233 protein-coding genes, 4 tRNA genes, 4 pseudogenes and 1 riboswitch (1 of these 242 only partly in view) are annotated in these 225,441 nt (G+C 53.9%); of the genes and pseudogenes, 88 read left to right on the forward strand and 153 right to left on the reverse strand.

Features of this window, described 5'->3' with window-relative positions:
- Window positions 1-270: 270 nt before the first annotated feature.
- The 3 genes from ACIGCM_RS20075 to ACIGCM_RS20085 are packed head-to-tail and all read left to right on the forward strand — an operon-like array spanning window position 271 to window position 3,842.
- Window positions 271-933, forward strand: a complete 663-nt coding sequence (locus ACIGCM_RS20075; protein WP_397503828.1) for a paraquat-inducible protein A — start codon at window positions 271-273, stop codon at window positions 931-933.
- A complete protein-coding gene (locus ACIGCM_RS20080; protein WP_397503830.1) occupies window positions 920-1,543 on the forward strand; it encodes a paraquat-inducible protein A in 624 nt (207 codons plus the stop codon). The genes ACIGCM_RS20075 and ACIGCM_RS20080 overlap by 14 nt, the downstream gene beginning before the upstream one ends.
- On the forward strand, window positions 1,527-3,842 hold the full coding sequence (locus ACIGCM_RS20085) for an MlaD family protein (protein WP_397503832.1): 2,316 nt from the start codon (window positions 1,527-1,529) through the stop codon (window positions 3,840-3,842). The genes ACIGCM_RS20080 and ACIGCM_RS20085 overlap by 17 nt, the downstream gene beginning before the upstream one ends.
- 69 nt (window positions 3,843-3,911) lie before the next feature.
- Here the strand turns inward: ACIGCM_RS20085 and ACIGCM_RS20090 are convergent, their stop codons facing one another.
- Genes ACIGCM_RS20090 through mksB form a run of 4 tightly spaced genes read right to left on the reverse strand, consistent with a single transcriptional unit; the run spans window position 3,912 to window position 9,283 of the window.
- Complete coding sequence (locus ACIGCM_RS20090) at window positions 3,912-4,466, reverse strand: serine O-acetyltransferase (protein WP_397503833.1); 555 nt, start codon at window positions 4,464-4,466, stop codon at window positions 3,912-3,914.
- Window positions 4,467-4,485: 19 nt separating this feature from the next.
- Complete coding sequence (gene mksF / locus ACIGCM_RS20095; RefSeq protein WP_397503835.1) at window positions 4,486-7,320, reverse strand: Mks condensin complex protein MksF; 2,835 nt, start codon at window positions 7,318-7,320, stop codon at window positions 4,486-4,488.
- Window positions 7,317-8,018 (reverse strand): Mks condensin complex protein MksE, encoded by a 702-nt coding sequence (gene mksE, locus ACIGCM_RS20100; RefSeq protein ID WP_397503836.1) that lies wholly within the window; start codon window positions 8,016-8,018, stop codon window positions 7,317-7,319. Before mksE ends, mksF begins: the two co-directional genes overlap by 4 nt.
- The gene (gene mksB, locus ACIGCM_RS20105) at window positions 8,015-9,283 is read right to left on the reverse strand and encodes an Mks condensin complex protein MksB (protein WP_397503838.1); all 1,269 of its coding nucleotides are present in this window, start codon (window positions 9,281-9,283) and stop codon (window positions 8,015-8,017) included. Before mksB ends, mksE begins: the two co-directional genes overlap by 4 nt.
- Before the next feature lie 267 nt (window positions 9,284-9,550).
- On the opposite strand from mksB, the gene ACIGCM_RS20110 reads away from it, so the two are divergent.
- The 9 genes from ACIGCM_RS20110 (at window position 9,551) to ACIGCM_RS20150 (ending at window position 18,619) form a co-directional block, all read left to right on the forward strand.
- A complete protein-coding gene (locus ACIGCM_RS20110) occupies window positions 9,551-10,201 on the forward strand; it encodes a hypothetical protein (RefSeq protein WP_397503839.1) in 651 nt (216 codons plus the stop codon).
- Between the two features lie 129 nt (window positions 10,202-10,330).
- Window positions 10,331-11,374, forward strand: coding sequence for a DUF6160 family protein (locus ACIGCM_RS20115; RefSeq protein WP_397503840.1), 1,044 nt, complete (start codon window positions 10,331-10,333; stop codon window positions 11,372-11,374).
- Between the two features lie 2 nt (window positions 11,375-11,376).
- A complete protein-coding gene (locus ACIGCM_RS20120; protein WP_397503841.1) occupies window positions 11,377-12,423 on the forward strand; it encodes a hypothetical protein in 1,047 nt (348 codons plus the stop codon).
- Window positions 12,413-13,015 (forward strand): DUF6160 family protein, encoded by a 603-nt coding sequence (locus tag ACIGCM_RS20125; RefSeq protein ID WP_397503842.1) that lies wholly within the window; start codon window positions 12,413-12,415, stop codon window positions 13,013-13,015. Before ACIGCM_RS20120 ends, ACIGCM_RS20125 begins: the two co-directional genes overlap by 11 nt.
- 11 nt (window positions 13,016-13,026) lie before the next feature.
- A complete protein-coding gene (locus ACIGCM_RS20130; protein WP_397503843.1) occupies window positions 13,027-15,351 on the forward strand; it encodes a DUF6160 family protein in 2,325 nt (774 codons plus the stop codon).
- A 287-nt stretch (window positions 15,352-15,638) separates the two neighbouring features.
- A complete protein-coding gene (locus tag ACIGCM_RS20135; protein WP_397503844.1) occupies window positions 15,639-16,421 on the forward strand; it encodes an energy transducer TonB in 783 nt (260 codons plus the stop codon).
- Window positions 16,418-16,870, forward strand: coding sequence for a ribosomal protein S18-alanine N-acetyltransferase (gene rimI, locus ACIGCM_RS20140; protein ID WP_397503845.1), 453 nt, complete (start codon window positions 16,418-16,420; stop codon window positions 16,868-16,870). The genes ACIGCM_RS20135 and rimI overlap by 4 nt, the downstream gene beginning before the upstream one ends.
- A gap of 163 nt (window positions 16,871-17,033) precedes the next feature.
- Window positions 17,034-17,678: a carbonate dehydratase gene (gene can, locus ACIGCM_RS20145; RefSeq protein ID WP_397503846.1), complete on the forward strand. Its 645-nt coding sequence runs from the start codon at window positions 17,034-17,036 to the stop codon at window positions 17,676-17,678.
- 5 nt (window positions 17,679-17,683) lie between these two features.
- Window positions 17,684-18,619, forward strand: coding sequence for a DMT family transporter (locus ACIGCM_RS20150; RefSeq protein ID WP_397503847.1), 936 nt, complete (start codon window positions 17,684-17,686; stop codon window positions 18,617-18,619).
- Here the strand turns inward: ACIGCM_RS20150 and ACIGCM_RS20155 are convergent.
- Window positions 18,616-18,822, reverse strand: a complete 207-nt coding sequence (locus ACIGCM_RS20155) for a hypothetical protein (protein WP_397503848.1) — start codon at window positions 18,820-18,822, stop codon at window positions 18,616-18,618. The genes ACIGCM_RS20150 and ACIGCM_RS20155 overlap by 4 nt on opposite strands.
- 204 nt (window positions 18,823-19,026) lie before the next feature.
- Here ACIGCM_RS20155 and ACIGCM_RS20160 point away from each other — a divergent pair, with 204 nt between their 5' ends.
- Entirely contained in the window at window positions 19,027-19,521 is a 495-nt protein-coding gene (locus tag ACIGCM_RS20160; protein WP_397503849.1) for a PaaI family thioesterase, read from the forward strand.
- Window positions 19,522-19,750: 229 nt separating this feature from the next.
- Here the strand turns inward: ACIGCM_RS20160 and cyoE are convergent, their stop codons facing one another.
- From cyoE to cyoA, 5 genes are read right to left on the reverse strand one after another with little or no spacing between them, the layout of a single operon-like run.
- A complete protein-coding gene (gene cyoE, locus ACIGCM_RS20165) occupies window positions 19,751-20,638 on the reverse strand; it encodes a heme o synthase (protein WP_397503850.1) in 888 nt (295 codons plus the stop codon).
- Between the two features lie 2 nt (window positions 20,639-20,640).
- Window positions 20,641-20,979 (reverse strand): cytochrome o ubiquinol oxidase subunit IV, encoded by a 339-nt coding sequence (locus ACIGCM_RS20170; protein WP_397503851.1) that lies wholly within the window; start codon window positions 20,977-20,979, stop codon window positions 20,641-20,643.
- Window positions 20,976-21,602 carry a cytochrome o ubiquinol oxidase subunit III gene (locus ACIGCM_RS20175; protein WP_397503852.1) on the reverse strand — a complete coding sequence of 209 codons (627 nt, stop codon included), beginning with the start codon at window positions 21,600-21,602 and terminating at the stop codon, window positions 20,976-20,978. The genes ACIGCM_RS20170 and ACIGCM_RS20175 overlap by 4 nt, the downstream gene beginning before the upstream one ends.
- 5 nt (window positions 21,603-21,607) lie before the next feature.
- Window positions 21,608-23,638, reverse strand: coding sequence for a cytochrome o ubiquinol oxidase subunit I (gene cyoB / locus ACIGCM_RS20180; protein WP_397503853.1), 2,031 nt, complete (start codon window positions 23,636-23,638; stop codon window positions 21,608-21,610).
- Between the two features lie 6 nt (window positions 23,639-23,644).
- The gene (gene cyoA, locus ACIGCM_RS20185) at window positions 23,645-24,580 is read right to left on the reverse strand and encodes a ubiquinol oxidase subunit II (protein ID WP_397503854.1); all 936 of its coding nucleotides are present in this window, start codon (window positions 24,578-24,580) and stop codon (window positions 23,645-23,647) included.
- Window positions 24,581-25,602: 1,022 nt separating this feature from the next.
- On the opposite strand from cyoA, the gene ACIGCM_RS20190 reads away from it, so the two are divergent.
- The 9 genes from ACIGCM_RS20190 (at window position 25,603) to ACIGCM_RS20230 (ending at window position 30,872) form a co-directional block, all read left to right on the forward strand.
- Window positions 25,603-25,773: a YhfG family protein gene (locus ACIGCM_RS20190; RefSeq protein WP_397503855.1), complete on the forward strand. Its 171-nt coding sequence runs from the start codon at window positions 25,603-25,605 to the stop codon at window positions 25,771-25,773.
- Window positions 25,773-26,372, forward strand: a complete 600-nt coding sequence (locus tag ACIGCM_RS20195) for a putative adenosine monophosphate-protein transferase Fic (RefSeq protein WP_397503856.1) — start codon at window positions 25,773-25,775, stop codon at window positions 26,370-26,372. The genes ACIGCM_RS20190 and ACIGCM_RS20195 overlap by 1 nt, the downstream gene beginning before the upstream one ends.
- A gap of 287 nt (window positions 26,373-26,659) precedes the next feature.
- Window positions 26,660-26,875, forward strand: coding sequence for an excalibur calcium-binding domain-containing protein (locus ACIGCM_RS20200; protein WP_397504059.1), 216 nt, complete (start codon window positions 26,660-26,662; stop codon window positions 26,873-26,875).
- A 609-nt stretch (window positions 26,876-27,484) separates the two neighbouring features.
- Window positions 27,485-27,757: a type II toxin-antitoxin system RelE/ParE family toxin gene (locus ACIGCM_RS20205; protein ID WP_397503857.1), complete on the forward strand. Its 273-nt coding sequence runs from the start codon at window positions 27,485-27,487 to the stop codon at window positions 27,755-27,757.
- Between the two features lie 2 nt (window positions 27,758-27,759).
- Window positions 27,760-28,065: a HigA family addiction module antitoxin gene (locus ACIGCM_RS20210; protein WP_397503858.1), complete on the forward strand. Its 306-nt coding sequence runs from the start codon at window positions 27,760-27,762 to the stop codon at window positions 28,063-28,065.
- Window positions 28,066-28,215: 150 nt separating this feature from the next.
- Window positions 28,216-28,896: a thermonuclease family protein gene (locus ACIGCM_RS20215; RefSeq protein ID WP_397503859.1), complete on the forward strand. Its 681-nt coding sequence runs from the start codon at window positions 28,216-28,218 to the stop codon at window positions 28,894-28,896.
- A 597-nt stretch (window positions 28,897-29,493) separates the two neighbouring features.
- Entirely contained in the window at window positions 29,494-29,772 is a 279-nt protein-coding gene (locus ACIGCM_RS20220; protein ID WP_397504060.1) for a type II toxin-antitoxin system Phd/YefM family antitoxin, read from the forward strand.
- The gene (locus tag ACIGCM_RS20225; RefSeq protein WP_397503860.1) at window positions 29,732-30,055 is read left to right on the forward strand and encodes a type II toxin-antitoxin system RelE/ParE family toxin; all 324 of its coding nucleotides are present in this window, start codon (window positions 29,732-29,734) and stop codon (window positions 30,053-30,055) included. Before ACIGCM_RS20220 ends, ACIGCM_RS20225 begins: the two co-directional genes overlap by 41 nt.
- Window positions 30,056-30,590: 535 nt before the next feature.
- Window positions 30,591-30,872: a DUF4236 domain-containing protein gene (locus tag ACIGCM_RS20230; protein ID WP_397503861.1), complete on the forward strand. Its 282-nt coding sequence runs from the start codon at window positions 30,591-30,593 to the stop codon at window positions 30,870-30,872.
- Between the two features lie 134 nt (window positions 30,873-31,006).
- Here the strand turns inward: ACIGCM_RS20230 and ACIGCM_RS20235 are convergent.
- The 10 genes and pseudogenes from ACIGCM_RS20235 to ACIGCM_RS20280 all read right to left on the reverse strand — a co-directional run.
- Window positions 31,007-31,120, reverse strand: a pseudogene (locus tag ACIGCM_RS20235) (ribonuclease inhibitor); the annotation flags it as partial.
- 219 nt (window positions 31,121-31,339) lie between these two features.
- Window positions 31,340-32,290: a hypothetical protein gene (locus ACIGCM_RS20240; protein WP_397503862.1), complete on the reverse strand. Its 951-nt coding sequence runs from the start codon at window positions 32,288-32,290 to the stop codon at window positions 31,340-31,342.
- A 929-nt stretch (window positions 32,291-33,219) separates the two neighbouring features.
- Entirely contained in the window at window positions 33,220-33,549 is a 330-nt protein-coding gene (locus tag ACIGCM_RS20245; RefSeq protein ID WP_397503863.1) for a hypothetical protein, read from the reverse strand.
- Window positions 33,546-34,379, reverse strand: a complete 834-nt coding sequence (locus tag ACIGCM_RS20250; protein WP_397503864.1) for a hypothetical protein — start codon at window positions 34,377-34,379, stop codon at window positions 33,546-33,548. Before ACIGCM_RS20250 ends, ACIGCM_RS20245 begins: the two co-directional genes overlap by 4 nt.
- 96 nt (window positions 34,380-34,475) lie before the next feature.
- Window positions 34,476-37,388, reverse strand: coding sequence for a DUF927 domain-containing protein (locus ACIGCM_RS20255; protein WP_397503865.1), 2,913 nt, complete (start codon window positions 37,386-37,388; stop codon window positions 34,476-34,478).
- Complete coding sequence (locus tag ACIGCM_RS20260) at window positions 37,385-37,657, reverse strand: DUF3077 domain-containing protein (protein ID WP_397501181.1); 273 nt, start codon at window positions 37,655-37,657, stop codon at window positions 37,385-37,387. The genes ACIGCM_RS20255 and ACIGCM_RS20260 overlap by 4 nt, the downstream gene beginning before the upstream one ends.
- A complete protein-coding gene (locus tag ACIGCM_RS20265) occupies window positions 37,654-37,890 on the reverse strand; it encodes a hypothetical protein (RefSeq protein ID WP_397501182.1) in 237 nt (78 codons plus the stop codon). Before ACIGCM_RS20265 ends, ACIGCM_RS20260 begins: the two co-directional genes overlap by 4 nt.
- Window positions 37,887-38,060, reverse strand: coding sequence for a hypothetical protein (locus tag ACIGCM_RS20270; RefSeq protein WP_397504070.1), 174 nt, complete (start codon window positions 38,058-38,060; stop codon window positions 37,887-37,889). The genes ACIGCM_RS20265 and ACIGCM_RS20270 overlap by 4 nt, the downstream gene beginning before the upstream one ends.
- Before the next feature lie 379 nt (window positions 38,061-38,439).
- Complete coding sequence (locus ACIGCM_RS20275; RefSeq protein ID WP_397503866.1) at window positions 38,440-38,772, reverse strand: hypothetical protein; 333 nt, start codon at window positions 38,770-38,772, stop codon at window positions 38,440-38,442.
- Window positions 38,769-38,996, reverse strand: a complete 228-nt coding sequence (locus ACIGCM_RS20280) for a helix-turn-helix transcriptional regulator (protein WP_397504061.1) — start codon at window positions 38,994-38,996, stop codon at window positions 38,769-38,771. Before ACIGCM_RS20280 ends, ACIGCM_RS20275 begins: the two co-directional genes overlap by 4 nt.
- Before the next feature lie 867 nt (window positions 38,997-39,863).
- Between ACIGCM_RS20280 and ACIGCM_RS20285 the strand changes: the two genes are divergently transcribed.
- Together ACIGCM_RS20285 and ACIGCM_RS20290 are read left to right on the forward strand one after the other, a co-directional pair.
- Complete coding sequence (locus ACIGCM_RS20285) at window positions 39,864-42,179, forward strand: P-loop NTPase fold protein (protein WP_397503867.1); 2,316 nt, start codon at window positions 39,864-39,866, stop codon at window positions 42,177-42,179.
- Between the two features lie 748 nt (window positions 42,180-42,927).
- Entirely contained in the window at window positions 42,928-45,990 is a 3,063-nt protein-coding gene (locus tag ACIGCM_RS20290) for a metallophosphoesterase (protein WP_397503868.1), read from the forward strand.
- A gap of 174 nt (window positions 45,991-46,164) precedes the next feature.
- Here the strand turns inward: ACIGCM_RS20290 and ACIGCM_RS20295 are convergent, their stop codons facing one another.
- The 5 genes from ACIGCM_RS20295 to ACIGCM_RS20315 form a co-directional block, all read right to left on the reverse strand.
- Window positions 46,165-46,707, reverse strand: a complete 543-nt coding sequence (locus ACIGCM_RS20295) for a HEPN domain-containing protein (protein WP_397503869.1) — start codon at window positions 46,705-46,707, stop codon at window positions 46,165-46,167.
- A gap of 77 nt (window positions 46,708-46,784) precedes the next feature.
- Window positions 46,785-47,498 carry a hypothetical protein gene (locus ACIGCM_RS20300; protein ID WP_397503870.1) on the reverse strand — a complete coding sequence of 238 codons (714 nt, stop codon included), beginning with the start codon at window positions 47,496-47,498 and terminating at the stop codon, window positions 46,785-46,787.
- 711 nt (window positions 47,499-48,209) lie between these two features.
- Window positions 48,210-49,373, reverse strand: coding sequence for a hypothetical protein (locus ACIGCM_RS20305; protein ID WP_397503871.1), 1,164 nt, complete (start codon window positions 49,371-49,373; stop codon window positions 48,210-48,212).
- A gap of 2 nt (window positions 49,374-49,375) precedes the next feature.
- A complete protein-coding gene (locus tag ACIGCM_RS20310) occupies window positions 49,376-50,617 on the reverse strand; it encodes a tyrosine-type recombinase/integrase (protein ID WP_397503872.1) in 1,242 nt (413 codons plus the stop codon).
- Between the two features lie 167 nt (window positions 50,618-50,784).
- Window positions 50,785-50,861: transfer RNA gene (locus ACIGCM_RS20315), tRNA-Met, on the reverse strand.
- Window positions 50,862-51,238: 377 nt separating this feature from the next.
- Between ACIGCM_RS20315 and ACIGCM_RS20320 the strand changes: the two genes are divergently transcribed.
- Window positions 51,239-52,426, forward strand: a complete 1,188-nt coding sequence (locus ACIGCM_RS20320; RefSeq protein ID WP_397503873.1) for a cyanate transporter — start codon at window positions 51,239-51,241, stop codon at window positions 52,424-52,426.
- Between the two features lie 84 nt (window positions 52,427-52,510).
- Here ACIGCM_RS20320 and ychF read toward each other — a convergent pair whose 3' ends face one another.
- The 9 genes from ychF to ACIGCM_RS20365 form a co-directional block, all read right to left on the reverse strand.
- Window positions 52,511-53,611, reverse strand: coding sequence for a redox-regulated ATPase YchF (ychF, locus tag ACIGCM_RS20325; protein WP_397503874.1), 1,101 nt, complete (start codon window positions 53,609-53,611; stop codon window positions 52,511-52,513).
- Window positions 53,612-53,647: 36 nt separating this feature from the next.
- On the reverse strand, window positions 53,648-54,232 hold the full coding sequence (pth, locus tag ACIGCM_RS20330; protein WP_397503875.1) for an aminoacyl-tRNA hydrolase: 585 nt from the start codon (window positions 54,230-54,232) through the stop codon (window positions 53,648-53,650).
- 68 nt (window positions 54,233-54,300) lie between these two features.
- The gene (locus ACIGCM_RS20335) at window positions 54,301-54,954 is read right to left on the reverse strand and encodes a 50S ribosomal protein L25/general stress protein Ctc (protein WP_397503876.1); all 654 of its coding nucleotides are present in this window, start codon (window positions 54,952-54,954) and stop codon (window positions 54,301-54,303) included.
- A gap of 117 nt (window positions 54,955-55,071) precedes the next feature.
- Window positions 55,072-56,013 (reverse strand): ribose-phosphate pyrophosphokinase, encoded by a 942-nt coding sequence (locus tag ACIGCM_RS20340; protein ID WP_087515887.1) that lies wholly within the window; start codon window positions 56,011-56,013, stop codon window positions 55,072-55,074.
- Window positions 56,014-56,059: 46 nt separating this feature from the next.
- A tRNA-Gln gene (locus ACIGCM_RS20345) sits at window positions 56,060-56,134 on the reverse strand.
- A 64-nt stretch (window positions 56,135-56,198) separates the two neighbouring features.
- Window positions 56,199-56,273, reverse strand: a tRNA-Gln gene (locus ACIGCM_RS20350).
- Window positions 56,274-56,299: 26 nt separating this feature from the next.
- Window positions 56,300-57,193, reverse strand: coding sequence for a 4-(cytidine 5'-diphospho)-2-C-methyl-D-erythritol kinase (gene ispE, locus ACIGCM_RS20355; protein WP_397503877.1), 894 nt, complete (start codon window positions 57,191-57,193; stop codon window positions 56,300-56,302).
- Window positions 57,193-57,810, reverse strand: coding sequence for a lipoprotein insertase outer membrane protein LolB (lolB, locus tag ACIGCM_RS20360; RefSeq protein ID WP_397503878.1), 618 nt, complete (start codon window positions 57,808-57,810; stop codon window positions 57,193-57,195). Before lolB ends, ispE begins: the two co-directional genes overlap by 1 nt.
- The gene (locus ACIGCM_RS20365) at window positions 57,810-59,537 is read right to left on the reverse strand and encodes a tetratricopeptide repeat protein (RefSeq protein WP_397503879.1); all 1,728 of its coding nucleotides are present in this window, start codon (window positions 59,535-59,537) and stop codon (window positions 57,810-57,812) included. Before ACIGCM_RS20365 ends, lolB begins: the two co-directional genes overlap by 1 nt.
- Before the next feature lie 455 nt (window positions 59,538-59,992).
- On the opposite strand from ACIGCM_RS20365, the gene hemA reads away from it, so the two are divergent.
- The 6 genes from hemA to ACIGCM_RS20395 all read left to right on the forward strand — a co-directional run bounded on the left by hemA (window position 59,993) and on the right by ACIGCM_RS20395 (window position 65,434).
- The gene (hemA, locus tag ACIGCM_RS20370) at window positions 59,993-61,273 is read left to right on the forward strand and encodes a glutamyl-tRNA reductase (RefSeq protein WP_397503880.1); all 1,281 of its coding nucleotides are present in this window, start codon (window positions 59,993-59,995) and stop codon (window positions 61,271-61,273) included.
- Window positions 61,270-62,352 carry a peptide chain release factor 1 gene (prfA, locus tag ACIGCM_RS20375; protein WP_397503881.1) on the forward strand — a complete coding sequence of 361 codons (1,083 nt, stop codon included), beginning with the start codon at window positions 61,270-61,272 and terminating at the stop codon, window positions 62,350-62,352. Before hemA ends, prfA begins: the two co-directional genes overlap by 4 nt.
- Before the next feature lie 122 nt (window positions 62,353-62,474).
- On the forward strand, window positions 62,475-63,308 hold the full coding sequence (prmC, locus tag ACIGCM_RS20380; RefSeq protein ID WP_397503882.1) for a peptide chain release factor N(5)-glutamine methyltransferase: 834 nt from the start codon (window positions 62,475-62,477) through the stop codon (window positions 63,306-63,308).
- The gene (locus tag ACIGCM_RS20385; RefSeq protein WP_397503883.1) at window positions 63,301-64,083 is read left to right on the forward strand and encodes a molybdopterin-synthase adenylyltransferase MoeB; all 783 of its coding nucleotides are present in this window, start codon (window positions 63,301-63,303) and stop codon (window positions 64,081-64,083) included. The genes prmC and ACIGCM_RS20385 overlap by 8 nt, the downstream gene beginning before the upstream one ends.
- Window positions 64,076-64,867, forward strand: coding sequence for a glutamate racemase (gene murI / locus ACIGCM_RS20390; protein ID WP_397503884.1), 792 nt, complete (start codon window positions 64,076-64,078; stop codon window positions 64,865-64,867). Before ACIGCM_RS20385 ends, murI begins: the two co-directional genes overlap by 8 nt.
- Before the next feature lie 48 nt (window positions 64,868-64,915).
- Window positions 64,916-65,434, forward strand: coding sequence for an acyloxyacyl hydrolase (locus tag ACIGCM_RS20395; RefSeq protein WP_397503885.1), 519 nt, complete (start codon window positions 64,916-64,918; stop codon window positions 65,432-65,434).
- Window positions 65,435-65,640: 206 nt separating this feature from the next.
- Here ACIGCM_RS20395 and ACIGCM_RS20400 read toward each other — a convergent pair whose 3' ends face one another.
- From ACIGCM_RS20400 to ACIGCM_RS20455, 12 genes are all read right to left on the reverse strand, one after another.
- A complete protein-coding gene (locus ACIGCM_RS20400) occupies window positions 65,641-65,970 on the reverse strand; it encodes a YkgJ family cysteine cluster protein (protein ID WP_397503886.1) in 330 nt (109 codons plus the stop codon).
- Window positions 65,971-66,007: 37 nt separating this feature from the next.
- On the reverse strand, window positions 66,008-66,535 hold the full coding sequence (locus tag ACIGCM_RS20405) for a DUF2878 domain-containing protein (protein ID WP_397503887.1): 528 nt from the start codon (window positions 66,533-66,535) through the stop codon (window positions 66,008-66,010).
- Window positions 66,528-67,802 (reverse strand): class I SAM-dependent methyltransferase, encoded by a 1,275-nt coding sequence (locus tag ACIGCM_RS20410; protein ID WP_397503888.1) that lies wholly within the window; start codon window positions 67,800-67,802, stop codon window positions 66,528-66,530. The genes ACIGCM_RS20405 and ACIGCM_RS20410 overlap by 8 nt, the downstream gene beginning before the upstream one ends.
- Window positions 67,789-68,589, reverse strand: coding sequence for a DUF1365 domain-containing protein (locus ACIGCM_RS20415; protein ID WP_397503889.1), 801 nt, complete (start codon window positions 68,587-68,589; stop codon window positions 67,789-67,791). The genes ACIGCM_RS20410 and ACIGCM_RS20415 overlap by 14 nt, the downstream gene beginning before the upstream one ends.
- A complete protein-coding gene (locus ACIGCM_RS20420) occupies window positions 68,589-69,836 on the reverse strand; it encodes an NAD(P)/FAD-dependent oxidoreductase (protein WP_397503890.1) in 1,248 nt (415 codons plus the stop codon). Before ACIGCM_RS20420 ends, ACIGCM_RS20415 begins: the two co-directional genes overlap by 1 nt.
- Before the next feature lie 9 nt (window positions 69,837-69,845).
- Window positions 69,846-70,601 (reverse strand): SDR family NAD(P)-dependent oxidoreductase, encoded by a 756-nt coding sequence (locus ACIGCM_RS20425; protein ID WP_397503891.1) that lies wholly within the window; start codon window positions 70,599-70,601, stop codon window positions 69,846-69,848.
- Complete coding sequence (locus ACIGCM_RS20430; RefSeq protein ID WP_397503892.1) at window positions 70,598-71,023, reverse strand: nuclear transport factor 2 family protein; 426 nt, start codon at window positions 71,021-71,023, stop codon at window positions 70,598-70,600. The genes ACIGCM_RS20425 and ACIGCM_RS20430 overlap by 4 nt, the downstream gene beginning before the upstream one ends.
- Complete coding sequence (phrB, locus tag ACIGCM_RS20435; RefSeq protein ID WP_397504062.1) at window positions 71,020-72,459, reverse strand: deoxyribodipyrimidine photo-lyase; 1,440 nt, start codon at window positions 72,457-72,459, stop codon at window positions 71,020-71,022. Before phrB ends, ACIGCM_RS20430 begins: the two co-directional genes overlap by 4 nt.
- A 2-nt stretch (window positions 72,460-72,461) precedes the next feature.
- A complete protein-coding gene (locus tag ACIGCM_RS20440; protein ID WP_397503893.1) occupies window positions 72,462-73,415 on the reverse strand; it encodes a MerR family transcriptional regulator in 954 nt (317 codons plus the stop codon).
- On the reverse strand, window positions 73,412-74,374 hold the full coding sequence (locus ACIGCM_RS20445) for a YbgA family protein (RefSeq protein WP_397503894.1): 963 nt from the start codon (window positions 74,372-74,374) through the stop codon (window positions 73,412-73,414). Before ACIGCM_RS20445 ends, ACIGCM_RS20440 begins: the two co-directional genes overlap by 4 nt.
- A 130-nt stretch (window positions 74,375-74,504) precedes the next feature.
- The gene (locus ACIGCM_RS20450) at window positions 74,505-74,720 is read right to left on the reverse strand and encodes a TIGR02450 family Trp-rich protein (protein ID WP_397504063.1); all 216 of its coding nucleotides are present in this window, start codon (window positions 74,718-74,720) and stop codon (window positions 74,505-74,507) included.
- 19 nt (window positions 74,721-74,739) lie between these two features.
- Complete coding sequence (locus tag ACIGCM_RS20455) at window positions 74,740-75,732, reverse strand: NAD(P)/FAD-dependent oxidoreductase (protein ID WP_397503895.1); 993 nt, start codon at window positions 75,730-75,732, stop codon at window positions 74,740-74,742.
- Between the two features lie 246 nt (window positions 75,733-75,978).
- Here ACIGCM_RS20455 and ACIGCM_RS20460 point away from each other — a divergent pair, with 246 nt between their 5' ends.
- The 7 genes from ACIGCM_RS20460 (at window position 75,979) to arsH (ending at window position 83,083) form a co-directional block, all read left to right on the forward strand.
- Window positions 75,979-76,884: a TIGR01777 family oxidoreductase gene (locus ACIGCM_RS20460; RefSeq protein ID WP_397503896.1), complete on the forward strand. Its 906-nt coding sequence runs from the start codon at window positions 75,979-75,981 to the stop codon at window positions 76,882-76,884.
- A 47-nt stretch (window positions 76,885-76,931) separates the two neighbouring features.
- Window positions 76,932-77,957, forward strand: a complete 1,026-nt coding sequence (gene hemH / locus ACIGCM_RS20465) for a ferrochelatase (protein WP_397503897.1) — start codon at window positions 76,932-76,934, stop codon at window positions 77,955-77,957.
- Between the two features lie 160 nt (window positions 77,958-78,117).
- Window positions 78,118-79,506, forward strand: a complete 1,389-nt coding sequence (locus ACIGCM_RS20470; protein WP_397503898.1) for a spinster family MFS transporter — start codon at window positions 78,118-78,120, stop codon at window positions 79,504-79,506.
- Between the two features lie 675 nt (window positions 79,507-80,181).
- Entirely contained in the window at window positions 80,182-80,538 is a 357-nt protein-coding gene (locus ACIGCM_RS20475) for a metalloregulator ArsR/SmtB family transcription factor (RefSeq protein WP_397503899.1), read from the forward strand.
- 28 nt (window positions 80,539-80,566) lie between these two features.
- On the forward strand, window positions 80,567-81,850 hold the full coding sequence (locus tag ACIGCM_RS20480; RefSeq protein WP_397503900.1) for an arsenic transporter: 1,284 nt from the start codon (window positions 80,567-80,569) through the stop codon (window positions 81,848-81,850).
- 15 nt (window positions 81,851-81,865) lie between these two features.
- The gene (locus ACIGCM_RS20485; protein WP_397503901.1) at window positions 81,866-82,336 is read left to right on the forward strand and encodes an arsenate reductase ArsC; all 471 of its coding nucleotides are present in this window, start codon (window positions 81,866-81,868) and stop codon (window positions 82,334-82,336) included.
- A gap of 33 nt (window positions 82,337-82,369) precedes the next feature.
- Complete coding sequence (gene arsH, locus ACIGCM_RS20490) at window positions 82,370-83,083, forward strand: arsenical resistance protein ArsH (RefSeq protein ID WP_397503902.1); 714 nt, start codon at window positions 82,370-82,372, stop codon at window positions 83,081-83,083.
- 30 nt (window positions 83,084-83,113) lie between these two features.
- On the opposite strand, the gene ACIGCM_RS20495 is transcribed toward arsH, so the two are convergent.
- From ACIGCM_RS20495 to ACIGCM_RS20510, 4 genes are all read right to left on the reverse strand, one after another.
- Window positions 83,114-83,821 (reverse strand): anti-sigma factor domain-containing protein, encoded by a 708-nt coding sequence (locus tag ACIGCM_RS20495; RefSeq protein WP_397503903.1) that lies wholly within the window; start codon window positions 83,819-83,821, stop codon window positions 83,114-83,116.
- Complete coding sequence (locus tag ACIGCM_RS20500; protein ID WP_397503904.1) at window positions 83,818-84,372, reverse strand: sigma-70 family RNA polymerase sigma factor; 555 nt, start codon at window positions 84,370-84,372, stop codon at window positions 83,818-83,820. The genes ACIGCM_RS20495 and ACIGCM_RS20500 overlap by 4 nt, the downstream gene beginning before the upstream one ends.
- 109 nt (window positions 84,373-84,481) lie before the next feature.
- On the reverse strand, window positions 84,482-85,024 hold the full coding sequence (locus tag ACIGCM_RS20505; protein WP_397503905.1) for a DUF3455 domain-containing protein: 543 nt from the start codon (window positions 85,022-85,024) through the stop codon (window positions 84,482-84,484).
- 209 nt (window positions 85,025-85,233) lie between these two features.
- Complete coding sequence (locus tag ACIGCM_RS20510) at window positions 85,234-85,419, reverse strand: agmatine deiminase family protein (protein WP_397504064.1); 186 nt, start codon at window positions 85,417-85,419, stop codon at window positions 85,234-85,236.
- On the opposite strand from ACIGCM_RS20510, the gene ACIGCM_RS20515 reads away from it, so the two are divergent.
- Window positions 85,356-86,018 carry a LysR substrate-binding domain-containing protein gene (locus tag ACIGCM_RS20515; RefSeq protein WP_397503906.1) on the forward strand — a complete coding sequence of 221 codons (663 nt, stop codon included), beginning with the start codon at window positions 85,356-85,358 and terminating at the stop codon, window positions 86,016-86,018. The genes ACIGCM_RS20510 and ACIGCM_RS20515 overlap by 64 nt on opposite strands.
- A gap of 137 nt (window positions 86,019-86,155) precedes the next feature.
- On the opposite strand, the gene ACIGCM_RS20520 is transcribed toward ACIGCM_RS20515, so the two are convergent.
- Window positions 86,156-87,079: a LysR family transcriptional regulator gene (locus ACIGCM_RS20520; RefSeq protein ID WP_397503907.1), complete on the reverse strand. Its 924-nt coding sequence runs from the start codon at window positions 87,077-87,079 to the stop codon at window positions 86,156-86,158.
- An 85-nt stretch (window positions 87,080-87,164) separates the two neighbouring features.
- Between ACIGCM_RS20520 and ACIGCM_RS20525 the strand changes: the two genes are divergently transcribed.
- The 4 genes from ACIGCM_RS20525 to ACIGCM_RS20540 all read left to right on the forward strand — a co-directional run bounded on the left by ACIGCM_RS20525 (window position 87,165) and on the right by ACIGCM_RS20540 (window position 90,590).
- Complete coding sequence (locus ACIGCM_RS20525; RefSeq protein WP_397504065.1) at window positions 87,165-88,475, forward strand: MFS transporter; 1,311 nt, start codon at window positions 87,165-87,167, stop codon at window positions 88,473-88,475.
- A 14-nt stretch (window positions 88,476-88,489) separates the two neighbouring features.
- On the forward strand, window positions 88,490-89,416 hold the full coding sequence (locus ACIGCM_RS20530) for a carbon-nitrogen hydrolase family protein (RefSeq protein WP_397503908.1): 927 nt from the start codon (window positions 88,490-88,492) through the stop codon (window positions 89,414-89,416).
- A 208-nt stretch (window positions 89,417-89,624) separates the two neighbouring features.
- Window positions 89,625-89,963 (forward strand): hypothetical protein, encoded by a 339-nt coding sequence (locus tag ACIGCM_RS20535; RefSeq protein WP_397503909.1) that lies wholly within the window; start codon window positions 89,625-89,627, stop codon window positions 89,961-89,963.
- 132 nt (window positions 89,964-90,095) lie between these two features.
- On the forward strand, window positions 90,096-90,590 hold the full coding sequence (locus tag ACIGCM_RS20540) for a hypothetical protein (RefSeq protein ID WP_397503910.1): 495 nt from the start codon (window positions 90,096-90,098) through the stop codon (window positions 90,588-90,590).
- 94 nt (window positions 90,591-90,684) lie between these two features.
- Here ACIGCM_RS20540 and ACIGCM_RS20545 read toward each other — a convergent pair whose 3' ends face one another.
- The 10 genes and pseudogenes from ACIGCM_RS20545 to ACIGCM_RS20590 form a co-directional block, all read right to left on the reverse strand.
- Window positions 90,685-92,259, reverse strand: a complete 1,575-nt coding sequence (locus tag ACIGCM_RS20545) for an ABC transporter permease (protein WP_397503911.1) — start codon at window positions 92,257-92,259, stop codon at window positions 90,685-90,687.
- Between the two features lie 2 nt (window positions 92,260-92,261).
- Window positions 92,262-93,281: an extracellular solute-binding protein gene (locus ACIGCM_RS20550; RefSeq protein WP_397503912.1), complete on the reverse strand. Its 1,020-nt coding sequence runs from the start codon at window positions 93,279-93,281 to the stop codon at window positions 92,262-92,264.
- Window positions 93,282-93,510: 229 nt separating this feature from the next.
- Window positions 93,511-94,044: pseudogene (locus tag ACIGCM_RS20555) on the reverse strand (YdeI/OmpD-associated family protein); the annotation flags it as partial.
- A 346-nt stretch (window positions 94,045-94,390) separates the two neighbouring features.
- Window positions 94,391-95,788, reverse strand: coding sequence for an ATP-binding protein (locus tag ACIGCM_RS20560; protein WP_397503913.1), 1,398 nt, complete (start codon window positions 95,786-95,788; stop codon window positions 94,391-94,393).
- Between the two features lies 1 nt (window position 95,789).
- Window positions 95,790-96,446, reverse strand: a complete 657-nt coding sequence (locus tag ACIGCM_RS20565) for a response regulator (protein WP_397503914.1) — start codon at window positions 96,444-96,446, stop codon at window positions 95,790-95,792.
- Window positions 96,447-96,457: 11 nt separating this feature from the next.
- Window positions 96,458-97,114, reverse strand: a complete 657-nt coding sequence (locus ACIGCM_RS20570) for a tetratricopeptide repeat protein (RefSeq protein WP_397503915.1) — start codon at window positions 97,112-97,114, stop codon at window positions 96,458-96,460.
- A complete protein-coding gene (locus ACIGCM_RS20575; protein WP_397503916.1) occupies window positions 97,114-97,920 on the reverse strand; it encodes an SDR family oxidoreductase in 807 nt (268 codons plus the stop codon). Before ACIGCM_RS20575 ends, ACIGCM_RS20570 begins: the two co-directional genes overlap by 1 nt.
- Complete coding sequence (locus ACIGCM_RS20580) at window positions 97,907-98,599, reverse strand: TenA family transcriptional regulator (RefSeq protein WP_397503917.1); 693 nt, start codon at window positions 98,597-98,599, stop codon at window positions 97,907-97,909. Before ACIGCM_RS20580 ends, ACIGCM_RS20575 begins: the two co-directional genes overlap by 14 nt.
- Before the next feature lie 10 nt (window positions 98,600-98,609).
- Window positions 98,610-100,076: an AMP-binding protein gene (locus tag ACIGCM_RS20585; protein WP_397503918.1), complete on the reverse strand. Its 1,467-nt coding sequence runs from the start codon at window positions 100,074-100,076 to the stop codon at window positions 98,610-98,612.
- Complete coding sequence (locus ACIGCM_RS20590; RefSeq protein ID WP_397503919.1) at window positions 100,066-100,743, reverse strand: thermostable hemolysin; 678 nt, start codon at window positions 100,741-100,743, stop codon at window positions 100,066-100,068. The genes ACIGCM_RS20585 and ACIGCM_RS20590 overlap by 11 nt, the downstream gene beginning before the upstream one ends.
- Before the next feature lie 403 nt (window positions 100,744-101,146).
- On the opposite strand from ACIGCM_RS20590, the gene ACIGCM_RS20595 reads away from it, so the two are divergent.
- Complete coding sequence (locus ACIGCM_RS20595) at window positions 101,147-101,815, forward strand: tetratricopeptide repeat protein (protein ID WP_397503920.1); 669 nt, start codon at window positions 101,147-101,149, stop codon at window positions 101,813-101,815.
- A 231-nt stretch (window positions 101,816-102,046) separates the two neighbouring features.
- On the opposite strand, the gene ACIGCM_RS20600 is transcribed toward ACIGCM_RS20595, so the two are convergent.
- Window positions 102,047-103,075: an AraC family transcriptional regulator gene (locus tag ACIGCM_RS20600; RefSeq protein ID WP_397503921.1), complete on the reverse strand. Its 1,029-nt coding sequence runs from the start codon at window positions 103,073-103,075 to the stop codon at window positions 102,047-102,049.
- A gap of 122 nt (window positions 103,076-103,197) precedes the next feature.
- Between ACIGCM_RS20600 and ACIGCM_RS20605 the strand changes: the two genes are divergently transcribed.
- Complete coding sequence (locus tag ACIGCM_RS20605; RefSeq protein ID WP_397503922.1) at window positions 103,198-104,094, forward strand: TauD/TfdA dioxygenase family protein; 897 nt, start codon at window positions 103,198-103,200, stop codon at window positions 104,092-104,094.
- 113 nt (window positions 104,095-104,207) lie between these two features.
- Here the strand turns inward: ACIGCM_RS20605 and ACIGCM_RS20610 are convergent.
- Both ACIGCM_RS20610 and ACIGCM_RS20615 read right to left on the reverse strand, forming a co-directional pair.
- Window positions 104,208-104,460 (reverse strand): annotated as a pseudogene (locus tag ACIGCM_RS20610) (IS5/IS1182 family transposase); the annotation flags it as partial.
- Window positions 104,461-104,666: 206 nt separating this feature from the next.
- Window positions 104,667-105,242: a TetR/AcrR family transcriptional regulator gene (locus ACIGCM_RS20615; protein WP_397503923.1), complete on the reverse strand. Its 576-nt coding sequence runs from the start codon at window positions 105,240-105,242 to the stop codon at window positions 104,667-104,669.
- A 211-nt stretch (window positions 105,243-105,453) separates the two neighbouring features.
- On the opposite strand from ACIGCM_RS20615, the gene ACIGCM_RS20620 reads away from it, so the two are divergent.
- From ACIGCM_RS20620 to ACIGCM_RS20635, 4 genes are all read left to right on the forward strand, one after another.
- Window positions 105,454-106,722: an NADH:flavin oxidoreductase/NADH oxidase family protein gene (locus tag ACIGCM_RS20620; protein ID WP_397503924.1), complete on the forward strand. Its 1,269-nt coding sequence runs from the start codon at window positions 105,454-105,456 to the stop codon at window positions 106,720-106,722.
- 77 nt (window positions 106,723-106,799) lie between these two features.
- Complete coding sequence (locus ACIGCM_RS20625) at window positions 106,800-107,615, forward strand: oxidoreductase (protein WP_397503925.1); 816 nt, start codon at window positions 106,800-106,802, stop codon at window positions 107,613-107,615.
- A gap of 120 nt (window positions 107,616-107,735) precedes the next feature.
- The gene (locus ACIGCM_RS20630) at window positions 107,736-108,317 is read left to right on the forward strand and encodes a 2-hydroxychromene-2-carboxylate isomerase (protein WP_397503926.1); all 582 of its coding nucleotides are present in this window, start codon (window positions 107,736-107,738) and stop codon (window positions 108,315-108,317) included.
- A gap of 5 nt (window positions 108,318-108,322) precedes the next feature.
- The gene (locus ACIGCM_RS20635) at window positions 108,323-109,024 is read left to right on the forward strand and encodes an SDR family NAD(P)-dependent oxidoreductase (RefSeq protein ID WP_397503927.1); all 702 of its coding nucleotides are present in this window, start codon (window positions 108,323-108,325) and stop codon (window positions 109,022-109,024) included.
- Window positions 109,025-109,175: 151 nt separating this feature from the next.
- Here the strand turns inward: ACIGCM_RS20635 and ACIGCM_RS20640 are convergent, their stop codons facing one another.
- Window positions 109,176-109,943 (reverse strand): NAD(P)-binding domain-containing protein, encoded by a 768-nt coding sequence (locus tag ACIGCM_RS20640; RefSeq protein ID WP_397503928.1) that lies wholly within the window; start codon window positions 109,941-109,943, stop codon window positions 109,176-109,178.
- A 446-nt stretch (window positions 109,944-110,389) separates the two neighbouring features.
- Here ACIGCM_RS20640 and ACIGCM_RS20645 point away from each other — a divergent pair, with 446 nt between their 5' ends.
- A complete protein-coding gene (locus ACIGCM_RS20645) occupies window positions 110,390-111,589 on the forward strand; it encodes a tyrosine-type recombinase/integrase (protein WP_397503929.1) in 1,200 nt (399 codons plus the stop codon).
- A gap of 6 nt (window positions 111,590-111,595) precedes the next feature.
- Here the strand turns inward: ACIGCM_RS20645 and ACIGCM_RS20650 are convergent, their stop codons facing one another.
- From ACIGCM_RS20650 to ACIGCM_RS20705, 12 genes are all read right to left on the reverse strand, one after another.
- A complete protein-coding gene (locus ACIGCM_RS20650) occupies window positions 111,596-111,793 on the reverse strand; it encodes a helix-turn-helix transcriptional regulator (protein WP_397503930.1) in 198 nt (65 codons plus the stop codon).
- Complete coding sequence (locus tag ACIGCM_RS20655; protein ID WP_397503931.1) at window positions 111,790-112,791, reverse strand: ASCH domain-containing protein; 1,002 nt, start codon at window positions 112,789-112,791, stop codon at window positions 111,790-111,792. The genes ACIGCM_RS20650 and ACIGCM_RS20655 overlap by 4 nt, the downstream gene beginning before the upstream one ends.
- The gene (locus ACIGCM_RS20660) at window positions 112,788-113,000 is read right to left on the reverse strand and encodes a hypothetical protein (RefSeq protein WP_397503932.1); all 213 of its coding nucleotides are present in this window, start codon (window positions 112,998-113,000) and stop codon (window positions 112,788-112,790) included. Before ACIGCM_RS20660 ends, ACIGCM_RS20655 begins: the two co-directional genes overlap by 4 nt.
- Window positions 112,990-113,250, reverse strand: coding sequence for a hypothetical protein (locus ACIGCM_RS20665; RefSeq protein WP_397503933.1), 261 nt, complete (start codon window positions 113,248-113,250; stop codon window positions 112,990-112,992). The genes ACIGCM_RS20660 and ACIGCM_RS20665 overlap by 11 nt, the downstream gene beginning before the upstream one ends.
- Window positions 113,251-113,317: 67 nt before the next feature.
- Window positions 113,318-113,725 carry a hypothetical protein gene (locus tag ACIGCM_RS20670; RefSeq protein WP_397503934.1) on the reverse strand — a complete coding sequence of 136 codons (408 nt, stop codon included), beginning with the start codon at window positions 113,723-113,725 and terminating at the stop codon, window positions 113,318-113,320.
- Window positions 113,726-113,780: 55 nt separating this feature from the next.
- Window positions 113,781-113,921, reverse strand: a complete 141-nt coding sequence (locus ACIGCM_RS20675) for a hypothetical protein (protein WP_397503935.1) — start codon at window positions 113,919-113,921, stop codon at window positions 113,781-113,783.
- Window positions 113,922-113,971: 50 nt separating this feature from the next.
- Window positions 113,972-116,779 carry a toprim domain-containing protein gene (locus ACIGCM_RS20680; protein ID WP_397503936.1) on the reverse strand — a complete coding sequence of 936 codons (2,808 nt, stop codon included), beginning with the start codon at window positions 116,777-116,779 and terminating at the stop codon, window positions 113,972-113,974.
- Complete coding sequence (locus ACIGCM_RS20685; RefSeq protein ID WP_397503937.1) at window positions 116,764-117,021, reverse strand: hypothetical protein; 258 nt, start codon at window positions 117,019-117,021, stop codon at window positions 116,764-116,766. The genes ACIGCM_RS20680 and ACIGCM_RS20685 overlap by 16 nt, the downstream gene beginning before the upstream one ends.
- Before the next feature lie 65 nt (window positions 117,022-117,086).
- Window positions 117,087-117,449, reverse strand: a complete 363-nt coding sequence (locus tag ACIGCM_RS20690; protein WP_397503938.1) for a hypothetical protein — start codon at window positions 117,447-117,449, stop codon at window positions 117,087-117,089.
- 2 nt (window positions 117,450-117,451) lie between these two features.
- Entirely contained in the window at window positions 117,452-117,724 is a 273-nt protein-coding gene (locus ACIGCM_RS20695) for an ogr/Delta-like zinc finger family protein (protein ID WP_397503939.1), read from the reverse strand.
- On the reverse strand, window positions 117,721-118,191 hold the full coding sequence (locus ACIGCM_RS20700) for a YmfL family putative regulatory protein (protein ID WP_397503940.1): 471 nt from the start codon (window positions 118,189-118,191) through the stop codon (window positions 117,721-117,723). The genes ACIGCM_RS20695 and ACIGCM_RS20700 overlap by 4 nt, the downstream gene beginning before the upstream one ends.
- A gap of 29 nt (window positions 118,192-118,220) precedes the next feature.
- Complete coding sequence (locus ACIGCM_RS20705; protein ID WP_397503941.1) at window positions 118,221-118,421, reverse strand: DNA-binding protein; 201 nt, start codon at window positions 118,419-118,421, stop codon at window positions 118,221-118,223.
- 84 nt (window positions 118,422-118,505) lie between these two features.
- Between ACIGCM_RS20705 and ACIGCM_RS20710 the strand changes: the two genes are divergently transcribed.
- From ACIGCM_RS20710 to ACIGCM_RS20720, 3 genes are all read left to right on the forward strand, one after another.
- The gene (locus ACIGCM_RS20710) at window positions 118,506-118,847 is read left to right on the forward strand and encodes a helix-turn-helix domain-containing protein (protein ID WP_397503942.1); all 342 of its coding nucleotides are present in this window, start codon (window positions 118,506-118,508) and stop codon (window positions 118,845-118,847) included.
- Between the two features lie 15 nt (window positions 118,848-118,862).
- Window positions 118,863-119,204: a DUF2511 domain-containing protein gene (locus ACIGCM_RS20715; RefSeq protein WP_397503943.1), complete on the forward strand. Its 342-nt coding sequence runs from the start codon at window positions 118,863-118,865 to the stop codon at window positions 119,202-119,204.
- Between the two features lie 173 nt (window positions 119,205-119,377).
- Window positions 119,378-119,560: a hypothetical protein gene (locus ACIGCM_RS20720; protein ID WP_397503944.1), complete on the forward strand. Its 183-nt coding sequence runs from the start codon at window positions 119,378-119,380 to the stop codon at window positions 119,558-119,560.
- 28 nt (window positions 119,561-119,588) lie between these two features.
- Here the strand turns inward: ACIGCM_RS20720 and ACIGCM_RS20725 are convergent, their stop codons facing one another.
- The 7 genes from ACIGCM_RS20725 to ACIGCM_RS20755 form a co-directional block, all read right to left on the reverse strand.
- Window positions 119,589-120,836: a phage late control D family protein gene (locus tag ACIGCM_RS20725; RefSeq protein ID WP_397503945.1), complete on the reverse strand. Its 1,248-nt coding sequence runs from the start codon at window positions 120,834-120,836 to the stop codon at window positions 119,589-119,591.
- Window positions 120,833-121,264, reverse strand: coding sequence for a phage tail protein (locus ACIGCM_RS20730; protein ID WP_397503946.1), 432 nt, complete (start codon window positions 121,262-121,264; stop codon window positions 120,833-120,835). Before ACIGCM_RS20730 ends, ACIGCM_RS20725 begins: the two co-directional genes overlap by 4 nt.
- A 16-nt stretch (window positions 121,265-121,280) precedes the next feature.
- Complete coding sequence (locus ACIGCM_RS20735) at window positions 121,281-123,839, reverse strand: phage tail tape measure protein (protein ID WP_397503947.1); 2,559 nt, start codon at window positions 123,837-123,839, stop codon at window positions 121,281-121,283.
- On the reverse strand, window positions 123,817-124,032 hold the full coding sequence (locus ACIGCM_RS20740; RefSeq protein ID WP_397503948.1) for a GpE family phage tail protein: 216 nt from the start codon (window positions 124,030-124,032) through the stop codon (window positions 123,817-123,819). The genes ACIGCM_RS20735 and ACIGCM_RS20740 overlap by 23 nt, the downstream gene beginning before the upstream one ends.
- A complete protein-coding gene (locus ACIGCM_RS20745) occupies window positions 123,960-124,268 on the reverse strand; it encodes a phage tail assembly protein (protein WP_397503949.1) in 309 nt (102 codons plus the stop codon). Before ACIGCM_RS20745 ends, ACIGCM_RS20740 begins: the two co-directional genes overlap by 73 nt.
- Window positions 124,269-124,336: 68 nt before the next feature.
- Complete coding sequence (locus tag ACIGCM_RS20750; RefSeq protein ID WP_397503950.1) at window positions 124,337-124,852, reverse strand: phage major tail tube protein; 516 nt, start codon at window positions 124,850-124,852, stop codon at window positions 124,337-124,339.
- A gap of 40 nt (window positions 124,853-124,892) precedes the next feature.
- Window positions 124,893-126,065, reverse strand: coding sequence for a phage tail sheath protein (locus tag ACIGCM_RS20755; protein WP_397503951.1), 1,173 nt, complete (start codon window positions 126,063-126,065; stop codon window positions 124,893-124,895).
- Window positions 126,066-126,321: 256 nt separating this feature from the next.
- Here ACIGCM_RS20755 and ACIGCM_RS20760 point away from each other — a divergent pair, with 256 nt between their 5' ends.
- The gene (locus ACIGCM_RS20760; RefSeq protein ID WP_397503952.1) at window positions 126,322-128,163 is read left to right on the forward strand and encodes an acyltransferase family protein; all 1,842 of its coding nucleotides are present in this window, start codon (window positions 126,322-126,324) and stop codon (window positions 128,161-128,163) included.
- Window positions 128,164-128,397: 234 nt separating this feature from the next.
- Here the strand turns inward: ACIGCM_RS20760 and ACIGCM_RS20765 are convergent, their stop codons facing one another.
- From ACIGCM_RS20765 to ACIGCM_RS20865, 21 genes are all read right to left on the reverse strand, one after another.
- On the reverse strand, window positions 128,398-128,994 hold the full coding sequence (locus ACIGCM_RS20765; protein ID WP_397503953.1) for a hypothetical protein: 597 nt from the start codon (window positions 128,992-128,994) through the stop codon (window positions 128,398-128,400).
- 8 nt (window positions 128,995-129,002) lie between these two features.
- On the reverse strand, window positions 129,003-129,956 hold the full coding sequence (locus tag ACIGCM_RS20770; RefSeq protein WP_397503954.1) for a phage tail protein: 954 nt from the start codon (window positions 129,954-129,956) through the stop codon (window positions 129,003-129,005).
- Window positions 129,953-130,555: a phage tail protein I gene (locus tag ACIGCM_RS20775; protein WP_397504066.1), complete on the reverse strand. Its 603-nt coding sequence runs from the start codon at window positions 130,553-130,555 to the stop codon at window positions 129,953-129,955. The genes ACIGCM_RS20770 and ACIGCM_RS20775 overlap by 4 nt, the downstream gene beginning before the upstream one ends.
- A 17-nt stretch (window positions 130,556-130,572) precedes the next feature.
- Complete coding sequence (locus ACIGCM_RS20780) at window positions 130,573-131,490, reverse strand: baseplate J/gp47 family protein (RefSeq protein WP_397503955.1); 918 nt, start codon at window positions 131,488-131,490, stop codon at window positions 130,573-130,575.
- Window positions 131,487-131,831, reverse strand: coding sequence for a GPW/gp25 family protein (locus ACIGCM_RS20785; RefSeq protein ID WP_397503956.1), 345 nt, complete (start codon window positions 131,829-131,831; stop codon window positions 131,487-131,489). The genes ACIGCM_RS20780 and ACIGCM_RS20785 overlap by 4 nt, the downstream gene beginning before the upstream one ends.
- Entirely contained in the window at window positions 131,828-132,418 is a 591-nt protein-coding gene (locus tag ACIGCM_RS20790; RefSeq protein ID WP_397503957.1) for a phage baseplate assembly protein V, read from the reverse strand. The genes ACIGCM_RS20785 and ACIGCM_RS20790 overlap by 4 nt, the downstream gene beginning before the upstream one ends.
- A gap of 220 nt (window positions 132,419-132,638) precedes the next feature.
- A complete protein-coding gene (locus tag ACIGCM_RS20795; protein WP_397503958.1) occupies window positions 132,639-133,202 on the reverse strand; it encodes a hypothetical protein in 564 nt (187 codons plus the stop codon).
- A 66-nt stretch (window positions 133,203-133,268) separates the two neighbouring features.
- On the reverse strand, window positions 133,269-133,580 hold the full coding sequence (locus ACIGCM_RS20800; RefSeq protein ID WP_397503959.1) for a hypothetical protein: 312 nt from the start codon (window positions 133,578-133,580) through the stop codon (window positions 133,269-133,271).
- A gap of 96 nt (window positions 133,581-133,676) precedes the next feature.
- Entirely contained in the window at window positions 133,677-134,318 is a 642-nt protein-coding gene (locus tag ACIGCM_RS20805; protein WP_397503960.1) for a hypothetical protein, read from the reverse strand.
- Window positions 134,319-134,641: 323 nt separating this feature from the next.
- Complete coding sequence (locus ACIGCM_RS20810; protein WP_397503961.1) at window positions 134,642-135,106, reverse strand: phage virion morphogenesis protein; 465 nt, start codon at window positions 135,104-135,106, stop codon at window positions 134,642-134,644.
- Window positions 135,099-135,626, reverse strand: coding sequence for a phage tail protein (locus tag ACIGCM_RS20815; protein WP_397503962.1), 528 nt, complete (start codon window positions 135,624-135,626; stop codon window positions 135,099-135,101). Before ACIGCM_RS20815 ends, ACIGCM_RS20810 begins: the two co-directional genes overlap by 8 nt.
- Window positions 135,619-135,858 carry an Rz1-like lysis system protein LysC gene (lysC, locus tag ACIGCM_RS20820; protein ID WP_397504067.1) on the reverse strand — a complete coding sequence of 80 codons (240 nt, stop codon included), beginning with the start codon at window positions 135,856-135,858 and terminating at the stop codon, window positions 135,619-135,621. The genes ACIGCM_RS20815 and lysC overlap by 8 nt, the downstream gene beginning before the upstream one ends.
- Window positions 135,749-136,186, reverse strand: coding sequence for an Rz-like lysis system protein LysB (gene lysB / locus ACIGCM_RS20825; protein ID WP_397503963.1), 438 nt, complete (start codon window positions 136,184-136,186; stop codon window positions 135,749-135,751). Before lysB ends, lysC begins: the two co-directional genes overlap by 110 nt.
- Window positions 136,183-137,022, reverse strand: coding sequence for an N-acetylmuramidase domain-containing protein (locus tag ACIGCM_RS20830; protein ID WP_397503964.1), 840 nt, complete (start codon window positions 137,020-137,022; stop codon window positions 136,183-136,185). The genes lysB and ACIGCM_RS20830 overlap by 4 nt, the downstream gene beginning before the upstream one ends.
- Window positions 137,019-137,291 carry a phage holin family protein gene (locus ACIGCM_RS20835; RefSeq protein WP_397503965.1) on the reverse strand — a complete coding sequence of 91 codons (273 nt, stop codon included), beginning with the start codon at window positions 137,289-137,291 and terminating at the stop codon, window positions 137,019-137,021. Before ACIGCM_RS20835 ends, ACIGCM_RS20830 begins: the two co-directional genes overlap by 4 nt.
- Window positions 137,292-137,293: 2 nt before the next feature.
- Window positions 137,294-137,662, reverse strand: a complete 369-nt coding sequence (locus ACIGCM_RS20840; protein ID WP_397503966.1) for a putative holin — start codon at window positions 137,660-137,662, stop codon at window positions 137,294-137,296.
- Window positions 137,663-137,701: 39 nt separating this feature from the next.
- Window positions 137,702-137,911, reverse strand: coding sequence for a tail protein X (locus ACIGCM_RS20845; RefSeq protein WP_397503967.1), 210 nt, complete (start codon window positions 137,909-137,911; stop codon window positions 137,702-137,704).
- Entirely contained in the window at window positions 137,911-138,372 is a 462-nt protein-coding gene (locus ACIGCM_RS20850) for a head completion/stabilization protein (protein ID WP_397503968.1), read from the reverse strand. Before ACIGCM_RS20850 ends, ACIGCM_RS20845 begins: the two co-directional genes overlap by 1 nt.
- Window positions 138,373-138,476: 104 nt before the next feature.
- A complete protein-coding gene (gene gpM, locus ACIGCM_RS20855; RefSeq protein ID WP_397503969.1) occupies window positions 138,477-139,193 on the reverse strand; it encodes a phage terminase small subunit in 717 nt (238 codons plus the stop codon).
- 2 nt (window positions 139,194-139,195) lie between these two features.
- Window positions 139,196-140,200, reverse strand: a complete 1,005-nt coding sequence (locus ACIGCM_RS20860) for a phage major capsid protein, P2 family (protein ID WP_397503970.1) — start codon at window positions 140,198-140,200, stop codon at window positions 139,196-139,198.
- Window positions 140,201-140,244: 44 nt separating this feature from the next.
- Window positions 140,245-141,075, reverse strand: coding sequence for a GPO family capsid scaffolding protein (locus ACIGCM_RS20865; protein WP_397503971.1), 831 nt, complete (start codon window positions 141,073-141,075; stop codon window positions 140,245-140,247).
- A gap of 156 nt (window positions 141,076-141,231) precedes the next feature.
- On the opposite strand from ACIGCM_RS20865, the gene ACIGCM_RS20870 reads away from it, so the two are divergent.
- Entirely contained in the window at window positions 141,232-142,992 is a 1,761-nt protein-coding gene (locus ACIGCM_RS20870) for a terminase ATPase subunit family protein (protein WP_397503972.1), read from the forward strand.
- On the forward strand, window positions 142,992-144,014 hold the full coding sequence (locus ACIGCM_RS20875; protein ID WP_397503973.1) for a phage portal protein: 1,023 nt from the start codon (window positions 142,992-142,994) through the stop codon (window positions 144,012-144,014). The genes ACIGCM_RS20870 and ACIGCM_RS20875 overlap by 1 nt, the downstream gene beginning before the upstream one ends.
- A gap of 69 nt (window positions 144,015-144,083) precedes the next feature.
- On the opposite strand, the gene ACIGCM_RS20880 is transcribed toward ACIGCM_RS20875, so the two are convergent.
- The 12 genes from ACIGCM_RS20880 to ACIGCM_RS20935 form a co-directional block, all read right to left on the reverse strand.
- Window positions 144,084-144,545, reverse strand: a complete 462-nt coding sequence (locus ACIGCM_RS20880) for a hypothetical protein (protein ID WP_397503974.1) — start codon at window positions 144,543-144,545, stop codon at window positions 144,084-144,086.
- Between the two features lie 947 nt (window positions 144,546-145,492).
- Window positions 145,493-145,566, reverse strand: a tRNA-Gly gene (locus ACIGCM_RS20885).
- A 142-nt stretch (window positions 145,567-145,708) separates the two neighbouring features.
- The gene (locus ACIGCM_RS20890) at window positions 145,709-146,596 is read right to left on the reverse strand and encodes an alpha/beta fold hydrolase (protein WP_397503975.1); all 888 of its coding nucleotides are present in this window, start codon (window positions 146,594-146,596) and stop codon (window positions 145,709-145,711) included.
- 400 nt (window positions 146,597-146,996) lie between these two features.
- On the reverse strand, window positions 146,997-147,689 hold the full coding sequence (locus ACIGCM_RS20895; protein ID WP_397503976.1) for a pseudouridine synthase: 693 nt from the start codon (window positions 147,687-147,689) through the stop codon (window positions 146,997-146,999).
- 1 nt (window position 147,690) lies between these two features.
- Window positions 147,691-147,927, reverse strand: a complete 237-nt coding sequence (locus ACIGCM_RS20900) for a cysteine-rich CWC family protein (RefSeq protein ID WP_397503977.1) — start codon at window positions 147,925-147,927, stop codon at window positions 147,691-147,693.
- A 129-nt stretch (window positions 147,928-148,056) separates the two neighbouring features.
- Window positions 148,057-149,859 carry an allophanate hydrolase gene (atzF, locus tag ACIGCM_RS20905; protein WP_397503978.1) on the reverse strand — a complete coding sequence of 601 codons (1,803 nt, stop codon included), beginning with the start codon at window positions 149,857-149,859 and terminating at the stop codon, window positions 148,057-148,059.
- 57 nt (window positions 149,860-149,916) lie between these two features.
- Window positions 149,917-153,534 (reverse strand): urea carboxylase, encoded by a 3,618-nt coding sequence (gene uca, locus ACIGCM_RS20910; protein WP_397503979.1) that lies wholly within the window; start codon window positions 153,532-153,534, stop codon window positions 149,917-149,919.
- 200 nt (window positions 153,535-153,734) lie between these two features.
- The gene (locus ACIGCM_RS20915) at window positions 153,735-154,376 is read right to left on the reverse strand and encodes an urea amidolyase associated protein UAAP2 (RefSeq protein WP_397503980.1); all 642 of its coding nucleotides are present in this window, start codon (window positions 154,374-154,376) and stop codon (window positions 153,735-153,737) included.
- A gap of 10 nt (window positions 154,377-154,386) precedes the next feature.
- A complete protein-coding gene (locus ACIGCM_RS20920) occupies window positions 154,387-155,115 on the reverse strand; it encodes an urea amidolyase associated protein UAAP1 (RefSeq protein WP_397503981.1) in 729 nt (242 codons plus the stop codon).
- Window positions 155,116-155,126: 11 nt separating this feature from the next.
- Entirely contained in the window at window positions 155,127-155,936 is an 810-nt protein-coding gene (locus ACIGCM_RS20925; RefSeq protein ID WP_397503982.1) for an ABC transporter ATP-binding protein, read from the reverse strand.
- Entirely contained in the window at window positions 155,933-156,748 is an 816-nt protein-coding gene (locus tag ACIGCM_RS20930) for an ABC transporter permease (protein WP_397503983.1), read from the reverse strand. Before ACIGCM_RS20930 ends, ACIGCM_RS20925 begins: the two co-directional genes overlap by 4 nt.
- Window positions 156,749-156,810: 62 nt before the next feature.
- A complete protein-coding gene (locus ACIGCM_RS20935) occupies window positions 156,811-157,878 on the reverse strand; it encodes a putative urea ABC transporter substrate-binding protein (RefSeq protein ID WP_397503984.1) in 1,068 nt (355 codons plus the stop codon).
- A 62-nt stretch (window positions 157,879-157,940) separates the two neighbouring features.
- Window positions 157,941-158,047, reverse strand: a riboswitch (guanidine-I (ykkC/yxkD leader).
- 300 nt (window positions 158,048-158,347) lie between these two features.
- On the opposite strand from ACIGCM_RS20935, the gene ACIGCM_RS20940 reads away from it, so the two are divergent.
- On the forward strand, window positions 158,348-158,830 hold the full coding sequence (locus ACIGCM_RS20940) for a hypothetical protein (protein WP_397503985.1): 483 nt from the start codon (window positions 158,348-158,350) through the stop codon (window positions 158,828-158,830).
- A gap of 6 nt (window positions 158,831-158,836) precedes the next feature.
- On the opposite strand, the gene ACIGCM_RS20945 is transcribed toward ACIGCM_RS20940, so the two are convergent.
- The 6 genes from ACIGCM_RS20945 to ACIGCM_RS20970 form a co-directional block, all read right to left on the reverse strand.
- Window positions 158,837-159,475 (reverse strand): ion channel, encoded by a 639-nt coding sequence (locus tag ACIGCM_RS20945; protein WP_397503986.1) that lies wholly within the window; start codon window positions 159,473-159,475, stop codon window positions 158,837-158,839.
- A gap of 116 nt (window positions 159,476-159,591) precedes the next feature.
- Window positions 159,592-160,476 carry a 3-hydroxyisobutyrate dehydrogenase gene (gene mmsB, locus ACIGCM_RS20950; RefSeq protein WP_397503987.1) on the reverse strand — a complete coding sequence of 295 codons (885 nt, stop codon included), beginning with the start codon at window positions 160,474-160,476 and terminating at the stop codon, window positions 159,592-159,594.
- 31 nt (window positions 160,477-160,507) lie between these two features.
- Window positions 160,508-161,611: an enoyl-CoA hydratase/isomerase family protein gene (locus ACIGCM_RS20955; RefSeq protein ID WP_397503988.1), complete on the reverse strand. Its 1,104-nt coding sequence runs from the start codon at window positions 161,609-161,611 to the stop codon at window positions 160,508-160,510.
- Between the two features lie 18 nt (window positions 161,612-161,629).
- Window positions 161,630-162,448: an enoyl-CoA hydratase gene (locus tag ACIGCM_RS20960; RefSeq protein ID WP_397503989.1), complete on the reverse strand. Its 819-nt coding sequence runs from the start codon at window positions 162,446-162,448 to the stop codon at window positions 161,630-161,632.
- A 21-nt stretch (window positions 162,449-162,469) separates the two neighbouring features.
- Window positions 162,470-163,633, reverse strand: coding sequence for an isobutyryl-CoA dehydrogenase (locus tag ACIGCM_RS20965; RefSeq protein ID WP_397503990.1), 1,164 nt, complete (start codon window positions 163,631-163,633; stop codon window positions 162,470-162,472).
- 46 nt (window positions 163,634-163,679) lie between these two features.
- Window positions 163,680-165,173: a CoA-acylating methylmalonate-semialdehyde dehydrogenase gene (locus tag ACIGCM_RS20970; RefSeq protein ID WP_397503991.1), complete on the reverse strand. Its 1,494-nt coding sequence runs from the start codon at window positions 165,171-165,173 to the stop codon at window positions 163,680-163,682.
- 185 nt (window positions 165,174-165,358) lie between these two features.
- Between ACIGCM_RS20970 and ACIGCM_RS20975 the strand changes: the two genes are divergently transcribed.
- Complete coding sequence (locus tag ACIGCM_RS20975) at window positions 165,359-166,240, forward strand: AraC family transcriptional regulator (RefSeq protein WP_397503992.1); 882 nt, start codon at window positions 165,359-165,361, stop codon at window positions 166,238-166,240.
- A 72-nt stretch (window positions 166,241-166,312) separates the two neighbouring features.
- On the opposite strand, the gene ACIGCM_RS20980 is transcribed toward ACIGCM_RS20975, so the two are convergent.
- The 3 genes from ACIGCM_RS20980 to ACIGCM_RS20990 form a co-directional block, all read right to left on the reverse strand.
- Window positions 166,313-166,723, reverse strand: coding sequence for a type II toxin-antitoxin system VapC family toxin (locus ACIGCM_RS20980; RefSeq protein WP_397503993.1), 411 nt, complete (start codon window positions 166,721-166,723; stop codon window positions 166,313-166,315).
- On the reverse strand, window positions 166,720-166,950 hold the full coding sequence (vapB, locus tag ACIGCM_RS20985) for a type II toxin-antitoxin system VapB family antitoxin (protein ID WP_397503994.1): 231 nt from the start codon (window positions 166,948-166,950) through the stop codon (window positions 166,720-166,722). The genes ACIGCM_RS20980 and vapB overlap by 4 nt, the downstream gene beginning before the upstream one ends.
- A 107-nt stretch (window positions 166,951-167,057) precedes the next feature.
- On the reverse strand, window positions 167,058-167,504 hold the full coding sequence (locus ACIGCM_RS20990) for a PaaI family thioesterase (protein ID WP_397503995.1): 447 nt from the start codon (window positions 167,502-167,504) through the stop codon (window positions 167,058-167,060).
- Between the two features lie 163 nt (window positions 167,505-167,667).
- Between ACIGCM_RS20990 and ung the strand changes: the two genes are divergently transcribed.
- Window positions 167,668-168,375, forward strand: a complete 708-nt coding sequence (gene ung / locus ACIGCM_RS20995) for a uracil-DNA glycosylase (protein ID WP_397503996.1) — start codon at window positions 167,668-167,670, stop codon at window positions 168,373-168,375.
- Between the two features lie 12 nt (window positions 168,376-168,387).
- Here the strand turns inward: ung and ACIGCM_RS21000 are convergent, their stop codons facing one another.
- The 6 genes from ACIGCM_RS21000 to ACIGCM_RS21025 all read right to left on the reverse strand — a co-directional run bounded on the left by ACIGCM_RS21000 (window position 168,388) and on the right by ACIGCM_RS21025 (window position 174,733).
- A complete protein-coding gene (locus tag ACIGCM_RS21000; RefSeq protein ID WP_397503997.1) occupies window positions 168,388-169,248 on the reverse strand; it encodes a DUF6279 family lipoprotein in 861 nt (286 codons plus the stop codon).
- Window positions 169,249-169,400: 152 nt separating this feature from the next.
- Window positions 169,401-170,432: an AbrB family transcriptional regulator gene (locus tag ACIGCM_RS21005; protein ID WP_397503998.1), complete on the reverse strand. Its 1,032-nt coding sequence runs from the start codon at window positions 170,430-170,432 to the stop codon at window positions 169,401-169,403.
- Window positions 170,425-171,930 carry a tripartite tricarboxylate transporter permease gene (locus ACIGCM_RS21010; protein WP_397503999.1) on the reverse strand — a complete coding sequence of 502 codons (1,506 nt, stop codon included), beginning with the start codon at window positions 171,928-171,930 and terminating at the stop codon, window positions 170,425-170,427. The genes ACIGCM_RS21005 and ACIGCM_RS21010 overlap by 8 nt, the downstream gene beginning before the upstream one ends.
- A 1-nt stretch (window position 171,931) precedes the next feature.
- Complete coding sequence (locus tag ACIGCM_RS21015) at window positions 171,932-172,375, reverse strand: tripartite tricarboxylate transporter TctB family protein (protein WP_397504000.1); 444 nt, start codon at window positions 172,373-172,375, stop codon at window positions 171,932-171,934.
- A gap of 85 nt (window positions 172,376-172,460) precedes the next feature.
- A complete protein-coding gene (locus ACIGCM_RS21020; RefSeq protein ID WP_397504001.1) occupies window positions 172,461-173,438 on the reverse strand; it encodes a Bug family tripartite tricarboxylate transporter substrate binding protein in 978 nt (325 codons plus the stop codon).
- Between the two features lie 29 nt (window positions 173,439-173,467).
- Window positions 173,468-174,733, reverse strand: coding sequence for an OprD family porin (locus ACIGCM_RS21025; protein ID WP_397504002.1), 1,266 nt, complete (start codon window positions 174,731-174,733; stop codon window positions 173,468-173,470).
- 227 nt (window positions 174,734-174,960) lie between these two features.
- On the opposite strand from ACIGCM_RS21025, the gene ACIGCM_RS21030 reads away from it, so the two are divergent.
- Both ACIGCM_RS21030 and ACIGCM_RS21035 read left to right on the forward strand, forming a co-directional pair.
- Window positions 174,961-175,632, forward strand: a complete 672-nt coding sequence (locus tag ACIGCM_RS21030) for a response regulator (RefSeq protein WP_397504003.1) — start codon at window positions 174,961-174,963, stop codon at window positions 175,630-175,632.
- Complete coding sequence (locus tag ACIGCM_RS21035) at window positions 175,625-177,016, forward strand: sensor histidine kinase N-terminal domain-containing protein (protein WP_397504004.1); 1,392 nt, start codon at window positions 175,625-175,627, stop codon at window positions 177,014-177,016. The genes ACIGCM_RS21030 and ACIGCM_RS21035 overlap by 8 nt, the downstream gene beginning before the upstream one ends.
- 61 nt (window positions 177,017-177,077) lie before the next feature.
- Here the strand turns inward: ACIGCM_RS21035 and ACIGCM_RS21040 are convergent, their stop codons facing one another.
- Together ACIGCM_RS21040 and ACIGCM_RS21045 are read right to left on the reverse strand one after the other, a co-directional pair.
- Window positions 177,078-177,914: an HDOD domain-containing protein gene (locus ACIGCM_RS21040; RefSeq protein ID WP_397504005.1), complete on the reverse strand. Its 837-nt coding sequence runs from the start codon at window positions 177,912-177,914 to the stop codon at window positions 177,078-177,080.
- A 109-nt stretch (window positions 177,915-178,023) separates the two neighbouring features.
- Window positions 178,024-178,965, reverse strand: coding sequence for a YgfZ/GcvT domain-containing protein (locus ACIGCM_RS21045; RefSeq protein WP_397504006.1), 942 nt, complete (start codon window positions 178,963-178,965; stop codon window positions 178,024-178,026).
- A 171-nt stretch (window positions 178,966-179,136) separates the two neighbouring features.
- Here ACIGCM_RS21045 and ACIGCM_RS21050 point away from each other — a divergent pair, with 171 nt between their 5' ends.
- Together ACIGCM_RS21050 and ACIGCM_RS21055 are read left to right on the forward strand one after the other, a co-directional pair.
- Entirely contained in the window at window positions 179,137-179,391 is a 255-nt protein-coding gene (locus ACIGCM_RS21050; protein ID WP_397504007.1) for a succinate dehydrogenase assembly factor 2, read from the forward strand.
- Entirely contained in the window at window positions 179,375-179,869 is a 495-nt protein-coding gene (locus ACIGCM_RS21055; protein ID WP_397504008.1) for a protein YgfX, read from the forward strand. Before ACIGCM_RS21050 ends, ACIGCM_RS21055 begins: the two co-directional genes overlap by 17 nt.
- On the opposite strand, the gene nadB is transcribed toward ACIGCM_RS21055, so the two are convergent.
- Complete coding sequence (nadB, locus tag ACIGCM_RS21060; protein ID WP_397504009.1) at window positions 179,838-181,454, reverse strand: L-aspartate oxidase; 1,617 nt, start codon at window positions 181,452-181,454, stop codon at window positions 179,838-179,840. The two genes, ACIGCM_RS21055 and nadB, sit on opposite strands and share 32 nt — an antisense overlap.
- A 376-nt stretch (window positions 181,455-181,830) precedes the next feature.
- Between nadB and rpoE the strand changes: the two genes are divergently transcribed.
- From rpoE to pdxJ, 12 genes are all read left to right on the forward strand, one after another.
- Window positions 181,831-182,412 (forward strand): RNA polymerase sigma factor RpoE, encoded by a 582-nt coding sequence (rpoE, locus tag ACIGCM_RS21065; protein WP_397504010.1) that lies wholly within the window; start codon window positions 181,831-181,833, stop codon window positions 182,410-182,412.
- 31 nt (window positions 182,413-182,443) lie between these two features.
- Window positions 182,444-183,040, forward strand: coding sequence for a sigma-E factor negative regulatory protein (locus ACIGCM_RS21070; RefSeq protein ID WP_397504011.1), 597 nt, complete (start codon window positions 182,444-182,446; stop codon window positions 183,038-183,040).
- An 8-nt stretch (window positions 183,041-183,048) separates the two neighbouring features.
- Window positions 183,049-184,002 (forward strand): MucB/RseB C-terminal domain-containing protein, encoded by a 954-nt coding sequence (locus ACIGCM_RS21075; RefSeq protein WP_397504012.1) that lies wholly within the window; start codon window positions 183,049-183,051, stop codon window positions 184,000-184,002.
- Window positions 183,999-184,451, forward strand: a complete 453-nt coding sequence (locus ACIGCM_RS21080) for a SoxR reducing system RseC family protein (RefSeq protein ID WP_397504013.1) — start codon at window positions 183,999-184,001, stop codon at window positions 184,449-184,451. Before ACIGCM_RS21075 ends, ACIGCM_RS21080 begins: the two co-directional genes overlap by 4 nt.
- A 39-nt stretch (window positions 184,452-184,490) precedes the next feature.
- On the forward strand, window positions 184,491-185,918 hold the full coding sequence (locus ACIGCM_RS21085; protein ID WP_397504014.1) for a DegQ family serine endoprotease: 1,428 nt from the start codon (window positions 184,491-184,493) through the stop codon (window positions 185,916-185,918).
- 205 nt (window positions 185,919-186,123) lie between these two features.
- A complete protein-coding gene (gene lepA, locus ACIGCM_RS21090; protein ID WP_397504015.1) occupies window positions 186,124-187,923 on the forward strand; it encodes a translation elongation factor 4 in 1,800 nt (599 codons plus the stop codon).
- A gap of 5 nt (window positions 187,924-187,928) precedes the next feature.
- Window positions 187,929-188,786 carry a signal peptidase I gene (gene lepB, locus ACIGCM_RS21095; protein WP_397504016.1) on the forward strand — a complete coding sequence of 286 codons (858 nt, stop codon included), beginning with the start codon at window positions 187,929-187,931 and terminating at the stop codon, window positions 188,784-188,786.
- 106 nt (window positions 188,787-188,892) lie between these two features.
- Complete coding sequence (locus tag ACIGCM_RS21100; RefSeq protein ID WP_397504017.1) at window positions 188,893-189,270, forward strand: DUF4845 domain-containing protein; 378 nt, start codon at window positions 188,893-188,895, stop codon at window positions 189,268-189,270.
- Window positions 189,267-189,956, forward strand: coding sequence for a ribonuclease III (gene rnc, locus ACIGCM_RS21105; RefSeq protein WP_089358563.1), 690 nt, complete (start codon window positions 189,267-189,269; stop codon window positions 189,954-189,956). The genes ACIGCM_RS21100 and rnc overlap by 4 nt, the downstream gene beginning before the upstream one ends.
- Window positions 189,949-190,851 carry a GTPase Era gene (gene era, locus ACIGCM_RS21110; protein WP_397504018.1) on the forward strand — a complete coding sequence of 301 codons (903 nt, stop codon included), beginning with the start codon at window positions 189,949-189,951 and terminating at the stop codon, window positions 190,849-190,851. The genes rnc and era overlap by 8 nt, the downstream gene beginning before the upstream one ends.
- A gap of 74 nt (window positions 190,852-190,925) precedes the next feature.
- Window positions 190,926-191,624: a DNA repair protein RecO gene (gene recO, locus ACIGCM_RS21115; protein ID WP_397504019.1), complete on the forward strand. Its 699-nt coding sequence runs from the start codon at window positions 190,926-190,928 to the stop codon at window positions 191,622-191,624.
- On the forward strand, window positions 191,617-192,363 hold the full coding sequence (gene pdxJ / locus ACIGCM_RS21120; protein WP_397504020.1) for a pyridoxine 5'-phosphate synthase: 747 nt from the start codon (window positions 191,617-191,619) through the stop codon (window positions 192,361-192,363). Before recO ends, pdxJ begins: the two co-directional genes overlap by 8 nt.
- A gap of 211 nt (window positions 192,364-192,574) precedes the next feature.
- Here the strand turns inward: pdxJ and ACIGCM_RS21125 are convergent, their stop codons facing one another.
- Together ACIGCM_RS21125 and ACIGCM_RS21130 are read right to left on the reverse strand one after the other, a co-directional pair.
- Window positions 192,575-192,931: a hypothetical protein gene (locus ACIGCM_RS21125; RefSeq protein ID WP_397504021.1), complete on the reverse strand. Its 357-nt coding sequence runs from the start codon at window positions 192,929-192,931 to the stop codon at window positions 192,575-192,577.
- A pseudogene (locus ACIGCM_RS21130) lies at window positions 192,916-193,131 on the reverse strand (hypothetical protein); the annotation flags it as partial. The gene ACIGCM_RS21125 and the pseudogene ACIGCM_RS21130, both read right to left, overlap by 16 nt.
- A gap of 227 nt (window positions 193,132-193,358) precedes the next feature.
- Here ACIGCM_RS21130 and ACIGCM_RS21135 point away from each other — a divergent pair.
- Window positions 193,359-196,070 carry an AAA domain-containing protein gene (locus tag ACIGCM_RS21135; RefSeq protein ID WP_397504022.1) on the forward strand — a complete coding sequence of 904 codons (2,712 nt, stop codon included), beginning with the start codon at window positions 193,359-193,361 and terminating at the stop codon, window positions 196,068-196,070.
- A gap of 171 nt (window positions 196,071-196,241) precedes the next feature.
- On the opposite strand, the gene ACIGCM_RS21140 is transcribed toward ACIGCM_RS21135, so the two are convergent.
- From ACIGCM_RS21140 to lon, 12 genes are all read right to left on the reverse strand, one after another.
- Window positions 196,242-197,036: an aminoglycoside phosphotransferase family protein gene (locus ACIGCM_RS21140; protein ID WP_397504023.1), complete on the reverse strand. Its 795-nt coding sequence runs from the start codon at window positions 197,034-197,036 to the stop codon at window positions 196,242-196,244.
- 233 nt (window positions 197,037-197,269) lie between these two features.
- Window positions 197,270-197,563 (reverse strand): HigA family addiction module antitoxin, encoded by a 294-nt coding sequence (locus ACIGCM_RS21145; protein ID WP_397504024.1) that lies wholly within the window; start codon window positions 197,561-197,563, stop codon window positions 197,270-197,272.
- Entirely contained in the window at window positions 197,563-197,841 is a 279-nt protein-coding gene (locus ACIGCM_RS21150) for a type II toxin-antitoxin system RelE/ParE family toxin (RefSeq protein ID WP_397504025.1), read from the reverse strand. The genes ACIGCM_RS21145 and ACIGCM_RS21150 overlap by 1 nt, the downstream gene beginning before the upstream one ends.
- A 275-nt stretch (window positions 197,842-198,116) precedes the next feature.
- Window positions 198,117-198,314: a hypothetical protein gene (locus ACIGCM_RS21155; RefSeq protein WP_397504026.1), complete on the reverse strand. Its 198-nt coding sequence runs from the start codon at window positions 198,312-198,314 to the stop codon at window positions 198,117-198,119.
- 219 nt (window positions 198,315-198,533) lie between these two features.
- A complete protein-coding gene (locus tag ACIGCM_RS21160) occupies window positions 198,534-199,121 on the reverse strand; it encodes a mobile mystery protein B (protein WP_397504027.1) in 588 nt (195 codons plus the stop codon).
- Window positions 199,112-199,579, reverse strand: a complete 468-nt coding sequence (locus ACIGCM_RS21165; RefSeq protein ID WP_397504028.1) for a helix-turn-helix domain-containing protein — start codon at window positions 199,577-199,579, stop codon at window positions 199,112-199,114. Before ACIGCM_RS21165 ends, ACIGCM_RS21160 begins: the two co-directional genes overlap by 10 nt.
- A 352-nt stretch (window positions 199,580-199,931) precedes the next feature.
- Window positions 199,932-200,900 carry a tRNA 5-methoxyuridine(34)/uridine 5-oxyacetic acid(34) synthase CmoB gene (gene cmoB, locus ACIGCM_RS21170; protein WP_397504029.1) on the reverse strand — a complete coding sequence of 323 codons (969 nt, stop codon included), beginning with the start codon at window positions 200,898-200,900 and terminating at the stop codon, window positions 199,932-199,934.
- Complete coding sequence (gene cmoA, locus ACIGCM_RS21175) at window positions 200,897-201,640, reverse strand: carboxy-S-adenosyl-L-methionine synthase CmoA (protein ID WP_397504030.1); 744 nt, start codon at window positions 201,638-201,640, stop codon at window positions 200,897-200,899. The genes cmoB and cmoA overlap by 4 nt, the downstream gene beginning before the upstream one ends.
- 67 nt (window positions 201,641-201,707) lie before the next feature.
- Window positions 201,708-202,280, reverse strand: a complete 573-nt coding sequence (locus ACIGCM_RS21180) for a hypothetical protein (protein WP_397504031.1) — start codon at window positions 202,278-202,280, stop codon at window positions 201,708-201,710.
- 68 nt (window positions 202,281-202,348) lie between these two features.
- Window positions 202,349-202,984, reverse strand: coding sequence for a lysoplasmalogenase (locus tag ACIGCM_RS21185; RefSeq protein ID WP_397504032.1), 636 nt, complete (start codon window positions 202,982-202,984; stop codon window positions 202,349-202,351).
- A 110-nt stretch (window positions 202,985-203,094) separates the two neighbouring features.
- The gene (locus ACIGCM_RS21190) at window positions 203,095-203,487 is read right to left on the reverse strand and encodes a protease inhibitor I42 family protein (protein WP_397504033.1); all 393 of its coding nucleotides are present in this window, start codon (window positions 203,485-203,487) and stop codon (window positions 203,095-203,097) included.
- Between the two features lie 146 nt (window positions 203,488-203,633).
- On the reverse strand, window positions 203,634-206,012 hold the full coding sequence (gene lon / locus ACIGCM_RS21195) for an endopeptidase La (RefSeq protein ID WP_397504034.1): 2,379 nt from the start codon (window positions 206,010-206,012) through the stop codon (window positions 203,634-203,636).
- A gap of 167 nt (window positions 206,013-206,179) precedes the next feature.
- On the opposite strand from lon, the gene ACIGCM_RS21200 reads away from it, so the two are divergent.
- From ACIGCM_RS21200 to ACIGCM_RS21240, 9 genes are all read left to right on the forward strand, one after another.
- A complete protein-coding gene (locus tag ACIGCM_RS21200; protein ID WP_397504035.1) occupies window positions 206,180-206,932 on the forward strand; it encodes a helix-turn-helix domain-containing protein in 753 nt (250 codons plus the stop codon).
- Between the two features lie 267 nt (window positions 206,933-207,199).
- Complete coding sequence (locus ACIGCM_RS21205; protein WP_397504036.1) at window positions 207,200-207,808, forward strand: methylamine utilization protein; 609 nt, start codon at window positions 207,200-207,202, stop codon at window positions 207,806-207,808.
- Window positions 207,795-210,137 carry a putative bifunctional diguanylate cyclase/phosphodiesterase gene (locus ACIGCM_RS21210; protein ID WP_397504037.1) on the forward strand — a complete coding sequence of 781 codons (2,343 nt, stop codon included), beginning with the start codon at window positions 207,795-207,797 and terminating at the stop codon, window positions 210,135-210,137. The genes ACIGCM_RS21205 and ACIGCM_RS21210 overlap by 14 nt, the downstream gene beginning before the upstream one ends.
- 3 nt (window positions 210,138-210,140) lie before the next feature.
- On the forward strand, window positions 210,141-211,001 hold the full coding sequence (locus ACIGCM_RS21215; protein WP_397504068.1) for a DUF3034 family protein: 861 nt from the start codon (window positions 210,141-210,143) through the stop codon (window positions 210,999-211,001).
- A gap of 7 nt (window positions 211,002-211,008) precedes the next feature.
- Entirely contained in the window at window positions 211,009-211,422 is a 414-nt protein-coding gene (locus ACIGCM_RS21220; RefSeq protein ID WP_397504069.1) for a group 1 truncated hemoglobin, read from the forward strand.
- A gap of 18 nt (window positions 211,423-211,440) precedes the next feature.
- Window positions 211,441-211,917 (forward strand): GNAT family N-acetyltransferase, encoded by a 477-nt coding sequence (locus ACIGCM_RS21225; RefSeq protein ID WP_397504038.1) that lies wholly within the window; start codon window positions 211,441-211,443, stop codon window positions 211,915-211,917.
- Between the two features lie 362 nt (window positions 211,918-212,279).
- Window positions 212,280-215,459, forward strand: coding sequence for a bifunctional proline dehydrogenase/L-glutamate gamma-semialdehyde dehydrogenase PutA (putA, locus tag ACIGCM_RS21230; protein WP_397504039.1), 3,180 nt, complete (start codon window positions 212,280-212,282; stop codon window positions 215,457-215,459).
- A 279-nt stretch (window positions 215,460-215,738) separates the two neighbouring features.
- Entirely contained in the window at window positions 215,739-217,223 is a 1,485-nt protein-coding gene (putP, locus tag ACIGCM_RS21235; RefSeq protein WP_397504040.1) for a sodium/proline symporter PutP, read from the forward strand.
- A gap of 123 nt (window positions 217,224-217,346) precedes the next feature.
- A complete protein-coding gene (locus tag ACIGCM_RS21240) occupies window positions 217,347-217,568 on the forward strand; it encodes a VF530 family DNA-binding protein (protein ID WP_397504041.1) in 222 nt (73 codons plus the stop codon).
- A 69-nt stretch (window positions 217,569-217,637) separates the two neighbouring features.
- On the opposite strand, the gene ACIGCM_RS21245 is transcribed toward ACIGCM_RS21240, so the two are convergent.
- A complete protein-coding gene (locus ACIGCM_RS21245) occupies window positions 217,638-218,051 on the reverse strand; it encodes a hypothetical protein (protein WP_397504042.1) in 414 nt (137 codons plus the stop codon).
- Between the two features lie 303 nt (window positions 218,052-218,354).
- On the opposite strand from ACIGCM_RS21245, the gene ACIGCM_RS21250 reads away from it, so the two are divergent.
- The gene (locus ACIGCM_RS21250; protein ID WP_397504043.1) at window positions 218,355-219,038 is read left to right on the forward strand and encodes a class I SAM-dependent methyltransferase; all 684 of its coding nucleotides are present in this window, start codon (window positions 218,355-218,357) and stop codon (window positions 219,036-219,038) included.
- On the opposite strand, the gene metR is transcribed toward ACIGCM_RS21250, so the two are convergent.
- A complete protein-coding gene (gene metR, locus ACIGCM_RS21255; protein WP_397504044.1) occupies window positions 219,035-219,955 on the reverse strand; it encodes a transcriptional regulator MetR in 921 nt (306 codons plus the stop codon). The genes ACIGCM_RS21250 and metR overlap by 4 nt on opposite strands.
- A 166-nt stretch (window positions 219,956-220,121) precedes the next feature.
- Between metR and metE the strand changes: the two genes are divergently transcribed.
- Window positions 220,122-222,410, forward strand: a complete 2,289-nt coding sequence (gene metE, locus ACIGCM_RS21260; RefSeq protein WP_397504045.1) for a 5-methyltetrahydropteroyltriglutamate--homocysteine S-methyltransferase — start codon at window positions 220,122-220,124, stop codon at window positions 222,408-222,410.
- A 199-nt stretch (window positions 222,411-222,609) separates the two neighbouring features.
- On the forward strand, window positions 222,610-223,599 hold the full coding sequence (locus tag ACIGCM_RS21265; protein WP_397504046.1) for an alpha/beta fold hydrolase: 990 nt from the start codon (window positions 222,610-222,612) through the stop codon (window positions 223,597-223,599).
- A gap of 38 nt (window positions 223,600-223,637) precedes the next feature.
- On the opposite strand, the gene glpD is transcribed toward ACIGCM_RS21265, so the two are convergent.
- On the reverse strand, window positions 223,638-225,194 hold the full coding sequence (glpD, locus tag ACIGCM_RS21270; RefSeq protein ID WP_397504047.1) for a glycerol-3-phosphate dehydrogenase: 1,557 nt from the start codon (window positions 225,192-225,194) through the stop codon (window positions 223,638-223,640).
- Between the two features lie 153 nt (window positions 225,195-225,347).
- On the reverse strand, window positions 225,348-225,441 hold the end of the coding sequence (locus tag ACIGCM_RS21275; protein ID WP_397504048.1) for a DeoR/GlpR family DNA-binding transcription regulator. 665 nt of this gene lie beyond the right edge of the window; only the last 94 of its 759 coding nucleotides appear in the window; its start codon lies off the right edge, out of view; its stop codon occupies window positions 225,348-225,350.

Genomic DNA, 225,441 nt, shown 5'->3' on the forward strand with positions numbered 1-225,441 from the left:
TAGTGTGGGGTTTCCCCATGTGAGAGTAGGTCATCGTCAAGCGCCTATACCAAAACCCCAGATCATGTAAATGATCTGGGGTTTTACTTTGGGCCGAAGAAAGCTGAAAGCGGCATCCGCGTTGCAGGTGGATTTATGTTGGGGCTGTCATATAGTTTTCTTGACCGGTCCTACATCTTTTGCAAGAAGATCAGGTGTGAATGAGCAATTGTTTAGCACTCGGGGCAAGGAGCCTCGTCTACACTAGGCACACTTTGTGAAGGGGCAGATATGCCGGAGCCGATTGAAGCGACATCGCTGGCAGGGCATTCGATTGAGCAGTTGATTGCATGCCATGAGTGCGATCTGTTGATGCAAAATCAACCCATAGAAGATGGTGAGAGAATCGAATGCCCGCGCTGTGGCTATGAACTCTATAATCATCGTCATCAAGTCATACGCCGCAGTATGGCTTTGGTTTTGGCTGCCTTGCTCCTGTATATCCCGGCCAACTTCCTACCTATTATCGAGCTCAATCTGCTCGGCCAGCAGACTCAGGATACTGTGTGGTCAGGTGTACTAGGCTTGTATAACAGTGGTATGCAGCCGGTCGCAGTCGTTGTGTTTTTGAGCAGCATGGTCATTCCATTGTTCAAGTTGCTGATTCAGTTATTTGTGTTGCTCAGCATCCGTTTCGATGTTGGTCGAAGCTATGGGCTGTTGTTTTATCGTATGTACCACCACATGCGCGAGTGGGGCATGCTTGAGGTTTACCTTATGGGCATCCTGGTTGCTGTGGTAAAGCTTGTTGATGTTGCCGATCTAACCTTTGGTATTGGTTTGCTGTGCTTTGTGGGGCTGCTGCTGTTGCAGGTTTGGCTTGAGGTGACGATGTCGCCTCATCAGATCTGGCAAGGCTTATCTGGTGAGGAGCACACAAGTGAGAGCCATTGATGCAGGCTTGCTGGTCTGTGATGAGTGTCATCAGTTAAGCCCAATTGAGGTTGATGTTGACAAGCAGTTCTGTCCTCGCTGCGGAGGAAGAGTGCATGCACGACGCCCCAATAGCTTGCTTCAGACTTGGGCGCTTTTAATCACCTCAGCTATTTTGTACATCCCAGCTAATATGCTGCCTATTATGCGTGTCAGCTCATTGGGTAGCGGCCAGTCGGACACCATTATGTCGGGCGTTATTGAACTGGTTAACTACGGCATGTATCCAATCGCGGCAGTGGTGTTTATTGCCAGTATTTTGGTGCCGACGTTTAAGCTGGTGGGCATTGGTTTGTTGCTCTATTCAGTGCAACGACGCCAGCCTATGTCAGCACGCCAGCGCATGCTTATGTACCGATTTATCGAGTGGATTGGTCGATGGTCAATGCTCGATATTTTTGTAATTGCCATTTTGGTAACTGTGGTCAAGTTTGGCACTTTGGCTACCATTGAACCTGGCTGGGGTGCAGTTGCATTTGCCAGCGTTGTGATTTTAACCATGCTTGCAGCATTAACCTTTGATCCACGCTTGATTTGGGACAACACGGATACGGATGACAACGATGAGTGATTTGCCATTGGCTAAAAAGAAGCCCGCCTCGAACTGGTCGGCTATCTGGGTATTACCTATCATCGCGTTGTTGATCGGTGGCTGGCTGGCTTGGAAGGCTTACGATCAAGCAGGCATCATGATTGAGGTCAGGTTCGAGAGCGGCGGCGGCATTGAAGCTGGCAAGACTGAAGTGATCTACAAGGGTATTTCAGTCGGCAAGGTTAAAGCTGTAAGTCTCGATACCAAAGGCAAAACAGACGGGGTTGTAGCGTCTATCGAAATGAGTAAAGAGGCCGAAGATCACTTGGTCACAGGCACGCGGTTCTGGCTGGTTAAACCAAGTGTGTCTTTGGCCGGTGTAACGGGTCTGGAAACCTTGGTTTCGGGTAATTACATTGCCGTCAGCCCTGGCAAGGGTGAGCCTGCTCTTGAATTTAAAGCATTGGATACAGCGCCCCCCCTATCCAGTGATACCCCAGGCCTGCACCTGACGCTGAAGGCCGACCGTTTGGGCTCGATAGAAAAAGAAAGCCCGATCTTTTACCGTCAATTAAAGGTCGGTCGGGTCAAGGACTATGAGCTTGATGATGATCAGCAGACGGTGCGTATCAATATTTTCATTGAGCCTGAATACGCCGACTTGGTACGCAAACACACCCGTTTTTGGAATGCCAGTGGCATCACTGTTGATGCGGGGCTTTCAGGCTTCAAAGTTCATACAGAGTCGCTCTCCAGTATTGTTGCTGGGGGTATTGCCTTTGGTACGCCGGAGAACCGTAAAGATAGCCCGCCGACAGATCCGGCATTGCCGTTCCGCTTGTACGACAGTTTTGATTCCGCACAAGCCGGTATCAAAGTCACCGTTAAGCTGCCTGATTTTGAGGGGCTAGAGCAAGATCGTACGCCTGTGATGTACAAGGGGATTCAGGTCGGGACCTTGAAGAAACTCAAGATTGCGGATGACCTGCAAAGCGCCACGGCTGAGTTAACGCTTGATCCATTGACTGAACACTATTTGGTGCAGGGCACCCAGTTTTGGGTGGTCAAGCCGTCAATCTCGCTCGCAGGGATTACAGGCATTGAAGCGCTGGTTAAAGGTAACTACATAGCCATTCGGCCTGGTAAAAAGGATGGTTCGCCTACGCGGGAGTTCGAGGCACGCGCAAAAGCGCCGCCACTTGACCTCAATGCACCGGGATTACACTTGGTTATGCGCAGTGAAAGCCTTGGTTCAATTGAGGTTGGCAGCCCGATTTTGTATCACCAACTCAAAGTTGGTACGGTTCAGAGCTACCAATTGGCGCGTAACAATAAAGAGGTACTGATCGGGGTTCATATCGCGCCTGAGTACGCTCACCTGGTTAACCGTACCACCTATTTTTGGAATGCCAGTGGTATTACCCTCAAGGGCGGCTTGTCAGGCATTGTTGTTAAGAGCGAGTCTCTGCAAACGCTGATTGCAGGGGGGATCGCTTTTGAAACGGCTGATCTCAATGGCTCGCGCTCTAACAAGCGTATCCAGATGTTCAATCTGCATAGCGATCGTGATGATGCGGTTAAGGCCGGTACAATCATCAGCATTCGGGTGGATCGAGCAGATGGGCTTAAGCCCGGTGCACCTATTCGCTATAAAGGTATGGATGTCGGCACCATTGAAAGTCTTGAGCTGACGAAAGACCTGCAAGCTGTACAACTCAATGCGCGCATAACTCAAGGCGATGCGAGAGTTGCACGGGCTGGAAGTAAGTTTTGGGTGGTGAAGCCGGAACTTGGATTAACCGAAGTGGATAACCTCGATACGTTAATTCGCGGCCAATACGTTGAGGTTTTACCTGGCAATACTCAAGATACCAAACAGACTCGGTTTATCGCGCTGACGTCACCGCCGAACCTAGCAGAGTACGATCCCGGTTTGCGCTTGGTTTTGAGTGCGGCGCGGCGTGGATCTCTGAAAACAGGTGTGCCTGTTACCTACCGTGAAATCGTAGTCGGTAAAGTGGTCAATTATGAGTTGGGTGCAACGGCTGATCGAGTTCTGATCCATATCCTGATCGAGCCGCGATACAAAGGCTTGGTCCACACCGGTAGCCGGTTTTGGAATACCTCGGGTATTGGTGTCGATGCAGGCTTGTTTAAAGGCGTGAAGCTGAGAACCGAGTCGATTGAGACCATCTTGGCTGGCGGCGTCTCCTTTGCCACACCCGATAATCCTGATATGGGTAAGCAAGCGACGCCAGGACAGACCTTTGCCCTGTTTGATGAGCCAAAGGATGATTGGCAGCACTGGGCGCCGAAAATCCAGCTTCCTAAAAAGTAATCGCCAAAAACAACAAGGGCCGCAGATGCGGCCCTTGTTGTTTGTGTCAGTGAATAGACAGTTTGCCCGTCAAGTAGTTGCGGGTTGATCGTTCGGGATTAAGCGGGAGTTTTTTTCGGTGATATAGGTGTGATTGGCCGGGATGCTTTTATTGACAAAGCTCATGGCTCCGATCGTCACGTGATCACCGATAAATGTATCGCTGCCGATGATGCAACTATTGGCGCCTATTTCTACATAGTCACCAATGGTAATGGGTGTATCGCTTTTGTAGTCCGTACCAATGGTGGTGTTTTGTCGAACGGTGAAGTATTTGCCTATTCGTACGGCCTTGGTGATAACAATCCCAGTGCCATGACCAATGACCAGCCCTTCGTCTATATCGGCTCCCAACATTATTTCTGTGCCGTGTTTCGTAATCAGGCGGTTATTGATGCCTTTGGCCAAAGACTTCAACGTGCGGTTATTTTGTCTGGCTAGATAATCTGCAAGCCTAAACCAGAATAAATAATGGCAGGTGCGGCTGCGCCGGACTCGTCGCCACAAGCGCAGCCATGAAAATGAGTTGTCCGGTCCACCAAGAACCTCGATATGCCAAAACCTTTTAAGCCTGCTGTAGTCCACGCAATATGTCCTTTGAGATTTAGCTTAGGGCTCTTTCTGTTGGAGCTGCTTTTGCGGTTTGTGCAGCACTCTCACGCGGTCGAATATACTTCCAGTCGGCTTCATCGATATAGATCCCGTTAGGGCCACTGCCGCCTTCAAGGTCAATGGCAACGTGCGCCGAAACCTGTGGCTTAACCGATGCAAGAATGGGCACAAAGCCCAGCTGAAGGCTGGTTTCGATCAGCGCTTGCTGGTTGCGCTCGTCGATGTCAGCTGCTTCATCAAGGTAGTAGGGCAGGCGAACACGGCCGGCTTGGTCACGGTCCATCAAGTGCAGCAACAGATACATGTTGGTCAGCGCTTTGATGGTCATGGTTGTGCCGTTGGATGCCGCGCCGTCGATGTCGGTATGAATCACCGGCTGGCCATGGACCTTGGTGATCTCAAACGACAGCTCGAACAGCTCCTTCAATCCCAGCTGGTTGTGATTAGCCGCAACCAAGCGGGCTAAATACTCCTTGGCTTCCTCGTTCTTGACGTCTTGATCAGCCGATTGAGTCAAATCGAAGACTGACAGCGTTTCGCCTTCTTCGTACTGGCCAGCGCTATGGATGATCTGGTCAATGTGTTTGAGGGCTTCTTTATTGGGCGCCAAAACAATACGGAAGCTTTCAAGGTTGGACACCTGACGCTTATTGATCTCGCGGTTAAACAGCGCCAGTTGATGCTCTAAGTTGTCATAGTCACTGCGGATGTTGCGCAGAGTGCGTGCAATATCGGTGACAGCGGCGCGGCGTGCCTTGGCCAGTGTAAGGGCTTCATCTTGGCGGTGGGCGTAGGCGTTGACTAGCAAATGCAAGCGACGCTCGACATCATCTTCACTGTCGAACTTAGCCACACCTTTCAAGCGTACTTGGGCGTACAAGGCTTCAACTTGACCATCAACGCGCTGCAAACCTTGCCAAGCATCTTGATAGTCATTGAGTAGCGGCAGCAGGTTATCCAGCGAATCATCAACGGGGTCTGTGAACGGCGTGCCAAATGGCAGATCAGCGGGCAGCAGTTGGCGACGACGCAAGGCATCTTCGAGGGTGCGTTCTTTGGCTTCAAGATCGGCCAATTGGCGGCCTACTAGCTGCAACTTGGCCGAGAGCTGTTGAACGCGCTCAGTAAAGGCATCGCTGGAGCGCTTAAGCTCATCCTGTGCCGCTTCATGTACCGCCAGTTGCTCCAGCTTGCCAGGCTTCTCTGCTGCCAGCGTCTCGCTGCGACGGAAGTCTTCGAGGGCTTTCTGGGCGTCGAGCACATCTTTATAGAGTTGATCGGCCTGGGACTTGCTCGCTGCGCGGTCAGCAGCAACTGCCTGCTGGGTTTTCAGCTGTTTGTATTCGCGGTCGAGGCGATCTTTCTGGTCGCGCAACGCCGCTCTATCAGCCAAGGCTTGCAAGGCTGGAGGCTCGATGTGCGACAAGTTGATCGACAAACCAGGCACTTCAAACTGCTCGCCCTTGAATCCATCAAGGATTGCTTCAAGGGATTTAACCCAAGCGTCGCCGTCCTCAACCTGTATGCCTTTTTCGCCCAATGGCAAGCTAAACAGCTGACCATTGAACAGACGCATCAAGCGATCAACATCTTGCTGCGAGAACTCTTCGCGTAAACGCGAGTAGCTGTTGTTGTCGGCGTGCTCAAGCTGCTGCTTGACTGATTTTAAGCGTTTATCCAGATCTCGTAGACGCTCATCGAGGTCTTCACTGGAGAACTGCCGAGATTGCGCCAGTGCGCCAGCGAGCTCATCGTGTGCATCCTTTGCGGCCAGCAATTGCTGTTCCAGCACTTGCACGTTATCGACGAGTGCGAAGCGGTGGGTCAATACATCCAGTTCGCCAAGCCAGCGCTGAATTTCGCTGACTTCACGCTCAAGGCGCATCAGTTCCTGGGTGTCGCCGCGTTGTTCATTTTGTAAGCCATCTTGCTCGTTGCGATAGTGCTCGGCCTGAATGACCAATTCTTCGCGACGCGCACCTGCATAGTCCTGCCAGGTGCCAAGCAGGCTATCGAGTAACGGTGACAAGCGATGCAACTTACCGCGCAGTAACTCACGTTGCGCGACACCAGCAGACAGCGCCTCAATCAGCGGCCCAGCGGTGACCAGTGCTTGGTAATCCTGCTCCATGCGACGCACATCGCGGAAGGCTTCTTCGGTTGCCGCTATGTAGTCCACGCTGCCTGAACGTAAGCTGTGTTCGAATGCATCAAGAAACAGTTGCTTGAGCTTGGCGGCGGTGATTTCACGCATGTGCAACAGGTTGATGAACAGTGCTCTGAAGGTTTTAAGGCTCTGCTCACTGGTCGAGCGCAGCGGAATAATCGTCAGATCCAGAGGGATTGAGGTATGTCCGCCAACCAACAAGCGACGCAGTTCATCAGGCTTGAGTTCATAAGCCTTGATGCCTTCGCGCTCAAGGTTGTTGAACAGCTCACGTTGACGCAAGCAGGTACCATTTTTCTGATAGTGATCCAAGTCCAACTCGCCAGCATAGGCAAAGAACTGGTGACCAAAACCGCCTCCCGGGCCGCGTCCGGCAACGCCAATCACATGGGTGCCATGGGGGAGTGAAACCTCAACCAGAATATAGCTGGTGTCGGTGGCAAAGTAGAACTTGCGCGATTGCTCCAGGCTGTACTTGCCAAAGCTCATGTCTGACATCCGCGCCAGGATGGGAAATTGCAGTGCGTTAATCGAGGCACTCTTACCCAGGTTGTTGGCGCCATACACGGACAACGGGTTTTCCAGTGGGAATATCCCTAGGCTGTAACCCGCGGTGTTTAACAAGGCAAAACGGCGAATGCCGTAGCGTTCCTGGCTCATGCATCAACCTCCTGGTTTGCGCGTTCTGCAGCAATGGCCTCGAGCATGGCCTGCTCTTCAGAGAGCTCGCTAGCACTTGCTGTTGGTTCGTCGAGACGAATGATTTCTTCCTCTTCATCATTGACCAGCACTGGCGTTGGCAACGGCAGATTACTGTGCAAGCTGGCAGCCAGGTCTCGATCTTGCTGAACCGAGAGGCACACATCGAGGAAACGGTGCATTGGCGCGAGAAAACGATAGATGCCGTTGTCTTCGCTGGCAAAGCCCAACTGACAAAGGCGGCGCATGACTTTTTCTTCCAGCTCGTCTTGGGTGGTTACTTCCGCTTGGACAAAGAGGTCACGGTACTTTTCAAGCAGGGCTGGCAGCTCATCACGACCCAGGCTTCCGCCGTCGAGTACGGCCAATGGGTCACGGCCTTGGTCGGCAAGGTGTTCAACCAGAATAAAAGTGAACAGGGCAAGTCGTTGCGCTGTTTTGTTGACCTGAGCACCGATTTGCTCTGGCACGAAGTAATAGAAGCCGCGAGGGTCACAGGTCAGTTCAAACCCCAGTGCCTTGAACAGGGCGCGGTATTGGTCTTGCTGATTGGATAGCTGGGTGTACAGCTCCGGGTCGCGACGGCTGACGTGGTAACCCTTGAATAGCTCACGGAATACGGGGGCCAGGTGGCTCAGTTCGGAAAGGTCGATATTCATTGGCTGCTCTTCTCGGCTGTGTGGGACGCCGGATTGCTTTTAATCAGGGCGAATGAGCTCAGGCTGACCTGATGCTCGGCAGTAAGGTAGTCGCGCCGCTCGAGGCGATCACGCTGGAAGCGCGAGTCACGGGAGAGTCGGGAGAACCAGTACAGCAACTCATCAGTCGCGCCATTCGGTTCTTGCTCAAGCAGCCACACCATGAGGTCTGGCAGCGGCAGGGCTTGTTCGCAGCGCTCAAGCATTTCTCGAGCGGTACGTGGCGCTCGTGGGGCTTGGCCCTTGCGGCTGCTACTGGCTTTTGGAAAGTGCGCAGGTTTGGGCTCAAAGCGGGCGAGGGCATAAACATAGGCCTCTACCTGCGATGCACTGCCAAGAAAGGTGCTTTGGGGACGACTGAACATCGGCATCGAGGCCTGGGGTACGGCATCAAGCCCTTTGCGGCGAATGGCCGAAAGCGCCAGTGCAGCTCCTCGGGTCACGGCGTTGTGTCTGCGCGCCTCTTCACGTAAGGGCAGCAATAGCTCTCGGGCGCGGCGCAATGTCAGTTGTGCCGTCGTTTGCATCTCAAGAATACGCGCATGGGTGCGCAACAGTAGGTCGTCGTCGACCAATTGGCCGAGGCGCTGTTGCTCGCTCAATAGACGCAGCAGTACATGCTCAACCCGGTACACGCCTTGTTCAAAGGCGCCGTCGGCGGCCACCAGTTGAATCATCGGCTCAACGTATTCATCCCAGGTGGCCAGCACCTCAGCGTAACGCTGACGCAGTGGAATCTGCCGGTCACTGGTCTTGGCTCGATCAGCAACAGCGACTAGCGCTTGCTCGTCATTTAACAGTTTCTTCAGTACGTCACGTACGCGCATGTCGAGTAAGCGCAACTGGCGCGCTAAATCATGGGCATCTCGGACTTCGAACGCATCTTTTATATAACCGGCCAAGCGCTCAAGGTGGCGCAAGTAAGCCTCAATTTCCAGACACAACCCCAAGCGGTGCTCGCGGCGAAGGTAGGCTAGAAAGTCGTGAATCTGCGCATTTAACTCAAAACGGTTAGGGCTTTTGGCAACCGGCACCAGGATATCAAGGCGAATCCACTGGTCGAGCAGCGCCGTGATATCGACTGGAGTGCTGTCTGGTAACTGTGCTGCAAGCTGGCTGCGCAGCTCAATCAGGCTTAGCGTGCCGGAGTCAAAGTGCTCGCAAAGCGGCTCAAGTAACGTCCAGTGTTCAGCAAGGGCACGCAGTACGCGCTTGGGTTCAATCATTGAGGGGCCAATCACTCAACTGAGAAAAACGCTAATTGTACTGCATCGTTGGCAAAACGCTTGAGTTACAACCGATCAGAGGCACTGGGTAATCACTCTAATCTGACGCGGATTGCCAGCGAAGTGACAGATTGCGGCAGTTTACGACTGTCCCAACGGCTCTAAACCCCAAAAAACGAGTATTGATCCACATTTAAGCGGCTGATTTTGATGGCATTGATCTTGCGATGAAGCAGAGATCGTAGCGCTTTATTTGTGGTGCCTGATATGTCTGCCAATGCGGCTGTTTTAATGGATGATTGCTGGGCCGCTCTGGAACAGCAGGGCGATCTTGACTGGGACCTGCATGCAATCTCGAATCGGCGGGAGGCGATTGCATTTCTGCAACGCTTTGAAAACCGCTTATGCGTTTACTCACCCTATATCGAGAAGCTTTACAGTAACTACAGTTTTGTAGTCCCACAAAGTGATCACGGCAGTATCACCATCTTGCCGGACGAACAGGCTTGGCATGACACCTTTCAGGACATTCCAGCCAACGCTGTTGAACCCACCGGGGTTTATATTATTCCGGGTGAAACGATGGGGCACTCGGGGCTGTACCTGAAAATCCCCAATGGCAATCGTCTGGTGGCTTCCCAGGAGCTGCCTTTCTATGACGGGCTGAGATTGCTCATCCAGCGTTATAAAAGTCTCGGCGAAATTTTCCTGCCGGTACTGATTAAAGGGGATTTGCGCGAGTATGAGGCTCGAATGCCATCGCTGCACCTACACCGGATCAAGCTCAGTTGCCTGACGCATTGCTCGCAACTGAGTGTAAACGCCCTGGCCCGCGCGATTACGGCCCATGTACTGGCGTTGTTTCATCAGTATGGACCACGTGCGACGGATGTAGCGATGAGTAACAGTCAACCCTAGTCCATGCTGTTTTGGCACCTTAGCCCACTACTATGGGTTGGGGGCGCTCTGCGTCAGTGGTTCTTATAGTGATTACAAGGCAGAAGGCTAATCGCTTTCGTCAGTGTCAGTAAGAACCCTGGAGGCAGTATGTATTCCGTTTCTCGATTTAAAAAAAGTGCGTTGGCATTGCTCTGCGTTGGTCTCGCCAGTGCAAGTGCTAGTGCTCAAATGATCGAGATGGCTGACAACGAGCTGTCGGATGTCTCCGGGCAGGCATTTATTAACCTGACGACAGACCAAAATGCAGGCATTGATTACACCCGCTTGAACCTTGGCTTGAAGATTGACACCCAGTTGAACATAAATAAGCTTGAGCTCGGCCGGTATGACCGTCCTGGTGAGGCCCCCGGGTCGGCTGATATTTTGATCGACAATTTTGCTTTGGGTACCGTAAACGCTGACGATACAGTCAACCCGTTTCAAATCACTGACCCCTATCTTGAGTTTGCCTACAGTGGCAACACAATCGTCGGGGTGAGGATCGGTTTTGGTGAGTCCAAGGGCTATCTTTCTGGCGATATCACAAGCTTGACCGGCAACATCCCGATCAAAATCGAAGGTTCTGCCAGGCCTATATTCACTGCAGCCAATATCTTTGAAGATATCCTGCTTGGGATCGCGGGTGTCACTGTAAACACTGACCTTCAAGCTGATGCGGGCTTGGTCACCGCGAATGGTGCTGCTGACACGGTTCGCGCTACGCAATCAGGGCTTGAGAACGGCCAGCGACTCTCTTGCAGTGACTGCAATTTGACTGGACTCACCAACGCACTATTGAGCCTGTTCGCCTCAAATGGTTGCTCGGTTCTATCGCTGCCTACCTGCTTCCCCTTGAGCAACTTCAAATCATTGCCTATCGGCAACTTGAATATCGCTGATAACCCAAACACCGCTGCGATAGAGGGGGCTGCTCGCGGTTTTTTTCTGTCTTTGCAGACCCAAAGTCTTGCTTGGCGGGACAGAGACAGCAATGCATTTCGTAACGCTGATGCCGGTGCATTCCTGAATATTCCTAATTACCGCGACGCGAACGGCAATGTTGTAGCACCTATTCAACTCAACTTTGAACAGGCCTTCAACGGTATCGCACGACAAGATACCTGCCTGGGCTCAGCGACTGTGGGGTGCTGAAAATGAACCCTATTTTAAGCATGCTGCTGGGGACTTTATTTGTGCTGCCAGCGCAGGCAAAAATGCAAGAAATGGACGACCAGCAACTTGCGGGGGTCAATGGCCAGGGCATTGCATTTTCCTTGGAAGGTATTCTGCTTGATGCTTCTGAGTCGAGCATATTTATCAATGACATCACCAATGCAGCGGGTGAAAATGTCCCGATTTCGGTCCATGAGTTCTACTTCGCTTCAACTGGAAGTAACAAAGGCAGCGATCTGCAACCGGTAAACCTTGGGCGCTTGGGTAATCCGTTCAAGCTTCAGTTTGGCAACGGTGAGGATTTACGAACTCTGAGAGATGATGGCGTTTTTGTGCAAACCACGCCTGATAATGTTGCCATTTTAGAACTTACATTTCCTGAGCGGTTGACCGGTGCTTTGGGACAACCCTGTATTGCGGGTTTTGCCGCTGCAGGTACGAACTGTTCGAGCCGACTTGGTGAACGACTGGACGCTGGTATTCGCTTTGACTTTCAAGTCGCGGCAGGGCGTACAGATATCCTTAACCTCGACATTGTCGAGTTGATTATGGATGGCAGTTATCTCCGGCTTTGGGGCGATGAGGCGCGGGATCAACTGGTTGGTGAAGCGCGAATTAATCTCTTCGCAAAGCGCATCGATTTGATGTCATGCATCCCTGGTACAGCAAACTGCGCAAGTCAGCAGGAGCAGGCTGATCGCACGATAAGCTTGAGCAACACCTACGCCAATGTTGCCTTGGGCTACGGCAAGTCCCAGCCGTTACTTTTCGATGTAACCAGCGATGGCCAGTTTGTAATTGAATTGCCCAATCCAGTTAGTCGTAACGCAAATGGCTCCGCTCGCTCAGCCGCAGAGCGGAATGCAATCGCGACCGACTTCTATACCAATGCCCCGAGAACCAATGTCGTAATAGGCAATTTCCGCTCAGGTAATCGCAGTTCGGTAACCGGCGGTTATAACTACGGTCGCAACGCCATCGAAGGGGTAAGCATCAATTATCTAAAGGCAACCAGCCGTGATTTATAAAGTGCTTTGTGCGTGCTCATTGGCGTTTACCTCACCGCTCTACGCCGAAATGCAGGCGCTCGATGACGCGGCCTTAAGCCAACTTAACGGGCAAGGTGGTGTGTTTTTGTCGGGTGAGTTAAGCATCAACAGAGACGGTGGAGTGCTTTGGAACACCCCGGTGAGTAACAACCCTCGCACTTGGGCTGCCAATGAACGTAGTTGTGCTGCTGCGGGGGCAGCCGTAAGTGATTGTGGTTTGCGGTTGGCCGTGCGTGCTGAAGCATCAGGCGGTTGGTATGTGTTGGACAATATCAAAGGTGTCTTTAGCTTTGAGGGTTTGACCTTGCGTACCCGCACTGTCAACAGTGGTTTTGGCGGTGATGGGGCGATATTCAATCAAGATGTATTGGAGTTTGGTCTACCGAATGAAATTGTATTTGATGACGCGAACTTCACCTTTGGTGTTGCCAATCAAGGCGGCTGGAGAAATAACGCACTCAGTACCGCAAGAGGCGGCGATCCTAGTTATCAGCAAACCAATATTTTCTCTGTAACGATCGATGGAACCACTCGTATTCAGGGCAACGTTTTAGTGTTCCCTACTAACTGAGGGCCTGAACGATGAACCGCTATTCACTTTGTTTAATTGGTTTGTTCAGCCCCATTGTACAGGCCATGCAAGCGCTCGATGACAACGATTTGGCTGCGATCTCAGGGCAAGACGGTATCAGTTTGCAGACAGCTGGACCTGGTTGGTCAGTAGGCAGTGTTGAGTATGCCCAAGACGGGCAAACACTCAGCCTGAAGGGTATCAATGGTCGCCCGCAAACGCTTGATAGCGCATCAAATACAACAGTTGATGTCCTGGATGGTCAACTGCAAGTTGAGCATAGCGGGCGTGCGAATGAGTTGTCGGTTGACTCGATTGAACTCACTGGCAGCAGTAATAGTTTTGGCAGCCTGCGCTTATTCTCTACGCTGGGTGCCAGCCTGAAACTGAGCGGCGGTGGAGCCAGTGGGGTCAGCGGATTCTCAGTGGACGACAGTAAGCTTTCGCTGACCGATGCCACATTCTACTATCGCGATAATGGGCATGATCTGATCGTCAAAGGGCTTTCATTCGATACCTACCTGAATAATGCCTATATCGATATTGTTAACGGCGGCAATGGTGAGCAGGTCAAGCTTGATCTTGGCGACTCACGATTGGTCGCCTCCATAGCCGGTATTGGTCTTGACCTTGCGTTTGCCGATGCTGTCGCAGGTACTCCAGCTACACCAAGTGCTCCTGATGTACGCGACCCCAATGCCGGGCGTAGTTTTGGCCGTTTAGATATGGATCTACGCCTTGGCGGCAGCATCAGTATCGCCGGGGGTGGTCAGAGTGGGGAGGGTTTGCGCCTTACACCTGACATCACGATTGCCAATAGCCTATTTCAATATACCGATGCTGGCGTATTACGTGCCGAAAACTACTCCGGCGTAGTGAGCAGTCAATCAGGCCTAACGCTTGACTTGGGGCAGGACGTCCAAGGTAACTATGTAAAACTCGCCTTTGAAGATATTAATCTCAGCGCAGCACTCGAAGGTCTGATTATTGGTGATCCGACTAATCAGAGAATTGGCAGTGTGGGTTTTGATCTCAATTTTCAAGATCAAGGCACACGTCAGAACTATGTCAAATTACGCCCAGGTGGGGATGCCAATTCAGCTGGCGAAGGGATTTCCGCCGACGTCAGTTGGAGTTTGATTGATAGCTCTTTCTCGTTGACCGATAACGGCAACAGTTTGTGGTTTAGCGGTTTGCGTACCTACGGCACAGGTCAGCTAACGGTTGATATAACTAAAAGCTGCGCCACGGGGCTTAGTGCGGGCTGCTACGCGGGGCTTAATAATCTTGACCCCTCTAGTGGAGATTATGATGGGTATTTTGATGGTATTCGGCTTGGACTTAATCAGGTCGTTGGTCGCTATAGCCTAGATGGGTTACGTGTCGGGCGGCCTGATGCACCGCTGCAAGGAGGTAGTGAGCTATTGGTATTGCTCTCAGTTTTCCCAGCATCCGATTTCACCCTCAATGGTCAGCTAACGCTCAACCCAGGCGGTTATGAGGGGGATGGTTTTGGTTTTAACGCGGACTTCTATGCCACTGAAGCCAATGCGGCGATCACGGTTGATGAGGACAGTCAGGGTTTATGGCTTACAGGTGCTGAGAACCAACTGCATTATCGCAATGGTACAGTCGATGTGAGTGACCAGGGTATCGAGTTCAGAAAGGGCACCTACTGGTCAAAACTGGATGTCTCTGATGTGCGCTTGGGTGATTCAAACAGCGGAAGAAGCTTTGGGCGTATTGTACTTAAGCGATTTGAGCAAGGTTCAACGCTTACATTGAGCTCAGGTGGCGCAGGTGCTTTTTGTGTCGGGGGCTCGGGCGCTAGTGCTGGTGCCTGCACTGCAAGTGGCGGTCGCTGGGAGGACCGCGGTAACGAAGGGCTTACTGCCAAACTGAAGAGCGTTTTTGTTCGAGACAACTCAGGGAGCCCAGAGCGTTCTGTCTCAAACAATCCTAAGCGCAACCAATTTATTCTCGAAAACGGACGGGTCAACAATGTAAATGGTACGGGGAGCCAGTGGGTTATCGATAACTTTTATACCTCGGACGGCGATCCCGATAACCCGAATCAAAATACCTATGGTTTCAATATCGACCTAGGCCTTGATGTAGCGCCTTCCAGTGTCTGCACTAAAACCACTACGGGTTGTATTCCGATCACCCCTGATCCACTTGGGTTCGCCGTGAACGCACGCGTTCATTTTAAAGAAATTAATATTGAACGGTTTCAAAACGTCCATCCCACCGGTGGCAGTGCCACTTCCTTCTATGGCGTTAAATTACAGAATGCGGATATCCGGGCAAATTTAACAGCAACTCCGATTAACTGATTCGGTGCTCCACTGGTTAGGCAATGGCCTGAATCCTTCAAGCGGTCAATATTTTGCCAAATTCAAGATGGGAATTCTGGGCACCAAGGCCGTGTTGGTCCTCGCATGGCTGATACCTCAAAGCCATGAATTTAAAGGCAAGCAGCAGTTTGCTCGCTAAAGAGTGGGCGTATTGTTATTGGTAATGGCGTCGTTACTGGTATTCTGGCGGTATCCGCCAAGGCTGAGCTAACTGCGTTGAGTTTGATGCAGATCGGCCAATACGCACACTCACAGGTTACTGACGTTTGATTCCAGAACTCCGCCGAAGGGCTTATTTGAGTGCCATGCAGGTTGCCAATTGGCTACCTCGCGTGGCATTACCCTTTGCTGCGCCATCGCGACCAGAACTACTTGAACCCCTGGAAGAGCCGGTTATTGAAGCTCAACCCCAGGCGATCACGCCGTCTGAGCGCCCTACAATCGTTGAAACACCACGGCCACGCGTTGAAGTGCCGCGCCCTAAAGCGCAGGAACGCAACCTGCGGCCAGTGGTGAGCGATGAAGAGCAGACACCTACAACTGCCGTTAAATCCGCCGCAGAGCCAGCTCCGCGTTTTGCGTTGCAGTTACTGCGTGCAGGTCATTGTGCTGTATTGGTCGAGTTGCCCACTGGAGAGCCTTTGCAAGGGCGTGACCCGGCCTATCTACTGCTCAAAGATTTGCTGCGAGCCGCCGGTTTGCCGGATAGCCCACATATGATAGGTCAGCCCGTGCGCTGGCCTTTGTTGGCGCGAGGCAACATGAACCAAGGTCCGTCTGCAGCGCTTGAGTTTGTGCAAAGCTTTGTTGCGGCCCGCTTGGAGGAGCAGGAACCCATCACCTGCCTGTGGTTAGTTGGCTTGCCTGCCATTCGGTTTGCCGGTGAAGCCGACGCCGGCGATTACAACCGCGAGCTGCAAATTGAAGGCATTGGCAGCGCCTGGGCAGTACCTGGGTTGGAACTGTTAATGGATGAGCCCGCGCGTAAAGCGGATGTGTGGCAGGCCATGCGCCGCGTGAGTAAACGTTGGATGAGTCAGCCTGAATGAGTGATGCAATATCGTTCCGCCCTATGACCGAGGCGGATATTGAGACCGTGCTTAAAATTGAGTACGCCGCCTATAGCCATCCTTGGACGCGCGGCATTTTCACTGACAGTCTTAAGTCTTACGAAAGCTGGGTGATGCTTGAGGGTACGCAACAAGTGGGCCATGGCGTCATCAACGTGATCATTGATGAAGCGCATCTACTCAATATCACTATTAAGTCTGAAAATCAGGGCCGTGGTTATGGTTTGCGCTTGCTCGAATTCTTGATGCAACGTGCTATGGAGCTCAAGGCGGGTGAGTGTTTTCTGGAGGTTCGGTCCAGTAATCAAGCGGCTTATCGCTTGTATGAACGCTATGGCTTTAATGAGATCGGCCGCCGCCGTGACTACTACCCAGCAGTCGGTGGTCGCGAAGATGCGCTGGTTATGGCCTGCACTCTGATAGATTAAGTCGTTACGCCTACCAACCTTTAGTTGTACAGTTGGTTGGATTTTTTGCTGACGAGCCTGCTGATTGAGCGGGTGGGGATGTTTCGCACGACGGTGATTGTTGGGTGAGTCAAAAGTCCACTGTGTCTCTTAAGACGCACTTTAGTATTTTGGAGCAGACGTAATGAGTGATTTACAGCACCTCTTCGATAACAACGAACGGTGGGCGCAGGCAATCACTCAACGGGATCCCGAGTTTTTTGCCAAGCTAGCGCGCCAACAGACGCCAGAATATCTGTGGATTGGTTGTTCTGATGCGCGGGTCCCGGCTAACGAGATTGTCGGCATGCTCCCCGGCGACTTGTTTGTGCACCGTAACGTTGCCAACGTGGTGCTTCACACCGATATGAATTGTCTGTCGGTCATCCAATACGCGGTCGATGTGCTCAAGGTTAAGCATATTCTGGTAACCGGTCACTATGGTTGTGGCGGGGTGCGTGCGGCCATGCAGCATCGTCAGTATGGCTTGATTGATGGCTGGCTACGGACTATCCGGGATCTGCATTATGAGCATTTTAAGGATCTCGAAAAGCTGCCGCTTGAAGAAGACCGGGTCGACCGCCTGTGTGAACTCAATGTCATGCAACAAGTCGCAAGCGTCAGCCACACGACTATTGTGCAGAACGCTTGGCACCGTGGGCAGGCGCTGTCTGTACATGGCTGTATCTACGGTATTAAAGACGGCCGCTGGAAGGACCTGAATGTGACGGTCGAGGGTATTGATCAATTACCGCCGCAATACCGGTTGCGCCCAGTCGACCAAAACTAATCGATATGAATAACTCCCGCACCTGGGCCATGCTCGGCCTGTTGTTAGCCATATTGTGCTGGTCAGGTAATGCCTTGGTTGCCCGGGCTGTGCACAATGATATTTCGCCTTTCGCCCTGGCATTTTGGCGCTGGAGCCTTGCTTGCGTGCTGCTTTTGCCGTTTGTGATTGCACCGTTACGCCGACACGTCGCTGACTTGAAGCGTGCTGGTTGGCGGTTGCTGGTGCTGTCTGCTTGCGGTATCAGTGCCTATAATTCGCTGCTTTATAGCGCTGCGCAAAGCACGGTCGCGATTAATATCACCTTGGTGAGTACCTGTTTGCCCTTGGTGACCTTTATCGGCGGGGGCCTACTGCTAGGCGAATGGCCGGCGCGTCGCGCTTGGTTGGGTATGTTTATCGCGGCAATTGGCCTGTTGGTCTTGATCACCCAAGGGAGTTGGGCGACCTTGACCTCAATGTCATTCAATCGTGGCGACCTCATAATGCTGCTGGCCGTAACGGATTGGGCCTTGTACTCCTTGCTGCTCCGGCGCTGGTCGAGTTTCTTGCAACCCATCCCACCGCTGGCTCTGCTTGGCGTATTGATGCTACTTGGCGTGCCGATGATTCTGCCGTTCTATCTAGTTGAACTCGCACAAGGCGCTCAGGTTAATATCAATGCAACCACCTTGGGCGCGATTGTTTACACGGCGTTATTTGCTTCGCTGATTGCCTACCTGGCCTGGAACCATGGCATTCGCGTAGTTGGGGCGGCGAAAGCTGCGCTGACCAGTTACTTAATGCCGGTGTTCACAGCGATCTTGGCTTGGCTGCTGTTAGGCGAAGGTTTGCTGGCGTATCACTGGGTGGGAGGCGGTTTGATTTTCGGTGGCCTGTTATTGGCGACTCAAGTGAAATCCAATACCGCGCCGACAGCGGCCGCCCGGGCAATCGACTAGCCCGGAACCTGTAGTTGCAGGCCGCTTGTTGCGAGCTTCATCCACAGCATCGCGGCAACGAAGCCAAGCACGCTTAGTGTGGTGTAGCCAACAACAATGCCCAGTGCTATCTGCTTCCAAAGCCCTGCATAGTTGGCCTCGCTCTTGACTGGATAATGTTCGATGTCGCGCTCGGCGCGCAGGTTTTCAAACTTATTATTCACAACTTCTCTCCATAAATTCGGGTGCAGGGAGTTGCCAGCGTACGCCCAATAACCCCTGTCAGATTGGCTGCTGATTATGCGGCGGTTCGAGTGCGCAGTAAGCTGAAATTATTGCTTCTGGGCGTAAATTTGCGGCATGGTTGTGGCTTGATGCTGTCTTGCACATGCAGTGCACAGCAAAAGCTAAACAAGAGGTGTTTGATCATGCACAGCGTTTCACTCCAGGACGCCGCCGCGTCAGAAGGTATCTGCTATGGCTGTGGTGGTAGCAACCCAGATGGCCTGCATATTAAAAGTTTCTGGCATGAAGATGCGGTGCACGTCATGGCCGAGTATCTACCAGACAACAAATACACCGGCTGGCCTGAACTGGTATACGGCGGGTTGATCGCAATGCTGGTTGATTGCCATTCCAATTGGACTGCCATGGCCTATCACTTCCGCTCAGAAGGTCGAGAAGTCGGCAGCCTGCCGCGTATTGACTGTGTTACCGGTAATCTTGGCATAAAGTTCATCAAGCCAACCCCGATGGGGGTTCCGCTGACGTTACGCGCTAAGGTCGAAGGAGAGGTAGGGCGCAAGAGCCGGATTATCTGCGAGGTCTATGCCGCTGATGTGCTCACCGCCATTGGCGATTCTATCTTTGTCCGTGTTGATACCGCGCAACTCACTGCAACTGCCCATGGGCGCGACAGTTAGCCCTGCGGCAGTGCATGCCCAGACTTGCCAATAAATCGCGGACTTCCTACATAATCTCAGGTGTGGCTATGCGGCCTGTTCAATGCGCCCGAGCATGTGGAACGAGGGCACGTTGCAACCCGCGCTATTGCCTAAACAAAGCCCAAAAAAAGCCCCGCACTAGGCGGGGCAAAGGGAGAGTGTTGAGTGCCGCCAAGCAGCACCCAATACAACCCAGCATCTGAAACCCTTACAGCATGGCCAATAAACTGGCGTGCGGCACGGCTTGGAAATCGATCGACATCATCAGGCTTAGTGCGCTGATAGCGACGATAGAGAAGGCGAACAGCTTGCGCGCCCACAACCGGTCATCCACGGCGCGGTAGCCAGAAAGAGCGATCACCAGCCACCAAGCGCTGACCAGAAGGGCGATCAGCAGGTAGCCATAACCTGCGAAGCCGGTCAGGGTGAGCAACAGCGAGGCACCGGTAAACGCCAAGATATACAGAACGATCTGCAGCTTGGTGGCGTTGATCCCACGTTTAACCGGCAATACCGGAATACCTGCTGCCTTGTAGTCGTTGAGACGGAAGATCGCGATGGCGTAAGAGTGCGGCATCTGCCACAGGCAGAAGATCAGCAGCAGCACGGCCGCACCGGTGTCGAAATGGCCAGACACCGCGCAGTAGCCAACGACCGGAGGCATGGCCCCTGACAAACTGCCGACCAAAGTGCCGTACTCCGACGTGCGTTTGAGCCACAGGCTATACAGGCCGACATAGACCACATAGCCGACAGCGGCCAAGGCCGTGGCCAGCGGTGTGGTCTCAAACCACAGGAGGCTGAACCCGGCGACGCCGAGTACCAGGCCATGAGCAAAGGCCGCCTTGAGCGAAATTTTGCCGGTGACCAGCACCCGTTCGCGGGTACGTTCCATGTGCTGGTCGATATCGCGATCAATGCAGTTGTTCATCACGCATCCACTGGCCACCACCAGCGACAAACCTATCACGGTAGACAGCAGCAACATCAGATCGATGTGGCCCTGTGCCGCGAGGAAGTAACCGCCTGCCACCGCAATCAGATTGCCGAAAATGATGCCGGGCTTGGTGATCAGAAGATAGCGTTTGAACTTCATGGTCACATCCAAGGCATCATCAGCTGGTCAGCATTGACCATGATCCAGATTGCCAGCCCTACCAGCATCACGATAATCAATATCGTGAACAGGAAGGCCAACAGGTTCCAGCGGCCTTCCGAGGAAGTGTTCATGTGCAGGAAGCAAACCAGATGCACCAACACCTGCACCACGCCCAGCACGACCATGGCGGTCAGTGCTGTGTTGCGCGAGAAGTGGCCACTCATGACCATGGCAAACGGTATCACCGTGAGGATCACCGAAAGGATGAAACCGATGGCGTAGGAACGCACGCTGCCGTGGCTTTCGCCAGCGTGACTATGTGCCTGTGCGTGGCTCATTGGGCTACTCCCATCAGATAGACAACGGTGAAGACGCAGATCCAGACGATATCCAGGAAGTGCCAGAACAGGCTCAGGCACGACAGGCGAGTGGTGTTCTGAGGCGTGAGGCCGCGGGTATAAACCTGCGCCATCATCACCACCATCCACACCAGGCCAGCAGTCACGTGCAAGCCGTGCATGCCAACCAAGGTGAAGAACGAGGACAGAAATGCACTGCGGTTGGGACCGAAGCCTTCAACGATCAGGTGATGAAACTCGTTGATCTCCATGCCAATAAAGCCGAGACCGCAGAGAAAGGTCAGGAACAACCAGGCGATGGTTTTTTGCTTGGTGCCTTTGTGGGCAGCTAGCATGGCCATGCCATAGGTGCAGCTACTGACCAACAGCAGGGCAGTTTCGACCAGCACGTAAGGCAGTTCGAAAATGTCCTTGCCGCTAGGGCCGCCGGCCGTGTGGTTGACCAGCACCGCGTAGGTCGCAAACACGCAGGCGAACAAGATGCAGTCAGTCATTAGGTACAGCCAGAAGCCGAATACCGTCATGTCGCCGCTATCATGCCCATGATCATGATCGTGGGCTGCGTCAGCGCCGTGTTGAGAATCAAGAATTGCCGTAGACATGCGGGTTACACCTCTTCCGCGAGTTGCTGGGCGTGTTTCGCGAGGCTACGCGCACGGTCATCTGCATGGTTGGCCTGGCTCGGGAAGCGCTGGCTTTCGATGCGTTCGATTTCCTCGGGCTGCACGTAGTAGTCAACGTCTTGGTTGTAGCTACGGACGATGAAGGTGGCGATCATGCCGATAAAGCTTGCACCGGCCAGCCACCAGATGTGCCAGATCATGGCAAAGCCAAACACGGCACCGATTAAGCCAATGACCAAGCCTGCCGCAGTATTCTTCGGCATGTGGATCGGGCTGTAGCTGGCTGGGCGCAGGTACGCCGTGTCGTTTTCTTTCATCTCGTGGAACGCGTCGACAGCATGCACAGTAGGTAGCTCCGCAAAGTTGTAGAACGGTGGTGGCGATGAGGTTGACCATTCCAAGGTACGGCCGCCCCATGGGTCGCCAGTGTGGTCACGCAGCGCATCGCGGTTCTTGAGGCTGACGATGATCTGGGCAATCTGGAAGGCAATGCCGCAGAAGATCAGTACCGCGCCGAAGAAGGCGACAATCAGGTAGGGGTGCCACAGTGGGTTGTCGTAGTGGTTCAGGCGACGGGTCATGCCCATAAAGCCCAGTACATACAACGGCATGAATGCCACGAAGAAACCGGTAATCCAGCACCAGAAAGCGCACTTGCCTAAGCGCTCATCGAGCTTGAAGCCGAAGGCTTTAGGGAACCAGAAGCTGAAACCGGCCAGATAACCGAACACCGCACCACCAATGATGGTGTTGTGGAAGTGGGCGATCAGGAACAGGCTGTTGTGCAACACATAGTCGGCACCGGGTACGGCCAGCAGTACGCCGGTCATGCCGCCGATGGTGAAGGTCACCATAAAGCCCAAGGTCCAAAGTACCGGCGTCGTAAAGTGCAGGCGACCGCGGAAAATAGTGAACAACCAGTTGAACAGCTTCACCCCGGTTGGGATGGAGATGATCATGGTGGCCACGCCGAAGAAGGCGTTAACGTCAGCCCCCGAACCCATGGTGAAGAAGTGGTGAAGCCAGACTACGAAGCCAAGGATGGTGATTGCCGCAGTGGCCCAGACCATCGAGGTGTAGCCGAACAAGCGCTTGCCGGTGAAGGTCGAGATCACTTCCGAGAACACACCGAATGCCGGCAAGATCAGGATATACACCTCTGGATGGCCCCAGGCCCAGAACAGGTTGATGTACATCATGGCGTTGCCGCCCAACTCATTGGTGAAGAAGTGCATGTCCAGGTAACGGTCAAGACTCAGCAGCGCCAAGGTTGCGGTGAGGATCGGGAATGACGCGACAATTAGGATGTTGGTGAATGTGCAGGTCCAGGTGAAGATCGGCATCTGCATCAGCTTCATGCCAGGGGTACGCATTTTCAACACGGTGACCAGGAAGTTGACCCCAGTTAACAGGGTCCCCAAACCAGATAACTGCAAGGCCCAGATGTAGTAGTCGACACCCACCCCCGGACTGTATCCCAGCTCAGATAGCGGCGGATAAGCCACCCAGCCCGTACGGGCGAACTCACCAACTCCCAAGGACACGTTCACCAGAATCGCACCGGCGACAAACAGCCAGAAACTCAGGGAGTTGAGGAACGGGAAGGCCACATCGCGTGCGCCAATCTGCAACGGCACGGCAATGTTCATCAAGCCGACCATGAAAGGCATGGCCATGAAGATGATCATGATCACACCGTGAGCGGTGAAGATCTGGTCATAGTGTTCAGGGGGCAGGAAGCCGTGATTGGCACCTTCCGCCACGGCCAACTGGCCGCGCATCATGATGGCGTCAGCGAAACCCCGCAGCAGCATGATCATGGCGACGAAGATGTACATCACGCCGATTTTTTTGTGGTCAACCGACGTCAGCCACTCGGTCCACAGGTAGGACCACTTACGGTAATAGGTCAGCGCGGCCACGACGGCCAGGCCCATCAGGGCGACGACAGCCAGGGTACCCATGACGATGGGAACGTCCAGCGGCACTGCGTCAAGCGTTAACAAGCCAAACATCAGTGATTACTCCTCGATACTCGCGTTCATGGGCATGTGCATGTCTTTCATTTCGGGCATGTCAGCTTTGGCCTCAGCACCAGACTGCGGCTTGGATGGGCCGTGCATGTATTGCATGAGGATTGAGTTGTAGAGCGTCGGGCTAACAGAGGAGAAGTACTGCGCCGGATCGTTTTCGCTGGGCTTAACCAGCTCCGGGTAGTTGCTCTGATCCAGTTTGGTCGGCGCTGCTTTGACCTTGGCAACCCAATCGTCAAAGCCTTGGTTCGAGGTGGCAATGGCGTGGAATTTCATGCCGGAGAAGCCGTCACCGCTGAAGTTCGCGGACAGACCGTCGAAATTGCCTTCATGGTTGGCGATCAAGTGCAGCTTGGTTTGCATGCCTGCCATGGAATAGATCTGGCTGCCCAACTGCGGGATGAAGAAGGAGTTCATCGCGTTTTGCGAGGTAATCTTGAAATTCACCGGCGTGTCGGTAGGAAAGGCGATCTCGTTAACCGTGGCGATACCTTGCTCCGGGTAGATGAACAGCCACTTCCAGTCCAGCGAAACAGCCTGGATCACGATCGGCTTAACGTCTGAATCCAATGGGCGGTACGGGTCCAGATCATGGGTGCTGGTCCAAGTGATATAACCGAGCGCGGCAATAATCGCGCAGGGCACGAGCCACACCACCAGCTCAATCGGCGTGGAGTGGGACCAGTTCGGCTTATAGGTCGCCTTGGTGTTCGATGCGCGGTATTTCCACGCGAAAGCTAACGTCATGACAATGACCGGGATCACCACAATCAGCATCAGCAACGTCGCTGTAATAATCAGTGATTTCTCATCGACGCCGACCTGACCCTTGGGGTCGAGCAAGGTCATATTGCAGCCACCCAGCATCAGCAGGGGTAGCCACGACAGTCGTTTCAGGTATCCAAGGTACAGCTCAGTTTTCATCTTGCGGCCTTAATGGATGAATTGACCCCGGCACCTCAGCCTTCTCTTACCGAGGTGTCGTTGCCGATACAGTCCTGACGGTGCTTGCTGTCGGACGTTTTTTGCGCAATAGCCAGCCGCCACCAGAAATCGAGACGAGCCTGTCCCGTCCAGTTCTCGCGAGGCGAAACCGAGCTGTGCGCTGTTTGGAATATTGTTAGTCAGCGTATGCTTTAACCCCGAAAGGGGCTTGCTGCAGACAATCCTTTGAAGTGAGGACCGCTTAATGGCGCTAGCCAAGCGGACGTTCAGCCACTACGTGCAATACCTGCGCGTGGTGAAATCTTTCGACCGGTCCGTGAGGTAATTCACAGGAGTGGATGAAAAATAGCCGATACATTACAAGTTATTACAGAGGCAACTTCAAGTTACAAATCCCCGCCAAAGCATGTTCGAGGCTGTGATCAGGCTGCTGTTGTTGCAGGTTGAAAACCGTTAGGCCCCTATCTTTACTGGCCTGTAGCCGTGTATTGATGCCTCAATCGTGCTGCGACAGGTGCGACACTCAACCGCAGAGTTACCGCCACGCAAACGCGCATTACATTGATTTGAATCGGCAAATGTTACGAGTTTTGCTGGTAGATGGTTCGCCAATGGGTATTTGATGAGAGCAACGAGGCACTAGATTGAGTTGCCTGCGAGTGTAGGTTGGAATGAAGATTGCGATCTTGCGCACATCTGGTTTTAAGAGTGATCAACGAAATGGCCACACTGTAATGACAGGCGCACGGAAAAGGGGTCGTTCATAGGTAAGTCATGGTTTTTATGGTTGTAGGTAGAGACGTAAACTTGGGGGGCTCGCTTTATTGATCGCTTGAATCACAGCATGTCGGCCACGTAACTCAGGTTTTGAAGTGGGTGCAAAGTGCGTTGTTCCTAAACGTTCCATAAGCCACTGGGATATGGCTGTGGCAGAGTTTCACGGCGGATAATTTTGCAGTTATTCGGTATAATCATTGAGTACGCAACAAAAGGGGTTATCTATGTCCGCTGCGTCCCTTCAGGCCAAGAAGGCTTACTTTGCTAAGGCTCGCCAGTCTAACTATGTTGCCAGTCTTCGCTTGGAAGGCTTCCAGGTAACTCAGGCAGACGCTGAGCGTAAGCTTCCAACCCGTGAATCCGTTTTACGTGCGTATCGTAACAAGCCCGCTTAATGCTTGATAAGTATGGCACCGGGCAAGACCCCTATTGCTACCCCGGTACGAACGTTGTTAGGAACCTTCTTAACATCATGAATGATGATGACCTAAATGAAGCCGAACGGGCATTGTCTGAAGTAGCCGCAAGCGAAATTGAATTCGACTTACCCCCTTACGATCTCGCCTATCTGCGAAAAATCCATCTCACCCTTTTTTCAGACCTATATGCTTGGGCTGGCGAGTTGAGAACAGTTGATATTTCAAAAGGCGACACGCACTTTTGCAACATGGCTCGAATCGAGGCCGAGGCTCAAAAATACTTCTGTAGTTTGGCCAAGGCCAACTGGTTTGAATCGCTTGAGCGTGACCAGTTAGTTCTGGCCGTAGCAGAACTATTTGGGGACCTGAATGTGATTCATCCCTTCCGCGAAGGCAACGGTAGAGCCCAGCGAATCCTATTCGAGCATATAGTTATTAATGCCGGTTACGAGATCGATTGGTGGAGCGTGCAGGAAGGAGAGTGGATGCAAGCCAATATTGATGCTGTGGTATGTGATTACGCTGGGTTGGGACGTATCTTTGATCGCTGTATCGGTCAGCCGATCGCCGAGTAGTTTCTGGTGTTTTGAGCGTTGCTCAGGCTTCAACTGCGCAGTCGTCAACCCAGCCAGTTGCCTCTCACCAGGCCAGATAGGCTCAGGCGTATACCGGCAGCCATTGACGACTTAATATTTGCCTGTGTCGACTCAGTGGGCATCAAGCCGGAAATAAGGATGTGAGATTGAAAAAGCTACTCATCATTGTCGCTCTAGGCTTTGCGGTGTGGCATTTTTACCTGAAGCCATCCGACAGCCCGGTGATCACTAACATTGGCGCAGATGGCAGCATTTTGAGCACCCCAGTGACTATCCAGCCATTGCGTAGTCAATCAACTTCGACCTCTATATCTACGTCTAAATCGGCTTCAGCGCCCACATACAGCTGTGATGGGCGAACCTACTGCTCGCAAATGCGCTCTTGCGACGAGGCCACTTACTTCCTCAGAAATTGCCCGGGCACAAAAATGGACGGCGATCATGATGGCATTGCCTGTGAAGGGCAGTGGTGTGGGCGTTAATTTGAAACCACCGACTAGTTCCAGTGCGCAATACAGTTGGAGTTCAAGCCGCTTATGCTGAACGCTTTGGGAATGCATTTCTCAGCGTTAGGGAGCCTCTGAAAAAGGTGGCGAGCGACGGGCGTACAAGGCAAAGAAATGCGAAAAAACGACCGGGGTCGCGCTCGACTTTAGTTGTCCTAAATGAGCATTTGATTCGCATAGCTCACCCCTTTGGAGCCGCAGCAATGGCTGCCCCAGTAATACCTAGCGCAGTAGTTTTTCAGAGGCTGCTTAGATGATCCTTGTTCCCACCTTCACCCTTCTAAGCAGCAAGGGCGTTAGTCTGTGCTGGCTAATGGTGTCAGGGTTCGTAGTCGCTTATCGGTCATAAGGACATCAACCCTCAAGCGGTCCCAGACTTTTGTTGGTTATTGCCGTTACGCGATGAGGACTATCCTCGGCCCGCAATGAGTACTCGGTTCGTTGTGCAGCCGATGGCTCAAACTGAGCGCAGTCTCTTCTGATGTCTTGCGACGTAATCTAGGTCATTGGAGCAGGTGTTCTTTTACACAGATACGAATAGCAGGGCACGGTATGTTTATGACCCTTAACGCTAATAATTAAATTGTGATTCTGAATTTTCGATGTGCCGACACACGAGCGCTTTATGAAGCTGGCGGCTCACGCCGTTGGAAAAATATCGGCAGTGTCGCGACCCGCAAATTATCTATGCTGCAGGCTGCTGCCGAACTCAGAGACCTAAGATCTCCTCCTCGGAACCGGCTTGAGGTGATGCATGGCAGGCGGGCGGGTCAATACAGCATCAGGATCAACCACCAGTCGCGGATTTGTTTCGAGTGGACTGAGGCCGGCCCGATGAATGTTGAGGTGATCGACTAATCATGGCAACTCACGGCATGCGCGCAGTACATCCTGGCGAAATACTTCGTGAAGAGTTTCTAGAGCCATTTGAGCTATCACCCGCAGTGCTGGCGCGTGCTCTGCATGTCTCTGCAGCAACGGTTAATGAAATAGTCCGGGAGCGGCGAGGCATAAGCGCAGATACGGCTATTCGCCTTGGACGTTACTTCAATACCTCAGCGCAATTCTGGATGAACTTGCAGGCCGGTTATTCACTCGCCGCAACCCTGGCGGCTAATGGTGAACTGATTAGGCAGGAAGTAGAGCCGCTGAAGGTTAAGGCTTGAGTTTGTATCCGTTTGAGTAACTATTTCTCAAAAACGTCTACTGGCCTCGTTTGAGGCTGAGGCGCAATGCTCAGTCAGCGGGCATACTATGCCGCTTGCTTGCGGAAGTGATTACCCGCTCGCATTTTCCAACAGCGCATGGAACTGCATATGATTCGCCACCTTCTTCTTGCCGTGATCATTTCGCCTACGCTCGCGTTTGCAGGTAACTGCAAAGTCATCGATGTCAGCGATGGTGATACCTTCACCTGTTACACGGATGAGGATGAGCTGATAAACGTCCGGCTGGCCGAGATTGATGCCCCTGAGGTCAGTCAGCCCTATGGCAACAATTCCAAACAATCACTATTTCGACTCATCTCCAGTGAGATGGTTAGGCTGGATGTACAAGACACAGACAGCTCGGGCCGCTCTGTTGCTCGGGTCAAAAGAGTAGACGGCGTTGATGTAAATGCTGAGCAAGTCCGCTCAGGTGCTGCCTGGGTTTACCCGGAGAACCTCAAGGATAAGTCGTTGCTGGTTTTAGAGGCTGAAGCCAAGAACCTTCAACGTGGTTTGTGGGCGCTAGCAGTATCTGATCAAGTAGCCCCATGGCTATGGCGTGATACCCAGCAAGCAGGTTCTGTTTCTAAAAACTCAACACTAGCAGTGCCTACGCAGCAGGCATCCTTCTCGCAAGTTAAATCATCCAGTAGCGGCTATAGCTGCAACCCGCTTAAATATTGCAGCCAAATGAATTGCGCTGAAGCCCGCTATCAACTGACCCAGTGCGGTAACCCTAATATCGATGGCGACAGAGACGGTATTCCCTGTGAGAGGCAGTGTCGGTAAGGCATTTAACCGCACACAAAGGTATGCATAAAGATAGAGGCCCCAAAGCGCTGAGCGCTAGTACCGTTGGCAAACGCCAAGGGTGCAAGGCTTATAGCACTGCTTCTCGTAGGATTGATTGAGCACGCGCACACAAAAAAGGCTTACCTTTCGGTAAACCCTTGATTTGTTTGGTGGCTCCGCAGGGACTTGGACCCCGGCCCCTAGAATTTGAAAATGCGTCACTTCCCTTGGGTGCTGCTCATGCACCCTAAATACGGGCCTTTCAGCCCGCCTTGTTAGTTACTCTGTATCACTAAGCTTAATCTGCTGCTCGGAATGGGACACCCCACGTTTGCGCCGATGGAGGGAGTTGTTACTTGGTGTGGTGCCTATGGAGATCTGTAAGAGGTGTCTTTAATGGTGCTTTAAATGGTGCTAGTCTGTGATGGCTTAACCCCGTGTTCTCACAAATGACCTCATGAAGAAAAGTCCTAAATACGATAGCTAGGCCCAAAAGAGAAAAAAGCCGAGATTAGCCCAGTGAGGCTTGAGGCTTGGCCACTAAAGATAGCTCAGATAGATAACGCGAATAGCGAAGAACAGGTGGATATGGCTATGACATACGCGGTACTAGCTGACGTTGCTGCGTCGGTGACAGACCTTAAAAAAGATCCTATGGGTACCATCCGCGAGGGTGCCGGTGAAACAGTTGTGATCCTCAATCGAAACGAACCTGCCTTCTATGCCGTGCCTCCTGCACGTTATGAAGCAATGCTGGAGTTGATTGATGATCTGCGACTGGCTGAAATCGTGCGTGAGCGGCGCGGGGAGCCTACTGTCCGAGTAGAGATTGATGACCTCATCGCAGAAGCCGGCGGCGCCGGAGAACACTGAGTACAGCCTAGAGTTCAACGCCAAGGCGCTGAAAGAGTGGGGGAAGCTGGACAGCACTATCCGCCTGCAGTTTGCTAAAAAGCTCAAGGAGCGCCTGGTTAATCCCAGGGTTGAGGCTGACAAACTCAGGGATATGCCCAACTGCTACAAGATTAAGCTACGTGCCGCTGGCTATCGACTTGTTTATGACGTGGTAGATCAACTGCTGGTTGTCACAGTTATTACCGTTGGCAAGCGCGAAAGAAGCAAGGCCTATAGCACTGCTTCCCGTCGAATTGATTGAGCTCTAATCACAAAAATAAATCTGTCCTCGTTTAACGTCCCCGTTTAAGTTGCTTGGAGGCGCGATTTTTATTTCCGTCTATGGCTTTTATGTTTGGGAGCACGGGCTCCAAAAAGTCATAGATCAGACGCAGAGGGTTCAGCTTGAGATAGCAAAGCTACAATTGCTGAAGCTTCAGAATGAGCTTGGTCTGGCTGAGGAAGAAAATCAGGGAGGGTAGCCACGCTGTAGTCACTTGCGCACACAAAAAAGGGCTTACCTTTCGGTAAACCCTTGTTTTGTTTGGTGTGCGCAGTCAATTGAACTGGATGTGTATTGTATTGATTAATAAAGCTTTTATGTTTGTTATTTTTTAAAGGGATACACAGTGCTGGCTGCTGCACTGATGTTGGACAATATTTGATCAATCTTTTTTATCGTCCGTGGTCATCGTGAGCGCGCATCAATCAGCCTTGGTAGCGATATCTATTGTGAGCGTCTAGCATCTATTCGGTGTTATATGGATATTTTCTGGCAGATGACTGGCGGGTGACACATGGCAATTAGAATTCGGAAGAGTTTCAAGGTGGCTCCTGGCGTGCGCCTGAACGTTAGTAAGAGTGGCGTAAGTACGTCCATTGGCGGCAAGGGCATTACTGCTAACGTGAGCAAAAAAGGAACTCGCGTTACTGGTGGTATACGGGGCACAGGGATTTCAGCATCCAAGTTATATTCAGTCGACCGTTCCAAAGAGCCTCAAAGCGAATCGGTTAGCGTTGGATTAGCTGCGGTCATTATTGTGGCTGCGGTAATTATTGTTTGGCTTGTTGTTCGGTAGTGGGCATTGAATCCACTGTATGAGGAAGCCCCGCATAATTACGGGGATTTCCGCTTCAGCTATCACATCCTAAGCGGCTGCTTCACATCTGGCACGAGTGACGGGTACTCGACTTTCATGGTGGCTAGGCACTTTTACATGAAATCTGCCTCCGTTGGAAAGCGCTGGGATAGCATATTCCACCCTGAAATCCTCAGGAGCACGGTGATTTCAACCCGTCTCGAAATTGCGTCCCAGAACGCATCCCAATTACGGCCGTATCACTCAGGAAATCCGAGCGCGTCCCTGAAGACACAATCAAGTTCGTCAGGGCTTGCCACTTCACTTAGGTCAATTTTTACCGTCTGTAATCGGGGGGCATCGTCAGTACCTAGAAGTAATATGGGGCAGGCCACGGTGGTGCGAGATTTTGATTTATACGTGGTCTGACTCAATTAACCCGAGACCCCTGTATCGTAGCTTTGTCGCTACAAGGCTGGGCGTCCAGATCTGCCGTTACGCCTTGCCAAAGCTCTGGCCCGTCGGATGCGACGCCATACGTTTGGGACTTCCTCAAGTGGCGCCATGCTGAGTCGGATTGTCCAATATGCCCAAGCTCTCGTATTACGCAACAGAAGACGCTCCCCCCTATCGTGCAATTCCAGCAATTCTGAGATGAAACGGTAGAAAGCAATATCACTCAGGAACTGGTCGTCCATCCACTCTAGTAGTGCCTCACCGATCTGCTTTACGCCAACGAGAATGACTGCGCCCGGCAGTACGCAAACGGCGAATGGCAGCACGATAGAGAGCCATAGTTGAACGATCAGGTCCCATGTATCTATTAGAAACTGCTCTAGGTCTGCAAAAATCGTTTCTCTGGAAAGGGTCGCGATAACGATAGCGGCTACGATAGCTATAAAGCCTGTGAGGTAGGCGGCGAAGTTACTAGGTGATGGTAGTTTGAAGAAGCCTTTGGCGCGGAGTATCAAAGGCTCCTGTGCCCTGATCTTGAGTTCTCGTCGCCACTCCCATTCTTCAATAAGATGCTTGGCCAAAGCACGCAAATCACCCTCATGAGCGAAGGTATTACGTAGATGGGCATGCTTTTCTTTGGCTAAGGTGACGTGCGGTGTCCTGAAGTGCACCCGTGTGGCTAGGGGATGAAGCAAGCGATACCGACGTTCAGCGCCTTGGAAATAGACCTGCAGAAGGCCGAACATCATAGGCACTTCGTAAACCAGCAGCCATGCTTGGTCGCTCGTACCGAGTAGATACGTGCTTTGAGTTACGCGCAGGTACAGATCGAAGAACAATAACCCCAAAATAACGCCTGCCAGTCCAATAGATAGCCATAACGCTAAAGAGGAAAGTGCGTAAAAGACTGGCGGGCGAAACGTTTTTCGGAAGTAACGGATTTTGTCGGCGATCGCTTCCATGTGGCTTCTCTGTCCCTGATCTGTTGGCGATAAGTACTTTGTTACGCGGGAAATGTATCAATTCCTGGATTAACCGGCATTGACTAAAGCTAGCAATATGCGTTGGTTACCGGGTAGGTAGGGTTGCCCAGGGAGTTAACCACAAGAGGAGGGGGAGCGCGATGTAGTCACTTATTTCGCGCACACAAAAAAGGGCTTACCTTTCGGTAAACCCTTGTTTTGTTTGGTGGTACGCAGTCACTTGAACTGGAATGGTAAGTGTCTGTATTTAAACAGTATTTAATTTTTAGTTTGAGTTAGGCATACAAGCAGGCATACACGGCGCTGGCTGCTGCGGTGGTTTTTGGTTATTTAAGGTAATTACCAGATGGGTACTGTCGGTGTTCCTTTCACGGCTTCAGCCATTGAGTTGAGCCCATCAGATGATCTGAGGGTAGGGGCATTCGATACACCGATTCGAGTGTGTGTACCTCAAGGTTTGATGATGGAGTTAACCGGGTTAACCCAGTTAACCAGTTCACTAACTTTCAGACCCAGCCACTAACTCAGAAACACGGTTCGAATTACCCTTAACTCGAATATCTCTCTAGGGGCCCCCGGTGCATTTGTTCTACTGATACCCAACCACAGACCCATCTGACTATTCCACGGCGACGAGATATCCTCCGCTGATCGCCCTCACTCCAACGGGGCGATGGGGAGTGCGTAACCGTATCCCTCTAAAATCTGGTGTAAGTGGTGTATAAAGTGTAATAGAATCGCTACAGGTCAATAACCACGGGGCTTGTAGCGATATTACACAATTGCTTAGAGGCCCATACACCAATGTAAAAATACACCAAAGGTGTAATGCGTTGGGTATCCATATGGGCAATAAAAAACCGCTGGCGACTTACACCAGCGGTTGAGTTTTTAGCGGTTGCGTTGGGTTACACGTACCAATCCAGCCCTAGGTTATGGGCAACCTCAAGCTTCCCTAGGTCGTCCACTACAGGTACTTCGAGTGCCTCCATCTGCTGGGTGGTTACACCCTCCTGAGCGTACATCTTCATCGTTTCGTATGTGCGCTCAGGGTAGTGATGACCGAGTACATGTACAGCCCAACTGGCACGTTCTGCATTACCCAGTGGTTGGATGATCCCGCGCTTCTCGTGGATGTGCTCCCACGCCGCCGCAATGTAATACACAACCAAACCTGCAGACTTACTAAAGCCGCCGCTTAGTTGTTTGCCGTTGCCAATCGTGCTCTGGCTTCTCACGCCGTTTTACTTCTAGCGATCTTAAGAAGGTCGTCATGTGTAATGGAGACATTACCAGGTGCGAAGGTTGGGATGTGCAATCGAGTCAGCGGGTAGCGGACGTCTTGTGTCACCAGCTCCACGCCGATGGCTTTTAAGGCAGCTGTTGCCTCATCCCATTGAGCGCCCAGCTTTGTACGCATGGCTGAGCGCTCAGCGCTCCTCGCATCGCTCTCTTCCTTGCGTGCTGTCGCCAGCAGTTCCTCTAAGGCAGTGGACTCCGACTCCAGAGCGCGAATGATTGGCTGGTTATGCTCGCGTTTTTTTGTTGCTGAGTGAGCCTCCTTAATGGCCTCATCCATTTTGATTTGAGCCGCCTTGCTGGCTTTGCTATCACCACTGGCCGTGGCCTTGGCCATTAGCTCAGCTGCTTCCTGCTCAGCCAAGCGTGCTTGTTCATCCGCCAGTTCTTCATCGCTGTGAATTTGCGCAAGCGTTTCGGTAATACGCTGAGTGCTGGCGAGGATGCGCTCCACACGTTCATGCGCCTCCTGCTTTTTACCTTTGGCTTGAGCGATGTTCTGCTCCGTCGCCTCCAGCAATTCGAGATAGGCGATATCTTGATCGAGACGCTTAACCGCACTGGTAATGCTATCTACGCGACCCGATACATCCATTCGGTTTTGAGTTGCTACGTCGCCTTCGGGTGTGGAAACCGCGTGGCCAAGATAATTCCAATCCTTTGGCGCGGTGCGTTCTATCTCCAGCAATTCGGGCAATTGCGCATTCAGCTCTTCTTGCTCAGCGAGAAGGGCAGTGCGGGTTTGCTGCATAGCGTTAAGGTCTTTCATGGTGTTACTCCAATTCGATAACAAAAGTAGGGTTGGTATATCCATGGGCTGGCCAGGCCCGAAGGCGCCGGCTGCTCTCCTGTGTGAGCCAAGCCGCTAGGCAACCTCGGCGTTTAAGGCTTCATGCTTGTCAGAGAGAAGCGCGGCTGCTGCCACCACATAGGCGCGCACGCTGGACATACCCGGCATGGTTACAACCTGAGCGGCCTTTCCCTTTGGGTCAGGCTGCAAAATGCCTCGGGCGATCAGCTCCCGGTTGACGGTGCGCAGGTTCATGCCCTTAAACACATCGTCACGCCATGCCGTCGATAGGAAGTAATAAGTAACTGTGGTGTACAGCGCATCGCCGTAGCTGTGATCGAGCGTGCGTCGAAACCCCAAGCGGTCAGTAGTGCGCGGTGCGTGATCATCCGTCTTTGCAGCAACACCATCCCATCGGGTAAAGCGGCTTTCGCCGTAGCGCTCAACAACCAGGCGCAGGCGTGCGACTATAGCGTCACCTTCCAAGTTGCCAGCACCGCCACGCTCAGCGAGCCACGCGGCAAAGCACACCTTGGCTGAAGCTATCGCTGTGCCGTCGGGCCAATCCGTTACCCCTAATGCGGTGGCCAACTCGCCAGCCGCGGCTACCAGTGCGAAGCGACCGGCTGCCCGGTGAGCCTGTCCGCTGGAACTGGCGGGCAAAGCTTCTGTGGCAAAGCGTTCAACGGTGCTGCGCAGCATCGCGGTGTAACCCAGTAGCTCACCGGGCATACACAGCGCATTGAGAAAGGCTAACAAGGGTGTGCCGTAGAACCGTTTAACCCTCGCCTGCAGAGCGTCCGAAAGCGCCGCACCACTTTCAAAGTTATGCAGTGTGTCGAACAACCCAAAGCCTTGGCCTGCATCCGCGTGCATGGCGAGCATGCGTACATCCATACCGGCTTTGAGTTCCCGACCAGCTTCAGCCATTGTTTCGGCTAAGGTCTTTTCACCGCTCGACACAAACAGCAGCCGCCATTCCTGCACCGGCTTGCCTGACTGGCCACGGTCATTGGCGCGAGCCTTACCGGTGCCGTTGCCAAGCATGTACACCGTTTCGCCAACAATGCGCGGGTCGCACTGGCTGATCTCATCGAGCACCAACAGACCATCAGAGTGCGCAGATGCAATAACCTCCATGCCATTATCAGTGGATCTCCAAGAGCGCTCGAAGGCGGGCGGGCCATACACCGAGCAGGCTACACGCCCTGTGGTGCTCTTGCCGCTGGAGCTGACACCATGAAAGTGAAAGCCGCCTGACTCTTGCCCCATCAGGTGCAACAGTGGCCCTGCAAACGCTGTGCTGGCTGCAAAGGCGAGGCGGTGATTCCCAATACACAACGCACCAATCTGCTGCTGCCATTGTTCCAGCGTGCCCGCTTGGCTAATCGGTGGTAACGCGGCACCTGCCTCATAAAAATGCAGGTGTTCGTTGCTGTGGCCGATCTGTCGGTCTGGCAGTAGATACGCATCACCATGCCAGCCTAAGCGCGTGACTAAGCGGGCCCGCTCAGCACTGTCATAGCCTTGCAAATAACTCTGCAAGTCATTGCGCGAATTACGAGCGGCGCGAGCAGGAGCGAGTCGCAGGCCCATGTTGACCAGTGGCCCGAGTACCTCCTTACCAAAGTCACCAGCCATGCTGCTGGCTGAAATGTTCAGGCGTTTTTTGTCGCCGTCAGGATCGTCAAACTCAACCAGTAAACCCCAGTTCTGGCCCTTGTTGTCTCGGGTTCTGGCAAGGATAACTAAGCGAGAACACACCGGGCGTGACTCGCCATCTTCACCGGCATAAACCACACCGTCTGCTGTGACACGAAAGCCACTTGGCAAGGTTTCTGGCTTTGGCTTTCGCGGGGCTTTTCGATTGTTGGCAGGTGTTTTGGCTTCGTGCTTTTCACCAGCATCAACAGGCACAACACCTTGCGTATCAGGCGCCAAGGCGAAGAGCTCCCCGGTGCGTTCAAGCTCTGCCAAATGCGCAACGGTCCAACCGCTGGCTACTGCATCAGCAGCATCATTGCCTTCGGCCCAATCACCACCTTTTGAGAAGGTCGGTTTATCACCTTTAAGGCCGGGGCGCTGCTGAAACACCATCAGCGTTAGTATGTTTACAGAAGCCGCCCCAAGCTTAATTAGGTGCTCAGCCAATGCATCTATGCACTTGAAGCCCGGTGCATCATTGTCAGGCCACAACAACACTTCACGCCCAGCAAGCGGGGTAAAGTCGGCCTTGTGCCAAGAGTTCGTGCCGTTCGGCCAGCAGGTGGCAACGTAGTGCGGTAACAACTCTGCTGCGGAGTCGGCAGCCTTCTCGCCTTCACACACCACAACAGGGTCAGAAGGGCGCTTGGCCAGTTCATCGAGGCGCAGTAACGGACGGGGTTCAGGCAAGCCCTGCCAACGCCATTGGTGTACGTCGCTGTCGGCCTTTTTGCACCAGGTCAAAGGCGCGAACACCTTGCGCGGTGTGCCGTTTTCATCCGGCCCAAGGTCGAAGCGATACAGCACAAACAGCGGGCGGGATTGAGCGTCTTTATAGACCCATACCTTTGACGGTTTACCGTGCTGGCGATGCTTGTGTGGACACTTGCTCATCGCTTCATCAGGTATGGGCTGAACTGGCATCCACTCGGGCGTTTTAGCTTGCTTTGCAGCAGGTGCAGGTTCACTGCCAGCGGTGACATTCAGGAAGTCAGCCAGCTTGTTACAGGCTTCGATATACGTGACGCCGTCGAGGTAGCGCACCAGGTCAATCAAGTCGCCGCCTTTGTCACCAGTGGCGAAGTCCGACCATGTACCTTTGGCCAGGTTAACCTTGAAAGAGCCTGCATGCTTATCAGCGCGCAGCGGGTTTGGCGCGGTGTACTCCCGGTTGTTGTCTACGCGCTTACCACCGGGCAACCAGTGCGCTAACACGCGATCAATTGAGCGTAATGCCGCCGCCTTTACCTCGGCGAAGCTTGGGCGCTTTTTAGAGGTAGTCATTGGCTGGCCTCCTTGCGAAGCGTGCCGGACACGCAGGCATCAATCAAACCCTTGGCCAATTCGTTCAGGTACTGAATGGCGTATGCATCCACTGGCTGCGCGTTGCCATCGCCGATGGATGCGCTGAGGCTATCTACACAGGCAAGAATGCAGGACGCATGCTCAAGGGCATCAGTGACCGACACGCCTTCATTGACTGAGAGCAAAGGGCCTGTAGGCAGTTGGCAGAAAAGTTCTTGGCGAGTGGTAACAGCTAAAAGCGAACTCATGATTGCACCTCGCCGTTGAGAGCGGAGGCTTCAGCACGCAGTTGCTCAGCATCAACGTCAAGCATATTCGCCCAGTCTTCGGCGATGTAACGTCCGGCTCGGGCAACTGCTGCTGCGTTGACTTGATCGAGTTTTGAAATCGCTGAAAAGAGTCCGGTCAAAATGGCCAGCGCGTCACTGGCACCAGTAAGTTCTGATTCGCAGTCTTGGATTGTTTTGAGGTGCGGATTCATTGCGCACCCCCTTTGGCTTCCAAGGCGCGAGCTCGACGCATGGCTTCGTTGTAACGGGCGAGGCGAACAGATAGAGATGAGTCAGCGTGTAGCGCGGAAATGGCGCGGGCTTTTAATGAGGCGATGTGTTGCTGAATTGAAGGCGGATTGAGGGCGTGCAAATGCTTCATAGGTACGGCTCCTTTGTGTGAGGAACCGCCAACATCACTTCCACATGATAGGAGGCGGCCATGCACAGGTGTGGAAGACCGGACACAAAGGAACCCGGCGCGCTCGGAAGCGCCCTGTGCACAGCCACCATAAAACGAAGCAGCGGGCACAAAAAAAGCGCCTGCATTCGAACGGTGGCGCTTGTGCGCCTTTGTGTAATTCGGGCTTCCACACCCGTTCGCTGATTTTGCAGCGACACTATGACGATAGCGCAGCATTTCTCGTTGCGCAAGACCGGATTGAGTACGCAAAGGTTGTTTAATTGCTGTTGTGAGCTTAAATTGGACGCACATATTGCTTCACCTCTAAACGCCTCCGGTTGCAGCCGGGGCGTTTTTATTAGTGGACGACGGCAGGCGGGTGCTCAAGCTTGAGCCAGGTCAAATGCTTGCCAGCGGCAGCTTTGCGGTGCATTTGCTCGAAGAGCTCAGGGTTAGCCATCACATTGGGAATGAGCTGCCTCGCATCGTTGATATGCACGTCAGCCGGAACGTCAATCGCCAGCATTCCCCAATCAAACGTTGGCCAGATCAACAGCACTACATGGGCCCCGCGCTCCATGGCTTGGTCGCGCAACGTCTGAAGGTGGCTAAGTCGCTTCCCGAAAGGTGCCGCCGGGCCCAACTCATGGATGCGATCTAAAGCGGTATGTGGGAGAAATATCGGCGTCATGCTGCTGTTCTCCCGCGAGCGGCGATGCGCGTCCGTACCCACTCCTGAACTTCACCCAAAACCCAGGCAACAGGCGCGCCGCGTGCAGTGCTGTCACTCAGCTTTACCGGGAGGGGAAAGTCGCTCTCAGGCTGGCTCATCAGCTTGTAAATCGTTGGCCGGGCCAGTCCGACAATTGCGACCACGTCATTGATACGAATCAGGGTTGTAGCCGGGTCGAACAGAGGCGGTGCTACAGATTCGGCACGGAGCGGTTTGACATTGCCGACGTGTGCGACTGGTGCGTAAGGCAGGGTAGAGGTCGATGTTGTCGGGGCGGTGTCGTTATGGCTGAAGGGAGGAAGAGCTCGCTTCGGAGGTCGAGTCTTGGTGGTCATCAGTAGTAGTCCTGTTCGTGATTGAGACAGGACAAAGGTTACGGATCGAAAAAAAAGCAGACTTAGTACTTTTTCTTGCGGTGCGAATAAATTCTGGAGTTGGCCGTGAGGTCTTCAGTGTGTAATCGTTGATATGTGTTCGCCGAACCATGGCATCTATAGGCCGATGCTGTGTAAAACGTTTTTAAGCGCGACAGGCACTCAAAACCGGACTGGGAATCGCGCTTCTACGCAAATTCCACATCTGCTGACGTGCCGATGAATTTCAGATTTAACGTAGGTGCGCACGCGTCAATTTTGGCGAAGCGTTTTTACACACTCTAGCCCAGTTGCCGCCCTTTGCGACAGGCAAGTAACGGCCAATTGGAGCCCGTTGCTAAAGTCTGAAATCGGCCAGTTGAGAGTTATTGCCAGCCTCGCCGTAGACCTCAATCGCGGCGTCCCCGTTGGCTAAGATCAAGTTAGCTGATTACTCTGCCGAGTCGGTAAGATGCCCTGGCCAAGATCCTTCCAGGTCGTGCCTATGAGCGTTCGTGTCATGACGCTGCCGTTGTTAATGGCGAAAGGTTGATTAATATCCGGTCACCGGACTCACACACCAAGAATTCTGGCAACGAGTATCAGTGGTGTGATTGTTGCTGTTCATGCGCTGGAGGCCCCGCAATAAGTTGCTTTGCATTGAAAAGTTAAGGAACAGGATTGGAGCTCAGGAATATGAAAGACCTTTGGAACGCAGTGAGGCTTTGGCTTGCCAACCTAGGAGAGACAACGAGCGCAGCCCCTCTTGCACCTCCGCCGATGGAAATAGGTACAGAAGCTCCTATCCGTAATAAGGGCGAAGATCGTTTGCGCAGAGTAGGGTATGCATATCGCATCGCTGAAGTGCTGTCGGAGCTTAGTCCTCGTGAAGGGCGGGTTTTTGCGATCCGTGGCGGCTGGGGCTTTGGCAAATCCTCACTCAAACACCTAGTTATTGAGCAGCTTGAGGACAGAGACAAGCACTCCAATTGGCTGGATTTCAACCCTTGGCAGTGGGGTGATGGAAACGCCATCAGCCGAGCACTTTTTGGTCAGATCGCAGACAAACTGGGCGGTGAAAACTCCCAGGAAGCGCTAAAGCGCGCCGCGACCCTTCGGAAGTACGGCGCGATACTTTCGGGCGCAAGTGGACCGCTCAAAGAGGTCGGAGGGTCGCAGCAAAAGATTACGACGATACTCACGAATGCATCTTTGATTTCCTTTGCCTCCTCCATAGGCTTCGGCCTACCCTTGGCAGCGACGGTCGCTGGTGTTCTGGCTGGGATAGCTATTGCCGTCTCACTGCTCGGCCGCTGGTTAAGTCACCTCGGCCGGGAGCGTAGCAACGAATCACTTGATCAAGTTCGCAGATCCTTGGAGGAGCGACTCCGCGAATTAAAACGGCCGCTAATCGTGTTTGTCGACGACATAGATAGGCTTGAACAAGCCCAGATTCGAGTTCTGCTTCGCCAAGTTAAAGCCAATGCGAACCTGCCCAACATCGTTTTCGTTTTGCTATTTCAGCCGAGCATCGTTGAGAGCGCACTGGGCCCAGTCGCAGACGGGGATGGTCGAGCCTTCCTAGAGAAAATCGTCCAAGCGAGCTTCGATCTTCCCATGGTGCCAACACACATGGTTCATAGGATTTTCACTGAAAATTTATCGCAATTGGCGAGCTCCTACGCCACAGAGAAAAACGGTTTTGATCAGACCCGCTGGGGCAATGCATTGATTGGCTCCATTCAACCTCGGCTTCGGAACATGCGGGATGCCCATCGATTGGTCTCCTCCGTTGCGGTCCATTTACCGCTGCATGCGTCCGGTGATTTGCTCGAAGTGAATATCGTGGATTTTCTAGTTTTGGAAACACTTCGGGTTTTCGAGCCGGATCTGCACGAAACGATTTTTATGGAAAAATCTCTGTTGCTACAGGGCAGTCGGCACCGGGGAGACGGCCAAAGGCCGGCGGCGAAAGCTGCTATTGAGGATCTACTCAACACAGTGCCAGAAGACTGCCGCGAGCTAGCCAAGGAAACCATAAAGCTGCTGTTCCCTCCGGTCGAGTGGGCAATGGGTGGTCCCCGTTACGACCATGGTTTTCAACAGCAATGGTCTGAAGCGAAGCAAGTGTGCAGTTCTCGATTCTTCCCCCGGTATTTCGAGCTGCAGACCGCACTTGGTGAAATTTCAGAGCGCCGCTTCACTCAGTTTATCGATGCAGCACTGACGGAAGAGCAACTGACCGCCTCGATCGCAGCAATCGAAAACGATGGGCTGCTCCCTGCACTTGTGGCGAGGATCGACGAATCGGTCAATCGGCTGCCGGTCGAGAATTCTGCAGTGCTGCTTCCAGGATTATTTACCATCGCACAGAAATTCGCAGGCGATGACGGTGATCCATTTAGCTCGCCATGGGTTCGAGCATGGAGGGCGATATCATGGTTTTTGAGGGCCATACCCGAGGGCAAGCGCGGTAGTCTGGCAGTCGAAGCTTTTCGGGAGACCAAAGCTTTGTCCGTGGCCGCGATGCTCATTCATCTCAGTGACCCTGCAGATCATAAAGACAAGGCTGACTTCAAGCCTACGCTTGATGTTCCGACAGTCGATGCGATGAAGGCTATCTGGTTGCAGTTGGTTCGGAGTCGAGCAGCAGACAATAACTCTCTGTTGTTGGAGCCAGACCTGGCTTCGCTGCTTTATCGATGGAAGAACTACTCCGGATCGGTTGATGAGCCACGCCGGTGGCTCCAGGGTGCCATCGTTACAGATCAGGCATTCACGATCATGGCCGCAGGCCTGATGAGCAGTGGGACCAGCCACGTCCTCGGCGATCTAGTGGGCAAAGTGCAGTACATGTTCAGCAGGGATACGATTGAAACGTTCGTCGGACTAAACATCGCCACCGAAAGGTGTAGGTCAATCAATCCAACCGACTTTCCTGGCTACGAACTCACGCTCACAACTCTGCTGCGTCACCTTGAGGGCTGGGAAAAAAACAAAGGCGATCTATGAAATTGGTAAGCCCCTGCTAAGCGACATAAAGTTGTGCCGCTTTTCAATTCGGCCTTGCGTAGCTTTTGCTGGCTTTCTGATGCTCCCAATTGTTACTAATTGAGCGCCCTTGATCAGGACTATTCATCGCGCTGCGGATCACCCGCGCCAACCAGATGGTCGCACCGTGGATTTTCAAGCGATGGCGTGGGAAATAAAGACTGTTTCTGCTGCCAACCTGAATATTGCAAAGTGGATTTAAACTGGCCGAACATTTCAGTCGAACCACTCAGGCTGGCGGTCGTAAACCAACACCAGGAGATGACCGCTTCTGGGCTAGAGTGTGTAAAAACGCTTCGCCAAAATTGACGCGTGCGCACCTACGTTAAATCTGAAATTCATCGGCACGTCAGCAGATGTGGAATTTGCGTAGAAGCGCGATTCCCAGTCCGGTTTTGAGTGCCTATCGCGCTTGAAAATGAAGGCCGCTCTTGGCCGATGACTCGGTCAGCTTGATGCTGGAGAGTCCATCAAGACATCGCACGCAATCAAAAAGGTCTAAGAGACCTATGAAATTGGGAAAAGCACTGGGTGCTCACTGATCTGATACGCCGGAATTGCGTGAGGCTTGAAATCGTGATATCAAAATGACGGCAAATTAGTGTTACATAGCCATCTAAATAACAGTAGGTACTTGGCTAAGCTATAGAGCATTCAGGGCTCTTTTTATGCTAAGAACAAAAACTGCAAGGATTAGCTGAGGTTTTCGATGAAGTTAGGTGTGCTGCACATAAGTGATATTCACATAAAAAATCCAACGGATAAAGTTTTAAATGTTGGCTCTTCAATTGCCAAAGCGTGCTATGCAACAGCTCATCAAAGTGACTCCTTTGCAATAATTGTCACTGGCGATATAGCTTTCAGCTGCAAGAAAGAAGAGTACACTTTGGCCAAGGTGTTTTTTGATGGAATCAAAAAAGAAATTGAGAGTGAGATTGGGCGAGCAATAGATATTATTCTCGCGCCTGGCAACCATGATTGCTCACTTAAACCTGAGGATGAAGGTCGTACAATTATAATCGAGCAGATCGTAAAAAATCCTTCAAAGGCAAATAGCGAGAACTTAGTTGGAAGCTGCACTGCAGTACAGAGTGAGTTTTTTAAATTCCAAGACAGTATCTCAACTTTAACTCCACTCTACTCTGACAAGCTTTGGAAAGAATACGAAATAGATATAAATGGTTCTGTGGTCCGGATATCATCGTTAAATGCAGCTTGGATGTCCAGACTTCCCGAACCGCAAGGGCAATTAGTCTTCCCCATCGAAAATTATTATGAGTTTCTTGAGTCTCCCTGCAATCTAAGGCTATCACTAATTCACCACCCCCTAAATTGGTATTGCCAGTCAAGTTATCACCCTCTAAAAAAAGCGCTAAGAACACATTCCAATGCTATTCTCTCTGGCCATGAGCACTCAGCTGCATCTGAAGAAATCGTGGATACATCCATCGGCAATGTATTGATATTCGAAGGGGCGGCTCTTCAACCTCACGGCGATGACTTCGATCCAAGATTTAGTTGTTTGTTATTTGACACTAATGAAAATGTAGTTTTTGAAAAAAGATTCAAGGCAGCCAATACTAATCCCGTTGAGACCGAAGAACTAAAACACGCACTGAAAGTCTCTGGAGGGTGCGCGAGAAATAGTCAAAAAATATCCCCAGCTTTTATCGCTTTCTTATCTGATGCTGGCGGTAATTTTACCCATGAAAGCAAACCAAAAATAGTTGCGGAGGACGTTTTTCTTTATCCTGAACTAGAGGATGTTAATGCGGATCAGGACAAAAAATATATTTACGCCGATCAGCTAATAAACAGCTGGGAGGAACTGAGTAAAACTCTAATTCTAGGCGAAGACGAGTCCGGGAAAACATTTTTATTAAAACGAGCTTTTTTCGACATACATTCACAAGGAGGTTTACCGGTTTACATAAAAGCTTCTGAACTTAGCTCAGTGGGAACAAGAGAGCTTGATCGAAAAATTGCGCAGATAGCAAATAGCCAATACGAAAATGGTGATGACGTCACTTATTCAGAGCGAGTTAAAAAAGTTGCATTGGTTGATGATTTCGACAGGGTAAGTGGTGGGTCAAAGAATCAGGCGAAATTAATTGAGTATTTGAGTGAAATGTTCGGAGCGGTAATAATTACCGCCAGCTCAAGATTTCAACTCAATGAGTATATTGACTCATCTGCGTCTGAAGCTCTGTCGGATTTTGATACTTTCAAAATGCGTCCATTCGGGCATTTGATGCGACACAACCTAATCAAGAAATGGTGTCTGCTTGGAGGGTTAAACACCAAGTCAGAGCTAGATAAAAAGGTGCACGATGTTGAACGAATCTTAGGAGTGATTCTAGGGAAAAATCTCGTCCCTTCAAAGCCTATATATCTACTAATATTATTGCAAAGTTGCGCACAGGAGCAACAAGCAGAGCTCCAAAACAGCAGCTTCTCCCAGTACTACGAGTATTTGATAGTCAAAAGCCTTAAAGAAGCAGATTTCAGGATGGACCACTTGAATGAAATGTTCAACTATCTATCTAACCTCGCTTGGTTTTTTAAAAGCAAAAGTACTACTGAACTTGACCAGGCAAATCTTCGTGAGTTTAATTCACAATTTTGCGAGGAATATGCCACGGTTGAATTTGATTCCAGGTTACGTTTATTGCAGCAAGCGAAAATTTTAACGCAAGATGGAGGCTTATTTAGTTTTAGCTACCCATATGTTTATTTTCTATTTGTAGGGAAATACCTCGCAGCCAATTTGCATAAAGACTCTATCAAGAAACTAGTTAGCGGTTACTGCAGAGAGCTGTACCGCAAAGAAAATGCGAACTGCATTATGTTCCTTACACATCATGGTAATAATCCTTGGGTGATTGATCAAATATCTGAAGTGCTTAATGGATGTTTTTCCGACCATAACCCAATTGAGTTTAATGGCGACATTGCTTCTATAAGTGCGCTGGTCAATACTACTGCGCAAATTGTTATTGAAGATATCAATGATCGAGACATTGAAAGAAATCAACAAAATTCGCGGCGAGACGCTGACGCATCGGAATCCAGAGAGGTTCCAGAACCTCCTAGATCGAGTGCTCTATCCCCAGGAGAGACTGACTCAGTGCTCAGCTTTAGCTCTAATATTAACTTAATGATAAAAACATCAGAAATATTGGGGCATATCACTAAAAACTATTATGGTTCATTGGAACGCTCTCGAAAGGCTAGTTATTTGGAGCAAATCTTTGATGGCTCATTACGTAGTTTAAAAGCTATTTTTGAAGAAATCGTTGACCAACCTGATGCATTTGTTTCTGAACTAGAAAGAATGTTAAAAGAGCGGAAGCCGGATTTGACAGCCAGCGAATCTAAAGAAACAGCGAAAAGATTGGCATTTCAGGTACTTGGCATGATCTGCACGGGGTTCGTAGCGCGCGCAGGCCAAGTAGTAAGCTCAGAAAAAATCCGTGAAGATATAAGCTCTCTTGTAAAATCCAAGTCAAGCAACGCATATCGTTTGATCGAAATCGCATCTTGCCTAGTCCATCCTGGTCACATCCCTTTCGAAGCAATCGAAAAGCTAGCAAAAGATACTATTGCGAACAACTTTGCCTTTACAATACTGCAGAGCTTGGTGTTCTATCATTTGCATATGTTTCACACGACGGATAAGGACAAGCAGAGATTGGCAGCTTCTGTGAAAATCGGAATGAATCAATCTAGAGCAATTGATATAGCTACAAGTAAGGGAAAGATGCTCAAGTAGAGGAAATAGTAGGCAAATATTTCGTTTTTCTAGAGGTCTGATTTTGGCCGGTTCCTGCTCGTCGTGACAGGCGTCTCTCGGCCAAAAGCAGATAGCTAACGTAGAGCTAACCGGTGCTGCGCGGTTTTATCGCGCAGCGTCCAGCTGCTGAAATGAGCGAGGTTGAGCGTCATGTTAGAGATTGTTGTCGACATAAACGTCAGTCGCTTTTACAAGGTCTTTAATAAAGCGGATTACTTTTTCTAGCTCGTCGCGCTTGATTAGATGCGCAACAGGAGTTCCATTGTTTATAGGTTTTGATCTGTGTACGGCATCCCCTCGCTTATTAATCCAACTGTTCAAAGTGCTCCTGGCTTTTGTTGGGTCGAAGTTCGCCCACGACCAACCTTCAGTGACGTCAAGGCCAAGGTACTCTTGAAATATACGCTTTGTTTTGTCCGAGCTAGGATTGTGGAATTGTTTAAGATCGTTGTGCAATTTTTTCAGTACAAAGTCGCCGATGTAGCTCCCTACGACTACACCAAGCTTCTTGTTCATTTCCTCCAGAAGCCTATCTTCAACGTAGGTTTCCCAAGCTGTTAAGGCCATAACAAGCGCAGCTCGCTTCAGTACTTCGGCATTTGCGGGTGGAGGATTGGCATTTATCGCATCAAAGTGCGCGAGAAGTTCCTCAGCGTCTTTGATGCCGTACTCAAAACTTCGATATGCGTGGGACATGGAAATCTCTAACGTTTGGTTAAGGGACCGGTTTTAAGTCTGTCCCAGTTAGCGAAGCGAACAATTTATACCTGTTGTTAGGCTTGCGTTCGAATAATGTTCCAAGTGCTTCTGTGCTGCACGTGATCAAGTATTCCTGGAACCATTTCTTCAAAAGCAGCATGATCCTCCATGATGGCGATGTTAGCGTGAGCAGTCAGATTCTCGCCGGTCGTTAGGCGGGCATTGAGCTCTACTGGGATAGCGCCCCTCCTTACGAGGGGCCGCATGTACCCCCACGAGGCTGAAACAAAAAGTAAGAAACCAGATTGATGGTCGCGGGACTCTATGCGCGGACCTAAAGTTAAGTTTTCAGGACCTTCCGGGAAATTGGAGAACCAATTTTTCAGAAATCTTGTGATATTGCCTATATTGTGTCGTACCCGCGAGGGTAGAGTGACGGCATTAAGTGGGTGATTGCGGATTGGCCAGCCTTTAAGTCTTTTAACCTTAAGGGTGAAGTCGCGAACAACAATTGGATCTGTTGTTGGATTGTTGATTCCCACCTCGATAATAAATACAACTCTAGCATTATGGTCGTTACCGCCTACGACTCCTAGTTCTTGCCAGATGCAGCGACTGGTAAAAGACTCAACTTCAAGCTTTGGTCTTTTAAGTTTTGTTCTTATAAAGCGAAATGCGCCGAGCCCCCATGCAAGCAAGCCAACAATTATCCACTTCAATACGTCGATGGTTGTGGCATGAGCCTCGATCCATTCAACTAGATTGCTTAAGGTTAATGAGATTTCCATGGCACGCCTAACTAATAGTTATGCACATATATGTCCTATTTAAACGCAAAACGTATGTCTGATAACGTTCCTTGTTCATATGGAACTCCCTGATTAGCTGGAGTGTCACGTCAGAACCGCGACATGAGGTGAGTGGAAAACGACATGAATTTTGAGCACATTACTGACGTATCAGTTAGATGTCCATCGTCCGCTATTGGCCGATTACTTTCCGTCGCTCGCAATAGGCAGAGCCGGCCGGTTTGGGTATAGCCTATCTCTATCGTAGTTTTATTGCAGTGCGCCAGTTCGCTGGGCTCTTGCATTATGCTGTGCCAATGCTTTTGCCCGGCGGATACGACGCCATACCTTTGGAAGCTCCTCAAGCGGGGCAATGCAGATTCGGATCAGCCAATATGCCCATGCTCTTGTATTGCGCAATAGAAGGCGTTCGCCCCTGTCGTGCAATTCCAGTAGTTCTGTGATGAAGCGGTAGAACGTTATATTGCTCGGGAACTGATCGTCCATCCGCTCTAGCAGTACCTCACCAACCTGCTTTACGCCAACGAGAATGACTGCACCAGGTAGGTTGGTGATAAGGACTTTGGCACGCCGGGGCTTGGTCTAGTCGCCACTGACCAGCACCGGGCAGAAGGGCTGACAGTCAAGCCTGGGAAGGGGTAAGAAAAGACAGGTCGCGGTGTTAAGCCCAGCTAGGTATAAATAAGGGCTTTACTCTTCTTTTTTTGCTGCTGGGTATAAGTCTTCAGTACGTAACTGCTTTCTAACTGTAGGCGCTGACCTACCCAAGGACTCGACTAGTCGAGTAACTAAATCAGAGCTCGATATTTCAGGTTCTGACTGCCTGATTTTTCTAGCAGCATTGCATGTTTTTATTGCGTCATCGGCAGCATCACTTTTTTTACTAGCGCCCCCTTTAGTACCACCTTTGCTAGCATTTTTGAGCAGCGGAGTTTTCATTGCAGCTTGTTGCTTGTCAGTAAGTCTGTAGCCACTGGCAGTGCTGTCTATGCGCTCAACACCTTTGTGTAGGGCGGCAATAGATAGCAGTTCGGAAGCCTTACTCACATATTCAGCGTGCGTATCGCGAGCGTCCGATTCTTTATACCTTTGTTCAAATCGTACTGCTTCGAATCTAAGGTATCGTTCAGTAGGTGTATCCAACATTTGGTCATGGAGGTCCAAGGTCAGTGCGTCAGCTAAGCTACTTTGCCACACGTAAAGCTCATTCAACCCCTCCATTGCGAGCAATAGGGCATAGCTGGCAAGCAGTAGAGAATCGCTCACCTCAGCGTCGCAGTATCCACAAGCGTCGCGTACGGTTGAGGCGATTGCATCTTGGTCGGTAAATTCAGCGGTTTGAATTATTGAGTCCAGTTTTTCCCAAACTTTGCGACAGACAGCCCGGGTGCGTTCGTCGTAGATGCAATCGTAGTCTTGCCACCAGAAGGCTAGGGCCGCCCTCATCAGGTCAATGCTTGATGCAATTGTGAAAACCAGCTCGTCATGGACAGGCAGTGTTGCAAGGTGTAGCTCGAAGTCTTCTAGGTTTACAAGTGTGGGGTCTAGGTACATCCCAGAAACGAATATCCAGTTGTCACGCTCATCATCGCTGTGCCCCTGCGTCCCGGTGTCATCAAGTGCATCCGCGACCAAGTGCAGTCTATGGCCGCTCAATACCTCGCCTTCAGGTGAAGTCAGGGGCACTGGTTCTGGATCTGATGGATTACACCATTGGTGTATATCTGAGTTGGTGTATGGTTCTTTTGGTGATTGTGTAATTTCGCTGTAGCCCACGTCATTGCTGGGCTCTGGCGTTTCGATTACACCTTTTACACTAATTACACCGGTTTTGTGGGGAGGTAGGTTACCCATCACTAAAGCGCCTTATTGAATTGGCCTTGCACGACGTTACCTTGCTCAAGCTCATCCAGATAGTCGGCATACCATTGCATCATTGTGCAGCGCTGATCAAGGTACTGTGCTTTGTTGTAAATGCCGCGTACCCCCTGAGCTTTATGACTTAGTTGGGCCTCAATATGATCAGCAGGAAAACCATGCTCATTCAGAATCGTACTGGCTATATGGCGGAAGCCGTGGCCTGTTTGTCTGCCCTCATAGCCAAGGCGGCGCAAAGCCATAAGAAATACTGTGTCACTGCGCGCTTTGGTCCTGTCACTCCGCCCGGGAAACAAGAGGGGATACGCACCAGTAATTGGGCGTAGCTCTTTGAGTAGATCGATTGCTTGTGTGCAAAGTGGTACCAGGTGCTCGTTACCTTTCTTGCGGCCTTTTCTCTCGACGGGAATGGTCCACAGGTTTTTATCAATATTGAACTCTGACCAATGAGCTTCGCGCAGCTCACTTGGGCGAACAGCTAAGAGAGTAAGGAGCCGTAGACCAAGCTGGACATCTTTTGCGTGTGGGTAGGAGCGGATTGCTCTGAGCAGAGCAGGGAGCTCCGAGGCAGATACGTGCGCATAGTTCTCAGCCTTGCCAGACTTGAGAAACTTTTGGATGCCGTCGAGAGGATTGTTAACAGCACGACCAGTCACCCGAGCCAGGTCGTACACATCCTTGCAGTAAGCGCGCACTCTGCTCATCTGTTCGAGAATGCCTTGTTGCTCCATCCCACGGAGGAGCCCCATCCATTCCATTGAAAGAACGGAGTTGTACTGACGTTTACCAAAGGTTGGGAATACATGGCGCTCAAGGGCACCGATCACACGTTTTGCCGTTCCAGCATCCCAGCTACTTAGTCGGGAGTTGTACCACTCTCGCGCGATTGCTTCGAAGGTGTCATTGGCTGCTTCGATCTCTGCTGCAACGCGAGCTTGTTTGGTACTGATTGGATTCTTGCCTTCAGCTGAGTCAGTTCTTAGCTCTGCAGCTTTCTGCCTGGCTAATGCTCCACTGACCTCTGGGTAGCCGCCTAGGCCTAACCATGACCACTTACCGTCTGCCTTTTTATAGCGCAATTCCCAAGACTTCCCGCCGTTTGGTTTCACCCGAAAGTACAGGCCTGAGCCGTCCAGTTCTCTGTAGGCTTTAGCCTCTGGCTCCAGGCCTGCGAGGGTCGTATCGGCGAAAGGGCGGCGTTTTATCTCGGAACGCTTCATTTCGTGTATGCCTCCAGTTCAATTTTTCTGGAAGCATACATGCAGGCATACACGGTGGGTAGTTCTAGGGGTAGATACGGGTAGACTGCCAGATACAAGAAAGCCCGCACTAGGCGGGCTTCTTGAGGTGTTTCGTAGACTGTCTGAGACAGGTAGAAACAGGTGTTTGGTGGCTACGCAGGGACTTGAACCCCGGACCCCAGCATTATGAATGCTATGCTCTAACCAGCTGAGCTACGTAGCCGAGTGGCGCGCATTATTCTAGTCTGGGGCGTTTGTGTCAAGCATGTTTTGATAAAATTATTGCGTTTGATCAAGTGCTTACGCGCAATGCGGGGCGCAAGGTGGTTGCTGGGGAGGATTTGCTGGCCACTGCAAAACGCTTGTTTTATAAAACCTGTCTAAGTCGTCAACTTTGTGCGACGTGCGTGGCACAATACTCAAATCGTAAATTATCCTCTCTTGAGCTCAGGTTCTGTCTCGGCGCAGTAGCGTATTCGCAGTTCAGCAATAGTGGTTGAGCCACTGGTTGTGCTGTTGAAGTGTTCAAGGGTGGCGTTTGGTTTAGTGGGCCTGCGTCTGTGCGGTGTATCCGCCGGGTGTGGTGCTGGAGTGTTTTGTATGCGAGTTAAGGTTCTTGGTTGGTTGGTGCTGATTGCCCTTGGGCTCAATCTAAGGCCAATTCTCACGTCGATTAGTCCGTTGCTGGATGACATTCGTCTAAGCACTGCCATGAGCTTTCAGGGGGCGGCGCTGCTGACGACGCTGCCGGTGATTTGCATCGGCCTGGTGGCGTTGTGTGGTGCATGGGTTGAGGCGCGATTAGGTGAGGGCAAGGGCATCACGCTTGGCTTGCTGTGTATCTTGTTGGCGTGTTTGGCGCGTGGGTTTGTAAATGACAGCACGTTGTTATTGGCCACGGCATTGTTGGGTGGTATTGGTGTTGCGCTGATTCAGGTGCTGGTGCCAGGCATGATCAAGCGTCAGTTCGTCGGCTGGGTAGCGCTGGCGATGGGTGTGTATTCGGCATCCCTGATGGGCGGGGGAGGTTTGGCTGCGTTGCTCAGCCCGCATTTAGCCCATGCGTTCGGGCATTGGCAGGGCGGACTCTGGGTTTGGCTGTTGCCGGCGCTTCTGGCTGGCTTGTTGTGGCTAAAAATGCCGTGGCATAACGCGCATCCGCACGCGCAAAAACTATCGTTCAAAACCTTTATGACCAATCGCCGGGCCTGGCTTTTGGCGGTGTATTTTGGCTTTTGTAACTGGGGCTTTATGACTGTGGTGGCATGGCTGCCTGCTTATTATCAGCAGTTGGGATGGAGCCAGCAGACCAGTGGTGCCTTGTTGGCGTGGATGACGATCTTTCAGGTGGCGGCGGCTTTGATCATGCCGGTTCTGGCGCATCGCATGAAGGATCGACGGCCGTTGCTGGTTATCAGTCTATGCGCGCAAGCGCTGGGCTTTGCCGGGCTGCTGTGGGCACCGCTAGGTGCGTCGGCAGTTTGGGTGGGCTTGATTGGTTTTGGCTTGGGCTCCTGCTTTGTGCTGTGCTTGATACTCAGTCTTGATCACTTGCATGAGCCGAGGGCCGCAGGGCAGTTGGTGGCGTTTGTGCAGGGCTTTGGCTTTTTGATCAACGCCATTGCGCCGTCACTGGGTGGTTGGCTGCGTGAGTTCAGTGGCTCTTTCCACAGCACATGGTTGGTGATGCTGGTTAGTTTGTTGTTGATGTTGGGGTTGACATTACGCTTTAGCCCGGCAAGCTATGTGCGGATTAATCAGCGGGAGACAGGTGCTAAGGATCACTAGCCTTAATCGTGCATGTTTTCGTCGGCCAATAAAAAGCCCCCGTCTCACAAGGTGAGTAACGGGGGCTGCTTTGGCGGACGTGGGTTACACGTTAAAACGGAAGTGCATTACGTCGCCGTCTTTAACGATGTATTCCTTGCCTTCCAAACGCCATTTACCGGCTTCTTTAGCGCCTGCTTCGCCCTTGTATTGGATGAAGTCGTTGTAGGCGATAACTTCAGCGCGGATGAAGCCTTTTTCGAAGTCGGTGTGAATGGCTGCAGCGGATTGCGGGGCTGTAGCACCCACGCGAACTGTCCATGCACGTACTTCTTTAACACCTGCGGTGAAGTAAGTTTGCAGGTTTAGCAGCTCGTAGCCCGCACGGATTACGCGGTTCAGGCCAGGCTCATCAAAGCCGAGCGATTCAAGGAACATGTCCTTGTCTTCGCCGTCGTCAAGCTCGGCGATTTCAGCCTCAATCTTGTTGCAAACCGGAACCACGATGGCGCCTTCGGCGTCGGCGATGGCTTGAACAATATCGAGCAGCGGGTTGTTCTCGAAACCGTCTTCAGCGACGTTAGCGATGTACATAACCGGTTTGCTGGTCAGCAGGTGGAAGCCACGGACCAATTGCTTCTCGTCATCGCCCAGATCTTTGAGCAAGGTGCGTGCTGGCTTGCCTTCGGTGAAGTGCGGGATGAGTTTTTCCAGCAGGGCTTTTTGTGCCACGGCGTCTTTGTCGCCGCCCTTGGCGTTGCGCGTGGTCTTCTGCAGTTGCTTCTCGCAGCTGTCGAGGTCGGCGAAGATCAACTCAAGGTCGATAATCTCGATGTCGCGCTTTGGATCAACGCTGTTCGATACGTGAATGACGTTGTCATCTTCGAAGCAACGTACCACGTGGGCGATGGCGTGAGTTTCACGGATGTTAGCCAGAAACTTGTTGCCCAGGCCTTCACCTTTCGATGCGCCAGCAACCAAGCCTGCGATGTCGACGAACTCCATGGTGGTTGGAATCACGCGCTCAGGCTTGACGATTTCGGCCAAGGCGTCCAGGCGCGGGTCCGGCATCGGTACGATGCCCGTGTTCGGCTCGATGGTGCAGAAGGGGAAGTTCTCCGCAGCGATACCGGATTTGGTCAGGGCGTTGAACAAGGTTGACTTGCCGACGTTCGGCAGGCCGACGATGCCGCAATTGAATCCCATGGTGTTTTCCTCGCGCAGATAATGTCGAAAATTAAGTTAGGCTTTTTGGCTGTGCAGCTTTTGCATCGCTTTGTTCCATTCTCCAGCGAGCATCTCTGGAAGTACGCCTAGGGAGAAGTCGATGCTGGTATCGAGCAGTTCTTGTTCGCTGCGTGGGGCGCGGCCTAGAACGTAATTAGACACCATACTGCTGTGGCCGGGGTGGCCAATACCAAGGCGCAAGCGGTAAAAGTTATTCTGATTGCCCAGCTGCGCGATGATGTCGCGCAAGCCGTTATGCCCGCCGTGCCCGCCACCCTGTTTGAGTTTGGCGACGCCGGGGGGCATATCCAGTTCGTCGTGAGCCACAAGAATCGCTTCAGCAGGGATGCGAAAGAAATTCGCCAGCGCTGCCACGGCTTGGCCGCTGCGATTCATAAATGTAGTGGGTATCAATAAACGAACATCGCGCCCTTGATGGCTGAATTTGCCAGTCAGGCCAAAATACTTGCGATCAACACTGAGGTTGACGCGCTGGCTGTCTGCCAGTCTTTCAACGAAAAGGGCCCCGGCATTATGCCGAGTCTGGTCGTATTCAGGGCCTGGGTTACCAAGGCCAACGATCAGTTGTACGGCAGTCATACTGGGACCCTTTATCGAAAACAGCTCAGGCGCGTAGGCGACTGAGCTGTTGAGCTGCGAAGCGGGTGTTACTCAGCTTCTGGAGCGTCAGCTGCTGGAGCTGCTGGAGCTTCAGGTGCGTCAACTTCAAGATCTTCTGCTTTAGTAACACGTGGCATGTGGGCGTTTGCCACAGCCAGGTCGCTGTCGTGAGCCAGAGCAACCAGTTCAACGCCTTTTGGCAGAGTCAGGTCAGACAAGTGGATAGTCTGGCCAACTTCAACCTTGGCCATATCGACTTCGATGAACTCAGGCAGGTTACGTGGCAGAACGCTGATTTCTACTTCAGTAGCGGTGTGAGAGATCTCGCCGCCTTGCTTCTTAACAGCTACTGCTTTGTCTTCGTTGATGAAGTGCAGTGGAACCGAAGTGGTCAGTTTCTGGCCAGCAACAACGCGGATGAAGTCAGCGTGCAGAACGAAACCCTTCGAAGGGTGGCGCTGCAGAGCTTTGATCAGTACGTTTTCTTTGGCGCCGTCTACAGACACAGACAGGATGTGGCTGAACGAAGCTTCGTTTTCCAGCAGCTTGGCGAAATCTTTAGCAACCAGGCTGATGGATTGCGGAGCCTTGTCGCCACCGTAGATTACGGCTGGAACCAGGCTGGCGTTACGACGCAGGCGGCGGCTCGCACCTTTCCCCAGGTCTGAACGCGCTTGTGCGTCGATGTTAAAATCAGTCATTTCGTTTCTCCAAAATAACCTTTCCACCCGTTACGCTTGCGACCAGCGACGGGGCGGTTAGGTAAAAAAGCCCCGCATAGGGCGGGGCGCATTTCGCTCAGGGCAATGGGTTCCGAATTAACGGAACATCGCGCTGATCGATTCTTCGTTGCTGATGCGGCGAACCGCTTCGGCGACAATCGGGCCAATATCGAGCTGGCGAATACGCGAGCACGATTGTGCGGCAGCAGACAGTGGGATGGTGTTAGTCACCACCAGCTCGTCCAGTACCGAATTCTCAAGGTTCTCGATTGCGCGACCCGACAGTACGGCGTGGGTGGCGTAAGCGAAAACTTTGGCAGCGCCGTGTTCTTTCAGTGCTTTGGCACCGTGGCACAAAGTGCCAGCGGTATCGACCATGTCGTCAACCAGAATGCACGTGCGGCCTTCCACGTCACCGATGATGTGCATCACCTCTGAGTGGTTGGCTTTTTCGCGGCGCTTATCGATGATCGCCAGATCAACACCCAGTGACTTGGCTACAGCACGCGCACGCACTACACCGCCAATGTCAGGGGAGACGATCATCAGATTTTCGAAGCGTTGATCTTCAATGTCATCCACCAATACTGGGGAGCCGTAGATGTTATCTACCGGAATATCGAAGAAACCTTGAATCTGGTCAGCGTGCAGGTCGACGGTGAGAACACGGTCAATGCCTACAACGGTGAGCATGTCAGCCACTACTTTGGCGCTGATTGCAACGCGAGCGGAACGCGGACGGCGATCCTGGCGTGCATAGCCAAAATAAGGGATAACAGCAGTGATTCGGGTCGCTGATGAGCGGCGGAAGGCATCAGCCATCACAACCAGTTCCATCAGGTTATCGTTTGTTGGCGCGCACGTCGGCTGGATCAGGAATACGTCTTTACCACGAACGTTTTCGTTGATCTCAATGCTGATTTCGCCGTCGGAGAATTTACCGACAGAGGCATCGCCGAGGGGGATGTGCAGCTGGCGTACAATACGCCGCGCCAGATCGGGGTTAGCATTCCCCGTAAAGACCATCATCTTGGACACGCGCAGTACCTACCGGCTGAGGGTATACCTGGATGAGTATAGAAATTGGCAGGGGCGGCTGGATTCGAACCAACGCATGGCAGGATCAAAACCTGCTGCCTTACCGCTTGGCGACGCCCCTGTATCGTATTTCATTGCTGATGCTCGTAGCTTGATCCAGACATTAAAGCCTATTAAGGCGTTAATGGCAGGGGCGGCTGGATTCGAACCAACGCATGGCAGGATCAAAACCTGCTGCCTTACCGCTTGGCGACGCCCCTATCTGGTGTAACTCACTACTTTGCATCTACTTCCTGTCCAATTCCTGAAGCGCTCGGTGCAACATCGAGATGTTACGACCTTGTGCAACAAAACTTGGCAAAGTGGCTGGAAGTTGGCGGGCGACTTTACCAGCATCGACCTCATTTGGGAAGCTCCCAAATATACAAGCTCCAGTGCCGGTTAATCTTGCTGGAACAAATTTGTTCAACAAGATCAGAGCGTTACGTACTTCTGGATAACGCTTTTCTACAACCGGCTGGCAGTCATTTCGACCGCCCCCCTCAAGAAGGCTGCGAACTTTAATGGGCGGCGTATCGCGTGTCAACTCGGCGTCGGAGAAAATTTCTACTGTGGGTACAAGTACTTGCGGTATTGCCACAAGAAACCAGGGCTCAGGAAGCTCTACTGGCGTCAGTTTTTCACCCACGCCCTCGGCAAAAGCAGCATGCCCACGAACGAACACCGGAACGTCTGCACCCAGCGTCAAACCTATGCTTGCGAGGGTGTCGAGGTCGCAGTTCAGTTGCCACAAATGGTTGAGGCCGAGCAGGGTGGTGGCTGCATCAGAGCTACCGCCGCCAATGCCGCCGCCCATCGGTAAATGTTTATCCAGCCAGATATCGGCACCTAGGGCGCAATCAGCATGTTTCTGCAGCATGCGCGCGGCACGCACGATCAGGTTGCTGTCGTGAGGTACGCCGGGAATGTCAGTGCGCAGGTGAATTTCACCATCCGTGCGCGGCGCAAAGCTCAGTTCATCGCCGAAATCGAGAAATTGAAACAGGGTTTGCAGCTCGTGATAGCCGTCGGCGCGGCGGCCAAGGATATGCAGCATCAAGTTGAGCTTGGCCGGGGCGGGCAGGGTCAGCCGTGCGCCACTGTTGTCAGAGGCAGCAGTGGCGGGGTGTTGCGCTGGCATTATTGGCCCAGCTGGCGAGGCTGCCAGTCCTTGACCACGATGGTGACTTGCAGGTCTTGGCCGTGCAGCTTGATACGCTCGGGGAGCCAGTAACCATTTTGTTCAACATAGCTGAGGTATTCGACCTTCCAGCCATCTTGATTCAACTGCGACAGGTGGCTTTCGGTGTCCAGTGTCAGCTCGCTCTTGGTATCTGGAGCTGGAAGGCCGCGAATCCACCAAAGCAGGTGCGAGACAGGCAAGTTCATGCGCAACTGCTGTTGCAACAGCGCTTCGGGGGATTCGGCTTTAAAGCGGCCTTTGTTGGCAACCTCAAGCAATACTTCGCCCGGGCGACCGGTCAAGCGTGCAGCACCACCGCCCAGTGGGCCGGACAGGCGGATGTCAAAGTAGTCCTGGCGTTGCAGCCAGAACAAGGTCGCGCTACCTGAGTCCTTTGGTGCACGGATGCCGATCTTGCCGCTGATTTGCCAGGCATCCAAAGCGGTTAGCTGCTCTTTATGAGCTTGCCAGGCCGCTGGGTCGCCCTTGCCTTCAATGGATTCATGCGAGATTAAACCGGCACAGCCGGTCAGCATCACGAGTAGGCTGCATACAATAAGGTGGCGCAAACGCATTAGGGTTTCTCTGCTCCTGTCAGGCGCTTGATGGTGCTGCGCAGGACTTCACTGTCGGGTTGTTTTTGCAAAGCATCTGCCCAGACCTTGCGGGCTTCGCTTTGATTGCCCTGGGCCCAAAGTACTTCGCCAAGGTGGGCGGCGACTTCGTGGTCGGGGAAATCTGCGAGTGCTTTACGCAGGAAGCCTTCGGCTTCATCCAGCTTGCCAAGGCGGTAATTGACCCAGCCCTTGCTGTCGAGAATCGCCGGGTCATTCGGGCTCAAGCGGTAAGCCTTGTCGATCAGCTGGTCGGCTTCTTGGTAGCGGGTGGTGCGGTCAGCCAGGGTGTAACCCAGGGCATTTAGCGCCATGGTGTTTTCTGGGTCTCGCTCCAAAATAAAGCGCAGATCGGTTTCCAGCTGCTCAAGATCGCCCCGGTCTTCGGCGAGCATCGCGCGGGTGTACAGCAGGTTAAGGTCGTCCGGAAATTCCTTGAGGCCTTGCTGGATCAGCTGCCATGCCTGTTCTTCCTGTTTCTTGCCGGCAAGTGCTTCGGCTTCAATCAGGTACAGTTGGATCGCATAATCAGGCTCGGCACCGCGTGCTCTGCTGAGTTTGGCCGAGGCCTCGCTGATGCGGTCGCTGGCGAAGAGTATCTCGGTCTGGCGCGCTTGAGCAGGCAGGTAGTCATTGCCGGGGCCAACCAAACCATACTCGATCAAGGCGCTGTCGGGTTCATCAAGCTCTTCATAGGCGCGGGCGAGGTTGTAGTGGGCCGCGTCAACATGGCTGCCGCGCTCAATGAGTTGTTCTAGGTAAACAATGGCCTCTTTCCACGCCTCGGACTCCAGGCAGACCAAGGCCAGCGAGAAACGCAGGTCGTCGTCTTCGGGAAACTGTTGCACCAGTGATGAGAACTCACCCTTGGCATCTTCCATGCGGCCTTGTTCAACCAAGGTCCGGGCATAGGTCAGGCGCAAACGCTTGTCGTCAGGGTGCTTGCTGATGCCATCCTCAAGCAATGGCAGGGCTTCATCACCACGCTGCAAACTGGTGAGCAGACGGGCCTGGAGCAGCAGTGGCGCGACATCATCGGTTTTGGCTGGATGGCTTTCGAGCAGCTCAAGGGCTTCTTCAGAGCGACCGTCTTCCTGCATAAGCAGGGCTTTGCCAAAGATTAACTGGCCATTTTCTGGATACTTAGCCAGCAGGCGGTCAAAGCTTTGCAGCAGCCCTGCGCGTGAATCCGGATCGGTTTCAGCCGCAGACAAGGCTAAAAAGTCAAAATGCGTATCGCCTTGGCGTTGCAGGACTTTCTCCATATAAGTCATGGATTCGTCGTACTGGCCGGCGCGCGCCAGTTGCACGGCTGCAGCGCGTTGCGCCTCAATGGAGTTGGGGGCGTTTTTCGCCCAGATCAACGAGGTGTCCAAGGCCGATTGGTCTGCGCCTAGGTACTCGGCGATACGGAAACCACGCTCAGCAACGCCTGCATCCTGGGTAGCGTTGGCTTGCTGCACGTAATTGCCTAGAGCAATGTCGAAACGATTGCGTTGGCCTGCCATTTCAGCAGTGAGCAGGGCCAGCAAGGTGTCTTTGCTGAACGAGCCATACACCTCGGGCTGTGCGGCTTGCTCAGTTGCGGTCGCGTCCTCAACCGGAGGCGAGCTGTCAGTTGAGGTATCAATGGTTTGGCAGCCACCCAAAAAAGCCATGGCTGTCAGTAGCGCTAAAGATCTATTCATAGAGACGAGACGGCTAACCTGCGGTCGGAGCATCATGACATAAGCCATTGGGCAAACCCATGGGGCGATTAGTTCGGGCAATTTAAGCAGCCCTTATATTGCATGATGCTGGGTTAAAGCTGAGCAATGAACAACAGTGCAGTGTAAATATTTTACGAAATACATTTAAATTTATCGGTTTTCTGGCCTTGGCCATCAATCACTACAGCCTTTAAGGCTTCGCTGAAAACGGTAGCAAGCGAAGGCGCTAAAAGGCAACAAATGCCAAAAAGCCGAGCTTGTGAGCTGTAAATGAGCATCTTCAACCGCTTTTTAACGCCGGATTCCCTCGCCCAGTGGCATGCTGACGGCGGATAAATTCTGCTTCATATGATGTGACAATAACCAGCGGTGGTTGTTCTCAAACGGTCGAAGTAGGACAATTGCCGGCTTATTTCATCTGTCAGCGACCATGCATGGCCTTTATTGCCCTCGGTATTAACCACAAAACTGCCTCGGTAGACGTTCGCGAGCGCGTGGCGTTCACGCCAGAGCAGTTGGTTGAGGCATTGCAGCTATTGTGCAGGGATACGGCTAGCCGCGAAGCCGCGATCTTGTCGACCTGTAATCGCAGCGAACTTTACATCGAACAAGACAGCCTCACCTCCGAGGCCGTTCTGCAGTGGCTGGCCAAATACCATAATTTGAACTTCGAAGACCTGCGTGCGTGCGCCTATATTCATGAAGATGATGCGGCAGTTCGTCACATGATGCGTGTGGCCTCAGGCCTCGATTCAATGGTGTTGGGCGAGCCACAGATTCTCGGGCAAATGAAGTCAGCTTTTGCTGTGGCCCGTGAAGCGGGCACCATGGGGCCGTTACTGGGGCGTCTGTTTCAGGCAACCTTTAGCACGGCCAAGCAGGTCCGCACCGATACCACCATTGGTGAAAACCCTGTGTCGGTGGCATTTGCTGCGGTCAGCCTGGCCAAACAGATCTTCAGTGACCTCAATCGCAGCCAGGCATTGCTTATTGGTGCGGGGGAAACCATCAGTCTGGTGGCCCGCCACCTGCACGACCAAGGGGTTAAGCGGATTGTCGTTGCCAACCGCACCTTGGAGCGTGCCAGCACCTTGGCCGAACAGTTTGGTGCCCATGCTGTGTTGCTTTCGGATATTCCACAGGAGCTGGCCAAGAGCGACATCGTCATCAGTTCGACCGCGAGCCAGTTGCCGATTTTGGGCAAAGGCGCGGTAGAAAGCGCGCTGAAGCAGCGTAAACACAAACCGATTTTTATGGTCGATATCGCCGTCCCGCGGGATATTGAGCCAGAAGTCGGGGAGCTTGATGATGTTTACCTGTATACAGTTGATGACCTGCATGAAGTCATCGCGGAAAATCTTAAAAGTCGTCAAGGCGCAGCAGAGGCGGCGGAAGAGCTGGTTTCGGTCGGTGCAGATGACTTTATGCAGCGCCTGCGTGAGCTGGCCGCAGTTGATGTGCTTAAAGCCTATCGCCAGCAGGCCGAACGTCTGCGCGACGAAGAGCTAGCCAAGGCTCAGCGTATGCTCAGCAATGGCGCAAGCGCTGAAGATGTCTTGGCGCAACTGGCGCGTGGTCTCACCAATAAACTGCTGCATGCGCCAAGCGTGCAGATGAAGAAACTGTCTGCTGACGGGCGCATTGATGCGCTGGCTGTGGCACAAGAACTTTTTGCCCTCGACGAGGGCGCGTCACCCAACAAAGGCATGCAATGAAACCTTCGCTGCTCAATAAACTTGATTTGATGCAGGACCGCTTTGAGGAACTGACGGCGTTGCTTGGCGATGCCGAAGTGATCAGCAATCAGACGCAATTTCGGGCCTATTCCAAGGAATATGCCGAGATCGAGCCGGTAAATGCTACCTTCACTGAGTACCGCAAGGTGCTGGCTGATCTCGAAAGCGCCCAGGCACTGTTGAAAGACAGCGACCCGGACATGCGCGAGATGGCTGAGGAAGAAGTTGCTGAGGCCAAAGAGCAATTGATCAAGCTCGAAGGTGACCTGCAGCGCATGTTGTTGCCTAAAGACCCTAACGATGACCGCAACGTCTTCCTCGAAGTGCGTGCGGGCACCGGTGGTGATGAAGCGGCTATTTTCTCCGGCGACCTGTTTCGCATGTATTCGCGCTATGCGGAGCGTCGTGGCTGGCGGGTTGAGATTCTCTCGGCCAACGAGGGCGAGCACGGCGGCTATAAAGAGGTTATTGCCCGTATCGAAGGTGATAACGTTTACAGCAAGCTCAAGTTTGAGTCCGGTGCTCACCGTGTACAGCGTGTGCCAGAAACTGAATCCCAGGGCCGCGTACATACCTCGGCCTGTACCGTTGCCGTTCTGCCCGAGCCGGACGAGCAAGCTGAGATCAACATCAACCCGGCGGATTTGCGCGTTGATACCTATCGCTCCTCCGGTGCCGGTGGTCAGCACGTAAACACCACCGACTCGGCCATCCGTATTACACACATCCCGACCGGTACTGTGGTTGAGTGTCAGGAAGAGCGTTCGCAGCACAAGAACCGCGCCAAAGCGATGGCCTGGTTGGGTGCCAAGTTGAAAGACCAGCAGGACGCAGCTGCACACAAAGAGATTTCTGATACCCGCAAGTTGTTGGTCGGCTCGGGTGATCGCTCAGAACGTATTCGTACCTACAACTTTCCACAGGGCCGGGTCACTGATCACCGTATCAACCTGACGCTGTACTCCTTGGCTGAAGTTATGGCGGGTGGCGTCGATGCAGTGATTGAGCCATTGCTCGCCGAATACCAAGCGGATCAGCTAGCGGCGCTTGGCGACTGATTTCGCCCTCAAGATATCCGAGTCTGCAGGCTGCGCTTGCTCTAAGCGCAGCGCCCAAGCATTAACACCTACAGCTCGGCGCGCTACTCTATACCACCACTGCCTAAGCCGACCTCGAACCCATGCCGACGATCCAAGCGATACTCAGCAGCACTGAGCTGCCGGACTCCCCAACTGCCCGGCTGGACCTTGAGTTATTGCTGGCCCACGTCTTGGGTAAATCGCGCAGCTACTTGCACACTTGGGCCGATAAGACCTTGAGCGATGAACAGCTTGAGCAGTTCGCCGCAGCCATCAAGCGTCGTCAAGACGGTGAGCCGGTGGCCTATATTCTCGGCCAGCAAGGCTTCTGGAGTCTTGATCTGGAAGTGGCACCCCATACCCTGATCCCGCGTCCTGACACCGAGTTGCTGGTCGAAACGGCGTTGGAGTTAATCCCCGCAACGCCTGCCAATGTGCTCGACTTAGGCACGGGCACTGGCGCGATCGCTCTGGCCTTGGCGTCTGAGCGTCCGGCGTGGCAGGTGACTGGAGTTGACCGAGTTTCGCAAGCCGTTGCATTGGCGGAACGCAATCGCAATCGTTTAAAGCTGGGGCATGCGCGGTTCTTACTGAGTAACTGGTTTGAAGCTGTCGCGGGCCAGCGTTATCAGCTGATTGTCAGCAACCCGCCGTATATTGCGGCCGATGATCAGCATTTGAGTCAGGGTGATGTGCGCTTTGAGCCGAGCAGTGCGCTGATTGCGGGTGCCGACGGCCTCGACGATATCCGCTTGATCATTGAACAGGCCCCCAATTATCTCAACGCTCAAGGCTGGTTATTGCTTGAACACGGTTACGATCAAGCCGCTGCGGTGTGCCAGCTGTTGAGTGCGCGTGGGTTTAATCAGGTTGAAAGTCGCCGCGATTTAGGCGGTCATCAACGCATCAGTATTGGACGTTTTGATCATGAGTGAACGCGCCGGTTTCTTTGAAGAACTCAGTGACGAGGAGTTGCTGCGCTATAGCCGACAAATTCTGGTTCAGCAGGTTGATGTTGCAGGCCAGCTACGCCTGAAAAATAGTCGTGTATTGATAGTCGGTGTCGGTGGGTTAGGCTCGCCGGCGGCACTTTATCTCGCGGCGGCGGGCGTGGGTGAGCTGCACTTGGCTGACTTCGATACAGTGGACCTGAGCAACTTACAGCGCCAGATCGCACACGACAGTTTGAGTGTCGGGCAAGCCAAGGTTGATTCAGCTGCCGCGCGCCTTAAAGCAATCAATCCGCTGATCAAGTTGCAATTGCTGCGCAGTGCACTTGACCAAGATTCCCTGGACAGTGCGGTGTCCTCAGTCGATCTGGTGCTCGACTGTTCAGATAACTTTGGCACCCGAGAAGCGGTTAACGCTGCCTGCGTTGCAGCCAAGGTTCCGCTGGTCAGTGGTGCTGCCATTCGCCTTGAAGGGCAGTTGTCAGTGTTTGACCCGCGTATTGACTCCAGCCCCTGTTACCACTGCCTGTACGGCCACGGCAGCGAGGCCGAATTAACCTGTAGTGAAGCCGGTGTGGTCGGGCCATTGGTGGGGTTGATCGGCAGCCTTCAGGCGCTTGAGGCATTGAAGCTACTGGCTGGCTTTGGTGAACCAATGATTGGCCGTTTATTGCTGATAGATGCATTGGGTTCACGCTTTCGTGAGTTGCGGGTCAAGCGTGATCCGGGCTGCACCGTCTGCGGTACAGCCCATGAATAACAACGCGCCTGTTGGGGTGTTTGATTCAGGCGTTGGCGGTCTATCGGTTTTGGCTGAGATTCGCCAACGCCTGCCCAATGAGTCGTTACTCTACGTCGCCGATAGTGCCCATGTGCCTTATGGCGAAAAAAGCCCGGAGTTTATACGCCAACGCTGCCGCGAAATTGCTCAGTTCTTGTTGGGGCAAGGGGCCAAGGCGCTGGTGCTTGCCTGTAATACCGCCACGGTTGCCGGTGCTGCTGATTTACGTGAGCTGTACCCGGATTTACCCATCGTGGGCATGGAGCCAGCGGTTAAACCTGCAGCGGCGACTACCCGCTCAGGTGTGGTGGGTGTGCTGGCAACCACCGGCACGCTGAAGAGTGCCAAGTTTGCCGCGTTGCTTGATCGCTTTGCGGGTGATGTGCGCGTAGTGACCCAGCCATGCCCCGGTTTGGTCGAGCAGATCGAAGCGGGTGACCTTAATGGCCCGGTCACTCGCGCCTTGCTCGAGCGTTATGTTCAGCCGTTACTGGCCGCAGGCTGTGACACGCTGATATTGGGCTGCACCCATTACCCGTTCATCAAACCCCTGCTTCGCCAGATGGTCCCGGCAGACATAAGTCTCATTGATACCGGAGCCGCAGTTGCCAAACAATTGCAGCGTTTATTGGCCGAGCGCAATTTACTTGCATGGCCATCTGATGTTAAACAGCATTTCTGGTGCAGCGCGGATCCGCAAAAAATGCAGTCTGTGTTGCCCGCTCTTGGGCTGGATAACGCTGAGGTGATGGCGTTCAAATAAAAATATGCAGACCTAGTGAATAGGACTCACGATAAATTAGGACGGGGTATGAAAAAAACTATCTCTTTAGTGGTCGCAGCACTTGCTGCATTGGGAGGAGTTAGCAGTTCGGTTCAAGCTGCAGACCTTAGTTTTTCAGTTGGACAAACCAGTGATTCAACCGCAACTTACCGTTTTGGTGCCCAGTTTGATTTCGACAGAAGTTGGCTGCAAAGCGATGTAGGCCGCTTAACCGGTTACTGGGATGGGGCATACACCTATTGGCAGGGTGATGAGACTTCAAGTAATCACAGCATCTCGTTTGCGCCTGTATTTGTATATGAGTTTGCCGGTGAAAACCTGCGGCCCTATGTCGAGGCGGGGATTGGCGTTGCATTCTTCTCCAGCACTGAAATTGAAAATAACGACCTCGGTACTTCATTCCAGTTCGAAGACCGTATTGGTGCTGGTGTGCGTTTCTCCGGGCAAGAAGTTGGTATCAGGGCCATTCACTATTCCAACGCCGGGATCAAGAATCCCAACGACGGGGTGGAGTCCTATGCGCTGCATTACCGCTTGAGCTTCTAGGCTGCACGACTGCTGTTCAGTGAAGAAAGCGCTGCGATTGTGTAGATCAATCGCAGCGCTTTTTTTCGACGATGAGGCGGGTGGAAGACGCTTATATATTCACCATTTTGAGGCGAAAAACATTTGCGCTGCCTGCCTGAGGCCTTGGTCGTTGCAGGGCTGAAAACCTCGCAGTGTCTGCCCCGCAACCGACGTGCTCACAACATTCAACGATAGATAGTCGCCATGCCGCGGCGTTCTTCAATGCACTCCGGCGAGCCCATTTCAAACTCCCGGCAGATGAGTGGGCGCTTCTCGTAGATGCTGCAACGCATGGTGTCGCGGTCCAGTGCTGCGCACCAGCCGTCATCCAGGCGCAACATTACTTCACCGCCCCAATCGTCAGTGCTGATATAGCGCTCGGGAACGCCGGTGTCAGTGATCAACATGACTTCCAGCTGACAACAGCAGGCTGCACAATTTGAGCAAGCTACCGCTTCAGGCTCTGGCGTTTGCTGCGCCAGTGGGGTCAACGGGATTCGGATGGGGTCGGTCATGGCCGCCAGTGTACGCCAGCCAGATGCTTTTGGTGGCTTAAGCCGATCGACGTGCTCGCAAGCTCTGTTCGTATTGCGCGCGATAGAGCTTGGCAAACGCATGCAGCAGCGGCATTACTGCGGCCCAGATCAGCGCCAGAAGCAGCAGGGTCGGCGCTGTTCCTAAGGGCATGCGTACATCGGCAATCTGCGCGCCGGCGTAGTACGACAGGGGCCCCGCAACTGCGCCCAGCAGGCTGGCGCGCCACCAGGGTTTGGCCGTCCAGGCCAAGCAGTGATTCAGGGTGCTGGCGAGTAACAGCCAAAGCAGCGCCAGCCACAGCGGGATTAACGTGCGGGGTTCGGCAAATTCAAAAACACCGATATTCAGTAAAAAGCTGTCGAGTGCGCTGCCTGCACAGAAAACACTGATCAACAGTTTGCCTTCTGCGGCCCAACTGCTGGTCCAGAAAAAATGAACCGCCACTATGCCCGCCACTATGACCAACCAGGCGCTGTCACCGGTGAATACGCAGATCAACCAGCCAAGCTGAAAGAGTAGGGCGTTGGCGATCAATTTAGGCATTAAAGCGTCCAAGTAAGGGGGCGGGGTGTGCGGCAGGTTTCGCCAGAAGCAATTGTGCGGTGCCAATGGTGCGCTCGATAAAGCCGCCCTCGCAATAGCACAGGTAAAACTCCCACATACGGTAGAAGTATTGGTCGTAGCCGAGCTTTTCCAGGTTGTGTCGTGCCTGATGCAGGTTTTCATGCCACAGGCGCAGTGTACGAGCGTAGTGCAGGCCGAAATCTTCCATGTGATGCAGGTTCATATCAGTCTTGCTGGTAATGATATCGAGCATCTTGCTGATTGAGGGCAACGCGCCGCCCGGAAAAATGTAACGTTGAATGAAATCGACGCTGTTTTTAGCTTGCTCGTAGCGTTGATCGCGAATGGTGATGGCTTGCAGCAGCATCAGGCCATTGGGCTGGAGCAGCTGGGCACACTGCTGAAAGTAGTCGCTGAGAAAGCGGTGACCAACAGCCTCGATCATTTCAATCGAGACCAGTTTGTCATAGCTGCCTTGCAGGTCACGGTAATCCTTGAGCAGCAAGGTGATGCGGTCCTGTAAACCTTGCTCCTCAATACGCCGTTGGGCATAGTCGAACTGTTCTTTTGACAGCGTCGTGGTGGTGACTTTGCAGCCGTAATTGACCGCCGCGTAGATCGCCATGCTGCCCCAACCTGTACCAATTTCGAGCAGGTGATCCTGTGGTTGCAGGTTGAGCTTTTGGCAAATTCGCTCCAGCTTATTGAGTTGCGCTTGTTCAAGGCTGTCATCGTTGCTTGCGAATTGCGCTGCTGAATACATCATGGTCGAGTCTAGGAACTGCTCGAACATCTCGTTGCCGATATCGTAGTGGGCCGCAATATTCTTGCGCGAGCCCTTGCGGGTATTGCTATTGAGCCAATGTAGCCCCTGAACGAGCGGCCGACTCAAGCGTGCAAGGCCAGTCTCCATGGCATCAAGCGTATCAAGATTGGTGACGAACACCCGCACCACCGCAGTCAGGTCTGGGCTGCTCCAGTGGCCGAGGATATATGCCTCGCCAGCGCCGATAGAACCACTGCTGGCAACCATGCCCCAGACAGCGCTGTCATTGACATTTATTTCGGCTCGAATGCTGGCGTGTGGATCACCGAACTCAAGGCGCTGAGTACCTTCAGTAATCGTCAGGAAACCATGACTTAAACCTCGAAGCTGACGTATTACGCCGCGTCGCAGCAGGCCTGCACCCAGGCCGTTGCCCATCTTCAATGCGCTCTTGGAGGAACTGAGGCTAGAGCTTTTCATGGGAGGAATCCTTCGATTGCGGGCGGGCAACGCTGAACGCATCAGTCGCCGCTTCATGGTTGAATAACGGGGTTCGTTTAATCAGCAGGCGCAGCGCCTGCCAATAAATGGCAACGACCGTTTTGCCGGTCATCCAAGGGAAGCGCAGTAAGTAGCTGTGCAGGCTTTTACGGTTAAGTTCGCTGCGTGTCAGGCTAAGGCTCGCATCAAACAGTTTTTCTGGGCCTTGCCAGTCCGCCATGTGAATACCCAGTCGTTCACCGGCCGGGCTAAATGCCATTTGGTATTCGATATCTCGCGGCAAAAAAGGCGATACATGAAATGCCTTGTTCACCCATACGTGTTGATGGGCGCTGTCACTGGCGGGTACTACGTAGTGATAACGTTCGTGCCACGGTGTATTACTGACTTCACAAAGAATCGCGAGCAGCTTGCCGTCACGGTCGTGGCAATAAAAAAAGCTGGCGGGATTGAAGGCCACTCCCCAACTTCGTGGTTGAGCAAGCAGGCAGATTGATCCATCTGGCAACTGCCCGATGGCTTGCTGTACACGCAATCGTACGGCATCAATCAAGCGGATTCCCGCGTGGGTGAACCGCGGTAAAAAGTCGCTTTCGCGAAATGCAAAAGGCGCAAATCGGCTACGCCCCGCGAGGCGTGACAAGCCCAGAACCTGTTCTTGTTCATCGAGGTCCAGGTAGAGAAACCCCATCCGATAATTAAAATCGTGCTTTTTCGGGGCAAAGCGCCGGTGCTGCACCGTACCGCTGTAGAGCGCGCTATTCATCACAAGGCCTCGCCGAAGTCGCGGGCGACGCGCAAGGCGCTGACTACACCGTCTTCATGGAAGCCGTTGGCCCAGTAAGCGCCACAGAAATAACTATGGTTAGTGCCCAGAAGTTCTTTATGACGAGCTTGTGCAGCCACGCCGTCGAGGCTGTATTGCGGGTGGGAATAGCTGTACCGAGCAAGGATTTTACTTGGCTCAATCAGTGGTGTTTGGTTGAGGCTGACGCAGAAAGTGGTATCGCTTTGCAAGCCTTGCAAGATATTCATGTTGTAACTCAGCGCTGCTGGTTGTTCAGCAGGGCCGCCCAAGCGGTAGTTCCAACTGGCCCAGGCGAGCGGCCGCTGAGGTAGCAGGCGGGTGTCCGTGTGGAGCACCACATCGTTGGCTGCGTAGCGCAGTGCACCAAGGATTTGCTGCTCTTGCGCGCTCGGCTGGGCAAGCAGTTTTAACGCCTGGTCGCTGTGGCAGGCGAAGATAACCTTATCGAAACGTTCAACGCCGCTGGCGCTGTGGATGTCTACGCCCTGTGCATCGCGTTCTACTCGCTGCACAGGGCAGTTGAGGCGGATATGTTGTTGGAATGATTCTGTCAGCGGTTTTATATAACAGACAGAGCCGCCTTCAATTACGCACCACTGTGGGCGGTTGCTGACGGAAAGTAGGCCATGGTTCTTGAAGAAACGAAGAAAGAACTGCAGAGGAAAATCGAGTGTGTCTTGCAGCGACATTGACCATATTGCTGCGCCCATCGGCACAATGTAGTGCTCGGTGAAACGGCTGCTGTAGCCGCCCGCTGTGAGGTAATCACCGAGTGTCATGCTGGGGTGGATTCGTTGGTTATTGAGGTCGTCGATGGCCTCGCGATTGAATCGCAGGATATCGCGGACCATGGCCCAGAACTTAGGCGAAATTAAATTGCTGCGTTGAGCAAACAGGGTATTTAAGGTGTTGCCGTTGTACTCGGTGCCACTGTTCGGGTCGCTAACCGAAAAACTCATCTGCGTGGGTTTGTATGCCACGCCTAACTTATCAAGCAAGCGAATAAAGTTGGGGTAGGTCCAGTCATTGAACACAATAAATCCAGTATCAATTGCATGCCGTTCGCCTGCGACTTCCACCTCAACCGTATGGGTATGGCCGCCTATCCAGTCAGCCGCCTCAAAGACGCGTATTTGATGGTTGCGGTTTAATAAATAGGCGCTGGTGAGCCCTGAAATACCACTGCCGATAATGGCAATTTTCATGTTCGATCCTTAGCGCTGAGTACGAGCCATGCGCCTGCCAATGGCAACCTGCAGGGCTTTGGGGGCATTGGCGATTAATCGCAGGCAGGTGATGAATAACCATGGGAAAGCAATTTCAAATGGGCGCTTGTCGAGGCGCTTGACGATGTGCTGCGCGGCGGTTTCGACGGATACCCGCATCGGCATTGGAAAGTCGTTGTTGCGCGTCAGTGGTGTGTCAACAAAACCAGGGCTGACCAGCGTTACATCAATGCCCTCATGGGCCAGATCAAGTCGCAGTGACTCAAGCAGGTAGCGCACCGCCGCTTTTGACGCACCATAGGCTTCAGCACGTGGCAGCGCTAAATAAGTAACTGAACTGGCCACTGCCACCAAGTGCGGGCTTTGGCTTTTACGCAGCAAGGGCAGGGCCGCTTCAAGGCAGTAACTGGTGGCGAATAGATTGGTTTTAATTACACGTTCGATCAGCGTGGTATCAAACTCGGTGGCATCGAGGTATTCGCAGGTGCCAGCGTTGAGAATTGCCGTATCGAGCCAGCCCCATGTCGAGCTGATGCGCTTAGCAATTTCCTTCACCTTGTAAGGGTCACTAAGATCGCCGGCAAGCACCAATACCTGGCGCGGATAACGTTCTGCCAGAAGCTGCAATGGTTCGATCGAGCGAGCGCTGAGTGCAACGCGATGACCCTTTTTGAGCAGTAACTCTGCAAGCTCGGCACCAATGCCACTGCTGGCACCGGTAACCCAATAGCGTCGTTCGTTCATCCTGCTAACCTGCCTTTGAGCCAGGTGATTACCCGGCCCATCACCGGCAGATGCTCGTAAAGCAAACTGCCTGCATCAAAGTAGTCGCGATGCTGATAAACCTTGCTGTTCCATAGCAGATGGGAGCAGCCATCAACATAAATCAAGTTGCCACCGGCCAGGCGCGGGTGGCGATAGCTCATGGTCCAGAGCAGGTAACCTTCTCCGTTAGCAACTTGATCAAATCCATGAAAGTCGAAGTTCAAATCGCTGACGTTTTCATACAGCTGGGCAAAATAGCGCTCTATGTTTTGCAGGCCATGGATTTTATGCAGAGGGTCTTGAAAAACGGCGTCAGCGCTGTACAGGCCTTTAAGGCGATCAAGATTGTGTTTGTTGAGCGTTGCAAAGTCGCGGGCGAAGTTGCGCAGGAAATCACTCATGCAGAGGGCTCCTCAACTGTCTTGGGCAAGTCTCTGAAGGCGTTGATCGCCCGTTCGCGGCTGCTTTTCAAATCAACCATCGGGCTTGGGTAATCAGTGGTCGCAAACAGACCTCCAAGCGCTGATGGGTCATGGATTTCTTTGTTGCTCAGCCCGTCCAACTCCGGCAGCCAATGGCGAATAAAGCGCCCATCCGGGTCGAAACGCTGTGACTGGCTGATGGGGTTGAAAATCCGGAAGTAGGGCGCTGCATCGGTACCGGTTGAAGCGCTCCATTGCCAGCCGCCGTTATTCGCTGCAAGGTCGCCATCAATCAGATGACGCATAAAGAAGGCTTCGCCTTCACGCCAGTCGATCAGCAGGTTTTTAGTCAGGAACATGGCCACCACCATGCGTAGCCGGTTGTGCATCCAGCCGGTGCTGAGTAGCTGACGGATCGCCGCGTCGATGATCGGAATACCGCTCCGACCCTGCTGCCAGGCCTCCAGCTCAGCGGGGGCGCGGCGCCATTTCAATGCATCGGTTTCAACTCGGAATGCGCGGTGCTTGGACACCCGCGGATACCCGACCAAAATGTGCTTGTAGAACTCACGCCAAAGCAGCTCGTTAACCCACGTCATCGCTCCGGCATTACCGCTGTCGAACTCGCCGCGATTAAACGCCAAAGCGGCATGCAAACACTGACGTGGCGAAACAACCCCGGCCGCCAGGTATGCAGACAATTGGCTGGTGCCGGGCTTGCACGGGATATCACGGTCAGTTTGATAGTCAGCAATAGGCTCTTCAGCAAATGCAGCCAGGCGGCGCATGGCTTCGTCTTCGCCTGCTGGCCAAAGCCGTTGCAGCGCTTTGCTGGGGGGGGCGAACGGCTCAACGTGCGCGGGCACGCTATCGGCGTTGATCGCCAATGGGGTCTGCGCCGCAGGCTTGGCCACGCGCTGTGGAATTTGCTCGTGCAGGCGCTGATAGCAGATCTTGCGGAACTGGCTGTAAACCTGAAAGTAGGTGCCGGTTTTAGTCAGCACGCTGCCCGGTTGAAAAAACAGCTGATCAAGCTGGCTCTGCAGGCTTACCCCTTGGGTCTCCAGGGTTTGTGCTACCTGATCGTCGCGCAGGGTTTCATTGACGCCGTATTCCTGGTTCAAATGCACTTGGGCAATATCGAGTTCTTGGCACAGCTTGGCGATCACTTCAGCTGCTTGATCCCAGTAGTCTGCGTTGCGAATCAGCAACGGCACATTCAGTTTGCCCAGCTCGCGACTCAGCTCTGTAAGGTTGCGCAGCCAGAAATCGACTTTGCAGGGCGCATCGTCATGCGCTTGCCATTGCCCGGGGCTCAGGAGAAAAACGGCAACTGTTGGGCCGTTGGCCATTGCAGCAGCAAAAGCGGTGTTGTCATGCACCCTGAGATCGGTGCGGAACCACATCAGCTGCAACATCATGCGTCCTCCAGCAGGCGTTGATCGGCCAGTACTTGCATGGCGACAACGGGGTCAATGGCGATTCTCAGGTTGCGGTGCTGGGCCAGTAGAGGCTGCAACTCAGACTGATGAATAGTCACCGTAGGGCCCGTGATCAGCAGGGTGCCGGCATAGCTCTGTAGCAACGTCGACAATTGACTGAGATTCAGTGGCTGGGACGAATACAGCAGTACTGCTGGTGGCTGAAGATGCTCTATCGCCATGCTTAACTCGACCTGCGGCACTGGCCAGTCAAATACCTCAACCGCAGACTCCGCGCTGCTTGCCAGCCAGGCGCAGAGCCACAGCCCTGGTGCCATCGGTAAGTCGGAGCAATTGATCATCAACAATCGACTGCCTTGCTGTTGACGGTTGTTGTGATAAACCCGGGCACCGAGTTTGCTGCGCAGCCATGAGTGGAAAAACACCTGCTCAAGTCGAGCGCCAAACTGGCCACGCCAGCGTTGTTCCAGCTCGGCAAGTAGCGGTAGCAGAAGTTGTTTGCACAGCACCTGCGGCGGGTATATGGCCAGCTCGCTATTTAATATGTCGTCAAGGCGGCGCTCAGCCAAAGTGCTGATTGCCTCAAGTAGCTGATGGCACTTGTGTGCCCACTGCGAGTCAGCCCATTGTTCGCCAGCAATGGCGAGCACTGGTGCTACGCCGTCGATCAGGTCCTTGACTTGGCTGACCGGCACGCCTCGGTTTATCCACAGCAGAATCGCTTGAATCTGGCTGATGTGCTGCTCGCTGTACAGACGGTGACCTTTGGCGGTGCGCTGCGGCACGATCAAACCGTAGCGGCGCTCCCAGGCGCGCAACGTCACCGGGTTAACCCCAGTGATGCGTGCAACATCACGTATGGGCCGAAAACCATCGGCGAGCGCAACTTGGTACTCGCTGTCGTCGGGTGTTTCGCTAGCTGGGTTCATAGGGCATTTCGCAGGCTGAGGTTTTCCGGGTGCGGCTGCAGGTAAACCTGTTGATTAATGTAGTGGTCGGGGTGCATCCGAAAGTGATGTTTGAGCAGCGTTAGGGGTACCACCAGAGGCACGACGCCCTGACGGTACTGGCTGATCAGCGATTGCATTTCCTGCTTCTCTTCAGCGCTCAGCCATTGCTTGAGATAACCACTGATGTGCTGCAGCACATTGCTGTGGGTGCCCCGAGTTGCGCAGCTTTTCAGGGCTTGCATTAATTGGCTGAAATAGTCTTGGGCCAAGGTTTCCAAGTCATGCTGGCGAAGGTTTCCGAGCAGGCGGCCAAGGGATTTGTACTGTGCCGGGTGGGTTGCCATCAGCAGGTATTTGTAGCGCGAGTGGTAGTCGATCAAGCCCTTGCGGGTCAGGCCTGCTTGCAGCACTTGTTGCCAGTCGGCATAGGCAAACACGCGACTGAGGAAGTTCTCACGCAGTACCGGATCATTCAGGCGGCCTGCTTCTTCGACCGGGAGGTCTGGATGTCGGGCGATAAATTCAGCAGCAAATATACCGGTGCCTTTGGGTTCACTAGGGCGTCCATTCTCTTGGTATACCTTGACCCGGTGCAGCCCGCACGAAGGTGACTGCTGCATCAGAATGTAGCCACAAATGTCCGTTAGTTCCTCAGCAACCTGCTGACCATAAGCCGTCAGGCGTTCGGTTACGTCGTTGGCTCGGTTAACTGTGCCCACAGCTCTTGGTGCGTCTGGATCGCCAATCAGTCGTATCGGTTCGCGCGGCGTGCCCAAGCCAATGGCGACTTCAGGGCAAATTGTGACGAATTCAAAGTAATCACCCAGGGTCTGGCTGCACAGGCGTGACTCTTTATGGCCGCCGTTGTAGCGCACGAGTTCGCCCAGCAGACAAGCGCTGATAGCCATTTTGGGTTTGTGTGTTGCGGCGATAAACATGACGCCCTCGATGATTAGTTGTACAAAAACTATTGCGTGTACAATTTATGTTCATCGTAGGGAATATCTTGTACAAGTCAAATTTTTGTACAAGTTTTTAGGCGCTGTGCGTTTGCGATGTGCCGACGGCCTATTTCCAGCCCATCAGCCAATCCTGTTTGTTCTGCAGAGATTGCCAGGCCATGAGTTCGCTGCGTTTGGTTAATACAGCTTGCAACTCGACCTGCATCACTTGGCCATCCTCATCGCGCAGCAGCTCGGTGACGATAAAGTGCTTTTCACGATTGCGCGGGTTGGCTGCTGTCCATTTCGACAGCAGCAGTTTTTGCGGGTTTATAGGTTGCAGGGTCGTCATATGTGGCGTGTTACTGAAGGTGTTCGAGTAGTTTGCGTGCTGCTTCCTGGCCGCTTAACCACGCGCCCTCAACGCGCCCGGACAAGCACCAGTCGCCACAGGCATACAGGCCCAGGTCAGCATCTGCCAAGGCACCCAGTTGATGCGCGGCTGAGGGCCGCGCATAAAGCCAGCGATGGGCGAGGGTGAAGCGTGGTGCTGGAACTGCGCAGCCGATCAGCTCAGCGAACGCCCCATGTAAATGCTCAATTACCTGCTCCTTGGCGAGGTCGATGTGTTGACGGCTCCACTGGCTGGTTGCATGCAATATCCAGGTATCGTGAGTGTTGTCGCGGCCGGGTTTGCTGGTGCAGCGGGCCAGCCAATCAAGTGCGCTGTCTTGTACAAAACAGCCTTCTACACGGGTGTCTAGTGCCGCTGCGAATGAAAGGGCTACAGCCCAGGTCGGTTCCATCGAAACGCTAGCCGCCGCCGCTGCGAGTTTTGGTGCGGCGGCTAACAGGGTGCTGGCCTGCGGGGCCGGCAAGGCAATCACGACATGGCTGAATGGGCCATGGCTTTGGCCTTCAGCATCTTGCAGGCTCCAATGCTGTTCACCACGAAAAACCTCAGTGATACGGCAATTGAAGTGCACCGGTAGTGCACCCAACATGGCACGGGTTATTGCGCTCATGCGCGGGGAACCCACCCAGCGTATTTGTTCATCTGGAGATGCACTGAGTACGCCACCCTGATAGTTGTACAGGCTTGGCTGCCACTGGCTGGCCCAGCCGCGGGCTTGCCATTGCTGCACCACTTCGACAAAGCGCCGATCACGGGCGGTAAAGTATTGGGCGCCAAGGTCTAGGGCACCGGCGTCGCTGCGTTTGCTGGCCATGCGACCACCGCTGCCACGACTTTTATCGAAAAGCTGGACGGTGTGCCCTGCGCTTTGCAAGGCTTGAGCGGCGGATAGCCCGGCGATTCCTGTGCCGATGATCGCGATGGGAATGCTTGAATTCATGGTCTGCCTCATGTTCTAGAACGTTAGGCTATGCTGTATTCAAAAGCTATACAATGATATTTTTTTGTATAAGATTGTATGGCCTGCAGATGCGCTTTAGCTATAGTTATAAGGTCGCTGTATTCTCTGGCTCTGTGGTTTTGCGACCACTTAGTAAGCTTAGCCACTGTTACTAAAACGCCGCACTCTATGTCAAAAAATAGACTGCAAGATCCGCGTTAAATTGCGTCATGCGAGGAAGATGCCATGCATATTTTGCTGACGGGTGGCACTGGCTTAATCGGTCAGGGCCTATGCCATCACTGGGCTGCCCATGGGCACCAGTTGAGCGTGTGGAGTCGCCGCCCTGAACATGTTAGCGGTATTTGTGGTGCGTCTGTACGCGGTGTGGCAACGCTCGAAGAGCTTAACGGCGAACCTGTTGATGCAGTGATTAATCTGGCTGGTGCGCCCATTGCCGACAAGCCTTGGAATGCTGCGCGAAAAGCGCTGTTGCGCGAAAGCCGGATTGCCCTGACCGAACAATTAGTCTCTTGGTTAACGCAGCGCGAACAAAAGCCCGGTGTATTGATTTCTGGATCTGCTGTTGGTTGGTACGGCGACGGTGCTGATCAAGTGCTGACAGAGCAATCCCCTCGACAAAACGAGGATTTTGCTGCACAGCTTTGTGCGGATTGGGAGCGCGCAGCGCTGCAGGCCGAGCCATTAGGTATTCGTGTGGTACTTGTGCGTACCGGATTGGTGCTGGCGGCTCATGGCGGTATGCTGAAGCGCTTACTGTTGCCGTTCAAACTAGCGCTGGGCGGGCGGATCGGGAGTGGTAAGCAATGGATGCCGTGGGTGCATTTGAGTGATCAAATCGCCTTGATTGATTTTCTCTTGCAGCATCCACATGCCAGCGGTCCTTATAATGCGTGCTCACCGCATCCGGTGCGCAACAGTGAATTTACCAATGAGTTAGGGCATGCAGTCAATCGATTCACATTACTGCCTGTTCCCGGCTTTTTATTACGGGCAGGCTTGGGCGAAATGTCCAGCCTGTTATTGGGCGGCCAACGTGCGCTGCCCAAACGGCTGACTGACGCCGGTTTTGAGTTTCGCTTCACCCATTTGGATGTGGCCTTAACGGATTTATTGAACCCGACGGATTGAGTTCGACTAACTGAGCCCTAACGTACAGGGCCGAACTAGGAATTTGCATGACCGACCACGCGTTGTTACTGGTTAATCTGGGGTCGCCAGCCTCAACAAAAGTCGCCGACGTGCGCAGTTACCTCAATCAGTTTCTGATGGACCCTTACGTTATTGACCTGCCGTGGCCGGTCCGACGCCTTTTGGTTTCCTTGATTCTGATCAAGCGTCCGGAACAGTCAGCCCACGCCTATGCGTCCATTTGGTGGGATGAAGGCTCGCCGTTGATCGTTCTCAGCAAGCGTCTGCAACAGGCCATGCAAGACAAATGGACCCATGGGCCGGTAGGGCTGGCGATGCGTTACGCAGAGCCGTCTATTGAATCGCAGCTACTTAAGTTGACCGCCCAAGGCTGCAAGAAAATCACTCTGGCACCGCTGTATCCGCAGTTTGCCGATAGCACCACGACCACTGTGTTTGAAGAGGTTCGCCGGGTCATCAGTCAGCATAAGCTGGATGTGCAGTTGTCGGTTCTACAGCCTTTTTACGACCAGCCAGAATACATTTCGGCGCTGGTTGATAGTGCTAAGCCCTATCTGGATAAAGGCTTTGACCATTTACTTCTGAGCTTTCACGGTTTGCCTGAGCGTCATTTGCATAAGCGTGATCCAAGTGGGGCTCATTGCTTGAAGCGTGAGGATTGCTGCCAAACGGCCTCGCCGCAAGTGTTGGCAACCTGCTATCGCGCACAATGCATGCGCAGTGCTCAGGCGTTTGCCGAGAAAATGGGACTGCAGCCAGAGCAGTGGTCGGTGTCATTTCAGTCACGGCTAGGCCGGGCCAAATGGATAGAACCCTACACCGAAGCCAGGCTCGAAGAGCTGGCCAAGCAAGGCGTTAAAAACTTGTTGGTCATGTGCCCGGCGTTTGTGGCCGATTGCATTGAAACGCTCGAAGAAATTGGTGATCGCGGATTGGAGCAGTTTCAAGAGGCAGGAGGGGAAACCTTGCAACTGGTGCCCTGCCTGAATGATCACGCAAGCTGGACTGAGGCCCTCAACGTGCTCTGCGAGCGAGCACCGGTAAGTCTGTAAGTGGCTGCTGAGTGAGTGAGCGATGGGCGCTCACTCCTAAGGATGATATTCACCCTATCAATAACTCCTCTGGGCGATACTCACCGAGCCTCATATACGCATAAGCTGGCAGTACTTTAAACCGTCGCGCACCGCGTCAGCGGTGTCGAGGAAACTGCCCATGTCCAATAACAACAATGGCTATCCTTCAAACATTCGCGCCTGGACCACTGTCAGCATTTTGATGGTTGCCTACGTGCTGTCTTTTATTGACCGTCAGATTCTCAATTTACTGGTCGGCCCCATTCGCCGTGATTTGGCGATTTCCGATACTGAAATGAGTCTGTTGATGGGCCTGTCATTTGCCATTTTTTATACCGTTTGCGGTATTCCACTGGGCCGCTTGGCGGACAGTAAAAGTCGCCGCGGGCTGATTGCCTTTGGTGTGCTGTTTTGGAGTGCCGCCACCGCTGCGTGCGGGATGGTACGCCTCTATTGGCAATTCCTGCTGTGCCGAATTGGTGTCGGTGTCGGCGAGGCGGCGTTATCTCCCGCAGCGTATTCATTGATTGCTGACAGCTTTCCACTGGAACGTCGGGCAACCGCGATCAGTGTTTATTCGATGGGCGTCTACCTTGGGTCGGGCTTGGCATTCTTGCTCGGCGGTCTGGTTATCAAGTTCGCGTCAGCGCAGGGCGATGTAATGTTGCCGCTGCTGGGTGAAGTTCGCCCTTGGCAGTTGATATTTCTGGCGCTTGGTGTTGCCGGGGCGTTCTTTACCTTATTGATGTTGGCCGTGAAAGAGCCCGCACGGCGTGGCGCAGGGGCGGGTGTTGTCGTGCCGCTTTCGCAAGTGGCAGGCTACATCAGGAAAAACCGGCGCACCGTGTTATGCCACAACTTTGGCTTCGCTGGTCTGGCCTTTGCCGGTTATGGCAGCGCCGCCTGGGTGCCTACCTTTTACATTCGCACTTACGGCTGGGATGCCAGTCACGTTGGCATTGTCTATGGCAGCATCGTTGCGGTATTTGGCTGTTTGGGCATTGTATTTGGCGGGCGTCTGGCGGACTGGATGGCAAAGCGCGGTCGCACCGACGCCAACATGCGGGTGGGCTTGTATGCGGCGATTGCTGCTGTGCCCTTTGTGCTGGGTTTCCCGTTGATGGAGAGCGCCTTTTGGGCCTCGGTATTAATGGCACCTACGGTGTTTTGCCTGAGCATGCCTTTTGGTGTTGCCCCGGCGGCTATTCAGGAAATCATGCCAAACTCAATGCGTGGGCAGGCATCGGCGATATACCTGTTTGTCATCACATTGCTCGGTCTGGGTATTGGCCCGACAGCGGTCGCGCTGGTAACCGACTACGTGTTTGCTGACGATAACGCACTGCGTTATTCGCTGCTGATCGTCACTCTGGTGGCGATCATTAGCTCGATTATTTTGCTGGGCAACGGGCTCAAGCCATACCGCGAGAGTATCGAGCGAGTGCGCGCATGGTCAGCAAGCGATGCAGCTGAGGATGCTCAGGATCAAACCTTGGCAACTGCTGCTCCACTGCCTAATCGGTCTTAATGCCGGTTTGCGCATGCAGCGGTTCAGGCTGCATGCGCTTGAAGCGGGTCATTAATCCAATGGCTTTTGCCAAGCAAAGCGATACAGCGTTTTAGGTATTAACGCCCGGCAGTGGCCACTTTGACGTCAAGACTTGATGCTCAGGTCGGTAAAGGCAATAAGCGATGGTTGCCTTCAACAATGTCGTCGATCTAGGTGAAATCACGCTGGTTTCTCGTTAAGAATCGCCTTGGTTCGCTTGAAGAGCGCCATATCTACGGGCCAAACAGGGTGAAAAAACGCAGCTCAGTGCAAAGCTGCGAATCGCTGTGCGCGGGTATTCCATTGGCCCGTTTGTTGGCCGTATAGACAGATGGCCCGTGGTCTACCGAATCGCAAGTGGCAAATGACACCTTGGGCTGCTGCCATCTATCGAACCGCTTGAGTTCAACGCTGAAATAGTCGATACCGGTCACATCGTGGCCATCGGCGCATACACGCTGGGCGTGTGCAGAACTTGCTGGCAAAACAATGAAGCAGATCTGAAGACCTGGCAGTGCGTATAGATTGCTCGGCACTTCCGTTTGTATGCATGCAGATCAATCAGCGACTTAATATATGATTTACCGTATATTTATTTATGCGTATATTCGGTTTTCCGCATATTAAGGCTGCATGCATTAATCAGGAGCAAAAATGGCTGGGTCGCTTAACCCGACGGAGATATTCAAGTGCCTTGCGGATGACACCCGCGCACGCATGACCTTGCTGATAGCGGGTGAAGGCGAGCTCTGTGTCTGCGAGCTAACGGCTGCACTGGAGCAAAGTCAGCCGAAAGTTTCACGTCATCTGGCGTTGCTGCGCTCATGTGGATTGCTGATGGATCGACGGCAAGGGCAATGGGTGTATTACCGCTTGCATCCGCAGTTGCCGACTTGGGTGATGAGCATGTTGAGTGAGGTTGTAGTTGCCAACCAGCTATGGCTGGAAGCTGATGTGCGCCGTCTACATGAAATGAAAAGCCTCCCGCAAAACCAGTCCATGTGCGACTGAAATATCTTTATCTAACTGAGCTGGCCGAATGCTGACTGCACTTTCGATTTTCGTTATCACCATCACCTTGGTTATCTGGCAACCCAAAGGGTTGGGCGTTGGCTGGAGCGCTACATTTGGTGCTGTTCTGGCGCTGCTCAGTGGGGTGGTCGGCCTTGGCGATATTCCTGTGGTTTGGCAAATTGTCTGGAATGCCACCGGCGCGTTTATCGCCATCATCATTATCAGTTTGTTGCTGGACGAAGCTGGGCTCTTCGAGTGGGCGGCGCTGCATGTGGCTAAGTGGGGTGGCGGCAGCAGTCTCAGGCTCTATGCCTTCATTATTCTGTTGGGCGCTGTGGTTTCGGCACTGTTTGCTAATGATGGTGCGGCGTTGATTCTGACACCAATTGTTATCGCCATGCTTTTGGCATTGCGCTTTTCACCCGCGGCAACCCTGGCTTTTGTTATGGGGGCAGGCTTTATTGCGGACACCGCCAGCCTGCCGTTAGTGGTGTCGAATTTGGTGAACATTGTTTCTGCCGATTATTTCGACATCAGCTTTAGGGAATATGCATCGGTCATGGTTCCGGTCAACTTCGCCAGTATCGCTGCCACCCTGGGCATGCTGATGTGGTTTTTCCGTAAGGATTTACCCGCCAGTTATGAGCTTGCGGATATCAAGGAGCCGAGCGAGGTGATTCGTGACCGAGCCACCTTTATCGCGGGTTGGTGGGTATTGGTGTTGTTGCTGATTGGTTTTTTCGTGATTGAACCCTTGGGGGTTCCAATCAGTGCAATCGCTGCCATTGCCGCCACTGTGCTGTATCTGATCGCGGCGCGCGGCCATGTGATTTCAACCCGCAAGGTACTCAAAGGTGCGCCATGGCAAATCGTGGTGTTTTCGTTAGGCATGTACCTGGTGGTCTACGGCTTAAAAAACGCCGGTCTGACAGATTATATCGCTGAGCTGCTGAATGTCTTCGCAGGCTACGGTTTGTGGGGTGCGACATTAGGCACCGGGCTGCTGACGGCCTTGTTGTCGTCGGTTATGAATAACTTGCCGACCGTATTGGTGGGGGCGTTGTCGATCCATGCTGCGGATGTCAGTGGCGTGACTCAGCAGGCGATGATTTACGCCAATATTATTGGCTGTGACCTGGGCCCTAAAATCACCCCAATTGGCAGTCTCGCCACGTTGCTGTGGCTGCATGTCTTGGCGCGCAAGAATATGACGATCGGCTGGGGCTATTACTTCAAAACCGGCATCGTACTGACTGTGCCGATTCTGCTTGTCACCCTTAGCGCACTGGCGATACGCCTGAGTTTTTGAGTCTCGGAGCCCTTCATGAAAGTACTGTTTATGTGCACTCACAACAGTTGCCGCAGCATCTTGTCGGAAGCTGTTTTCAATCACTTGGCACCCACGGGATTGCAAGCTGTTAGCTCGGGGAGCTTTCCCAGTGGTCGGGTTAATCCACAGGCCCTGAAAACGTTGAAAGATGCGGGTATCGCAACAGATGGCTTAAGCAGCAAAGCCTCGGATGCTTTTGCAGATGAGCAGGTGGATATTGTCATTACCGTTTGCGATAACGCTGCGGGTGAGGTCTGCCCGGCGTATTTTGGACGCGCCCTGAAAGCACATTGGGGGCTGGCCGATCCGTCGGAAATCAGCGGAAGTCAGGCTGAGATCGAAGCCGCTTTTGCATCGACATTGGGCAAGATTGAACAACGCATTGCCGCCTTTATCGCGCTGAATTTCGAGACGCTGAGCACGCAAGCGATGCAGGATGAGCTTAACCGTATATCGCGTTTGTAAGTCCACTTGGCGATGGCCAAGGGAGGAGTATTGATGAAAGAGCTACTGCCTAATATCGCTGAAGCATTGGTGAATATCCCAACGCTTGAGCAACTGGCTCCACGCGAGCCTGTCTTACATAAACCGCGTATTTTGTTGCTCTATGGCTCTACCCGCGAGCGCTCATTCAGCCGTTTGCTGACGACCGAAGCCGCGCGCTTACTTGAGCAGTTTGGTGCAGAGACAAAGATTTTTGACCCTTCAGGATTGCCTTTGCCGGATGATGCGGCGGACACTCACCCAAAGGTCGTTGAGTTGCGCCAGTTGGTGCAGTGGTCCGAAGGGCAGGTGTGGTGCTCGCCCGAGCGCCACGGTTCGATGAGTGCAGTATTTAAAGCGCAGATAGACTGGGTGCCGCTGGCGATCGGTGCTGTGCGCCCAACACAAGGCAAGGCGCTGGCGGTGATGCAGGTGTGCGGCGGCTCGCAGTCGTTTAACGTGGTTAATCAATTGCGTGTGCTTGGCCGCTGGATGCGAATGTTCACAATCCCCAATCAATCCTCCGTGCCTAAGGCATTCACTGAGTTTGACGAATTTGACCGGATGAAACCTTCGTCTTATTACGACCGTTTAGTCGATGTAATGGAGGAACTTGTGAAGTTCACCTTGCTGCTACGTGACCGGCAGGACTATCTGGTTGACCGCTATTCAGAGCGCAAGGAAAGCGCTGAGGAACTGATGAAGCGCGTCAACCAGCGCGCGATCTGATCGCGGGTACATCAGGCGTTTGGTCGATGGCTAGATGACTTTCACCGCCCGGCCAATGAACTGTATTGGCCCGGTTGGTTTGCCAGTGGCCGAGCCATTGGGGCCTTCGAGTGTCAGCTCAAATAATTGATTGGGTGCCATGGGCGGCAGTTGCTTGAGTGAAACCGACAATGTTTGCCCTGGTTTAACCAGGCCCAGAGATACCGGAGCTTGCCAGTCATCGCCCTTGGTCCAGAATTCCAGAGCCTTGTCCCGTGGCACTTCGGCAACGCCCAGTGGTATCAACTGGATATCCTGTCGGTTACTGGTCTGGATCACCCAGCCCGGTGCTTTGTCTTGCGGCGCAACCAGCACCACCAGATAAGCCGTTTCATTGAGTGGCGCATTGCGCAGCATCAATACGGCTGCAAGCACCAGGGTTGCGGCAATACCGGCACCGGCGAGACCACGCCACAGTGGTAGCAGATTCCACCAGGATGTTGCCTGAGGAGAGGGGGCCGAGCCAATGCTGCGCTGGACCCGCCGCCACAAAAAAGGCGAGGGTGCTTGAGGATCGGCTTGATCGGTCAGGTCCAGTAGCCGCCTTTCCCAGGTGTCAACGGCTGCACGTAACGCCGGTTCGCGGGCCATACGTATGCGCACTTGATTGCGCTGCTGCGCAGGCAAGGTGCCGAGCACGTATTCACTGGCCAACTCGTCAATATTTTCTGGGCTATCGTTGCCCGTTTCCTTGCTCATCCCATGCACTCCCGCAGAGCTAGCAAGCTGCGTTTTATCCAGGCTTTGACAGTGCCTAGTGGTGTGCCCAGTTTCTGTGATATTTCCGAATGTGAGTAACCGTCGACATACGCGTGCAAGATGCAATTGCGCCGCGCAGGCTCAAGTTGCTCAAGGCAGGTATAAATTCGGCCTGAGCGGGCACGGTACTCGAATGTATCGGCAATGCCAGGCAATGTCTCATCCATCAGCGCGTCATCGTTTAGCTCACCGGCGAGGGCATCATCGGCATTGTCGCGGATGAAATTAAGTGCCAAGTGGCGCGTCACGCTGAAGATCCAGCCACGGGCGGAACCCCTTGATGAGTCATAGCTATTGGCGCGTGCCCAAATCTTGATGAATGCGTCATGTACGATGTCTTCGGCCAACGCGTTATCGCGGACGATGCGCTTGGCAACGCCCAAAAGACGAGCGCTTTCTTGGTCGTACAGACGGCGTAATGCTTGCTGGTCGCCTCGGGCGCAGCTAGTCAAACACGCTTCATAATCAAAGATGGGCTCAGACAAGGACAATAGGTTCAGACGCCAGTAATGAGTAAATACCCCAGCCGTATTGGCTGGGGGGATCTGATCAGATTAGACGAGTACCTAGCCTGATCAAATCTATCTATTACCGGAGTTCTTAGCTGGCAGTCCAGAAAATATAGTCTGCTTGATATTTCACGATCTCTTTGCTGCCCTTGGTATCGGCCGTACAGGCTTTGCTTGGGGCTACGCCACCCTTGATCGCAACACGCTGGATGTAGCTAACGCCCTGCATTGCACCTTTACCATCAGCCGGGTTGGCTTTGACCAGCTGGTAAGGAATGTTGCCATCGCCCGCTGGTGCCACTGCCACTTGGGTGCCGGTGATTTTCGAGCCGTCTTTGGCCTGCCAAGTCGCTGGTGGGCCAAAGTATTCGCCAACTTGTTTGCCGCTGCGATCATTCAGCGCTGCTTTGGGACCAACAAACACCCACTCGGTTTGACCGGCAGCACCTTCCTTATCACGGCACTCATAAGTGATTTCGCCCACACCCACCGTTTCCATGGCGACTTTGTTGCCGTCTGGAACCTTGACGCTGTCAGGTAAACCCATTTGTGCATATGCCGAGGGTACAGCGGCCAATAAGCAGGTGGCTGCGAGGGTCGTACTGGCAAGGCTGATTATTTTTTTAGCGTTCATGCAAGTCTCTCCATAAGTGCAAAAGGAGCAGCATTTATTCGGCTGCTACTGGTACTACACGGGAGAAAGACAATTGGATGCAGTGAAATGAAAATATATTTTGCGTGCGTGTGATCAGGGGGTTACCTAATGGCTGATTGGCGTAAAACCTCCGCCTTAATGGCAGGGAAGGCGGAGGTTTGGATTAGCGGCTCAAAAGCAGGGCAGATTTACTCGTGGTTTGCCCGCGAGTTGGCTTTTGGGGGATTTTTGGAAATGCAGTGGATTCCGCCACCTCCTGCCGCGACCGGGTCGATATTTATTTGCTCAATCACGCGTCCCGGATAAAGTTTTGCCAGCAGGTTCTTGCTGTATTTATCCGCCGCAGGCTGTTGGTATCCGGCGTTTGGAGCAATACCGCAAGCCCAATAAACTTGTGGTCAACACCACACCGGCGTTCGCGCGTCACTGGTTAGTACCGCGTTTAGGCGAATTCAACCGTCAGTACCCCCAGGTTGACCTATGGCTGCTAACCACTGATGAAATGCCCGACATGGCCACGCAAACGATTGATATCGCCATACGCGACGATCTCAGCGCTCAGGCCGAATGCAGTTTTCGCGTACTGCTTGAAGATAGCCTTTATCCAGCGTGCCACCCTCGGTTGTTGCAGCTGGGCGCAGAACAGCGAATCACCCTGCATGGCGAGCGAGAGCTGGATTGGAGCCATTGGCAGGTTCAAGGCGGTATCGATGTTGGCCAACAAAGTCAGGGGCTGAACTTCTCTGACCCAGGCTTGTTGTTGGACGCGGCGACTCAAGGTTTAGGTATCGCGTTGGTCAGCCAATTACTGGCCAGCAGAGCGCATCGCGATGGTTTAGTGGTGCCGTTGACCGAGCAACGTGTGCGTGGCTCCAATTGGAGTTGGTTGGTGCACCGCGACAGCGAGGATGAACAACTAACCCGCAATTTTTGCGACTGGTTGACCGAGGCTTTGAATAAACCTGAGACCTGAACCGCTTGGCAGAAAACAATCTGCGCTGGCCAGGCTATTGATTCGATTGAACCTCAGCTTTGGGGTGGTTGCGATTATTGATCAGCTGCTACTGGAGCCAGCGGGGCAGTTGCCTGCGTCCTCTGTCGTTACTCTTATTAAAGGTCTTTGGTGATCTGACTGATGAACTCACGAATCCAGGCGTGTTGAGATTTATCTTGCTTGGCGTTATCCCAAACCATAAAGCAGCGAAATGATGGAACGGCTATGGGGACAGGATTGGCGATCAGCGCCATTTTCGCGGCAAAGGTTTCAGCGGCGAATGAAGGGATTGTGGCTACAGTGTCGCAGCTTAACAACGTGGTCAAGGCTCCGGAAAAGTGGGTAAAGGAGGCTGTTACTTTGCGTGTTTGGCCGGATGTTTCGAATAAATCATCTATAAACCCGCGTCGACCGTCGTAACTGATGCGGACGTGATCAGCCGAAAAATAGTCTTCGAGGCTAATTTGATCTGCCCCTCCAAAAGCGCCGGCTCTGTACAAACAAGAATACGAGGATGAGAAAAGTACCAACGATGAAAAGCTGGTGCTGAAGTCCTTAGGTTCACTGCATATAACCAGGTCTATCGCCGGGTCATGCAAGGCATTTTTCCACAGCGAACTATTGGTTTGATGGAACGCGAATCTGATTCCAAGTTTCAGCCTGGAGACTGCCGCGACCAGCATGGGAGCCAGATAGGCTTCAAGGTCGTCTGATAAGGCGATATTGAAAATATAGTGAGAGTCTTGCGCAGAAAACGTGCTGTCTTCACCCAGCAAAGCCGTTACAGAGGCCAAGGTCTGCGCAATCATCGGAGCGATTTCAACCGCCCTGCGCGTTGGCTCCATACCCACAGAGGTACGCACGAACAACTCGTCGGCAAAGAGCTCTCGCAAGCGCCGTAGCGAGGCGCTTACAGCGCCTTGAGTTACATGCAGAACTGCCGCTGCCCGCGTAGCGCTGCGCTCCGTCATCAAGCAATGAAAGGTGAGCAACAGATTCAGATCTGTTCGAGAGATATTACGTATGTTAATCCGGCTCATTTTTCTTAATCGTTTGATATCCGGCTGCCTGTATTTCTAGGATAGCGGCAAAACAAATCCTACAAAAGAGGGGCTGCAAATGATCATGTCAGGGGCGATACGAGATGGAGAGGAGGGCTCTGCACAAACTGATCGCGTGGACATCCATAAACGGTCTATTGCAGTAGGCATAGGCAATTTCATGGAGTGGTTCGATTTCGCCATCTACGGTTATTTTGCTGCCGTGATTGGTAGCTTGTTTTTCCCATCGGCCGCTCCGGGTGTTTCGCTGTTATCTTCGTTGGCTGTTTTTGCCGTGGGTTTTCTCTCTCGGCCACTCGGTGCATTAGTCCTAGGGCCACTTGGCGATAGGCTCGGAAGGCGTGCGGTATTGATCGTTACCGTCTTCGGTATGGGGCTTTGCACCACCATCATCGGTTTACTTCCGCCTTACAGCGCGATTGGCGTAGCGGCTCCGATATTGCTGATCACCATGCGCTTCATTCAGGGGATGATGGTGGGGGGTGAGTGGTCGAGTGCAGGCATTTACATCGTAGAGAGTGCCCCGGCCAACCGTCGGGCAACAGCCGCCAGTGTGATTACCGGCACGGCCGGCTGTGCGTTTCTGTTCGGCACATTCATTGCGGCGATCCTGTCCACTAACCTGACCGATGAACAGTTGAGTTCTTGGGGCTGGCGGCTGCCATTTATTGCGTCGATCGCCATGACCGGTGTAGCAATTTTCATTCGGCGCAAATTGGGCGACACCCCCGTCTATGAAGAACTGAAAAAGCAACGGGAAGCAGGTGCAGTCGTGGAGCCAACGCCTGCTGAAAAGCGTCGTGCCTTTATCACCACATTTGCCTTTTCAGCCTTGTTTGGTGTGTCCCTTTACTACTTCATTACTTACGCCAATAACCACTTGGTGGCTTCGGTAGGCTTACCGAAAAGTACCTCGCTCTGGTTATGCAGTGTGGCGTTGGTTGTTTACTGCATTGCCAATCCGATTATTGGGCGAATCAGTGATGCTTTTGGTCGACGCAAGCTACTGTTGTTCGCCGCTCTAGCACTCGCCGCTATGGCGTATCCGATTTTCTGGATGCTCAACAGCGCTAACACTTACCTCATCATCGCGGCACTGATTATCTTCGGCATTCTGGTTGCCATCACCGCAGTGATGGACGTGGTTTTGCTGGTCGAAGTATTCCCTGCATCCATTCGTTCCACAGGCGCTGCCTTGGGCCACAACTTGGCTCTGGCGACATTGGCCGGGCCAGGCCCTTTCATCGCGGCTGCTTTAATCCGCGAGACTGGCGATCCAAATATCCCCGCGCTTTATCTGGCGGTGATCTCAATCATTTGCTTTGCAGTTTTGCTGGTCACGCTTCCAGAAACTAAAGATAGAAATATTGCTTAGGAGTAGGAAAATTTATGACTCGTGTAGCCGTTATCCAAGCCTCATCCATTCCATTTGCTCCCGTTGCGAGCATTGAAAAAGCCTGTGGCATTTTGCACCGCGTTGCCAAGCAAGGTGCGCAACTTGCGGTATTCCCTGAAGCCTTTATCGGCGGTTATCCAAAGGGCCAAAGTTTCGGCAATGTTGTGGGTAACCGCAGTGCCAATGGACGGGAGCTATTCAATCAATACTTCGAGGGCGCAGTCGAGTTAGATGGCCCTGAATTGGCCGTGCTGGCCGAGTGTGTTGATGAGCTAAACCTGATTGTTGTGATGGGAATCATTGAGCGTTTCGGTCGTACCTTGTACTGCACCGCCGTGACCTTGATCCCCGGAAAAGGGATCGCAAGCTATCACCGCAAGTTGATGCCGACAGGGCAAGAAAGAACCATTTGGGGCTTTGGCGATGGCTCGACAATTGATGCGGTTGATACTGAAATCGGCGTAATCGGCAATGTGATTTGCTGGGAAAACTACATGCCGGCGTTCAGGCAAGCCATGTATGCCCAAGGCGTTGAGCTGTACTGCACCCCGACAGCAGATGATCGTCAATCGTGGGCCAGTTCCATGGTCCATATTGCGGTGGAGGGGCGAAATTTTGTGCTTTCAGCCTGCCAGGCAATCAAGCTTGAAGAGTATCCGGATAACTACCAAGCTGCCTTTGGCCTGGACTTCAAACCAGAAGATTACATCATGCACGGCGGCAGCATGATCGTCAGTCCAATGGGGGAGGTATTAGCTGGCCCGGTTTATGATGCCGAGACTGAGATATACGCCGATCTTGATATGTCGATTTTGAACAAGAGCAATCTGGATTTCGACGTCTGCGGCCATTATTCAAGACCTGACGTTTTCGAGTTGAATGTTAATACCCAGCCAATGCGCTCGGTTAACTTCAAGTAAATACTGAAAGTGGGCGCACCCGACAATGCTTCGCTGTGACTTTAATTAGGCGCGGCGAAGCATTTTTATTTAACGCTGATTAATCGTAACGCGCTCAATTTCTATTTGATTAAGCAGTAGTGGCATTTTGCTGGTGTCTGTTTATCCTGTGCTAAAACTCCAACCCCGCGTGCTCCACAAGCACGTCGCATAAGGGTCGCGCGAGCACATGACCTACCCTAAGACGTTCACTCATATACCGCGCCTTGCGGTGTTTCTTTTGCTCTTGTGTCTGGCACAAACGAGCGTCGCCGCTAACCAGCCTTGTTCGGGTAAGAAAGGTGGAATCGCTCGTTGTGATGGTGAGTTGTTTGTCTGCAACGATAGCTCGATCAGCGGCTCGAAGCGAAATTGCAGTGCTGAGCTAAACGGTGGGGCTTCTGCACCCTTGAGGGTTACGGGCAGCGCGGGAGAGTGCCCATGTGGCAGCGGCACGCTCTGCACCGGGCCCAAAGGTGGACGCTATTGTCTGACATCGGGCGGAAATAAAAGCTACAAACGCAAGTAGCGGTCGTGGCCACGCTCGTTAGTGCCTGACTAGTGCAACGCTTTATAGGACAATCCTGTGACCGCCTTTACACTATGAGTCCGATTATCCCGGGCCATAAATATGGCTGCACCGATCAAGGAACTTGCCTCCATGGCCTCCCCAGAGAAACAGCAAAAACGCGCCAAGCGAGCCAAAACCAAGGCCAAACAGAATCGTTCAGGCAAGCCCAAAGCCAATGTCGTTCATCCGGTGCTGGCCAATCCGCTTATCGACGAGCCATTCGATGATGTCGAAATCGACCTGAGTACCTTCGATTTCAAAGATATCGAAGAGAACGGCTTTGATCCGGCGCATTTCGATGACCTTTTTCAGGCAATGAAATTTGGCGAAAGCGTCAGCTTGTTAGCAATGTGTTTGGTGTTTCTCCAATACCCGGTACTGGAGTTAGTGATTGCTGAAGAAGCTGAAGAATCGGCGACTGACTTCATGATGGGCCTGCTCATCACCTATCGCGGGATCTTTCACGACGAAGATGAAGACACGGCGGTGGATTGGATCGGCGGCGAGGTCTTCCAGAATGCTTACAACGAAGCGTCGATGATCCTGCAGAAGAAGAACGCTCGCCGTCCAGGCGCAAATGCTTAGGGCGGGGAGGGGGGCAGGCCAATATCTCGGAAGTGGCGATCTGTCCCCGGTAGTGATGGGCGTTTGAGGCTGGTTGCTGCAGCGCGGCCTTTGCTCAACTACGTCGATAGGCCCGTGTGGTCAACAGGTAAACCGGTAGACCGGACACCAGTACGATCAACGCGGCATAAGGTGCAGCGCCGGCGTATTCCAAGTTGCCGGTGTGGGACCAGACCTTAGTCGCCAAAGTCTCCAAGCCAGTTGGGCCCAAGATCAGTGTCGCCGTCAGTTCTTTCATGCAGTCGAGAAAAACCAGCACGAAGCCAGCGCCGATGGCCGGTGAGATAATCGGTAGGGTCACCCTGAGAAAGGTCGCAATAGGTGTGTGCCCCAAGGTCCGCGCTGCCTCTTCCAATTGCGGTGAGGCCTTTTCCAGGGCCACGCGAATCGGGCCCTGAGCCATCGGCATAAACAGCAGTGCATAGGCAATCAGCAGCAGAATGCTGGTTTGGTACAACGCCGGCATGTAGCCGAGGGCGAAGAACACAAAGGACAGGGCAATCACCAAGCCCGGCAAGGCGTGGAGCAGGTAGGGCAGTCGGTCCGCGAGCGTAGCCATGCGCCCGTAGTAGCGCACCACCACCAGGCACACCGGTAACGCCAGCAGGCAACTGAGTAAAGCCCCGCCGAAGGAGTAGGACAGTGATGCCCAAAGCGTTTGAGCGATTTCAGCCACTGGAAAGCTCGCCGAACTGCCCTCGACGATCCAAAACCCAAGCATAGTCAACGGCGTACCACAGCCAATAATAACCAACACCAGCAACAACACCTGGGCAGGCACAGCCCAGCGGCCCAGGCGTACGGGTGCTGAGCTACGGGCCACTCCCTGACCGGTACGCGCGTATCCGCGACCGCGCAGACGAAACTCGCCCCACAGCAGCATCATGCACAATGCCAACAACAGTGCTGAAAGCATGGCGGCGTTGCTGCCATTAAACTCCAGCTCGAACTGCTGGTAGATGGCAGTGGTAAAGGTTTGATAGCGCATGATCGACGGCGCACCGAACTCGACCAGCATGTGTATCGCCACCAACAGGCTGGTGGCCATCAGCACTGGGCGCAGCAACGGCAGTGTGACCTTCCAGAACACTTGGCGACGGTTGAGGCCAAGCATGCGCGCCGACTCTTCCAGCGCAGGGTCAAGGCTGCGCAGGGTCGCCACCACGGGAAGGTAAATCAGGGGGTATTTCGACAGCACCATCACCAGTACCGTACCGCCCAAACCCTCGAACATCGGGCTTATTGATATCCAGGTAAAGCCACTGACAAATGAAGGAATCGCAAACGGCAAGCACAGCAGTACGTTCCAGTGCTTGCGCCAACGCAAGTCGCTGCGCTCGACCAACCACGCCAGTCCCAAGCCGATCAGCGCGCAGCCAATAGTCACCAACACCATCAATTTCATGGTATTGGCCAGCAAGCCGAATACGAACGGCCGCCAGAGCAGGGCAAAAGCCTCATCCAAACCGGTTTGTGCTGCGCGGGCCACCACGAAAAACAACGGCAAGGCAGCCACCAGCAGCAACGCCAGCACCGGAATTTGCAGCCAGATCGGCGGCGACTTGCGCCGCCGTGTGGTGTGGCCTACTGCGGGTAACGGCAGTTCAGGAGTGACGGCTTCGGGTTGCATGATCAGTTCATTCCGACTTCGCGTTGTAACTCCAGCGCTTCTTCGGCCAGGCCGATCTGCGCTGCGGTAATCGCTGGCGGCTTGAGTTGGTCATATGGCTTAAGTAACGGATCAGCTTTTACATTCGGATTGACCGGGTACTCGGCCGACTTGCTAAGAATGGCCTGCTGGCCTTCGTCACTGATCATAAAGGCCAGAAACGCCTGAGCCTCTTTCGGGTGTTTACTGGCTTTGACCACCGCCGCACCGGATACACTGGATAGGCCGCCAGCATCGCCATCGGCGAAGTAATGCAGCTTGGACTTGAGTTCGCCTTTCTCTTTCTTCAGGGCTGTCCAGTAGTAGCTGTTGACCAGCGCCGCACCGACTTCACCGTTTTCCACTGCTTTCATGGCGACGACGTTGTTGGTGTACGTGGAGCCGAATGCCTTGAGGCCAGTCAACCACTCTTCGGCGGCTTCACGGCCATTGAGACGAATGACCGCGGCGGTCTGGCCGAGGAACTCACCGCTGCTGGGCACGAAGGCGATCTTGCCTGCCCACTCCGGGTCGGCCACTTCCAGCACACTGCTCGGCAGTTCGGCTTCAGTGATCAGATCCGGGTTGTAGGCCAATACGCGTACGCGCGAGGTGATGCCTAGCCAGTTGCCGTTGTCGTCAGAGAATTTCGAGTCGACCTGCGCCAAAGTGCTTTGATCCACCTTGGCCAACAGGCCCTGGCTACCAAGCTTGATCAGCGGTGGCGCCTCCTCGGTGTAAATGATGTCAGCCGGGGAGCGCTCGCCTTCTTCGGCGATCTGGTTCGCCAACTGGCCACCACCGCCCTTGCGGATCAGCACTTTGATGCCGGTCTTCTCTTCGAATGCCTTGGCCACGGCCTTGCCGGTGGCCTCATGCTGGCCGTTATAGAGCGTCAGGGTTACCGGGTCATCAGCGTACACGCCACTGGCGAATAGCATGCCGATGGAAAGAACCCCGGCGCCGATTACACGCGCGAACCTGGTTACTCGATGTACGGACATAAGCCTGTTTCCCTTTGACACAAAAAGTTACCGCGGGATTATACAGGCCAATTGATGATGATTCTCAAGAACTCTCGACGCGTGGCTACAGAAACAACCTTCAAACACTGAATAATCCGGGCAGATCAGGGAATGATCGAGACAGCCCACTGGATTGATGCAGAACAACCACGTTGGGTCGCCCAAGCTGTTTCGTTCTGGCAATAGGCACCTTTGCACGCGCAACCCGCGGTGCACTGAACGCCTTGCTGTAATAACCCGACGCGTCAAAACAGCACACCCCTTTCTTTCATTCTTGCGGCCAGCATGTCGCATGCATCATGAATCCGCTTTGTGCGTGCCTGCGCTTGCTTGGCCGATGCAATCCAATGAATCCAGTCAAGCCGGGCAACAGCGGTGGTGTTTTCCCAAGTCATATACGCTGCGGGCGAAGCATCTAAAGCTTCGGTCAAGTCAGCAGGGGCTTTGGGTTCTGGTTCGGGTTCCACGGCACTGACCTCAAAGCAAACAGGCTCACCCACGCCTACGCCTGGGCTTTTAAGCAGTTGTTCATCGACTTTTCAGCCAGTGGCTTTTTAACCATCAGGTTCGAGTAACGCCGTGAAAGGGTGGCCGTTAATGGTTCCCTCCACCGTCATCCGGCCGCGCCTTGGTTTACTGCTTTGGGCAGGATTAAAAATGCCCAGGCGTTGCCGTCGACCGGTGCATCAGGGCAAGTAAGGGTGAGGAAAGTGTGAGTCTTTGCGGGGCATTTAAAGGTCACCGTCCAAAGTCCATAAGAGTGGGCATGGCGGGTCTCATCTTCCAGAGGCACTGCCGTGGCTTTGAGCGCAAACTTACACGACCATAGATCTTAAGTTGGCACTCAACTGAGAGGCTAAACTTGTTCAGCTTCAAGCCTGGTCTGGTTGCAACTAACGTGCTGTAAATGAGCATGATTCGTTTCACTCACCCCTTCGGGGCCGCAGTCAGGGCTGCCCCGTTAAAGTGCGTTAACCGCAAGCGGCTTGCTGAGTCTGTTTTAAACGCAGCATCACCGAGTGCAGGGCTTAGTATCGCCGTCTTGACTTTAGTACCACCGTCTTAACTAAGGCTGTAGATAACTGTATTCAAATCGTTGTTTTTTTGAGTTTATTGGAAGCGCTGCCGGGTAGTTTCAGGGTTGCCAAAAGGCCGCCTGCGTGATCATTTTTAAGCATCACACTTCCACCCAGCCGTTTGGCGATCATTTCTACGATAGAAAGGCCCAAGCCTGCACCTTGAGGGTTACCTTGACTGTAGAAACGCTCGAATAAACGCGCCAGTTGCTGCTCATCAATGCCGGGGCCCATATCTTTAACGCTTAGTTGTATTTCACCTTCGGGCAGTTGTGATAAGTGCACTAACAACTCGCCCCCTGCAGGCGAGAAGTTTGCCGCATTAGTGAGCAGGTTTTGCAGTGCAATACTGATTGCTGCTCCATCACTCGTGATACGGTAGCTGCCCGGTTGCACCTCCAGCGAAAGCTCTAAACCTTTGTTCAGCACCCAGGAGGTTAGCTCCACCAGGGTTTCACGAACTACCGCTTCTAAGTCGATCAATCGCCACGTTTTCGGTGCCAACTCAGGTTCAACCCGCGCCATTATCAACAATTGATTAACGACGCGTGTAAGGCGGTCCACGCCGACGATCATGTAGTTAAGTGCTTCGTTTCGTGCAATGTCATTTGGGGCTTGCAGCGCGTTTTGTGCATGTACGTGCAACACCGCCAGCGGCGTGCGCAGCTCATGGGCAGCATCACCGATAAAGCGTCGTTCGCGCTGCAACATGCTCTCGACTTGAAATAGCAGTCGGTTAAGAGCGGCCTGCATAGGCTCTAGCTCCTTGGGGAGGGGAACCAGATGCAGTGGGTCGAGGGATTCGGGGTGGCGGCCACGGATTATCTGGGCCATGTCCTGAAGGGGTTTAAGCCCCCAGCCAATAGCCAGCCACACCAAAACCGCAAGCAGCAGAATGCCGATTACATTGGGTAGCAGGGTATGACGAACGATACGGTCAACCAAGTCTTGACGAACGTCGTCACGCTCACCTACCCAAATTCGGAGGCCAAGTTTCTCGTCTGGTAACAGAAACCCGCGCCAGCCGTGCCCTGCCGACGTAAGGTCTGAGAATCCCGGGTTATCTAAGGGCTTCTCAAATGCAGGCGTGCTGGCTGAATGGACCAAGCTTTGACCGTCTGCCCCCCAAACTTGAAAGGCCATTTTACTTTCGTAAGGGTGGCCAATTTTATGGTGGCCGGCCTGGCTCAGGGCTTCATTGAACGCCTGGTAAAGTTGCTCATGCTGATCGGTCTGCATCGGCATTTGCATCACACCCTGCAGGAGCCTGGCGTTCTGTGCCAACTGAGCATCGTAGATTTCGGCGATCTCGTGGCTGCTGTCATGGAAGTTGTAAATGGCGATCAGTGCGGTGCCAAAAATCATCAGCCCTAGTACGAGCCAAAGAGTACGTCGACGTAAAGAGGTCATATCAGCTTTGCACCAAGTAACCGATACCCCGCACAGTGCGAATCAGTTCACCAAAGAGTTTTTTGCGTAGGTGATGGATATGCACTTCCAAGGTATTGCTCTCTGCTTCTTCGTCCCAGCCGTAAAGTAGCTGCGTTAGGCGCTCGCGGGTAAAGACTTTGCCCGGTTGCGAAAGCAGCTCATGCAGCAGTAGGTATTCCTTAGGTGTTACCACAACCAATTCACCTTTGTAGCGTACCTGTTGGGTAAGAGGGTCCAGGCTGACCCCAGCATGTTCAATAAGCAGGTGTGGGCGTCCAGCACTTCGGCGCAATAAGGCACGCAGGCGTGCCTTCAGTTCATTGAGATCGAAAGGCTTTACCAAATAGTCATCAGCACCTGCGTCTAGACCCGCAATACGATCATCGGTGTCGTCACGGGCTGTGAGAATCAACACCGGCAAACTGGAGCCACTATTACGTAACTGTTGCAGCACTTGAATACCACCCAGCCGTGGTAAGCCCAAATCTAGCACCAATAGATCGAAGGTTTCGCTGAGCAGTGCGTGCACAGCGCTGACACCATCATGCAGCCAGTCGACGGTATAACCTTCGGTACGCAATCCAGTACGCACACCTTCGCCCAAGGCAATATCGTCCTCAACGAGCAGCAATCGCATGGAGATCCTTGTCAATCAAGTTTGTGTTGTACTTGCATCAGTAAAGCATCAATTTCTTGTTGCCGGCCAGCGTCTGCGACCTCACGTCCTGGGCGCGGTGCTGCCTGCTTGGCTTTGAGTAGCGCTTTACGGGCTTCGCTATACTGGCTTTCGCGGTATAAATGATCGCCCCAAAAGTACAAGCTATCGATGCCCTGCGGATTAATCTGCAGGGCCTGTTTGAGTAATTGCCCAGCCTTGTCAGCATCGCCAAAGCCAATAGGCCAGCCGGGTACACGGTCATACAGGGCGGCCAAGCTGGTATAGGCTGAGCCTTGTAAGGCCGTAGGGTCTAGTTGCAGAGCCTTCTCTAGCAATAACTTGGATTCTTTGGCCTTGCCCAATGCCCCTAAGCCGCCCTCAGCACCGGCCCAGCTACTGATGACAATGCCTTGCCAAATCCAAGCTTCCGCTGCTTGTGGACGGTCTTGGGTGAAGCTCTTGGCTTGAGCCGCAAGCTTTTCGAACGCTTCAGCTCGCTGCTTTTCGGCAGTTTGATATTGGATTTGCGCCCATCGCTGTTGAATGTCCAGTAAGCGTTGGCTATCTGCGGGGTCCAAAGCCCAAGCGCTAGTTTGTAAGCATAAGATAAAGAGACTGATGGCGAGGAGATAAACGCGCTTAGTCATCACAAGTGGCTCTCGTCTTTGGTGGATTGTGTAAACCGTCTAATGATCGGAAGTTGTTTACGCAGTTCGTGGTCGACTATGTTGGGAAAAATACTGTTGAGACGTACAAAGAGTTTTTCCGGCCAGCCGAGATACAGTTCGTTAAAGTCGTTGCTAATGGCTCGCAGCACCTGTTGGGCAACGCTTTGCGGCTCATCGATACCGCTCTTGAGTGCATCACTTAGGGCCATAGCCGCAGGGCTGTTCATGGTGGTACGGGTGGCGCGTGGTGCTACGTACAAGACATTAACGCTGGTGTCTGCAAGTTCCCTACGCAAAGCCTCAGAAAACCCACGCAAAGCGAACTTGCTCGCGCAATATACGGCGTAGCCAGGGTAGCCAATTGAACCGTAAATCGAGCCGACGTTGACTATCAGCCCATGGGGCTGGTTACGCAGAATGGGTAACATCCCGCGAGTTAACTGCAAAGTGGCCAGTACATTTAGGGACAGCATTTGCTCAATGTCATCATCATCAAATTGCTCCAACAGGGCAAAACGGTTAACCCCGGCAGCGTTGAGTAAAAGATTGACCCCACCCAGTTTTCTAGCCGCCTCAGTCACGGCAATGCGTCCTTCGCGCTTGAGTAAATCTGCGCAAACCAGATGTAATCGCTCTGGGTAAGCCTTAAGCAATTGATCATAGTTTTTTGAGGTTCTACTTACTGCCAAAACCTGTGCACCGCTGGCGCAAAGGTGTTCTGCTAGTGCAAGACCAATACCTCCGCTTGCACCTGTGAGAACCACACGGCAATCAGACAGTTGCATGCTCTACCTCGCGCGCAAGTGCGTTGGACTCGGCCCTTGGCAGGCCACGGAGCATGTCGGAATAAAGTTTGTACACCACTTTACTGGCATGGATCACGGCAGCTTGGTCGGCTGGTTCGTCCAAACGGTTCATTAGGCCGCGATATGTCTCCATGTGGTCTACGTCAAGCGATCCATGGGAGAACAAATAGCTGAACGCCGTGTCAGGCAGTTTTAACTGCTGCTGGATACCGCTTGCGGCCTGAGTTGCTAAGGCAATGCTGGTACCCTCCAGAACATTAACCATACCAAACAACCCCACCGGGTTACCGCGGGCGATGAGGTCATAAAGAAAGCTCACCATCAGTTCAATGGGTAACGATGGTTGGCTGTTACGTACTGCTTCGACGTCCCCTTGGCAGGCTGCTATGTCGTTGAGTATCCATTGTTCGTGGCCGTATTCTTCGTCGATGTACTCGCATACTGCCGCACGCAACCACTCCAAGCGGCTTGGTAGACGTGAGCCGCAAGCCATCATCAACGGCACCGTATGGCGAACATGGTGGTAGGCTTGTATCAGAAATGCACGGTAGCTTTCTAAACTGACGTTACCGTTCAGGGCATCTTCAATCACCGGCACGCTGAAAAGATTGTTTCGCTCTTGAGTTGTTGCGGCTTGAAGCTGGTCAAAAAAAATCATGGAGAAATTCTCAGTCAGTCATAAGTTCGGAAAGGGTGTCGTGGTATCGCGTGAGGATGGCCTCGCGACGTAGTCGACCATTACTGGTAAGCAGTTGGTTGTTTGGAGTAAAGGGTTCTGACAAACGTGTCCACGCTCGAACTTGGGCATACTCAGGCAGCGCTTTATTGGCCTGTTCCACAGCGCAGGCCAAGGTTTTGTCGGAGCAGGCCGGATCCAATGGCCAAAGCAGAGCGAGGTTGCGACTGAGCCCTTCTCCGTGCACGAACGCTTGAGCGATAGTGCCTTGCTGAGTCAGCTCGGCTTCGACCCAGTCCGGGTTGACGTTGCGACCAAAGCTGGTGATGAACTGATGCTTTTTTCGACCTTTGAGATAGAGATAACCGTCGGCATCAAATTCACCGATATCACCCGTTGCCAGCCAATCATCTTGCAGAGGTTGTTCGCCAAGATATCCCAGTAAAGCGGAGCCTCGCACCATTACCTCACCGTCATCACCAAGCCGAACCTGTACATGCGGAAGCGGTCGTCCAACACTGCCGAGTCGATTAGCATTTGGGCGATTTAGGCTTACAACCGAGGCGCACTCAGAGAGGCCGTAACCTTGAAAAACTGGCAGTCCTACTGCGTGCGCCCGCTCTAGTAAGTCAGTTGAAATCCTGGCACCACCCACGGCAACAAAACGAAATTGCGCACTGTTCAGTAAGTTACGTTCAATGGCTGTGACTAACCCCAAGAGCAACTGAGGCACCAAGATCAGACTCTGTGCCTGGCTCATCACTACAGTGCCGAGTAACCGTTGCCAGTCCACCATGCTTGCCCCCGTAATACCCATCTGCTGTTGCGGTAATACGGTGACCTCGGCGCCCGTCATCAGTGCCGCATATACCCCCAGGTTTTCCAGTAGAACCGCGTAGGGGAGTACAGCGAGGTAGCGCTGTGGATTGCTCCCCTGGCTAGCGCTTTGCAACTCTCGAGCAACCCGTAACAGTGCCTCTGCACTTAAGCAAACGCCCTTAGGTGCTCCGGTAGTACCTGAGGTGTAGGTGATTTTGGCCGTGTTTGAGGGAAGTCCAGGATCTGCAGTACGGGTGCGCGCCCAGAACGCGTTTTGCGCAGTAAAACCTGCTGCTAACATTTCTTCGTTCATGTCCGCACTGGCGATAGCCAGTTCAACCTGGCTTTGCATCATGCAATGAGCCCGTTGTGCAGGCGTAAAAAAGGAGGGGAGCACAACACAGGGTAAACCGCTAAATAGAGCGGCTAAGTCCCATAGCACTGCCTCTGGGCTGTTTTCCAGAGCAAGGGCAAAAACCTTACCGGCATGCTTGCTAAGCTGCTTTTCACGGCTGGTCAGTTCGTCCAACAGTTGGCTGTAGTCGAATGCAGAGTTATTGCCGTGCAGAGCCTTTTTATGCGCAAACTCCAAGGCATACTGGTTTAGTTTCTGACGAAATTGCTCAAGTTCAGGCCGCATTGGAAACCTCACACTCAGACAATGGAAAACCCAGGCGTGCGAGAACTCCACTGGTTTCCAACTGAGTCAGGCCGTTGCGGATATCACCCATAAATACATGGGGGTTTTGGGCATAGTAGCTGCCCCAGTTGTATTGATCTTCTCCAAGCAATGCGGGGTCGGCGTCACACAATAAATATGGTTCCAAACCTAGGCGTTGAAAGCTGTTAATGAGCGTCGCTGCTCCGGTAAAGACCACCCAGCGCAAGCCACGACGGGCCAGTAGCCAAGTCATTGCGACAATAATCAATCTCGCGCTACCAGCGTTTCGTGCAGCAAGGTTGCCCACTTCAACTATTTCACCACGGAGGACCTGTCGCCCAGCCACTTGGGACAATACGCTCTCCGCTGGTCGCTGAAGATACTGTTCAATAAAAAGCGGGCTGGAGGCGGCCATGCGCGCACCGACCGTTGCGCTGAGCAGCCCTTGACGGTCATGCAATGCCAATAGCTCAGGCATAAATTGCTGGATTTCTGCATGGTGAATAGCAGCGAATCGCTCTTGAATAAAGCACTCGACTTCGGCGCGGGCGGGGGATTCCTTGAGCGTTAGCGCTAATGACAGTGGGCGATTGAGGTCCGGGCCGAATCTCAACGGGAAAAGCATATTCCATTCGGAGTTGACCATAGATACTCCCTCCAGCGGTGGTTCGATGGGATGGAGTATCTATGGCTAATCTTAACGAAGTCTGAAGCCAGCTGAGCGCCCTAGGGAGAGCACGAACCGCCAGACGCCATAGTGATGCTGTAGGAAACTAAGCGACTCGATACTGCGGTTTTCCCGTATTCACTACGCACTCCTTTTAGTCCCCGTTCGTTGGTCTTAAGCGGCTGCTTTGGATGTGGCGACAAAAACACCACTAAAAACAAGACTGATGGCGTAAAGTCTTTAGGCCAGATGCAAGCACACGAAGAAAAAGGCGAAGCTGAGCAGTGGTATGTAAACTCATCACCATTTGTTGAAGAGATTAATTGTGGTCTGTCCTCGATAAGGCAGTCAGGCATTCACCAACGAACCAGGGATTTTTCACATGAACGCAATGAATCGATTACTTCACTCCACCACAGCCCTAACGCTCGTGGCGATCTTCAGTCTCGTTAGCACATCGGCGCAAGCCGGCTTGGAGGAGGGCGTTGCAGCCTATCAAGCCGGTGACTTGCCGCTGGCATTTAAAGAATTTCGCACCGTCGCAGACACCGGCAACTCCGATGGCCAGTTCAATGTGGCCCTGATGTACGAGCAGGGAATCGGTGTCGCCAAGGACGAAACACAAGCGATTCAGTGGTATGAAAAGTCTGCGCAGCAAGGCAACTCCAACGCGCAATACAATCTAGGCGTGCTGTATGAAAACGGTCGTGGCACTCCGGTGGACTTTGCGCAGGCCAATCAGTGGTATCGCAAGGCAGCAGCGCAGGGCGATGCGCTCGCCGTCGGTAATCTGGGCATGCTCTATATGCGCGGCGATGGCGTCAAGGTGGACAAAAAACTCGGCCTGGCTCTGCTTCTACAATCGGCAACTCTGGACAACTCGCCCATGAACAACGCCAAAAAGAACATTGCAGCGACCAAGGGCTTAACCCCTAACATGATCACAGAGGCACAGACACTTTCGAATGAACTAAGCCAAGCCCCAAATCTGCTGATACCGCTGGATCAATACTTGAAAACCACGACTGCCGCTGACGGCGAATCGCAGTAGGCTGAAACGCGCCATCCGAGTGTTGGGGGACAGGGCAGGATTAAAGGGTTACGGCATAAATCGTGGTCTGTCCCCGGTTGTTACTTTCGAATGAACTAAGCCAAGCCCCAAATCTGCTGATACCGCTGGATCAATACTTGAAAACCAGGACTGCCGCTGACGGCGAATCGCAGTAGGCTGAAACGCGCGATCCGAGTGTTGGGGGACAGGGCAGGATTAAAGGGTTACGGCTTAAATCGTGGTCTGTCCCCGGTTGTTACGCCACTTTCCTGGCGGGCTGTTAGTCCAGCGATTGAATGCTCGCGAAAAACTGGCCGTCTCAGCGTAGCCCAGGTGTAGGGCGATGCTGGCGAGATCCAAGTGCGTGTCCCGCAGCATGCGTTCGGCTAAGCGCTGCTTAATCTGCTCGTTTAGCTGTTGAAACGCGTGGCCTTCCTTTGCCAAGCGACGGTGCAAGGTGCGCTCTGATAGCCCAAGACGTTGGGCAACCATACGGCTGCTGAGCAGGGTCGACGAGTCGCGAATTAGCACCTGTTGCACTAAGCGTGCGGTGGGTGTTTTAACCAGTCGATGGGCTATCTCAAGACAAAAGCGTTCGCATTGCTGCTCGCCCTCGCTGAACGCACTGATGTGTGCTTGCGGTAGATTGAACTGCAGTTCTGCATGGGAAAACAGTATGCCGTTACGTTCGGCTTCAAAAGTAATAGGGTAATGAAATTCGCGCTGCAGCATGGATAGGTCCGCCGGTGCACTGACCGTCATCTCCACAGCCAAGGGTTCCGGCGGTCGCTGTAACAACTCCCCGGCAACACCAAGGCACGCGGACAGCCCTCGCTCGATCACAAATGCACGCGTATCCTGCGGCAGCACGCTGGCATCGAACAGTAGCCAGGTGCCGCGCCGATCTTCTTCGACTCGCGCCGGGCACAGTGTCAGGGCTAGTAGCTGGAAGCGACTGAAGGTGGCAAATGCTTCGCCTAGGGTACGACTGGCGAGCATAGTGAAGCCGAGTAGCCCCAGTGATGTCAGGTGATAGCGCTGACCCGTGGCAAACCCAAGGCCCGGCCTGCCGGCATGTTCAAGCAGGTTGCGGATCACAGCCAGTTCCTGCCAAGCCTCGATCTGTGCATTTCGCTGTTGCAGTACCTCGCTGGAAATGGCGCTGCCGATCAGGCAGCTCGGTGCATCCACACCTTCATTCTGAGCCGTTTCCAACAGGTAATGCACGCCGCTCAGTGAGCGGCTTTGGCGCCAGTCCATCAGCTTGCTCTCAGGCCACGATCGAGGTGGCAGTAATTATCATTTTTTGTCGGTAATTATCATAGCTCAGCTGGTCATCGCATCGCATCCTGTGTTCACTCCAACCCATAAGAGTGCGAGCCATGAGCGAGTTCATCTACACCTTACCCGACCATAACCGCGCCGCTAGTTACAACCATATGCGCGTAACCCCAACGACCGGTGCAATTGGCGCGGATATTGAAGCTATCGATCTGACCAGTCTGAACGACGATGGCTTTGCCGAGTTGCGCCGAGCCCTGCTCGCGCACAAGGTGATCTTTATCCGTGATCAGACCCTGAGCATTAGCGACTTGGAGCAGGTTACCCAACAGCTCGGCGAGTTTGGCCATGAGCCCTATGTGACCTGTATGGATGAGCATCCGCATGTGGTGCACGTGGTCAAGGAAGCCACCGAGAAAACATCGTTCGTGTTCGGCGGTGCCTGGCATACCGACTGGACTTTCCAGGAGCGCCCGCCAGCCTTCACGTTACTGTACGGCCACGACATTCCCCCCTACGGCGGTGATACTTGCTACGCTAATTTGGCGCTGGTCTATGAGTGGCTATCACCGGGGATGAAACATCTGCTGGAAAGTCTGGATGCCGTACACAGCCCGGAGATGGCCTACGGGGTCAACGCCAACCACAACGCGCTACTGGAAAATATGGCGATCCGTTATGGCAGTGACACTTCGGCGCAGACACGCAGCCATCCGCTGGTGACCCGCCACCCGGAGACCGGCCAAAAGGTGCTATTCATCAATCCCGCCTACACCTCCGGCATCAAGGGCTTGCGCCCAGATGAATCACGTCCGCTGCTGGATTATCTGTTCAAACTGGCAACTACCGAGGCATTCACTTGCCGTATGCGCTGGCGCCAGGGCACCCTGGCAATCTGGGATAACCGCAGCACCTGGCACATGCCGGTGGCCGACTATCACGGCATGCGCCGTGAAATGTTCCGCACCACCGTGGTTGGCGAGGTGCCAAGCCGATGAGCCTGACCCCCCCTGAAACCGACACGCGTTTTCTGGTGCAAAAGTGTGGAAAAGGGACCGCCACGCTGACGTTTTACGGCCTATTACGCAGGACAGGTCACGGCCAATAACTGTCTTTTGACCACAGGGATGCGGTTGAGATAAGCGTAGATATAAGTCTTCGGCAGGTCAGCTGGATGGTAAGCGGGTTGCCGGTACGACACCTTCTAAACCCAGCTTGCCGAGGTCGAGTTCAGCGACGAATACATCGACGACCCGCACTGGGTTAGTGTTCGTCGCATAGTCATCCAAACTCTCTGGGAACAAGGTAACTTGAGCCCGACTTTCGCCTTGAATGAATCGTCGCCAGGCCTCTCCCGCTGGGATGAATTCTGGTCAAATCATATCAAGATTGCTGTCTGCGTTTTACACGCCCTGGGCCGAAGGCAGCCTGTAGCCATTAGCAGAAAAAGGCCTGACCAGCATAGAAATCTCTGGAAATTTACCACTATCTAGCAGGGGAGATTTCTGAAGGCGAACTTGGCCTAATTAACCCTAACCTCGAAGCTATCTGTAAATGTAATACGTCGACGCTACCCAGCCGTTACTGGAACTGAGCGCGACCCAAGAATCGATATACGACAGACCTTTAGAATTTCGTCCGCTAGTGGGGAGTCGTCGGGGCAAGCCCGTGACAGCACAAGTGCACCAAGCGCATGGGCGATCGTATCAATCGCCCTTGCGCGCGCTTCGCCCAGACTGCCTTCGTCACCTTCGCCGAGCGCCTCTGCCAGCAAATTTTCGAGTCCGGTCGCAAACGTAGCTTTGATCTCCTCAGGTTGGCGAGCAGCATCACCGCACAGGGCCGCTATGGTGCAGCCACCACTGCGGTCGTCACGATGCTCACGAGACACATATTGCTCAATGAAGTCGGCAATATCCACGCCCGCTATTTGCGACTTGGTCTTGGCTAGACCATAGGCGGCGGCTTCTGCCATCAGCTTCGCCTTGGAGCCAAAATGCCGGTAGAACCCGCCATGGGTTAGCCCGGCAGTAGCCATCAACTCCGCTACACCCACACCGTCGTAACCGCGCTCACGAAATAACGTGCAAGCCGTTTCGACGATGTGCGCTCGATTTGCCTCTACCTGCGCCTTTGTAACCTTCATCCCGGCTCCTCTTTGTGTCGTCATCAACACTGAAAGAATACATTGATGTCATACATAATCAAAACTCTTGACCATTTTGATTATGATCATCATCATAAGTTCATCGGTACTAGAAACCATTCCGCAATCGCTGTGGGTGCGATTCCAATGCCCTACAAGCAAAGAAACTTGCTGGCGATTAATGCCTATCTAATTTTCAGGTGTCCCTCATATGTCGCAATCTGCTTCGCTCAATACAAATTCCCTGGCGCAACAGTTGCGCCTGCCCGGTGGCAGTCTGTTGCGTAATCGTTTGGCTAAGGCGTCCATGAGCGAGGCGCTGGGCACCTACGATAACCGCCCGACTCTGGAGCTGGTCACGCTTTATCGGCGTTGGGCCGCATCCGGTATCGGACTGATCCTGAGCGGCAATGTGATGATCGATCGGCGAGCACTGGGTGAACCGGGCAACGTGGTCATCGAGGACGAAACAGATATGCCTATCCTGCAGCAGTGGGCGCGCGCCGCTACCGATCAGGGCGCAGCTATCTGGGTGCAACTCAACCATCCCGGTAAGCAGTCAACCAAAGGCCTGAACGAACGCAATATTGCGCCATCGGCGGTGCCATTTCGCGACGACATGGCGGCGTTCTTCGAGACGCCTGAAGAAGCCACCGATGCAGAAATTCAGGACATCATCGATCGCTTCGGCCGCAGTGCTGCCATCTGCAAAAAGGCTGGCTTTAGCGGTGTCGAAATCCATGGCGCGCATGGCTACCTGATCAGCCAGTTTCTCTCGCCGCATCACAATACACGCACGGATCAGTGGGGCGGCTCACCGGAGAACCGTCGCCGTTTCCTGCTGGCTGTCTACGCCGAGATTCGTCGTCAGGTGGGCACCGACTTTCCTGTGGCGATCAAGCTCAACTCGGCGGATTTCCAGCACGGCGGTTTTACCGAAGAAGAATCGCTGGCAACGATTCAGGCGCTTGTCGATACCGGCATCGATCTGATCGAGATATCCGGCGGCACCTATGAAGCCCCCGCCATGAGTGGTGCACTTCAGGAACAGAAGAAAGCCTCCAGCGCGGCGCGCGAAGCCTACTTCCTTGAATTCGCTGAAAAAGTCCGTGGTGCGGTACAAGTGCCTTTGATGCTGACCGGCGGTTTTCGCAGTACTGCTGGCATGAATGCAGCACTGGCCTCCGGCGCAGTGGATGTAATTGGTCTGGCACGGTTGCTGGCGATAGATCCTGACGCGCCGGCCGCACTGCTACAGGGTAGGGATAGCGCACAACAGGTGCACACCATCAAGACAGGCATTAAGCCGGTCGACCGTATGGGCTTGATGGAGATTCTCTGGTACTCCTTGCAACTCAAGCGAATCGCCAAAGGAGGTGAGCCGCGCGCCAACGAGAGTGGTCTGCTGGCGCTAGTGAAATCGCTGGCCATGAGCAGCTGGGGCACCTATCGCACCCGGCGCTTGCGTGCGCGCAATTAAGGCGCACATCCAGCGAAAACCTGAGCGTAACTGCTTGCGAAGCGGTTTCCAAAAGACCTCACTCATAAGGTACAGCGATGACTTCCAACTCCCCCGTCGCATTGGTCACCGGAGCCTCATCCGGTATTGGCGAAGCCACGGCTAAACGGCTGGCGCAAGCTGGCTACAAGGTATATGGCACCAGCCGGCGTAGCACCCTGGCCAATCAAAGCGTCTTCTCGATGTTGGCTCTCGATGTGACGGATGACGAATCCGTGTCTGCGGCGGTCGGTGAGCTGATACGGCTCGAAGGGCGTATCGATCTGCTGGTGAACAATGCCGGTTTTGGTATTGCGCCGGCCGGCGCAGAAGAAAGCTCGATCGAGCAGGCCCAGGCCCTCTTTGACACCAACTTCTTCGGGATGGTGCGCATGACTCGCGCAGTGGTCCCGCACATGCGCCGCCAAGGCAACGGTCGCATTATCAATATCGGTTCGATTCTGGGTGTAGTGCCTATGCCTTACATCGCTCTGTATGTCGCCAGCAAACATGCGGTAGAGGGTTATTCGGAAGCACTTGACCACGAGCTGCGTACACGCGGCATCCGCGTTGCGGTCATCGAGCCGGCCTTCACCAAGACCCAGTTCGAAGCGAACAACATCGAACCCGACGCCACGCTTGACGAATATCGCACTGTTCGCGCGAGCCTCGCTAAGGTGTTCAGCCAATCTATGGCAAGCGCGGACGATCCAGACGTCGTGGCCAAGGTCGTAGTGAAGGCGGTTGGCGCCGCGCGCCCCAAACTGCGCTACACCGCCGGCGGTACCGCTGGCCGCCTGAGTCTGCTGCGCGCATTCGCCCCGACGGGAATTCTTGATGCAGGTATCCGCAAATCTCTGCAACTCGATGGATAGACCGCTGCAGTAATAAAACCGTGATCCATGAATGACCCAACGCCCGTATTCAGCCGCACCGCGGGTCAGCGACGGATAACAACAACCGATCTTCAATAAGAGACCCTCAGGAGTTCACAAATGAGCCAAACCGTTGAGTTTTTCTTTGATTTCGTCAGTCCTTACAGCTATCTCGCGTACAGCCAGCTAGACAGTCTGCAGGCGGATATCAGCCTGCGGCCTATCCATGTATTGAGCGTTATGAAGCTAGTGGGTAATACACCCACTACCGTTACCTGCGCCGCCAAAGGTCGCTACGCCGGTGCCGACCTCGCGCGCTGGGCGCAGCGCTATAACGTTACAGTCAAACGACCGGACATGCGTGCCATGAATAACGCTGCCTGCGCGCGCGCCGTACTGGCTGCGTCATCCAGCGAGGCTGCACGGCAGATCACCAACGCGCTGTTTAACGCCTGCTGGCGGGACGGACAGACCTTGATCACAACCTCCGAAGTCGTCGACGTGCTCAAGGCCGCAGGCATCGAAGTCGCAGATCTGGCGGCGCAGATTGATGCGCCAGAAACCCTTGAGCTGCTGGAACAAAACAATCAGGAAGCAGCTGAACGCGGCGTCTTTGGCGTACCGAGTTTTATCCTTGGCGATAGCTTGTTTTTTGGTAACGATCGGCTTGATTTTGTTCGCGAACAGTTGGCAGGAGCGTAAGCATCATGACTACAAATACTCAGCAACCACTGGTACTGATCACCGGCGTCGGCCCAGGTGTCGGCTCATCCCTGGTTCGTCGTTTTGCCCAAGGCGGTTATCGCGTCGCGATGATCGCTCGGGACACTGCCCGTCTGGCCGAACTTGAGGCCGAAGTGCCCGGCGCATTTGCCATGCCCTGCGATGTCACTGACCTGATAGCGCTTAAACAGGTTTTCGAGCAGATTGGCGCACCGCAGGTCGTGGTGCACAACGCCGTAGGTGGCTCTTTCGCACCTTTCCTTGAAGTCGACCCGGAAACATTGCGCCAGAACTTTGAAATCAACACCATGGCGCTGTTGAACTTGGCGCAAATGGCGGCCCCGGCGATGGTAGAGGCGGGGGAAGGTGCCATCATCGTCACCGGCAATACCTCGGCGCTACGCGGAACACCCAACTTTGCCGGGTTTGCCCCCACCAAGGCAGCGCAACGCATTCTTGCCGAATCGCTGGCCAGGGACCTGGGGCCCAAAGGCGTGCATGTGGCCTATCTGGTGATTGATGCCGTAATCGATGTGCCTTGGGCGCGAGAGAAGTTCAGCAAAGCGCCAGATGATTTTTTCATACAACCTAAAAGCATCGCTGCAGAGGTCTTTCACTTGGCGCATCAACCTAAAGATGCCTGGAGTTTTATCGCCGAGGTACGTCCCTACTGTGAGAAATGGTAAGAGTCGAAGGAGGAGCATGAACCGCCGGGCACTCTTAAAGACCGTGGACAGTTTGCATTTGGCCGATTTCAGCTTATTACCCAAGATAGATCACGGCCAATATCGGCCTCACCAGGTGCAAATTCGGTCATTTAAAGCATAAGCTCCTGCGTCAAGACTCCCTCTTCAGCCCGAGCAATACTGCGTCACAAGCAGCGGTCCATGGTGAAGCAGCGTTCTGGCTCTGAAGCGCATCGAGGCCTTTCGCGGTGTAGGTGCCGGGAGATGCGATGGTGCGGCCTATGGCTTCCAGGCTCATTGTCGGATTATGTCTGGCGCTGGCGAGGCAGTCTTGCAGGTTGCTGAGCACTAACTGCTTGGCCTGTTCTGCAGGCATTCCCTTGTCGGTGAACCACTGCTGAAGGTCTTGCAGCCAGAAATAAAACCATCCATTTATGCATGCAGCGACGGTGGCCAACTCAAAAGCATTCTCGTTATCCAGCACTATCGAAGCGCCCAGTGGGGCAAGCAATTGCTGAACAGCATTGTTAGGCGGGTAAGCGACAACGGTGGTGCTATTTATCTCTGCGGCATAGGAGAGCATGGCGCGCACAATGCTCGCTTCGGGAAAGTGCCGAGCCAAGGCGTCTAAACGCATTCCTGCTACGAGTGAGATCAAGGTTTTATCAGGTGCTATCGAGACTTCTTCGGCGAGCTGGGCAACAACGTCCGGTCGGACACCTAGAATAAGAATTTCAGAATGATCAGCCACCGCCTGATTGTCTGGCATCACTTCACATCGGAAATGGTCGCGCAAGGCGATGGCGCGACTCTGGTTACGAGGGGATAGTCTTATGGCGCCTGTGTAACCCCCACGGCGTAGGCCTCTGACGACTTTTTCAGTAAGTTCTCCTACGCCCAAAATGCCCAAGCTATGCATGTGGTTCCCCGTCAGCCTGATGGATTCAGCGTCCAGTTGAACACATCCAGCTAAGGACTTATCGGCGATATTTATCCGTTGGAGTCGTCGGCACCGCTGCTTGATGTTCTCATTCGGTAAGGGATGCGTTGGTGGAAAACGCTTTGCGGTTTTCCAGCCTGGGCGGAGGTTTTGTTGTCTGGTTGGGGATGTGCTAACCCCAGAAACGCAAAAGCCCTGTCTGTGAACAGGGCTTTAACTTGAAGATTCTGGAGCGGGCGGCGGGAATCGAACCCGCGTGATCAGCTTGGGAATCTACTGCGTACTATGTTTCATGTGTGTGCGTGAGGTTTCAATTATGTGCGGTAAGCCAGTAAACTCGCGGTCCTCATCGGCACGGCATGTTTGGATTAAGTTCATGCCGTTTCGCGTTGTTTCAGGCTAACTGTCACCGGAAACTGTCACCAATGCTCACTGAAAAACAGATTCTGTCACTCAAGCCGCAAGACAATGACTATGTGATTTCTGATGGCAGAACTGCCAGAGGGGAAGGGGTGTTGTTGTTGAAGGTGAGACCTAACGGCACTAAAGAGTTTTACTTTCAGCGGCATGTGAACGGTAAAAAAAGACTAACCAAACTCGGTGCCTGGCCTTCGATGAAACTCACTCAGGCCCGTGATAAGTGCCGCGCCGAAAAGGAAGTGATCGCCTCAGTTGGAACATTTCAGGAGCTGATCAATGCATACGTCGGCAAATTGGAAGCTAGAGGCGCTGCGACAGCTGAAGACGTGAAGTGGTCACTCAAGCACTACGTTAGCGAACCGTTCCCTGGGCTGGTGGCCAAGCCCGTCTCATTGATTGGGCCAATGCATATCCGCGACATCATCGCCCGGATGATTGATAACGGGGTGACTACATACTGCAACCGGGTGCGATCGCAACTTCATGCCGCCTTTCAAATGGGGCTTGAGCAGGAATACAACCCCCGCAGCTACCTTGAAAACAAAGTTCAGTTTGGCTTGTTGAGCAATCCGGTGGCCAGCGTGCCAGTGCAGGCCGATTGGGAAAAAGCTGGCGATCGAGCATTGTCACCTAAAGAGCTCAGTACTCTGTGGAATCTGCTGCCTGAACAGTTGTCGCTGGTTACATCCGAGTTGATCAGGTTTTTGATTGCTGCCGGTGGTCAGCGGCCTGAGCAGCTGTTGGCATCAGAACGAAAGCTGTATCAGCCTGATCACTTGGTCATTCACAGTAAGAAGGGTGTCGAGGGTGAACGTACGCTGCATGTTGTTCCACTTAACAAGCTGATGCGCCATTCGCTCAAGGTGATGAATCAAGTTAGTTCAACCAGCGCTTACCCCTTTGAGGGCAATATTCCTGGTCAGTCGCTAAATGCAAACTCGTTATCGAGAGCCGTAAGCAAGTTGTACAGCCGTCACAAGGACAAGTTTGATGGCCCGTTTACCCTGCGTGATTTACGACGAACCTGTAAAACCTTAATGGGTGTCGCGGGACTTGATAAGTCGCTGCGTGACCGCATTCAGGGTCACGCATTTAGCGATGTATCGTCAAAGCATTATGACCGCTACGACTATTTCAAAGAAAAGCAGAAAGGCCTGCAGCGCTGGGCACTGTGGTTGCAGCATAACGTCATCGAGGGAGAGTGAAGGCCGCTATGCGACCTTCTTTTTACTCCATTTCTCTGGGTGCTCTTGCCATGCGGCAACTTCTGAGGCCTTCCAGCCAACTCGCCCTGGTGTGATTTGCACCGCCTCTGGAAACTTTCCAGCTTTGGCAAGTCGCCAAAGGGTTGAGCGCGATAATGTGGTGAGCTGTAACACTTCGCTCATACGCATGAATCTGTCGGTCATGGCGCGTTACTCCCGCCGCAGTTTGGACAGCCTAGATAGCGTTGAGTGTCGTTAAGGAAGCGCCCACAGCCCTGACAGTTGGTGCGGTAATAATAACTGCTGTGCCGTTGAGGTTTGATTTTTTGCAGCTTGAGGCCAACTGCGCGCAGCGCTTGTTTATGGTTTAGCAGGGAGGCACGAACGACGCGACGTGATCGCTCGACAATGTATCCACATGGCCATATCTCAAAACCATTTTTCAGGTAGTCCGCAGTTGCTGACGCGCCAGGGTGAATTGCATCTTCTAGGTTGGAGGTCGGACCGTCTTTGCCGTTGAGCCATATAAGGTCGTTGCCGTCCCAGCTCCGTTTATAGGCCACGTAAACTCGACCGTCTTCATTGTGGTAAGCATCGGCTTCCGAGTAGGTCACGTATTGAGAGTCGACACCGATTTCGGCTAGTCCCTGAACATAGGCCGCTGGACAAGGGAGATCGGTTTCACGGCACTCATACTGCTTTAGCGCCTTTTCGCGAGTGAACTGTTCCGCTTCGCTCAGGTTCGAGGTGTAACCGCCACCGTTACGCCAGAACATCGCGCGGCTACCGACATTGGAGCGACTGTCCTGCAGGTAGAAAAAATCAATCATTGGCCGACTCCGGATACTCGATATCGAAGATGCCCAGTTGGCCTTAAGTGGCAGGAACGGTAGTGGTTTGGCCTCGGCCAGCTCGAAGCCGAACTTGCCGAAAAACCATGGCGATAAGCTATTGTCTGTGCAGCCGGTGACTGTGACTTGCCCGACAATGCCGCCGCGCTCGAGTTCGTTGTAGAGCGGTATCTTGATACCAACATCAAGCGCGAAGTGGTAGGCGTCGTTGTATTCGGCGCCAGTCATACCCTTGGCCGCGTGGATCAGCACCGGCCCCCGGAACCGGGTCGGCCAGCTGCGGTTCTCAATATCCTTGTAGCCATTGGTGATCAACCAAGCCCAAGGTTGGCGAACGCTAAGTGCTTTCACGGCGTCACCTCCGCACACTGATAGCCCATGCGGCCGCGCCAGTCGTCTTCTTGGCCTGCGTGGACGCCCTCGCAGTAGCTGGCCAGCATGGCTTGGCGCTCGCGGAATTCCATCATGCCAATGAACAGCACTAAGGCGACCAGCATGGCAAATGAAAAGATCTTCATTGCCCGCTCGTTGCCAAGTATCGCCAGTAACTTAGCGAGCATAGCGGCCCCCCCGCGCTTGTTTTGCGGCTGCTTTTTCGGCCATCAGTGCCGCCCACTCAGTTGCCATACGTTTCTGGCGTGAGCGGCTGCATTTGGCGTGTTTGCGAGTCGAGCGGGTATTGCCGCAGATATCGCAGATGCTTGGCAGGCTAAGTCGGTGGCTTCCCAGCGGGGGACGTGTGCGATGGTTGGGGGCACAGCATGGTGTGGTAGCATTCTCAGTGCTGACTTCTTGGGTTTGTGCTTGCATGGTGCTTCTCCTTGGGGTTGGTTCGGCCTCGGTGGGTTGCCGCCCACCGGGGCCATCTTCTAAGTGATCAGTTGATAATGATTTTCTGGCCGTGCTCGATCACGAACAGGCCAACGTCCTCAACTCTGTATTGCCCGCCTATACCGCCTTTAACCACGTAGCCGCATGCGTCTTCGCTGAAACTTACTTTGAATGGGAAGCCGCAGGCGTTAGTGCGGCACAGGCTGATTTGGTAGGCGTATTTGCTCGATGGCTTAATTTCCGCGTACATCTGCTGGCCAAGTGGCTTGCGGGTGTTTGCCTTGCAAGCTGCGCTGTAGCCGATCCAAGCGCTTTGAGTGGCAGGCACTGCAAAGGTGTTGTCTGGGTTGCGGGTGCAGTCATATCCGGCGTGCTGCGCCCAATCACAGAAACCCAGTTCCTCATCGATCTGCACGCACTCGTTCAGTAGGGTTTTGCTTGCGATGGTTTGCATGGTGCTTCTCCTTTTTGATCGGTTGCCCAGGTGTTGCCGCCCCTGGGCGGGTTTATTACTTGACCAGGGCCAGTAGCAACTCTGGGCCTTGGTTACCGATGGCAATGAGGGCGAGCAGGGCCAGTGCGCTGCAGGTTAGGGTGGCCAATTTTTCGCGCTTGCTTGGTTCGTGCTCAGGGTATTGATCGTGCTGCATGGTGCTTCTCCTTGGGGTCGATGCCTTTGCGTTGCCGCGCTCAGACGGGGTTACTGTGCTTTGAATATCCAGCATTTGACGGTGGGTGATTTGGTGATGGTGTGGTTGTGCTTAGTCGCTTGATAGCTGCGCACGGCGCTGTCTACTGCGCGGTTGGCGTCTACAAACTTGCGGCTGCGACTTTCTTTGAGCAGGTCACGCAGTACGCCTACATCAGCCAGTTTTTGGCGGTGTTCGGCGGCGCGTTCGCAGAACTCGTTGAGGTTGATGGCAATGAGCTCGTCTTTTTTGCTGTGGTTGACGACAGGGCCATCAGCATCGAGGCCTTCGAGGTAGTCGAACACTTCCCAGAACTCAGCAACCTGTGGATGGTCTGCGCTGATCGAGGCTTGGCGCTCAATGGCCATGGCTATGATTTTGCGTTGCGTGCTGCTCACCTGAGCGTCAGTGAGACCAGCAACTAAGCGAATGCCGTCGAGCAATGCCAGCAGTTGTGCGTGGTTTTTGATAATGCGCTCAACGCGGATGTAACCGCGCAGCGTGTTGCCGCACTTGCTACAGGCTGCTTGCTCACGCTCTGCCTGGTAATCAGTACCGCAGTTGATGCAGTTGCTGTTTAGGGTGCGTAAGCGTTGCTCATGTTCAGGGAAGCGCTGCTCAAATACCTCAAGCACCTTGGCCTCTTGTTTAACCGCCAATAGCAAAAAGTGGCTCAGCGTGTTGCCGTCGAGCATGTTCAGGCGTGCAGCTGCAGCGCGGCTCGCGGGTGTTACTTCTGGTCGTTTAAAGTGCAGCTTGCAGATGCGAGTCATGATCGCTTCGTGTGCAACTACCGCCGCGTTCTGGCTGATGGCGATGGTGCCGCGAAACGGCGGTTCATAGGTTTCATTGCCTGCTGTTTTAACGCCCTTGGTTGCCAGCGTGCCACCGCCGAAAAAGTCTTTAAGCTCATCCCACTCAAAGGTTTTTGCGTGGCTTTTGTCGTCTCCGTGGCGGTCGGCTTCCAGATACACCACCGGCATAGCCGACACCTGGCCCATGAGGCGTGAGCGGCCAGCCTTGGTTGACTTCATTGGGTCGAAGCCTTCATAGCCGTCGCGGCCTAGCAGTTTCCAAAGCAAGTTGAGCAGGGTGGTTTTGCCTGAGCCTGCCTCACCAGTGGCCTCAAGAAACGGAAATGATTGATATTTGGCGCGGATCTGTTCAGCGAACAGCGAACCAAACCAGAACGTGAGGGCGACTACGCCTTGCTCTGCAAAGCAGGTCCATAGCAATGCCAGCCATTGTTCGTTGTAGGTTGTGCCATCTTGCTGCAGCTGAATACGCACGCCTTTCTGCAGCGTTTTTAGGTGTAGTTTGTTTAACTTGAAATAGTCCTCCTCATTTACGGCAACCACTTTGCCATCAGCGACCGCAACTTCGCCAAACACATAGCAGCTGTATTCCTTGCTGTAGCCAACGTAGTCGATTGTGTCCACGATTTTTACTCCTTCGGTTTGTTCCATCACGATTAAATCAAGATGCTTGCTGGCGCCTAGCCATGAGCCACTGGCACTTAGTAGGCGGGACTTGAACTCACTGGATGCGGCCAATTGTTTGGGTGTGAAGGTATTGTTTTCAGTCGTCCCATTTGGGTGACTGATGCGCATGTAAAACCACGTTTCATCGGTGATCCGGTTCGACTGTTTGTAAAGAACTTTGAAATAACAGTTCGCCAGCATGCGCACTGATCCAGACGACTCCAGAGCCTTCACACGCTTGGCTTTGTCGTTGAGTAATTGCGAGTCCTGGTCGTCGCTGCGCTCTTGGTCCTGCACTGCCTTGTTGTACTTGTCCATATCGAGGGACCACCAATAGAGGCGGTTGGCGTAGTCAAAGTGAAACTCTTGTCGCCCGTTGTGCTGGTACATCAGCAGGGCTTTTTCTGCTGCGCTCTCAGCAATCAACAATGCGCCGTGGTAGCGGGCCTCTTTGAGGTCAGCGGCAACGCGCTCCGAGCGTTTGGCGGCATCTTCGATAAACACCCACCGCTGATGCAGGTCGTTCCAATCGACTTTGCGGTCATCACGCTGGGGGATTTGCGCAGCCTCACAGGTGAAGCCCAGCTCGCGTGCAGCCTTTACGAACTTGCGCGTGAAACGGTGACCGCTCGGCTCGTTGTCTAGTGCCCAGATGAGGCGGGGCAGGCGTGCGCCGGCACTACTTCGATCTTTGAGCAATTGCTTGAGTGATTCATCCGGGTAGTTGCCCGAGCTCATGGCCGCCACAGCCGTTAGGCCGTTGTGCTGCAGGGCCACGGCATCAAAGATGCCCTCAACAATCCACACCTCATTAGCCGCGGTTAAATCAATCTGCGGCGAACACCACCATTGGCCTTTGTAGCCAACCCCGGGCTTGAAGCGGGCTTTCTGTTTGCCAAAGCGCTCCGGGCGGTCAATCAGGCGCTCCCAATAACCGCCTTTGGTCAAAGCAAAACGCACGGTGGCACTGCCTTCGTTGATTTCGCGGCTCCAGAACTGCTCTTGGGTATACAGCCCATCTAGCAGCTCCAGGCGAAAGCCGCGTGCAAACTCAAGGTAGGCCCGTGCGGTGGCCATTGGGTTGTCATTGCTGGCTGGAGCGCGCTCGCTCCAGTCGTTGAACAGATCGGCGTATACGTCTTTAACGTGGATCTGTGAGCCACACTTACTGAGGCGGCCACAATGAAGCATCCAAGGCTTATCAAAGAAGCTGTAGAGCTCCTTTTTACTGCACACCGGGCAAGTGCCTTTGCGCAGGTAGTTGGTGCCCGCGATATGCGTGAGGCCATAGTCGCGTTGCAGGCGGGTGAGTACTTCGGCCCTTAGTTGGTCGTGCATGGTTGGCCTTGATTCGTCGAGTTTAGGGCGATTTTTAGCGCGCCGATGGTGCGTTTGTGGCCCGCAAGTGCTGGGTAGTCATCGAGGATGCGGCTAGTGCGCTGGAAGTCAGGCACGCTGCGATAGCGGTCGTCATACCAGTGCTCCGCCATCGCGCGGCGTAGTGCGCTACGCAGGTCAGCGAGCCATGCCTCGGCCACCGGTTTTGGCAGGTCGATTTGAATAGCAACGGCTGTTTGCATGACTACCTCCTCGGATTTCGGGCAAAACATCCCCAAACCCACAGCGTGGGCGGGTTGAAAATGGCTTAGTGGGTCGGTGTTGCTTGGCTGAAAGCTACAGCCAGAAAACGCTCAGGCAGGATGCGACGCGGAATCAAAACAGCATCTCCGGTGAGGCGATCAGTGATCATCACGGATGCACCATTTACATGCGCCGTGATGGATACCCGCTGAGGTTTGTTGATAGGTAGTTGCTTGAGTGCTGCCTGGACAAACTCAGTCGCCATAAACACCGGAACATCGAGTACGTGAATCAAATGCTGTACTGCCCGGTCTGTTAGTTGTGTGTCACCACTGAGGTGTTCGGCGTCATGGTTTTGCAGAAAGCACAGCGCAGCGTGCTGCATGGTTGAGCGGTAATCGGCAAGGTCTAGCGCTTGTTCGTTCACTTTTAAGCCTCCAACAGATCGAGCTGGGTTTCGTCGTTATTGCGCATCGACTCGCGCCGTATTGACGTTGGCGCAGCAGGAAGCTGCACTTGAGGGTTGGGCATGCCTGATGGACTCATCTGGTGAGTGATTTCAAACTGTGCCCTGAATGTCGCGCCGCAAGCCTCGTTGGTGCACTGCAAGTACGCGGTGCGCAGACAAATGTGCTGTCCTTCACTTGTACGAATACGGATAGGGCCACGGCAGTGCGGGCAAACTAGCTTGTAGGTGCTCACTGTTGCGGCCTCCGGTGTAGGGTAATTACTGCATCTACCTCGGAGTGACGTGCAGCGATGTGTTGACGGTGCGCGTGGACAATTTCAGCCAGCTCTGCCTCGTCAATGACGCCATCAACCAGAGCCTTGGCAATCAAACTATCGACTGCACCGCGTTTTATGGCCGTGGCCATGCCGCGTGCGTACAGGTCGAGGTTATCCAGTTGGTCTGCATCTGCCTGCTTGACGAACACACCGCCATAAAGGCTGCTCAGGTAGTCGGGCAGGTGGCTGGTGTTGGTGACTTGCTCAAGCGCGTGCAATTGATCATCTGACAGAGGGCGATGGCCAGTGCTTTCATAGGCTTGGTTGTCGAACTTCTTGAGCTCTAGACCGAGTAGAGCCGCTGCACCTTCACGCCCACCGGGGTAAGCGTGAATTATTGCGCTGATAACTTTGCGGCGGCTGTCGAGGATTGGGCGTTGCATCTTCTCGTATCTCCCTTGTGACAGCTGCATTACTGTGCAACTACGCCGTCTTTAATACCGAGCAAAACGGCAGCTTTGTGGGCTTCACCGCGTTTGCCCTTCTTACGTCCGTTGAGCAAATCGCTGACCAGATTTTTGTTCAAACCATGCTGCAGTGCGAATGCAGCAATTGTCTTACCTTCTCGATCAAGAACGGCGCGGGCTTGCTCAGGGGTTAATAGGGCATGCATAGTGTTTGTCCGTGTTTATTCGTGTTCGATAGAATGGATTCTTGATCATAAAAATGGTCAAGTCAACAGGTGTTGATCAAAAAAATGCTCATTGTGATGGGTTCAGGCGAACGCCTGCGTGAAGAAAGAGATCGGCTTAGCCTGAATCAGACCGATTTCGGTGTTCAGGCTGGTGTGAGTCGTGGCACTCAAAAAGCTTATGAGCTGGAGAGCAGTTCGCCGGATGTTCGATATTTGGCGGCCGTGCAGAGCATGGGCGTAGATGTGCACTACGTACTTACAGGTGCGCGCACGCCAAGTGATGCTGCGAGCATCAGTGCAGAAGAAGCTGCGCTTGTTGAAGGGTATCGGGCGCTTTCAGCAGCAGAGCGTGACACCGTAGGTAGAATGGTCAGCGCTCTGGCTACGCACCCAAAGGGAAAATAACCAAAGGAAGAGTCGATGACAATTAAAGGGATATTGACAGGTTCGGTGGCAGTTGCAGCGCTAATCGCATCGGCGATGGCTGTTGCTGGAATGCAGTTAATCAGCGCTGAAAATTATGGCAAAGAGTGGCCGTTTACAGTCGAAGAAATGCATCTGATGTGCCTGCCAGGTAACGCCGTTGTGGTTTCTGATCCTGAGTCTGGTGTTATGTACCCTTTGAACGGTATAGCCAGCAGTAAGGCGCGCCAATTGGCACTTGAGCCTTTGGCCGAGGTGTGGCGCGACAACCCCGAAAACCCAGGCGCAAAAGTGAGTGTGAGCAGGTTTATTGATGAAGGGTTGAAGCTCTGCAAGTAGCCCTAAATAAATATAGGTTAATTGACATTTTAATATTCAAATATTGCCAAACCCGCCATGAGCGGGTTTTTTTTGGCTAATTGCAATAGGCAGAAAGCAGCATGCTAGAGGGGGTTGCATATTGAAAATTGGCTGTATTTTCAATGTTCAATGTCAAAAGCGGAGTAAGCAAGATGATGGATGTTCTTGAGGCTGCAGGCGTTCAACCACAGGACGCGGTTGCGCAGCCTAAAAGGGAGGAACTGACGGCAGGGGAAAGCCTGGTGATAAAGTTTTTTCGTAAGCTTAAACAGCAGGATCAAGACGTTTTTCTTCAAGCCCTTGAGGCTATGACAATTGACTCTGGAGGCGGCTAGAGTGTAGCGCCCCGCGCGGGTGGGGCATTTATGCATTAGGGCTTTCCAGTCTGTTCCATGCCCGATCAACCGCATGCTGAGCACTGGCTTTGCTCGCATACAAGTGAGTTAGGCGTTTAGGCGATGTTTGATCGCCCGCCGTTAATTTCTTCTGCCCCCCATTTTTTGCCTCTCGATACCATGCCAGTACGCCTGTGTACGTCTGCTCTGCATCACTGACCAGGGCATCGTCGTTGGGTAGCTGTGATTCAAGCTCAAGGTTCGTGGTGTAGGCCTCCGACGTGAATGAGTGAGTGACGTTGCTGCCCAGCCAAATAATGGCGCTGATATGGCTTTTGATGCCGCTGAGGCTGTAGGTGAGTTCGGGGATTAGATCAGCTCGGCCTCGGGCCAATGTGTAACTGAGCGTGGCGCTGCCGCGCTGTAGGCGTTTCCACTCAGCCTTGGCTGCGCGTAAAGCGCTGTCGCGGTCGGTGTAAGTGTGGCGCAGGGTTTTGGCGTTTTCGTCGGTGCCAGCAATGGCTTCCAGGCGCTGGGCGCTGTTGGTTTCGTAGTAGTAGGCCTTGGCACCACTGTAGCTGTTGCGGTCTGCCGCCAGATAGCGGTGTTGGTCGCCGTCTTTGCGGGTGAGTGCTATATGCGGCAAGGCTAAGCCGCTGGCCGAGGCACTGGCGCCGGTGGGCAGGAACAATAAACGTCCTGCTTTGACGCTGGCGATGGCGCCGTTGTCATGTGCCAGGCGGGTGAGCAGGTTCAGGTCGCTCTCTGCCGTTTGGTCCAGGTGCGGTAAGCCGACCGCCGCCAACGCCACTTCGATTAATGGCTGAAGGGCGTATTCAACTGCAATGGCGCTGATGATTTGGCCGAGGGTTTGCTCGTGCCAACTGCGCTCGCGCTTACGTGCCAAGCCTTCGCGCATGTCTGCACTCCTGGCGCGGATGTTGAGCACGTCGGGTGCACCGCTGTGTTCGACTTCATCCACGGTGTAGGTGCCTTTGTCGATCAGCCCGGTATCGCTCCAGCCGAGCCATAGGCGTACCAAGGCACCGCGTGGCGGAATGGTAAGCAGGCCATCGTGGTCGCTTAGGCTGATGTCGAGCGTGTCGGCTTCTAAGCCTCGGTTGTCGGTAAGGCTGATGGTGTTCAGGCGTGCGCTTACCATGGTGGTGATGTCGCGGCCATCGACTATCAGGCGGCAAACTGGAGTTGGATAGCTGAGGTCTTGGCGCAGTTGGTCGGCTTGGCTGCGCAGTTCGCCAATGGCTTGATCGATCATCGCAGCAGGTCACTAACGTTACCCAGCACGCTGCCGAGTAGATCTATGCGGCCTTCATCCACACGGGCGAGTTTGAGTGAAAACTCAATACGCCTGGCGGCGCCATCGCTGAAGAACAGGGTTTTGGTTTCGCTCATGGATTCGATCACGTAAATGCCATATATGCGCCCGGTGCCTTCGATTAACGGCCACGCTTTGCCAGTGTCGGCCATGATGCGCAAGGCGTCGAGGCTGATGGTTTTACCCGCCAGCTCGGGCAGCAACACACCGGGGAGGGTGATTAGGTCATCACCTGGGCCGATAAATTGCCGAGCAGGGCGCGCACCGATACGTGATGTGCTGCTGTGGCGCCAGTCGGTTTGCCGCTGGAACTCTTGGTAGGCAAGGGTCTGCATGCCAAATACGAACATGCCGAGGGTCATCATCATTAGGGAGTACTCCGGGTTACTCGGTATCAAACAGGGCGCTGCGCACGCGCGCGGCCTTGTTGCGCTCACGTTCGTTGAGCAGTTTGTTGAGCAGTTGCTCGATGCCTGCGGTGTCTGTACCTAGCGTGGCCTCAATGGTGATACTTATCGTGTCGCCAGCAATGCTGATGGCAGGCTTGGTGTTGCCCGCTGCCAGCGGTGGGCGGCTGTCGAGCGCGACGGCGCTGCCTGCGCCCATGCCCAGGGTGAGTGCCCCAGCTTGCGCCAGTTGCTTGCCGAGGCTGCTAATGCTGGCGAGCGGGCCGCTTTGGCCGCGCTCGATACCCTGGCTGAGCCCGGCCATGGTGAAGCCGCCTAACTCAGCGAATACCCGCGAAGGGCTGTGAATGCCGAGCTTGTCTTTAAACCAGCCGATGGCTGACTCACCAACGCCGGTGATAGCGGTTTTAGCTTTGCCCAAGGCGCCAGTAATACCGCTGACCAGGCCGTCGATCAGCATGCCGCCAAAGTCGCTGAATTTTGCCGGTAGCTCAGCGCCGAAATAGTTCATAACGCCGGAGAAGGCGCGGTAAAACAAACCTACCGGGCTGAAATTAAGTATGGTTGTGGCCATGTCTCCCAGCCCACCGCTAAAGCCTTGCTTTAGCTCGGCCCAGAGGCCTTTGAAGTACGGGCCTACGGTGTCCCAGTTGCGGTAAATCAGGTAGGCACCACCCGCAATGGCGGTGATGGCAATGCCAATAGGGTTGAGCAGTAAGGCACGGCCAATCAACATGACGCCTTTGGCAACCAGGGGCAGAGCTATGCGACCAAGAGCTAACAGCGGAGACAACAGGCCAGCACTGCGGATGCCAAACAGCATGAGGCCATAACGCACCATGGCGAACGGGCCGAGTATGCTGGCCATGGCCAATGTAAGGCCTCCCATAACGGCCATTACCAAACCAAGGCCAACGGCTGTTTTGACAAGTCCACCAGCGAGCTTGGGGTTTTCTGCTACCCAGCTTTTAACCCCGCCAATGATACTGGTGACTGATTGAGACAACTGCCTGAACGGGCCGTCTTGTTGCTCTTGGATTTGAATGCCGAAGTCGTCCCATGCGCTGCCGAGCGCGGTGATGTCACCTTTTAGGTTGTCGCCCATGACTTTGGCAGTTTGCTGCGCTTCGCCCCGGGTTTCGCGTAGGGTGGCGATAAACTCTTGGAGTTTCCCGGTACCGGCTTGGTCAACCAATACTTGCAGACCGCTGAATGCTTCTGCCCCAGCAATAGCCTTGAAATATCCGGCCCTGTCGGCATTACCGAGGGCTTTGGTGCGCTCGTATAGTTCTGTAAGCACTGTAGGCATGTCGCGCAGGTTGCCTTGTGCATCTTTGGCACTGATGCCGAGTTTTTTTAATGCCTTTGCGGCCATTTTTGGAGGCTCTGCAAGTCGGCTAATAACTGCGCGTAACGCTGTACCACCCATACTGCCCTGAATGCCCGCATCGCCTAGTTTACCGGCCATGGCGGCTACGGTTTCTATGTCTTGGCCGACACCTGCAGCCACAGGCGCTACATATTTCATCGTCTCGCCAAGCATTTGCAGGTTGGTATTGGAGCGCGTGAAGGTCCCGACCAGAACGTCGCCTAGTCGAGAAGTTTCTTTGGCCTGCAGGTTAAAACCGGTGAGGATGTTTGAAGCGATATCGGCGGTTCCGGCAAGGTCGCTATCACCTGCCTTTGCCAAATCAAGCATGCCTGGCATTGCGTCTTTGATGGCCTGCGGCTTAAAGCCAGCCATGCCCAGAAATCCTTGGGCATTGGCTGCTTCAACTGCAGTGAACTGTGTGCTGCTACCGAGCTGGCGCGCTTGATCGCGTAGCGCTTGCAGTTCTGGAGACTCTTTATCAAGGCGGGTAAGGGCTTGCACCTTGCTCATGCTGGCGTCGAACTCTACCCCTGGTGCGAGCAGGCGGGCGCCGCTGTAAAGCATAGCGCTGCCGGTGGCCAGACCTGCCGCGCCACTACCAGCCATGCTTCCTGCCATTTGCTGAGTGCGACTGTATTGCTGGCGGGCGCGGGTCAGGCGTTCTTGCTGGCAGGTGAGCTGCTGCATGCGCCGGCGCTGCTGCTCAAGCTGGTTGTTGCTGCTGCGAATTTCTTCGCGCAAACGGCGCTCAGAGTTGCCCAGCTGCCGGGTATTAACGCCTGTTTCGCGCAGTGTTGCGCGTAGCTGTTGCAGCTTTCTGTTTTGCTCGGTTTCTTGCTGGCCAAGCTGTTTGAGGGCTTGGCGGGACTGCTCAAATTCTCTGCGCAATGCGCGTGACGGGTTGCTGGTTTGCGCCAGTTGACGGCCCAGCAGTTGGGTACGCTTGCGCGCGTCATTGAGTTGGGTGCGTGTAGAGGTGAGCCCCGCGCGTAGTTCGCGGAACTCACCTATTTGCTTTTGTGTGGCGTTGAGTGCCTTTAACCGTGTGTTGGTGTCGCGCATGGCTTGGCCGGTGCGCTGGGCTTGTTGACTGATACTGCGAAACGGCCCGCTGACGCGATTCAAGGCCTGCAGGGTGACTTTAAGGGTTAGATCGCGCGCCATGCATTAGCTCCCATCGTTCTCGGGCGCGCTCGCGCCATTCAATCAGTTCGGTTAATGGCATGTGGTTCATGTGCTCTGGCGCCCAGTGGAACACCAGAGCAATGTCTGCCATGGCGTCGTCTACGCCTGTGGGGAGTCCGCTTGCGCAGGCGTTCCCTTCACTTGCAAAAAAACAGCAATGGCATCCGCACATTCGGTGAGGTTGTAAACATCCATAGCTGCGACTTCTTGCTCGGTGATGCTCGGTTCGCTGATGCGCGGTACCACGCGAATAACGGCGTTGACATCGCCTTGTAACAGGTCACTCAGGCGCAGACCGCGCAGCTCACCAGAGCCGGGTTTACGTAGGGTGATAGAGGTGGTTTTTTTGGTGCCGCGTGCAATGGCGTTGACCAGTTCAATTGGGGCGCTGTATTCGGGCTTGCTCATGGGGTGGCTCCTTTGGGTATTACAGGCAATGGCGCCACGGTGGTGGCGCGTATGGGGTTAGCGGTGGGTTAGAGGCCGATGGCCTTGCGTTGCTCTGCGAGAAGATCTCCACCGTTGACCAGGAACACGAAGTTGAGCAGGTCGATTTCTACTTCGGTGTTGCCGTCTACTGTGAGTTTGTAATAGGCACAGGTGGTGGTGATTTTGTGCTCGGTGTCTTCACCGGGCTCGGCGTCGCCAAAGTCGATTTCTTCGTGACGGCCACGCACCACAATCTCTACGGCAGACACTTCGCCTGTGTCGTCACGCTGCACTGCACCTGCCCAGCGCAGTTGCACGCCGGTGGCGGAAATGGCGCCGTATTGGCGCATGGCGGTCAGATCCCAGCCGCCGAGCGTCCACTCAAGCTGGATGCCGTCATCGCTGTGGCCCATATCGGCTTTTACTGGGCCATCCATACCTGCGCCGCGCCATGCTTCCATCTTGCGGCCGAGCTTGGGCAGGGTGACGGTTTTGGCAACGCCCATGTAGCTGTTGGCGTCGTTGAACAGGTTCATGTTCTTTAATTTTTTGGGCAGGGCCATCGTGGCGCTCTCCTAAATAGTTGCCGGGTGCGGCCTATGGTTAACCGCCGATGCGGCTGGCGAAGTCGACCAGGTAACGGTCGGTGATGCGCTGGCGTAGCAGCAGGTTTTCAAGCGGCGGCACGGGGGTGTAGTCGTAATCGAGGTAGAGCTTGCCGTCCTTGAGGGTGGTGGCGTCGTTGACTGATTCGTCATACCAGCACTCACCATCAATGATGTAGCCCAGCGCTTTGAGCTCACGGAACTTGGCGTTGATGCCTTCCATGATGTCGCGCACCAAGCTGGGGTGCATGGGCTTATCAACCGCCCACAAATGCGCCTCAGCCATGGTGTCGGCCAGCACCTGTGCGGTGCGGGTGTAGTTCTCGAATGCGAACAGTGGGTCATCGCTGCAGGTGCGCGAGCCCCAGAAACGAAAGCCGCCCTCGCGGATGAGGGTGGTTACATCGTTTTCATTGAGCAGGCCTGCGTCGGTGGCTGGGTTTTGTAGATCCCAGAACACATCTTTGTTTATGCCGGTGACGCCGTTTACCGGGATGTTGGAGATGGTTTTATGCCAACCCACTTGCTCATCGAGCTTGGCGCGCAGGCCAAGTGCACGGGCAACAGCTGGGGCGGTGGCCGTGGCTTCGGTTACGGTGTCGAATGACAAGAAGTCAGGCCAGATGAGCATGAGCTCGCGTGCGCCAAAGTTCTCGCGGTAGGTGACGGCTTCTTCTTTGGTGGCGCACTCCCAGCAACTGGCATAGGCGAAAGCGCGCAGTTGTTGGGCAACGGCAACCAGTTCGGTGGTGACTTCCTGCGAATCAAGCCCTGGCACACCGAGAATGCGTGGAGTCACGCCCAGTTTGGTTTTAGCTGCGAGTAGGGCTTTAAGGCCGGTGTATTGGCCTTCGGCGGTGACGGTGCCGATGATGTTGGCGGTTGTGGCGGCATCGTCTGCGCCCGCTTCTACGCGCACAACAATGGTGAACGGACTGGCGTTGTCGGCAATCGAATCGAGGCTAGCGGCCAGTGTGCCTTCGGTACCGGCCTTGCCAATGGCGCTGAGTACGTCGGTCAGTAGTACAGCCGTGTTAAGCGGGAAGGCCACCGCGTCGGCGTCGGCAGCGGTGCACACCATACCAATCACAGCGGTTGAGATTGTACGAATAGGGCGCGTGCCCTCGTTGATTTCGATGACGCGAACGCCGTGGTGGTAATCGGTTGCCATGGGCGGCTGCTCCTGCGCGGCTTGTTGAGCGAATCTGTGGCTGAGTCGCGGCCCAGATTGCTGAGCCATTGAGCCTGCAGGGTGACGCGCGCGCGGGAGTTGGGCGAGTAGTTGGGGTTGTAGAACCGAACTGTACATGGAGCAAAGTGAAGGAAGGGTAACCAGGCTTCGACTAGCAGGCTAGGGAGTATTGCTGTAAAAAGCGGCAACGAATTAAGGCGTAAAGCCTTACGGAAATACACGTTTTGGAGTAGGCATGAAGCAGCAGTCGTTGCAGCGAAATGACATACAGGGGCTCAGAGCTATCGCTGTACTCGGTGTAATTTTTTTTCATGTAAATAAAGAGTGGTTGCCCGGTGGTTTCGTCGGTGTAGATATTTTTTTTGTGATCTCAGGGTTTCTAATTACTGGGATAGTTTTGCGTCAACTTCAAAGCAATAGTTTTTCGCTAAAAGCTTTCTACATATCAAGACTGAAACGAATTGTGCCTGCTTACATGGCATTGTTGATGGTAGTGACGCTTGCTGCTGCAGTGTTACTGATCCCTAGAGATTATGATAGCTACTGGGAAAGTCTCAAAGCTTCGATTTATTTTAATAGTAATAATTATTTTGCAAGTCAACATGACTATTTTGCTCCCGCGGCATATGAATTGCCCTTATTGCATTTATGGTCGCTAGCGGTTGAAATGCAGTATTATTTACTGCTTCCTTTGTTGTTGTTTTTTATTCCTGAGCGTTTCTTAAAAATATCGATCTTGTTGATTGTCAGTGGATTGACACTTTATAGTGCGTGGCAAATTTCTTCAGGGCTTCATCAAAAAGTATATTTTTCACTTTTGTCTAGAATTCCTGAGTTTTTGATTGGGGGTGTTTTTGCTGCTGGAGATATAGGTAGGCGGTGGAAGTCGTCGGCCTCGAATTTAGCCGGAGTAATAGGTATTACACTCGTTGCATCTAGCTTTTGGCTCATCACTGAAGGAAGTGATTTTCCGGGGCTGCTCGCCTTGCCTCCTTGTATCGGGGTCGCGCTCGTAATTGCTGCGCAAAACAGTTTAGTGAATCGGCTGTTATCCAATAGTGTCTTAGTGTGGATTGGGGCGCTGTCATACTCTCTCTATCTATGGCATTGGCCTGTGCTTGCGATGCTTCGCTATTTTGGTGAAAGTTATATTTTATCTTTTCCAATGTTATTGGCTTTTTCTTTTGCTACTATAGTCTTTGCGAGTATTTCTTATAAGTTAATCGAGGCTCCCTTCAGAAGTAAAAAATCGAAATCTTTTGCTTTAATTGTCCTTATGATTGTTTCTGCCTCTTTAATATTAATGTCGTTAATTCCACTTAATGCGAGACTTGTATCGCCAATGGATGTTGAGTTAACGCGTTACGCATCTGGTTATGAAATTTGCCATGGTAGGGTGGTAGGTGATTGTTCGAGAGGTGATAGGTCAGCAGATAAGACCATTGTAATTCTTGGCGATAGCCATGCTGCACAATTGAACTTATTTGCTGATGAGGTTGGAAAGCGATTAGGTGTCAAATTTAAAGTTATTACGGGTAGCAGTTGTGTGACCATTGAAGGTTTTGATATTGAAAAACTTCCTGAATGGGCAAGAGAACCATGCGAAAAACAAATAAAATACGCCGCATTGAATTTAGACAGCGCAGATGCTTATATTGTCGCTGGTAAATGGCAGTATCAGGTGCAAAGCTCTATTTTTTTAAAAGCTCTAAATAAATTTATTAGTAATGCTGATAATAAGGATAAGTCGGTTATTTTGTTAGCTCAGGTACCTATGCTCGATAAAAATGTGCAGAGAGCTTACCGGTTAAATGAATTAGGGTTCAGGTCTGATGTCAATGTTCGCTCGGACTGGAGAAGTTCTAATGATAAAATTTATGAATTATCAAAGCTACATAAAAATGCAATTTTTTTAGACTTGTCAAAACTTCCTCTATTTACTCGCCCACCATTTTATGAGGGTAAATTGATATATCAAGATGATCATCACTTGAATGAAATTGGCTCAAGATTATATGGTGTGCAGGCAGCAAGTGTCATCGCCGGATTGATTAGTCGCTCTATAAGGCATGATTAATTTCATTGGTGCGGGCTAAATTGTAGATTTTTAATTAGTTGGCGATCCATGTTGAGCCGTAGCTTATACTCTTGCCGTCATTGACGCTCTGTTTCTAAATGATGAATTTATACTTTCTGAGTCGGTTTTTCACCGTCAGTATTAATGGCTAGAAATACGGGCTATTTAATTTTAAGTATTTATCACTTAGTTCGCCCCGTATCTCAATGAAACCAGTGGTCGCTTTTGGTAGCGTCAGATTAGGTTAGTGCTCGCTCCTTCTAAACCTGCATTGAATATTGCAATTGCTTGCACTGCAATCTGCTGCGCAAGCCCTTGGTTACCTGCTGCCATGGCTGCCCGCACTTGTTCTTTGGCGCACAACCGAGTTTCGCGTATGCGGTACAGAGCCTCAGTATACGTCGCAGACTCAGCCAGAATGCTATCGGTGGCTTGCTGGGCAGTGCGGCCGTTGATTGCCCAAGCAGCAACAGTGCGCGGTACTGATTCATGTGGGTAGCCTGCGTCCTTAAATGCTTGGGCTTCTGCGGCAGCTCGCTCATACTCGGTAGCACGTGTAGGGTTACCGGTAACTGCAAGACGCGCAGCGTCGGCGGCATTGTCGAGTTGTATGCAAATTGATGTGATCGTTACAGGGTTGGCAACTATAAGAGTGGGTAAACCATCTTTTCCAGCCACCATTATTTCATTACTGGATCGATTGTTGACGACCTTTGCGAATAACTTTTCAGATATTTTTCGAGCATCCTCTGGCCAATTATCGCTGGATTTATACAACTCTTTAAGCTCGCTGCTATAGCAGCGGTTAGTTGACGCACTGTAGTAATTCATGCTTATGCCTATTTTCCAATTGACCAGAATCGACCACCAAGAGAGCTATTTGAACTACGTGAAACCAAAGAGCCTAGTGATTTTGGAGAGCCACCGATGTAGCCGACAATACCTGTGCCGGGCGTATATCCATGGGTTACAAATACATGCAAGTGTGTTGTTGTGTAACTGATTGGAAGTAATGTTTCAATATCACTGGCACTGTTAGTGATGCTTCCCCATTGAAATATAAAACTCCCCATCCAAGCTGGTAGTATTAAATAGCCATTTGCGCCAAAACTTAAAATAAAACCTAAACGCATTTTTTTTGGTGTAACAGCTACATCATCAAGAATACCAGCTTCAACTTCTGCAGCTGTCCCAACCCGTAAGACACCCCGCAGCAACTCTGTTGCATTTGCAGTCGCTGAACGAATTGCCTGAAACACGCGCAGCGGCGTCATCTTCTTGCTGTTGTCTGTGCCAGCCTCGGCCATAGGCTGAGTGGCAATAGCATCACCAGCATCGACATAGGCCCGCGTGGCCAGCACCACGCTAGGGTCGATCTTGAGCTGTACGGCTGCTGTACTGCTGACGATTAGCACCATACGCAGTACCTGCGTGCGGCCAGAGCCTTCTGCGAGTTCAGGCTTGTAGCTTGGCGGGCAGTTACTCACTGCGATCAAATCACCTGCAGCGTCATACAGGCCCATTTCACGCAACCAAAAACCGCCGGTGGTTTCTGGGATGACCAGTTCAGCAATGATTTGGCTGTCGTTTACCGGGTCAACGCTCAGTTGATTAAGGTCGGCGCGGTACTGTTCATTGATGAGTGCGGTTTGTAGTCGGTCTGGGTTGGGCAGATTGCCGTTTCCGTCACCGACAGCCATACGGCTGACTTGCAGCTGGGTGCCAAGGGCCACGGCGTTTGCCAGTTTGGCCTCACCGATTGCAGTTAGGATGGCGAAATAAGTTTGGCTCATGGATACACGCTCATAGTGTCGATTGAGTGCTCAGCACTACCGAACAACAGCGCAGCGCTGCTGACTTCGATAGGGCCAGGTGAGTAGGGGTAAACGGTAAGGGTTTCGCCGTCATTCATCGTGGCGCCGATGTAGGTGGTGCCAGTTGTTTCAAGGCTGATGGCGAGGCCGATCAGATGACGGGTGAGGGGTTTGGCGTCATCGATAAGGCGCACAAGCTCGGTGTACATTTCTTCGGTGATACCGGTTTCAAGTACGCCAACCACCAATTGAAAAGTGCCGGGGACCCCTAGCGGCTGGGTTTCCCACCATTCAAGCACCTCTATCAAATAACCAAGCGGCTCAACAACGCGCCGTAGTGCGCCGATTGTGCCTTTGTGAGCGTGGATGAAATACGCGCCCTGAATGGCTTTGCGCTTGGTTGCCGCTGACCAGTTGCTGTCCCAGCGATCAACCGAAAACGCCCAGGCTAGATACGGCAATAAATCCACCGGGCAGGTGGCAGGGTTCCACAGCTCTCGTAGTGGTACCGGTACCCGCTCTATGCTGGCCAATGCCTTAGCCGCAGCACGCTCAAGTGCGGTGCTGTTGGCGGACATTAACGATTGGTAGCAACTCACGCTTGCAGTTCCGCGAGGGTGACGGTGGTGGCTGTGCAGTAGGCGGCGCTGGTTTCATTTGGTGGGATGTCTACCCAGTCTGTTAGCTCGACATAGCGCACGCCTTCGACATGCAGAGCGGCGTCGAGCGCTGAACGGTAAACACCTTGGCCGAGGCGGCGACGTTGGTTTACGTAAGCAGTTAGCGCCTCTTGTGCGGCTTGCAGCACAAGCTCTGATTCGGGCGTCAGGTTGTCTACAAACAGTTGGGCGGTGACGGTGTAGGGCACGACTGTTGCGCCTTGCACGGTTACGCAGTCGCACACTGGGCGCACGTCTTCATCATTAAGCGCTGCGCTTACGGCATCGATCAGGCTTTGATCGGCGCTGCCGTCACCGATGGCCGACTGCACGGTGATGGTTGCATAGCAGGGTGCTGGGCTTATGGCTGATGCATCCGCAACACGCCCATCTGCGCTGCGGGCGTGGAAGATGTAGGCATTGCGTGGGCCAGCGGTGCTGAGCCCTTCCAGTGCCATTTGGGTGCGTTCACGCAGGCTGTCGTCGCCTTCCAGCACGGCGGCAATCGGTGGCGTCGCGTTTGGTTTGGCTGGGGTGATGACCAAGCGGCTGACGTTATAGCGGGCGGCGATTTGTTCCAGGTCATTGCCGGTGGCGAAAGCCAGCATCACTGCAAGTGCAGACTCATTAACCCTTTGACGCCAAGTTAGTTCACGATAGGCGTTCTCTTGCAGCAGCTTGACCAGAGGCTCTGATTCCAGGTCAAGGCGGGCAGCAATATCGTCCTGTTGATCTGCCGGGAATAGATTAATCAGCTCTGTTTTTCGCTGGGCGAAGATCACTTCAAAGTCGAGCGGTTCCACCACGTCCGGCGCGGGCAGCAGTGATAGGTCTATCGGGCTGAAACTGCTCATGCAATGGCTCCCATTACCAGCGGTACTTGCAGGCTTATGGCCTGGTTGGTGTCGATGCGGGTGCCTTCTAAATCAATAATGGCTTGACTGGCCTCAGTGCTTTGGCTGATTTGCACACGGCTAATGCTGAGCCGTGGCTCCCAACGCATGAGGCCCATGGCTATCGCGGCGTAGGCGCGCAGTTTGGTGGTGCCGTTGAATGGCTGGTCAATGAGCTCCATCAGTTGGCTGCCGTAATCTCGGCGCATCACGCGACTGCCGAGCGGCGTGGTGAGAATGTCGCTCACGCTCTGGCGCAGGTGATCGAGCTCACTTATTGCGCTGCCTGTTGTGCGGTTCATACCGGGCCATCCGATATAGCACTGCCGCGTGTTACTCCGGTGGTTCTGTGGCTGACCAGACTGATGCCGGCGGCAACTACATCAACAGTCACGGTAACTTTCCCCGTTACGGTTTGATTACCGGTTTGGGTGTAGTCACCTTCGTGGGTGATTGGCCCTTTGATGGATATGCCGCCGAGGCTTTCCAGCTCAGTTGTGCCCGTTGCCGGAAGGATGGCTCGCAGGTGGTGGGCTACGTGGTCGTATTCGATCAGCGCGCCGTCAGGGTAAATGGTGAGGTCTTTGGTTGGGCTGTTGCTGGGCGCAGGGTTTGCAGTCGAGTTGAGGCCGAGCAAGACAATGCCTTGCGCTGGGTCACCGCTGGGGCTGAATACCATGCATTGCTCATTAAGCGTTGGCGGGTTCCAGGTGCGCGTGGTACCTGCGCGCAAATTGAACCAGGGCAACCAGCCGGTAGTGATAGCGCCAGTAGTTACCCTGCAGAGTGGCATTTTTTGCTGTGCAGGGTCGCCATGGTCGACCTCGGCAATGGTGCCAAGGCGGATCATGTTATCGAGGCGGCGGGTTATTTCTGCGAGAAGGTTCATGCGGCAATGTTCGCGGGGTTACCCGCGCGATGCACTTTGGGGGTGTTGTAGCGGGGTGGTTTACAATGAAGTAGTCAGTTTTAAGGAGAGTTACTAGCCACACCTTGATGCTTGCACTTTAAAGCGCGGGTCGCGATTGAGGCTAATATTTGGTAAAGAGGCGGGCTTTAATCTGTCCAAGTGAGTGAGCGATTTTAACATGTCGTTAGGTGACGAAAACTCAACTTTCTGTTCCCCACTGCTCGGTAGGTAGCCAAGCTACTATTTCTGGTTCAATGCGATGTCTTTCTTCAACACACCAGTGATGCGTTTTTTCTAGAAGCCCGAGAACAAGCCCTGTGTACTCTCGAGTGAAAGGTGCCAGCGCATCAATTTTACTTGGTATCACAAACGTGTTTGGTAGGTCTGACGCAACAAATGGAGTTAGGGCAATTTCTTTTGCATCTGAGTGGGCCAAATACTTGTTTCGGCACCATCTTATATATTTATGAGCCTCGAGTTCTTGCTTTGTGAATACGACCTCCATTTCGTTTTTTAGCGGAGGTATTTCACCTACATTTGATTTTCCATAGGAATTGAATGGGCGTGAGTACGATACGACCATTGAACAGTAAAGTGCTCTCAATATTGTATCGTCACCTCCATTTCTCTCAAGATTTTGATGTTGGTCTAAAGAGTAAAGGGCGCATCGATGTGCATGTTTGAAGTCACTATAAGACATTACGAGGCGATAGAAGTAAGCAAGTTTTCTCTTTTCATCTTCTGACATTCGAGTCACGCTCATGCTCGCCACCTAAGATCCAGGTTAAGGGGCGAGCTTTAGGCCGCCCAGTGATCATTTTAATAGCTGCTAGTTACATACAGCATTTGCAAGTTTTATTTCTTTTTTCGCGGAAATAGCAATCTGGATTTCTTGGGTTCTTGCTGCATCAGCTTCTTGGTAGGAAGCGAACGGTCCAGACGCATCGTTACCGACAAAGTCTGCTTTGAAAATATTTCCTTCACTAATTGGGGTTTTGCAGGTCAATATTTTTGAGTATTTGTAAATGACTTTTCCTTGTGAGTTATCTGCTCGCTCAGATGCATAGTACCAATAGCTTGACTCTGCATGACATAGTGGGGAAATAAGTAATAAAGTGGCCGCTAAGATTTTACATGACATAAGCAGTTATTCCTTTTGTATCTAACGGTTGGTTAAGAGTTTGTTAAAGGGGTGGCCAGAGATGCGTGGGCGAAGCAAACTACTTGAGAATAGTTGTTAGGCGTTTTCAGCCAAAATATTACGCACACCTGAAGAACTATATCCGGATTCTTTTACAGGCGAGCCAAGTAGGTACTTTTTACCAAGGGAACAAGACGTTCTTATTTGTAAGTTGTCATTAGACAGTACTGCAAAGCTAGCAGTTGGATCATTTGTTGCCACGGTTATTACTGAATCTTCAGTTGGTGGCTGAGTAAGCCAGAATCTACTCCCGCAAGCGAATGATAAAACTGTTTCGGATATTGTTGGATTTATGCAAGTGTAACTGTCTAGGGTGTCGACCATATCTAACTTGGTCGATTCAAGATTAGTCGTGAAGGGGTTTGGTAGGTAATTGAGTAATGGGTTCTTTGAGTTTATTTGCGTAGCAATTAAACAGCCGTTTCTTGTGCGAAACAGAATAGCTGGGAGTTCGTGGATGTGAAAAACGGTGCCTTGAGTCCTTCTTTTTTCAGCATAATTTTTAGCCAATTCTAGCGTTGGATGCATACATCCTTCTGAATATCGAGTTATCCATGTTGAGTGCCATGCATTTCTTCCGGAGAATACATAATAAAGTAATGTGGACGATTTTGACTCTATAGTAGACCCTGCTAGCTTGGGAAAGATACTTTCTTTAAAGGATAAGAGTTGTGTCATTTCCAAGAACCTAACAGTGATTAGATGTGGTTTTCGTGATGCCACGATAGTAAATAATTCTGCATGGTCCCGTAAAGCTCGTTGGCTGGAAAATATAAAAATACTTACTAATAAATAACTTTATACCTACCAAGCACTCTGCTAACGATATTCGCATGACTTCGCTATAGCCGCCCTTCATTGCTGCTGCGTAAACCCGTACTGAAAAAACTACACGAGCAATCTTGACTACAAACCCCGAGTACGTGACCAGGTCAAATTGATTAGCTGCACAGGAAAATTCAATGCGTTTCTCATCAAGTTAGAAGGCTAAACGCAGGATTTTATGGGGACCACTCAGCGAGGTGGTTCAGCAATGATGTACGAACCATATTCAGATCATCGCTGCTAAAACCCAGCAGTTCGCGACGGTTATAACGGGTATCGGGTGAGCTTTTACTAGGGCGATCACGTAGGCCGTATTGGTGAGTACGTGCAATGCGTGCGGTGCGGCCAACAAAACCAATGGCGATGGTGTTGGCGGTGCTCTGCAATTTTAAATAGCGGGCCTGGCGCAGTTTGGTGAACATTTTGCGTTTGATACGACCTTGCTTTTGGCGCAGTTGGGCGCGGGCTTTTCGTGGCGCATAGGCGGTGCCGTCTGGGTTGCGCTGAGCGGCCATGCGCTGCTGCTGGCTGCGGCGCAGTTCGCGAGCAATGCGGGTGTTGAGCTGGCTGCGCTCTTTGGGTTGCAGTTGGTTGAGCAGGGTGCAGGCCCAGTCTTCAAGTGCGCTCAGGTCATCAGCCACGGTTTGGCCCCGGTTGTGGTGTTTCGATGTCTACGCCGGTGGGCTCGGCGCTGGTCCAACTGCTAAGGGTTTCGCCGTCTGCGATCAGTTGCATGGGTGTGGCCGGCAACTGCTCGGTGTACTGCGGCTCTTGAGGGTGGGTGATTTGCAGGGTGCCGTCGTCTAGGCGCTTAACAATCACGCGCTCGGTGAGGGGGAGGGTTAGCGACATATCCACCTGATTTTCGTCAATTACATCCACTTCAAACTGGATGGCTTCTTTGCCTTTTTCGAGGTTGGTCATCAGTTCGGATTGGTTGACCAGGACCCATGCCAGCAGTGGCACGGCCACGGCGTCTGGTGAGCCGGTGTAGTCGGTGAGGATGATGTTGAGCGTGTAGCTGTACTCAAAGGACAGGCCCGGCGCTGCTGTGGCACGAATGCGGCCTTGATCCACAAATATGAGCAGGCGCTCGGGGTTGTGCTTTAGCTCTGGCAAGTTGGCGAGCAGGTGGCTGCGTAGGCTGTTGAGTTTATTCATGGGGTTGCTCATTGGGGATGGCTAGGCGCTGCTGGCAGATGTAAACGGTGTCTACTTGTGCTGCGCAGGTGGCCCAGTCGGTTTCGATGCGCTCAATATCGGTGAGCAGGGCACCGTTGCTGTTAGGGTTGGTCGGTGACAGGGCGCAGGGCGTTACCGCTGGACAACCACTGATGATAAGCGTCGGCGCCGGTAAGGGCTGGGCGCTGCCGCAAGCGGCTAACTGGCTCAGGCAAAGGCTGAGTAGCCCAATCTTTAAATACTTGTTTTTCACGTTTAAGCACCTCGATTCTCTGTTCGCGTTCGGTGAGGCTCTGGCGCAGCAAATCTTGGGTTTTGCGCAGGCTCGCCTGGGCGTTGCGTTCTGCTTGCAGCAGCTCGGCCCGTTGCTTGGCTTGGCTGGTTGCACGGGATGCTTCCTGCTGCCAATGGCTGGCCAGTTGAGCGCTGGCACTTGCTTGGGTGTCGGCCAGTTTGATGCGCTGTTGCTGGCCCCATATGAGCAGGCCAAGCGAGGCGAATAGGGCAAGCCCTAACAATGCTTGGCGTAGGGTGCTCATGCGGCAACAGCCTCCGGCTGGCATTGAGCGTGCTGCAGGTAGGCGCGCTCTAATTTGATGTCGTAGAGGTTACGGGCGTAGTTGGGGCCGTTGTAGCGCTTGGCAAACTCTGCCCACTTTTTGGCCTTTAGTGCTTTGCGCAGCGCGGGGTCTGCCTCAATGAAGCGCACGAAGGCCTCAAGCTGCTCGGCCTCGCTTTTGGCCATGCGCTCTGCAAACTCTTGCACGCTGCTGTAGCCGAGCAACTGCCAGTGGTAACCCATGATCTGAAACGCGCCCCAACTGGCCGAGGCCAATGCGCAGGTGTCGTCGATCATGCGGGCACGTGCCAAACGCTGGTGTTCAACTGTGCCGCCGGCGTAACCCCCTGGCTTTGGGTTGACCAAATTGGGGTAGGTGACAGCCAATTCATCGGCATGCTTTTTCAGTTGTGCGGCATCGTCACCTTCATGCATTGGGGTGCTTAGCTGGCGGTGCATGATGTGGCGCTCAAACAAGATAGTGGGTTTGCCATTGCTGGCGAATCCGTTGCCGAGGCTTTCCACCTGGTTGACGGCTAGCACGCTGGCAAGGTCCACATCCAAGCGTTTAGCCGCGGCTGAAAGCTGGGCGTGGCCGAGCATGTTTGAGCAATTTTTACCGGCTAGTGCATCTTGGGTTTTAGAGCCGGCAACACCGTCATCCACTAGGCCTACTTTGCGCTGATAGGCGCGCACGGCTTTCTCGGTTTCGTCGCCGTAATCGCCATCAATCATCAGTTTGGCGCCATTGGCGTTTAGCTTCTTCTGCAATTGGCTAACAGCTTGCGAGCGGTCGCCGTGGCGGAGGGGGGTCATAGTGTTGGCCTCAGTAGGACGGCAAGGTTGCCGCGTGAGCGATAAACGAGAATGAGCAAAATCAGGGCGATGGCGGTTTGCCAAGGGCTGACAGTGGGTTGGTACAACAGTATTTCGAGCCCGGAACACAGTAGGGAGGCGATGAGCATGCAGGCAATTAGTGAGATACCGCGCCGCTTGCGACCTCCGTTGCGTTTGAAGCACACAAGGCGAATTCCCGAGGCAATGTAGGCAACAGCGGCTAGCAGTGGGAGCAGGGTGGTGATCATGGTTAATCTCCTCCGCCTCGTTTGAACCAAGCTGGAAGCATGCTGGAAAAATCGGTTTTCTCGATCAGCTCAAGGGCTTTGAGTGCAAGGGGCACAACAATGATTGCTCCAACGAAGCCACCAGGACCGGTTTGGGTAATAGGGGTTTGCGTGACTATCTCTGTGGCGCTCACATACCCCACACAAGCGGAAATAATCAGGCCCAGCAGGCGCTGCCAGGGCTTGATTTCACGTTGATGCAAGGCAATGAGCGCAGCACCAATAATCGAACCGAACAGTGCATTGCCGTCGAGCGTGGGCAAAAGTGTTGCGAGGCCAACACCTGCCGTTGCGGTGGCGATTACTGCAGCGCCGGTGGTTGGCTCAGGCATGGTGGTTCCTTGACATTGGATGTTGATTGGCGCGTGTGTTCAGTCCCATAAATTCACCATTTGGGTTTGCTCAACGGCTGCTTGGGCTGTGGGCAGGTTTACGCGGGTGCCGTGGGGCAGTGTGGTACCCAGTTCGGCTAAGCCGGGGTTGGCTTGGAGTACTTGCTCAACCACGCCGGCGGTACGGCCGTAGTGCCGCCAGCACAGTTGGTCGAGGCTATCGCCTTGCAGGGCGTGGGTGACTTCCATCAGATGAGCTCTACCGTTGTGCGCCGTTGGCCGAGTAGGTCGCTGACTGCCCAGCGGGCGTCGCGGCGCAGCTCATCAATTGAGGTGGTGAGTTCTTCTGCGTTTTTCTCACCGGTGTTGGTGGTGTCATAGCTTCGGTAGCGCTCGGCCACTTCAACTGAGGTGGCGCAGTAAATGGCGCGCTGGTACTGCGCCTGCAAAATACTGGCATCATTGAGCTGCTCGGCGGGTACGTCTGCCAGGGTGGCGTAGCCTTCGGCCTGCCAACTGGTCTTGAGCGGCTTGAGCAGGCGGTTGACGTTGATGAGTGCACCAACGATGGCGACTTCTAAGCGCTTATTGGTGACGCTGGAATTGATGCGCTGGGCTTCACGCACGGCATCTGCATCTATATCAGGCCAAAATCCGTCATTGCTCAGGGTGAATGCGGTGGCTGTGCCACCGGCAATGAATCCGCTCATCGTTTGGCCTGCTGTGTTGAATAAGTCGGCGGTGGTCGGGGCGTCACGTTGGGAAGGAGATAACCCTTGGATCAGCCCCGAGCCGCCGGGGTGCGTGGGGACGCTCAGTCAGCTGCCTGTTGTTGCGCAGCGTGTTTTTTTAGGAAGCGCTCAACGCGATCCAAATCTTTTTTGCCGCCGCAGTTGGTGTGCAGCTCAATGGCGCGCATCAAGTGCAGTTTGGCGGTTTGCATGTTGTCGTGATCGGTTTCATCCGGTTTGTCGTCGATCACCAGGCTGCTGTAACTCTTGCCAAGCGCCAAGTGCAACTTGGCTCGGGCTTGGTCGGGCATGTCTTCGTTGGCGGTCAGCTGCTCGACGTTGAGCAGCGTATCGAGGGAAAAGCTGTCGCTGCGTTTTTGCGCATTAAGTGCAGCTGTTGCGATTTCTTCTGCGATAAAGCAGCCGGTAGAGCGGGCAAAGCGGTCGGGCATCACCAGTTTGTGCTTGAGAACATAGGCTGCAATTTCAATCGCGCCGATGTAATCAGCGGTGTCGATGTGCCAGGTCATCATGGTGGTGAGTACTTCGTCCTGCGCTCCGTTACCCGCCGCCAGTACGCCTTGCACATAGGGCTGGTAAGCCGGTAGTAGCTGTTTTTTCAGCTCGACTTTGCCTTCTGTACTCTGGACGTTTTTGAGGCGCAGGCGATCCTGTGCAAGCTGGCCGAGTTGCAGCTCGTAGGTGGTGGCACCTTCCATGCTGATGGCGGGCGATGCGGCTGCAGCCTCCAACTGCGCACGAATGCGTAGCTGGTGACGTTGGGCAAGGGAGAGGGCCATGGTTATGCGGCCTCTTCGATGTTTTCGACCAGGGCGCACAGGCCTAAGTCTTCAATGACATACGCTTCGTTTGACGACTGGTAATCGGCAATGCGGTCGCGTTCTGGTTCGTCTTTGATGTGACGGCGGCGAGCTTCCAACTGGTAGTAAATCGAGAGGTTAGCCAGGGTAGTGACCATGATGGCGCCGTCGATAAAGAACGGAGCGTCTTCGATTGGTAAACCACCGAGGCGAGCTTTGGCGATGATCTGGGCTGCAGCCAGTTCGTTCTCGTTGTCGGATGCGCCTTCAACATTGGCGAGGAACTTGGTGTGCAGCAGGTTGCGGTCAACCAGTACTACCAAATCAGGGCGCTTGCGGTGCCATGGATCAAGCAACTGGACAGCGTCATAGACCAGGCCATCAAGAGTTTTGTAGTCGCCACCGGCGCCGATGGTGACTTTGCCGGCGACAGCGCCCTCAGCCATAACGCGCTCAGGCGCGGAGGTACGCAGCTTTTGCAGCCAACCAATGTTTACATCTTCCAGCATTGGATTGGCTGCACGGTCGGTATCTGTGGCCACGGATGTGCCGTTAAAGCCAATCATGATGCGGTCAAGCGCTTGGCGCTGAACAATAGAGCCAGACAGGCGCGACTGAAAGTCTGGGAACTTGGCCCAGGCGTCCAGCAGGGCGTAAGGCACTGCAGTGTCAAAGTCAGTTTTCTTGCAGTTGTAAACGTCTTTGGTCGTTTTGCTGACATCGCGCGGGGAACGCGGGTTAGCCGAGGTATTGGTGCGACCTGCGATGGTCGAGCCAACCCCAAGCATGATGGCTTCGCCGTCTTTCTCGTTCACGCCGATGATGTTGATGCGCTTGAGGAAGGCATCTGACTCTTGAATGGCGGTTTCGAGTTTCTGCTGCACAGATGGCTCGACGTTGAATTTTTCAGCCGCGTTGGCCACTGCGTTAAGCAGGGCAATTTGCGACATATAGCCGGTGAAGGCTACGCGGGTTTCTTTACGCATGGTGTTCTCCGAAATGGTGCCTGACGGCGATCAGTGCTTGGTGGTCAGTATTGAGTGAGGGCTTTGCCATCACCGCCAGTTACGGGTGGACGCTGTTGCTGGTGTTTGCTCTGGGTGCCTGCCAGCTGGGTTTGAAGCGCCTTGAATTCGGTGTCGAGGGTGTTGAGCTTGGTACTTAGATCAGCCGTATTTTTCTGTTCGGTTTGCAGCTGCTCGCTGAGCTCTTTGCTGTGCAGGGCGATGGCTTCAACAGCCTCGCCAACGGCCGAAAACTCTTTGTCATCCTTGGCCTGTTTGCCGCTGATGAGTCCCTGAACTTTGCTGAGCAAGGTCGCGCCGATGCTTGGTTTCTCTTCAAACTCTTCAAAGGCCAGCTCGGCTTCAAGCGCCTCGGTGAACATCGAGGTGGCTGAGTAATGGCGGTCTTTGAATGGGCTGGCTTCTGGCTTTTGCGCGGAGAATGCGAGTACATCAGTGCCCAAACTGGCAGGGGAGTCGGTGACAGCTAGCCCGACCATATAAGCCTCACCTGTATCAGCGAAGCTGTCGTCGATTTCGATGGAGGTGTAAATCTTTTGCTTGGCTTTGTTCAGCGCAATCAGGTCGGCGGTTGGCTCGATCTGGGCGAACAGGGCCAACTTGGTCTGGCCATTAATTTCAATTTCTTCGACTTTTACAGCGGTCACATCGCCATAAGCCTTGAACGGACCATCGGGCAGCAAGCTGCGGAAGTGCTCTAGCCAGACGCGAGCGCCATAGGTTGCCGGGCTGAAGTTCTTGGCAGCTTGTTCAAGCCAGCTGCGCTGAATTTTACGTTTATCCGATGTGGCACCTTCAACGGCGACGCGGAACCAGTTGGAGCGAAATTTCTTCATGGTGGATGGCCTCAATGCGGTGTCGGCGTTCTGCCGTTGCGTTGAGGGCATGGTCGGTAGCTGGAGGCTTACGGGCAATGTGCCGCGCTTGTAGGGGGCTGCTTATACAGGTGGCGCCGCTACTGAGCCTCGCGCGAGGGCGTCAGCATCTGCGCCATGAATGCTGCCGTTGAAATACCTATCCGAGATAACCGCCGCCAGGCCAAGTTTTTGTACTGGACGGGTTGGCGCGTCACTGAAATGGCTGATTTTCTGGGGGAGAAGGAAAAAACCCTTCACTCATGGAAGGCGCGTGATGAATGGGACAGGGCCAGCAATGTAGAGCGAATTGGCGGTGCATTGGAAGCACGCCTCGTCCAATTAATTTTGAAGGAAGGTAAAACCAGCGGCGATTTCAAAGAGATTGATTTGCTGCATCGCCAGTTAGAGCGCCAAGCCAGAATTGAGCGTTACCAGGGCGGTGGTACTGAGACCGATCTAAACCCTGAACTAGCCAAGCGCAACCAAGGCGAGAAGAAGAAACCCAAACGGAACGAGTTTGATGAACAGCAGATTGAGCTGCTCACCGAGGCGTTTATCGATGGTTGTTTCGGTTATCAGTTGGACTGGTACCGGGCCGGTGATCAGCGCACCAGAGCGATTCTTAAAAGTCGCCAGATCGGCGCCACTTACTATTTTGCACGTGAGGCTTTTCTCGATGCCCTGGTCACTGGGCGCAATCAGATATTTTTGTCCGCCTCAAAGAATCAGGCGCACATTTTCAAAGCCTACATTCAGGCTTTTGCGCGTGAGGTGACGGGGGTTGAGTTAACCGGTGACCCAATCATTCTGGGTAACGGTGCAGAGCTGCACTTCTTGGGTACCAACGCCCGTACCGCACAGGGTTATCACGGCAATTTCTATTTCGATGAGTTCTTTTGGACCTTTAAATTTAATGAGCTGAACAAGGTCGCGAGCGGCATGGCGATGCAGAAACAATACCGCCGGACCTACTTCTCAACACCATCTAGTATGGGGCATGAGGCCTACACCTTCTGGACGGGGGAGCGGCACAACAAAGGCAAGCCAACTGCGCAACACCTGAATATCAATGTGAAGCATGAGGCGCTGCAGCATGGGCGACTGTGCCAGGACAAAATCTGGCGGCAAATCGTCACGATTCTGGATGCCGAGCAGGGCGGTTGTGATCTGTTTGACATCGATGAGCTGCGTCTTGAGTACAGCGGCGATGCCTTTTCCAATTTGCTTATGTGCCAGTTTGTGGATGACGGCGCATCAATATTTCCGCTCAACGTGCTGCAAAAATGCATGGTTGATACGTTTTACGAGTGGGGCGAAGACTACAAGCCATTTGCTGCGCGGCCCTTCGGTGATCGTGCGGTATGGGTTGGATACGATCCAGCGGAAACCGGCGACTGCTCTGGTTTGGTGGTGGTAGCACCGCCAATGGTGCCAGGCGGCAAATTCCGCGTGCTTGAGCGCCACCAAATTCGGGGCATGGACTTTGCCTCTCAAGCCGAAACCATCCGGCTAATCACTCAACGCTACTGGGTGACCTACATCGGTATTGATACCACTGGTATGGGCTCTGGCGTGGCGCAGCTGGTTAAGCAGTTTTTTCCCAACGTGAAGACCTTTAGCTACTCGCCAGAGGTGAAAACCCAACTGGTACTGAAAGCCTATGACGTGATCCATAAGGGCCGTCTTGAGTTTGACGCGGGCTGGACAGATCTGGCCCAGGCATTAATGGCCATTCGCAAAACAATGACAGCTAGCGGGCGTCAATCGACCTACACCGCTGGCCGAACCGACGCAACAGGCCATGCCGATCTGGCGTGGGCTCTTTTTCACGCATTACAAAACGAACCGCTGGAGGGGCAGACAACTGCCAACACCGGGCGGATGGAGATGCTTTGATGACTACAACAGGATCTGAGGTGGCGGTAACTGCTGCCCAAGCAGAAAAGCCAAAGGGCAGCGTGGTGTTCAGCTTTGGCGAGCCCACTTCGGTGCTGTCATCGCGTGAGATTTTTGATTATTTGGAGTGCTGGTTTAACGGCCGCTGGTATGAGCCACCGTTGTCTATGGACGGTTTGGCGCGCTCGGTAAAGGCCAGTGTGCATCTGGATTCAGGGCTTCGCTTCAAGCGCAACCAACTGAGTAGGTCGTTCATTCCACACAAGCTGCTGTCGCGCCAGTCATTCAACCAATGGGCGCAGGATTATCTGGCGTTGGGCAATGGGTACATAGAGGCGCGGCGGTCTGTGCTGGGTAACGCCATCAGTCTGCAAACGCCGCTGGCTAAATACATGCGGGCGGGTAAGGACGACCGATTCTTCCAAGTGCAGGGTTGTCAGCAAGAGCATGAGTTTGAAGCGGGCAGCATTTTCCATTTGCGCGAGGTGGATTTACACCAGGAGATTTACGGGTTGCCTGAGTGGGTGAGTGCGCTGCAATCGGCGCTGCTTAACCAGTCGGCCACGTTGTTCCGGCGCAAGTACTACGAGAACGGCAGTCACGCCGGATTCATTCTGTACATGACGGATGCCGCGCAGGATCAGGGTGACATTGATGATTTGCGCACCGCGCTGAAAAACTCCAAAGGACCAGGCAATTTCCGCAACCTGTTTGTCTACGCGCCAAACGGCAAGAAGGAAGGCCTGCAGATTATTCCGGTCAGCGAAGTGGCCGCGAAAGATGAGTTCAACTCAATCAAAGACCAAACCCGCGAGGATGTGCTGGCCGCGCTGCGCATGTACCCGCAACTGATGGGTATCGTGCCAAAGAACGCCGGCGGCTTCGGCTCGATGAAAGAAGCTGCCGAAACATATGCACGCCTTGAACTTGAGCCCCTGCAGGAACAGTTCAAGCTGCTCAATGACTGGGCGGGGGAGGAAGTTGTGCGGTTTCAGCCATTTGATACACACACAACTAGTTAGGTGCTATTAAAAGCTAAAAATACCTAACTCCGCGGAGGCTTTGAACTGAATGTGACTTATGGGTAGTGCTTACAGTACTGGCCTAGCGTGTAAGACATGAAGAAGAGCCGGAATGGAGTAAACACAATCTCCTCGGTTGTGAGGCTCGTTAAAAAAATTCTGAGTCACTGGTTCACCAGAGTTGCATATGACGAATTCGACTAGCTTCTCGGCTAATCCATCAGATGCATCAATAGCGGTACTCAACGAATCATATGAGATGTTTCCTAGGAGATAGCCATGGATAGCTTGAACCCTTTTTTTGTTGAACGCCAAAATTTGATCGTATAGGTTTTTCTCCAATCCAAGCCTAAAGCACTGTTTAAGCAGCCTACCGAATTCTTGGTCCCTTTTTTCATCATGTGGCGTATTTGCAAAAAAAACTCTAAGCCAAATGTCCATATACTGGATTCTCAAAGAAATCACCTCAATCAGGCAGTTATGTTCCTTTGCTTTTTCTAGCCTGCTCGCTAACTCCTCGATATTGCTCATTGACTGCTCGACATTAGGCGCGTCCTCTGAGCTAAAAAAGAGCTTAAACGTGCCTGGAGGGGAAGAATTGATTGCTTCAAGTAGAGTATTCGTATCGTCGGTCATAATTTTAACTTTAGCCTTATTGAAGAAAGGACGATTTTAAAATCTAGAGAAACCAAACCCCAGTTACCTACATAGTATAAATTTCTGCAGAATAAGTAACTTACAGATAAGTGTAATGACGGTCTAAATTGAAAGGCAACCCTTCAAATCGGATGTGCGAAAGCGTTTTGGGATAAATGCTACGCGCGCCGTCATCCCCCCACCTCGCCTGCGGCCTAAATAGGTCGTTTTTTCTTCACGCCTGCAGATGGTTTCCTGCGGCCCCCTGCTTGCGCCGGCGGCATGTTAACGAGTGCTGGAATGCCTGCGGAACCCTGCAGCAAGCGTCGCTCAGAAACGCTTACAGGCAGCCGCTTTGGCGCCTGATTTTCAGGAGAGGGCTGGGGAAAAGGTAATTTTAGTAATTTTTGGTTTTTGCATATCTCAAAGCCCCGCGGCACTAGGGTTTGGCAAATTACCTTTTGGGGTAATTTGGGGTAACTACTTAAGTAATTTTTTCCAAGTACCTGTTTTATAAGGGATTTTTAAACAGGTTTATGACCTAGTCAAAAGGTAATTGGCTTACCTATGGATTACTATTTTATTACCTTTAATAGAGCTATATAACCTATTGATTTCTAATGGATTGTATAGGCTTTAAAAAATAAATTACCTAAATTACCCTTTCCCCAGCCCTCAACATAAAAGCGCTGATCTGTAAGCGTGGCAGGTTCTCGGTCATCAGTTACTTATTCGCTAACAGATGCATGCAGACGTTTTAACTGATGCATGCATACTGTCACCAAAACTGTCACCGCAGCTTATTGAATGTCGCTAGGCTCAGCTGTAAGCCCTGTAAATGCTGGAGCGGGCGGCGGGAATCGAACCCGCGTGATCAGCTTGGGAAGCTGGAGTAATACCATTATACGACGCCCGCATTTGCGGGTGACTTTGTACCAGATGTTTGCATGGAATTGAAGCGGTACTCATCGTTATTTCTGTAGTTTGTGGTTGGGCAGCCTCTGAAAAAACAGTCAGGGTGTTTTTTCAGAGGCTGCCTGGGGTGTTGTTTGCATGGGTTAGACCGCAATGGCATGCAGGGTTTCTGCTGGCTGAGCGTGGTAGCGTTGGCTGCGCTGCTCGGTGTGATCCAAGAAGCTCAGTAGCAAAGCCTTGCTCTGCAGACAGGCGCTTTTGTGTTCCATGTCGAGAAAGTGCCCGGCATCTTCGATGGTTGCGAATTGGCAATCTTCGAGGTAGTCCGCGAATACGCGCACGTCCTGCCCGGTGGTGTATTCATCTTTCTCGCCATTGACGAACAGCAGCGGCACATCGATGCGCGCCAGATATTCCATTTGGCAGTGAGCCTCCATGCGCACCACTTGGTTGATGTGCGCGTGCATCTGCAGGTACTCGTGTTCATCGAGCCGGCTGATGTGGCGATAGTTGTAGCGCTTGAACAGCGACGGCAAATGCTTGCCAATGGTGTCGTTGACCAAGTGGCTGATGTTGTCGCGATCAACTGCCTTGAGGTAAATCAGGCCTTTCTCCAGATAGTCGAGCATCGGCTCGTTGAGCAGCGGTGAAAAGGAGCTGATCACTGCCTTCTCAATGCGCTCAGGGCGTTTGGCCAGTGCCAGCATGGCCGCAACGCCACCCCAGGAAAACGACATCAGATAATTGGCTTCATAGTGCTCGATAAGCTCAAGCAAGATGTTCGCTTCATCTTCTTTGCTGATCGGCTGATGGTTGCTGTTATGTGCTTTTGACTGCCCGGCGTAGGGTTGATCGTAAAGCACCACATTGAACTGTGGTTGCAGATACTTGACCGTTTGCGCGAATGAGGAGGTAGTCGCCAATGAGCCGTTGACCAAAATGATGGTCTTGCGGGCCATTGGGTTGGCATAAAACTCCGTGTGTACCTTTAACGTCCTGTGAACATCGACGACAGCTGTGATTGGCTTCATGTCGTTTCCTCTTGGCGCAATTCAAAACATGGCTTACGCAAATGCGTAAACCGAGCTAGAGCAGGACAGTAGGTAAACGCCTGGACGTGACAAAGCGATGTCAGGCGGGAATTTTTATTGGATTATTTTTTATCAATCGGTAAGGGCTGAAATAGAGCAACCGCCCCGCAGCAACTGATGCTATGGAGGGTGTCTTGTAACCAGGCAGGAACCCAATTTGCGCAGAGCGCAATAAACCAAAAGAACGCTTAGATGGTGTTTGTGACTGGCTAGTCACGTTTCACCTTGTGATTGGATTTAAGCAGTCAGGTTAAGCGCTGACAAGCATTTATTTCAGCGATTGCTTGCCGTTTATCGGCGACTGGCAGAGAGCCGCTAATGGCTATGCTGCACCGCTGAATTAAACGCTGGCGATTTCAGCCCTGGTGAGTGCGCGATATTCGCCAGGTGCAAGCTGAGGGTCGAGGGTTATTGCGCCGACATGCTCGCGGTGCAGGCCAATGACTTTGTTCTGAAAATGGCCAAACATGCGCTTTACCTGATGGTAACGTCCCTCATACAGCCACAGCCGAGCATTGTAGGGCGCAAGGATTTCCAGCCTGGCGGGCAGGGTGGTGAGGTCTTCAAATTTGAAGTAGATGCCGGCCGCAAACGTTTCTGCGTAGTGTGCTTCTATTGGTTGCTCGGTCGATACCCAATACACCTTGGCTTGTTTACTCACTGGTTGAGTCACGCGGCGCGACCATTGCCCGTCATTGGTGATAAGCAGCAGGCCGCTGGTGTTGAGATCGAGACGCCCCGCCAGATGCAGTTCATGTTTGTCGGGCTCATTGAGCAAGTCGATGACCGTTTGATGCGCTGGATGCTCGGTGGCACTGACCACGCCTATGGGTTTGTTAAGCATAAAGTAGCGTGCGGTTTTGCCTGCCTGAACGAGCTGATCATCCAGCTCAACACGGTTAAACAGGCTGACATCGAGCCTGGGGTCACGGCTGCAATGGCCATCAACCTTGACTCGGCCACTGGCGATGAGCTGGCGAACCTCCTGACGATTAAAGCGCGGCAGGTTGCTGAGGATTCGGTCGAGGCGCATGTCAGTCTTTACGCTCGGGGGCTGCTTGCTTCGGGCTCTGATCGGCTGTGTCGTTAAGTGCTTTTGCACAACGCGGGCAAATGCAGCTGCGATCCATGCCTGCAGGTATTTTTTCGAGTATTTCAGGGGCTATCTTTTGTGCAAAGCACCAGCAACTGTGCACGGGCGCAGCAACACCGGCTTGAGCGCATTGGTTGAGCTGGCCGCACAGGGGGCAAGTACTTGCTGAGGTCGTCATGGCTGGGGGATGTGCGCTTGTGGCATGCAATGGCCAACAGTATAAAGCTGTTCAACTGTCTGTAGCGCAAATCCATCAAGCGCAGCCTGCGCCTGATGTTGAATCAAGCGCAGGTTCATATAGTGTCGATCAGGCTTTGCTCTGCATGTAAGCGCGCCAGCCACCAAGTTCGGTGATGTTTTGTGCACCCTCGATGCCCTGTGGCTCGCAGATAAAGCCAACTTCCCAGCGCCCGTCGGCCAACTGTACCTTGCCTAAGCCCAGTGGCGCTGGAATCCCACAAAGAAAAGAACCCAGCTCACTGCTTGGCAGCTCCCAGACTTCTACTTCAATGGCGGCACCATTTTCGGCTACGCGAATCATGCCCGGACGAAACGGTGGACCACCTGCCAGTGCATAGAGTTGGTAGTCCGGCGAGCTGTGCGTGGCCTCAATTAACCTTGCGCCACGCTGGAGTAACTGCCAGTTCAGCGCGAAGCCTTGCAAGTGCGCACCGCAGACCACAAGCCGGGCCCTGTCATTGCCCGCAGGATTAGCGGGCAAACTGCAATCGCTGGTGCGCTGGCCACAGAGCGGCAGTTGGTGCTGGTGCTGTAGGGCATTGGCGATGCTGAGCAGGTATTGGTCGGTAAAGACCCGGCCAAACAGGGTTACCCCCCAAGGCAGGCCGTTGTCCATAAAACCGGCGGGCACGGCAACAGCTGCATAGTCGAGCATGTTCATGAAGTTGGTGTAGTAGCCCAGGTCTGAATTGCGGGCGACCGGCTCGGCATGCAGTTGCGCCAACGTCACCGGCCGTGGGTAGGCTGGCGTGAGCACGCAATCGACACTGTCCATGATTGGCTGACAGATAGCCTTGAGCGCCTGCAGGCGATATTGCGCGCGGAAGGCATCGACAGCCGTGGTGCCCGGTGCCTTGGCCAGCACGGCATGTATCACTGGCAAGACCGCATCTGGCTGCGCTTCGATCAGCTCACCGGCAACACTGTAGCGCTCAGCCACCCAGGGGCCTTCATAAAGTAGTTTGGCCGCCTCAAGAAAGGGCGTGAAGTCGATTTCAACCGCCTCACCACCCAGTGCCTTAAGCTGTTCGATGGTGGCTGCAAACAGGCCAGGGCTTTCGTTACAGCCTAGAAACTCCAACTGTTTGGGCACGCCGAAACGGAATGCCCGCGGCGCACCAAAGGCTGTGGCCGCATTCCACAAAGGGTTGCTGCGACTGTATTCATCACGGGGGTCGAGTACCGCCGTCAGGGCAAGTAATTGGCTGGCTTCGGCTGCGGTGGCCGTGAAAAAGGTTACGCAGTCCAAGGTGCGACAAGCCGGTACGACGCCAGCGGTGGAGATTAAGCCTTTGCTGGCTTTAAGGCCGATCAGGTTGTTCAACGCTGCGGGTACGCGCCCGGAACCTGCGGTATCGGTGCCCAAGGCAAAGCTGGCGAGGCCCAAGGCGACGGCCAGTGAGGAACCAGCACTGGAGCCTCCAGAGGGATAGTCGGGGTGCACGCTGTTGCGGCATTCGCCGTAGGGTGAACGCGTACCGTTGAGGCCAGTGGCGAATTGGTCGAGGTTGGCTTTACCCATGGGCACCGCGCCCAAGGCGATTAACTGCTCAACAATTGTGGCGATTTGTTCGGGCGTATAAGCGAAGGCCGGGCAGGCGGCAGTGGTTGGAATGCCAGCCAGGTCGATATTGTCTTTGATCGCAAACGGCACACCGTACAGCGGCAGCTCAGTTGGCGAACGTAAATCGAGGGCGGCGAGATAAGGTTCAAGTTCCGCCTCGCTAAGCAGGTGAATGAACAGATTGAATTCAGGATTCAGCGCGATGGCTTGCTCACGTAACGCGCCGATGACTTGGCGCGGCGTCAGCTTTTGGTTGGTATAGGCATCGCTTAAGGCGCTAAGGCGTAGATCAAATTGATGTTTCATCTTGATAGTTTCCATGCTCAGTGAGCCCGCCAGTGGTTTACCTGGCGGGCCAAATAATTATTGCTCGAGAACGGCGACGCGCTGCCCGGCCCGAACGGCCGAGCCCGGTTGCACGCTGATGCTTTTGATGACGCCGTCATAGGGGGCGAGCAATGGGATTTCCATTTTCATCGACTCAAGAATCACCAGCACATCACCTGCACTGACGCGGCTGCCTTCGCTGACCTGAACCTGCCAAAGATTGCCCGCAATGTGGCTTTCAATGGCGTGCTGGCCTGCGTCCAAAGGTGCATCTTCGCCCAGCTCAATGGCGGCTTCTTCGCTTTCAAAATGGGCTTGGCCGCTGTCGATCCAGCGTTGCCGTTCGGCGTCGAATGCTGTGCGTTGCTGGCTGCGAAAGGCCGCGATCTCATCGGCTTCAGTGGTTAAAAACTGCTGGTACTCAGCCAGTGATAATTCGCTGTCTTCGATGCGCAAATCAAAGCGCCCAAGCGGGAAGTCGCGGCGTATTTGCAGCAGCTCTTCAGCGCTGACCGGGTAGAACCGAATCTGGTCGAAGAACCTCAATAGCCAAGGCTTGCCGTTAAATGCAGCAACTTCACGGTAGCGGTTCCACATCTGCAGCGTGCGGCCCACGAACTGATAGCCGCCGGGGCCTTCCATGCCGTAAACACACATGTAAGCGCCGCCAATGCCGACTGAGTTTTCAGCCGTCCAGGTGCGTGCCGGGTTGTATTTGGTGGTGACCAAACGGTGGCGAGGGTCGAGCGGCGTAGCAACCGGCGCGCCGAGGTACACATCGCCAAGGCCCATGACCAGATAGCTGGCAGCGAAAACGGTGCGGTAGACCTCATCAAGGTTTTCCAGATCGTTGATGCGGCGGATGAACTCCAGGTTACTCGGGCACCAAGGCGCATCTTTGCGCACCGTGGTCATGTATTTCTCGATCGCCAACTGGCACGCAGGGTCATCCCAAGACAACGGCAAATGCACAATGCGCGACGGTACGCTGAGGTCTTTGGTGGCGCAGACTGCGTCCCATTCACCCGCAACGATTGCCAGCAAGGCATCCAGACTCAGTGTCTCGGGCTGATAATGAACCTGCAAGGAGCGAATGCCTGGTGTCAGGTCGATGACCCCAGCCAGTGCTTTATTCTCCAGCGCTTGCATCAGCGCGTGGGCTCTAAAGCGCAACACCAGATCCAACTCGGGCGCGCCGATTTCCAGCAGTAAATGGGTATCGCCGGAAAGCCGGGCGACCAGACGGGTGTCGTCTTGCCCCAGGTCGAGAACAATGGGCGAGGTCAGTGCAGGCATTGAGGCTTCTGTGTTCTGCAACGACGCAGCATAGGTTTGCGCGTTGAGGCTGTCGAGTTCACTGAGACGCGATTGGGCCAGTGCACGTGCGGTGCCGATATCGACGGCGCTGAAGCGAACTTTGTCGCCCGCCTTGAGCTGGCCGAGTTGCCACAGGTCTGCCTCGATAATGGTTACCGGGCAAACAAAGCCGCCAAGGCTAGGCCCGTCAGGGCCGAGGATCACCGGCATGTCACCGGTAAAATCGACGGCACCAATGGCGTAGGGATTGTCGTGAATATTCGAGGGGTGCAAACCGGCTTCGCCGCCGCTTTCACGTACCCACTGCGGTTTTGGGCCGATCAGGCGCACACCGGTGCGGCTGGAGTTGAAGTGAACTTCCCAGTCGGTGTTGAAGAAGGTCTGTATGTAATCGTCGCTGAAGTATTCCGGGGCACCGTGAGGGCCGTAAATCGCCCGTATTTCGCGCACGGCTGGCAGCTCGCTACATAAGGCGACGGGTAAGCTTGCGCCGCAGTCATGTTGAGCCAGTTTAGCGATGTGCAGTACATCCCCTGCGCGCAGTGCGCGGCCGCCGTGACCACCGAACTGGCCGAGGGTGAAGGTGCTTTTGCTGCCAAGGTAATCAGGCACTTCAAGGCCACCGCGCAGGCACAGATAACTGCGTGCACCGGCACCGGCGATGCTGCCAATACTCAGCAGGCTGCCTGCATTAATTTTTATGGCCTGATTCAGCGGTTGGTCAATGCCGTCGAGTTGCAGGGCAATGGCTGCGCCTGTGACGGCGATGACGGCATCGGTGTTGAAGCGCAGGCTTGGTCCGCTCATGGTGATTTCCAGCGCAGCCGCGCCCTGCGGATTGCCCAACAGGCGATTGCCAAGGCGCAAGGCGCGATCATCCATCGGCCCCGATGGCGGCACGCCCACAGCCCAATAACCTAAACGGCCGGGGTAGTCCTGTACGCTGGTTTGGGTGCCGGCGCTGAGCACTTCGATGGTTTCGGCTTGATAGCGTAACCCTTCGAGGCAGCGGGTCCATGGATGACCTTCTGCAAAAGGGGCGTAGCTGAGAATTTGGCGCAGGTAATCGCGGTTATTTTCAACGCCATACAAGGTGGTGTCGGCCAGTGCAGCGGCTAAGGCTGCGCGCGCTGCTTCGCGGTCGGCAGCCCAGCAAATCACCTTGGCAATCATCGGGTCGAAATACGCTGGGATCTCACAACCTGCCTCAACCCAAGTGTCGATGCGCAGGGCTTTACCGTCGCCTTGGGGAAAGTGAACGCTGGTCAGTAAGCCTGGGCTTGGCTGAAAGTCGCGGCCAGGGTCTTCGGCATAAACGCGCGCTTGCATGGCATGGCCGCTGGGCTTTAACTGCGCTTGCAGCTCACTCAGTGGCGCTAACTCGCCTGCGGCTAACTCGATCATCCAACTGACCAGGTCAACGCCCCACACCTGTTCGGTGACACCATGCTCCACCTGCAGGCGGGTGTTCACTTCTAAGAAGTAGAAGCGTTCGGCATGGCTGTCGTAGACGAACTCAACAGTACCAGCGCTGCGATAGCTGATCGCTTTGGCAAGCTTGATTGCGGCAGCGCAAAGTGCTTCGTCCATGCCGGCGGGCAAGTTAGGTGCGGGGGTTTCTTCGATGACTTTTTGATTACGGCGTTGCACTGAGCAATCGCGCACGCCGAGAGCGAGTACGTCCCCTTGACCGTCACCAAAGATCTGCACCTCAAGGTGGCGGGCATGTTCGATGTATTTCTCGATAAATACACCGGCGTCGCTGAAGTTGTTTTGGCCCAGGCGTTTTACGGTTTCAAAGGCTTCGCTGAGTTCGCCTGCATCACGGCAAACGCGCATGCCAATGCCGCCGCCACCAGCGGTACTTTTCAGCATCACCGGATAACCGACGCTTTCGCCCGCGGCTAAAGCTGCGTCGAGGTTTTCCAGCAGTTCGGTGCCTTCAAGCATGGGCACGCCTTGGGCTTTGGCCAGTGCGCGGGCGGTGTGCTTGAGGCCGAAGACACGCAATTGCTCGGGAGTTGGCCCGACAAAGGCGATACCGGCAGCTTCGCAAGCCTCTGCGAATGCGGCGTTTTCCGAGAGAAAGCCATAGCCTGGGTGGATGGCCGTAGCGCCGGTCTCGCGCGCAGTGGCGAGAATTTTCTGCACCTGTAAGTAGGTGTCGGCAGCTGGACCGTCACCGAGGCTATAGGCTTCATCGGCCTGTTGAATATGCAGGCTGGCGGCGTCAGCTTCGGCGTAGACCGCCACACCTTGAACACCCAGGGTACGTAATGTGCGCAGGATGCGGCAAGCAATGGCACCGCGGTTAGCGATCAGCAGTTTATTGAACATGTATTACGTCCCTCGAAAGGGCAGCGGGCCGTCCCGCTGTGGATGAACTATGCCCAGGTCGTCCAGGGCTGAGTGTCTGATGTCAGTCTGTGTACTGCGCTAGTTGAGCTTTGTCGGCACGGGTTTTTCGGGCTTGTGCAAACATTGCCCTGAACGGCTTTGGCAAAGCGTGAACAGCCACAGGCGCAGGCGTGCGGTAATCAGTCCCATATCAAAACCTCGGCAGGTGTTGGGTTGTAGGCGTTGCAGGGGTTGTTGAGCTGCGGGCAATTGGAGATCAATACGATGACGTCCATCTCTGCGCGCAACTCGACATATTTTCCGGCGGCGGAAATACCGTCTTCAAAGGTCAAGCCGCCTTGCGGGGTGACCGGTACGTTCATGAAGAAGTTGATGTTGGCGCTGATATCGGCCTTATTCAGACGGCCATCGTGCAGGCTGGCGCGCAGGAAGTTATCCCGGCAACTGTGCATGTAGCGCTTGTCGAGGGCGTAGCGCACGGTGTTGCTTTCTTGAGCGCAGGCACCGCCCAAGGTGTCGTGTCGCCCACAAGTGTCAGCGGTGATGGTCAGCATCGGCTGGCCAAGGTTGGAGTAGAGCACGGTGCCGGTCGTGAGGTAGACGCGGTTTTGTTTACGCAGTGTGCGCTGCACGTCATAGCGCTCACGCGGGTTACGCGCGCTGTAGAACAAGGTGTCGACGGCCTGATTGCCTTCAAGATCGAGCAGGCGCAGGGTTTGACCGGCCTTGACCTCAACCATAAACGGCTCGCCAGCACCAATGTGCGCGCGGTAAATGGCTGCCTCGCTGTGCTTTTCGCTGTGGATCAGATTCTCAGACATGGGCCGTTCCTCAGATGTATAGGCGTTCGGTGTTGTGGAAGGCCCGTGCATTTTCTTCACGGGAGGTGCGGCACAAGACGCTGATGCCGTCGCTTTCAACCTTGTGCCAGCTCAGTTGCAGGGGCTTGGGGGCGTAGTTCGGGTTAGGGTCCATCGGGTGTTGCAGCGCGGTGAGCACCACCAAGGTGTCCATCGGTGCGTAAAGTTCGATGTAGTCGCCGGCTTGGGAGTTGTCCGGCTCAAAATTGAAGCAGCCATCGCTGTCGACACTGACTCGGCTAAACAGGTTGAGGCACATCAACAGGTCTTGCAGGTTGAGGTTCCACTTGCCCATTTCGACCAGTAAGTTGTCTACGCCATTGCGATAAAAGCCGTTGCGCAGGGCTTGGTAGTTACCTTCGCCATACTTGTGCGCCACTTCCTGGGCATTGAGTACACCGCCAAAACTGTCATGCCAGCCGCAGGTGTCGGCGGTAATGGCGGCCAGCACTCGGCCCATGTCTGAATACAGGCAGTGGCCGCTGGTGAACTTGGCGGTGTGTTGCCCTTTGAGTGAGTCCGGCAAGCTCAAGCGTTCGCTTTTCTCATTGGCATTGAGCAGCAACAGGCTGGCATTGGCATTGCCCTCAAGGTCGGTGATACGCAGTAACTGACCGCGCTTGAGGACAAATGAGGTGTGGCCGCCACCGGGGATAAACTCTTCATAAAGTGTCGGTCTAAAGGTTAATGAGGCAGTCATCAATAAACTCCTTAAACGGCAGGTTGCAGGCTGGCAGCAACGTGCGCGGGTAGCTCATCAAACGCGGCGCGATGGGCGCGGCGTTCATGATTAAGCGGGATGTCATAGGTAATACGCGCGCCATAAGCGTTGGGCGCATGGGGGTCGATACGGGTTTTGTCGAACACCAGCAGTCGGGTGCCGAGACTGAACCCCTCAGAGAGGTCGTGCGTGACCATAAATACGGTGAGCTTGATCTCGTTCCACAACTCCAGCAGCAGGCTGTGCATGTCTTTGCGGATGCCTGGGTCCAGCGCGCCGAAAGGTTCGTCGAGCAGCAGAATGCGTGGCTTCATAATCAGGGCCTGGGCAATTGCCAAGCGCTGTTGCATGCCACCGGAGAGCTGGCTTGGGTATTTATCAAGGGCATGACCCAGGCCGACCCGGGTTAGTAGTTCGGCCGCTTGCTCTCTGGCGTCAGCTTTGGCGCTGCCAAACAAGCGGCCCAGAAACGGAGATTTAGGCAGCTCCAAACCAATGGCGACGTTGTCCAGCACGCTTAGGTGCGGGAATACCGAGTAACGTTGAAACACCACGCCACGGCTGGCATCCGGTTCGCCTGCCAAAGGCTGCCCAGCGAGCAGGATTTGCCCTTTGCTTGGGCGCTCTTGGCCGAGCAGTAAGCGCAAGAATGTAGACTTGCCGCAGCCGGAGGCACCCACCAAGGTGCAAAACTCACCTTCGTTGATTGACAGGTTCAGGCGCTCAAGCACCACTTGATCGGCGTATTGCTGCCAGACATTGTTGACTTCAATGAAGCTGTTGTGACTTGAGAACGTCATGCTTTGGCCCCTTCGTACCACGGGAAGACCAAGCGCGCGGTTTGCCTTAGCCCCAAGTCCATCAGCCACGCCAGCAGGGTGATCCAGATGACATACGGCACGATCACATCCATCGCCAGGTAGCGGCGCACCAGAAAGATCCGGTAGCCAAGGCCGTCGGTGCTGGCGATGGCCTCGGCGGCAATCAGAAACAACCACGCCGACCCCAGCACCAGTCGCAGGGCAATCAGCAGCCGTGGCAGCAAATGCGGCAAGACCACACGCAGCATCAACGTCCAGGTATTAGCGCCCAAGGTTTGCGCCTTGATCAGCAGTTCGGGTGGAATTTCTCGTGCGCGCTGCTCCAGATCGCGGGCCAGCACCGGGGTGATGCCAATCACGATGAGCATCACTTTGGACAACTCCCCCAAGCCAAAGACGATAAATAGAATCGGCAGGATCGCCAGTGGCGGCACCATCGAAAGCACTGTCAGCAGCGGTGACAACGGGGCGCTGAACAAGGGCAAGGTTCCGGCGGCAATCCCCAGGCACAAGCCAGCCACGGCTGCGATTGCCAGCCCCATGCCCAGGCGTTTCAGGCTAGAGACGGTGTCTTCCCAGAACAGGTAGTTGCCACTGCGTTTGTCTTCGGTAAATGCCAGGCGATCAACTGCTGCAACCATTTGCGTGGCGCTGGGCAGCAGCTTGTCGTTGGGGTTTTCAGCCAGGCGATTGGCCGAGCCGATAAAATAGGCGAACAGCAGCAGTGCAAAGGGCAGCAGCACCAGCATCAAACGACCGGATCTATCTGGATGACGGTTGATTAAGCGCATTAAGTTGTCCTGCAAAAAGTGAAGCGTCTGCGGCTCAGTAAGAGCCGCAGGTGCGATTGGCCTTAAAGGCTCTTGTCGGCTGCCATTTGCATAAAGCTTGGGTCGAAGCGCAGCTTGATATTGCTCTTGTCGCCGGTGCTGACACCCTTGGCGAAGCTCATACCGACTGACTCAGCAGATTGCGCACCTTCACCGAGTAAGCCGTGGTTGAAGGAGAACTCAGCGACTTTGCTCATGGTGGCTGGCAGCTTCGGACTCGTGGCGAATGCCACAGCATCGCTGGGGTTGTAGAACATTTTGGTGGCAGCAAGCTGCGACTCGTAACCGGCCAAGTCGGTGCCTGATGCTTTGGCCATGCTCTCGCGTGCGGCTTTGCCTTCAGCGGTATCGGCGCTCATGGTGGCCATTACTTCATACCACGCGCCGGTCAGGGCTTTGCCGAAGTTGGGGTTGTCTTTCAGGGTGTCGCTGTTGACCACCATCAAGTCGATGATTTCGCCTGGGATCTTGCTCGAATCAAAGACTTTAGTGACATTCGGCGTGGCTTCGATTTCCGCCAGTAGCGGGTTCCACGTGGTGACGGCTTGCACCTCATCCGTCTGGAAGGCGGCAACCATGTCGGCGTCCGAGGTGTTAACCACTTTCAGGTCTTTCTCGCTGAGATCTGCTCGTTCCAGGCCGCGTGCCAGCAGGTAGTGCGACACCGACAGTTCAACCAGATTAACCGGCATGCCTTTTAGGTCGGCGAGGGTTTTGTTGTCGCCTTTGATGACCACGCCATCGTTGCCATTGGAGAAGTCACCAATTACCAAGGCAGTGGAGTCAACGCCGCCTGCAGCCGGGATGGTCAGGGCGTCCATGTTGGTCATGGTGCAGCCGTCAAACTGGCCTGCGGTGTATTGGTTGATGGATTCGACGTAATCGTTGATCTGCACCACATCAATATTGATGTCGTATTTCTTCGCCCACTTGTCAACGATGCCTTGCGCCTTGGCGTACTCCCAAGGCATCCAGCCCGCGTAAATGGTCCAGCACACACTGAAGTTGTCTTTTTGAGCGGCTGGGGCACTAGCGCTGAGTGCGACAGCTAAGCCAGCAGCCAACAGGGAGAACAGACGGGGTGTACGCATATGGAACCTCCAGTTCAAATTGGGCGGGCAGGAGTTCGCGGCGGATCCTCAAATGAGGCGCGTTCTCCCGGGCTTTTATCCCGCCGTGTAACCTCACTGGAGGTCGCCAACTCTCGGACCAGCCACTCATCGAACCTGTCGGTGAGCCGGAACCCTAGTCAGCTATTTGCAAATTGTCAGCCGCGTCCCCGGAGCTAAGTAAACGCCCTCGGGGTTGTCCTGCTTCGAGTTCAATAAAGCGAACATCGTGCCAATTGATCTGAAGGCTCTAGGACGCGATGTTTCGCCTTGATGATCTGGTCTGGAATGATTTATTGCATCGCAATGGTGCGTGATTTCCCGTTCGTGCTGCCCGGCGGGGCGATTGCCGGCACGGCACTTAAATTCAAACCCGGTTGTCTGAGTTAAAAGCGTACTGCGCATGCTTTCAGTTTTGATTTTTAATTGTTGCGCAGTCAGTGAGGCTGTTATGTCGATTAAATCGGTTTGTACGTTATTGCTGGGGCTGTTTATGAGCGGCTGCGCGGTTTATGACGATAGTTATGGCTACGGCCATGGCGGCTACTATCAAGGCAGCCCATATTCAGGCGGTTATTACCGGGCCCAGCCCGTGTATGTCGAGCGGCGCTATGCCGCGCCACGGGTTTATGTGCAGCCGCGCTATTCAACGCATTATTACCAGCAACGTAGCTATGCACCTGCGCCAAGGCACTCGTACTCGTACTCGCCGCGCTATCGCGATCAGCGCCGTCAGCATCAAGGTGGTGGGCAGCGGGATCGCCATTATCAGGCGCAAGGCGATAACCATCAGGGGCATCAGCAAGGTTCGCGACAGCAGCACCGGTCGGATCAACGTCGCCAACCATCCACTCAGTCACCACGCAATTGGGGTCGTCAGCACTCCACTGAAGCGAGGAATGCCAACGATCGTCGTCCGCACGTGCAGCGCTAAGGGCAGTCAGTCGACTGGGTCATTGTCGCTCATCAGCACCAGCGTGCGGGCTACTGCAACGGCAATAAACATCACCCCGGCGAAGGCTTCGGCACCCGCTAACAGGCGCGCTGCCGGAGCAAGTGCGTGGATATCACCGTAGCCAACGGTGGTCAGGGTGACCAAGCTGTAATAAACGAAATCATCCAGCTGTAACTGCCCATGTTGAGTCCAGAAGGCATTGGGCACGAAGCCGTTGATCACGTGGAATGCAGCCGCGAATGCCAGCGCCAGTTGCAAATACAGCGCGAGCAGGCCGTAGAGAAGTTCTTGGGTTACGGGGCGTTCGTGAATGACCCGGTTAAACAGTGCATAAACAATCAGCAAGTAGAAGGCAATCAGGCCAAAGCCATCTCTGAGTGGGCCAGCAATGGCGATAAATTGCTCTAGAAGCAATATGCCCAAGTTCGCAATGCCCAAGGTCAGCGCAATTCGGAGCAATACACCTTTGTGGCGCAGGGTGTTCATGGCCGACAGCACTAACAGCGAAAAGGCAATCCATTGCAAGGCTAGAGCCGGGGCAGGCCAACCACTGACGCAGGTGAGCAATACACTGCTGAAAAACAACAGGCGAAAGCGGTAGCGCAATAAAAAAGCGTTGATCACACACACATCCTTGAGGCAAAAAGTCAGCCACCTGACTGGGCTGAGTTGTCGCACAGTATATAAGGATATGAGCTGACGGGTTCTGTGACCAAACTACAGAACCCGTTTGGCTGCGCTTACTCGATAAACAGCTGCTGGATGACTGAGAAATCCTGCTTGCCTTTGCCTTGCTTGAGCAGCATGCGGTAGAGCTGTAAAGCTAAAGCACCCATCGGCGCACTGTTGCCGAAGTGCTGTGCAGTTTCCTGGGCAAGACCGAGGTCTTTGGCCATCAGTTCAGCCATAAAGCCGCCGCTGTAGCCTTTGCTGGCCGGAGCATTTTCCATGACGCCTGGCCAAGGGTTGTATTTCTCCAGGGTCCAGTTCCCGCCTGAGCTTTGCCGCATGATTTCTGCCAGTACAGCAGGGTCCAGACCGTTGGCGACACCCATTGCCATCGCTTCTGCGGTGGCAATCATCTGCACTGCCAGTACCTGGTTGTTACACACCTTGGCCACCTGTCCGGCACCCTCTGGGCCCGCATGGAAAATATTTTTTCCCATCAGCTCAAAGATCGACCGGGCTTGTTCGACATACTCGGCCTTACCGCCGATCATAAAGGTCAGGGTGCCCGCCGCAGCGCCTGCGGTGCCGCCGGAGACCGGCGCATCAAGCATGCGAATCGTGTGTTCAGCCGCGGCTTTGTGCACAGTACGTGCGGACTCCGGCGCGATGGTTGAGCATTCCAGCACCAAGGTTCCGGGCTGCAGTTGGGTGAATAAGCCCGAGTCGCCCAGATACAAGCCTTCAACATGGCGACTGGCGGGCAGCATGCTGATGACAACCTGCGCGCCCTGTATGGCGTCGGCTGCACTTTGCGCAGCCGTTGCACCCTCGCTGGCGAGTTCTGCGACCGATGTTGCAACCAGGTCGAATACGCGTAAGTCTTGGCCTGCACGGAGTAGATTGCGGGCCATCGGCAGGCCCATGTTGCCCAGGCCGATGAATGCGATAGTTGTCATTTTTATTGTTCCTATCCGTAAATTGGTTTTGCTAGAGGTCAGCCAATGGATGTTCGCCCTGCCAGACAGCCTCAAAGTGGGCGTCGATGATTTCTACACTGATGTTGGCGATATCCGGCCAGTGCCATTTTGGTGTTTGATCTTTGTCGATCAGACGCGCGCGTACACCTTCAGGAAATTCCGGATGACGGCAGCAATTCAAGCTCATGGCGTATTCCATGCGGAACACCTCAGCCAATGACAGGTGCTTGGCCCGGGCAATCTGCTGCCAAACCAAATGCGCTGTCAGTGGGCAGCCGTTAGCCAGGGTTTTTGCTGCGCGAGCCAGTAGTTTGTCGTCATCGTCCTGCAGTTCAAGGAGTGCGTTGTAGGCGCCTGTGAGGTCGGCATGGTCGAGCAGTTGATCAATCCGATCACGACGTGGCAGCCACTGTGCTTCAGGCATTTCTGCCTGTGCTTGCTGCTCAAGTGCTTTGAGCAAACTGTGCAGTTGGGTTTCAGGTTGGATTTGCCAATTAAGCTGAACCAGACCTTCGAGCAGGTCATCCTGCTGGCTGTCGAGCAGAAACCGATCAGCCAGATCCAGGTCCAGCGCGTCACGGGCATTCATGCTGCTAGCCGTCAAACCAAGGAACAAACCGAGTGCGCCCGGCATTCTGGCGAGAAACCAGCTCCCGCCAACATCTGGGTACAGGCCGATATTGATTTCAGGCATACCCAGGCGACTCGATGGTGTGACGATGCGGGTGCTCGCGCCTTGCATCAAACCCATTCCACCGCCCAGGACATGGCCATGGGCCCAGCAGATAAAAGGTTTGGGGAAGGTGTGGATACGGTAATCAAGCCGGTACTCATCGGCAAAAAAGCGTCGCGCCAAAGGTGGCACTTCGTTGGGGTGAGCGCGATACTCTTCCACCAGTTGCACCACATCGCCTCCGGCGCAGAAGGCTTTGGGGCCATTGCCACGCAGCAGTACGCAGGCTATTTGCGGGTCATCTGCCCACGCCGCGAGCTTGCTGTCGAGGGCTTCAATCATCGGCAGTGTCAGCGCGTTGAGGCTTTTTTCTGCATCGAGCGTGGCGACGCCAATGCTGACGCCGTGCAGGCTGGGAATTTCTTCAAATATAAGATTCATCAGCTTTCCATTCCGGGCTTAACGATTGCGCCACTGCGGGTCGCGCTTTTCGAGAAAGGCATTGACCCCTTCGCGAGTGTCGTCGGCATCGAACAGATCGACAAAACGCTCACGCTCTTCTGGCAGCCAGGTATTTGGATTACGCTCACGTGCGCCTTGGAGCAAAGGTTTGATGGTGCGCACCGCTACCGGGCTTTGGCGGGCAACTTTGGCCGCCAAGAGCAGGGCATGATTGCGCGCTTCACCGGTTTCAACCACTTGCTCAACTAGGCCGATACGCAAGGCGGTGTTGGCGTCGACACGTTCGCCGCAGAGGATCATGCGTTTGGCCCAGCCTTCCCCCACTAGCCAAGGCAGCGCTTGCGTCCCTCCTGCGCAGGGCAGCAAGCCGACGGTTGCTTCAGGCAGCGCCATAAAGGCTTGTTCTTCGGCAATCCGAATATCGCAGGCAAGGGCGCACTCAAGTCCCCCGCCCATGGCAAAGCCGTTTATGGCAGCAATCGAGACTCCGCGAAAATCACGCAGGGTTTCAAATGCCTGGCCAAACAAACGCGCCATTTCCCGGGCGCGGGCTTTATCACCGTCGGCAAACAGTTTGAGGTCGGCCCCGGCTGAGAAGAACTTGCCACCTTGGCCGGTGATGACCAGAGCGTAGATATCGTCGTCACGGTTGAGGTGTTCAATCAGTTGCTTGAGGCCGATCAACGACTCGCGGTCCCAGGTGTTGGCCGGAGGATGGTTGATGGTGATCAAGGCGGTGTGAGCGTGCTTTTCGACCGTGAGTTTGTGGGTCAGGTCAAATGCGCTGGGGTTGTAGGGTTCTACTGCTGTGGTCATAAAAAACTCCGGTTATTCGTCTTACAGCAGGCGGGCGAGAACGCCGTCTTGCTGCAATAAACGGCGGGCAATGATGACCCGCATGATTTCATTGGTGCCTTCGAGTATTTGATGCACGCGGCTGTCACGCACCCAGCGTTCCAGCGGATAGTCGTTTAGATAACCATAGCCGCCATGAAGTTGCAGCGCTTCGTTACACAGGTTGAAGCAATGGTCGGTGGCAAAGCGCTTGGCCATTGCGCAATACAGGCTGGCCTCGCTGTGCTGCTTGTCTAGCTTATCTGCAGCCAGACGCACCATTTGCCGGCTGGCGGTGAGGTCGGTGAGCATATCCGCCAGCTTGAATTGCACGGACTGAAACTCACTGAGTTGCTGGCCAAATTGTTTGCGCTCTTCAACATAGCGCTGAGACTGTTCGAGTGCGGCCTGCGCAGCGCCCAAGGAGCAACTGGCAATATTGATGCGCCCGCCATCGAGGCCTTTCATGGCATAGACAAAGCCCTGACCCTCAGGGCCAATGCGGTTGCTTGCTGGGATACGTACATTGGTGAAGGTTATGGTGCGGGTCGGTTGCGCGCACCAGCCCATTTTCAATTCATTGCGGCCATAGGTGATGCCAGCGGTATTGGCCGGAACCAAAAAGCATGAGATGCCCTTTGCGCCTGCTTCACCTGTTCGGGCCATAACGATCAGTACTTCGGTTGCGCCAGCACCCGAGATAAAGCACTTGCTGCCGTTGAGCAGGTAGTCATCGCCGTCACGCTTGGCGCGGGTGCGCAAATTCGCCGCATCTGATCCAGCATCCGGCTCGGTCAAGCAATAGGATGCAAGCAGTTCGCCGCTGATCAAGCCTGGCAACCATGCGTCTTTCAAGGCTTGCTCGGCGAACGAGGCGAGCATCCATACGGCCATATTGTGGATGCTGATAAAGGCTGTGGTGGCCACACACCCTGCGGCGAGCTGTTCAAATATCAGCGCCGAACAAAGACGCGACAGGCCAAGCCCGCCGTCGTCTTCATCAATGTACAGGCCGAGAAAACCCTGTGCGGCGGCGTTGCGGATCACATCAACTGGAAAATGATGATCACGGTCCCAGTCTGCCGCATGCGGGGCCAATTCTTTGCGCGCAAATGCGTGTGCGCTATCGACCAGCAAACGCTGGTCCTGGCTTAGGTCAAAATCCATGGCTCGTCCTGTTCGCTGTGGATAAAGGTGCGTTCAGCGCAGCGCGTTATTTCAGTTGAATGGTCATGTTATGGCTGGCCACTGAGTCTTCATCAAACCAGCGGCTGGTGACAGTCTTGGTCTCGGTGAAAAAACGCACGCCCTGTTTGCCATAGGCGTGCAGGTCGCCGTAAAACGAGCCTTTCCAGCCAGTGAAAGAAAAGAACGGCAGCGGTACAGGAACCGGCACATTGACGCCAACCTGACCCACTTCAACTGCATGCTGATAGCGCCGGGCAGCACCGCCAGAGCGAGTGAATATCGAGGTGCCGTTGCCGTAAGGGCTGGCATTGACCAGCTCAATCGCCTGCTCCAGCGTATCGACCTGCATGCACACCAATACCGGGCCGAAGATTTCTTCGCGGTACAGCGCCATTTTCTGGGTGACGCCCGTAAAGAGGGTAGGACCAACCCAATTACCCTTGGGATAGCCTTCAACCTGACACTGGGAGCCGTCGAGCAAGCACTGCGCACCTTCGGCTTTGCCTTCTGCAATCAGGCGCAATACACGCTGCTTGGCTTGCTGGTTGATTAGCGGCCCGTAAGCGGCGCTGCTGTCATTCCAGTAACCGGGTTTAAGCTCAGCCATTTGATCGCGTAGCTCATCGATCCACAGGCTGGATTCGCCGACGAAAACCGCCACGCTGATGGCCATGCAGCGCTGACCCGCAGCGCCGCAACTGGCACCGAGCAAATTGCTCAGAACTTGGTCTTTGTTAGCGTCGGGCATGATCACCATATGGTTTTTCGCCCCGGCAAAGGCTTGCACGCGTTTCAGGTGCGCGGTGCCGGTGCGATATACATGCTGCCCAACAGGCACTGAGCCAACAAAGGAAACGGCGCGCACATCTGGGTGGGTCAGCAGGCTGTCGACCACTTCCCGGGCACCATGGAGCACTTGCAGTACACCCTTGGGCGCCCCCGCTTCGATAAACAGTTCGGCCAGTCGATTGGGCGTTAGCGGGTCTTGTTCAGAGGGCTTGAGGATAAAGCTGTTGCCAGCGGCAATGGCCAGCGGAAACATCCACAGCGGGATCATTGCCGGAAAGTTGAATGGAGTAATGCCGACACAAACGCCCAGCGGCTGAATCCAGCTTGCGGTATCAATATCACGGGCAACGTTTTCAGCCGTTTCGCCCATCATCAAGCTGGATATATTGGCGGCTTGCTCGACCACCTCAATGCCGCGCCATACATCACCTTTTGCATCGGCAAAGGTCTTTCCGGTTTCTTTTGCAAGAATTTCGGCGAGTTCGTCGTGGTGTTCTTTAAGTAGGTGTTGGTAGCGCAGCATGACGCGGGCCCGTTCAGGCACTGGTACTTCCCGCCAGGTCAGGAAGGCTGCCTTGGCGCTGGCTATGGCCGTTTCGATTTCTTCAGCGGTGGCTTTGGGCGCAAGCGCCAGAACCTCTTGGGTGGCGGGGTCGGTGACTTCGATAAATTCACTGCTACGACTTTGCTGCCATTGGCCATCAATCAACTGGGGAATTGTCTTGGACATGCTGCCTCCGCTGAAGACCTCAACTCAGTGAGCCAATTTGTTAGCAGCACGAGTGGGTCTGATTGTTATTTTCGGACTGTTATAGCGCCTGCTGGCACGCTTGTGGATTGACGATCTTGTCACTGGGATGGATTATCTTGGTTTTGCAGTAAGATCAAACCCATCACCAGCCATGAGCCATAACCGTGAGTAACTCAGTGGAAACCTCTAGCTGGCCGTTGCCAGCCAATGGCCTGCGGTTTATTACCCCACCTCGCATGCGCAGGGTTATGGCGCGTAATCTGTTGACACAAGGTTGTTATCCATTGGCGCTGGGCTTTTATCCAAATGCGCTGAATCATCGAATGCAGCGCTCGACGCCAGACGACCATTTACTGATTTATTGCCGCTCGGGGCAGGGCTGGCTTGAGACAAAGGATGGACGATTGGATGTTGGCGGTGGGGACTTGCTGCTATTACCAAAAGACCTGGCGCACGCCTACGGTGCAGACAGTGCGAAGCCTTGGACCATCTACTGGATTCATTTTGATGGGGAGTTGGTCAGCGAATTTTTGCGCCCACTCGGTCAGGGGCCGTTGTGGCGAATTGGTGTGCAACCACGGCTGTTGGCGGAGTTGGATGCGCTGTTGAACCTGCGTAAGCAAGGCTTGAACCTGCGCCATTTTGTCTACGCCGCGCATCAGTTACAGGCCTTGTTGGCGTCGCTGGCGGTGCTGCCCGCGCGGGTCAAGTTGAAGTCTGGGCGGGTGTTGGATGTGGATGCCGTTCAGGCGGTGATGCGTGCGCACCTGCACGATAAGCTGAATCTTGATGAGCTGGCCGCGGAGTTCAAATTGTCGCGTTTCCATTTTGCCAAAACCTACAGGGCACTAACCGGCCAAGCGCCCATTGAAGATTTTATCCAGCTAAAAATGGCCCACGCCTGTCGTTTGCTCGACGAAGGAGAGCAAAGCATTCGCCAGGTGGCTGAGCAACTGGGCTACGACGACGCCTATTATTTTTCACGGCTATTTCGCAAAGTCGTCGGCATGGCTCCCAGTCATTATCGGGCGCTGCATCAAGGGTGAACTGATGCCAAAAGGGGCTATTCGGATTCATCTGTGAGTTGTCGTTTACTCAAAATGCAGTCTAGCTTTCCTTTAAATCCAATCCTGATAATCAAGGCCTCCGACTCGGCTAAATTCACGCACATTGTTTGTTACTAGCGTGCAGCCTGATGCTATGGCGTGACCTGCAATGGCTGCATCGTTAGGCCCAATAGGCGTCCCAGCAATACTCAGTACACCTTTGAGTTCAACCGTGGCATCAACTGCCTGTTGATCCCAAGGCAGCACGGCATCCAGCCGTTTAACAAACTCATCCACTAATGTTTTATGTTTGGTCGAGGCCTTTTTGCCAAATTGGCCATAACGCATTTCGGCATAGGTGATAGCTGAAATAACAATCCTATTGCCGCGCTCAACTTCAGTGGTCAGTCGCCTGATCACCGTAACTGGATGCTCTCGCATAATGAAAGAACAGGTACAGGTGTCGAGCATGTAAGTGATCACAGAGTAAACCTGCCTTCATCACTAACGACCGCAGGCCGCTCTTTTAGGAAGTCTGCATCAGTTTTAGCCAGCTCAGATAATGACGCCCATGATGGACGGACAGGACGTAGAGTGATTACGTCGCCTTCCCGAGAAATCTCTAGCTGTCCGACGCCTTCATAGGCCATATCGGTGGGAAGGCGCACGGCCTGATTTTTGCCGTTTTTAAAAATAGAGACAATACGCATTTTCATTGCTCCGTTGATGCTTTGACCTTTTTGAATATAGAGTTTTAACAAGGCCTATACAAGGCATATGTCTTTGGTTGTCCTGTCTCACTTTGCCCATACCAGCGTTAAACCCGGGCGATGGTGGCCAGTCCTGTAGCAACCATCTTCTGTTTACCGTCGCGCACGGCGAACACATCTGCGCGCGTAACCACTTGGCGTTTGCCTGCTTTGAGCACGTCGCTGCGGCAAATCAACTTCTCGCCCAGGGCCGGTGCTAGCATGTTGATTTTGTATTCGCTGGTCACTACATCGCCGACCATCGATGCGGCGGCCCACGCACAGGCGCTGTCGATCATAAAACCGACAACTGCACCGTGGACATAACCGTGGTGCTGAGTCAGCTCTTTACGTGGCACCACTTCCATCTCGATCCTGCCCGCACTGTAGTGCGTCAGGCTGAAGCCAATGAGCTGGGCGAAGGGTGAGTTTTCCAGCGCTTGCTCAAGTTGCTCGCGGCTGAAATAGGGGGCGCTCGGAACAACCTCGGTATCCATCTCGCTTGTATGGCTCATGATTTATACCCATCGGTGATGAAGCTTTCAGTCTTGGCCGGTTAATCACCTCACACAAGCTGTATCCAGGCCTGTGATGCAGGCTTATTCGCCAGTGCCTTGACTTGCCAGGGTGGGTTCTCTAGCGTGCGGACTTAACTTTTTGTTGGGCATTGATACAGATATGAGCGCAAGTGACCGGGTCAAACTTGAAGCGGGCTGGAAGGCCGCGTTGAATGATGAGTTTGAACAGCCCTATATGAAGCAGTTGGGTGAGTTTTTACGCGCAGAAAAGGCCGCCGGAAAAGAGATTTATCCGCCGGGGCCGATGATTTTCAATGCCTTTAATTCAACGCCTTTGGCCGAGGTTAAGGTTGTGATCATCGGCCAAGACCCTTACCACGGCCCGGGGCAGGCACATGGCATGTGCTTCTCGGTACAGCCGGGGGTCGCCACCCCCCCGTCTTTGGTCAATATCTATAAAGAACTCAAGCGCGACCTGAATATTGATGTCGCGACCCATGGTTATTTGCAGTCATGGGCCGAGCAGGGCGTATTGCTGCTCAACACCTCGCTCACAGTAGAGCGCGCTAATGCAGGCTCCCATGCCAAAAAAGGCTGGCAGTCGTTCACCGATAAGGTGATTGAAACGGTCAGCAGCCAACAGCAGCATGTGGTGTTTATGCTGTGGGGCGCTCATGCACAGAGCAAAGAGAAGTTGATTGATAGCACCAAACACTTGGTTTTGCGTTCGGTGCATCCTTCGCCTTTATCCGCCTATCGAGGTTTTATTGGCAACGGCCACTTCAGCCGTGCCAATAAGTTCCTCCAACAGCACAACTTGCAGGCGATTAACTGGACGCTGCCGGCAGAAGTCCAGCCACTCGATTGAGGCGATAGTTCCTCAGGGCGCGGCTGGAATACAAACTTGTTGGCCAAGCTGGTTTTGTAGCTCGCTTAGGCGTTTGCTGATTTGTGCATGCTGGTTATCGTCAGCTTGGCTGATCAAGTCGCTGAGTAAGTTTGCCATTGCAATTTGGGCCTTTGGATAGGCTTGCTTGTAGTCTGCGGTGTAGAAGTCTTCACGGGACTCCAGCAAAGGTTGCAGGCGTGCGCCGAACGTAGCGGTGTTACGAACTTTGAGCGCACCGTGCAGCTCAGCCTGCCATGCTGCGCGGTTTTCCAACCATATCCGGTTTTGTTGGCCGAGGCTGGCTGCCCATGCATCGATACGCTTTACCTGCTCTGGGCGTAATTTACCTAACCAAGGCTCAAGTCGTTCTTGCATGCGCGTGCTGCGCTCACTGATTTGGGTGGTCAGGGCCGGTTCGAGAAACTCTTCCCGGTCTTTTTGGTTTTGTTCTTCAAGGGACTCATACAAATCTGAGACTTGCTCGTCTGACAGGCTGCTCAGTAATTGCGTTGCCGTTGGGGTGACTTTGCGGGCAATACGCTTAAAAGCCGTATCGATCTGAGTGATTTGCTGGGTAATGGCTTCACTGCTTGGCGCTGGTTGTTCAAGCAATTGTTGGGTTTGCTCGAGCCAACTGATGGCATTGGGTAGCTCGGCACTGCAGTGCCAGTTCAATAGGGTTTGCAACTGCGGTTTAAGCAGGTCCTTTTGTTCGGAAGTCAGATTGAGGGCGTCATCAATCTTCCACATCAACCACCAGTCCATGTGTTTGTATGAGAAGCCGACCATGCTGCACGCGCTCAGCGTGAAGCAGAGCATGGTTGCAGCTATCAGACCTTTGATTCGTATCATTTAACCTGCCTCAGAACCTGACTGTCTCAGCACCTATCTGACATCAAGCTTATGACAGCCTGCGCAGATCGATTGCATTTTGAAATATCCACTAAAAAAGAACCCGCACAAACGGCGGGTTAAACGTGGTCGTTGAGGGCGTAGGTGCTGGTTCAGGTCTTTTGCCATACCTTGAATAAAGGTTCGGCCAAAAACATCACCATAAACAAGCGCAGCACTTGCAGCGCAGTCACCAATGCCACAGACAGTTGTAAGGCCTCAGCAGTGAGGCAGAGTTCAGTAATGCCGCCCGGCATCATGCCGAGCATTAGCGAGGTCGAGTCTTGCCCGGCAACTAAACCTAAGCCTTTGGCCAGTAACACGGCGGTGAGCATTGCCAGCAGCGTGAACAGTAAAATGCGCATTAAAAAGCCCGGCGCACTGCGAAAGAAGGCTCGGTCAAAGTGGCACCCCAATGCACAGCCAATCAGCCATTGGCCAACTTGCCCTGCGCCCGGCGGAAGACCGATATGCAAATCAAAGGTGCATGCGGCAATCGCGCAAGCGGTCAGCGGGCCTAGCATCCACGGATTAGGTTGTTTGAGTGCGCCCCAGATAAGCGCCAGTGCTGCACCTGCCGGCAACAATATGGCCAGCCACATCCAGTCAACCGGTGCTGGAGCAGGACGCTCCATGGCTGGCAGGCTCCAGGTGAATAGCGCAGGAACGATCAACACCACCAACAGTAAGCGCATGCTGTGAGCGGCTGCGACACGGGCGGTTTCGGCGTTGTGGCGTTGGGCGAAATTGACCATCTCGCTGGCACCACCGGGCATGCTTGAGAAAAAAGCAGTGGCGCGGTCAACACCTGATCTGCGCAACAGGGCAATACCAATCACACTGAGCAGGAGGGTGCAGAATGCACCGGCGAGTATCACCCCGAAGTGGCTGTGCAGTTGGCTCATCACTTCACTGGTGAAGTGCAGGCCGATGGCGCTTGATACAATCCATTGACCCGCTTTCCGGCCCGAAGGGACTTCAGTTACCAGCCAGCCACTGCAGCGGGCAATGATGACCGCAAGCAGTGAGCCGATAATCCAAGGCAATGGCCAGCCGACAAGGCTGGCCAGGTAGCCGCCGATCGCCCCGATCAGCGGCGTTGCCCACCAGCTTGGCAGGCGGGTCAGGAAGGGCAGGTTAGGCATGCGCCATACGGGCTTTACGCGCACGCCACCAGCGCAATCCAGGCAGGGACAGCATCAAGACCACCAGCGCCCAGAGGATGAGCGTGATCGGGCTGGACCAGAGAATATTCAGGTCGCCAGCTGAAATCGACAGGGCGCGGCGCAGGTTGTCTTCCATCAATTCACCCAGAACAAAGCCGAGGATTACCGCCGATAGTGGGAAATCGAGCTTGCGCAAGATGTAACCGAATACCCCCAGCAGGATCATCAACACCAGGTCGAAGGTGGTGCTGTGCACCGCATACACGCCAACCATACTGATCACGGTGATAGCCGGAACCAGTACCCAGTTAGGCACGCTGAGCATACGAGAGAACAGGCCAACCAGCGGGATATTCATCACCAGCAAAATAACGTTGCCGATGAAGAGCGATGCGATCAGACCCCAGACAACATCGGGTTGTTGTTCAAACAACAAGGGACCCGGCGTGATGTTGTACAGCGTCAGTGCACCGATCATCACCGCTGTGGTGCCTGAGCCCGGAACACCCAAGGTCAGCATTGGGATCAGCGAGCCGCACGCGGAGGCGTTGTTGGCAGCTTCTGGTGCAGCCAAGCCGCGAAGGTCACCTTCACCGAATTTGCCGTTGTCGCCAGCCATGCGCTTTTCGGTCATGTAGGTCATGGCGCTGGCAATGGTTGCGCCGGCACCCGGCAAGGTTCCAATTACAAAACCTGCGACAGCGCTTCGGACCATGGTCCAGAAGGTGAAGCAGAACTCTTTGAAGTTAAACAGCAGACGGCCGCTGGCCTTAACCGCTTTTTGACCGTTGTGGGTTTTTTCCAGCATGAGCAGCACTTCGCTGACGCTGAAGAAACCAATCACCACGATGACAAACTGGATTCCGTCCGAGAGGCTGACGCTGCCAAACGTAAAACGGTAAACCCCGGTCGTTGAGTCCACCCCAACTGTTGCCAGCGCCAGACCAATCAACGCCGCCATCAAGGTTTTAACCGGTTTGTCGCCAACCATGCCGCCCAAGCAAGCAATGGCGAAAATCATCAGTACAAAATACTCTGCCGGGCCAAATGCCACAGCCCATTTCGCCAGTAGCGGGGCAAATAACACCACGCCACAGGTGGCGATGATGCTGCCGATAAACGAGCTGACTGCCGATAACGACAGCGCAATGCCGGCTTTACCCTGACGTGCCAATGGATAGCCATCCAGAGTGGTCATTACCGCAGCCGCATCACCCGGAACATTGAGCAAAATGGCCGAAATACGACCGCCATACTCGCAGCCCAGATACACCGCGGCCAGCAGAATCAGTGCGGTTTCCGGGGGCAGGCCCAGGGCGAATGCCAACGGCAGCAGCAACGCCACGCCGTTGATTGGGCCCAAGCCTGGGAGCAGGCCAACAATGGTGCCGACAAATGCCCCAAACAGCGCGACCAGTAAGTTGGCTGGGCGGGTGGCAACATCAAAGCCTTGCAGTAAATAAGTTAGCGTTTCCATCTCAACCCTCCACGTAGGCTTCTAGCACGCCAAGCGGCAGAGGCACATCCAGCAAATAATCAAACAACACGAACAGCAAGATACCCATCAGCACGGCGCTGATTAGGCATGGCACTGGGCGACCGGTGAACAACAGGCCGAGCAGGAAAACTGCGACAGTGGTACTTAAAACAAAACCCAGAGGCTCAAACGTCAGGGCGTAGGCCAGCAGTACGAGCACACACATGGCCGAGCGTTTCAGGGTCGGGATGTGCAGCTGTTGTTCCATCAGACCCGGCTTGATGACCAGCCACAACGAGCCCGCTCCCATCAGCCCCAGTAACAGCAGCGGATAAGCGCGTGGACCCACTGGGTCGTAGGCGAAGGGTGCCTGGAAACCCCAGGCGACGAAGGCGAGCCAGATGCATAGGAGCAACCAGATCGCAGAGAACAAGCGGACATACATGGCGGAAGTCTCGTAAAAAATGAGACGCAGGCAGGCGTCTAGTGGGTGGGCGCAAGCGATAAGCTGACGCCCACTTCATTCAGGGTTACTGAACCAGACCGAATTCACCGGCGAGTTTCTTGTAGTCTTCAACTTGCTTGAAGACGAATGCTTTCAACTCATCACCAGTCAGCGACAGTGGCAGTAGGTCACGTTGCTCACGCAGCTTGGCGAAATCATCGCTGGCGAGCATGGTGTCGAACTGCTGTTTCCACCAGTTGTACTGCTCATCGCTTACTTCTGGGCCGACGTAGAAGCCGCGGATAACCGGCCAGCTGATGTCGTAGCCTTGTTCTTTAGCGGTTGGGATATCAGCCAGTTTGCCCGGCAGGCGCTCATCGGAAAGCACTGCAAGAATGCGAATCTTCTTGGCTTCGATCTGCGGGGTGACTTCACCCAAACCGCTGCTGGTGACCTGAACGTGGCCGCCGAGCATGGCGGTTACGGTTTCGCCGCCGCCTTCAAAGGCAACATAGCGCAGGTTTTTAGGCTCGATACCGGCTGCGCGGGCGATCAATGCCGTTTGCATCCAGTCTTGACCACCGATGGTAGCGCCCGCGCCAAAGACCACGCTTGACGGGTCTTTTTTCAGCGCCTGGATCAGGTCATCGAGGTTCTGGTAAGGCGAGTCTGCGCGCACGGTGATTGCACCGTAATCAGTGCCGACCGCTGCCAGCCAGCGGACTGCCGACTCGTCATAACGACCGAATTTGCCTTGCGCCAGGTTCAACAGCGAACCGCTGGAGAATGCCACGATCGTGCCCGGATCATCAGCACGCTGGGCGACAACGGCGTTGTAGGCAACGGCACCCACACCACCAGGCATGTAGGTGACACGCATTGGCTTTTTCAACAGGCCGCCATCTTTCAGGCCGCTTTGCGCCAGCTTGCAAGTCAGGTCAAAACCGCCACCTGGCTTAGCGGGGGCGATACATTCAGGGCGCTTTGGCTCTGCTGCAAGCAGTTGGCCGGCAAAAGCCAGGCAGGCTGTGGCCAGTGCGATTCGGGTAAAGGCAGTTTTCATTGACTGTTCCTCTTGGGTTTTTATTGTGCTTACCAGATGGCTAATGAATAGCCGATCACGATGCGGTTTTCATCGGCGTTACGTGCAAAATCAGAGCGGAAAGACGCATTACGCAGGCGTACATACAGATCTTTCATTGGGCCACTTTGGACCACGTACTTAAATTCAATGTCGCGTTCCCATTCGTCGCCAGTTTCGTTGCTGCCAGCAATTTGAGCATCGCTACCGCTGATATAGCGAGTCAGGAAGTTCAGGCCAGGTACACCGATTGCGCTGAAGTTATAGTCGTAGCGGGCTTGCCACGAGCGCTCATCAGCGTTGGCGAAGTCGTTGATCTGTACAAAGTTGACCAAAAATGGGTCGGTGCCGTCGACGTAGGCAAAACCGGTGTCACCACTCATATCCTGATACGCCAGGCTCAGTTTATGGCCATTGAGGCCATAGCTGACCATGCCGTTGAAGGCGCGGTTATCAACTTTGCCAGCGTTTGCCGCGCCGTGGTCATCGCTGAGTGAAAGACGCAAGTCCGCCGTAAAGGTGCCTGGGCCAACGGGTTGCGTGGCGTTCAAACCAAAGAAATGCTGGCGGTAGATGTCATCCAGTTCGGCGAAGTGGTAACGGCCGGTAATACGGTCTGTGAACCTGTAGTCGGCACCCGCGAGCGTCAGATGATCAGCCGTTGCAGCGCTGGCAAAACGGCTGTTCTTGTTGTTGATAGCAAGGTCTTGATTGTTGCTGGAATCACGGTCCTTGGTTTCATCAATACGTCCGCCGGTAAAGGTCAGGTTGCTGATGTCCTTGGAGGTGACCAAGCCACCTTCAAAGGTTTGCGGCAGAATACGGCTGTCGTTAGTTTTCAGGGTTGGCAGTTCTGGCATCAAGGTGCCGACTTTCAACTCGGTGGCGGAAATCTTAACTTTGCCGGTCAGGCCCAGATGCGAGTATTCATCAGCGGCGCGACCATCGTCGTGAGTGGGTAGCAAACCTGTGCCCGTACGATCTGGGCTTGAGTCCAGTTTCAGGCCAAGCAAACCCAATGCATCGACGCCGAACCCGACGGTGCCTTCGGTGTAACCTGATTGAATATCGAAGATAAAGCCCTGAGCCCATTCTTCACGTTTATTCTGGCCAGTGCCTTCACGGAAGTCGCGGTTCAGGTAAATGTTGTTGGCTGTAAGGGTGCCGGAACTGTCTTTGAAAAACTCGGCATGGGCAGTAGGGGCGAGCAAGGCAGTGCTGACAGCTACGCTAAGCAAATTAACAGGCGTAAGTGCCTGACGTGATGCTGAAGGCATCTTGTGGTCTCCATTGTTGTTGTTTTTGTAACGGCCGCACGCCACTGTGCTGACCGTTTGGGTAAGTGGAGCGAGCCACTTGAGACCGATGCTATTGGGTCAAGCTTTCAGTAACCTTTCATTGCTGAAAGTTTTTACCGCAAGGCATTGTGGCAATTGTCTGCTTCACAGTTGCTTCAGCACGGGTACACTGCCGTGCTGCTTTTAACCGCCCGTTGGAGGTGATGGTGCGAATACTGCTGGTCGAAGACCATCCACAGCTTGCGGCGAGTGTGGCGCAAGCACTCAAGAGTGCAGGCTGGACTGTTGATGTACTGCACGATGGCGTTGCAGCGGATCTAGCCCTCGGCAGCGAGCAATATGCGCTGGCTATTCTCGATATCGGTTTGCCGCGTATGGATGGCTTCGAGGTGCTGGCGCGCTTGCGAGGCCGTGGTAATACCTTGCCGGTATTGATGCTCACTGCCCGTGGTGAGGTTAAAGATCGTGTTCATGGGCTGAATCTGGGAGCCGATGATTACTTGGCCAAACCCTTTGAACTGAGTGAGTTGGAAGCTCGGGTTAAGGCGCTGTTGCGGCGTACCGTGTTGGGCGGCGAGCAAGTTCAGCGTTGTGGCGACTTGATCTACGATCTGGCCACACGCCGTTTTCATCTCAAGGACCAAGTGCTCACCTTGACCTCGCGTGAGCAGGCAGTGCTTGAGGCAATGATCGCTCGGCCAGGCCGGGTCATGAGCAAAGAACAATTGGCCGCGCAGGTCTTTGGTCTGGATGAAGATGCCAGTGCCGATGCGATTGAAATATACATTCACCGTTTGCGTAAAAAGCTAGAAGGCAGTGCGGTGAAAATCGTCACCTTCAGGGGCTTGGGCTATCTGCTGGAGGCTGTCAGTGGCTGAAGTGGGTAGCTTGCGTGGGCGGCTGCTTTGGCGCTTGGCTATTTTGCTAGCGGTGATTTTGCTGGTCAGCAGTGTCAGTGCTTATTTAAGCGCTCGACGCGCTGCCGATACGGCATACGACCGCACCTTGCTGGCTTCGGCGCGGGCTATCGCTGACGGCCTGTATGCCGAAGATGGCAGGCTCAGAGCCAATGTGCCCTATGTCGCCCTCGATACTTTTGCCTACGACAGCGCCGGGCGGATTTATTATCAGGTCATTGGCTTGAATGGTGCCTTGGTCTCTGGTTATGACGACTTGCCCCAAGCGCCGCCCGGTACTAAACGTACCGATGATTACCCCGCATTGGCGCATTTTTATGATGGCCAATACCGTGGCCAGGGCGTACGTGTTGTCAGCCTTTGGCAGCCAGTGAGTGAGCCGCAGCTCAATGGCTTGGCCGAGATTCGGGTCGCTGAAACCCAAGGTGCACGCGAGCGACTTGCCAGAGACTTGTTGTACGGCACGTTGTGGCGCATGGGCCTGCTCTCAGTCAGTGCCCTTGGTTTGGTGTGGTTGGCGGTCAGTGCCACCTTGCGCCCGCTTAACAGTTTGCGGCGCACTGTGTCTGAGCGTGCCCGTGAGGATTTGCGGCCGCTGCCGGATGCCGATATGCCGCGAGAGTTGCGGCCTTTGGTGGGCGCACTTAACCAGTTCAATGAGCGCTTGCATCGGTTGTTTGAGCGACAGTCACAGTTTATTGCCGATGCCGCCCACGAACTGCGCACGCCACTGGCGGCGATCAAGGCAAGGGTTGAGTTGGGGTTGCGCTCGGATAAACCTGAGGTATGGAAAACAACGCTGCAAGATGCGGCGCAAAATACCGATCGCCTGACCCATTTGGCCAACCAGTTGTTGTCCCTGGCGCGTATAGAAAGCGGCGCTCGCGCCATTACTGAAGGGGGCGCGCAACAGCTCGACCTTAGTCAGCTAGCCCGTGAATTGGGTTTGGCATTGGCGCCTTTGGCCCATGCCCGAGGCGTTTCCCTTGCGCTGGAGGCCGACAAACCTATTTGGTTGCATGGAGAGCCGACGCTGCTCAATGAATTGCTTTCTAACCTGGTGGACAATGCTATTGCGCACACTCCGGCAGGTGGCAACGTGGTGATCCGGGTTGTTGAGCCCTGCATTCTTGAGGTTGAGGATGACGGCCCAGGTATTCCAGATGCTGACCATGAAAAAGTCTTTGAGCGGTTCTACCGGCGTAATGCGCAGGGCTCGGGAGCGGGCTTGGGTTTAGCTATTGTGGGTGAGATCTGTCGGGCGCATCAGGCTCATATCAGCCTGCATCAGTCGCCCAGTAAGGGCCTGCGTGTACGCGTGTCATTTATTGCGGCTGCAGTTTAATCATCGTGCCCGCTGTTTGCCGAGTGGGGCAGGCAGCGGGCCTTATGTGTCTAGCCGTGGTTCACTGCAGCATTTTCATTGCAGCTTCCATGTCCGCAGCCAGATCCTGGTCTTCCTGAACGTCAACATTAGGGTCCAGGCCCAGTTTGGAGAACGCCGGGATCGTGCTCCAGTCAAGCTGGGTGTAAGGATGGTCGGTGCCCAAGTAGCTTTGCAAGGTGGCTACCTGGACGATGTCGACATAATCGGCTTTTGCGCTGTTGCGGCTGAAGTCTAGATGCTGGCTTGGCACCATGCTGATCAGCTCAGGGAAGTCCCAGGCGCGCAGGATGCGGTCACCAATGATCGGATGAATATTGTCGATAACGTGGCTAAGGCTGATGGAGTCCGCCAGTAAGTCACTGTTTTCTTCTGCGTAGGTCAGAATCGGCAGTACACCAATCTGATGGACCAGGCCTGCGAGGGTGGCTTGGTCGGGCATCAGGCGGGTGTAGTGGCGGCACAGAACGTGACAGATGCCTGCGATCTCAGTGCTTTTGGTCCAGACTTCACGCATTTTTCGATCGACTACGTCGGTTGTCGCTTGGAACATTTGCTCCATGGCCAAGCCGATTGCCAAATTGCAGGTGTAATTAATGCCCAAGCGGCTGATCGCCATCTGCAAGTCGGTGATTTCGCGACTGGAGCGCAGGAGCGGACTGTTGACCACTTTGATAATCCGCGCGGTGAGCGCAGCGTCATTGCCGATTACCTTGCTGATTTGCGGCACGCCGATGTCAGGGTCTTCAGCTGCGTCACGCACTTTAAGCGCGACCTCAGGCAGAGTCGGTAAAACCAGGCGGTCGTTATCAATGGCCTCAATCAGTTCCTGTTGGACCTTCTCGGCAAGTTTGCTCATCGTTGTTCTCGTATAGGTTGGGCAACTTGAAGTTTACGCAGCGGCACCGCTTCATCGCGTGTGGTATTTCGCTTTTATGAAGTTTGCCGCTTGCGGGGATTCATATGGTTTAGCGTTGGATATCTCGATCCGAATCCAGGGTGTATGGCAAGTCGAGCAGTTGCAGTGCGGGACCCTCTGCTGCACCCAGTTTTAAATCCGCGCTTTCGGCGGCGTCGTTTTGCAACACGGCCAGCAGCTCAATGCCTTCTTCACCTTTGGCCGCTGCCACAACCTCACCAACCGAGGAGCTGTGCACGCTGGAAAATATTTCTGTCGCTGGCGTCGGTAATTCCTGGCCGTTGAGGGCTAAGCGATACAAGCGACGCTTGAGTTTGCCGAGGTACTGCATGCGAGCGACGATTTCCTGGCCGGTGTAGCAGCCTTTTTTAAAGCTGACGGCACCCAATGCTTGGAGGTTGAGCATTTGCGGGATGAAGAGCTCGCGGGTGCTGCCTTGCACATGACCAATTCCCTGACGAACCTGCGCCAGTTGCCATTGATTGAGATCAGCCTGAACGGCGTATTCATTCAAATGGCTTTGCAGGGCTTGTGTTTGTTCGGCTGAAGCCCAGAGCTCGGCGCAGTTCTGAGCCACTCTCACGGCAATCAAGTGATCGTTACGGGCAACGCTGTCTTTGCTTTGGGCCAGGTCAAGGCCCAGGGCTGTTAAGGCTGGGTCGCAGTCATTCAGGCCGAAACGCACCCATTGGTTGCTTTCATCAGTCAGTTTTGACTTGGAAAACACCGCATATTTTTGCAAGTCGGCGAGCTGTGGTTCTACCAGCTCAGCCGCCATTGCCAGTAAATAGCCGTCTGCCACGCTTACAACTCGAAAGCTGGAGATCATTCGGCCTTTGGGTGTGCAGCGTGCGCCAAGGCTTGAATGGCTGTCGCTGAGGTAGTTGAGGTTGCAGGTCAGTTGGCCTTGCAAAAATTTATTAGCGTCCGCGCCGCGTACGGAGAGAATGCCTTCGTGACTGAGCTTGCAAAAAAACGCGGTATCAACCATGGCAATCAAGTATCGCTGGAAAAGAGTTAGGCGCTCATCATAGAGCGCTACAAAGTGCTTGTCAGCGATTGCTTTAGCGGACGGCTGGTGACAGTGAGGGTCAACAGCGCGAGCATTCGCCGTTATACTGGCGGGCTATATCAATGCCTGCCTCGCTCAAGGATCTGTCCAATGGTCGACTCGACTGAACTCAATCGTCTTTTCTGGCATAGCCGTCGCGGTATGCTTGAGCTGGATGTGTTGTTGGTGCCCTTTGTTAAAGAAGTCTATTCGGACCTTTCCCCAGAAGATCAGGCGCGTTACGTCAAACTGTTGGAATGCGAAGATCAGGACATGTTCGGTTGGTTCATGCAGCGCTCAGAACCTGAAGATGAGGACTTGAAGCGCATGGTTCGGATGATCCTGGACCGTGTCCAGCCAAAGTAGTTATTTCGAATTTCGCTGGCAGCCTTCATTGCGGCTGTGGATGTTCTATCTCTGCATCCAGTTGCTCGCACTCATCGCTATTTGGGTCGTCGATCTGCAGTTGTGGGCCCGTGCCAGCGCCACATTATTCTGTGCGCTGCACGCGGCTTGGGTCGTTCCGCGGTATCTGTCGTTGGCCGCACCTGAAGCACTAACGGCATTGCGCCGGGTGGATGATGACTGGCAGTTGTGGAGCGCAGGGCAAGGGTGGCGCTCAGTTCGCCTGTTGCCAGACAGCCTGGCGCTGCCTTGGGTGATCGTCCTGCGGTTTCGCTGGGCTGAGCCGGGCTCGGCGTCCAAGGCGGCCCATACCAAGATGAAACATACCCAGATGGCACATACCCTTTGTATTCCGCGCGATGCCATGGCCGATGCGGAGCATCGGCGTTTGCGTGTGCGGCTTAAATTCAGCCCGCGTAGATGGGCGGATGCACAATAGTGTCTTCAGCATGGGGGAGCATATCGGGGTAGTCCAATGTGTAATGCAAGCCCCGTGATTCTTTGCGCTGCATGGCCGAACGGATCATCAGTTCGGCTACCTGCGCCAGGTTACGCAACTCAATCAGGTCGCGACTGACCTTGTAATTGCTGTAGAACTCGTCAATCTCGTCCAGCAGCAGGCGTACACGGTGCTCGGCGCGTTGCAGGCGCTTATTGGTGCGCACAATGCCGACGTAGTCCCACATGAACCGCCGCAGTTCGTCCCAGTTGTGCGCAATGATGACGTCTTCATCTGAGTCGGTCACCTGGCTGGCGTCCCAGTCAGGCAAGCTGTGTGGTGTGGCAATGTCGTCAAGTTGGCGGGCAATGTCGTCCGCTGCTGCGCGGGCATACACGAAACACTCGAGCAGAGAGTTGCTGGCCATGCGATTGGCACCGTGTAGGCCGGTAAAGCTGGTTTCGCCAATGGCATATAGGCCGGGCACATCGGTGTGGCCGCACTGGTCGACAACAACGCCGCCGCAGGTGTAATGCGCGGCAGGTACCACTGGGATGGGTTGTTTGGTGATGTCGATGCCGAAGTCCAGGCAGCGCTCATAAACAGTCGGGAAGTGTGACTTAATAAAGTCGGCCGGTTTGTGGCTGATATCCAGGTAGACACAGTCGACACCCAGGCGCTTCATTTCATGGTCGATGGCACGGGCCACAATATCGCGTGGTGCAAGTTCTGCGCGCTCATCAAAGCGCTGCATAAAACGTGAACCGTTTGGCAGCTTGAGGTGGGCACCTTCGCCGCGCAGGGCTTCGGTAATCAGAAAACTTTTCGCTTGTGGGTGATACAGGCAGGTTGGATGGAACTGGTTAAATTCCAAATTGCCGACTCGGCAGCCTGCACGCCAGGCCATCGCAATGCCGTCGCCGCAGGCGCCATCCGGGTTGCTGGTGTAAAGGTAAACTTTGGCAGCGCCGCCGGTGGCGAGAATGACAAAACGTGCGCTGTAGGTATCAACCTGTCCGGTATCGCGGTTTAGCACGTAAGCGCCGATGCAGCGTTCGCCTTCCAAGCCCAGCTTGCGCTCGGTAATCAGGTCAATAGCTACGCGCTGCTCAAGCAGTTCAACGTTGTCTCGCTGCTGCGCTCGTTCTAGCAGTGTTTTGAATATTGCCGCGCCAGTTGCATCGGCAGCGTGAATAATTCGCCTGTGGCTGTGACCACCTTCACGGGTCAGGTGAAACTCGAAGCCGCCGTCCTCGCGCGCGGTTTCATCATCACGGGTGAAGGGCACGCCTTGATCAATCAGCCATTGGATTGCTTCGCGGCTGTGCTCGACAGTGAATCGAACAGCGTCTTCACGGCACAATCCGCCACCGGCATTGAGGGTGTCTTCAACATGCGACTCAACGGTGTCGAGGTCATCAAGCACTGCAGCAACCCCACCTTGTGCCCAAAATGTTGAGCCATTGGCAAGCGCGCCTTTGCTGAGTACCGCGATTTTGAGGTGCGCAGGCAGGGTTAAGGCAAGGGTGAGGCCAGCAGCGCCGCTGCCAATAACCAATACGTCGTGTTGAAAATGGTGGCTCATAAGCTGATTCCGCGTGAATGCCCCTCTAGTATATAGAGGGGGGGCGCGTCACAATAGCGGGCTTGATGCGGTGTGAGGGCTAAGGGAACTTTTTTTAAGTATTTGAGCTCTATTAGCCGTCACCCGGAGAGGGACATTGTTTGTTTATCGTAGCGGTTTGGTTCTAGATCGCGGTTTTTAGCGATAATCTAAACGTTCTAAGATTATGTGCGCAGGTCAACGGCGACGCCTTGGCCTGCGCGTTTTCATGCAGATAGAAAAAAATCTGCAAGAAGCTTGGTTGGAGGGGAGAACTTTTGCGCAACGCCCGAGTCTATTTTTGCAAGCCGATTCATTGGCTGGCGCTGCACTCCTCACAATTCACTAAGGAGTGTTCATGCTAAGCCAGGAAGAGGATCAGCAGCTTGTTGAGCGTGTACAACGCGGCGACAAGCGAGCATTTGATCTATTGGTGTTGAAGTATCAGCACAAGATTTTAGGGTTGATCGTGCGGTTCGTGCACGACAGTCATGAAGCACAGGATGTTGCTCAAGAAGCGTTTGTCAAAGCTTATCGAGCACTCGGAAACTTTCGCGGTGACAGTGCGTTCTATACCTGGCTGTACCGCATTGCCATTAACACGGCAAAGAATTATCTGGTGTCACGCGGTCGTCGGCCACCAGATAGTGATGTAAGCGCTGAAGATGCCGAATTTTATGATGGTGATCACGCCCTCAAAGATATCGAGTCTCCAGAGCGAGCATTGCTGAGGGATGAAATCGAAGCCACCGTGCATCGTTGCATCCAACAATTACCAGAAGATTTACGCACGGCCCTAACATTGCGTGAATTTGATGGTCTCAGTTATGAAGACATTGCGAGTGTCATGCAGTGTCCGGTAGGTACAGTGCGTTCGCGGATTTTCCGAGCGCGAGAAGCAATTGATAAGTCACTGCAGCCTTTGTTGCAAGACACCTAAGACCGCGGCGACAGCCAAGAGAGGAACCGTTATGAGTCGTGAAGCCCTGCAGGAATCGCTGTCCGCGGTGATGGATAACGAAGCGGACGAAATGGAACTCCGCCGAGTACTCAGCGCCAGCAATGACGCTGAACTTCGCGGCAAATGGTCGCGCTACCAGATCGCTCGTGCAGTGATGCATAAAGAACTGCTTGAGCCGCGTCTGGATATTGCCAGCGCGGTATCTGCTGCCATTGCTGATGAAGCAATGCCGCAAGCGCCGAGCAATGTAACCCGCGGCCCATGGCGCGCCGTTGGCCGCTTGGCTGTTGCAGCCTCAGTGACTGTCGCTGTATTGGCCGGTGTGCGTCTGTACAATCAGGATGACCTGACCGGTGCCGAGCTTGCTCAGCAAGCGGCTACCCAGCCTTCGATTAATCATGTTCAGGTCCAGGGCCCAGCAATGTTGGCCGGATTTACCACTGATGATCAAGGTTCATCCATGATACCGTCGAGCAAAGCTGAGCCGACATGGCATGAGCAGCGCTTGCCGTCATACGTACGTCAGCATGCACAACAGCTTGGAACCAATGTGACTGAAGGCGCACTGCCATACGCACGCGCTGCTAGTCTGGACGAAAGCCGTTAAGGAAACGCATGCGCTTTATACCCCTGACCGCCTTAATGTTAGGCGGTTGCTTGGCGTTACCTGCTGCAGCATCTGATGCGCAAGATTGGTTGCGACGTTTATCGGATGCCAGTCAGCACCAAAGCTACCAAGGCACGTTTGTTTACGAACGTAATGGTAGCTTTTCTACTCATAGCATTTGGCACCAGGTCGGCAAAGATAGCGTTGTACGTGATCGCTTGCTGCAACTGGACGGGCCTGAGCATGAAACCTTTCGAGTAAATGGTCGCACTGAATGCGTGGCAGGTACGCTGCTCGATCAAGTCAGTGATGCCCAGGCGTGGCCGTCGCGCGAGCTTGATTCAGGCGAGCTAGCCAAGTGGTATGACATTCGCGTCATTGGGGAATCCCGCGTGGCCGGGCACAAAGCCGTGGTTTTAGGCCTGATGCCGCGTGACCAGCACCGATATGGCGTTGAGCTGCACCTTGATCGCGAGACAGGTGTCCCGCTCAAGTCGTTGCTGCTCAATGACAAGGGGCAGATGCTGGAGCGATTCCAGTTTACTCAGTTCGATGCAGTCAACGTCGCCGATGCTGATGCGTTGAAGCCGGGTGCTGATTGCCAGCCTGTTACGCCTGTTAAATCCACTCCGTTGGATGCCAAGGCCTGGCGCTCAGACTGGCTCCCTCCTGGTTTTATCTTGAGCTCAACCAGTCAGCGGGTCAGTCCTCTTTCCAAAGAGCCTGTTGCCTGCCTGCTGTATGACGATGGTCTGGCGCGTTTTTCTGTCTTCCTAGAGCCTCTAGATGGCGCTAAGGCTGAAGATGCGCGCACTCAGTTAGGCCCAACTGTTGCTGTTTCGCGACGTTTGGCCACCGACGCCGGAGACGTAATGGTCACGGTGGTGGGTGAAATTCCGCTCGGCACCGCCGAGCGGGTGGCGTTATCCGTTCGTCCGGGTGAGGCTAAACCTCAACCATGATCGAAGAGCAGGGGCGGGTGGTTGCAGTAGAGTCCGGCGCAGTTTGGGTCGAGACACTTCGCAAAAGCACCTGCTCAACATGCTCGGCAAATGCTGGCTGCGGTCAGGGCTTGCTCGATAAGTTAGGCGTTGATAGCCGTCGTGGCTACGTTCGAGCGCTATCAAATCTGCATTTAAGTGTTGGCGACCAGGTCGTGATTGGCGTGCGCGAGGATTTGCTCGTGCGCGGGTCATTACTGGTCTATCTGATGCCCTTGATTGGGCTATTCACGGCGGCTGTTCTGGCTGATCAGCTGTCTCTGAGTGAGCCGTTGGTGATTCTGTCAGGTATCGCGGGGTTGGCTGCATCCTGGCTCGGGGTGCGCTGGCGAAGTGCTCGCGTGGCGGAAGATCCACAACTTCAGCCAGTAGTAATGCGTGCCGTATTAGCAAATGCTACGACTGTTTAATGAGTCAAACCTCTATTCCGGATGGGGAGCTTTACGTTAATGCCTAGCCTGAAAATATGTTGTTCTGCTGTGCTCTCATTGTTGCTGATGGGGCAGGCACTTTCCGCTCATGCCGAGCTGCCTGACTTCACCGAGCTGGTTGAGAAGGCCTCGCCCGCGGTTGTTAACATCAGTACGCGGCAGAAAATCCCAGATGCAGTCGCCAGCTCTGGCGGCATGTCAGCGCCCGACCTCGAAGGTCTGCCGCCGATGTTTCGTGAATTCTTCGAGCGCAGTCTTCCACAGCAGCCGCGACCGCCAAGTCATGGTCGCCAGCGTGAGGCGCAGTCGCTGGGTTCTGGTTTTATCATTTCCTCTGACGGCTACATCATGACCAATAATCATGTGGTCGCCGATGCTGATGAAATCATTGTTCGCCTGTCTGATCGCAGTGAGCTTGAAGCTAAAGTGATTGGCGCAGACCCGCGCAGTGATGTGGCCTTGCTAAAAGTTGACGCTAAAGACTTGCCGACTGTGACATTGGGCAAGTCAGAAGACCTCAAGGTCGGTGAGTGGGTTCTGGCGATTGGTTCACCCTTTGGTTTTGACCATTCGGTGACCGCCGGTATCGTCAGTGCCAAAGGCCGTAGTCTGCCAAATGAAAGCTATGTACCGTTTATCCAGACGGATGTGGCGATTAACCCGGGTAACTCCGGTGGCCCGCTGTTCAACCTGAAAGGTGAGGTTGTGGGTATTAACTCGCAGATCTTCACCCGTTCTGGCGGCTTTATGGGGTTGTCGTTTGCCATCCCGATGAGCGTGGCCATGGATGTGGCTGACCAACTCAAGTCTGACGGTAAAGTAAGTCGTGGCTGGTTGGGTGTGGTTATCCAAGAGGTCAATAAGGATTTGGCTGAGTCCTTTGGTTTGGATAAGCCGGCTGGTGCTTTGGTTGCTCAGGTGCTTGAAGATGGCCCGGGTGCCAAGAGTGGTTTGCAAGTGGGCGATGTAATTCTGAGCCTTAATGATAAGCCGATCATTATGTCTGCTGACCTGCCGCATTTGGTCGGTGGCTTAAAGCCAGGCTCCAAAGCTGAAATGGACGTGGTGCGTGAAGGTGCGCACAAGAAGCTTGAGTTGACCATTGGTTCGCTGCCTGAAGATGGCAATGCCCTGGCTGAAGCTGCAGCGCCAAGCGCTGAGCAAAGCAGTAACCGCCTGGGTATCAAGGTGGCTGGACTAAGTGCTGATCAGAAGAAAGCGCTGGACCTCAAAGGTGGCGTGGTGATTAGCGAAGTCATGGATGGCCCGGCTGCATTGATCGGTCTTCGTCAAGGTGACGTGATTACGCACCTGAATAACCAGTCGATTGATTCTGTCGCCAGCTTTGCCACTGTTGCCAAGGCATTGCCGAAGGATCGCTCGGTGTCGATGCGCGTACTGCGCAAAGGCCGTGCAAGCTTTATTACCTTCAAGTTGTCTGAGTAACAGGCGAACGCAAAAAAGGGCGATTTAATCGCCCTTTTTTGTGCCTGGCGGCCGTTGGATCTGGCGCAGCCTATGGCTTGCAAGGCATTGGCAGCCTTATGTCAGCGAGATCAGGGGCTGTGGGTGACGAATTGAGGGTAAATCGGGTACACTTCGCGGCTATTTTCGGCGGGCAGTCGCCTGCGATCTTTTTGAGTGTTGTCTTGTGAGTGACCTGAGCCACATACGTAATTTCAGTATTATTGCCCATATTGACCATGGCAAGTCGACGCTTGCTGACCGCTTTATTCAAATGTGCGGTGGTCTGTCTGAGCGCGAGATGGAGGCCCAGGTACTGGACTCCATGGACTTGGAGCGCGAGCGCGGCATTACGATCAAAGCGCATAGCGTGACCTTGTACTACAAGGCACGTGACGGCAAAACCTATCAGCTGAACTTCATTGATACCCCAGGTCACGTTGACTTCACTTACGAAGTCAGCCGCTCACTGGCGGCGTGCGAAGGCGCGTTGTTGGTGGTCGACGCCGGTCAAGGTGTTGAAGCTCAGTCGGTAGCTAACTGCTACACCGCTATCGAGCAGGGCCTTGAGGTCATGCCGGTGCTGAACAAAATGGATTTGCCGCAGGCTGAGCCTGAGCGAGTCAAAGAAGAAATCGAACACATTATCGGCATTGATGCCACTGACGCTGTGGCCTGTAGTGCCAAGAGCGGCATGGGCGTCGATGAGGTACTTGAGCGTCTGGTTGCGACTATTCCAGCGCCAACCGGTGAGATCGATGCGCCTCTGCAAGCGCTGATCATCGACTCGTGGTTCGACAACTATCTGGGCGTTGTGTCCTTGGTGCGCGTGCGTCACGGGCGCATCAAGAAGGGTGACAAAGTACTGGTCAAGTCCACCGGTAAAATGCACCAGGTCGATAGCGTCGGTGTGTTTAACCCTAAGCACACCGCGACTGCAGATCTTAAAGCCGGGGAAGTAGGCTTTATCATCGCCGGTATCAAGGACATCCATGGTGCTCCGGTGGGTGACACCCTGACCCTGTCGAATACCCCTGATGTTGATATGTTGCCGGGTTTCAAACGCGTTAAACCGCAGGTTTACGCCGGTTTGTTCCCGGTTAGTTCAGATGACTTCGAGGACTTCCGTGAAGCCCTGCAGAAGCTGACGCTGAACGACGCTGCATTGCAGTATGAGCCGGAAAGCTCCGATGCCTTGGGCTTTGGCTTCCGCATTGGCTTCCTCGGCATGCTGCACATGGAGATCATTCAGGAGCGCCTTGAGCGTGAGTATGACCTGGACCTGATCACCACAGCGCCGACCGTAGTCTTTGAAGTTGTGCTCAAGACCGGTGAAACCATCTACGTCGACAACCCATCGAAGCTGCCGGATGTCTCGGCCATCGAGGACATGCGCGAGCCGATCGTGCGGGCCAATATTCTGGTGCCGCAAGAGCATTTGGGTAACGTCATTACCCTGTGTATCGAAAAGCGTGGTGTACAGATCGACATGCAGTACCTGAGCAGTCAGGTGCAGGTTTCTTATGATCTGCCGATGAATGAAGTGGTCCTCGACTTTTTCGATCGCTTGAAGTCGGTAAGTCGTGGTTATGCGTCGCTGGACTACAGTTTCGATCGTTTCCAGTCGGCTAATCTGGTCAAGCTGGATGTGTTGATCAACGGTGACAAGGTTGATGCCTTGGCGTTGATCGTGCACCGCGACAAAGCGCACTACAAAGGTCGCCAGTTGACCGAGAAAATGAAAGAACTGATTCCGCGTCAGATGTTTGATGTGGCGATTCAGGCCGCAATTGGTGGGCAAATCATCGCGCGTACTAGCGTTAAAGCGCTGCGTAAAAACGTACTGGCCAAATGTTACGGTGGCGACGTGAGCCGTAAGCGTAAGCTGCTTGAAAAGCAGAAGGCCGGTAAGAAAAGAATGAAGCAAGTGGGTAACGTGGAAATTCCACAGGACGCCTTCCTTGCTGTTCTCAAAGTGGATAGTTAAGACATATGTCGATCAATTTCCCGCTGTTACTGGTCATCGCGGTTGCTGTTTGTGGCGCTTTGGCATTATTTGACTTGGTGTTTTTAGCGCCGCGTCGGCGTACTGCAATCGCCACCTATCAGGGCCAGATTGATGGTGAAGCTGATGAGCAGGTGATTGAGCGACTTAACAAAGAGCCGCTGTTGGTCGAGTACGGTAAGTCGTTCTTCCCTGTACTGGCGATTGTTCTGATACTGCGCTCATTCTTGGTTGAGCCCTTTCAGATTCCATCGGGCTCTATGCGTCCGACGCTGGAAGTAGGGGATTTCATCCTCGTCAACAAATTCGCTTACGGGATTCGTTTACCGGTCATCGACACCAAGATTATCCAGGTCGAAGATCCGCAGCGCGGCGATGTCATGGTGTTTCGCTACCCAAGCGACCCAAACATCAACTACATCAAGCGTGTAGTGGGGCTGCCGGGCGACCAGATTCGTTACAGCAAAGACAAGCACCTGTTCGTCAATGGCAAGCAGGTCGCTCAACAGTTGATCGGTGAAGAGCCCGGCAGCCTCGGCAGCGTGATGCTTTACAACGAAAAACTTGGTGAAGCTGAACATTTGATTCGCAAAGAGATGAAGCGCTACCACGCCGTTCCTGGCGGCGAGTGGACAGTGCCAGCCGGGCACTACTTCATGATGGGTGATAACCGCGACAACTCTAACGACAGCCGTTACTGGAATGATACAAACATTCCGAAGCCGCTGCTGGGCATGGTCCCGGACCAGAATATTGTAGGTAAGGCCTTTGCGGTATGGATGAGCTGGCCTGATCCGAAAATGAGTAATCTGCCAAACTTCTCACGTGTTGGCCTGATTCACTGATTTAAAGGATAAAAATGCGGCGCTGTTCAAATCAGCGCCGCCGTCTATATATAGTCTGGTGACTCGCCGTTTTGGCGTTTAAAAATTCTAATAAATGGGGTCTGTCATGACATTTGCGCGCTCGCAAAAGGGAATGTCTATTATTAGCTGGTTGCTGGTGCTGGGGCTTGTCGCATTTTTTGCCAGTGCTGCGTTCAAAGTAATACCGCATTACCTTGATTACATGTCCATGGAGAAGATCATCACCTCGGTTGAAACCGATAAAGCAGCCGATATTCGGACTGTTCGTGATTTCTACAGCCATGTGAGCAAGGGCATGCAGGTCAACAGTATTCGTGACTTGAAGCTTGAGGATGCCCTTAAGGTGACAGTTGAGAACAATGAGTTTCGCGCTCACCTCAAGTATGAGAAGCGTGAGCCACTGATCGAGAACCTCGATCTGGTGGTCCATTTTGATAAAGAATTCCGTGTGCGTATGCCGTGAATGATTCGTTAGCCCGTTTAGAGCGTAAGCTCGGTTACACCTTTAAAGACCAGGACCACATGGTCCTGGCTCTGACGCACCGTAGTTTTGCCGGGCGCAATAATGAGCGCCTGGAGTTTCTGGGTGACGCTATTCTTAACTTTGTTGCTGGGGAGGCGCTGTTTGAGCGCTTTCCACAAGCTCGCGAAGGCCAGTTGTCACGTTTGCGTGCACGCCTGGTCAAGGGCGAGACGTTGGCGATTCTGGCCCGTGGCTTCGACTTGGGTGAATACCTGCGCTTGGGCTCCGGTGAGTTGAAAAGCGGTGGTTTTCGCCGCGAGTCGATTCTTGCCGATGCGCTGGAAGCCTTGATCGGGGCGATTTACTTGGACTCAGGCATGGAGGCGGCGCGTGAGCGGGTGCTGGCTTGGCTGACCAATGAGCTGGAAAGCTTGACCCTGGTTGATACCAACAAAGATCCAAAAACCCGCTTGCAGGAGTTTTTGCAATCGCGAGCCTGTGAACTGCCACGTTATGACGTGGTGGATATTCAGGGCGAGCCGCACTGTCGGACATTCATCGTTGAATGTCAGGTGACTTTATTGAATGACAAAACCTTGGGGCAGGGCGCTAGTCGGCGCATTGCTGAACAGGTTGCCGCTGCGGCAGCGCTGATCGCCCTGGGTGTGGAGAATGGCCATGACTGATTCACCTGTTTCACGCTGTGGCTATGTCGCCATCGTTGGCCGGCCAAACGTGGGCAAGTCAACGCTGTTGAACCATATCCTTGGGCAAAAGCTTGCAATCACCTCGCGCAAGCCGCAGACCACTCGCCACAATATGCTCGGAATTAAAACCGAGGGCGGCGCTCAGGCTATCTATGTGGATACCCCGGGCCTGCATAAAAATAACGAAAAAGCGCTCAACCGCTACATGAACAAGAGTGCGTCATCGGCGTTGAAAGACGTGGATGTGGTTATCTTTGTGGTTGATCGCACCCGTTGGACCGATGAAGATCAGATGGTGCTTGAACGTATTCAATACGTCGAAGGCCCGGTGATTCTGGCAATCAACAAGACTGACCGTCTTGAGGACAAGTCTGAGTTGATGCCGCACCTGGAGTGGCTGGCCACGCAGTTGCCTAAGGCAGAGATCGTGCCGATCTCTGCGCACCACGGACACAACCTTGAGACCCTTGAAAAGTTGGTCAGCGAGCATCTGCCTGAAGGTGTGCACTTCTTCCCTGAAGACCAGATTACCGACCGCTCAAGCCGCTTCTTCGCCGCTGAACTGGTGCGTGAAAAAATCATGCGTCAATTGGGCGCTGAGTTGCCTTACCAGATCACCGTTGAAATCGAAGAGTTCAAGCAAGAAGGGCGCATTCTGCATATTCATGCGCTGATTCTGGTTGAGCGCGATGGCCAAAAGAAAATCATCATTGGCGACAAGGGTGAGCGGATCAAACGCGTTGGCCAGGAAGCACGCAAAGACATGGAAGTGCTGTTCGATTCCAAAGTCATGCTCAACCTTTGGGTCAAGGTCAAAGGTGGTTGGTCGGATGATGAACGGGCGCTACGTTCACTCGGTTACGACGATATCTAAGGCACCCCTTAGCTTGACCGATCGTCCTGCGTGGCACCCCGCCACGCAGGGTTTAATTTGAGTTAATACTCGCCATGCTCGTGCTCAATCAACCTGCTTATGTGTTGCACAGCCGCGCTTATCGCGAAAGCAGTGCCTTGGTTGACTTTCTCACCCCGCAGGGGCGTCTGCGTGCCGTACTAAGAAGCGCGCGGGGCAAATCTGGAAGCTTGGCTCGGCCCTTTGTGGCCTTAGATGCCGTGTTTCGTGGGCGAGGTGAGCTCAAGAGTGTTTCGCGCCTTGAGGCCACCGGGATCGCCAACTTATTATCAGGTGAGGCGCTGTTTAGCGGCCTGTACTTGAATGAGTTGTTGATTCGCCTGCTGCCCGTCGAAGATGCCCAGCCGGCAGTGTTCGATCACTACGCCGAAACGTTGCTTGCGCTTGGCCAAGGCCGCGCCATCGAACCCTTATTACGCTCTTTTGAATGGCGGTTGTTGGACCAGCTAGGCTATGGTTTCGCCCTCGATCAAGATTTACACGGCCAACCCTTGGTGGCCGATGGGATTTATCGCTTGCAGACCGAAGATGGCTTGGTGCCTATCGGGCAGTGGCAGCCGGGGGCATTTCAAGGCGCTGAGCTTTTGGCCATGGCCGAAGCCGATTGGCAAATACCGGGTGCATTGGCCGCTGCTAAACGCCTGATGCGCCAAGCGCTGGCCCCACATTTAGGCGGTAAACCGCTGGTTAGCCGTGAATTGTTTATGACCCTTAAGGAGCCTTCTCGTGACTGATGCCAACCGTGTTTTGCTGGGCGTGAATATTGACCACGTTGCCACTTTGCGCCAAGCCCGCGGCACCCGCTATCCCGACCCGGTTAAGGCTGCATTGGATGCCGAAGAAGCGGGTGCCGATGGCATCACCGTGCACCTGCGTGAAGACCGTCGTCACATCCAGGAACGCGACGTGCGCATGCTTAAAGAGGTGATGCAAACGCGCATGAACTTTGAGATGGGCGTGACCGAGGAGATGCTCGCATTCGCCGAAAGTATTCGTCCTGAACATGTCTGTTTAGTACCTGAGACGCGTCAGGAACTGACCACTGAAGGCGGTCTAGACGTTGCTGGGCAACTTGAACGCATGCGCGCAGCGGTGGAACGCTTGAGCAAAATCGGCTGCGAAGTCTCGTTGTTTATCGACCCTGATCCGGTGCAAATTGATGCAGCAAAACAAGTTGGCGCGCCGGCGATTGAACTGCACACCGGCCGTTATGCCGATGCCCACACCCCACAAGAGCAAACCGATGAATTGGCGCGCATCGCCGATGGCGTCGCGCGTGGTGTTAACCAAGGTCTGATCGTTAACGCCGGGCATGGCTTGCACTACCACAATGTAGAGCCCGTCGCGGCCATCGCCGGGATCAATGAACTGAACATCGGCCATGCGCTAGTGGCTCACGCCCTGTTCGTCGGCTTCAAGCAGGCAGTGGTGGAGATGAAAGAACTGATTGTGGCCGCAGCTAACCGCAGGTGATTGAGTCAGGCAGGTAGCGGTTACTGAGGAACGACATCTAAATGGAACTGTGTTTGTCTTCGTCCGAAGCAATAGTTGCAATGCCCCTTGCCTGTCCTAGAGGATAGGCGGGGCGGCCAAAAACTGCTAATCAATATGAGCAGAACAGCCAGAAATGATCAGAGGGTTTTCCTAATGTTCAGCGAGTCGCTAACTCATTGTGCGTTTGGGTTCAAAGCCTACTGGCGATTTCCTTCCAGATGTAGGCGTAGTTGTATTGCAGCCAGCGAACCAGTACTTTATCGAACTGCCGACGAAGCCAGTTGCGCTCTCTAGCTGCCAGCCTTTCTTCTATCGACTCTCTGAGTATGTCCGGGTCGAACCCCGTCCATACCGGAGGCACTGCTGCCACGAGATTGGTGAAGCACACTGGCGCAACCTCTGAATAAAGGATTGTGTAAAGTATTTCAAGGTCAACGCCTCTCACCTTATTCGCCACATAATCATATTCGACTGGTAAATCGTTGAATGGCTCGGAAAGAGCGGCTCTTACTTTGGTCAGTTGTGGTTCAGTCAGTAGATGTCCCAATGTGTGAACTCCTCTAACTCTTCGTCCAATGAACTCGCCACCGCTTCGCCTGCGACACTACCGGTGATTGTCCCTGCCAAAACAACTGCTATTGCACAAATGGGAGCGGCTGGCCCGCACAATGCGCTAACCCCCATCCCCGCAAGAATACCGCCGACCGCACCTGCACCTACGATGATGCCTTGGCGAGCCAGCTCGCGAAACCCGCTAATAGGAGTATCAGGGGGCAGACCACGATTCAACCGTAGCAGCCTAAAACGTGGTCTGTCCCCGATCGCGATTGTCCCTCGGTTGCTATTAACTGCAGGACCCGGCTATCGGCCCTACACGCAATGATGGCAAGATGAACCATAATTGGAGAGTTAACGACATTCGATCTTCACCGTGAGACACAGCCGGATGCTGCGTGCATACAAATAGGGAATGTATGGTTTCGATTCAGGTGGATGGCGAGGACAAGACTGCGAAGATTAGCGACTGGTCGATTTACTGGAGCGACAAGTACGAAGCCTTGCAACTGACCTGTTACTACCCCTCCAAGAAGACTTACACGCGCCCGCTGAGCGACTGCCGTGTTTCTCCCTCCCGCGAGTTGGGTGAAATGTTGCTGACTAGGCCCGGTAGCACGATTGTTAAGCCCATTGTCAAAGCTACGATCTACGGCGAGCAATATGCCGTTGTGCACTATCCTGACACCAACAAACCCTATGTTTACAAGATGGATAACATCGGTTTTGTCGCGTCGACGGCAATGAAGGATTCACCGGTCTTTCATTATCTATCAGCCGTAGCGAATGCCCGGAAAGATCGCGCCGAGTCGAAGACTGCCCGTGAGATTGCCGCCAATGTCGTGCGCCAACTGGAAAAGCTCCCCGCCAGCGCCGATACGGTCTTGCAGGCCTATTGTACGAAGCGCAACGGCACGTTGACGCCGGGCCAGGGGCTGATCTATCCGTTCGGGTTGAATGAAAGCCAGCTCGGCGCGGTCGAGCAAGCCTTTCGCGCGCAGGTCAGCGTGATCGAGGGGCCACCGGGGACCGGCAAGACCCAGACTATCCTCAACATCCTCGCAAATATCCTGCTACGTGGACAGACAGTGGCGGTGCTGTCCAATAACAATGCGGCGGTAGAAAACGTCTACGAGAAGTTGGAGAAATGCGACCTGGGCCACCTGATTGCCAAGCTCGGCAACAAGGACAACCGCAATGACTTCTTTGCTGACTTGCCGCCTTGGCCATCGAGCGAGCCCGAACCCGCACCGACACTGGATGAGATTCAAGCCATAATGGCCTGCTTGAGGCAGCACTTGCACGACCACAATCGGGCGGCGCAACTGCAGCTTGAGCTCGATGAGCTAACCATCGAGCGACGCTATCTGCAGCAGTGGCAGGCAGACAGCGGCATACAGGCTGCTAACTCGCTGGACAGGTACGGACTGTCGCCGCGTAAGACCGCGGACCTGATGGCTTACTTAGCCCATCTCAGTGAGCAACGCATCCACCTCAAGGGGCGTATCGAGTTGCTGTTCAACTTCGGGATTTTTCGTGTCAAGCCATTCGCCCAAGGTGATGCACGCCTATCCATCTTTCATGCCCTGCAGATGCATTATTACGACAAAGCGTTGCAAGACACAGACGCGGAGCTGCAAGCGTGCCGCGAATCGCTGGCACGCGGAAATTTCACGGCATTGCTGGATGAGTTGCAAACGGCATCGATGCGTTATCTGAAGCAGCAATTACAACGTCAAGAGCCGCCGTTAGATAGCTTCGATTCTAAGACGTACCGTCAACAATTCGATGCCTTCGTTCAGCGCTTTCCGATCTTAGGCAGCGGCACGCATTCCATCGTCAATTCGATCGCGCCGGGAGCCATCCTCGACTATGTGATCATCGACGAAGCCTCGCAGCAGGACATCGTGCCAGGTATTTTAGCGCTGGGCTGTGCGAGGAATCTGATTGTCGTCGGTGACAACCGTCAGTTGGCGCACATTCCCGTGACACTCGACCTGCAGGCACCCGCCGAGGCCTACGATTGTGAGCGCTACAGCCTGCTCGACTCTTGCATCAGAGTATTCAAGGATGCGCTGCCTAGAACACTGCTGAAAGAGCATTACCGCTGTCATCCCAAAATATTTCAGTTCTGCAACCAGCAGTTCTATAACAACGCACTGGTGCCGATGACCGAGGACAAGGGCGAAGAGCCGCTGCGTCTGGTGGTAACTGCCAAGGGCAATCATGCCCGTAAGAACGTCAACCTTCGCGAGCTTGACTCTCTGCTTAAACTGCTTGAGAACGAGGGAGAGCCGGTCGGTCTGGATGGCGATGGCCGCGGTTTCATCGCGCCGTTCCGGGACCAGGTCAATCTCTCCGGTACACACCTGCCAACGGATTTCGTTAGGGACACCGTGCACAAGTTCCAGGGCCGAGAGTGCGACGAGATCGTTTTCTCCACCGTGTTGGACAAGAAGCGCTGCAACCAAGAGCGCAAACGTCTCGATTTTGTTGATGACCCGCGCATGATCAACGTGGCGGTGTCACGGGCCAAGCACCGCTTCACTTTGGTAACGGGCGACGATGTGTTCACGGGTAACAACGGCCACATCGCGGCCCTGATGCGCTACGTCACCTACTACGCGCAGGAGCAGCAGGTCGTACGCGCGCCCGTGGTATCGGCCTTTGACTTGCTGTATCGGGAATTTGACCTATCCTTGGCCCGCTTGGACGCTCGCTTGCGGAGTGAAGACTCACACTACAAGTCCGAGCAGATTGTGGCCCAACTGCTGCGCGAGGCGCTGTCCGGCCCGGCGTGCCTGTCATTGATGTACCACACGCAGATCAAGCTGGATCAGATCGTATCGCCTAGCAACCAAGATTGGACAGACCTAGAGCGGGCCTTCATGGCGCGCGCCAGTTGCGATTTCGTGATCTATTTCAAGGTAGGCAAGATCCCGGTGGGGGTGATCGAGGTCGATGGTGGCTCTCACGACCGGCCCGACCAAATGGCGCGGGACACCTTAAAAAATGAAATCCTAGGGAAAAGCGACATTCCCATTCTGCGCCTGCGCACAGTCGAGAGCCGCATCGCGGAAAGAATCAGCGACTTCATCGCTCAGTGGGGCAGTCCGACGGCTAGGATATAAGGCGGGGCGACCCGTTCGGACCGGTTGGCGTCGACGGTGAAACCTTCGCCTTTGATCAAATAGTAAAGGGAACAGTTTATTTACAAAATATCAGGAGCCAGAATATCGGGGACAGGCCACGATTAAACGGTAACAGTCTAAATCGTGGTCTGTCTCCGATTGTCATAAAGCTCACAAATCGAGCGCTAACGCCGCAAGCTTCGCCACCTCAACAGGAGTGCTTGGGTCAATGTTGTCCTCGAGCATCCAGGCTGCTGACAACCCGCTCCATGCGAGCACCCATTGCAATAACCTGCGGCGATCGATGTCAGAAACCTGTGCCACGATCTCGATCCGGCGCGCAAAACAATTGGGGGCCAGAGCGCTTTTGCTATCGGGATTGCAGAAAATATTCGCGTAATCGAAGCCGCGCTCACCGAACAGCCCTTTGGAGTCGATCGCGAGCCATCCCTTCGGGCCGAAGTCCAACACATTGCCGTGGTGGATATCACCATGCAGTACCCCGACGTCGCGCGGTGCACTCAGGAGTTCGCGAGCGGTTTTTGCGCATTGTTCAAAGATCCCTCGGTGCGTTGCAGCTGCGCTCCATAGGGCTTCGAACCGTTGCACCAGCGGGATTAAATCAGGGGCCGGTGTTGCGCGTGGTGAGTGAAGGCGGGCGGCCACAGAGCAGAGAATGCGAGTGGCCTCGTCGTCTTGGCCGCAACGCACCATATGCGTAAGAGAAACCGAGCCGCTTGCGCGCTCCATAAGTAGAGCCTCGCCATCATGTTTCAGCACTGGCACTGCCCCCACACCGTCCCACCAAGCCATAAGCAGATTGCCTGCTTGCTCTTCAGGTTCTCGCGCGATTTTGAGCATAGCTGGCATGCCGTGGTAGCGAACGGGCAGAAGATTGCCATTCTGCGATACGAAAGCATCACCATCGGTGGTCAGCTCCCATCGTTTCAAGTATTGATCAAACATAAACCCATAGCTTTTGATCTTACTGGGATCACTCAGGGACAGACCATGATTAAGCCTTGGCCCGTCCCTGCGAACGGAGTTAGCGATTTGAGCGCATTGTTATGTGCCTACTCCACATTAGCTGGGATATTCCAGTTATTCGCCACAACCCCCTCCAGCCTCCTTTACGCATAACGCTTGGCTTTGCGGCGTGCCGGAGCGCCAGCGCAGGCGCGTCCGACAACAGCCACTGGTTAAGCTGCTTCGAGGTCTAGGCGATGGATACCATCCAGATTGACTGTGCCACGAGCCACCCATAGGTCATACATACCTTGCATCGCCAACCAGCTCTCAGGAGTACGCCCGAGAACCTTGGACAGCCGCAGGGACATTTCAGGGCTAATGCCACTATCCCCTTTAAGCAGCCGAGACAATGTAGAAGGTGAAACGCCGAGACTGGAAGCAAGCTGACGAGCGCTGATTCCGAAGGGCTCTAGGTACACCTCGCGAATGAACTCACCGGGATGCGGCGGATTATGCATAGTCATTAGTGATAATCCTCGTAATCAAGAATGTAAGCGTTGCCGTCCTGAAATTCGAACGTCATGCGCCAATTTCCGTTAACCCAAATCGACCACCGCTCTTTGTCTTTACCCTTAAGTGGATGAAGCCGAAAACCAGGAATATCCATATCCTCCACTGAAGTAGCGGTATCGAGAGCAGCAAGCTGCATACGCAGCTTCTTGGCGTGATCAGGCTGTATCCCAGCCGTCTTGCCAGTCGAGTAGAATCGTTTCAGTCCTTTGTGACGGAATGATTTAATCATGAGGGAACACTAGCATGTTGCGCATCACGCAACAATAGAGCTTAACGTTTGATTAAAGGGGCGGGCTTTAGCCCGTCCCAGTGAGCGTAGCGAACGGTTTGAACCACTTGTTAGGTGTGGCTTCCGACTAGTCGAGGCGCATGCTAATTATCTTTATTTTTGTTTAAGTATTTTGCTTATTTTCCCAGATCTCCAAGATGTTGTCGCCAAGATCTGAGATCACCAATCGGGACAGACCACGATTCTGTCCCCTGTATTTCCTTTACGCCTACAGCCTATTGCGTCTCGCCGCCAGCGGCAGTCGTCGTGGTTTTCGAGTATTGATCCAGCGGTATCAGCAGATTTTCGGCCTGGCCTAGCTCATTCGAAAGCGCCTGAGCTGTTGTGACCATATTGGCGGTTAAACCTCTGGTCGCGGCAATGTTACTTTTGGCGTTGTTTGCAGGCGAGCTGTCCATGGTCGCCGACTTCATAGACCGTGACGCCTTCCTCCAAGCCGGCTTGCGCGGGTGCGCTTATAAAGCTGAAGATCGCCACGAACGCTAGGGCTGCGGTGGGGGAAGGATTTGATTCAGTGCTTTCATGTGAAAATCTCGGGTTCGTGGGTGGCGATCGGCCAACCGGCGGAAAGCAGGGGGGCATAATAGGATATAGGCAGTTACGGCTTGAGCGTGATCTGGCCCCTGATATTTTCAGCTGCGAACAAATCTGCAGAGCAGGGTGAGGTCTCCTTGGTCAGCTGCACGGAGTGCCTCAATGTATTGGTGTCGTACAGCTCCCATGGTCACTAAATTACCACGCCCCCACGTGAGTTCGGGATGCTTGCATTGCCGCAACAATGCGTCTGTCATGAATCGAGCATGCCGGCCGTTACCATTTGGGAAAGGGTGTATGGATACTAGTTTGTGGTGGAAGCGAGCGGCAATCTCATCGACTGAAAACACACTGTGCTCTATCCAGTAAGTTGTATCGTCGAACAGGTTACGGAGTTGCACGCCAACGTGCAGCCATTCACAGCCTAGGTTCTTATCTGAGCGTCGGAAGGTGCCAGCCCACTTCCAGGTCTGATCGAACATGCGCCGATGAAGATCGCGGCAGAATGCATCATTCAAGACATCGAGATCTCGTTGGCGATTCAGCCACGCCTGAGCACGCATGAGGTTCATAGCCTCCCACTCGTCCAGCTCGCCTTGGGTACTGATATGGGAAGGTATGAGGCCAGCCGCCTCATCTGGATCCAGAGGTGTCTGGCCTAGTTTGATATCTAGCTCTAGCGCCACAGCTTGTTCCAAGAGTCTGCAAGCAGCTCTTCGCGACGCTCCTGTACCTTGAGTGAAACAAAGCTGTCTGATGGCCGCTGATCTTCTAGGGCCATTGTATGTGTGACCCCCATAATTTCCTTGCTAGCCAGCAGCTCGGCTCGCTCCTCAACCATATCGTGGAGTGGTTTCCTTGGTAGGAGCGCGTACACCAATTCGCAATCCAAACCCTCAGCCAATTTTCTCAGCTGAGCCAGAGTAATCCTGTCCTCAGCCTCAGAACGCTCGCTCTTTTGCAGGGTTGCAGGCGCTACACCTGCAATGGCTGCCTGAGCACGTACAGTTCTACCCAGCGATTCTCTAATTGAGCGAAGCCAGCCTTTGCGAGGAATGGGCTTACCTTTGACCGCCAAGAAGGGCTCAAGTGTCCGCTCAACCTGACTTAGGCGTAGTCTGTACAGAGAGGATTTACTGTTCATAGCATCTCCAATGACAGCCTATAAGCTATCGAAAAGCATATAGATGTATGCCTAAAAGCATACAAGAACAAAAACACAGCCTATAAGTATACATATATTAAGGTTATGTATCCCTTTAGGTATACATAAATTAGAATATTGTAAGCCTATAGGGGTACAGTCTATAAAAATGAGGCGGATTTCTTTACAACAGCCTTTTGCTCTTGGCCCTTCTCAGTCTGTAATCACTACGGCCTGCGCTAGACAACTCGAATTCAATTGCTGGGTGAGCAATCGTGCAATTGGCTGCTCAAGTCTATGCAGTAATGTAGCCGAGGCCGTCTGGCATCGGCTACAGGCTCTGGGACCGGCCCTAAGGTTTGCGCGCGGTGATCACGGCCCGCGTCGGCGCTGGCAAGCCTTCGATGGTGCGGCTGTGGTCAGCCGGGTCGAGGAACTCTGGCAGCGACTGATAGCGCATCCACTCGGTGGCGCGTTGTTCGTCGACCGAGGTGGTGCTGACATCTACGCACTGAACGTCGACAAAACCTGCGCGGCGCAGCCACAACTCCAGTGCCGGAACTGACGGCAGGAACCACACGTTACGCATTTGCGCGTAGCGGTCTTCTGGTAGCAGTACTTGTTGCACATCACCTTCAACCACCAAGGTTTCAAGCACCAGTTCGCCACCTTTGACCAAGCAATCTTTCAGGTCGAGCAGGTGATCAATTGGCGAGCGACGGTGATAAAGCACGCCCATGGAAAACACAGTGTCGAAGCCCTGAAGTTTGGGCGGTAACTCTTCAACCGCCAAGGGCAGATGCCAGATGGGGTGCTCCGGCAAGTAGTTTTTCATGGCTAAAAACTGATTAAAAAATAGCCAGTTTGGGTCGATGCCCACCACGCTGCTGGCGCCCGCGCCAAGCATGCGCCACATGTAATAGCCATTGCCGCAGCCGACGTCGAGAACGCGCTTGTCCTTGAGGTCGAGGTAGGGCGCTACACGCTGCCATTTCCAGTCGGAACGCCACTCGGTATCAATGTGCACGCCAAACAGGTGGAACGGGCCTTTGCGCCATGGAATCAAACCTTGCAGTGCGGTTTTCAGCTGTTCGCGGCTCTGCTCATCACAGGGACCATCGAAGCTGAATTCCTCAAGTAGATTGAGGGCTTTGATTTCCAGCTTTGGTAAGGCCTGAACCGCTGCGTACCAACGCTCAAGGTCACCATGACCAATCGCCAGTTTGCTGTCGATTTGTCGCGGTAGATCAACGCTCCATTCTTGTAATGGCGTACCCGCTAGCTGGGATTGCAGTGCATCTAAATCAAAACGCTTGATCATGGTAGGGCAATCATCGAGGCAAAATTAAGGCATTGGAACCAAGGCGTGACCTTGCTGAACCCGGCAGCAAGCAGACGCTCGCGATGGGTTTCAAGGCTGTCGGGAATCATTACGTTTTCAATGGCGCTGCGCTTCTGGGCGATTTCCAGTTCGCTATAGCCGTTGGCGCGCTTAAAGGCGATATGCAGGTCGGTGAGCAGTAGCTGTTGCTCCGGGTCCTCAAAACACAGCTTTTCCGAGAGGATCAGCGCGCCGCCGGGCAATAAGGCGCTGTGGATACGCGTGAGCAGTTCCAGTCGCTGTTCAGGTTTGATGAACTGCAAGGTAAAGTTCAGGGCGACCAGCGATGTAGGTTCAAACGCCAGGTTGAGGATGTCTGCTTCTATCACTTCAACCGGCAGCAATTCTTGAAACATTGAATCTTGGGCGTGCAGGTATTCGCGACAACGTTCAACCATGGCACTTGAGTTATCAATGGCGATGACCCGGCAGTCTTCAATCTGCACATGACGGCGCAGTGCTTGAGTGACTGCGCCTAAGGAACTGCCCAAGTCATACAGCACGCTGTGGGGCTTGGCGAATTGGCTGGCGAGCACGCCAATATTTTCCACAATGGTTGGATAGCCGGGCACCGAACGTTTAATCATGTCCGGAAACACCCTGACCACATCCTCGTTAAAGGCAAAATCCGGCACTTGCGCCAGCGGCTGAGAGAAAATGCGGTCGGGGTCTTTGCTCACGGTGGTTCCGAGTCGGGTCTGGAAAGCCGCGTATTTTAGCCAAGTTGGCGGTTTAACCAAACCTCGATTACTTGAGTTGGTCGGAAAAAAACTCACCAGCCCCTTGCAGTGGGCCCAGGGGGTTATGTTTGACTTCAAAACGGCGGATATTCGGCTCGCCATTGCTGACTTTATGCACCAGGACATCATCAATCATCACAAACACCGCTCGGAACTCCCAGCCTTGCATTTCACGTTGCTTTTGGAAGTTGAAAACATCTGCCCAAAAGCTGCCAACCCGTTGAGTATTGGTCCGAGTGAAATCAAAGGCATAGGCGATGCAGCGATCTTTGGCCTCCAGGCAGGCGATCAAGCCGTCGGGCAGGTAGTCGATGGGTACATTGGGCTGCACAAACATTAAGCGCACATCAATAAATGAGAGCATCTTGCCATTGCCTTGAACCAGGGGGTCGAAGCCCAGGGCAAACAATTCGCTGCGCGTGGTTTTGCCGGGAGTTGCTTGTTTGTAACGCTGCTCCGCATCGAGATAATCACTGAATGCGGAATGCACTTCAGTGCGTTCGCTCGGCAGCAGTGTTCCACATCCTTGGACGAGTACCAGCGTCACAACCAACAGGGTTTCGCGCCAGTAGACCTTCATATCGACGTCTCCTGATAATCGAATGCGGTCTACTTTCTATAGTCGAGTTACCTGTTTCTTGCTTCGTTTTAGCGGAAATTTTGCTGAGCAGACGCGCCAATCGCCCATTGCCCGAGCCAGTAGCTAAGGATGATCGCGTAAGGCGCAGCTGCGAACGGCGCGACAAAACGGTCGATGCCGATCATGCTATCGGAGAGGACAAAAAGCACCGCGCCAACCGCTGCCAGCCAGGCTCCCTTGCGATTGATTTTCGGGTGATTAACCCGCGCCAGTGCGCGCCAGAGCATGGCGCCTATGGCGGTGGCGTAGCACAACACTGGAATCATTAACGGTCCAAGCCCGGCACTGGCGAGGATGCTGAACATGCTGCCGGCCACCATCAGTGCGATGATCAGCGCGGGCCAGGCAGGGCGTTTGCAGTCGCTGAAATAAGCGCGCAAATAGGCGAGGTGAGCGAGCAGGAACGCGCCAAGGCCAAATACAAATAAGTCGCCTGGCCAATCGAGCAGAATATCGCCAGCTAGCGAGCACAACAATCCAATGCGAATCCAGCGGCTATAGATGCCTGCGGGCGCTTGCTGTAACCACAGCAGCAAGGCGATTACCGGGATGCCTTTGGTCAACAGGCCCAGCAGTTCGAGATCGGCAACTCTTGCATAGATAAACAGTGCGGCGCCACACAGGGCCAAAATCAACCAGCGCATAGACTCGACTCATTTGTTGGAGGTTAGAACCTCGCAACTATGTCGGTTTGACCGCGGGTTGCCAACGCTGAAGATGACGGCCTAAGTAGCTTTTCGCGCCGCAAGGCGGGTTATTTCACCTTGACTGTGCAGTCGAAGGTTTTTGCCGGTTCGACGTCGGTTTCCCATGGGCGTTGATAGGTCATTATCAGTTGGCCTTGACCCGAGCTCTTGGCCGTGTAGCGCCATGTTGATTTGCCCGCACTGCCAACCATGCCGGCATCTTCCGGGTTGCTGTAAACCTCCGGGCCAAGGCTGGTCAGGACAGCAGGCGCAGCGTCGCGCACTACCCAGCGAAAACCTGTGGTCGGATTGCTTGGCAAGCTGATTATCAGTTCCTGGCCGGGGTTTAACGACAGCGGGCAATCGCTTTGTTCGTCCACTGTTTGAGTGCTTGAGGTGGAGGCGCAGCCAGCCAGGAGAGCCAGGCTCAGTGGCGGCAGTAAGCGGTAAACTGCGGTCATGTTTATCTCCGGTGATTGAAACAGGCTGTTCAGCATAGCCGCAGTTGAGGGTTAAACGTAAGCCCGTGGGCAGCTGAGCAGCCCGTTCGGGCCTTATCAGGCAGGCAAGGGTTCAAGCCTTTAACGGCGCTTGAACCCTGCGTGCGTCACTCGAACAGTACCTTGGCAACATCGCTGTAGCGTTGAGCAAAATGCACGGTGATGCCTTCTTTCAAGTAGTCGGGCAGCTCTTGATAAGAACCCCGGTTGGCTTCTGGAAGAATCAGCTCATGAATTTTTTGCCGACGTGCCGCAATGACTTTCTCGCGAACGCCACCAATGGGCAGTACTTGCCCGGTAAGCGTGAGTTCGCCGGTCATGGCCACGCCTTTTTTCGGCACCTGATTGCGTGCCAATGAAAGTAACGCGCTGGCCATTGTCACGCCTGCGCTCGGGCCATCCTTGGGTGTGGCGCCTTCGGGTACATGAAGGTGGATAAATGCCTGATCGAAGAAGCTGCTATCACCGCCGAATTTTTTCAGATTCGAGCTGATATAGCTGTAAGCGATCTCGGCAGACTCCTTCATCACTTCGCCCAGTTGCCCTGTGAGTTTGAAGCCTCGGTTCAAGGTATGAATCCGTGTCGCTTCAATCGGCAGCGTGGCACCGCCCATGCTAGTCCAGGCGAGCCCGGTGATCACGCCTTTACCGGACAGCACGCGCTCATTACGAAATACCGCCATACCCAAATAACGTTCAAGGTCCTTGTGGCCAATCTTGATCGGCGTATCCGGGTCGTCCAACAGTTGCACCACAGCCTTGCGCACCAGCTTGCCGAGTTGTTTTTCAAGTTGGCGCACCCCGGCCTCACGGGCGTAGCCTTCAATCACACCGCGTAATGCAGCATCGGTAATGCTCAGCCGTTTTTTCGGGACTCCGGCTTTATCCAGCTGTTTTGGCCATAGGTGATTTTTAGCAATCGCCAGTTTTTCTTCGGTGATGTAGCCGGAAAGGCGGATGACTTCCATGCGGTCAAGCAACGGCCCGGGAATCGAATCAAGGGTGTTGGCCGTGCAGATGAACAATACCTTCGACAGGTCTATGCGCAGGTCCAGATAGTGGTCGAGAAACTCGACATTCTGTTCCGGGTCAAGGGTTTCGAGCAATGCAGATGCCGGGTCGCCTTGATAGCTGGCACCCAGCTTGTCGATTTCGTCGAGCATGATCACGGGGTTCATGACTTCGACGTCTTTCAGCGCTTGCACCAGCTTGCCGGGCAGGGCACCAATGTAGGTGCGGCGATGGCCTTTAATCTCGGCTTCGTCACGCATGCCGCCAACACTAAAGCGATAAAAAGGCCGGCCCAGGGACTCAGCAATCGATTTGCCAATGCTGGTCTTACCGACCCCAGGAGGGCCAACCAGCAACACAATGGAGCCGGCGATCTCACCTTTGAAGGCACCTACGGCGAGGAACTCTGTGATCCGCGACTTGATGTCGTCCATGCCCGAGTGATGTTTGTCGAGCACCGTGCGTGAATGCTTGAGATCCAGCTTGTCTTCGCCAAATACGCCCCAAGGCAACGCTGTCGCCCAGTCCAGGTAGTTGCGGGTCACGGCGTATTCAGGGGAGCCGGTTTCAAGTATTGATAATTTACTCAACTCCTCATCAATGCGTTTGCGTGCTTGATCGGAAAGGGTTTTACCTTCCAGGCGTTGCTCAAATTGTTCGATATCAGCGCTACGGTCGTCTTTGCTCAAGCCCAGTTCTTGCTGAATGATTTTCAGCTGTTCCTTGAGAAAGAACTCGCGTTGGTGCTCGGATATTTTGCGATTGACCTCAGCCGACAACTCACCTTGCAGGCGCGCAACTTCAACCTCCTTGCGCAACAAAGGCAGCACCTTCTCCATGCGCTTGAGCATGGGCACGGTGTCGAGCACTTCTTGCAGCTCTTTGCCTGGCACTGTGGTCAGGGCGGCCGCGAAGTCGGTCAGCGGTGATGGATCATTGGGGCTGAAGCGATTGAGGTAGTTCTTCAACTCTTCGCTGTAGAGTGGGTTGAGCGGCAACAGTTCTTTGATCGCATTGATCAGTGCCATGCCATAGGCTTTGATTTCATCGCGCGATTCGAGCAGGGTTTTCGGGTAATCAACTTCGGCCAGATAAGGCGGTTTACGCCGCAGCCAGGTACGAATCCGTACGCGGGTCAGGCCCTGCGCAACAAACTGCAGCTTGCCACCTTCTTCAGATGCATTAAGTACGCGCACCAGTGTGCCGTGTTCTGGCAGGTCATCAGGATCAAGGGCTGAGCCATCTGCCGGCGGATTGTCGACAAAGAACAGCGCCATACTCTTGTGCGGCGTATCACTTACGCGTTTAAGCGTCGTGCTCCAGGGCTCAGGGTTGACGATGATCGGCAACACTTGGGCCGGAAAGAGTGGGCGGTTGTGGATCGGGATCACATACAGCTGCTCAGGCAGTTGCTGACCAGGCAGCGCCAGACGTTGGTCATCCTGTTCTACGACGATATCGTTCTCTTCGTTCATGCGGCACCTGCAATTGGGCTATGCCATAAACATGGGGGGTAACTTGGCTATTTCAATCGTTGCTTCACTGCGGCGCAACGTCGCCCCTTGTCCATTTGTCGTCGGCGCTGCTGTTTTGACTGTTTAAGGGGTAAAATGTGCCATCACTCTTTTGATGCCGTCTTGCGATGCTCAATGCCCGTCTAATTCGCCTCGATGATAAAGCCCACGAACATACCCACGACCACCATCAATTGGTGCTGTCGATCTCAGGGCGTGCGGAATTCGAAGTCAATGGCAGTGGCGGAGAGGTCTGTCGGATGCGGGCTTGTCTGGTGCCGGGTGATGCGGATCATCAATTTGCGGGCATGGGTGATAACCGCATGCTGATCATCGACCTCGATGAGCAGGACACCAGCAGCGAAGACTTGGAATTATTGACCCACCTGTTTGAGACGCCGCGCTACCCGCAGCTGGATGTGGATTTTCAGCATTTGCTCAGCTATGCCGGTGCGGAGCTTGAGCGCTATGGCAGTGATCCTATTCTTGCGCGCTCCCTGGGCGGTGTGCTGTTACGCGCCTTGCACTTGCGCTTGTTTGGCGAGCAGACAAGCCGTGTCACAGGCTCGCTCAACCTTGAGCGGTTAGACAGCTATATTGTTGAGCATCTGTCACGGCGTATCAGTGTTGCCGAACTGGCCCAGACCGTCTGCCTCAGCCCAAGCCACTTCCATGCCCAGTTCAAAGACAGTGTGGGCCTGACGCCGCACCAATACTTGCTTAAAAGCCGCCTCGACCGAGCTGCCCGTTTGCTTCGTGAAAGCAACTTGCCATTGATTCGGATAGCCGAGGAATGCGGCTTCTCCTCACAAAGCGCCCTGACAACCGCAATGCGTCGTTACATGGGGCTGACGCCCAAGCGTATGCGCAGCTCTAAATAATCTGAAGATTGCTAAAGCGCCTAAAGTTCCTCCTCTGTCTCGCCGATAATGCTTTTAACGATGCTGGCAAAATGCTTGCGTAATAGCGTTTAACCAGCCATCTTCGTCTGGTTGGCGAAGCCACTCTTCGGGTGTGGATGGGGCTTGGAGAAGTAGACTTTGCGATTGTCGAATCTGTGTGCGTTACCTCCCAAACTAAACAATTTTGCACAGGCAATGCTGTTGGCGGTTTGCCTTGGCTCAAGTGCTTTGGCGTGGGGGGCTGGCTTGAACATTGAACTGGTTAACTCTGCGGGTGAGCCTGTGGTTAATGGCGTGGTGACGTTGCGCGGTCCTATTGGTAATGAGTCTGCGCTTGAAACGGCGGTCATGGATCAACAGGACAAACAGTTCGTACCCAATGTATTGGTGGTCCGCACGGGCACTCAGGTCAAATTCCCCAACAGCGATAACATTCGTCACCATGTCTACAGTTTCTCTCCCGCAAAGCGCTTTGAGCTACGCCTCTATCAAGGCACCCCGAGCGAACCGGTCACTTTCGATAAACCGGGTGTTGTGGTGCTGGGCTGTAATATTCACGATTGGATGATCGGTTATGTCTATGTCACCGATGACCCGCGCTATGCGGTGACCAATCAACAGGGTCAAGCGCAGATTGTTCAGCTTCCGAAGGGGCGATATGCCGTTACCTTGTGGCACCCGCAAACCCCAAATATGTTGCCGCAAAAAGCTGCCGATATTGCGCTTGATGACGGTCAGCTAAGCCAGCGCTTTACCCTGAGCATGCTTGAACCTACACCTTCTCAGCCGATGGCTCAGCCGCAGAGCTCGTTCGGTGATGCCTTCAACAAAGCCAAAAAAGATGCTGCGCAATAGTTTTCAGGCGCGGATCGCCAGCGTACTGGTGTTGCTGCTGTTGACCGTCATTGGTTCGCTTTATGTTGCCGTTCAGCAAGCCACCCGCTCAGCCGTGAGTGCTCAGGCGGCTGAACAGCTTGAGGTGGGCACCCGGGTTTTTGAAGAGTTACTTGAAGCGCGCGGCATCCAGTTACGCGATGCCGTGCGTGTGCTGTCTGCTGACTTTGGCTTCAAGGAGGCCGTGGCAAGCAGTGATGCTGAGACCATCCGCTCTGCGCTGGCCAACCATGGCGCACGGATCAACGCCAACGTAGTGATGATGTTTGATTTGAGCGGGCGTATTGAAGTCAGTACTGATCCGCGTTTCGTCGGAGATGTCGCTCAGCGCCTCAGTAGCCAAGTTACGCGCCATCAGCGTGAGGGCGTACAGATTTACCTGATGCCCATTGAAGACAGCATCTACCTACTCGTGCAGGCCACAGTGAGCGCGCCGCTGCCGATTGCTCGGGTGGTGATGGGCTTTCAAGTGGACAATGAGTTTACCCGTGAGTTACAGAGCGTGGCTCACTTGGATCTGGCTTTGCGGGCGACCCAGCGAGGTCTTGACGATATCTGGATCAGCAGCCTGCCTGATCAAGACAGTCATGATTTGGCGCAGATGATTCCCGCAACCGGGGATCATTTTGAAGACCTCAAGCTTGATCAGGGTCAGCGCTATCTGGCGAAGAAAATTGTGCTCGCCAGTGGCAATGGTTTTGAAGTCAGCGCACTGCTCTACAAGTCACTTACTCAAGCGCAACAGGCCTTTGCACCGCTGGATAAGAATATTTTACTGATTGCACTGGTTGCGCTGTTGGCCTCGTTAGTGGGGGCGTTGTTACTGGCGCGCAATATCTCGCGGCCGGTCACGCAATTGGCGGCTGTCGCTGAACGAATCGGTCAAGGCGACTATGAGGTGCCGTTGGAACTGAATCGCAGCGATGAGCTTGGCAAGTTGGCGCAGTCGTTTCAAACCATGCAGCAGGGTATTGCCGAGCGCCAACGCCTGCTTTCGCACAATGCGCTGCATGATCCACTTACAGGGCTACCCAATCGGGCGCTGTCGCTTGAGCTGTTAAGCAGTGCGGTCATGGCAGAGCGGCCTGTTGCGTTGCTCTATATGGGCATTTGCGACTTCAAACGGGTTAATCAGAGCTGTGGCACATCGGCTGCCGATCAGGTTTTGCGACAGCTTGGTGAGCGTTTACAAAGCGTGCTTCGACCTGGCGACAGTCTGGCGAGGATCATTGCCGATGAGTTTTTAATCCTGCTCAACCAGCTCGATGGGGGCAGTGCTGTTGCTTATGCCGACATGCTCACGCATCAATTGGCGGAGCCATTCACTATCAATGGCGTTGACGTGACGCTTGAGGTCCGGGTTGGTATTTCCGCATTCCCCGAGCACGGACGTTCGCCAGAAGAGTTGTTAATGCGCGCAGCAATCGCCATGCAGGATGCCGCGAACATGCAGGGGCATGTTCAGGTTTATAAGCAGGGGCGTGATATTGAGCATGAGCGGCAAATTCGGCTTATACGTGAGCTGCGTCATGCGCCTTCGCGGAATGAATTGCTTCTTAATTTTCAGCCCAAGACGCTGCTTGCAGGCGCGTCGGATGCTCACGCAGAGGCCTTGTTGCGCTGGTCTCACCCAGAGCTGGGGGTTATCTCGCCAGGGGAGTTCATACCCCTGGCTGAACGCACCGGCAGTATCCACTTGCTCACCGGCTGGGTCATGGAGGCGGCATTGCGTCAGCTTGCCGATTGGCGTAGCCGCGGTTTGATCGTGCATGTGTCCTTGAACATCTCGACCGCCGATTTGCTTGACCGCAGCCTCGCAGCACGGGTGTCGGGCTTATTGAATCGCTACAAGATTGATCCAGGGCTGATCACCTTTGAGATCACCGAGAGTGGTGTGATGCTCAATCCCGAAGTTGCGCTGCAAGTGCTGCATGATCTGCGTGCATGCGGTATTGCGTTGGCTGTCGATGACTTCGGCACAGGCTATTCATCGCTGACGCAACTTAAACGCATGCCGGTGCAAGAGCTGAAAATCGATCAGTCGTTTATTCGTCAGTTGGACGAGCACAGTGAAGATGCGGTCATCGTGCGGTCGACCATTGAGATGGGCCATAGCTTAGGCCTCAAGGTGGTGGCCGAAGGTGTCGAACTTGAGAGCAGTGCCAAACTGCTCAAGCATTGGGGGTGCGACTTTATTCAGGGCTACCTGATCAGCAGGCCACTAAGCGCTCAGGCCTTCGAGGCGTGGGCCAAGAGTACAGAACAAACTTCAGCATTACCGGTGAGTTGAATGATGAATGTGGGGCGACTCCTTGCAGTGGCAGGGCTGGTGGTGTTTTCGGCTAATGCTGGCGCAAATGAAGGACGCTTATTGGCCACTGGCGGTGCAACCAGCCTTGAGGGCGCTGCCGGTGGCGGCATTACTCCATGGGCTGTTTTGTCTGGTTATGGCGAGCGAGGGGAGTGGGGCGCTGATGCCTTTGCCACGCGGGTTGAAACCGGCGATTACCGGCTCGACGTGGCAGGAATAGCGGCGTCGTTCGACAATCGTGTTGAGCTTTCTTATGCCCGCCAGCGCTTTGATTTGGGCAACTTGGCGCGTTCACTGAGCTTGCCTGAAAACCATATTAGCCAAGATGTCTTCGGCGTTAAGGTGCGCCTGTTCGGTGACTTGATATTTGATCAGTTGCCACAAGTGTCACTGGGTATCCAGTACAAAAAAAATCAAGATTTTTTGATTCCCAGCCTGGTCGGAGCAGAACGTCAAGATGACACCGAGGGCTACCTGACGGCGAGTCGTTTATTCCTGGGCGGTGCCTTTGGATACAACCTCTTGGTTAACGGAGGCTTGCGCTATAGCCGGGCGAATGAGTTGGGCATTCTGGGCTTCGGCGGCGATCGTCGTGATAAGCGCTCGGTGCTCAAAGAAGGCTCGATTGCGCTATTGCTTGACCGCGACTGGGCCGTTGGCGTGGAGTATCGCGAGAAACCGGATAACTTGAGTTTTGCGGGCGAAAGCGATTGGGCGGACCTGTTTGTTGGTTACTTCCCGAATAAACATCTGGCGATTGTTTTGGCTTATGCGCGCCTTGGCGAAATTGCAACGCTGGACAACCAAAACGGTGCCTACCTGTCTGTTCAGGGGAGTTTCTAAGGTGCGGATGTTCATATTTGCCACGGCGCTGTTGCTGACTGCCTGCGCGCAACAGCCCCCCAAGGACGACAGCCTCTACCAAGCGCTGGGCGGCACGCCCGGGATCAATAAGATAGTCGAAGGCATGTTGCTTAATATCGCGGCTGATCAACGTATTGTTGAGCACTTCGAGAATATCGATATTGTCCGGCTACGGGACAAGTTGGTTGAGCAGTTTTGCGTAGAGGCGGGCGGCCCGTGCACCTACACCGGCGATAGCATGGAAGAAAGCCATAAAGGACAAAATCTGACGCCAAGTGACTTCAATGCACTGGTTGAAGACTTGCAAGATGCAATGGATGATCAGGGGGTTGCTGTCACCACGCAAAACCGCTTGCTTGCACGGCTCGCGCCAATGCGCGCACAGGTGATTGATCAGTAATTTAAGGAGTCCTCGAAGTTGAGCCCGCAACAATCCCCGGTTATTTGGCAAATCAAGCATCACAGCGAGCTTAGCGTCGCCGATGTTTACGCCGCATTGAAACTGCGCAGTGCAGTATTCGTGGTCGAGCAAAATTGTATCTACACTGATATTGACGGCCTGGACATGCTCGGTGACACCGTTCACCTGTTGGCATGGCAGGGCGATACGTTGGTTGCGTATTTGCGCATGCTTGATCCTGTGCACAATGATGCAAATGTAGTGATTGGTCGTGTGGTGACCGACCCTTCAGCGCGCGGCACCGGTTTGGGCCATACGATGCTGGCCAAGGCCTTGGATGCCTGCGCAAAACGCTGGCCAGAGGTGCCTGTGTATTTATCTGCGCAAGCGCATTTGCAAGGTTATTACGGGCGCTATGGGTTTGTTCCGTGCAGCGAGATTTATCTTGAAGATGGCATTGAGCATATCGGTATGCGCCGTCTTATATCGTCGTAGCGCCCCAATATGACGCGCCGAGTAAAACGCTCGGCTCGCTCACAAGGGCAGCGTCGACCGTTGTTGTCGACAGCGACAGAATTTGACTGAGCCTATGGGCGCTGCACCTTCTAGACCGGGCTTCCTAGCCGTTTTCAGACGTTTTTGATGGAAAAAACGCACTGAAATTAGTTCCCCGCCTCATAGCTTTCTGCAAAAACTCCAGAGGTTTTAGTAAGAAGCTGTAATCACTCTGCCACTAAATTCAGTCATCCAGTTGCGTCATGTTGGGTTGCCTTGAGTTTTGTCGTCCGGGCACCCCACCTGCACTAAATGCATGCAGAGGCGCTTACAACAACAGTCTCCATAAGAGGATGGGCGTGATGTTCAAAGCCAGTCACGTCTTGCAGGACGAGTTCCGAAACCGGATCTCTGCCGCCAAGGCCGCCGATTTTTTCCCTGTCATCAGCGCAAATTACAGCGTTGACGAGGCAGCCTATCTCACTGAGCTATTGCAGCTCGCCGATCCCGGTGAAGCCGGCATTGAGGCTATCCGCCAGAATGCCCGCACCCTGATTGAACAGGTGCGTAGCCGGGACAATGCCGTCGATACCCTCGACGCGCTTCTTCGTCAGTACAGCCTCGATACCCAGGAAGGGCTGATGCTCATGTGCCTGGCCGAGGCTTTGCTGCGTGTGCCTGACGCGGTTACCGCTGATGCATTGATCCGCGACAAGCTCAGTGCTGCTGAGTGGGAACGCCACTTGGGCAAGAGTGACAGTGTGCTGGTCAACTTTGCCGCATGGGGCTTGGTCATGACCGGCAAGGTGGTTGACCCGGATACTGCTGATGGTCGCCCGAAAAATGTCCTCGGTAAGTTAATCAAGCGCTCTGGTGAGCCGGTCATCCGTGCGGCGATGAACCAAGCGATGAAACTCATGGGTAAGCAGTTCGTACTTGGCCGGACCATCAGCGAAGCGCTGAAAAATGGTCGCCCTGAGCGTCAGAAAGGCTACAGCTACTCGTTTGATATGTTAGGTGAAGCAGCGCTGACCGCTGAAGATGCCAACAAATACATGGCCGATTACCGCAGCGCTATTGATACTGTTGGCGCTGAGCCACAAGTCGGTAAAGGCCCGCGACCATCGGTGTCGATCAAGCTTTCGGCGTTGCACCCGCGCTATGAAGTGGCGCAGCGCGAGCGTGTGCTGACAGAGCTATTCGCCAATGTGCGCGAGTTGTGCGTGCGAGCGCGCAAGCTGGATGTGGGTATCTCGATCGATGCTGAAGAAGCTGATCGCCTTGAGTTGTCCCTCGAGCTTTATGAAAAGCTGCTGCGTGACCCTGCCATTAGTGGTTGGGGGGAAGTGGGCCTGGTCGTTCAGGCTTACTCAAAACGCTGCTTGCCGGTGCTGGTATGGCTGACATTGCTTGGCAAAGAACTCGGCGAAAAAATGCCGTTGCGCCTGGTTAAGGGCGCGTACTGGGACAGCGAAATAAAGCAGTGTCACGTACAAGGTTTGGACGGCTTCCCGGTATTTACCCGTAAAGAAGGCACCGATAGTTCTTATCTGGCCTGTGCTCGTTTTCTGTTGTCTGAGTTCACCCGTGGGGTGATCTATCCACAGTTCGCCAGCCACAACGCGCATACGGTCAGCTGCATTCTGACCATGGCCACTGAGTTGCAACAGCCCCGTGATTTCGAATTCCAACGTCTGCACGGCATGGGTGATGCGCTGTATGACACTGTGCTGGAAAAGCACGCTACCAATGTGCGGATCTACGCCCCTGTTGGCGCACACAAGGATCTGCTGCCATATCTGGTACGTCGCCTGCTGGAAAACGGCGCGAACTCCTCGTTCGTGCACCAGTTAGTTGACCCAAGTACGCCGATTGAGTCACTTCTTGATCATCCGGTGACGCAGTTGCGCAAGTTCAAATCGCTCAGTAATGAGAAAATTCCACTTCCGCCTGCGCTGTTTGGTGCTGCTCGGAAAAACTCCCAAGGCATCAATATGAACATCGAACATTCCTGGGCCGAATTGAACAGTGCCTATCAGCCGCACCTCAACCGCCAGTGGCATGCCGCGCCAGTTATCAACGGTGAAAAACTCGCCGGCACTGCTCAGGCAGTGAACTGTCCTTACGAGTTGAACAAAGTTGTCGGCAACGCCGAGTTCGCAACTGCCGCTCAAGCCGCTCAAGCACTTGATGGGTTGAGCGCTGCATGGCCGCGCTGGAATGCCACCGCAATCAACGATCGCGCCAGCATTTTCGAGCGTTTGGCTGACCTGCTGGAAACGCACCGCGCAGAATTGATGGCGCTGTGTACGTTGGAAGCGGGCAAAAGCCTGCAAGACGGTATTGATGAAGTCCGTGAAGCGGTTGATTTCTGCCGTTATTACGCACAACAAGCGCGTCTGCGTCTGGGGCGTGAAGAGCTGCAAGGCCCAACCGGTGAGCGCAATGAGTTGTTCCACGAAGGTCGCGGGATTTTTGTCTGCGTCAGCCCTTGGAACTTCCCGCTGGCGATTTACCTGGGCCAGATAGCTGCAGCGTTGGTGGCCGGTAACTGTGTGTTGGCTAAGCCTGCAGAGCAGACCAGTCTGATTGCTGCTCGTGCATTGGAATTGATGTTCGAAGCTGGCTTGCCGAAAGATGTAATCGCCTTCCTGCCAGGTGATGGCGCGACCTTGGGTGGCGTGTTCTGCCGCGACGCTCGCGTATCCGGTGTGTGCTTCACAGGCTCGACCGACACCGCACGGATCATCAATCGCCAATTGGCTGAGAAAGAGGGCCCAATCGCTGCATTGATCGCCGAAACTGGCGGCCAGAACGCAATGATCGTGGACTCCACAGCACTGCCTGAACAAGTGGTTAAAGATGCTGTGCTCTCGGCCTTCACCAGTGCAGGTCAACGCTGCTCAGCACTGCGTGTGCTTTATGTGCAGGCTGACATTGCCGATCGCGTGCTTGAATTGCTCAAAGGTGCAATGGCTGAGCTGAAAGTTGGCCCGACCCATGTGCGTGCCAACGATATTGGCCCGGTGATTGATGCTGAAGCCAAAGCGGGTCTTGAGACCCATATTGCCGCACTCAAGGCTGAAGGCAAGCTGATTGCTGAAGCGCAGCTCCCAGCTGATCTTGATGGGCACTTCGTAGCACCAGTGGCATTCGAAATTGGTGGCATCAACGAACTGAAGAAAGAAAACTTTGGCCCGATCCTGCATGTTGTGCGTTATCAGGCCAGCGAGCTGGAAGCGGTAGTCGGCGCTATCAATGCAACAGGCTACGGTCTGACGCTGGGCGTGCATAGCCGTAACGAAGAAACTGCCGCGCGCATCGAAGCATTGGCTCGCGTAGGCAACCTCTACATCAACCGTAATCAGATTGGTGCAGTGGTTGGAGTGCAGCCCTTCGGTGGTTGTGGCCTGTCCGGCACCGGCCCTAAAGCCGGTGGACCAAGCTATTTGCTGCGCTTTGTAAATGAGCGCACGACATCGGTGAACACCACCGCAGTCGGGGGTAATGCGTCGCTGCTATCATTGGGCGATGAGGTTTAACTGGTTTTTTAACGGGCGGGCGCCTTCGGGCCTCGCCCGTTGTTTTATTGAGGGCTCGAAAGAGCCTGACGTTTTAGGTTGAGTGACTTGTGGGCTAGTTGCTCAATCTTAAAGAAAGGGTGGGTTGTTCTGAGTTTACGCTGAGCTGGGTATTCCGGCCGAAGACTACAGGAACCTGCCAGTTCGTAACGTGCGTGCGCTACAAGCGAACGCTGTTTGCCATACAGGGCACCGGTCATCCCGTGCCGCCATAACAACAAACGAGAGGGGAACACCCCAATGACAGCTAACACCCCCATGCTTGTCACCTTCGTGGTGTACATTGCTTTGATGATCGGAATTGGGCTATTCGCCTATCTGCGCACCAAAAACTTGTCTGACTATATCCTTGGCGGTCGTAGTCTGGGCAGCTATGTAACTGCGTTGTCCGCTGGCGCTTCGGATATGAGTGGCTGGCTGCTGATGGGCTTGCCGGGCGCGGTTTATTTGTCAGGCTTGTCTGAAAGCTGGATTGCCATTGGCTTGGTGGTCGGTGCTTATCTGAACTGGCTGTTTGTGGCAGGTCGCCTGCGGGTGCAGACCGAGCACAACGGTAACGCGCTGACGCTGCCTGACTATTTCAGTAACCGTTTTGAAGACACCAGTCGTGTGCTGCGAATCTTCTCGGCCGTTGTGATTTTGGTGTTCTTCACCATCTATTGCGCATCGGGTGTTGTGGCTGGAGCGCGCTTGTTTGAAAGCACCTTCGGCATGTCCTACGAAACAGCGTTGTGGGCCGGTGCTGCTGCAACCATCGCCTATACCTTTATCGGTGGTTTCCTGGCTGTCAGCTGGACTGACACCGTGCAGGCAACACTGATGATCTTCGCCTTGATCTTGACGCCTGTGATTGTGATGATCGCCACAGGTGGTGCTGACTCCACATTCGCTGCAATCGAGATGCAAGATGCGACCAACTTTGACATGTTCAAAGGCGCAACCTTCATCGGTGTGATCTCGCTCATGGCGTGGGGCTTGGGCTACTTCGGCCAACCGCACATCTTGGCGCGCTTCATGGCGGCGGACTCGGTCAAGACTATTCCTGCTGCACGTCGCATCTCGATGGCGTGGATGATTCTGTGCCTGATCGGTACCGTATCGGTCGGCTTCTTCGGTATCGCATACTTCGCTGCAAACCCTGATGTTGCAGGTCCGGTGACTGAAAACCCAGAGCGGGTCTTCATCGAACTGGCCAAGCTGCTGTTCAACCCATGGATTGCCGGTATCTTGCTGTCAGCCATTTTGGCTGCTGTTATGAGTACGTTGAGCTGCCAGTTACTGGTCTGCTCGAGCGCACTGACCGAAGACTTCTACAAAGCATTCCTGCGTAAAGGAGCTTCGCAAACTGAGCTGGTCTGGGTTGGACGTAGCATGGTGCTGTTGATTGCACTGGTTGCGATCTTGCTTGCAGCAGATCCAAACAACCGCGTGTTGGGCCTGGTGTCTTATGCATGGGCAGGTTTCGGCGCGGCATTTGGCCCAGTGGTACTGCTCTCGGTTATGTGGGCGCGTATGACCCGCAATGGCGCGCTGGCCGGTATGTTGGTAGGTGCTGTCACCGTGATTGTATGGAAGAACTACATCGGTCTGGGTCTGTACGAAATTATCCCAGGCTTTATCTTGGCTACGCTGGCCATTGTGGTCTTCAGCCTGTTGGATAAAGAGCCTTCTGCAGCCATGCAAAAGCGTTTTGCTGACGCTGAGAAAGAGTACAAAGCCGCTTAACATTTGCGCTTTGCTGTACTGAGCCGGGCCATGCATCATATGCATGGCCCGGTTTTTTCTTCCGTTAGTGCCTGGCCTTGGCTAAGGTGCGCCTCTTAACCCACTTGCAGGCGAAGGCATAGCATGACGCAAACCCCGAAAAATCCGCTGCATGGCGTCACGCTTGAGGCCATTCTCAATCAGTTGGTTGCAACCTACGGTTGGGACGGGCTGGCGCAGCGCATTGATATACGCTGTTTTAAAAGCGATCCGAGTATTAAGTCGAGTCTGACTTTTTTGCGCAAAACACCTTGGGCGCGCGAGAAGGTAGAAGCCCTGTATATCAAAGCGCAGCGCACTATTTGATTGCGCTAACGCTCTGTTAGGCCAGATGAGCCGCCGCAATGGCACCGACTCATCGGTAACTGGAGCGCTTCAGCTCATGGGTTCGTCGTCGCGTACCACGATATATTCACGACCGTTGTCATCTTCGCTGTAGTCGAGCACGTAAAACATTACGACTTCGCCTGGGTTAGGCATTGTCGCGATGTAGTCGTTACCCTCAACCGTAAAGAATTGCGCTGACTCTGGCTTGGCCTCACATTCGATAAATGCGGTCATAAAAAGCTCAGGGTTTGTGTCAGCGAAGAATTCTTCCCGCTCAAGCTCATCCCAGTCAGCTGGCGCTTCGAATATGCCGGTGAAGAGGATCTTGGCATCGCCGAGGTCGATTTCTTCAGCATCAGGGTCCTGTTCATCAGGGCGATAAACCATACAGTTCAGCGCATCTTCATGAGCCAAGGTGGCATTGCGCGCGGCAAGGCGCTTTTGCGGATCGAGTGGTGGCACGTCTAGCTCCATGTATGTTGCCGTATGCTGATCGTCTCAGCAGCGGTTGCTGACAGCAAACCATAGTCAGCAAGTGTTAAAGGAAAAAGACCATCGGTCAGCTTTCGATTCCCATGCCTGCGTATGGTTCATCCGTTGGCGCGGATATTACCACTGCGCAACGGTTTGCCGCCGCTCTGGTCTGGGCCAATAAGCACTATATTTGATGGTAGTCGCTGCGCGGTAAATCTGCTGCTTTAGACGCAAGGCGGCGAGTGGGGCGGGTACTTTTTTATATCAGCAAGTAGGCAAGGCGAGGTCGATATGGCAACCGATAATCCCAAGGCGCTGATGCACAGCTGGCAGGCCAATGCGCAGGCGTGGACTCAGGTTGTGCGTGAGCAGCGGCTTGCCAGTCGGCGCTTGGTCACAGATGCCGCGCTGCTGGAGGCTATACACGGTTGCTCGCCCAATCGTGTGCTTGATGTGGGGTGCGGTGAGGGCTGGCTGTGCCGGGCTTTGGCGGCAGAAGGCATTGAGGTGATCGGTGTGGATGCCTCACAACCTTTGATAGTGCAGGCGCGCAACGCTGACGCTTATCCTCAACGCTACCACCACCGTGGCTATGACCAGCTCGCCGGGGAGGGGCATGCTTTAGGTCAGTTCGACTTGTTAGTGTGTAATTTTGCCTTGCTTGAAGAAGCGCTTTTGCCAAGCCTTGAGGCACTCAAAGCGCGGGCAACTTCAACGGGCTGTTTGATGATTCAAACCTTGCACCCCTGGCAAGCATGCGGTGGTCAGGCTTACCAGGATGGTTGGCGTGTTGAACGGTTCACGGATTTTTCCGATGAGTTTGTCGAGCCCATGCCCTGGTACTTTCGCACCTTGGCGTCTTGGCTGGCGCTGCTGACAGAGGCTGGCTGGCAGTTGCAATGGTTACGTGAGCCCATGCATCCCGAACAGCAACAACCCGCATCCATGCTGCTGCTCTTGCGTGTGCAGGCCTAGCTTCTGGCCACGCTGACGCCTTCAAGATTGGCGAATGAAGTGTCTTTGGCGGTCAATAAAAAATCGCGCATGAAGGGTGCATCAAGCATGTCGGTGCGAATCCCAGCATAAAGTGTGGCCAGCAAGCCTTTTTCACCCAGTCGCTTGGCGGTGACATAACCCCGTGAGCTGTACTCATGCAGCGCCCAGTTGGGTAAGCCGCACACGCCACGCCCGCTGGCGACCAGTTGCATCATCATCACGGTCAGCTCTGAGGTGCGCACTTGCGCCGGCTCGATGTCGGCGGGTTCCAGAAAGCGAGTGAAAATATCCAGCCGGTCACGCTCAACCGGGTAGGTGATCAAGGTTTCGCGTTCTAAATCTTCGGCGACGATAAATGCTTTGTTGGCCAGCGCGTGTTGGTTGGCCACCGCGAGCATGGCTTCGTAGGTAAACAGCGGAATGTAGGTAATGCCTGCCAATTCGATTGGATCTGAGGTGACGACCAAATCAAGGTCGCCGCGGGCCAGTGCCGGCAGTGGCGCAAATGAGAAACCTGAGGCCAGGTCAAGTTCGACCTCTGGCCAGGCATCGCGAAACTGGTCAATGGTCGGCATCAGCCATTGGAAACAACTGTGGCATTCGATCGCCATGTGCAAGCGGCCAGCGGTGCCGCCAGCCAAGCGTGCGAGGTCACGTTCGGCACCGCGCAGCAATGGCAGTACCGAATCCGATAGCTGGAGCAAGCGCAGGCCCGCACTGGTGAAGCGCACAGGTTTGGTCTTGCGCACAAACAGCTGCATACCGATGCGTTCTTCGAGCTCTTTAAATTGGTGTGACAGTGCCGACTGAGTCAGGTGCAGGCGCTCAGCTGCATCAACCAGGCTTTCGCTTTCGCGCAGCGCGTGTAGGGTTTTTAAATGGCGAAGTTCAAGCATGACGGCCTCGCAGTCTTGGGCGCAGCTTGGCCCAGTAGTTATCAGTGTTGACGATGAGGCTATGGGAACATGAGTGAAACTATAGATCAATACGAATATGTTGAGTTTGTTTCATGATTCGGTCTTGTTGAGAATGCACACCATCATCTGTATGGAGCATTGAATCATGGCTGTATCTCATTCCCTCGGTTTTCCTCGTATTGGTCGCGACCGTGAATTAAAGAAGGCATTGGAAGCGCATTGGCGTGGCGAGCTGGATGAGGCAGGCTTGCGTGCTGTCGGCCGTGAGCTGCGTGCGGCGCATTGGCAACTGCAAAAAGATGCCGGTATCGACCTTCTGCCAGTGGGGGATTTCGCCTGGTACGATCAGGTGCTTACACACTCGCTGACCTTTGGCGTGATCCCGCAGCGGTTTCGCCCCCAGACAGTTCAGCCGACACTGGATACGTTATTTAGCATGGCGCGCGGCGTTAGCAACAGCTGTTGCGGTGGTGCACATGCGCAAGAAATGACCAAGTGGTTCGACACCAATTATCATTACTTGGTCCCTGAGTTCAGTGCTGACCAGCGCTTTCAGCTGAACTGGGAACAGCTTTTTGAAGAAGTTGCCGAGGCTCAAGCCTTGGGGCATAACGTCAAACCCGTCTTGATTGGTCCGCTGACATATTTGTGGCTGGGCAAAGCCAAGGGCGATGAATTTGATAAGTTGGATTTGCTCGAGCGCCTATTGCCTATCTACGGTGAGATCCTGGGGCGACTGGCTGCTCAAAATGTTGAGTGGGTTCAGATTGATGAGCCCATCCTGGGTTTGGATCTGCCGCAAGATTGGAAGAATGCATTCGAGCGTGCCTATAACTTGCTCCAGCATGCCCCGCTGAAGAAGCTGGTCGCTACCTATTTCAGTGGTCTTGATGACAACCTCGGGCTGGCGGTTACCTTGCCGGTCGATGGCTTGCATGTTGACTGGGTGCGCGCGCCTGAGCAATTACCACAATTGCTTGACCGCTTGCCCAGCTACAAGGTGCTGTCATTGGGTGTAGTCAATGGCCGCAACGTATGGCGCTGTGATCTTAATGCCGCATTAGAGGCGCTGAAACAAGCACAGCGACGTTTTGGTGACAGGCTCTGGGTGGCGGGCTCTTGCTCGCTGCTGCACAGTCCGGTAGATCTAACGCGCGAAGAGGGGCTTGATGCTGAACTTCAAAGCTGGCTGTCATTCGCCGTGCAGAAATGCTCGGAAATCGCTCTGTTGAGCCAGGCACTGAATGACCCTGAAGCTGAACAAGTCAAGGCTGCATTGGCCTACAGCGCTGAAGTACAGCATAGCCGCGAGCAGTCCGGGCGTATTCACAAGCCTGAGGTGCAGGCGCGCTTAGACGCCGTGACTGCTGCTGATAGTCAGCGTGAATCAAGCTTTGTTCGGCGCATTGACCTGCAGCGTGAGCGGTTGCAGTTACCGGCATTTCCAACCACTACCATTGGTTCATTTCCACAGACCGCTTCTATCCGTTTGGCGCGCCAGTCATTCAAACAAGGCAAGTTGTCGCGCGCCGAGTATACCGAGGCGATGTACAGCGAGATTCGCCATGCTGTCCAGGTGCAAGAATCACTCGGGCTGGATGTGCTGGTGCACGGTGAAGCCGAGCGTAATGACATGGTCGAGTATTTTGCGGAACAACTCGACGGTTATGCCTTTACGCGTTTCGGTTGGGTGCAGAGTTATGGTTCACGCTGCGTAAAACCGGCGGTGATTTTTGGTGATCTGAGCCGGCCAAAGGCGATGACGGTTGAGTGGATTCGCTATGCGCAGAGCCTCACCCATAAAGTGATGAAAGGCATGCTCACCGGGCCGGTAACCATGCTGATGTGGTCGTTCCCTCGTGAAGATGTCAGCCGTGAAGTTCAGGCGCGGCAATTGGCATTGGCCATTCGCGATGAGGTCGTCGATCTGGAGGCTGCAGGCATCAAAATCATCCAGATTGACGAGGCTGCATTCCGCGAAGGTTTGCCGCTGCGTAAAGCGGCGTGGCAAGGGTATCTGGATTGGGCAACTGAGGCGTTTCGCCTGAGTGCGTCGGGTGTGAAGGATCAAACTCAGATCCACACCCACATGTGCTACAGCGAGTTTAATGATGTGATTGAGTCCATCGCGGCGATGGATGCCGATGTCATTACCATCGAGACTTCGCGCTCAGACATGGAGTTACTGGATGCATTTGAAGCCTTTGATTACCCCAATGACATTGGCCCCGGCGTATACGATATTCATTCGCCGCGAGTGCCGGATACCGCTGAAATCATTAAGTTGATGTCCAAGGCTGTGCAGCGCATTCCGGCTGAGCGCCTGTGGGTAAATCCCGATTGTGGCTTAAAAACCCGTGGCTGGGCGGAAACTGAAGCCGCGCTGGTTAATATGGTCTCGGCAGCGCGTCAGTTGCGTAGCCAACTGGCTTAAATGAGTCTCCTGTCAGCAGTGCTCCCATGCAATGTGCGAGTGCTGCTTGGCAGTTTCGACGGGGGATCGAACCGGGTTTACTGCAGACCCAGATGACCGTTCAGCAATGTTCATCAAATTGTCACGGTAGTGTGGCAGCGCGAAGGCATAAATATCATCAAACTCGCGTCTTAATGGGGTTCTGCGTTTTGGTATTTTTATGCGTGCAATATTGTTCTTCGCTGCACTGTTGTTCAGTGTGTCTTCATTCTCTGCGGTCCGGTGCGACTTAACTTCAGCCACTCAATTTGCTGATGTGGGCGAGGTCACTCTTGCCTACCAAAGCGTTGGAAGGGATCACGACCCAGCGTTATTGCTGGTAATGGGCTTGGGTGGGCAACTGATTCACTGGCCGGATGAAGTGGTGCAATCCTTGTGTGAACAAGGGTTTCGAGTGATTCGCTTTGACAACCGCGATGTTGGCTTGAGTACCTGGCATCAGCCAGAACCACCGGTCAACCTGACCTATCAAGCATTGCGTTACCGCATTGGTCTCAGTGTGTCCGCGCCCTATAGCCTGACTGATATGGCCAAAGACTCACTGGGCTTGATGGATGCACTCGGGCTTGAGCGCTTTCATGTTATGGGCGCAAGTATGGGCGGCATGATTGCTCAGCACTTGGCCGATATCGCGCCAAAGCGGGTGCAAAGCCTGACGCTCATTATGACCAGTTCGGGTGCTCAAGGTCTGCCTGCACCAAGCCCAAAGTTGCTGGCATTGTTAGGGCGGCGTGAGGCCCCTAACAGAGCTGCAGCGCTTGAGCAGCAAGCAGATTTACTGGCCGCGCTAGGTAGCCCGGAGGTCAAAGATGACCGCCAGGAACTGCTTCACGAAGCGCAGGTTTCGTATGATCGAGCCTTTAATCCACAAGGCGTTGAGCGCCAAATCGCTGCCATTTTAGCCGAGCCAAGTCGTGTCGAATTGCTCAACCGTTTGCGTGTGCCGACGCTGGTCGTACATGGCACTGCTGACCCCTTGTTGCCGGTCATGCATGGCATTCATGTGGCGGCGCATATTCGCGGTAGTCAATTAAAGCTGATTCCTGGCTTGGCCCATCGCTTTCAGGAGGCGTTCAAGCAGCCGTTGTTGTCGGCAGTGTTGCCTTATTTGATTGCGCATCGCACGGATACACACCTTGCGCAGCTATAGATTCGCCTGAGCGAAGGGTCGCAACGGGTCCAGGGGCGTCAGCTGGTCAGCGCTGAGTTCAGAGGCGCTGTTTGGGGCGTCAAACCGCTGCGTGCTTGTAGGTATTCGCTCAGGCGTGCTTGCTCAGCGGCGGTCATAAACAGCCCCAGCTTAGTTCGCCGCCAAAGAATGTCGGCGGCTGCTGTGGCCCATTCTTCATTGCACAAATACTCGACTTCACAGGCATATAACTGTGCGCCGAAGTGCTCTCCCAAGTCCTGCTGGTGCTGTACAGCGCGCAATAGCAGCCAGCAACGGTTGCCATAACTCGTTGCCCAGCGGCGGGCGAGGCTGGTCGGCAACCAACTAAAGCGTGAACAGAGTGCTTCGACCAATGCGCTCTGGCTTTCAAAATCCTCAGCGCCCGGTAGCGGGCTTGTTGTGGTCCAGTTAGGTCCCATTTTCGGGAAGTGATTGGCCAACAATTTAAGCGCGGACTCGGCCAGTTTTCGGTAGGTTGTCAGCTTGCCGCCAAATACCGAAAGCAGCGGTGCTTCCCCAGGGTGCCCTGAAATTGACAGGGTATAGTCGCGCGTTACCGCTGAGGGTTCAGCCGATTCATCGTCACACAACGGCCTTACGCCTGAGAAGCTATGCAAAATGTCATCTTGCCCAATCTGCTGTCGAAAGTGGGCGTTGAACACCTTGAGCAGGTAATCGGTTTCTTCGGCGGTGATCGCGACCGCGCTTGGGTCGCCTTGGTATTCGCGGTCAGTGGTGCCGATCATGGTGAATTGATCGAGGTAGGGAATCGCAAAAACGACCCGTTGGTCTTCGTTCTGCAGGATGTACGCCTGCTCACCCTCAAACATGCGCGGCACAATGAGATGGCTGCCTTGGATCAGGCGCACGCCGTAGGGCGATTCTTGCTTGAGGTCGTCACGAATAAATTTCGCGACCCAAGGGCCAGCAGCATTGACCAACGCTCGGGCGCGAATCGAGAACAGGCTGCCATCGCTGCGTTCAAGATGAATGTGCCACAAGCCTTTACTGCGCCGGGCACTGATGCAGCGCGTTTGCGTGTGTATGTGCGCAGCGTTTTCCCGTGCTGCCATGGCGTTGAGTACTACCAGCCGGGCATCGTCCACCCAGCAATCGGAGTACTCAAAGCCGCGGCTGATTTCAGCCTTCATCGGGCTATTAGCGCCAAAGCGTACGCCGCGTGATGCGGGCAATTTTTCGCGCTTGCCGAGGTGGTCATAAAGAAACATACCCGCACGAATCATCCATGCCGGGCGCAGGTGAGGGCGGTGCGGCAGGATAAAGCGCATCGGTTTTATGATGTGGGGGGCTTTGGCCAGTAGCACTTCTCGCTCAGCCAGGGCTTCGCGCACCAAGCGAAACTCATAGTGTTCAAGATAGCGCAGGCCGCCATGAATCAGTTTGCTGCTGGCTGAGGATGTGTGCTCGGCCAGGTCATCGCGCTCACACAGAAATACAGACAGGCCTCGTCCGGCAGCATCGGCGGCAATACCTACGCCATTAATACCGCCACCGACAATTGCGAGGTCGTAAACCTCGGCAATCGGTGCGCCGTGGGTGCTGTGATTAGGCATGCTGACCCTCATCAAGATCGAAATTGAACAAGCAATGTTCAGTTTCGAACATATACTAGTTGAAGAACCTTGATTTCGCCAGTCAGTCGCTAATAGTTAGCGTCGCTCACAGTGCTTATTCACGAGTCAGCGTAAAAGGGTGTTGGGCGGTGTTTAAACGAGGTTCAGCTGGATCTTGGCATCCTGTAATAACCGGCTGATTGCCGCGCTCGGCGCTGCATCAGTGAACACTTGATTGACCAGATTA

The organism is Pseudomonas sp. NPDC078700 (assembly GCF_044542375.1).
In the GTDB taxonomy this organism is placed as follows: Bacteria; Pseudomonadota; Gammaproteobacteria; order Pseudomonadales; family Pseudomonadaceae; genus Aquipseudomonas.

Coding starts and splice junctions, on each gene's coding strand:
- ACIGCM_RS20670 (WP_397503934.1), bottom strand. CDS start 113,725: ATGCAAACCATCGCAAGCAAAACCCTACTGAACGAGTGCGTGCAGATC.
- lepB (WP_397504016.1), top strand. CDS start 187,929: ATGTCGATCAATTTCCCGCTGTTACTGGTCATCGCGGTTGCTGTTTGT.
- ACIGCM_RS20520 (WP_397503907.1), bottom strand. CDS start 87,079: ATGAGCCGGATTAACATACGTAATATCTCTCGAACAGATCTGAATCTG.
- ACIGCM_RS20850 (WP_397503968.1), bottom strand. CDS start 138,372: ATGAGCGGATTCATTGCCGGTGGCACAGCCACCGCATTCACCCTGAGC.
- ACIGCM_RS20605 (WP_397503922.1), top strand. CDS start 103,198: ATGAGCGAGTTCATCTACACCTTACCCGACCATAACCGCGCCGCTAGT.
- ACIGCM_RS20890 (WP_397503975.1), bottom strand. CDS start 146,596: ATGAAGCCAATCACAGCTGTCGTCGATGTTCACAGGACGTTAAAGGTA.
- ACIGCM_RS20750 (WP_397503950.1), bottom strand. CDS start 124,852: ATGGCCCTGCCCAAAAAATTAAAGAACATGAACCTGTTCAACGACGCC.
- ACIGCM_RS20190 (WP_397503855.1), top strand. CDS start 25,603: ATGTCCGCTGCGTCCCTTCAGGCCAAGAAGGCTTACTTTGCTAAGGCT.
- ACIGCM_RS20525 (WP_397504065.1), top strand. CDS start 87,165: ATGTCAGGGGCGATACGAGATGGAGAGGAGGGCTCTGCACAAACTGAT.
- ACIGCM_RS20565 (WP_397503914.1), bottom strand. CDS start 96,446: ATGCGATTGCTGCTCGTTGAGGACGATATTGCCTTGGGCGAAGGTGTG.
- cyoA (WP_397503854.1), bottom strand. CDS start 24,580: ATGAAAACTGAGCTGTACCTTGGATACCTGAAACGACTGTCGTGGCTA.
- ACIGCM_RS20770 (WP_397503954.1), bottom strand. CDS start 129,956: ATGAGCCAAACTTATTTCGCCATCCTAACTGCAATCGGTGAGGCCAAA.
- ACIGCM_RS20840 (WP_397503966.1), bottom strand. CDS start 137,662: ATGCCTGAGCCAACCACCGGCGCTGCAGTAATCGCCACCGCAACGGCA.
- ACIGCM_RS20715 (WP_397503943.1), top strand. CDS start 118,863: ATGACAATTAAAGGGATATTGACAGGTTCGGTGGCAGTTGCAGCGCTA.
- ACIGCM_RS20545 (WP_397503911.1), bottom strand. CDS start 92,259: ATGCAACCCGAAGCCGTCACTCCTGAACTGCCGTTACCCGCAGTAGGC.
- ACIGCM_RS20445 (WP_397503894.1), bottom strand. CDS start 74,374: ATGTTTATCGCCGCAACACACAAACCCAAAATGGCTATCAGCGCTTGT.
- ACIGCM_RS20260 (WP_397501181.1), bottom strand. CDS start 37,657: ATGAGTTCGCTTTTAGCTGTTACCACTCGCCAAGAACTTTTCTGCCAA.
- ACIGCM_RS20830 (WP_397503964.1), bottom strand. CDS start 137,022: ATGACCCCCCTCCGCCACGGCGACCGCTCGCAAGCTGTTAGCCAATTG.
- lon (WP_397504034.1), bottom strand. CDS start 206,012: ATGAACGAAGAGAACGATATCGTCGTAGAACAGGATGACCAACGTCTG.
- ACIGCM_RS20570 (WP_397503915.1), bottom strand. CDS start 97,114: ATGACTAAGCGCGTTTATCTCCTCGCCATCAGTCTCTTTATCTTATGC.
- ACIGCM_RS20795 (WP_397503958.1), bottom strand. CDS start 133,202: ATGAGCGTGACTCGAATGTCAGAAGATGAAAAGAGAAAACTTGCTTAC.
- ACIGCM_RS20405 (WP_397503887.1), bottom strand. CDS start 66,535: ATGCCTAAATTGATCGCCAACGCCCTACTCTTTCAGCTTGGCTGGTTG.
- ACIGCM_RS20495 (WP_397503903.1), bottom strand. CDS start 83,821: ATGAGCAAGGAAACGGGCAACGATAGCCCAGAAAATATTGACGAGTTG.
- ACIGCM_RS20740 (WP_397503948.1), bottom strand. CDS start 124,032: ATGTGCGGATGCCATTGCTGTTTTTTTGCAAGTGAAGGGAACGCCTGC.
- ACIGCM_RS20505 (WP_397503905.1), bottom strand. CDS start 85,024: ATGAACGCTAAAAAAATAATCAGCCTTGCCAGTACGACCCTCGCAGCC.
- ACIGCM_RS20970 (WP_397503991.1), bottom strand. CDS start 165,173: ATGTCCAAGACAATTCCCCAGTTGATTGATGGCCAATGGCAGCAAAGT.
- ACIGCM_RS20275 (WP_397503866.1), bottom strand. CDS start 38,772: ATGACGCCGATATTTCTCCCACATACCGCTTTAGATCGCATCCATGAG.
- ACIGCM_RS21145 (WP_397504024.1), bottom strand. CDS start 197,563: ATGACTATGCATAATCCGCCGCATCCCGGTGAGTTCATTCGCGAGGTG.
- ACIGCM_RS20540 (WP_397503910.1), top strand. CDS start 90,096: ATGGCCTCCCCAGAGAAACAGCAAAAACGCGCCAAGCGAGCCAAAACC.
- ACIGCM_RS21220 (WP_397504069.1), top strand. CDS start 211,009: ATGTTCATATTTGCCACGGCGCTGTTGCTGACTGCCTGCGCGCAACAG.
- ACIGCM_RS20800 (WP_397503959.1), bottom strand. CDS start 133,580: ATGTCATGTAAAATCTTAGCGGCCACTTTATTACTTATTTCCCCACTA.
- ACIGCM_RS20625 (WP_397503925.1), top strand. CDS start 106,800: ATGACTTCCAACTCCCCCGTCGCATTGGTCACCGGAGCCTCATCCGGT.
- prfA (WP_397503881.1), top strand. CDS start 61,270: ATGAAACCTTCGCTGCTCAATAAACTTGATTTGATGCAGGACCGCTTT.
- ACIGCM_RS20805 (WP_397503960.1), bottom strand. CDS start 134,318: ATGACACAACTCTTATCCTTTAAAGAAAGTATCTTTCCCAAGCTAGCA.
- ACIGCM_RS20170 (WP_397503851.1), bottom strand. CDS start 20,979: ATGAGCCACGCACAGGCACATAGTCACGCTGGCGAAAGCCACGGCAGC.
- ACIGCM_RS20760 (WP_397503952.1), top strand. CDS start 126,322: ATGAAGCAGCAGTCGTTGCAGCGAAATGACATACAGGGGCTCAGAGCT.
- ACIGCM_RS21015 (WP_397504000.1), bottom strand. CDS start 172,375: ATGTATGTCCGCTTGTTCTCTGCGATCTGGTTGCTCCTATGCATCTGG.
- ACIGCM_RS20550 (WP_397503912.1), bottom strand. CDS start 93,281: ATGTCCGTACATCGAGTAACCAGGTTCGCGCGTGTAATCGGCGCCGGG.
- ACIGCM_RS20385 (WP_397503883.1), top strand. CDS start 63,301: ATGAGTGAACGCGCCGGTTTCTTTGAAGAACTCAGTGACGAGGAGTTG.
- ACIGCM_RS20240 (WP_397503862.1), bottom strand. CDS start 32,290: ATGGAAGCGATCGCCGACAAAATCCGTTACTTCCGAAAAACGTTTCGC.
- ACIGCM_RS20220 (WP_397504060.1), top strand. CDS start 29,494: ATGACATACGCGGTACTAGCTGACGTTGCTGCGTCGGTGACAGACCTT.
- ACIGCM_RS20285 (WP_397503867.1), top strand. CDS start 39,864: ATGAAAGACCTTTGGAACGCAGTGAGGCTTTGGCTTGCCAACCTAGGA.
- ispE (WP_397503877.1), bottom strand. CDS start 57,193: ATGCCAGCGCAACACCCCGCCACTGCTGCCTCTGACAACAGTGGCGCA.
- ACIGCM_RS21200 (WP_397504035.1), top strand. CDS start 206,180: ATGCTCAATGCCCGTCTAATTCGCCTCGATGATAAAGCCCACGAACAT.
- ACIGCM_RS21135 (WP_397504022.1), top strand. CDS start 193,359: ATGGTTTCGATTCAGGTGGATGGCGAGGACAAGACTGCGAAGATTAGC.
- ACIGCM_RS20365 (WP_397503879.1), bottom strand. CDS start 59,537: ATGAATAGATCTTTAGCGCTACTGACAGCCATGGCTTTTTTGGGTGGC.
- prmC (WP_397503882.1), top strand. CDS start 62,475: ATGCCGACGATCCAAGCGATACTCAGCAGCACTGAGCTGCCGGACTCC.
- mksB (WP_397503838.1), bottom strand. CDS start 9,283: ATGATTGAACCCAAGCGCGTACTGCGTGCCCTTGCTGAACACTGGACG.
- ACIGCM_RS20960 (WP_397503989.1), bottom strand. CDS start 162,448: ATGACCACAGCAGTAGAACCCTACAACCCCAGCGCATTTGACCTGACC.
- ACIGCM_RS20645 (WP_397503929.1), top strand. CDS start 110,390: ATGCTCACTGAAAAACAGATTCTGTCACTCAAGCCGCAAGACAATGAC.
- ACIGCM_RS21265 (WP_397504046.1), top strand. CDS start 222,610: ATGCGTGCAATATTGTTCTTCGCTGCACTGTTGTTCAGTGTGTCTTCA.
- ACIGCM_RS20895 (WP_397503976.1), bottom strand. CDS start 147,689: ATGCGCCTCGACCGAATCCTCAGCAACCTGCCGCGCTTTAATCGTCAG.
- ACIGCM_RS20780 (WP_397503955.1), bottom strand. CDS start 131,490: ATGAGCAGTTTCAGCCCGATAGACCTATCACTGCTGCCCGCGCCGGAC.
- ACIGCM_RS20865 (WP_397503971.1), bottom strand. CDS start 141,075: ATGAAGAAATTTCGCTCCAACTGGTTCCGCGTCGCCGTTGAAGGTGCC.
- ACIGCM_RS21210 (WP_397504037.1), top strand. CDS start 207,795: ATGCTGCGCAATAGTTTTCAGGCGCGGATCGCCAGCGTACTGGTGTTG.
- ACIGCM_RS20255 (WP_397503865.1), bottom strand. CDS start 37,388: ATGACTACCTCTAAAAAGCGCCCAAGCTTCGCCGAGGTAAAGGCGGCG.
- ACIGCM_RS20230 (WP_397503861.1), top strand. CDS start 30,591: ATGGCAATTAGAATTCGGAAGAGTTTCAAGGTGGCTCCTGGCGTGCGC.
- ACIGCM_RS20860 (WP_397503970.1), bottom strand. CDS start 140,200: ATGCGTAAAGAAACCCGCGTAGCCTTCACCGGCTATATGTCGCAAATT.
- ACIGCM_RS20480 (WP_397503900.1), top strand. CDS start 80,567: ATGCTGACTGCACTTTCGATTTTCGTTATCACCATCACCTTGGTTATC.
- ACIGCM_RS21000 (WP_397503997.1), bottom strand. CDS start 169,248: ATGATACGAATCAAAGGTCTGATAGCTGCAACCATGCTCTGCTTCACG.
- ACIGCM_RS20130 (WP_397503843.1), top strand. CDS start 13,027: ATGAACCGCTATTCACTTTGTTTAATTGGTTTGTTCAGCCCCATTGTA.
- ACIGCM_RS20815 (WP_397503962.1), bottom strand. CDS start 135,626: ATGAATAAACTCAACAGCCTACGCAGCCACCTGCTCGCCAACTTGCCA.
- ACIGCM_RS20400 (WP_397503886.1), bottom strand. CDS start 65,970: ATGACCGACCCCATCCGAATCCCGTTGACCCCACTGGCGCAGCAAACG.
- ACIGCM_RS20620 (WP_397503924.1), top strand. CDS start 105,454: ATGTCGCAATCTGCTTCGCTCAATACAAATTCCCTGGCGCAACAGTTG.
- ACIGCM_RS21185 (WP_397504032.1), bottom strand. CDS start 202,984: ATGCGCTGGTTGATTTTGGCCCTGTGTGGCGCCGCACTGTTTATCTAT.
- ACIGCM_RS20575 (WP_397503916.1), bottom strand. CDS start 97,920: ATGCAACTGTCTGATTGCCGTGTGGTTCTCACAGGTGCAAGCGGAGGT.
- ACIGCM_RS20870 (WP_397503972.1), top strand. CDS start 141,232: ATGAATGCTGCCGTTGAAATACCTATCCGAGATAACCGCCGCCAGGCC.
- ACIGCM_RS20320 (WP_397503873.1), top strand. CDS start 51,239: ATGCGAGTTAAGGTTCTTGGTTGGTTGGTGCTGATTGCCCTTGGGCTC.
- ACIGCM_RS20120 (WP_397503841.1), top strand. CDS start 11,377: ATGAACCCTATTTTAAGCATGCTGCTGGGGACTTTATTTGTGCTGCCA.
- ACIGCM_RS20880 (WP_397503974.1), bottom strand. CDS start 144,545: ATGAGCAATATCGAGGAGTTAGCGAGCAGGCTAGAAAAAGCAAAGGAA.
- hemH (WP_397503897.1), top strand. CDS start 76,932: ATGACCGACCACGCGTTGTTACTGGTTAATCTGGGGTCGCCAGCCTCA.
- nadB (WP_397504009.1), bottom strand. CDS start 181,454: ATGAGCCACCATTTTCAACACGACGTATTGGTTATTGGCAGCGGCGCT.
- ACIGCM_RS20560 (WP_397503913.1), bottom strand. CDS start 95,788: ATGACCTCTTTACGTCGACGTACTCTTTGGCTCGTACTAGGGCTGATG.
- cyoB (WP_397503853.1), bottom strand. CDS start 23,638: ATGTTTGGCTTGTTAACGCTTGACGCAGTGCCGCTGGACGTTCCCATC.
- ACIGCM_RS20075 (WP_397503828.1), top strand. CDS start 271: ATGCCGGAGCCGATTGAAGCGACATCGCTGGCAGGGCATTCGATTGAG.
- ACIGCM_RS20225 (WP_397503860.1), top strand. CDS start 29,732: ATGACCTCATCGCAGAAGCCGGCGGCGCCGGAGAACACTGAGTACAGC.
- ACIGCM_RS20775 (WP_397504066.1), bottom strand. CDS start 130,555: ATGTCCGCCAACAGCACCGCACTTGAGCGTGCTGCGGCTAAGGCATTG.
- ACIGCM_RS21040 (WP_397504005.1), bottom strand. CDS start 177,914: ATGAGCAAACTTGCCGAGAAGGTCCAACAGGAACTGATTGAGGCCATT.
- ACIGCM_RS20300 (WP_397503870.1), bottom strand. CDS start 47,498: ATGGAAATCTCATTAACCTTAAGCAATCTAGTTGAATGGATCGAGGCT.
- ACIGCM_RS20160 (WP_397503849.1), top strand. CDS start 19,027: ATGCACAGCGTTTCACTCCAGGACGCCGCCGCGTCAGAAGGTATCTGC.
- ACIGCM_RS21100 (WP_397504017.1), top strand. CDS start 188,893: ATGACATTTGCGCGCTCGCAAAAGGGAATGTCTATTATTAGCTGGTTG.
- ACIGCM_RS21215 (WP_397504068.1), top strand. CDS start 210,141: ATGAATGTGGGGCGACTCCTTGCAGTGGCAGGGCTGGTGGTGTTTTCG.
- ACIGCM_RS20735 (WP_397503947.1), bottom strand. CDS start 123,839: ATGGCGCGCGATCTAACCCTTAAAGTCACCCTGCAGGCCTTGAATCGC.
- can (WP_397503846.1), top strand. CDS start 17,034: ATGAGTGATTTACAGCACCTCTTCGATAACAACGAACGGTGGGCGCAG.
- ACIGCM_RS21075 (WP_397504012.1), top strand. CDS start 183,049: ATGCGCTTTATACCCCTGACCGCCTTAATGTTAGGCGGTTGCTTGGCG.
- ACIGCM_RS21240 (WP_397504041.1), top strand. CDS start 217,347: ATGACGCAAACCCCGAAAAATCCGCTGCATGGCGTCACGCTTGAGGCC.
- ACIGCM_RS20635 (WP_397503927.1), top strand. CDS start 108,323: ATGACTACAAATACTCAGCAACCACTGGTACTGATCACCGGCGTCGGC.
- ACIGCM_RS21150 (WP_397504025.1), bottom strand. CDS start 197,841: ATGATTAAATCATTCCGTCACAAAGGACTGAAACGATTCTACTCGACT.
- ACIGCM_RS21080 (WP_397504013.1), top strand. CDS start 183,999: ATGATCGAAGAGCAGGGGCGGGTGGTTGCAGTAGAGTCCGGCGCAGTT.
- ACIGCM_RS20955 (WP_397503988.1), bottom strand. CDS start 161,611: ATGAATCTTATATTTGAAGAAATTCCCAGCCTGCACGGCGTCAGCATT.
- ACIGCM_RS20305 (WP_397503871.1), bottom strand. CDS start 49,373: ATGGGTAACCTACCTCCCCACAAAACCGGTGTAATTAGTGTAAAAGGT.
- ACIGCM_RS20110 (WP_397503839.1), top strand. CDS start 9,551: ATGTCTGCCAATGCGGCTGTTTTAATGGATGATTGCTGGGCCGCTCTG.
- ACIGCM_RS20835 (WP_397503965.1), bottom strand. CDS start 137,291: ATGATCACCACCCTGCTCCCACTGCTAGCCGCTGTTGCCTACATTGCC.
- ACIGCM_RS21010 (WP_397503999.1), bottom strand. CDS start 171,930: ATGGAAACGCTAACTTATTTACTGCAAGGCTTTGATGTTGCCACCCGC.
- glpD (WP_397504047.1), bottom strand. CDS start 225,194: ATGCCTAATCACAGCACCCACGGCGCACCGATTGCCGAGGTTTACGAC.
- hemA (WP_397503880.1), top strand. CDS start 59,993: ATGGCCTTTATTGCCCTCGGTATTAACCACAAAACTGCCTCGGTAGAC.
- atzF (WP_397503978.1), bottom strand. CDS start 149,859: ATGAAACATCAATTTGATCTACGCCTTAGCGCCTTAAGCGATGCCTAT.
- ACIGCM_RS20930 (WP_397503983.1), bottom strand. CDS start 156,748: ATGCGCTTAATCAACCGTCATCCAGATAGATCCGGTCGTTTGATGCTG.
- ACIGCM_RS20150 (WP_397503847.1), top strand. CDS start 17,684: ATGAATAACTCCCGCACCTGGGCCATGCTCGGCCTGTTGTTAGCCATA.
- ACIGCM_RS20630 (WP_397503926.1), top strand. CDS start 107,736: ATGAGCCAAACCGTTGAGTTTTTCTTTGATTTCGTCAGTCCTTACAGC.
- ACIGCM_RS20210 (WP_397503858.1), top strand. CDS start 27,760: ATGGCAACTCACGGCATGCGCGCAGTACATCCTGGCGAAATACTTCGT.
- ACIGCM_RS21070 (WP_397504011.1), top strand. CDS start 182,444: ATGAGTCGTGAAGCCCTGCAGGAATCGCTGTCCGCGGTGATGGATAAC.
- ACIGCM_RS20310 (WP_397503872.1), bottom strand. CDS start 50,617: ATGAAGCGTTCCGAGATAAAACGCCGCCCTTTCGCCGATACGACCCTC.
- ACIGCM_RS20215 (WP_397503859.1), top strand. CDS start 28,216: ATGATTCGCCACCTTCTTCTTGCCGTGATCATTTCGCCTACGCTCGCG.
- lolB (WP_397503878.1), bottom strand. CDS start 57,810: ATGCGTTTGCGCCACCTTATTGTATGCAGCCTACTCGTGATGCTGACC.
- ACIGCM_RS21005 (WP_397503998.1), bottom strand. CDS start 170,432: ATGCCTAACCTGCCCTTCCTGACCCGCCTGCCAAGCTGGTGGGCAACG.
- ACIGCM_RS20745 (WP_397503949.1), bottom strand. CDS start 124,268: ATGAGCAAGCCCGAATACAGCGCCCCAATTGAACTGGTCAACGCCATT.
- ACIGCM_RS20700 (WP_397503940.1), bottom strand. CDS start 118,191: ATGCAACGCCCAATCCTCGACAGCCGCCGCAAAGTTATCAGCGCAATA.
- ychF (WP_397503874.1), bottom strand. CDS start 53,611: ATGGGATTCAATTGCGGCATCGTCGGCCTGCCGAACGTCGGCAAGTCA.
- ACIGCM_RS20580 (WP_397503917.1), bottom strand. CDS start 98,599: ATGATTTTTTTTGACCAGCTTCAAGCCGCAACAACTCAAGAGCGAAAC.
- ACIGCM_RS20730 (WP_397503946.1), bottom strand. CDS start 121,264: ATGATGATGACCCTCGGCATGTTCGTATTTGGCATGCAGACCCTTGCC.
- putP (WP_397504040.1), top strand. CDS start 215,739: ATGACAGCTAACACCCCCATGCTTGTCACCTTCGTGGTGTACATTGCT.
- ACIGCM_RS21020 (WP_397504001.1), bottom strand. CDS start 173,438: ATGAAAACTGCCTTTACCCGAATCGCACTGGCCACAGCCTGCCTGGCT.
- ACIGCM_RS20725 (WP_397503945.1), bottom strand. CDS start 120,836: ATGATCGATCAAGCCATTGGCGAACTGCGCAGCCAAGCCGACCAACTG.
- mmsB (WP_397503987.1), bottom strand. CDS start 160,476: ATGACAACTATCGCATTCATCGGCCTGGGCAACATGGGCCTGCCGATG.
- ACIGCM_RS20295 (WP_397503869.1), bottom strand. CDS start 46,707: ATGTCCCACGCATATCGAAGTTTTGAGTACGGCATCAAAGACGCTGAG.
- uca (WP_397503979.1), bottom strand. CDS start 153,534: ATGTTCAATAAACTGCTGATCGCTAACCGCGGTGCCATTGCTTGCCGC.
- ACIGCM_RS20680 (WP_397503936.1), bottom strand. CDS start 116,779: ATGCACGACCAACTAAGGGCCGAAGTACTCACCCGCCTGCAACGCGAC.
- ACIGCM_RS20790 (WP_397503957.1), bottom strand. CDS start 132,418: ATGAACCTTCTCGCAGAAATAACCCGCCGCCTCGATAACATGATCCGC.
- ACIGCM_RS20940 (WP_397503985.1), top strand. CDS start 158,348: ATGTCGATTAAATCGGTTTGTACGTTATTGCTGGGGCTGTTTATGAGC.
- ACIGCM_RS20590 (WP_397503919.1), bottom strand. CDS start 100,743: ATGGTCAACTCCGAATGGAATATGCTTTTCCCGTTGAGATTCGGCCCG.
- ACIGCM_RS20720 (WP_397503944.1), top strand. CDS start 119,378: ATGATGGATGTTCTTGAGGCTGCAGGCGTTCAACCACAGGACGCGGTT.
- ACIGCM_RS21085 (WP_397504014.1), top strand. CDS start 184,491: ATGCCTAGCCTGAAAATATGTTGTTCTGCTGTGCTCTCATTGTTGCTG.
- ACIGCM_RS20615 (WP_397503923.1), bottom strand. CDS start 105,242: ATGAAGGTTACAAAGGCGCAGGTAGAGGCAAATCGAGCGCACATCGTC.
- metE (WP_397504045.1), top strand. CDS start 220,122: ATGGCTGTATCTCATTCCCTCGGTTTTCCTCGTATTGGTCGCGACCGT.
- ACIGCM_RS20685 (WP_397503937.1), bottom strand. CDS start 117,021: ATGCAAACAGCCGTTGCTATTCAAATCGACCTGCCAAAACCGGTGGCC.
- ACIGCM_RS20455 (WP_397503895.1), bottom strand. CDS start 75,732: ATGAATTCAAGCATTCCCATCGCGATCATCGGCACAGGAATCGCCGGG.
- ACIGCM_RS20965 (WP_397503990.1), bottom strand. CDS start 163,633: ATGGATTTTGACCTAAGCCAGGACCAGCGTTTGCTGGTCGATAGCGCA.
- ACIGCM_RS20990 (WP_397503995.1), bottom strand. CDS start 167,504: ATGAGCCATACAAGCGAGATGGATACCGAGGTTGTTCCGAGCGCCCCC.
- rimI (WP_397503845.1), top strand. CDS start 16,418: ATGAGTGATGCAATATCGTTCCGCCCTATGACCGAGGCGGATATTGAG.
- ACIGCM_RS21250 (WP_397504043.1), top strand. CDS start 218,355: ATGGCAACCGATAATCCCAAGGCGCTGATGCACAGCTGGCAGGCCAAT.
- era (WP_397504018.1), top strand. CDS start 189,949: ATGACTGATTCACCTGTTTCACGCTGTGGCTATGTCGCCATCGTTGGC.
- pth (WP_397503875.1), bottom strand. CDS start 54,232: ATGACTGCCGTACAACTGATCGTTGGCCTTGGTAACCCAGGCCCTGAA.
- ACIGCM_RS20600 (WP_397503921.1), bottom strand. CDS start 103,075: ATGGACTGGCGCCAAAGCCGCTCACTGAGCGGCGTGCATTACCTGTTG.
- cmoB (WP_397504029.1), bottom strand. CDS start 200,900: ATGATCAAGCGTTTTGATTTAGATGCACTGCAATCCCAGCTAGCGGGT.
- ACIGCM_RS20875 (WP_397503973.1), top strand. CDS start 142,992: ATGACTACAACAGGATCTGAGGTGGCGGTAACTGCTGCCCAAGCAGAA.
- ACIGCM_RS21045 (WP_397504006.1), bottom strand. CDS start 178,965: ATGGTTGATACCGCGTTTTTTTGCAAGCTCAGTCACGAAGGCATTCTC.
- ACIGCM_RS20915 (WP_397503980.1), bottom strand. CDS start 154,376: ATGTCTGAGAATCTGATCCACAGCGAAAAGCACAGCGAGGCAGCCATT.
- ACIGCM_RS20250 (WP_397503864.1), bottom strand. CDS start 34,379: ATGAAAGACCTTAACGCTATGCAGCAAACCCGCACTGCCCTTCTCGCT.
- ACIGCM_RS20710 (WP_397503942.1), top strand. CDS start 118,506: ATGCTCATTGTGATGGGTTCAGGCGAACGCCTGCGTGAAGAAAGAGAT.
- ACIGCM_RS20085 (WP_397503832.1), top strand. CDS start 1,527: ATGACAACGATGAGTGATTTGCCATTGGCTAAAAAGAAGCCCGCCTCG.
- ACIGCM_RS20115 (WP_397503840.1), top strand. CDS start 10,331: ATGTATTCCGTTTCTCGATTTAAAAAAAGTGCGTTGGCATTGCTCTGC.
- ACIGCM_RS20415 (WP_397503889.1), bottom strand. CDS start 68,589: ATGAATAGCGCGCTCTACAGCGGTACGGTGCAGCACCGGCGCTTTGCC.
- recO (WP_397504019.1), top strand. CDS start 190,926: ATGCTCGTGCTCAATCAACCTGCTTATGTGTTGCACAGCCGCGCTTAT.
- ACIGCM_RS20420 (WP_397503890.1), bottom strand. CDS start 69,836: ATGAAAATTGCCATTATCGGCAGTGGTATTTCAGGGCTCACCAGCGCC.
- ACIGCM_RS20395 (WP_397503885.1), top strand. CDS start 64,916: ATGAAAAAAACTATCTCTTTAGTGGTCGCAGCACTTGCTGCATTGGGA.
- ACIGCM_RS20660 (WP_397503932.1), bottom strand. CDS start 113,000: ATGCTCGCTAAGTTACTGGCGATACTTGGCAACGAGCGGGCAATGAAG.
- ACIGCM_RS20845 (WP_397503967.1), bottom strand. CDS start 137,911: ATGGAAGTCACCCACGCCCTGCAAGGCGATAGCCTCGACCAACTGTGC.
- ACIGCM_RS20935 (WP_397503984.1), bottom strand. CDS start 157,878: ATGCGTACACCCCGTCTGTTCTCCCTGTTGGCTGCTGGCTTAGCTGTC.
- ACIGCM_RS20460 (WP_397503896.1), top strand. CDS start 75,979: ATGCATATTTTGCTGACGGGTGGCACTGGCTTAATCGGTCAGGGCCTA.
- gpM (WP_397503969.1), bottom strand. CDS start 139,193: ATGGCCCTCTCCCTTGCCCAACGTCACCAGCTACGCATTCGTGCGCAG.
- mksE (WP_397503836.1), bottom strand. CDS start 8,018: ATGAATATCGACCTTTCCGAACTGAGCCACCTGGCCCCCGTATTCCGT.
- ACIGCM_RS21180 (WP_397504031.1), bottom strand. CDS start 202,280: ATGAAGGTCTACTGGCGCGAAACCCTGTTGGTTGTGACGCTGGTACTC.
- metR (WP_397504044.1), bottom strand. CDS start 219,955: ATGCTTGAACTTCGCCATTTAAAAACCCTACACGCGCTGCGCGAAAGC.
- arsH (WP_397503902.1), top strand. CDS start 82,370: ATGAAAGAGCTACTGCCTAATATCGCTGAAGCATTGGTGAATATCCCA.
- ACIGCM_RS20705 (WP_397503941.1), bottom strand. CDS start 118,421: ATGCATGCCCTATTAACCCCTGAGCAAGCCCGCGCCGTTCTTGATCGA.
- ACIGCM_RS21190 (WP_397504033.1), bottom strand. CDS start 203,487: ATGACCGCAGTTTACCGCTTACTGCCGCCACTGAGCCTGGCTCTCCTG.
- ACIGCM_RS21165 (WP_397504028.1), bottom strand. CDS start 199,579: ATGAACAGTAAATCCTCTCTGTACAGACTACGCCTAAGTCAGGTTGAG.
- putA (WP_397504039.1), top strand. CDS start 212,280: ATGTTCAAAGCCAGTCACGTCTTGCAGGACGAGTTCCGAAACCGGATC.
- ACIGCM_RS20290 (WP_397503868.1), top strand. CDS start 42,928: ATGAAGTTAGGTGTGCTGCACATAAGTGATATTCACATAAAAAATCCA.
- rpoE (WP_397504010.1), top strand. CDS start 181,831: ATGCTAAGCCAGGAAGAGGATCAGCAGCTTGTTGAGCGTGTACAACGC.
- mksF (WP_397503835.1), bottom strand. CDS start 7,320: ATGAGCCAGGAACGCTACGGCATTCGCCGTTTTGCCTTGTTAAACACC.
- ACIGCM_RS21140 (WP_397504023.1), bottom strand. CDS start 197,036: ATGTTTGATCAATACTTGAAACGATGGGAGCTGACCACCGATGGTGAT.
- ACIGCM_RS20195 (WP_397503856.1), top strand. CDS start 25,773: ATGCTTGATAAGTATGGCACCGGGCAAGACCCCTATTGCTACCCCGGT.
- murI (WP_397503884.1), top strand. CDS start 64,076: ATGAATAACAACGCGCCTGTTGGGGTGTTTGATTCAGGCGTTGGCGGT.
- ACIGCM_RS20485 (WP_397503901.1), top strand. CDS start 81,866: ATGAAAGTACTGTTTATGTGCACTCACAACAGTTGCCGCAGCATCTTG.
- ACIGCM_RS20265 (WP_397501182.1), bottom strand. CDS start 37,890: ATGAATCCGCACCTCAAAACAATCCAAGACTGCGAATCAGAACTTACT.
- ACIGCM_RS20470 (WP_397503898.1), top strand. CDS start 78,118: ATGTCCAATAACAACAATGGCTATCCTTCAAACATTCGCGCCTGGACC.
- ACIGCM_RS20765 (WP_397503953.1), bottom strand. CDS start 128,994: ATGAATTACTACAGTGCGTCAACTAACCGCTGCTATAGCAGCGAGCTT.
- ACIGCM_RS20425 (WP_397503891.1), bottom strand. CDS start 70,601: ATGAACGAACGACGCTATTGGGTTACCGGTGCCAGCAGTGGCATTGGT.
- ung (WP_397503996.1), top strand. CDS start 167,668: ATGAGCGCAAGTGACCGGGTCAAACTTGAAGCGGGCTGGAAGGCCGCG.
- cyoE (WP_397503850.1), bottom strand. CDS start 20,638: ATGAAGTTCAAACGCTATCTTCTGATCACCAAGCCCGGCATCATTTTC.
- ACIGCM_RS20665 (WP_397503933.1), bottom strand. CDS start 113,250: ATGCAAGCACAAACCCAAGAAGTCAGCACTGAGAATGCTACCACACCA.
- ACIGCM_RS21050 (WP_397504007.1), top strand. CDS start 179,137: ATGGTCGACTCGACTGAACTCAATCGTCTTTTCTGGCATAGCCGTCGC.
- ACIGCM_RS20595 (WP_397503920.1), top strand. CDS start 101,147: ATGAACGCAATGAATCGATTACTTCACTCCACCACAGCCCTAACGCTC.
- lysB (WP_397503963.1), bottom strand. CDS start 136,186: ATGAGCACCCTACGCCAAGCATTGTTAGGGCTTGCCCTATTCGCCTCG.
- ACIGCM_RS20900 (WP_397503977.1), bottom strand. CDS start 147,927: ATGACGACCTCAGCAAGTACTTGCCCCCTGTGCGGCCAGCTCAACCAA.
- ACIGCM_RS21025 (WP_397504002.1), bottom strand. CDS start 174,733: ATGCCTTCAGCATCACGTCAGGCACTTACGCCTGTTAATTTGCTTAGC.
- ACIGCM_RS20530 (WP_397503908.1), top strand. CDS start 88,490: ATGACTCGTGTAGCCGTTATCCAAGCCTCATCCATTCCATTTGCTCCC.
- ACIGCM_RS20785 (WP_397503956.1), bottom strand. CDS start 131,831: ATGAACCGCACAACAGGCAGCGCAATAAGTGAGCTCGATCACCTGCGC.
- ACIGCM_RS20755 (WP_397503951.1), bottom strand. CDS start 126,065: ATGGCAACCGATTACCACCACGGCGTTCGCGTCATCGAAATCAACGAG.
- ACIGCM_RS20920 (WP_397503981.1), bottom strand. CDS start 155,115: ATGACTGCCTCATTAACCTTTAGACCGACACTTTATGAAGAGTTTATC.
- ACIGCM_RS20175 (WP_397503852.1), bottom strand. CDS start 21,602: ATGTCTACGGCAATTCTTGATTCTCAACACGGCGCTGACGCAGCCCAC.
- ACIGCM_RS20640 (WP_397503928.1), bottom strand. CDS start 109,943: ATGCATAGCTTGGGCATTTTGGGCGTAGGAGAACTTACTGAAAAAGTC.
- ACIGCM_RS21155 (WP_397504026.1), bottom strand. CDS start 198,314: ATGAAGTCGGCGACCATGGACAGCTCGCCTGCAAACAACGCCAAAAGT.
- ACIGCM_RS20675 (WP_397503935.1), bottom strand. CDS start 113,921: ATGCAGCACGATCAATACCCTGAGCACGAACCAAGCAAGCGCGAAAAA.
- ACIGCM_RS20535 (WP_397503909.1), top strand. CDS start 89,625: ATGACCTACCCTAAGACGTTCACTCATATACCGCGCCTTGCGGTGTTT.
- ACIGCM_RS20650 (WP_397503930.1), bottom strand. CDS start 111,793: ATGACCGACAGATTCATGCGTATGAGCGAAGTGTTACAGCTCACCACA.
- ACIGCM_RS20410 (WP_397503888.1), bottom strand. CDS start 67,802: ATGAAAAGCTCTAGCCTCAGTTCCTCCAAGAGCGCATTGAAGATGGGC.
- ACIGCM_RS20440 (WP_397503893.1), bottom strand. CDS start 73,415: ATGAACCCAGCTAGCGAAACACCCGACGACAGCGAGTACCAAGTTGCG.
- vapB (WP_397503994.1), bottom strand. CDS start 166,950: ATGCGTATTGTCTCTATTTTTAAAAACGGCAAAAATCAGGCCGTGCGC.
- ACIGCM_RS20430 (WP_397503892.1), bottom strand. CDS start 71,023: ATGAGTGATTTCCTGCGCAACTTCGCCCGCGACTTTGCAACGCTCAAC.
- ACIGCM_RS20335 (WP_397503876.1), bottom strand. CDS start 54,954: ATGACTGATTTTAACATCGACGCACAAGCGCGTTCAGACCTGGGGAAA.
- ACIGCM_RS20475 (WP_397503899.1), top strand. CDS start 80,182: ATGGCTGGGTCGCTTAACCCGACGGAGATATTCAAGTGCCTTGCGGAT.
- ACIGCM_RS20270 (WP_397504070.1), bottom strand. CDS start 38,060: ATGAAGCATTTGCACGCCCTCAATCCGCCTTCAATTCAGCAACACATC.
- ACIGCM_RS20585 (WP_397503918.1), bottom strand. CDS start 100,076: ATGCGGCCTGAACTTGAGCAATTTCGTCAGAAACTAAACCAGTATGCC.
- ACIGCM_RS20925 (WP_397503982.1), bottom strand. CDS start 155,936: ATGACGTTCTCAAGTCACAACAGCTTCATTGAAGTCAACAATGTCTGG.